Origin of the sequence: Shewanella sp. HL-SH4 (assembly GCF_051164845.1) — a bacterium.
Classification (GTDB): domain Bacteria; phylum Pseudomonadota; class Gammaproteobacteria; order Enterobacterales; family Shewanellaceae; genus Shewanella; species Shewanella glacialimarina.
On the sequence record NZ_CP195037.1, the window covers coordinates 2,842,302 to 3,072,987 of the forward strand.

General features: G+C 41.4%; 188 protein-coding genes, 1 other RNA gene, 4 pseudogenes and 2 riboswitches (2 of these 195 only partly in view). Of the genes and pseudogenes, 100 read left to right on the forward strand and 93 right to left on the reverse strand.

What is annotated here, in order from left to right; all coding sequences use genetic code 11:
- A protein-coding gene (locus tag ACRWQL_RS13440) for a DUF72 domain-containing protein (protein WP_434950475.1) crosses the window boundary here: on the reverse strand, positions 1-276 show its 5' end (the start). 606 nt of this gene lie to the left of the window's left edge; only the first 276 of its 882 coding nucleotides appear in the window; the start codon lies at positions 274-276; the stop codon falls past the left edge of the window.
- A gap of 396 nt (positions 277-672) precedes the next feature.
- Here ACRWQL_RS13440 and ACRWQL_RS13445 point away from each other — a divergent pair, with 396 nt between their 5' ends.
- Complete coding sequence (locus tag ACRWQL_RS13445; protein ID WP_434950476.1) at positions 673-3,744, forward strand: transglycosylase domain-containing protein; 3,072 nt, start codon at positions 673-675, stop codon at positions 3,742-3,744.
- 165 nt (positions 3,745-3,909) lie between these two features.
- Here the strand turns inward: ACRWQL_RS13445 and ACRWQL_RS13450 are convergent, their stop codons facing one another.
- Complete coding sequence (locus ACRWQL_RS13450; protein WP_434931183.1) at positions 3,910-4,830, reverse strand: manganese-dependent inorganic pyrophosphatase; 921 nt, start codon at positions 4,828-4,830, stop codon at positions 3,910-3,912.
- Between the two features lie 181 nt (positions 4,831-5,011).
- Between ACRWQL_RS13450 and gloA2 the strand changes: the two genes are divergently transcribed.
- The 6 genes from gloA2 (at position 5,012) to ACRWQL_RS13480 (ending at position 10,031) form a co-directional block, all read left to right on the forward strand.
- Positions 5,012-5,401 (forward strand): SMU1112c/YaeR family gloxylase I-like metalloprotein, encoded by a 390-nt coding sequence (gloA2, locus tag ACRWQL_RS13455; RefSeq protein WP_434929135.1) that lies wholly within the window; start codon positions 5,012-5,014, stop codon positions 5,399-5,401.
- 78 nt (positions 5,402-5,479) lie between these two features.
- Complete coding sequence (locus ACRWQL_RS13460; protein ID WP_434950478.1) at positions 5,480-6,409, forward strand: ion transporter; 930 nt, start codon at positions 5,480-5,482, stop codon at positions 6,407-6,409.
- Between the two features lie 224 nt (positions 6,410-6,633).
- Complete coding sequence (locus tag ACRWQL_RS13465; protein ID WP_434953385.1) at positions 6,634-7,365, forward strand: AzlC family ABC transporter permease; 732 nt, start codon at positions 6,634-6,636, stop codon at positions 7,363-7,365.
- A complete protein-coding gene (locus ACRWQL_RS13470; RefSeq protein WP_226413380.1) occupies positions 7,365-7,667 on the forward strand; it encodes an AzlD domain-containing protein in 303 nt (100 codons plus the stop codon). Before ACRWQL_RS13465 ends, ACRWQL_RS13470 begins: the two co-directional genes overlap by 1 nt.
- Positions 7,668-7,871: 204 nt before the next feature.
- On the forward strand, positions 7,872-8,597 hold the full coding sequence (gene folM, locus ACRWQL_RS13475; protein WP_434931186.1) for a dihydromonapterin reductase: 726 nt from the start codon (positions 7,872-7,874) through the stop codon (positions 8,595-8,597).
- 111 nt (positions 8,598-8,708) lie between these two features.
- Positions 8,709-10,031, forward strand: a complete 1,323-nt coding sequence (locus ACRWQL_RS13480; RefSeq protein WP_434950480.1) for an O-acetylhomoserine aminocarboxypropyltransferase/cysteine synthase family protein — start codon at positions 8,709-8,711, stop codon at positions 10,029-10,031.
- A 181-nt stretch (positions 10,032-10,212) separates the two neighbouring features.
- Here ACRWQL_RS13480 and ACRWQL_RS13485 read toward each other — a convergent pair whose 3' ends face one another.
- From ACRWQL_RS13485 to ACRWQL_RS13495, 3 genes are all read right to left on the reverse strand, one after another.
- Positions 10,213-11,019, reverse strand: a complete 807-nt coding sequence (locus ACRWQL_RS13485; protein ID WP_434927124.1) for a 5-formyltetrahydrofolate cyclo-ligase — start codon at positions 11,017-11,019, stop codon at positions 10,213-10,215.
- A gap of 8 nt (positions 11,020-11,027) precedes the next feature.
- A non-coding RNA gene (ssrS, locus tag ACRWQL_RS13490) (6S RNA) lies at positions 11,028-11,210 on the reverse strand.
- A 42-nt stretch (positions 11,211-11,252) separates the two neighbouring features.
- Positions 11,253-11,561: a cell division protein ZapA gene (locus ACRWQL_RS13495; RefSeq protein WP_226413388.1), complete on the reverse strand. Its 309-nt coding sequence runs from the start codon at positions 11,559-11,561 to the stop codon at positions 11,253-11,255.
- A 216-nt stretch (positions 11,562-11,777) separates the two neighbouring features.
- On the opposite strand from ACRWQL_RS13495, the gene ACRWQL_RS13500 reads away from it, so the two are divergent.
- From ACRWQL_RS13500 to gcvP, 6 genes are all read left to right on the forward strand, one after another.
- The gene (locus tag ACRWQL_RS13500) at positions 11,778-12,353 is read left to right on the forward strand and encodes a UPF0149 family protein (RefSeq protein WP_434939109.1); all 576 of its coding nucleotides are present in this window, start codon (positions 11,778-11,780) and stop codon (positions 12,351-12,353) included.
- Between the two features lie 95 nt (positions 12,354-12,448).
- Positions 12,449-13,732 carry a 2-octaprenyl-6-methoxyphenyl hydroxylase gene (gene ubiH, locus ACRWQL_RS13505; RefSeq protein ID WP_434950482.1) on the forward strand — a complete coding sequence of 428 codons (1,284 nt, stop codon included), beginning with the start codon at positions 12,449-12,451 and terminating at the stop codon, positions 13,730-13,732.
- A gap of 84 nt (positions 13,733-13,816) precedes the next feature.
- Positions 13,817-15,040, forward strand: a complete 1,224-nt coding sequence (locus ACRWQL_RS13510) for an FAD-dependent oxidoreductase (protein WP_434950484.1) — start codon at positions 13,817-13,819, stop codon at positions 15,038-15,040.
- A 231-nt stretch (positions 15,041-15,271) separates the two neighbouring features.
- Positions 15,272-16,366, forward strand: a complete 1,095-nt coding sequence (gene gcvT, locus ACRWQL_RS13515) for a glycine cleavage system aminomethyltransferase GcvT (RefSeq protein ID WP_434950486.1) — start codon at positions 15,272-15,274, stop codon at positions 16,364-16,366.
- Positions 16,367-16,434: 68 nt separating this feature from the next.
- Complete coding sequence (gcvH, locus tag ACRWQL_RS13520) at positions 16,435-16,824, forward strand: glycine cleavage system protein GcvH (RefSeq protein ID WP_434950488.1); 390 nt, start codon at positions 16,435-16,437, stop codon at positions 16,822-16,824.
- A gap of 200 nt (positions 16,825-17,024) precedes the next feature.
- A complete protein-coding gene (gcvP, locus tag ACRWQL_RS13525) occupies positions 17,025-19,913 on the forward strand; it encodes an aminomethyl-transferring glycine dehydrogenase (RefSeq protein WP_434950490.1) in 2,889 nt (962 codons plus the stop codon).
- A gap of 680 nt (positions 19,914-20,593) precedes the next feature.
- On the opposite strand, the gene ACRWQL_RS13530 is transcribed toward gcvP, so the two are convergent.
- Positions 20,594-21,742: a hypothetical protein gene (locus ACRWQL_RS13530; RefSeq protein WP_434950492.1), complete on the reverse strand. Its 1,149-nt coding sequence runs from the start codon at positions 21,740-21,742 to the stop codon at positions 20,594-20,596.
- Between the two features lie 293 nt (positions 21,743-22,035).
- Here ACRWQL_RS13530 and ACRWQL_RS13535 point away from each other — a divergent pair, with 293 nt between their 5' ends.
- Complete coding sequence (locus ACRWQL_RS13535; protein ID WP_434950494.1) at positions 22,036-23,505, forward strand: peptide MFS transporter; 1,470 nt, start codon at positions 22,036-22,038, stop codon at positions 23,503-23,505.
- 52 nt (positions 23,506-23,557) lie between these two features.
- Here ACRWQL_RS13535 and ACRWQL_RS13540 read toward each other — a convergent pair whose 3' ends face one another.
- Complete coding sequence (locus tag ACRWQL_RS13540) at positions 23,558-24,361, reverse strand: DUF5694 domain-containing protein (protein WP_434950495.1); 804 nt, start codon at positions 24,359-24,361, stop codon at positions 23,558-23,560.
- A gap of 202 nt (positions 24,362-24,563) precedes the next feature.
- On the opposite strand from ACRWQL_RS13540, the pseudogene ACRWQL_RS13545 reads away from it, so the two are divergent.
- A pseudogene (locus tag ACRWQL_RS13545) lies at positions 24,564-24,773 on the forward strand (IS4 family transposase); the annotation flags it as partial.
- 58 nt (positions 24,774-24,831) lie between these two features.
- On the opposite strand, the gene ACRWQL_RS13550 reads toward ACRWQL_RS13545, so the two are convergent.
- The 5 genes from ACRWQL_RS13550 to ACRWQL_RS13570 all read right to left on the reverse strand — a co-directional run bounded on the left by ACRWQL_RS13550 (position 24,832) and on the right by ACRWQL_RS13570 (position 29,468).
- Complete coding sequence (locus ACRWQL_RS13550) at positions 24,832-26,364, reverse strand: hypothetical protein (protein ID WP_434950497.1); 1,533 nt, start codon at positions 26,362-26,364, stop codon at positions 24,832-24,834.
- A 194-nt stretch (positions 26,365-26,558) separates the two neighbouring features.
- Entirely contained in the window at positions 26,559-26,774 is a 216-nt protein-coding gene (locus ACRWQL_RS13555; RefSeq protein WP_434950499.1) for an AAA family ATPase, read from the reverse strand.
- Positions 26,762-27,241, reverse strand: a complete 480-nt coding sequence (locus ACRWQL_RS13560) for a hypothetical protein (RefSeq protein WP_434950500.1) — start codon at positions 27,239-27,241, stop codon at positions 26,762-26,764. The genes ACRWQL_RS13555 and ACRWQL_RS13560 overlap by 13 nt, the downstream gene beginning before the upstream one ends.
- Positions 27,228-28,304 carry a trypsin-like peptidase domain-containing protein gene (locus ACRWQL_RS13565; protein ID WP_434950502.1) on the reverse strand — a complete coding sequence of 359 codons (1,077 nt, stop codon included), beginning with the start codon at positions 28,302-28,304 and terminating at the stop codon, positions 27,228-27,230. Before ACRWQL_RS13565 ends, ACRWQL_RS13560 begins: the two co-directional genes overlap by 14 nt.
- A gap of 6 nt (positions 28,305-28,310) precedes the next feature.
- The gene (locus tag ACRWQL_RS13570) at positions 28,311-29,468 is read right to left on the reverse strand and encodes an MBL fold metallo-hydrolase (protein WP_434950504.1); all 1,158 of its coding nucleotides are present in this window, start codon (positions 29,466-29,468) and stop codon (positions 28,311-28,313) included.
- Between the two features lie 499 nt (positions 29,469-29,967).
- Between ACRWQL_RS13570 and ACRWQL_RS13575 the strand changes: the two genes are divergently transcribed.
- Positions 29,968-30,903, forward strand: a complete 936-nt coding sequence (locus ACRWQL_RS13575; RefSeq protein WP_434950505.1) for an AraC family transcriptional regulator — start codon at positions 29,968-29,970, stop codon at positions 30,901-30,903.
- Between the two features lie 339 nt (positions 30,904-31,242).
- On the opposite strand, the gene ACRWQL_RS13580 is transcribed toward ACRWQL_RS13575, so the two are convergent.
- On the reverse strand, positions 31,243-32,823 hold the full coding sequence (locus ACRWQL_RS13580) for an isocitrate lyase (RefSeq protein WP_434950507.1): 1,581 nt from the start codon (positions 32,821-32,823) through the stop codon (positions 31,243-31,245).
- Between the two features lie 109 nt (positions 32,824-32,932).
- Here ACRWQL_RS13580 and ACRWQL_RS13585 point away from each other — a divergent pair, with 109 nt between their 5' ends.
- Together ACRWQL_RS13585 and ACRWQL_RS13590 are read left to right on the forward strand one after the other, a co-directional pair.
- Positions 32,933-33,883: a LysR family transcriptional regulator gene (locus tag ACRWQL_RS13585; protein ID WP_434950508.1), complete on the forward strand. Its 951-nt coding sequence runs from the start codon at positions 32,933-32,935 to the stop codon at positions 33,881-33,883.
- Positions 33,884-34,180: 297 nt separating this feature from the next.
- Positions 34,181-36,370, forward strand: a complete 2,190-nt coding sequence (locus ACRWQL_RS13590; protein WP_434950510.1) for a malate synthase G — start codon at positions 34,181-34,183, stop codon at positions 36,368-36,370.
- A gap of 184 nt (positions 36,371-36,554) precedes the next feature.
- Here the strand turns inward: ACRWQL_RS13590 and ACRWQL_RS13595 are convergent, their stop codons facing one another.
- The 3 genes from ACRWQL_RS13595 to ACRWQL_RS13605 form a co-directional block, all read right to left on the reverse strand.
- The gene (locus ACRWQL_RS13595) at positions 36,555-38,462 is read right to left on the reverse strand and encodes a methyl-accepting chemotaxis protein (protein WP_434950512.1); all 1,908 of its coding nucleotides are present in this window, start codon (positions 38,460-38,462) and stop codon (positions 36,555-36,557) included.
- Positions 38,463-38,891: 429 nt separating this feature from the next.
- Positions 38,892-41,165: a catalase/peroxidase HPI gene (katG, locus tag ACRWQL_RS13600; protein ID WP_434950514.1), complete on the reverse strand. Its 2,274-nt coding sequence runs from the start codon at positions 41,163-41,165 to the stop codon at positions 38,892-38,894.
- Between the two features lie 575 nt (positions 41,166-41,740).
- Positions 41,741-43,039, reverse strand: a complete 1,299-nt coding sequence (locus ACRWQL_RS13605) for a sensor domain-containing diguanylate cyclase (protein ID WP_434950516.1) — start codon at positions 43,037-43,039, stop codon at positions 41,741-41,743.
- Between the two features lie 385 nt (positions 43,040-43,424).
- Between ACRWQL_RS13605 and ACRWQL_RS13610 the strand changes: the two genes are divergently transcribed.
- Entirely contained in the window at positions 43,425-43,850 is a 426-nt protein-coding gene (locus ACRWQL_RS13610) for a CBS domain-containing protein (RefSeq protein ID WP_434939081.1), read from the forward strand.
- 131 nt (positions 43,851-43,981) lie between these two features.
- Here the strand turns inward: ACRWQL_RS13610 and ACRWQL_RS13615 are convergent, their stop codons facing one another.
- Both ACRWQL_RS13615 and ACRWQL_RS13620 read right to left on the reverse strand, forming a co-directional pair.
- Positions 43,982-45,193, reverse strand: a complete 1,212-nt coding sequence (locus ACRWQL_RS13615) for a porin (RefSeq protein WP_434950518.1) — start codon at positions 45,191-45,193, stop codon at positions 43,982-43,984.
- A 616-nt stretch (positions 45,194-45,809) separates the two neighbouring features.
- Positions 45,810-48,734, reverse strand: coding sequence for a TonB-dependent receptor domain-containing protein (locus ACRWQL_RS13620; protein ID WP_434950519.1), 2,925 nt, complete (start codon positions 48,732-48,734; stop codon positions 45,810-45,812).
- A gap of 404 nt (positions 48,735-49,138) precedes the next feature.
- Between ACRWQL_RS13620 and ACRWQL_RS13625 the strand changes: the two genes are divergently transcribed.
- Both ACRWQL_RS13625 and trxC read left to right on the forward strand, forming a co-directional pair.
- Positions 49,139-51,358 carry a winged helix-turn-helix domain-containing protein gene (locus ACRWQL_RS13625; protein WP_434950521.1) on the forward strand — a complete coding sequence of 740 codons (2,220 nt, stop codon included), beginning with the start codon at positions 49,139-49,141 and terminating at the stop codon, positions 51,356-51,358.
- Positions 51,359-51,560: 202 nt separating this feature from the next.
- The gene (gene trxC / locus ACRWQL_RS13630; protein ID WP_434950523.1) at positions 51,561-51,983 is read left to right on the forward strand and encodes a thioredoxin TrxC; all 423 of its coding nucleotides are present in this window, start codon (positions 51,561-51,563) and stop codon (positions 51,981-51,983) included.
- An 88-nt stretch (positions 51,984-52,071) separates the two neighbouring features.
- Here trxC and ACRWQL_RS13635 read toward each other — a convergent pair whose 3' ends face one another.
- Positions 52,072-52,530: a nuclear transport factor 2 family protein gene (locus ACRWQL_RS13635; protein WP_434950525.1), complete on the reverse strand. Its 459-nt coding sequence runs from the start codon at positions 52,528-52,530 to the stop codon at positions 52,072-52,074.
- A gap of 411 nt (positions 52,531-52,941) precedes the next feature.
- On the opposite strand from ACRWQL_RS13635, the gene ACRWQL_RS13640 reads away from it, so the two are divergent.
- Positions 52,942-54,543, forward strand: a complete 1,602-nt coding sequence (locus tag ACRWQL_RS13640; RefSeq protein ID WP_434950527.1) for a mannan-binding protein — start codon at positions 52,942-52,944, stop codon at positions 54,541-54,543.
- 99 nt (positions 54,544-54,642) lie between these two features.
- On the opposite strand, the gene ACRWQL_RS13645 is transcribed toward ACRWQL_RS13640, so the two are convergent.
- The 7 genes from ACRWQL_RS13645 to ACRWQL_RS13675 all read right to left on the reverse strand — a co-directional run bounded on the left by ACRWQL_RS13645 (position 54,643) and on the right by ACRWQL_RS13675 (position 63,028).
- Positions 54,643-55,644: a GGDEF domain-containing protein gene (locus ACRWQL_RS13645; RefSeq protein ID WP_434939071.1), complete on the reverse strand. Its 1,002-nt coding sequence runs from the start codon at positions 55,642-55,644 to the stop codon at positions 54,643-54,645.
- A gap of 184 nt (positions 55,645-55,828) precedes the next feature.
- Positions 55,829-57,022, reverse strand: coding sequence for a serine hydrolase domain-containing protein (locus ACRWQL_RS13650; RefSeq protein ID WP_434950529.1), 1,194 nt, complete (start codon positions 57,020-57,022; stop codon positions 55,829-55,831).
- A gap of 129 nt (positions 57,023-57,151) precedes the next feature.
- Positions 57,152-57,973, reverse strand: coding sequence for a hypothetical protein (locus ACRWQL_RS13655; RefSeq protein WP_434950531.1), 822 nt, complete (start codon positions 57,971-57,973; stop codon positions 57,152-57,154).
- A gap of 234 nt (positions 57,974-58,207) precedes the next feature.
- On the reverse strand, positions 58,208-58,696 hold the full coding sequence (locus ACRWQL_RS13660) for a GDYXXLXY domain-containing protein (RefSeq protein ID WP_434950532.1): 489 nt from the start codon (positions 58,694-58,696) through the stop codon (positions 58,208-58,210).
- Positions 58,683-59,825, reverse strand: a complete 1,143-nt coding sequence (locus tag ACRWQL_RS13665; RefSeq protein WP_434939063.1) for a DUF4401 domain-containing protein — start codon at positions 59,823-59,825, stop codon at positions 58,683-58,685. Before ACRWQL_RS13665 ends, ACRWQL_RS13660 begins: the two co-directional genes overlap by 14 nt.
- Positions 59,818-60,891 carry a DUF2157 domain-containing protein gene (locus tag ACRWQL_RS13670; protein WP_434950534.1) on the reverse strand — a complete coding sequence of 358 codons (1,074 nt, stop codon included), beginning with the start codon at positions 60,889-60,891 and terminating at the stop codon, positions 59,818-59,820. Before ACRWQL_RS13670 ends, ACRWQL_RS13665 begins: the two co-directional genes overlap by 8 nt.
- A gap of 310 nt (positions 60,892-61,201) precedes the next feature.
- Positions 61,202-63,028, reverse strand: a complete 1,827-nt coding sequence (locus ACRWQL_RS13675; RefSeq protein ID WP_434950536.1) for a S8 family serine peptidase — start codon at positions 63,026-63,028, stop codon at positions 61,202-61,204.
- A gap of 399 nt (positions 63,029-63,427) precedes the next feature.
- Here ACRWQL_RS13675 and ACRWQL_RS13680 point away from each other — a divergent pair, with 399 nt between their 5' ends.
- Both ACRWQL_RS13680 and ACRWQL_RS13685 read left to right on the forward strand, forming a co-directional pair.
- The gene (locus ACRWQL_RS13680; RefSeq protein ID WP_434950537.1) at positions 63,428-64,939 is read left to right on the forward strand and encodes a cytochrome-c peroxidase; all 1,512 of its coding nucleotides are present in this window, start codon (positions 63,428-63,430) and stop codon (positions 64,937-64,939) included.
- 337 nt (positions 64,940-65,276) lie between these two features.
- Positions 65,277-65,525 (forward strand): DUF3297 family protein, encoded by a 249-nt coding sequence (locus ACRWQL_RS13685; protein ID WP_434939056.1) that lies wholly within the window; start codon positions 65,277-65,279, stop codon positions 65,523-65,525.
- Positions 65,526-65,702: 177 nt separating this feature from the next.
- On the opposite strand, the gene ACRWQL_RS13690 is transcribed toward ACRWQL_RS13685, so the two are convergent.
- Positions 65,703-67,721, reverse strand: coding sequence for a TonB-dependent receptor domain-containing protein (locus ACRWQL_RS13690; RefSeq protein WP_434950539.1), 2,019 nt, complete (start codon positions 67,719-67,721; stop codon positions 65,703-65,705).
- 441 nt (positions 67,722-68,162) lie between these two features.
- A complete protein-coding gene (locus ACRWQL_RS13695; protein WP_434931965.1) occupies positions 68,163-69,032 on the reverse strand; it encodes a phospholipase A in 870 nt (289 codons plus the stop codon).
- 235 nt (positions 69,033-69,267) lie between these two features.
- On the opposite strand from ACRWQL_RS13695, the gene cobA reads away from it, so the two are divergent.
- From cobA to cysC, 5 genes are all read left to right on the forward strand, one after another.
- On the forward strand, positions 69,268-70,089 hold the full coding sequence (gene cobA, locus ACRWQL_RS13700) for a uroporphyrinogen-III C-methyltransferase (RefSeq protein ID WP_226413474.1): 822 nt from the start codon (positions 69,268-69,270) through the stop codon (positions 70,087-70,089).
- A 57-nt stretch (positions 70,090-70,146) separates the two neighbouring features.
- Entirely contained in the window at positions 70,147-71,055 is a 909-nt protein-coding gene (gene cysD, locus ACRWQL_RS13705) for a sulfate adenylyltransferase subunit CysD (RefSeq protein ID WP_434950541.1), read from the forward strand.
- A gap of 62 nt (positions 71,056-71,117) precedes the next feature.
- Positions 71,118-72,560 (forward strand): sulfate adenylyltransferase subunit CysN, encoded by a 1,443-nt coding sequence (gene cysN, locus ACRWQL_RS13710; RefSeq protein ID WP_226413479.1) that lies wholly within the window; start codon positions 71,118-71,120, stop codon positions 72,558-72,560.
- Positions 72,561-72,563: 3 nt separating this feature from the next.
- The gene (locus tag ACRWQL_RS13715; RefSeq protein WP_434950542.1) at positions 72,564-74,288 is read left to right on the forward strand and encodes an SLC13 family permease; all 1,725 of its coding nucleotides are present in this window, start codon (positions 72,564-72,566) and stop codon (positions 74,286-74,288) included.
- 73 nt (positions 74,289-74,361) lie between these two features.
- Entirely contained in the window at positions 74,362-74,985 is a 624-nt protein-coding gene (gene cysC / locus ACRWQL_RS13720; protein ID WP_226413483.1) for an adenylyl-sulfate kinase, read from the forward strand.
- A gap of 61 nt (positions 74,986-75,046) precedes the next feature.
- Here cysC and fliB read toward each other — a convergent pair whose 3' ends face one another.
- The 7 genes from fliB to yjjX form a co-directional block, all read right to left on the reverse strand.
- Positions 75,047-76,225, reverse strand: a complete 1,179-nt coding sequence (gene fliB, locus ACRWQL_RS13725) for a flagellin lysine-N-methylase (RefSeq protein ID WP_434950544.1) — start codon at positions 76,223-76,225, stop codon at positions 75,047-75,049.
- 60 nt (positions 76,226-76,285) lie between these two features.
- A complete protein-coding gene (locus tag ACRWQL_RS13730; protein WP_434950546.1) occupies positions 76,286-77,446 on the reverse strand; it encodes a membrane dipeptidase in 1,161 nt (386 codons plus the stop codon).
- A gap of 15 nt (positions 77,447-77,461) precedes the next feature.
- Complete coding sequence (locus ACRWQL_RS13735) at positions 77,462-77,917, reverse strand: SufE family protein (protein WP_434950548.1); 456 nt, start codon at positions 77,915-77,917, stop codon at positions 77,462-77,464.
- A gap of 8 nt (positions 77,918-77,925) precedes the next feature.
- A complete protein-coding gene (locus ACRWQL_RS13740) occupies positions 77,926-79,158 on the reverse strand; it encodes an aminotransferase class V-fold PLP-dependent enzyme (protein ID WP_434950550.1) in 1,233 nt (410 codons plus the stop codon).
- A gap of 132 nt (positions 79,159-79,290) precedes the next feature.
- Positions 79,291-80,331 carry an NADP(H)-dependent aldo-keto reductase gene (locus ACRWQL_RS13745; protein WP_434927081.1) on the reverse strand — a complete coding sequence of 347 codons (1,041 nt, stop codon included), beginning with the start codon at positions 80,329-80,331 and terminating at the stop codon, positions 79,291-79,293.
- Between the two features lie 249 nt (positions 80,332-80,580).
- Positions 80,581-81,069 (reverse strand): GNAT family N-acetyltransferase, encoded by a 489-nt coding sequence (locus tag ACRWQL_RS13750; RefSeq protein WP_434950552.1) that lies wholly within the window; start codon positions 81,067-81,069, stop codon positions 80,581-80,583.
- Positions 81,070-81,075: 6 nt separating this feature from the next.
- Complete coding sequence (yjjX, locus tag ACRWQL_RS13755; RefSeq protein WP_434950554.1) at positions 81,076-81,633, reverse strand: inosine/xanthosine triphosphatase; 558 nt, start codon at positions 81,631-81,633, stop codon at positions 81,076-81,078.
- Positions 81,634-81,931: 298 nt separating this feature from the next.
- Here yjjX and ACRWQL_RS13760 point away from each other — a divergent pair, with 298 nt between their 5' ends.
- On the forward strand, positions 81,932-82,756 hold the full coding sequence (locus tag ACRWQL_RS13760; protein ID WP_434950556.1) for a hypothetical protein: 825 nt from the start codon (positions 81,932-81,934) through the stop codon (positions 82,754-82,756).
- Positions 82,757-82,941: 185 nt separating this feature from the next.
- Complete coding sequence (locus ACRWQL_RS13765; protein ID WP_434950558.1) at positions 82,942-83,730, forward strand: ribonuclease H1 domain-containing protein; 789 nt, start codon at positions 82,942-82,944, stop codon at positions 83,728-83,730.
- Between the two features lie 64 nt (positions 83,731-83,794).
- Here ACRWQL_RS13765 and ACRWQL_RS13770 read toward each other — a convergent pair whose 3' ends face one another.
- Both ACRWQL_RS13770 and ACRWQL_RS13775 read right to left on the reverse strand, forming a co-directional pair.
- Complete coding sequence (locus ACRWQL_RS13770; protein WP_434950560.1) at positions 83,795-84,694, reverse strand: hypothetical protein; 900 nt, start codon at positions 84,692-84,694, stop codon at positions 83,795-83,797.
- A 147-nt stretch (positions 84,695-84,841) separates the two neighbouring features.
- Positions 84,842-85,291 (reverse strand): GNAT family N-acetyltransferase, encoded by a 450-nt coding sequence (locus ACRWQL_RS13775; RefSeq protein WP_226413503.1) that lies wholly within the window; start codon positions 85,289-85,291, stop codon positions 84,842-84,844.
- Positions 85,292-85,797: 506 nt separating this feature from the next.
- Here ACRWQL_RS13775 and mdh point away from each other — a divergent pair.
- Positions 85,798-86,733: a malate dehydrogenase gene (gene mdh, locus ACRWQL_RS13780; protein WP_434927075.1), complete on the forward strand. Its 936-nt coding sequence runs from the start codon at positions 85,798-85,800 to the stop codon at positions 86,731-86,733.
- A gap of 82 nt (positions 86,734-86,815) precedes the next feature.
- Here the strand turns inward: mdh and ACRWQL_RS13785 are convergent, their stop codons facing one another.
- Complete coding sequence (locus tag ACRWQL_RS13785) at positions 86,816-87,685, reverse strand: SDR family NAD(P)-dependent oxidoreductase (RefSeq protein ID WP_434950561.1); 870 nt, start codon at positions 87,683-87,685, stop codon at positions 86,816-86,818.
- Positions 87,686-87,778: 93 nt separating this feature from the next.
- The gene (locus ACRWQL_RS13790) at positions 87,779-88,183 is read right to left on the reverse strand and encodes a thiol-disulfide oxidoreductase DCC family protein (protein WP_434950563.1); all 405 of its coding nucleotides are present in this window, start codon (positions 88,181-88,183) and stop codon (positions 87,779-87,781) included.
- A 233-nt stretch (positions 88,184-88,416) separates the two neighbouring features.
- Here ACRWQL_RS13790 and ACRWQL_RS13795 point away from each other — a divergent pair, with 233 nt between their 5' ends.
- The 10 genes from ACRWQL_RS13795 (at position 88,417) to ACRWQL_RS13840 (ending at position 99,395) form a co-directional block, all read left to right on the forward strand.
- Positions 88,417-89,514, forward strand: coding sequence for an efflux RND transporter periplasmic adaptor subunit (locus tag ACRWQL_RS13795; RefSeq protein ID WP_434950564.1), 1,098 nt, complete (start codon positions 88,417-88,419; stop codon positions 89,512-89,514).
- A 1-nt stretch (position 89,515) separates the two neighbouring features.
- On the forward strand, positions 89,516-90,598 hold the full coding sequence (locus ACRWQL_RS13800) for an efflux RND transporter periplasmic adaptor subunit (protein WP_434950565.1): 1,083 nt from the start codon (positions 89,516-89,518) through the stop codon (positions 90,596-90,598).
- Between the two features lie 7 nt (positions 90,599-90,605).
- Entirely contained in the window at positions 90,606-93,677 is a 3,072-nt protein-coding gene (locus ACRWQL_RS13805) for an efflux RND transporter permease subunit (RefSeq protein ID WP_434950567.1), read from the forward strand.
- 121 nt (positions 93,678-93,798) lie between these two features.
- Positions 93,799-94,176: a dihydroneopterin triphosphate 2'-epimerase gene (gene folX, locus ACRWQL_RS13810; RefSeq protein WP_226413517.1), complete on the forward strand. Its 378-nt coding sequence runs from the start codon at positions 93,799-93,801 to the stop codon at positions 94,174-94,176.
- A 40-nt stretch (positions 94,177-94,216) separates the two neighbouring features.
- Positions 94,217-94,876 (forward strand): GTP cyclohydrolase I FolE, encoded by a 660-nt coding sequence (gene folE / locus ACRWQL_RS13815; RefSeq protein WP_434953386.1) that lies wholly within the window; start codon positions 94,217-94,219, stop codon positions 94,874-94,876.
- A gap of 116 nt (positions 94,877-94,992) precedes the next feature.
- The gene (gene mpl / locus ACRWQL_RS13820; RefSeq protein WP_434950569.1) at positions 94,993-96,381 is read left to right on the forward strand and encodes a UDP-N-acetylmuramate:L-alanyl-gamma-D-glutamyl-meso-diaminopimelate ligase; all 1,389 of its coding nucleotides are present in this window, start codon (positions 94,993-94,995) and stop codon (positions 96,379-96,381) included.
- Positions 96,382-96,427: 46 nt separating this feature from the next.
- Positions 96,428-97,087 (forward strand): flavin prenyltransferase UbiX, encoded by a 660-nt coding sequence (locus ACRWQL_RS13825; protein WP_434950571.1) that lies wholly within the window; start codon positions 96,428-96,430, stop codon positions 97,085-97,087.
- 7 nt (positions 97,088-97,094) lie between these two features.
- Positions 97,095-97,622 (forward strand): hypoxanthine phosphoribosyltransferase, encoded by a 528-nt coding sequence (hpt, locus tag ACRWQL_RS13830; RefSeq protein ID WP_434927069.1) that lies wholly within the window; start codon positions 97,095-97,097, stop codon positions 97,620-97,622.
- A 67-nt stretch (positions 97,623-97,689) separates the two neighbouring features.
- Positions 97,690-98,625 (forward strand): ABC transporter ATP-binding protein, encoded by a 936-nt coding sequence (locus ACRWQL_RS13835; protein ID WP_434950573.1) that lies wholly within the window; start codon positions 97,690-97,692, stop codon positions 98,623-98,625.
- Complete coding sequence (locus ACRWQL_RS13840; RefSeq protein WP_226413527.1) at positions 98,625-99,395, forward strand: ABC transporter permease; 771 nt, start codon at positions 98,625-98,627, stop codon at positions 99,393-99,395. The genes ACRWQL_RS13835 and ACRWQL_RS13840 overlap by 1 nt, the downstream gene beginning before the upstream one ends.
- Before the next feature lie 119 nt (positions 99,396-99,514).
- Here the strand turns inward: ACRWQL_RS13840 and ACRWQL_RS13845 are convergent, their stop codons facing one another.
- Positions 99,515-100,477 (reverse strand): integron integrase, encoded by a 963-nt coding sequence (locus ACRWQL_RS13845; protein WP_434950575.1) that lies wholly within the window; start codon positions 100,475-100,477, stop codon positions 99,515-99,517.
- A gap of 762 nt (positions 100,478-101,239) precedes the next feature.
- On the opposite strand from ACRWQL_RS13845, the gene ACRWQL_RS13850 reads away from it, so the two are divergent.
- From ACRWQL_RS13850 to ACRWQL_RS13870, 5 genes are all read left to right on the forward strand, one after another.
- Positions 101,240-101,638 (forward strand): hypothetical protein, encoded by a 399-nt coding sequence (locus tag ACRWQL_RS13850; RefSeq protein WP_434950576.1) that lies wholly within the window; start codon positions 101,240-101,242, stop codon positions 101,636-101,638.
- Positions 101,639-101,757: 119 nt separating this feature from the next.
- Positions 101,758-102,525, forward strand: a complete 768-nt coding sequence (locus tag ACRWQL_RS13855) for a hypothetical protein (protein ID WP_434950578.1) — start codon at positions 101,758-101,760, stop codon at positions 102,523-102,525.
- Between the two features lie 445 nt (positions 102,526-102,970).
- Entirely contained in the window at positions 102,971-103,504 is a 534-nt protein-coding gene (locus tag ACRWQL_RS13860) for a hypothetical protein (RefSeq protein ID WP_434950580.1), read from the forward strand.
- A 107-nt stretch (positions 103,505-103,611) separates the two neighbouring features.
- Positions 103,612-104,028 (forward strand): hypothetical protein, encoded by a 417-nt coding sequence (locus tag ACRWQL_RS13865; protein WP_434950582.1) that lies wholly within the window; start codon positions 103,612-103,614, stop codon positions 104,026-104,028.
- A gap of 224 nt (positions 104,029-104,252) precedes the next feature.
- Positions 104,253-105,212: a hypothetical protein gene (locus ACRWQL_RS13870; protein ID WP_434950584.1), complete on the forward strand. Its 960-nt coding sequence runs from the start codon at positions 104,253-104,255 to the stop codon at positions 105,210-105,212.
- 314 nt (positions 105,213-105,526) lie between these two features.
- Here ACRWQL_RS13870 and ACRWQL_RS13875 read toward each other — a convergent pair whose 3' ends face one another.
- The 3 genes from ACRWQL_RS13875 to ACRWQL_RS13885 all read right to left on the reverse strand — a co-directional run bounded on the left by ACRWQL_RS13875 (position 105,527) and on the right by ACRWQL_RS13885 (position 110,001).
- Complete coding sequence (locus ACRWQL_RS13875) at positions 105,527-106,498, reverse strand: sensor histidine kinase (RefSeq protein WP_434950586.1); 972 nt, start codon at positions 106,496-106,498, stop codon at positions 105,527-105,529.
- 328 nt (positions 106,499-106,826) lie between these two features.
- Complete coding sequence (locus ACRWQL_RS13880; protein ID WP_434950588.1) at positions 106,827-107,366, reverse strand: methanogen output domain 1-containing protein; 540 nt, start codon at positions 107,364-107,366, stop codon at positions 106,827-106,829.
- Between the two features lie 28 nt (positions 107,367-107,394).
- Positions 107,395-110,001, reverse strand: coding sequence for a two-component system response regulator (locus tag ACRWQL_RS13885; RefSeq protein ID WP_434950590.1), 2,607 nt, complete (start codon positions 109,999-110,001; stop codon positions 107,395-107,397).
- A gap of 391 nt (positions 110,002-110,392) precedes the next feature.
- On the opposite strand from ACRWQL_RS13885, the pseudogene ACRWQL_RS13890 reads away from it, so the two are divergent.
- A pseudogene (locus ACRWQL_RS13890) lies at positions 110,393-110,623 on the forward strand (DUF998 domain-containing protein); the annotation flags it as partial.
- A gap of 119 nt (positions 110,624-110,742) precedes the next feature.
- Here ACRWQL_RS13890 and ACRWQL_RS13895 read toward each other — a convergent pair.
- Positions 110,743-111,312, reverse strand: a complete 570-nt coding sequence (locus ACRWQL_RS13895) for a DUF7010 family protein (RefSeq protein WP_434950592.1) — start codon at positions 111,310-111,312, stop codon at positions 110,743-110,745.
- Positions 111,313-112,373: 1,061 nt separating this feature from the next.
- Between ACRWQL_RS13895 and ACRWQL_RS13900 the strand changes: the two genes are divergently transcribed.
- The 4 genes from ACRWQL_RS13900 (at position 112,374) to ybaK (ending at position 116,975) form a co-directional block, all read left to right on the forward strand.
- Complete coding sequence (locus ACRWQL_RS13900; protein WP_434950594.1) at positions 112,374-113,462, forward strand: hypothetical protein; 1,089 nt, start codon at positions 112,374-112,376, stop codon at positions 113,460-113,462.
- 347 nt (positions 113,463-113,809) lie between these two features.
- Complete coding sequence (locus ACRWQL_RS13905) at positions 113,810-114,679, forward strand: pirin family protein (RefSeq protein WP_434950595.1); 870 nt, start codon at positions 113,810-113,812, stop codon at positions 114,677-114,679.
- Between the two features lie 160 nt (positions 114,680-114,839).
- Complete coding sequence (gene dbpA / locus ACRWQL_RS13910; RefSeq protein ID WP_434927054.1) at positions 114,840-116,243, forward strand: ATP-dependent RNA helicase DbpA; 1,404 nt, start codon at positions 114,840-114,842, stop codon at positions 116,241-116,243.
- Positions 116,244-116,504: 261 nt separating this feature from the next.
- A complete protein-coding gene (gene ybaK / locus ACRWQL_RS13915) occupies positions 116,505-116,975 on the forward strand; it encodes a Cys-tRNA(Pro) deacylase (RefSeq protein ID WP_434950596.1) in 471 nt (156 codons plus the stop codon).
- 52 nt (positions 116,976-117,027) lie between these two features.
- Here ybaK and ACRWQL_RS13920 read toward each other — a convergent pair whose 3' ends face one another.
- Positions 117,028-117,882 carry a pseudouridine synthase family protein gene (locus tag ACRWQL_RS13920; protein ID WP_434950598.1) on the reverse strand — a complete coding sequence of 285 codons (855 nt, stop codon included), beginning with the start codon at positions 117,880-117,882 and terminating at the stop codon, positions 117,028-117,030.
- Between the two features lie 179 nt (positions 117,883-118,061).
- Here ACRWQL_RS13920 and lgt point away from each other — a divergent pair, with 179 nt between their 5' ends.
- Positions 118,062-118,856, forward strand: a complete 795-nt coding sequence (gene lgt, locus ACRWQL_RS13925; protein WP_434950600.1) for a prolipoprotein diacylglyceryl transferase — start codon at positions 118,062-118,064, stop codon at positions 118,854-118,856.
- A gap of 187 nt (positions 118,857-119,043) precedes the next feature.
- Here the strand turns inward: lgt and ACRWQL_RS13930 are convergent, their stop codons facing one another.
- Positions 119,044-119,793, reverse strand: a complete 750-nt coding sequence (locus ACRWQL_RS13930) for an oxidative stress defense protein (protein WP_434950602.1) — start codon at positions 119,791-119,793, stop codon at positions 119,044-119,046.
- A 126-nt stretch (positions 119,794-119,919) separates the two neighbouring features.
- Positions 119,920-120,984: an AraC family transcriptional regulator ligand-binding domain-containing protein gene (locus tag ACRWQL_RS13935; RefSeq protein ID WP_434950603.1), complete on the reverse strand. Its 1,065-nt coding sequence runs from the start codon at positions 120,982-120,984 to the stop codon at positions 119,920-119,922.
- A 154-nt stretch (positions 120,985-121,138) separates the two neighbouring features.
- Here ACRWQL_RS13935 and ACRWQL_RS13940 point away from each other — a divergent pair, with 154 nt between their 5' ends.
- Positions 121,139-122,320 carry an alkane 1-monooxygenase gene (locus ACRWQL_RS13940; protein ID WP_434950604.1) on the forward strand — a complete coding sequence of 394 codons (1,182 nt, stop codon included), beginning with the start codon at positions 121,139-121,141 and terminating at the stop codon, positions 122,318-122,320.
- A 128-nt stretch (positions 122,321-122,448) separates the two neighbouring features.
- Here ACRWQL_RS13940 and ACRWQL_RS13945 read toward each other — a convergent pair whose 3' ends face one another.
- From ACRWQL_RS13945 to ACRWQL_RS13965, 5 genes are all read right to left on the reverse strand, one after another.
- Positions 122,449-123,543 (reverse strand): diguanylate cyclase domain-containing protein, encoded by a 1,095-nt coding sequence (locus ACRWQL_RS13945; RefSeq protein ID WP_434950606.1) that lies wholly within the window; start codon positions 123,541-123,543, stop codon positions 122,449-122,451.
- A gap of 160 nt (positions 123,544-123,703) precedes the next feature.
- On the reverse strand, positions 123,704-124,426 hold the full coding sequence (locus ACRWQL_RS13950; RefSeq protein WP_434950608.1) for a DP-EP family protein: 723 nt from the start codon (positions 124,424-124,426) through the stop codon (positions 123,704-123,706).
- Positions 124,427-124,786: 360 nt separating this feature from the next.
- On the reverse strand, positions 124,787-125,176 hold the full coding sequence (locus tag ACRWQL_RS13955; protein ID WP_434950610.1) for a DP-EP family protein: 390 nt from the start codon (positions 125,174-125,176) through the stop codon (positions 124,787-124,789).
- The gene (locus ACRWQL_RS13960) at positions 125,160-128,471 is read right to left on the reverse strand and encodes an nSTAND1 domain-containing NTPase (RefSeq protein WP_434950611.1); all 3,312 of its coding nucleotides are present in this window, start codon (positions 128,469-128,471) and stop codon (positions 125,160-125,162) included. Before ACRWQL_RS13960 ends, ACRWQL_RS13955 begins: the two co-directional genes overlap by 17 nt.
- A gap of 4 nt (positions 128,472-128,475) precedes the next feature.
- Entirely contained in the window at positions 128,476-129,528 is a 1,053-nt protein-coding gene (locus ACRWQL_RS13965) for a 2-dehydropantoate 2-reductase (RefSeq protein WP_434950612.1), read from the reverse strand.
- A gap of 230 nt (positions 129,529-129,758) precedes the next feature.
- Here ACRWQL_RS13965 and ACRWQL_RS13970 point away from each other — a divergent pair, with 230 nt between their 5' ends.
- Entirely contained in the window at positions 129,759-131,075 is a 1,317-nt protein-coding gene (locus ACRWQL_RS13970; RefSeq protein ID WP_434950613.1) for an amidohydrolase family protein, read from the forward strand.
- 207 nt (positions 131,076-131,282) lie between these two features.
- On the opposite strand, the gene ACRWQL_RS13975 is transcribed toward ACRWQL_RS13970, so the two are convergent.
- Positions 131,283-131,732 carry a MarR family winged helix-turn-helix transcriptional regulator gene (locus tag ACRWQL_RS13975; protein ID WP_226413598.1) on the reverse strand — a complete coding sequence of 150 codons (450 nt, stop codon included), beginning with the start codon at positions 131,730-131,732 and terminating at the stop codon, positions 131,283-131,285.
- A 152-nt stretch (positions 131,733-131,884) separates the two neighbouring features.
- On the opposite strand from ACRWQL_RS13975, the gene ACRWQL_RS13980 reads away from it, so the two are divergent.
- The 3 genes from ACRWQL_RS13980 (at position 131,885) to ACRWQL_RS13990 (ending at position 134,435) form a co-directional block, all read left to right on the forward strand.
- Positions 131,885-132,919 (forward strand): NADP-dependent oxidoreductase, encoded by a 1,035-nt coding sequence (locus ACRWQL_RS13980; protein ID WP_434950615.1) that lies wholly within the window; start codon positions 131,885-131,887, stop codon positions 132,917-132,919.
- A 30-nt stretch (positions 132,920-132,949) separates the two neighbouring features.
- Positions 132,950-133,627 (forward strand): type 1 glutamine amidotransferase domain-containing protein, encoded by a 678-nt coding sequence (locus ACRWQL_RS13985; RefSeq protein ID WP_434950616.1) that lies wholly within the window; start codon positions 132,950-132,952, stop codon positions 133,625-133,627.
- Between the two features lie 193 nt (positions 133,628-133,820).
- Entirely contained in the window at positions 133,821-134,435 is a 615-nt protein-coding gene (locus tag ACRWQL_RS13990; protein ID WP_226413604.1) for a hypothetical protein, read from the forward strand.
- 7 nt (positions 134,436-134,442) lie between these two features.
- On the opposite strand, the gene ACRWQL_RS13995 is transcribed toward ACRWQL_RS13990, so the two are convergent.
- Together ACRWQL_RS13995 and ACRWQL_RS14000 are read right to left on the reverse strand one after the other, a co-directional pair.
- Positions 134,443-135,288, reverse strand: a complete 846-nt coding sequence (locus ACRWQL_RS13995; RefSeq protein ID WP_434927038.1) for a TIGR03899 family protein — start codon at positions 135,286-135,288, stop codon at positions 134,443-134,445.
- 11 nt (positions 135,289-135,299) lie between these two features.
- Positions 135,300-136,433 (reverse strand): MFS transporter, encoded by a 1,134-nt coding sequence (locus tag ACRWQL_RS14000; RefSeq protein ID WP_434953387.1) that lies wholly within the window; start codon positions 136,431-136,433, stop codon positions 135,300-135,302.
- Positions 136,434-136,731: 298 nt separating this feature from the next.
- Between ACRWQL_RS14000 and ACRWQL_RS14005 the strand changes: the two genes are divergently transcribed.
- The 6 genes from ACRWQL_RS14005 (at position 136,732) to ACRWQL_RS14030 (ending at position 143,040) form a co-directional block, all read left to right on the forward strand.
- On the forward strand, positions 136,732-138,147 hold the full coding sequence (locus tag ACRWQL_RS14005) for a hypothetical protein (protein ID WP_434950618.1): 1,416 nt from the start codon (positions 136,732-136,734) through the stop codon (positions 138,145-138,147).
- A gap of 65 nt (positions 138,148-138,212) precedes the next feature.
- Positions 138,213-139,367: an imelysin family protein gene (locus ACRWQL_RS14010; protein ID WP_434950619.1), complete on the forward strand. Its 1,155-nt coding sequence runs from the start codon at positions 138,213-138,215 to the stop codon at positions 139,365-139,367.
- A 72-nt stretch (positions 139,368-139,439) separates the two neighbouring features.
- Positions 139,440-141,077 (forward strand): di-heme oxidoredictase family protein, encoded by a 1,638-nt coding sequence (locus ACRWQL_RS14015; protein ID WP_434950621.1) that lies wholly within the window; start codon positions 139,440-139,442, stop codon positions 141,075-141,077.
- 145 nt (positions 141,078-141,222) lie between these two features.
- The gene (gene hemG / locus ACRWQL_RS14020; RefSeq protein ID WP_434927034.1) at positions 141,223-141,744 is read left to right on the forward strand and encodes a menaquinone-dependent protoporphyrinogen IX dehydrogenase; all 522 of its coding nucleotides are present in this window, start codon (positions 141,223-141,225) and stop codon (positions 141,742-141,744) included.
- A 4-nt stretch (positions 141,745-141,748) separates the two neighbouring features.
- Positions 141,749-142,264, forward strand: a complete 516-nt coding sequence (locus tag ACRWQL_RS14025; protein WP_434950623.1) for a cytochrome b/b6 domain-containing protein — start codon at positions 141,749-141,751, stop codon at positions 142,262-142,264.
- Between the two features lie 164 nt (positions 142,265-142,428).
- Positions 142,429-143,040, forward strand: a complete 612-nt coding sequence (locus ACRWQL_RS14030; protein WP_434927032.1) for a hypothetical protein — start codon at positions 142,429-142,431, stop codon at positions 143,038-143,040.
- A 131-nt stretch (positions 143,041-143,171) separates the two neighbouring features.
- Here the strand turns inward: ACRWQL_RS14030 and ACRWQL_RS14035 are convergent, their stop codons facing one another.
- The gene (locus tag ACRWQL_RS14035) at positions 143,172-143,852 is read right to left on the reverse strand and encodes a thiol:disulfide interchange protein DsbA/DsbL (RefSeq protein WP_434950624.1); all 681 of its coding nucleotides are present in this window, start codon (positions 143,850-143,852) and stop codon (positions 143,172-143,174) included.
- A gap of 146 nt (positions 143,853-143,998) precedes the next feature.
- Complete coding sequence (locus ACRWQL_RS14040; RefSeq protein ID WP_434950626.1) at positions 143,999-144,658, reverse strand: DNA-J related domain-containing protein; 660 nt, start codon at positions 144,656-144,658, stop codon at positions 143,999-144,001.
- Positions 144,659-144,838: 180 nt separating this feature from the next.
- Between ACRWQL_RS14040 and ACRWQL_RS14045 the strand changes: the two genes are divergently transcribed.
- The 6 genes from ACRWQL_RS14045 (at position 144,839) to ACRWQL_RS14070 (ending at position 151,999) form a co-directional block, all read left to right on the forward strand.
- The gene (locus ACRWQL_RS14045; protein WP_434927029.1) at positions 144,839-145,405 is read left to right on the forward strand and encodes a phosphoribosyltransferase; all 567 of its coding nucleotides are present in this window, start codon (positions 144,839-144,841) and stop codon (positions 145,403-145,405) included.
- A gap of 120 nt (positions 145,406-145,525) precedes the next feature.
- A complete protein-coding gene (locus ACRWQL_RS14050; RefSeq protein WP_434927028.1) occupies positions 145,526-147,439 on the forward strand; it encodes a peptidase U32 family protein in 1,914 nt (637 codons plus the stop codon).
- 86 nt (positions 147,440-147,525) lie between these two features.
- Positions 147,526-147,825 (forward strand): DUF3622 domain-containing protein, encoded by a 300-nt coding sequence (locus ACRWQL_RS14055; RefSeq protein WP_226413615.1) that lies wholly within the window; start codon positions 147,526-147,528, stop codon positions 147,823-147,825.
- Between the two features lie 160 nt (positions 147,826-147,985).
- On the forward strand, positions 147,986-148,651 hold the full coding sequence (locus ACRWQL_RS14060) for a hypothetical protein (RefSeq protein WP_434927027.1): 666 nt from the start codon (positions 147,986-147,988) through the stop codon (positions 148,649-148,651).
- A 133-nt stretch (positions 148,652-148,784) separates the two neighbouring features.
- Positions 148,785-148,979: riboswitch (cobalamin riboswitch) on the forward strand.
- Positions 148,980-149,100: 121 nt separating this feature from the next.
- On the forward strand, positions 149,101-151,095 hold the full coding sequence (locus ACRWQL_RS14065; protein WP_434950628.1) for a TonB-dependent receptor family protein: 1,995 nt from the start codon (positions 149,101-149,103) through the stop codon (positions 151,093-151,095).
- A 163-nt stretch (positions 151,096-151,258) separates the two neighbouring features.
- Positions 151,259-151,999: an HDOD domain-containing protein gene (locus ACRWQL_RS14070; RefSeq protein WP_434927025.1), complete on the forward strand. Its 741-nt coding sequence runs from the start codon at positions 151,259-151,261 to the stop codon at positions 151,997-151,999.
- Positions 152,000-152,033: 34 nt separating this feature from the next.
- Here ACRWQL_RS14070 and ACRWQL_RS14075 read toward each other — a convergent pair whose 3' ends face one another.
- On the reverse strand, positions 152,034-152,948 hold the full coding sequence (locus ACRWQL_RS14075) for a LysR family transcriptional regulator (RefSeq protein ID WP_434950630.1): 915 nt from the start codon (positions 152,946-152,948) through the stop codon (positions 152,034-152,036).
- Positions 152,949-153,284: 336 nt separating this feature from the next.
- Positions 153,285-154,469 (reverse strand): tRNA epoxyqueuosine(34) reductase QueG, encoded by a 1,185-nt coding sequence (queG, locus tag ACRWQL_RS14080; RefSeq protein WP_434953388.1) that lies wholly within the window; start codon positions 154,467-154,469, stop codon positions 153,285-153,287.
- A 165-nt stretch (positions 154,470-154,634) separates the two neighbouring features.
- Between queG and ACRWQL_RS14085 the strand changes: the two genes are divergently transcribed.
- Positions 154,635-155,414, forward strand: coding sequence for a substrate-binding periplasmic protein (locus tag ACRWQL_RS14085; RefSeq protein ID WP_434950631.1), 780 nt, complete (start codon positions 154,635-154,637; stop codon positions 155,412-155,414).
- A 146-nt stretch (positions 155,415-155,560) separates the two neighbouring features.
- Here ACRWQL_RS14085 and ACRWQL_RS14090 read toward each other — a convergent pair whose 3' ends face one another.
- Positions 155,561-157,444 carry a diguanylate cyclase gene (locus tag ACRWQL_RS14090; RefSeq protein ID WP_434950633.1) on the reverse strand — a complete coding sequence of 628 codons (1,884 nt, stop codon included), beginning with the start codon at positions 157,442-157,444 and terminating at the stop codon, positions 155,561-155,563.
- A gap of 213 nt (positions 157,445-157,657) precedes the next feature.
- Between ACRWQL_RS14090 and ACRWQL_RS14095 the strand changes: the two genes are divergently transcribed.
- Together ACRWQL_RS14095 and ACRWQL_RS14100 are read left to right on the forward strand one after the other, a co-directional pair.
- A complete protein-coding gene (locus ACRWQL_RS14095) occupies positions 157,658-158,200 on the forward strand; it encodes a phosphatase PAP2 family protein (protein WP_434950634.1) in 543 nt (180 codons plus the stop codon).
- 72 nt (positions 158,201-158,272) lie between these two features.
- Positions 158,273-158,701 (forward strand): DUF3069 domain-containing protein, encoded by a 429-nt coding sequence (locus tag ACRWQL_RS14100; RefSeq protein ID WP_226413624.1) that lies wholly within the window; start codon positions 158,273-158,275, stop codon positions 158,699-158,701.
- An 83-nt stretch (positions 158,702-158,784) separates the two neighbouring features.
- Here the strand turns inward: ACRWQL_RS14100 and ACRWQL_RS14105 are convergent, their stop codons facing one another.
- The 3 genes from ACRWQL_RS14105 to ACRWQL_RS14115 all read right to left on the reverse strand — a co-directional run bounded on the left by ACRWQL_RS14105 (position 158,785) and on the right by ACRWQL_RS14115 (position 162,592).
- Positions 158,785-160,473: an NAD-dependent malic enzyme gene (locus tag ACRWQL_RS14105; RefSeq protein ID WP_434950636.1), complete on the reverse strand. Its 1,689-nt coding sequence runs from the start codon at positions 160,471-160,473 to the stop codon at positions 158,785-158,787.
- 197 nt (positions 160,474-160,670) lie between these two features.
- Positions 160,671-161,135, reverse strand: coding sequence for a DUF1456 family protein (locus tag ACRWQL_RS14110; RefSeq protein WP_226413628.1), 465 nt, complete (start codon positions 161,133-161,135; stop codon positions 160,671-160,673).
- 194 nt (positions 161,136-161,329) lie between these two features.
- Entirely contained in the window at positions 161,330-162,592 is a 1,263-nt protein-coding gene (locus tag ACRWQL_RS14115) for an Nramp family divalent metal transporter (protein ID WP_434950638.1), read from the reverse strand.
- 340 nt (positions 162,593-162,932) lie between these two features.
- Here ACRWQL_RS14115 and ACRWQL_RS14120 point away from each other — a divergent pair.
- Positions 162,933-165,501 (forward strand): annotated as a pseudogene (locus ACRWQL_RS14120) (TonB-dependent receptor).
- A gap of 134 nt (positions 165,502-165,635) precedes the next feature.
- On the opposite strand, the gene ACRWQL_RS14125 reads toward ACRWQL_RS14120, so the two are convergent.
- The 4 genes from ACRWQL_RS14125 to ACRWQL_RS14140 all read right to left on the reverse strand — a co-directional run bounded on the left by ACRWQL_RS14125 (position 165,636) and on the right by ACRWQL_RS14140 (position 169,728).
- Positions 165,636-166,136, reverse strand: coding sequence for a DUF4447 family protein (locus ACRWQL_RS14125; protein WP_226413634.1), 501 nt, complete (start codon positions 166,134-166,136; stop codon positions 165,636-165,638).
- A 43-nt stretch (positions 166,137-166,179) separates the two neighbouring features.
- On the reverse strand, positions 166,180-166,581 hold the full coding sequence (locus tag ACRWQL_RS14130; RefSeq protein ID WP_226413636.1) for an SMI1/KNR4 family protein: 402 nt from the start codon (positions 166,579-166,581) through the stop codon (positions 166,180-166,182).
- Positions 166,582-166,710: 129 nt separating this feature from the next.
- On the reverse strand, positions 166,711-167,493 hold the full coding sequence (locus ACRWQL_RS14135) for a GTP pyrophosphokinase (RefSeq protein ID WP_434950640.1): 783 nt from the start codon (positions 167,491-167,493) through the stop codon (positions 166,711-166,713).
- 138 nt (positions 167,494-167,631) lie between these two features.
- Complete coding sequence (locus ACRWQL_RS14140) at positions 167,632-169,728, reverse strand: M13 family metallopeptidase (protein WP_434950642.1); 2,097 nt, start codon at positions 169,726-169,728, stop codon at positions 167,632-167,634.
- A gap of 283 nt (positions 169,729-170,011) precedes the next feature.
- Between ACRWQL_RS14140 and rsuA the strand changes: the two genes are divergently transcribed.
- The 3 genes from rsuA to ACRWQL_RS14155 all read left to right on the forward strand — a co-directional run bounded on the left by rsuA (position 170,012) and on the right by ACRWQL_RS14155 (position 173,349).
- Positions 170,012-170,704 (forward strand): 16S rRNA pseudouridine(516) synthase RsuA, encoded by a 693-nt coding sequence (gene rsuA, locus ACRWQL_RS14145; protein ID WP_434950644.1) that lies wholly within the window; start codon positions 170,012-170,014, stop codon positions 170,702-170,704.
- A gap of 260 nt (positions 170,705-170,964) precedes the next feature.
- Positions 170,965-171,198: a cytochrome c3 family protein gene (locus ACRWQL_RS14150; protein WP_226413640.1), complete on the forward strand. Its 234-nt coding sequence runs from the start codon at positions 170,965-170,967 to the stop codon at positions 171,196-171,198.
- Between the two features lie 288 nt (positions 171,199-171,486).
- Entirely contained in the window at positions 171,487-173,349 is a 1,863-nt protein-coding gene (locus tag ACRWQL_RS14155; protein ID WP_434950645.1) for a methyl-accepting chemotaxis protein, read from the forward strand.
- Between the two features lie 230 nt (positions 173,350-173,579).
- On the opposite strand, the gene rpiA is transcribed toward ACRWQL_RS14155, so the two are convergent.
- The 3 genes from rpiA to ACRWQL_RS14170 are packed head-to-tail and all read right to left on the reverse strand — an operon-like array spanning position 173,580 to position 176,367.
- Positions 173,580-174,242, reverse strand: coding sequence for a ribose-5-phosphate isomerase RpiA (gene rpiA / locus ACRWQL_RS14160; RefSeq protein WP_434927015.1), 663 nt, complete (start codon positions 174,240-174,242; stop codon positions 173,580-173,582).
- Between the two features lie 37 nt (positions 174,243-174,279).
- Positions 174,280-175,104, reverse strand: coding sequence for a mechanosensitive ion channel family protein (locus ACRWQL_RS14165; protein WP_434931279.1), 825 nt, complete (start codon positions 175,102-175,104; stop codon positions 174,280-174,282).
- A gap of 21 nt (positions 175,105-175,125) precedes the next feature.
- On the reverse strand, positions 175,126-176,367 hold the full coding sequence (locus tag ACRWQL_RS14170; RefSeq protein WP_434950647.1) for a hypothetical protein: 1,242 nt from the start codon (positions 176,365-176,367) through the stop codon (positions 175,126-175,128).
- 398 nt (positions 176,368-176,765) lie between these two features.
- Between ACRWQL_RS14170 and pbpG the strand changes: the two genes are divergently transcribed.
- From pbpG to ACRWQL_RS14185, 3 genes are all read left to right on the forward strand, one after another.
- The gene (gene pbpG / locus ACRWQL_RS14175; protein WP_434953389.1) at positions 176,766-177,665 is read left to right on the forward strand and encodes a D-alanyl-D-alanine endopeptidase; all 900 of its coding nucleotides are present in this window, start codon (positions 176,766-176,768) and stop codon (positions 177,663-177,665) included.
- 395 nt (positions 177,666-178,060) lie between these two features.
- Positions 178,061-178,696 carry a cupin domain-containing protein gene (locus tag ACRWQL_RS14180; protein ID WP_226415834.1) on the forward strand — a complete coding sequence of 212 codons (636 nt, stop codon included), beginning with the start codon at positions 178,061-178,063 and terminating at the stop codon, positions 178,694-178,696.
- Positions 178,697-178,800: 104 nt separating this feature from the next.
- A complete protein-coding gene (locus ACRWQL_RS14185; RefSeq protein ID WP_434950649.1) occupies positions 178,801-180,003 on the forward strand; it encodes a diguanylate cyclase domain-containing protein in 1,203 nt (400 codons plus the stop codon).
- 185 nt (positions 180,004-180,188) lie between these two features.
- On the opposite strand, the gene metH is transcribed toward ACRWQL_RS14185, so the two are convergent.
- The gene (gene metH / locus ACRWQL_RS14190) at positions 180,189-183,905 is read right to left on the reverse strand and encodes a methionine synthase (RefSeq protein ID WP_434950651.1); all 3,717 of its coding nucleotides are present in this window, start codon (positions 183,903-183,905) and stop codon (positions 180,189-180,191) included.
- A gap of 192 nt (positions 183,906-184,097) precedes the next feature.
- On the opposite strand from metH, the gene ACRWQL_RS14195 reads away from it, so the two are divergent.
- From ACRWQL_RS14195 to cobO, 8 genes are all read left to right on the forward strand, one after another.
- The gene (locus tag ACRWQL_RS14195; RefSeq protein ID WP_434950653.1) at positions 184,098-184,847 is read left to right on the forward strand and encodes a histidine phosphatase family protein; all 750 of its coding nucleotides are present in this window, start codon (positions 184,098-184,100) and stop codon (positions 184,845-184,847) included.
- Positions 184,840-184,971: riboswitch (cobalamin riboswitch) on the forward strand. (Overlaps the previous gene by 8 nt.)
- Positions 184,972-185,136: 165 nt before the next feature.
- Positions 185,137-186,000, forward strand: a complete 864-nt coding sequence (locus tag ACRWQL_RS14200) for an ABC transporter ATP-binding protein (RefSeq protein WP_434953390.1) — start codon at positions 185,137-185,139, stop codon at positions 185,998-186,000.
- Entirely contained in the window at positions 185,997-187,079 is a 1,083-nt protein-coding gene (locus tag ACRWQL_RS14205; RefSeq protein WP_434950655.1) for a FecCD family ABC transporter permease, read from the forward strand. Before ACRWQL_RS14200 ends, ACRWQL_RS14205 begins: the two co-directional genes overlap by 4 nt.
- 75 nt (positions 187,080-187,154) lie before the next feature.
- Complete coding sequence (cobT, locus tag ACRWQL_RS14210; RefSeq protein ID WP_434950657.1) at positions 187,155-188,201, forward strand: nicotinate-nucleotide--dimethylbenzimidazole phosphoribosyltransferase; 1,047 nt, start codon at positions 187,155-187,157, stop codon at positions 188,199-188,201.
- A 7-nt stretch (positions 188,202-188,208) separates the two neighbouring features.
- A complete protein-coding gene (locus ACRWQL_RS14215; RefSeq protein ID WP_434931286.1) occupies positions 188,209-188,991 on the forward strand; it encodes an adenosylcobinamide-GDP ribazoletransferase in 783 nt (260 codons plus the stop codon).
- Positions 188,991-189,563, forward strand: coding sequence for a bifunctional adenosylcobinamide kinase/adenosylcobinamide-phosphate guanylyltransferase (cobU, locus tag ACRWQL_RS14220; RefSeq protein WP_434950659.1), 573 nt, complete (start codon positions 188,991-188,993; stop codon positions 189,561-189,563). Before ACRWQL_RS14215 ends, cobU begins: the two co-directional genes overlap by 1 nt.
- 80 nt (positions 189,564-189,643) lie before the next feature.
- Entirely contained in the window at positions 189,644-191,128 is a 1,485-nt protein-coding gene (locus tag ACRWQL_RS14225; protein ID WP_434953391.1) for a cobyric acid synthase, read from the forward strand.
- The gene (gene cobO / locus ACRWQL_RS14230) at positions 191,125-191,817 is read left to right on the forward strand and encodes a cob(I)yrinic acid a,c-diamide adenosyltransferase (protein WP_434950660.1); all 693 of its coding nucleotides are present in this window, start codon (positions 191,125-191,127) and stop codon (positions 191,815-191,817) included. The genes ACRWQL_RS14225 and cobO overlap by 4 nt, the downstream gene beginning before the upstream one ends.
- A gap of 91 nt (positions 191,818-191,908) precedes the next feature.
- On the opposite strand, the gene ACRWQL_RS14235 is transcribed toward cobO, so the two are convergent.
- From ACRWQL_RS14235 to ACRWQL_RS14265, 7 genes are all read right to left on the reverse strand, one after another.
- Complete coding sequence (locus ACRWQL_RS14235; RefSeq protein WP_434950662.1) at positions 191,909-193,207, reverse strand: GYF domain-containing protein; 1,299 nt, start codon at positions 193,205-193,207, stop codon at positions 191,909-191,911.
- Between the two features lie 67 nt (positions 193,208-193,274).
- Positions 193,275-193,700 (reverse strand): GYF domain-containing protein, encoded by a 426-nt coding sequence (locus ACRWQL_RS14240; protein WP_434927002.1) that lies wholly within the window; start codon positions 193,698-193,700, stop codon positions 193,275-193,277.
- Between the two features lie 341 nt (positions 193,701-194,041).
- The gene (locus tag ACRWQL_RS14245) at positions 194,042-195,748 is read right to left on the reverse strand and encodes an RluA family pseudouridine synthase (RefSeq protein WP_434950664.1); all 1,707 of its coding nucleotides are present in this window, start codon (positions 195,746-195,748) and stop codon (positions 194,042-194,044) included.
- 212 nt (positions 195,749-195,960) lie between these two features.
- The gene (locus ACRWQL_RS14250) at positions 195,961-196,347 is read right to left on the reverse strand and encodes a VOC family protein (RefSeq protein ID WP_434931290.1); all 387 of its coding nucleotides are present in this window, start codon (positions 196,345-196,347) and stop codon (positions 195,961-195,963) included.
- Positions 196,348-196,414: 67 nt separating this feature from the next.
- Complete coding sequence (gene bla, locus ACRWQL_RS14255) at positions 196,415-197,206, reverse strand: subclass B1 metallo-beta-lactamase (protein WP_434950666.1); 792 nt, start codon at positions 197,204-197,206, stop codon at positions 196,415-196,417.
- Positions 197,207-197,278: 72 nt separating this feature from the next.
- The gene (locus ACRWQL_RS14260) at positions 197,279-198,625 is read right to left on the reverse strand and encodes an ABC1 kinase family protein (protein ID WP_434931292.1); all 1,347 of its coding nucleotides are present in this window, start codon (positions 198,623-198,625) and stop codon (positions 197,279-197,281) included.
- 65 nt (positions 198,626-198,690) lie between these two features.
- Positions 198,691-199,233: a hydrolase gene (locus ACRWQL_RS14265; protein WP_434926997.1), complete on the reverse strand. Its 543-nt coding sequence runs from the start codon at positions 199,231-199,233 to the stop codon at positions 198,691-198,693.
- Between the two features lie 156 nt (positions 199,234-199,389).
- On the opposite strand from ACRWQL_RS14265, the gene ACRWQL_RS14270 reads away from it, so the two are divergent.
- On the forward strand, positions 199,390-200,406 hold the full coding sequence (locus ACRWQL_RS14270; RefSeq protein ID WP_434950667.1) for a DUF2235 domain-containing protein: 1,017 nt from the start codon (positions 199,390-199,392) through the stop codon (positions 200,404-200,406).
- A 242-nt stretch (positions 200,407-200,648) separates the two neighbouring features.
- Entirely contained in the window at positions 200,649-201,422 is a 774-nt protein-coding gene (locus ACRWQL_RS14275; RefSeq protein ID WP_434953392.1) for a cobalamin-binding protein, read from the forward strand.
- 161 nt (positions 201,423-201,583) lie between these two features.
- Here ACRWQL_RS14275 and ACRWQL_RS14280 read toward each other — a convergent pair whose 3' ends face one another.
- Positions 201,584-203,071, reverse strand: coding sequence for a hypothetical protein (locus ACRWQL_RS14280; RefSeq protein ID WP_434950669.1), 1,488 nt, complete (start codon positions 203,069-203,071; stop codon positions 201,584-201,586).
- 378 nt (positions 203,072-203,449) lie between these two features.
- Between ACRWQL_RS14280 and ACRWQL_RS14285 the strand changes: the two genes are divergently transcribed.
- The 3 genes from ACRWQL_RS14285 to torR all read left to right on the forward strand — a co-directional run bounded on the left by ACRWQL_RS14285 (position 203,450) and on the right by torR (position 205,612).
- The gene (locus ACRWQL_RS14285) at positions 203,450-203,794 is read left to right on the forward strand and encodes a DNA polymerase III subunit psi (RefSeq protein WP_434950671.1); all 345 of its coding nucleotides are present in this window, start codon (positions 203,450-203,452) and stop codon (positions 203,792-203,794) included.
- A gap of 155 nt (positions 203,795-203,949) precedes the next feature.
- Positions 203,950-204,699, forward strand: a complete 750-nt coding sequence (locus ACRWQL_RS14290; RefSeq protein WP_434950673.1) for a TorF family putative porin — start codon at positions 203,950-203,952, stop codon at positions 204,697-204,699.
- A 187-nt stretch (positions 204,700-204,886) separates the two neighbouring features.
- Positions 204,887-205,612 (forward strand): two-component system response regulator TorR, encoded by a 726-nt coding sequence (torR, locus tag ACRWQL_RS14295; RefSeq protein WP_434950675.1) that lies wholly within the window; start codon positions 204,887-204,889, stop codon positions 205,610-205,612.
- On the opposite strand, the gene torT is transcribed toward torR, so the two are convergent.
- Entirely contained in the window at positions 205,596-206,672 is a 1,077-nt protein-coding gene (gene torT, locus ACRWQL_RS14300; protein ID WP_434950676.1) for a TMAO reductase system periplasmic protein TorT, read from the reverse strand. The two genes, torR and torT, sit on opposite strands and share 17 nt — an antisense overlap.
- Positions 206,673-206,774: 102 nt before the next feature.
- Here torT and torS point away from each other — a divergent pair, with 102 nt between their 5' ends.
- Positions 206,775-209,924, forward strand: coding sequence for a TMAO reductase system sensor histidine kinase/response regulator TorS (gene torS / locus ACRWQL_RS14305; RefSeq protein ID WP_434950678.1), 3,150 nt, complete (start codon positions 206,775-206,777; stop codon positions 209,922-209,924).
- Positions 209,925-209,996: 72 nt separating this feature from the next.
- Here the strand turns inward: torS and torD are convergent, their stop codons facing one another.
- From torD to ACRWQL_RS14325, 4 genes are all read right to left on the reverse strand, one after another.
- Entirely contained in the window at positions 209,997-210,635 is a 639-nt protein-coding gene (torD, locus tag ACRWQL_RS14310; protein ID WP_434950680.1) for a molecular chaperone TorD, read from the reverse strand.
- 102 nt (positions 210,636-210,737) lie between these two features.
- Entirely contained in the window at positions 210,738-213,230 is a 2,493-nt protein-coding gene (gene torA / locus ACRWQL_RS14315) for a trimethylamine-N-oxide reductase TorA (RefSeq protein WP_434950682.1), read from the reverse strand.
- Positions 213,231-213,242: 12 nt separating this feature from the next.
- Entirely contained in the window at positions 213,243-214,421 is a 1,179-nt protein-coding gene (gene torC / locus ACRWQL_RS14320; protein WP_226413699.1) for a pentaheme c-type cytochrome TorC, read from the reverse strand.
- A gap of 39 nt (positions 214,422-214,460) precedes the next feature.
- The gene (locus ACRWQL_RS14325) at positions 214,461-214,631 is read right to left on the reverse strand and encodes a periplasmic nitrate reductase, NapE protein (protein ID WP_226413701.1); all 171 of its coding nucleotides are present in this window, start codon (positions 214,629-214,631) and stop codon (positions 214,461-214,463) included.
- A 238-nt stretch (positions 214,632-214,869) separates the two neighbouring features.
- On the opposite strand from ACRWQL_RS14325, the gene rimI reads away from it, so the two are divergent.
- Positions 214,870-215,316 (forward strand): ribosomal protein S18-alanine N-acetyltransferase, encoded by a 447-nt coding sequence (gene rimI / locus ACRWQL_RS14330; RefSeq protein ID WP_434950683.1) that lies wholly within the window; start codon positions 214,870-214,872, stop codon positions 215,314-215,316.
- Positions 215,317-215,451: 135 nt separating this feature from the next.
- On the opposite strand, the gene ACRWQL_RS14335 is transcribed toward rimI, so the two are convergent.
- The gene (locus ACRWQL_RS14335; RefSeq protein WP_434926984.1) at positions 215,452-215,949 is read right to left on the reverse strand and encodes a helix-turn-helix transcriptional regulator; all 498 of its coding nucleotides are present in this window, start codon (positions 215,947-215,949) and stop codon (positions 215,452-215,454) included.
- 184 nt (positions 215,950-216,133) lie between these two features.
- Between ACRWQL_RS14335 and ACRWQL_RS14340 the strand changes: the two genes are divergently transcribed.
- The 5 genes from ACRWQL_RS14340 to ACRWQL_RS14360 all read left to right on the forward strand — a co-directional run bounded on the left by ACRWQL_RS14340 (position 216,134) and on the right by ACRWQL_RS14360 (position 222,417).
- Positions 216,134-217,354, forward strand: coding sequence for a metal transporter (locus ACRWQL_RS14340; protein WP_434950685.1), 1,221 nt, complete (start codon positions 216,134-216,136; stop codon positions 217,352-217,354).
- On the forward strand, positions 217,351-218,382 hold the full coding sequence (locus ACRWQL_RS14345; RefSeq protein ID WP_434950686.1) for a membrane fusion-like protein: 1,032 nt from the start codon (positions 217,351-217,353) through the stop codon (positions 218,380-218,382). Before ACRWQL_RS14340 ends, ACRWQL_RS14345 begins: the two co-directional genes overlap by 4 nt.
- A gap of 1 nt (position 218,383) precedes the next feature.
- The gene (locus ACRWQL_RS14350) at positions 218,384-221,437 is read left to right on the forward strand and encodes an efflux RND transporter permease subunit (RefSeq protein ID WP_434950688.1); all 3,054 of its coding nucleotides are present in this window, start codon (positions 218,384-218,386) and stop codon (positions 221,435-221,437) included.
- Positions 221,434-221,739 (forward strand): DUF3240 family protein, encoded by a 306-nt coding sequence (locus tag ACRWQL_RS14355; protein WP_434926980.1) that lies wholly within the window; start codon positions 221,434-221,436, stop codon positions 221,737-221,739. The genes ACRWQL_RS14350 and ACRWQL_RS14355 overlap by 4 nt, the downstream gene beginning before the upstream one ends.
- A gap of 204 nt (positions 221,740-221,943) precedes the next feature.
- The gene (locus ACRWQL_RS14360; protein WP_434950690.1) at positions 221,944-222,417 is read left to right on the forward strand and encodes a hypothetical protein; all 474 of its coding nucleotides are present in this window, start codon (positions 221,944-221,946) and stop codon (positions 222,415-222,417) included.
- Positions 222,418-222,591: 174 nt separating this feature from the next.
- Here the strand turns inward: ACRWQL_RS14360 and lipA are convergent, their stop codons facing one another.
- The 8 genes and pseudogenes from lipA to mrdA form a co-directional block, all read right to left on the reverse strand.
- Positions 222,592-223,557: a lipoyl synthase gene (gene lipA / locus ACRWQL_RS14365; protein ID WP_434926978.1), complete on the reverse strand. Its 966-nt coding sequence runs from the start codon at positions 223,555-223,557 to the stop codon at positions 222,592-222,594.
- Positions 223,557-224,207, reverse strand: coding sequence for a lipoyl(octanoyl) transferase LipB (gene lipB / locus ACRWQL_RS14370; RefSeq protein ID WP_434938891.1), 651 nt, complete (start codon positions 224,205-224,207; stop codon positions 223,557-223,559). Before lipB ends, lipA begins: the two co-directional genes overlap by 1 nt.
- Before the next feature lie 109 nt (positions 224,208-224,316).
- Positions 224,317-224,583: a DUF493 family protein YbeD gene (gene ybeD / locus ACRWQL_RS14375; RefSeq protein ID WP_226413709.1), complete on the reverse strand. Its 267-nt coding sequence runs from the start codon at positions 224,581-224,583 to the stop codon at positions 224,317-224,319.
- A gap of 134 nt (positions 224,584-224,717) precedes the next feature.
- A complete protein-coding gene (locus ACRWQL_RS14380; RefSeq protein WP_434926976.1) occupies positions 224,718-225,932 on the reverse strand; it encodes a serine hydrolase in 1,215 nt (404 codons plus the stop codon).
- 123 nt (positions 225,933-226,055) lie between these two features.
- Positions 226,056-226,880: a septal ring lytic transglycosylase RlpA family protein gene (locus tag ACRWQL_RS14385; protein WP_434938889.1), complete on the reverse strand. Its 825-nt coding sequence runs from the start codon at positions 226,878-226,880 to the stop codon at positions 226,056-226,058.
- Positions 226,870-227,865, reverse strand: coding sequence for a lytic murein transglycosylase B (mltB, locus tag ACRWQL_RS14390; protein WP_434950692.1), 996 nt, complete (start codon positions 227,863-227,865; stop codon positions 226,870-226,872). Before mltB ends, ACRWQL_RS14385 begins: the two co-directional genes overlap by 11 nt.
- A gap of 9 nt (positions 227,866-227,874) precedes the next feature.
- On the reverse strand, positions 227,875-228,996 hold the full coding sequence (gene rodA / locus ACRWQL_RS14395) for a rod shape-determining protein RodA (protein ID WP_434926974.1): 1,122 nt from the start codon (positions 228,994-228,996) through the stop codon (positions 227,875-227,877).
- Positions 228,989-230,686 (reverse strand): annotated as a pseudogene (mrdA, locus tag ACRWQL_RS14400) (penicillin-binding protein 2) (it continues 209 nt past the right edge of the window). Before mrdA ends, rodA begins: the two are co-directional and overlap by 8 nt.

The following is a 230,686-nucleotide window of genomic DNA, read 5'->3' on the forward strand; positions in this document are numbered from 1 at the left end:
TAACTCTGCTTGAGCATGTTGTAACTGTAAGTCATGGGTGATTGTTTTTGGCAGTTTAAAAGTAAACCTAAAATCCTCTGGTACAGCATCTCGCCAGTTCATTACTGTCGGGGATGTCGGTAATGCATAAAATGTGGTATTGCCTTCAACGGTATTAAATATTTGTGCATATCTTTCTAACCGTGCCGATACTGGCGAATCGCCATACACGCTTTGCTTCCACTGTGTTTGAGACCACATGGCTAAGCCCAATCTTAGTAAAGGTTCGGTATTCATTTGTAGCCACCTTCAATTCAAGATAATAAATTTATACCCAGCAGGCTTGGTGCCGCTAGCTGCATTAAATTTACGTTTTATCAGCGCAAGATTTAAAGTGCAAAATTGAGCATACCGTTCACAGTTGAGCTCAAGTATTTGAATTTATCAATTTTCACGGTAATTTATAAATCTCTTAATTGTAAGTTGAGCAGAGTGACTTATTAACCCGCCTTAGTAAAATGGGCATTTATGACCTTTTTTCACCACAAACCAATAAAAAGACACTTCTTATCATTTATCCATCTATCTCAACACTATCGCTATCTGATAAAATGCCTCGGCGATTTCATGTTATATTATCGAGCGGAACATTGCTGACATGTTGGCAGTGTTTTGGTACTCACCGGAGTGATTGTGTCAGATCCAAACCTAGATATGAAGTTTGATAATTATCGGCCTCAATCTTCTCAACAAAAGCAAAAAGCCAACTCTAGCCGCAGAGGTAAACTGTTGTTTATCTTGCTTTTCATCATTTTATTAGTGGCTGTTGGTGTTTTTGTTGCGTTTGAAGTTAAAACCTCCCATTACCAATCTAAATTAGTTCATCATTACGGCACACAGCTGACTTATCAAGTTGTTCCTTTTGCTACCGACAAAGTTATTTATCCAAAGTATGGCCCGTTTGATATCCGTCATGGCTATACTAAGTTACCCCAATATATTGATAAGCTAGTTAAAAATGGCTTCACTATTGAGCAGCAAGCTAGCTTTTCGCCAATGTTAATGGATTATACCGAATATGGTTTTTTTCCGCCGTACCATGAAAAAGCACAATCTGGTTTAATTATTCAAGATTGTCGTAATCAAGCTGTATTCGATGCTCTATACCCTAGTCGTGCGTATCAAGACACCGACATGATCCCCAGTGAAGTGGTTAATACATTACTTTTCATTGAAAACCGTGAGCTTTGGAACCCTGAGCCTAACCACAACCCTGTGATTGATTGGCCTCGATTTGTGGTTGCTGGTATTACCCAAATTGCCGAAAAAGCTGGCTTGAATATGTCAAATGCTGGTGGCAGTACTTTAGCGACCCAAATTGAAAAGTTTCGCCACTCTGAATTCGGTTTAACCTCTAGTATTGAAGATAAGTTACTGCAAATTGGTTCGGCGATGATCCGCGTTTATCAGCAAGGTGAAAATACCCTTGCGGCCAGGCAGCGTATTGTTCAAGATTACTTAAATACTGTGCCCCTGTCATCTGCGCCAGGCTTTGGTGAGGTTCACGGTATTGGCGATGGTTTGTGGGCCTGGTTTAAAACCGATTTTAATCGAGCCAACCGATTATTGCTGTCAGGACATGATCCCGCTACTGCTGCTGAGCGTGGGCAAGTGTTTCGACAAATTGTCGCCTTAATGATTGCACAGCGTCGTCCATCATATTACTTACTAAAAGGTCATGACGACTTAGAAGTGCTGGTAGACAGTCATTTGCGCTTGCTGGTTAGCTATGCATTGATTGACCCTAAGCTTATGAACTCGGCCATGCAACAACAGCTGCAGTTTGACCGACGCAGAGGCCATCCAGATAATCCTAACAACAAGGGCGTTAATGCGGTTCGTATTAGAACCGCGAGCATGTTGTCGAGCAGTTTATTTGACTTAGACCGCTTAGACTTAACGGTTAACAGTACCTTCCATGGTGATTTACAACAGCAAGTGGGTGACTACTTACGTAGCCTTGGTCAGCAAGAATACGCCCAAAAGGTGGGGTTGTTAGGTGAGCGATTACTGACCCCTGAACAGCTCCCTAATGTACTTTATAGTTTTACCCTATTTGAAAAGCATCAAGGTGCTAATCGAGTCCGGGTACAAACAGACAGTACCGATCAACCTTTTGATATTAACGAGGGCAGTAAACTCGAGTTAGGTTCTACTGCTAAATTAAGAGTATTGGCGACATATCTGGAAATTATTGCAGAATTACAGCATCGCTTTGAAGATAAAACCGTCACCGATTTATATCGAATAGATGTTGAACCCAAAGATAAAATCACCCGTTGGGTGGTCGATTATTTAATTGAAACCCGTGACCGTAATTTAACGCGTATGTTAAATGCGGCGCTTGAAAGACGCTATTCGGCATCGGCATATGAACGCTTTTTTACCGGCGGGGGTTTGCATGTTTTCAGTAACTTCCAAAAAAAGGAAGACAGCAGAAATCCAACTTTATATGAAGCCTTGCAAGATTCAGTTAACCTGCCGTTTGTGCGTTTGATGCAGGATATTGTTAACTATAGTAGTAGCTATAATAGTGAAGGTAGCATGGCGCAATTACTGCGCAATGATAAAGACCCTCGCCGTGAGGAATACTTAAAAGCGTTTGCGAAACGAGAAGGCAGCACCTTTGTACGACGCTTCTATCGCAAGTATCAGTCATTATCACCAGAACAAAGATTAGCGACATTTTTCAATGGTGTACAAGCCAGTGAACATCGACTTAGTGCGACGTACCGCTTCCTACAACCTTACAAAAGTGATCAGGATTTAAAGCTATTTTTAGCTGAAAAAATGCCTGATAAAGTCTTTAGTGATAAACAAATTAGCAGCCTATATAACAAGTATGGCTCAGATAAGTTTAATCTTGCCGATCAAGGCTATATTGCGCGGGTTCATCCACTAGAGCTGTGGGTGCTGAGTTATTTGAATGATTACCCTAGTGCCGGTATGACACAAGTGTTAGAAGACAGCCAAGCCACTTTGATTGAGGTCTATCGATGGTTATTCCGTACCCGCCATCAAAATGCTCGCGACAGTCGCATTAAAGTGATGTTGGAAGTTGAAGCTTTTTTAAGTATTCATCAACGCTGGCAGAGAATGGGATATCCATTTGATTTTATCGTGCCATCACTTGGCTCGGCCCTTGGCAGTTCTGGCGATCGTCCAGCAGCCTTAGCTGAACTAATGGGTATTATTCAAAATGACGGTGTGCGAGCACCCACAATACGGATAGAAGAATTACAATTTGCTTCAGATACGCCCTATGAGGTTAAATTAGCCAATAGTACCCAGCAACCTGTTCGAGTATTCAAGCCTGAGGTAGCAACCGCGTTGAAAAATGCGCTTGCCAATGTGGTAGAAAAGGGCACAGCAAGGCGATTAAACGGCAGCATTATCAATGTTGATGGTACTTTGGTTCGCCTAGGTGGCAAAACGGGCACAGGGGATAACCGCATCGCGACTGAAATTCGTAACGGACGTAAGGTGTCTTCAACTGCTATGAACCGAACTGCTACCTTTGTATTTTACCTGGGTGATAATTATTTCGGCACCTTAACCGCATTTGTGCCTGGGGCTAAAGCAGATGATTTTAGTTTTACCTCAGCACTGCCGTTACAAGTATTGAAGGGTATGCTGCCAATACTGACGCCGCAATTGTTTAATCAGCAACCTTTATGTTTAGCTGAGTCGGCTGACGTTGAGTAGGGGAATCATTGACAGACTCGATATAACTTAAGTTTGTATTATCCCTTTACCAGACTATAAAAAAAGTCAGCGATAATCGCTGACTTTTTTATAGGTTAACCATGTTATTACAACGGCATAGTTAACTGGCTAGTCTTAACAAAGCTTATGCCATACTAAACAAGGTTATGCAAAAGCATCTTGTAATGACGGCACAACTTGTTTCTTACGGCTTAATACGCCGTCTAACCACACTTTGCCATCGACTGTTGGTTTGCCATAAGCACGTTCAGTTAAGTCGGCACTGTCTGAAATCACTAACATTTCAGAGCCTTCTTTCATAATGTCTGTCAGCAATAGCAACACACTATGACGATTGCCTTCTTGCTTTAATAAGGCAATATCAGCCACTAGATCGGCTTTAATGGCGTCAAAAACCGCTAAATCAATCACTTCTAGCTGACCAATGCCCACTAGGTTACCGTTCATGTTGAAATCTTTAAAGTCACGCATCACTAAGTCGCGTGCCGGAGTGCCTTCAACCGCAGACTTAACCTTAAACATATCCATGCCTAGGTCTTTAAAGTCTTCAATACCAGCAATCACCGCTAATGCTTCAACACAGCGAATATCCGCTGTAGTACAGGTAGGTGATTTAAAGATTACCGTGTCACTTAAAATAGCGCACATCATAATGCCAGCGATATTAGCTGGAATTTCTACCTGGTAGAAATCAAACATCATTTTAATAATAGTGTTGCTGCAACCTACTGGGCGGATCCAACACTCTAGTGGTGTTGAAGTGGTTAAGTCGCCGAGTTTATGGTGATCAACAATACCGACAATCGTCGCCTGGGCAATATCGTCCGGTGCTTGAGTCACTTCAGAATGGTCAACAATATACACATCTTCGCCAGCATAGCTGGTTTTATACTCAGGAGCGTCAAAGCCAAATTTGTCTAAAATAAAAGCCGTTTCAGGTGATAATTCACCTAAACGTGCTGCAATAGCAGGCTCACCAATTTGATTTTTTAAATAAGCTAACGCGATCGCACCACAAATTGAATCTGAATCAGGGATCTTGTGACCCACTACATACATTGACATTATAAAGGCTCCTGTAAATTTGCTGCTGATTTTAGCAAGATTTAAATGCTTGACCAATCGTTATCCGAAAAAAAGCTATCATGCTGTGTTAAAAACCTGAAGCTAGCTGAGTCCCAATCTAGCCCTTGACCTAACTGTACTATAAAATCAGGGCTATTATATGTTGAAAGAGGATTTTACTATGTTACTTGGTATTCATCATGTGGCCATTATTTGTGGCGACTATGCACGCTCAAAGACCTTTTATCATCATATATTAGGCTTACGGATAATAGCTGAGAATTACCGCGCCGAACGTGACTCCTACAAGCTGGATTTAGCCTTACCCGATGGTAGCCAAATTGAACTCTTCTCTTTTAATAATGCACCGCTTAGACCCAGTTATCCCGAGGCTCAAGGGTTACGCCATTTAGCCTTTCGTGTCGATGATATTGATCAAGTGGTTGCACATTTAGTGTCGCATAACATTGATGTTGAACCTATTCGTGTCGATGAATACACTCAAAGACGATTTACCTTTTTTAATGACCCCGACGGTTTACCGTTAGAGCTTTATGCTGATCATTTTTAATGCAAAATTAAGCCAAACTCTGTAGTCTCCTGCAACATTTTATCTGTTGTACTTATATTCGCAGGAGCGCTCATTTTTATGTCTATTACCGCCATACAAAATAAACTAAAAATCATTGATCGAAGTAAGACCTTTCAGGGGTTTGTGATTTTTGTCATCGTGGTGTCGGCATTATCGATTGGCGCTCACACCTATCATTTACCCCAATGGTTAGAAAGTAGCTTATGGGTGTTAGACATCGGCATTACGGTGTTTTTTCTTTTCGAATTAATTATTCGCTACCTTGCCAGTGATGGCGTTAAAAGCTTTTTTTCTAAAGGATGGAATATTTTCGACACCATTATTGTGATTGGCAGCTTAATTCCACTCGGCGGTTCAACCGTTTTACTGGCTCGATTATTAAGAATATTTCGCGTATTGCGTTTAGTGTCTATGGTGCCTGAGCTGCGAATGCTGATTAATGCTTTATTTAAAGCCATTCCTCGCATGGGCTACATAGTGTTATTGATGTTTGTCATTTTTTATATTTATGGCGCAGTAGGCAGCATGTTCTTTGCTCACATCAATGAGTTTTTATGGGGCGATGTGTCTATTGCCATGTTGACCCTGTTTCGTATTTCCACGTTCGAGTCGTGGACATCAATTATGTATGAAACCATGGCAGTTTATCCGTTAAGTTGGATGTTTTATTTAAGCTTCATCTTTTTAACCACCTTCACCTTTTTAAATATGATGGTGGGCACGGTATTAGATGTAATGAGTGAAGAAAGTCGTCTGATGAGTGAAGCAAAGGCGAAGCAAGCACTGGACGCACAGCTTGATGAAAGTACTGCTAAAGTGACTGATGAATCGACGGAGCCTTCATCGACTACATCCCAAGTCGCGGCATACGCCAGCGTGGAAGATATGCAAAAGTTGCATGATAAAATTGATCAACTCACCGCCTTGGTCATTCAGCAGCAAGCATCTGTTCTAGCAAATAGCGCAGCTACTACAAAAGTGAAGTAAGTTCTGGTTAATGTACCAACCCTATACATTGGCAGCATCAAGCTGAATTGAACCTGTTGATATTAAAAACAAAGCCCTTAAAAATTTTCAAGGGCTTTTTTTATGGGTTCAGGTTAATCTAAATAGTTCATTTATAAGCACAAGGAATTCGAGTGTCGACGCCGAATGTATTATCTTCTAAAAGCGCATCATCTAGCCGGGCTAAATCGTATTGGTTAGGCGCTTTGGCGGTGATGCCATTAACCATAGCGGTTATTCCATGGGGCATATTAGCGGGATCATTTGCGCTTGAGGTCGGGTTAACCGGTTTACAAAGCCAAGCCATGTCAGCAATTATTTTTGCCGGTAGCGCCCAGCTAGTGGCGTTAGGGATGATAAAAGCCGGCGTTGGTTTAAGCGGTATTCTTATCACCACTTTGTTGATCACTTCACGTCACGTGTTATATGCAATGGCAATGCGTAATCGAATTAGTCCATTACCATTGAAGTGGCGATTGTCGTTAGGTTTTCTATTAACCGATGAATTATTTGCGATAGCCAATCATGGTCAACAACACAAGTTTGACCCTTGGTATGCCCTTGGTGGCGGCTTTACTTTTTATCTTGGGTGGAACATCGCGACTTTCATTGGCATTATCGCAGGACAAAATATTGATAATCTTGGTGAGCTTGGGCTAGATTTTGCCATTGCTGCCACCTTTATTGCCATTGTAGTGCCTACAGTGACTAAACCTTCGGTGTTAATTTGTGTGTTGGTGTCATTAGTATTAGCAGTAGTCTGTGCGGTATTAGGGTTACAATCTGGGCTATTAATTGCCTCATTGTCAGGCATGATAGCGGGTTACAGTTACGCTAAATTAACCGGCGAATTACAGCCAGAAAACCAGCATTCAGAGCTTAATCCTCTTCAACCCGACGGTGCTAGTAAGCAGGCTGCAAACAAGGATGTGCAATAATGATTTGGTTAACAATTATTTTAATGGCGATTATTGTGTTTGCCAGTCGGCATATTTTATTAGAGCCTAAAGTGCCAATACGCTTAAACCAAAAAACACTGACTTTTTTAAGTTATTCCGCCCCTGCAGTGTTAACGGCTATTTTTGCTCCTATCGTGTTTGCGCCTGAAAGTCAGCTCGATATTTCATTGTCTAATCCTTACCTTATCTGCGCCGTCGTTGCGACATTACTGGCATGGCTGACTAAAAATACCCTATTAACCACTATTGTGAGTATGGGACTATTTTTTATTATTTATTAAACCGAACAGTAACTTTGGACGTAATAACTGTCATATAGTTGTATTTAGAGTCAGTTACAATAATCAATGCAACTTTATTCAAGCGGATAAATTAAGCAGGCAAAGCTTAACTAAATAAACGTTAAATACTTAACGATATGAGACGTTAAATCTATTAGGCTTTTGATAATCCAAAACGCTGTGGTAGTTAATAAAGAGGATGTTATGAATAAAACGGTATTAATTACAGGCGTGGGTAAACGGATAGGTTATGCACTAGCAAAGCACTTTTTAGCCCGTGGAGATAATGTGATTGGCACTTATCGCAGCCACTATGACAGCATAGAGCAGTTACGCAAGTTAGGTGCAACCCTTATTCAATGCGATTTAACTGATGCTGCATCGATAGCGCACTTGATTGAGCAAGTTAACGCATCTACTCGTTTAGACTGCATCATTCATAATGCCTCCGATTGGTTACCCGATAACAGCGGCTTAAGCGCCAGTGCAACCATTAACCGTATGATGCAAGTGCATGTAAATGCCCCTTACGAAATCAACTTAGCGCTAGCTGACTTACTGATCTCAACAGCGCAGTTAAATCATCAGACTATTGGTGCCAGCAATATTATTCATATTACTGACTATGTCGCCGAAAAGGGCAGCAAAAAACACATTGCCTATGCTGCTAGTAAAGCCGCGCTGCACAACTTGACGTTATCGTTTGCCGCAAAATTAGCGCCACACGTTAAAGTAAATTCTATTGCACCGGCAATGATTTTATTTAACGAACACGACGATGAAGCTTACAAAATCAAAGCGCTAGCTAAAGCGGTTTTACCTAAAGAAGCCGGTAATAGCGAAATTATTGCGCTAGTGGAATACCTACAATCAAGCCATTACGTTACCGGCCGCAGTTATGCGGTTGATGGTGGTAGGCATTTGGTGTAGTCAACACAGTTTTAAATGAAGATAAAAAACATTTAGACTTCTAGATGGCTATTTGTTAGTGTGGATATTAATCAAGTATCCACACTAACAATCATTCCAAAGGAAGGCGCTATGTCAGCAGATACTCAGTTCACGGCAAATTTAAAGCTTGAATCGCTTGCTTTACACCATGGCTATAAGTCAGAAGCGACCACCAAGGCTGCTGCAGTGCCGATTTACCAAACCACGTCATACACCTTCGATGATACCCAGCACGGTGCCGATTTATTTGATTTAAAAGTGCCTGGCAATATCTATACTCGCATAATGAACCCGACAACGGATGTGCTTGAACAACGCATTGCGGCTATCGAAGGCGGCATTGCAGCCTTGGCCGTTGCATCAGGTATGGCAGCAATTACGTATGCGATTCAGGCGTTAACCCAGGTCGGCGATAACATTGTCAGTACTAGCCAGTTATACGGTGGCACCTATAATTTATTTGCCCACACATTACCCCGCCAAGGCGTTGAAGTGCGTATGGCAGCGTATGATGATTACGCGGGTCTTGATGCGCTAATTGATGATAAAACCAAAGCACTATTTTGTGAGTCAATAGGTAACCCAGCCGGTAATGTGGTCGACTTACAGCGTTTAGCCGACATTGCCCATAAACATGGTGTGCCGTTAATTGTTGATAATACCGTAGCAACACCAGTGTTATGTCGTGCATTCGACCACGGTGCTGACATTGTTATTCACTCACTGACCAAATACATAGGCGGTCACGGTACTACCATTGGCGGAGTGATTATTGATTCAGGTAAATTTGATTGGGTGGCGAATAAAGCCCGTTTTGGATTATTAAATGAGCCAGATCCGTCTTATCACGGAGTGGTTTATACCCAAGCCTTTGGCCCTGCTGCATTTATTGGCCGTTGTCGCGTAGTGCCGCTGCGCAATACGGGTGCTGCATTATCACCACAAAGCGCATTTTTGTTACTACAAGGTCTAGAAACATTGAGCTTACGCATGGAGCGCCATTGCAGTAACGCATTAACTTTAGCTCAGTATTTAGAAAATCATCCTAACGTCAGCTGGGTGAATTATGCCGCGCTACCTAATAGCCCACAATTTGAACGTTGCCAGAAAATTACTGGCGGTAAAGCCTCAGGTATTGTTAGCTTTGGTATTAAAGCGGCAGATGCACAGGCTGGTAAAGTCGCGGGCGGTAAGTTTATTGATGCACTGCAAATGGTGTTACGTCTAGTGAATATTGGTGATGCCAAGTCACTTGCGTGTCACCCAGCCAGTACTACTCACAGACAACTTGATGCCGCTGAGCTTGCTAAGGCGGGTGTATCAGAGGACCTAGTCAGAATCTCTGTGGGTATTGAACACATCGACGATATTATTGCCGATGTGAGTCAGGCACTGGATAAAGCTTCAAGCTAATGCGCTGTTAACTGCAGTGTAATTAAGCGCTAAAAGTAAACGTTAGCTTAAACAAAAATCCCCATTACATATCAATGTAATGGGGATTTTTGTTATCAAGCAACCTATAAAAGCTAAGCGGGCTAAATGACTAGGTCTGTTGATCTTCGCTGCAAAAACAATCTTGAAAGTTCAACAGACCCTAGACGCCTGCTTTGGCTAAACGTCGTGTTGGGGTTATCACTAATGGCAGAGGAATATCCCAGCACTCAATCGGTAAATGGCTCACCTGTTGGCAGTCGTGGGCAAATCCAACCGCCAGAGGTTTATTGTTCACGCTGTTTTTTAAGGTTCGGTCGTAATAGCCGCCACCCATTCCCATACGATTACAACTAGCATCAAACGCCACCAGTGGGGTGACAATCATGTCTAGCTTGGGCGTAGGAATTATGTCTTGTACATTAAGTTTAGGCTCTGAAATACCAAACTTATTCTTAATCAATACCGAGTCGCGATGGTAGTGGCAAAATAATAAATGACCTGGACTGAATGGATGTATTAAGGGTAAATAGGTTTTCACCCCAATATGCCATAACGCTTCAATCAGCTTTTCGGTTGCTAACTCACCATCATGACTAAAGTACAATGCTACGTGCTCGGCATTACGTTGCTGAATTTCAGCTAACATATGGCGGCTAGCAATTAAGGCTAATTGGTGTTGTTCCGCAACGGTAAAGCTTTTACGCTCATGACGAATGTGGCGACGAATAAAGTCACGGCTCATGCCCTGACTATCGAACAAGGCATAACGCTCTTGGTTGCTTAGTTCAAAACCAGAATCTTGATGGGCTAGATTATCAATATGTAAGTGTTGATTATTGGCATCTACAGCAGACAGGGCTTGATTAGCGCTGTCTAAGTTTTTATTTACTGATGAAAAGTAAGTAGTGTTAGCGGGCTCTGACTCTGCAGGTAATTCAGCAGTGTTCATGTAGCGAGTAATAGTCATAAATTAGGATGCTCCCCAAGATACCGTAGTAGGTGTAAGCCCTTGAACCGTAGGTTCAAGGCGGGTAAATGTTCATATCCTAAGGCTTCTCGATACGAGCCGAGCATGCACAATGTCAATGAAAGCATTCACCCTGGGTTTGTAAATATCGGCACAGGGACATTACCCACACACGCGTATCCCAGGGAGCAAAACAGGTTGATAATTGCTAAAGCAAGTATCTAAAACTTATTTTAGTCGTCCTTGCGGCTTCTTTCAATCAACGAATGTTCCAATGTTGATTGTAACAAAGAAATACGCTCGTCCATTTGCGCCATATAGTGTCTATTTTTTTGCTTTTCTTCGTACAGCTCGTTACCAATATTAAGCGCGGCCATAATGGCTAATTCTTCACGACTTAAATTATTGGTACGGGTTTTAAGGTTGGTCAGTTGTTTTTCGACCTCGCTAGCCACCGAGCGTAAGGTATCCTCGCGTCCTTTTGGACATGCGATAGAGTAGGTGCGCCCTAGAAGGGTTATTTCAACTGCGCTGGTACTCATAATGTCGCGGCAAGATCCTTTAATAAAAGCTTATTTTGTTAAAGCCGAACTATATAGGTGTGCCTATCAAAGCGCAAGGCAAGTGCACGCCTTTTTAACTATTTGCTGGATGTCTGAGCAAATCTGTCTTTTATCTCACATCATGGCTGCAAGTATTTGGCGCAAATAGCGAACTCTGCTAGCATTGGGAAAGTTATCGCCCATTAGGAAATCACCATGGCAACCCCACCTTCATTATGTATCGACAACCTTAAAAAAGCGCTCGACGACGCCGAAATTGGCCAGCATCCTGTTGAAGTACATGGCGCATTAGTCGGATTAATTTGTGGTGGTGTAGATCAAGAAAACCATGCATGGGTAGCGCCGTTAATTGATTTAATGAATGACGGCCAGCCGCTAGAAACCAGTTTACTGCAGTTAATAAATGAGCTTTACCAGGACACTGTCGCCCGTTTGGTAGATTTTGATTTTGGTTTTACCTTACTACTGCCAGAAGAAGAAGTGTCGTTATCACATCGTGTTGAAGCCCTGTCGTTATGGACCCAAAGCTTTTTAACCGGTATTGCCATTATTCAGCCTAAATTGAACCAGGCATCGGCCGACGTCAAAGAAGTGATAAAAGATTTAGCCGAAATTGCCCAAGTTGAATTTGATGTTGGCGAAGATGAAGAATCAGAAACCGCTTACGTAGAGTTACAAGAGTTTGTGCGTATGGCCGCGATTTTATGTTACGCCGAGTTTGGTCCTGAGCCATCAATGGATAACGCAGATGACACTCAAAAAGTGCATTAATATTTGATCGCCCGTTTCGGTTTTGATCGTATGTTTAGCTAGTGTGCTTTGACCAATAAACGGTGTGCTTTAACCAGTAAGCAATGAGTTGATATATGAGTTTAGCATCCACAGCAGTATTACAACCCTTTGATATCGTCATTGTTGGCGGCGCCATGGCGGGCGCCTCATTAGCCTTAGGCTTAGCTAAGCTAAATCAAGGCCGAACACAGACATTATCTATTGCCCTTATTGAAGCACATCAAGCCGACGACAGTCACCCAGGGTTTGATGCCCGCTCAATAGCTATTGCTCACGGCTCTATTTTTGAACTTGAACGTTTAGGTATCTGGCCCAAACTGAGCCATTTAGGTACCGCTATTGCCGACATTCATATCTCTGATCGTGGTCATTTTGGTATGACTGAACTCAATGCCAAACCATTAGGTTTACCGGCATTAGGTCAGGTGGTTGAACTAGCCCAAGTGGGTAAAGTGTTATTTGAACAACTGCAACAAGCCAATATCAGTTTGTTTTGTCCGGCTAAACTCAGCCAGTTAACCACAGACACCGACGGCCATTATTTAACTCTGGACGATGGCAGCAGGCTAAGTGCTAAATTGCTGGTGGCCGCAGACGGTGCCAACTCAGTGGTTCGTCAGCAACTTAATCAAGGTGCTGACAGTATCGACTTTAACCAAAGTGCCATAGTCGCCAATATTCAAACCGACCAACTGCATCAAAACTGTGCCTATGAACGCTTTACCGAAACAGGCCCGCTAGCTCTGCTGCCTATGGGCAATGTAAAGGGAATGCAAGCCAAAAATAGTGCTAGATTATCGCTTGTGTGGGCCGTATCGCCAGCGCAAGCACAGCAATTAGCACACACAGATGAAGCCGATTTTTTACAGCAATTGCAGCAAGCTTTTGGCAATAGAGTAGGGCGTTTTACTCAAGTGGGTAAACGAGTGACCTATCCATTAACATTAACCACTATGGCGCGACCGATATTTCATCGCTGCGTGTTTATTGGTAATGCGGCGCAAACACTGCACCCAATTGCAGGGCAAGGGTTTAACTTAGGCTTACGTGACGTGGTGGGTTTGATCAAAGTGATTGAGTCTGAGCTTAATCGTCAACCTACCATTGATAAAAATCTAGATGTCGTGACTAAAACGGATGCAGCAATTGATGTCGGTACAAGCGCTATTTTGCATCAATACTTAGCCTCTCGCCAAAGTGATCGCGACAGCACGCTACGTAACATTGAGTTTTTAGTACGTGGTTTTTCTAATCAACACTGGCCACTCGTGGCAGGGCGCTCAATAGGATTACGGTTACTGTCTTGGCTGCCGCCGTTAAAACGTCCCGTTGCCCAAATTGCGATGGGCTGGCGTTAGCGGCTTAGTGCTGATGATTATAGATTAAACGACTTAAATTTTGACTGACGCTTTATTTGACTGACGCTTTAAAAGGACACTGCTATGTACACCACCCAAACTTTTGATGTCGCCATAGTGGGCGGCGGTATGGTCGGCCTAGCGACCGCAATTGGTTTAGCTGAAGCCAATTTAACTGTGGTGGTTATTGATGCTGGCAGTACACAAGCGCCCAGTGGTGAACCTAAACTACGAGTCAGTGCGATTAATAAAGCCAGTCAACAATTGTTAACCAATTTAGGCGCATGGCAATACCTTGACCATAGCCGAGTCAGCCCTTATCAAAAAATGCAGGTGTGGGACAAAGACGGCATGGGCAAAATTGAATTCGACGCCCACTCAATCAGCGAAAATCATCTCGGCGCGATAATTGAAAACGATGCCATAAGCTTTGCCCTAGCCAAACGCGTCAGTGAACTCAGCAACATTACCTATATTGAACAACAAAAACTGCAACGCATTGCCTTTGGCGAACGTGAAGCCTGGTTAACCCTTGAAAACGGCGACAATATCTCAGCCGCACTGGTGATTGGTGCAGACGGCGCCAATTCCTGGGTGCGTCAGCAATGCCAAATACCGCTAACATTCTGGGACTACGGCCACCATGCTATTGTCGCCACCGTTCGCACCGAACTTAGTCACGATGCAACCGCTAGACAAGCTTTTTTACCCGACGGCCCATTAGCTATGTTGCCGTTATATGATGACAATTTATGCTCAATTGTGTGGTCTACAACACCGCAACATGCTGAGCAGTTACTTGCTGCTGATGATAACACCTTTGGCAAAGCCCTTACCGCCGCATTAGACAGTCGTTTAGGTGTGTGTGAAGTGGTAAGCGAGCGCCATGCGTTTCCGTTAAGAATGCGCTATGCCCGTCATTTTGCCCGCCATCGTTTAGTATTAGCCGGAGATGCCGCCCACACGATTCATCCATTGGCGGGACAAGGGGTTAACCTAGGCTTTTTAGATGCTGCCAGTATTATTCAAACTGTGGCTGAACTGCATGAACAAGGCAAAGATATTGGTGATTATCGCCATTTGCGTGCATTAGAACGCTGGCGCAAAGCGGATGCAATGGAGATGATAGCCACTATGGAAGGCTTTAAAAGACTCTTTGCTGGACGCAATCCGCTTAAAAAAGCCATCCGCGACATCGGATTATCGCTGGTGGATAATGTTGCTGGGCTAAAAACAGTGTTCATCAGACAAGCCATGGGTAACAAGATGACATTACCTAAACTGTGTCGTGAATCGATTTCTTCCTGATAATCCTTAAAATCGCTTATATATCAGGCCATCCAGCGCGATTGATGTTTTTAATCTAAACCAGCTGTAAATTTATTACAGCTTTCGCATTAGCCAAACTAATGCGAAGTAAGTCGGATTAGAAAATTTTCTGGTATACAATTTCACTCTGCCGAGTATAATTTTGTCCAAATTTTAGCAAATACCTAGGTCGTGTTTCTAACATGACACTACCCACAATAAGGGATAATAATGGCTAGCAAAACGGTACTCTTCAATAAGCATTTAGCATCAAAAGCCAAGATGGTCGATTTTTACGGCTGGGAAATGCCAATTAACTATGGTTCACAAATAGAAGAGCATCACGCTGTTCGTCAAGATGCGGGCATGTTCGACGTGTCACACATGACCGTTGTAGATGTAACAGGCACAGACGCTTGTGCATTTTTACGTAAACTATTAGCTAACGATGTTGCTAAACTTCAAGTCGCGGGCAAAGCCTTATACGGCGGTATGCTAGACGAAAACGCCGGTATCATTGATGATTTAATCACTTACTACCTGACCGATACCCATTACCGCGTGGTGGTTAACTCAGCCACACGTGTCAAAGATTTAGCCTGGATCAACAAGCAAGCCGCCGCATTTGATGTGACCATTACCGAGCGCCCAGAGCTAGCAATGATCGCTGTTCAAGGTCCTAACGCTAAAACGAAAGCCGCCAAAGTATTCAATGCTGAGCAAAATGCCGCAGTTGAAGGCATGAAGCCATTTTTTGGTGTGCAGTCTGGCAGCTTATTCATTGCTACCACAGGTTATACCGGTGAAACAGGTTACGAGATTATTGTGCCTGAAGACGAAGCTGAAGCCCTATGGCAAGCTTTGTTAGACGTTGAAGTGCGTCCATGTGGTTTAGGCGCACGTGACACTTTGCGTTTAGAAGCCGGCATGAACCTATACGGTTTAGACATGGACGAAAGCATTAATCCATTAGCCGCTAACATGGGCTGGACTATCGCGTGGGAACCAACTGACCGTGACTTTATTGGCCGCGCCGCATTAACGGCATTAAAAGCCGCTGGTACTGACAAATTAGTCGGACTGGTTATGGAAGAAAAAGGCGTTTTACGCCATGATATGGCAGTGTTTTTTACCGACGAAAACGGTGTAGAGCATCAAGGTGCGATCACCAGCGGGACTTTCTCGCCAACTTTAGGCTATTCTATTGCCATGGCACGTGTACCTAATGGTATTGGTGCTACAGCTGAAGTTGAAATGCGTAAAAAACGCGTTGCGGTAAAAGTAATAGCACCAAACTTTGTACGCAATGGTAAACAAGCATTCTAAGTGTATAGTTTTGTACCAAGAAAAAATTATTGATTAAGCACTAAAATATCAGATAAAGGATAACGACAATGAGCAACATTCCAGCAGATTTGAAATACGCCTCTTCACACGAGTGGATCCGTCTTGAAACCGATGGTAGCTACACAGTAGGTATTACTGAGCATGCTCAAGAGCTTTTAGGTGACATGGTATTCGTTGAATTACCAGAAGTGGGCGACACAGTTACTGCAGGTGAAGATTGTGCAGTAGCAGAATCTGTTAAAGCCGCATCAGATATCTATGCACCTATTTCAGGTGAAGTGATTGCTGTGAATGAATCATTAGAAGATTCACCAGAAAACGTTAACAGCGATGCATACGGCGAAGGTTGGTTTTTCCGCGTAATGCCATCTGATACGTCAGAAGTTGACGGTTTATTAGATGCTGACGGCTATCAAGAAGTTATCGACCAAGAGTAAATCTTGTCGACACTGAGAAGCTCCCTCGGGAGCTTCTTTGTTTTGTGTTACTTAATAGGCCTGGTAAATAATATCAGCAAAATGAGCCTTTTTTGATGATAACGGCGTATTAGACTGTTGTTACACATACCACTATTTTACACATACCCAGTTACTGTGCCCTACAGCCCACAACTGGCATTTTTGGAACAAGGTTAACCATGACCAAGCAAACTCTTACACAATTAGAACAGCACGAATTATTTCTAACTCGTCACATTGGTCCTAGCGCAGCTCAACAACAAGAAATGTTGAACTTTGTCGGCGCTGAGTCTTTAGAAGACTTAACCGCACAAACTGTGCCGGGAAAAATTCGTTTACCGCAAGACCTCACCATAGGTGATTCTTGTGGTGAAGCTGAAGGTATTAGCTACATCCGTGACATTGCCGATCAAAATAAAGTATTCAAAAGCTATATCGGTATGGGTTACTACGGCGTACAAGTGCCTAATGTTATTTTGCGTAACGTGTTTGAAAATCCAGGTTGGTACACAGCTTACACCCCTTACCAGCCAGAAATCGCCCAGGGTCGTTTAGAAGCTATTCTTAACTTCCAACAAGTGTCGATGGACTTAACCGGTCTTGATTTAGCCTCAGCATCATTATTAGATGAAGCCACCGCAGCGGCAGAGGCTATGGCATTAGCCAAGCGTGTGTCTAAAGCGAAAAAAGCTAACATATTCTTCGTTGCCGATGACGTATTCCCACAAACATTAGACGTAGTCAAAACCCGTGCTGAATGTTTTGGTTTTGAAGTGGTAGTTGGCCCAGCATCAGAGGCCGTTAATTACGAGCTATTTGGCGCGTTATTCCAATACACCAACCGTCATGGTCAAATTAGCGATTATTCTGAGTTATTTGCCACATTACGTGACAACAAAGTGATCGTTACCGTCGCGACTGACATCATGTCATTAGTGTTATTAAAGTCACCAGGTTCAATGGGTGCAGACGTCGTATTTGGTAGTGCACAACGTTTTGGCGTACCAATGGGATACGGCGGACCACACGCAGCCTTCTTCGTTGCCCGTGACGAGCACAAACGCTCAATGCCAGGTCGTATCATTGGTGTATCTAAAGACGCCCGTGGTAACCAGGCACTGCGCATGGCAATGCAAACGCGCGAGCAACATATTCGCCGTGAAAAAGCCAACTCAAACATTTGTACTGCGCAAATCTTACTAGCCAACATGGCATCGTTTTATGCAGTATTCCACGGCCCACAAGGCTTAAAAACCATTGCTTCACGCATTCACCGTTTTGCTGACATTCTAGCCGCAGGCTTACAAACTAAAGGTTTAAGCCTAGTCAATAACACCTGGTTTGACACCATCAGTGTTAAAGGCGCCGATGTTGCTGCCATTAATGCCCGTGCTATAGCAGCAGAAATCAACCTACGTATCGACGCCGATGGCGTGTTTGGTGTCAGCTTCGATGAAACCACCATACGTAAAGACATTGCTGCACTGTTTGATGTGATTTTAGGCGCAGGCCATGGCTTAGATGTTGCGGCATTAGATGCGCAAATCGTCGCAAATGGTAGCCAATCAATTCCTGATGCATTAGTGCGTCAAGACGCTATTTTGACCCACCCAACGTTTAATCGCTACCAAAGCGAAACCGATATGATGCGTTATATCAAGCGTTTGGAAAACAAAGATTTAGCCCTAAATCACTCAATGATCTCGTTAGGTTCATGCACCATGAAGCTAAACGCGGCAGTAGAAATGCTACCGGTAAGCTGGCCAGAATTTGCTAACATGCACCCATTCTGCCCACTAGATCAAGCAAAGGGTTACACTAAGTTAATCAACGAATTATCTGAGTATTTAGTTAAAATCACCGGCTACGATGAAGTGTGTATTCAACCAAACTCAGGTGCACAGGGCGAATACGCTGGTCTGTTAGCGATTAAGAAATACCACGAATCTCGCGGCGACGCGCATCGTAACATTTGCTTAATTCCACAATCTGCTCACGGTACTAACCCAGCATCGGCGCAATTGGCTGGTATGCAAGTGGTGGTGACTGCTTGTGACAAACAAGGCAACATCGACTTAGAAGATTTACGTGCTAAAGCATCTGAGTTAGCAGGCAGCTTATCGTGCATCATGATCACTTACCCATCTACCCACGGTGTGTATGAAGAAGCCATCCGCGAAGTCTGTGACATAGTGCACGAGTTTGGTGGTCAGGTTTACTTAGATGGCGCTAACATGAACGCCCAGGTTGGTTTAACATCTCCAGGCTTTATCGGTGCTGACGTATCCCATTTAAACCTACACAAAACCTTTGCTATCCCGCACGGCGGCGGTGGTCCAGGTATGGGCCCAATAGGTGTTAAAGCCCATCTTGCGCCATTTGTAGCGGGTCACGTAGTCGTTAAGCCAGGTCGTGTAAGCGACCATAACGGTGCAGTATCAGCAGCGCCATACGGCAGTGCTAGCATTTTACCTATCAGCTGGATGTACATTAAGCTGTTAGGCACTAAGGGTATTAAGCAATCAACCCAAACAGCATTATTGAACGCTAACTACATCATGAAAAAGCTACTACCACATTACCCAGTATTATTTACTGGTCGTAATGACCGCGTAGCGCACGAATGTATTATTGATTTACGCCCGCTAAAAGAAACCTCAGGCGTAACTGAAATGGACATCGCTAAGCGACTAAATGACTACGGCTTCCACGCGCCAACTATGAGCTTCCCAGTAGCGGGAACCTTAATGATTGAGCCAACGGAATCTGAATCTAAAGTTGAATTAGATCGTTTCATCGAAGCTATGATCTCTATTCGTGGCGAAATTGCCAAGGTAGAAGCAGGCGAGTGGCCAGCAGACAACAACCCATTACATAACGCACCGCACACACTAGCCGATATTATGGACAGCGAGTTTGACTCACGTCCGTACAGCCGCGAAGTGGCCGTGTTCCCAACAGCATCAGCTAAAGCTAACAAGTTCTGGCCAACGGTAAACCGTATTGATGATGTTTATGGGGATAGAAACTTGATGTGTTCTTGCGCACCAATGGAAGATTATCAGTAAATGATAATGGCTACTTGGCCTCGATAATACGGCTTCAGTTTAAGGTTTTTACTGCTCATTGACACCAGTCAACTCCGCGGTAAAAACCTCAAACTTCATTGTCTTCTCATCGCCAGCGACGCAATTATGGTCGTAGTAGGCCAAACGTCATTCCGGTAATGCTTCTGAGCCGGAACCTAAAGCATTAAAAAAGCGACCTTCGGGTCGCTTTTTTGTTTGTGTCACACCAGAAAAGTTCTAAACACACCTCATGGCGGTAATGTTTATTTACGTCATTCCGGTAATGCTTTTGAGCCGGAATCCAGCTTTATTCTTTTACATTGACACCAGTCAACTTGGCGGTAAAAACCAGCGGCTTTTTTTCATACCTTCGGCAGTAACGCTATTTCGGCTGCTTAGTCTCGCTATTACAGCGTTGAACCTCAGCTCCAGAAAGCTCATCACAAAGAGTTTGACACCAGTCAATTCCGCGCTAGAGCATTTGGTTCGCCTGCCGCGGAGCTATTTTTGTAAAGAGTAGCTTCGCCAGCGACGCAATTATGGTGGTAATAGGCTTCATTGAAGTTTAGAGCTTAAAAAAGCGACCTTTGGGTCGCTTTTTTGTGTACTCCATATTATGCACAATGGCTTGCTGACACAGTCAAATATAGTGGCTGCTGGAATGGCTTCATCGCATCAGATTATTGAGTCTCAGCAGCTAATTTTTGCTGCTCTTTTTTGATTAATCCTAAAACATCTGGATCTTTGACTAATTCCTGTTCATTTAAGCTCACACTGATGTTGTTACGAATGGCGTAACAGCCATTACGGCCGAAGTTTTTAAATAACGTGGGTACATTCAAGCCAAGCATTTTATGAATTTTATTCAGATCAGCATGGTAAAAACTGTCTTCAACCGTGTTCATCATGCCGCCGTCAATTTGATCACTTAGCTGTTTTCTGAGGGCAAACTGAATGAATAATAAATGCGGCACGCTGGTTAAACTGTGCATTACAGGCTCACTTTCTGTCGATGAGTGCTGTTGCACGCTCACCAACCAACGGCGTTGATTGTCGGGGTCGCGCCTGCCAGTAATGTGGATGTTAATTTGATTTTCAGGCAATTTTGCCAAACTGTTTTCTTTAACTTGCGCGAGCCATTGTTCTTGTAACCAACTGATGGCAACCAACAGCAACACCATCAATAACAATATTTTGGAGGTTAAACTAATAATTAACCGCGTTTCGCTTGGCGGTTGCCATTGTGCATCGGTAAACAGATGGGTTACCTCTAACATTTGCGCAAACAACGCATACAGAATAATAGTGCCAGCAATAAGTGCGGCTTGTTTGCTGATTCGTTGGTAAAAAGTCACGCAAATGACCCAACCTAAAATACTTAACGTTAGGACAGATAAAATAACATCCGGGATGTATTTCCAATACCGATTATCAATGTTGGAGGTGACAGAAGCGACCACCAGGCCGCCACAAATCACCATCCACACCCAACGTTCATGCAGTTGAAATAAACGTAATCGTCTAGGGCCATATTCAAAAAAGGCCGCTGTTAGCAATAAAAACACGCTATTTAACGTTGAGGTATACAGTCGCATCACGTTCACATCGTCAAACATTAACGCCAGCGCAGGCCAAATAGCCCAGGTTAGGCTCGCTAGGGCAACAAACAATAGTCCTTTTTCCCGCCGCGGAGCGTCGTGTGGTTCTATGTCAGGGGTGGGGTATTTATAGGTTATCCAAAAAATTAAACTCGCCATGCCACAAACACAGAGTTGAGAGATTAAATACCAATGCGGATAGGCAAAGGTTATTGCGGGTAAATTTGGCATAGGGTTCACTGAATTGAGTTACCTTGTTAATGACAATAAGCTTGTATTTTGTTTGATTACACCGTCTAGCGATAAAACACATTAACTTGAGCATAACGTCTATAAAGCGAAAAAACCACTGTAAATCAATCTGTAAAGCTTATTTAAAGTGACTTGTAAAACTTGCAAAACTATTTTTCCCACTCGTTAGCTTTAGCTCGATTGGTCATCACTGCACGCCCTCTTAACATAATTGTAACCAATCGATTTGTATTCGATTGGCATTCTATTCGCGCAGTTATCAGGAGAGCTTAATGTTTAAATCACACCCACGCGGGCTATCAACCTTATTTTTCATCGAAATGTGGGAACGATTTAGCTTCTACGGCATGCGAGGATTACTGCTGTTGTTTATGGTCGCCAGCGCTGAGCAAGGTGGCTTTGGCATGAGCACTGAAGATAGCGCTGCCATTTACGGTTTATATACCGCGTTGGTTTATCTATTAGCCTTGCCTGGCGGTTGGATTGCTGACCGACTAATCGGCCAGCAAAAAGCGGTATTTTACGGTGGCGTATTTATCGCCTTGGGTCATTTTTCGATGGCCATTGCAGGCCAAATTGGCTTTTTTACTGGGCTGGGTTTAATCATTATCGGCACTGGATTATTAAAACCCAATGTCAGCGCCATCGTTGGCCAGTTGTATCATAACGACACCTCAAAACGCGAGGCTGGCTTTTCAATTTTTTACATGGGCATAAACTTAGGGGCTTTTTTAGGTCCGCTAGTGTGTGGCATGTTGGGTGAAAATATCGATTGGCACCTAGGTTTTGGTGCTGCTGGCATTGGTATGGTTTGCGGGCTTATTCAATATAGATTAAAGATGGGTGAACTTGGCGAAGCCGGAACGTTTAAGCTTATCAATCAACAACAGCTAGACAAAGATAGAAGCCTGTTTGTTAAAATATCGCTCACCATCATAAGCTTGATTCTAGGTATTATCGTCGCCGCCAGCACTGGCATGATTAACCTCAGTTTAAGTGCCGTTGCCAGTGTCACGGGCGTGATTATTGTCGCGTTGGCGATTGGCTTTTTTGTTTATGCGTTAGTGTTTGGCAAATTAACAACCGCACAGAAAAAAAACATCGGCCTTATCTTTTTACTATTTATTGGCTACGCCATTTTTAATTCTGGGTTTGAGCAAGCGGGCTCTTCAATGAACCTGTTCGCCAAGCAATATACCGACCTCTCAATACTCAATTGGCAAATGCCAGCTAGCTGGCTGCAGTCGGTCAACGCCCTGTTTATTATTATCATGGCACCGATCATGGGTGGACTTTGGCTGTGGTTAGGCCATAGAAATCCGTCGGTATTAGTTAAGTTTAGTTTGGGTTTACTGTTACTCGGTTCAGGTTTTTTCGTACTTGCATGGGGTGCAAGCTTTAGCGATGCTAGCTCAACAGGAGTCAGCCCTATGTGGTTAGTGGTGACCTACTATCTGCATACTATTGGTGAACTGTGTTTAAGCCCTATTGGCTTGAGCGCGGTGTCGCAATTATCACCTAAACATTTAGTCAGCCAGATGATGGGGATTTGGTTTATGGGCGCATCGCTGGGTAACTTAATTGCAGGGCTAGCAGCAGGGCAAATTGGCACTTTACCGATGCAAGAATTGTTTACTATTGTGGCGAGCGTTTCAGTGATTACAGGAGTGATTTATTTGCTAATTTCGCCCTTGGAGAGGTATGTGAAAGTAAAGGTGAAAGCCAAAGAACTTGTGGGATAACTTGTGGGATAAGTGGGGTCATATACTCTGCCCCCCAGTAGCCCACTTATTCTTAGAAAAAATTGTCAACAGACACCGCTTTGCGCTGAGTGTCATTGGCCAGAAAATCTTTGATAACAGCAATATGGCCTTGCCCAGCAATCACCAAAACTCGCTTGCCCGGGCTGGCCGCTAGTTGAATGTTGGCATACATGCGAAAGTTTCTGTGCCACCAACTTGCCGAAGCATCTGCGCCAACAAAGTTATCCCCAGCACCCACTTCATTGCTGAGTAAGTAAATGGATTGATTCAGCCGATATTGTTGTTCTGAATTCATCGCACGCAACACGCCAGCCAGGCTCAATGTCTGATGCATTTCGTTACTTTGGGCAGTAACCTCCGCAATCAAGGTATCAAAAGCCGCTTGAATGGCCGGTGCCTTTGTTGGCATTTGTTCAAACAGCTGCTCGGCATTCCAATGTATTTCCTGCTCGTCGAAGCAGCGCACGGCGCTACCGCCTGCGGCTTTAGCTACCCTGAATCCGAGTTGATAACTCTCATTCACTGGCAGTGTAAACTCGCCTTTTAAATACTGTTGATACTGCTCATTTAGTTTGCCCTGAGAGCCTACAGCACACTCCAGCAAAACATCTGTCGGGGCAAAATCCTTCGCCATTTTTTGGCTAAAGGCTTGTAAATACAGCTGACTGTCGGCAGAGGTAACATCCAGCACTGATGTTTTTACCGTGTCTAAACCGGGGTTAGTAAAGTGGAAAGTGCCTAGCAACATAATTTGCGCCGGCTCTTCAGCATGAACAGTTTGAGCCCCAATAAACAGCGCGGTTGCCAGACAGACTAAAGCAGATAATTTTTTCATCGAAATAACCTTATGAGTTTTTTGAAATTAAACATCAATAAGCGAAAACTATGCCAAATAGTAAGTGATTGTTTCGTATGTTATTACAAGGATGTGGTGCGAGTTTCTGCTTTATAGTTCGAGAGGTATGAGTAGAATAGACCATTTTTTAGTGTGTCACGCTAAGATAAGTGGGGATCCCTCAGACTCTACCCCACTTATCCTGTTATACCTGTTAGGGTTGGCAGTTAAAGCGGCTGATAAGCATAGACAATACCAAGCTAATTCAATCAAGCACCGTAATGTTTTATCAAATCAATTTATAGGATTAAGCGCTTACAAAGATAAGTTTTTGAGGCTGCTGAAGTCTCACTGGCGAGCAGGAATTAAGACGCTACAATCGTTAATCAAGGATCCACAAGCATGCTATTAAATTCGTGGGGCTCCCTCAGACTCTGACCCACATAGACCCCACTTATTATTAAGGTAAATTAATTTCTCGGTTTAAGGATGAAGTTATCTTTTTCCTCTTCAAAAGTGTCTTTTACATAGCCTTGGTATGAAAGAGGGTATCTATCATTACCAGTTGTAAGGATTACTTGGTAATCAACATCTAATTTGTTGTATTCTTTAAGTTTTTCTTCTAGTAACTCTATGTTTTTAATTAATTTTTCTTTATCGATTCCCGAGTCTTCGGGAGTATCCATAATTAAAAATCTAGGGTATTTGATACTAGTGTTAGCCAAACTATATGAGAGCATTGTGAAGTAGTACATCATTCTAATCGTTACTGCACTACTCTTTTCGCGATATATACCACCATCGACAAGAGGCATGTAATCGCTATCCATACTCATCGTTTCACAAGATAATGAAGATTCATCGACCAATGACTTAAGGATTGTTCCAAACTCTTTTATTGTCGCTTTATTGGCAGTGTTAAAAATATATTCTTGATGGTTCAACTCCTTATTAGCTTCATCTCGAGCTTCCTTCTTGAGCTCTTTGTCGGTATCTAGCTTTTCAAACTCTTTATAGGTTAGATACTCACGTTGCTTCAAGTACAGATCATCATTTAACTGATTTAAGCGCAAGTTCAACTCTGTTAATGAAACTAAGTTTCCTTCATGTGTTGAGATACAAACTAATCGCGAAAGCTTAGTCTCAATAGTTTCAATTTCAGATGAAACTTGGTTTATGTTCATGGTATTTTCATGTACATCTTTGCTAACTGCTATTATGGCATCTTCTATCGTAGCTAGTTTCTTGTTCTTTTGATCGTATATGTGAAGATAATCACTAGAGCTATAAACAAATTTCGTTGTGTTTTCTTCATCTTTCTCATGCCCGCACAAGCACAGCTTTTGCCTTTCTTCGTCTATTTCTTTTGAACAAAAAGGACAAGTGGTGGTAGAGAATATACTCAGCTTATCATGTGTGAATATGATTTTATTTATTTGCTTAATTTCACACTCTAAGTCTTCTTTGAAATTATTAATTCGAGATATTTCGACTACGAGTCTATCTTTGTCTATTTTATATTCATTTAATTCAATACTTTTTTGGAAATATCTTTCCTTTAAATTATCAATAATTTCAAGGTTGTTTCCAAATTCTGTTTTAGAGCAAGCGGCCAATTCTCTTTCATTTTCAATGTTTTCAATAGTAAATATTAGTTCTTCTATCTCTTTATTTGCTTCTTCTAGATCGTACTCGAAATCAGGCGACACATTATTCAGTTTGCAAAACTCACTGAGCTCAGTGTTTAATTGCTCATATTCAAGTTTGGCCTTTCTATATGCACTATAACTCTGGTTGTACTTTTCAGACGTTTTACCTAACAATGTTTCAAATATTGCTTTTCTTATCACATCTGAGTCAGATATGAAATTGTCAGCATCAGGTGCCTTAAAAACTTTAATCGGCGACGTTTCTTGATCATAATACATGAGTCTATAAAGGTCTTTGAACCCAATGAGCCAATTATGACGGCCTAAAGTCAAGTCAAATACTTCTATACCCAATTTAGACAATAGCCAATCAGAAAAAATCTCTGTATCACCTTTTCGGTACAATTTCTTGCTGAAAATATCTTTCCCATCATTTATGAATATTTCATTTGTATTTATAAATCGTTTAAATTCATAACTGATGCCATTTATAGAAACGTCAAGAAAAACAAAGTTGTCTTTATCATTAACAATGAGAGAATACTCTCTTATCTTTTTCTTTTTTTTGATGTAATGTTAGAATCTTTATTTTTTTTAAAATGTTCAACATTACCACCGAGGCCATAATCGATAAAGAATGAAAAAGTTGACTTGCCAGATCCATTATCACCAACGATGATATTTATTCCATTTTTTAGTTTTGGAGACTCATAATAATATTCATTTCCAAAATAGGAAACTCGATTTATTTTCAAACTTCCCATACTTTTACTCCGTGTAGTGAAAACTGTTTATCTAAAAATGTGGATAATTTTGAAGTTCTAAGTCTGTTATCTATCTTTTTAATTGTTTCCAACTCCTCTAACTCATGTGCAAACATCGATTCATCGAAAAATAACTTACTTAAAGTTCTGTCTACGATCCAAATATCAGCTGTTTTTCTTTTCTCATTTAACTTAACGTTGACAATTCCTTTCTTTTCTAAAGATTGAATTATCACATCTAAAGTCTTTATTGATATTTGAGATTCATAATAAATTTTATTCCAGTCATTTTTGTTTTTCCAAAAAACTATATTCGAAATGAAAGCAATCTTTCTGTAGTCTACGAATAAAGATTTTTCACTGGTACATAAAAATTTTTCTAGTGTTAGTAGAACCATGTAACAAAGAAAATTAAAGTCATTGTTTTGAACAAACATCATTCGTTTTTTTGCACTAATTTTCTTCATATAGACCCTCTTCATCGAATGCTAAGTAACAATCATCTATCAAGGACAAAATTGCATTTTTAATGGATTCTCTATTTTTTATAGGGTAAGTATAATCCATAGTCAGTTCTTTTATTATTTTGGTAGCTTCATCAGAAAACTCATCGAGTATATCTTCAATTTGATCTACCGTAAGTTTAGGTTCAAGGCCATGTTCTATTTTGGTTAGAAGCAACTTCTGACAAGCCTCAAATATTCTATATTTTAGAGCATTCACTCTTTGCTTTGGAAATTGATCTAGCTCAATATTTGAATTAACTGCGCTACGACTATACAGCTGAATTCTTGCCTTTCTTATTTCTTGGCAAACACTTTTTAACTTGTCAGATAACGATCTAGGGTCATAATTATTTATCAATTCATACGATTCATTTGCAGAAGTATCGTATTCAGGTTTTGAGTCTAATATTTCTTTATCAATAATCTTGACGCCTAAATCTCTGATAAGAGATGAGTATTTCCTAGTAGATAAAGCCGTTATTTCTTTTGTTTTTTCGCCTTGTGCTATTTCTGTAGTAATCACTCCATATGCGTACCCGTTAACCATAAAAGGAGAACCAGACATCCCTTCATAGGAATCCCATTCTTTCTCAACTGACAGATCAATATCGTAATTATTTCTTACCTCAGTAAGCACATCGTAAGAAGACGTAATAGTATTACTACCTATTGGTAGAATATTTAAACCATCGCTTCCTTTTGCACTAATAAAACCTCGTGTATACCATTTAACACCTTCAGGGAATTTTTCAGAAATTGCTAATTTTACATAGTTTGAATCTACTATATTCTTTGATACATCTAATACCGCTATATCGATAGCTTTTAAGTCTTCAGTTATTAGTTTATTAACAATTCCTGTTACTTTCCCATGCTTTTCGTTAAATAAAGTAATCTCTTCTCCTTGTTCTGAGTCTTCGACTACATGAAAAGCAGTCATCATTAAGCTCTCACTAATTAAGAATGCAGTTCCTTTTCCGTTGCACTCTACTTGGAATATTACATCTTTATGATAGTCAGTCATTATTAGTCAAACTTCCACTTTATTTGAAAAGCTAACATCGAAGTTATATTTTTCATTGAGTTGATGGTTATTAAGTGCATCTGCAACATGATGGTTATAGTTGAAGTATAAAGTCTTATGATTTTCCTTTACCATAATTTTTGATATCACTTCGATGTTTGGATGGTTATGTTTAGCTGCATTAGTTGAGATAAAAAATTTATTACTATTGATTAGATTCACTAACTCAGTGCTAAAGTTATTGTTACTACCATGATGTGGGATTTTTATTGCTTCAAAATAGCATTCTTTATCTTGATAAATATTTTTTAGAGATTGTATTATTATATCTTCATGAGAATCACCTAAAAACAAAATATTCTTGCCTTCAAATTCTAGTATAAAAGCTATTGTAGAACCGTTTGTAGGGCTCGAATCTATTTCACTTTGTGTTGCATCAACCTTAGCTAAAATATCAATATCTAATTTTCCAAAAGATGAGATGTTTTTTCTATATTGATTGCTGTTAGAGTTGCTCATCATAAAAAATTCAAAAGCATCATCAAATATATTGTCATCAGTTATTGAAAACTTATACTTCTTTTTTCTAAGTTCTTTGAGCCAAAACGTTGCCAGTTTATTTAGTTTATCTTTACTAGGAGAAAGCAAGTGTATTTTAAAGTGGTTGAAATCATGGATTGTTTTTTGGTCTATACATATAGCGTTTGATTGACTACTTTCATTCCAATTGTATTTGTAGTCTAAAAGCAAGGCTGCGAGTGATGATCCTTGTTTTGCACTTATTTTTTCTCGACCTTTAGTTGTTACAGGTCTATTTTGAGCGATCATCTTGTCTAAAATTATTTTCTCAGCACTCGGTAAATTTGCCTTTTTATCGAATTGTAAGTGTCGAAAAGAGTTATGCCAAACTTCTCCAACTTCAATGATACTCTGCTCAGTCCCATTTTCTTTGATGAATTCTATCGCACCCTGAATGTGATCTTGATCGATATGAGTGATGATTAGTAAGTCTATCTTCTGACCTTTCGATTTCAACTTAACCAGATCTGGTTTCATTTCACTCTTGTACGTATCAGCCAGACCCATATCTATAATTATGTTCTTGTTACCTTTATCAGATTCAAGCGAGACTAAGAAAGCATCTCCTTCCTGAGCTGGATACATCTTTATCTTTATCATAAAAGTGCTTAATCAATTTTAAAAATTGACTCAATTTCCCAATTTTTTATTGGAAATGCAGCAACAAAGATCAAAGTGGGGAGGGCGTTAAGCGGTGAGCTGTGGCTTTGTGTAAACAATAGCGCGGTGGCTATGGTTTCATCCCTGATTTTGGTTTCATCACTTGTGTCGCTTTTACTGCATTAGAGCCTGCATTCCTTGTGTATTCAGACAGTAACCGATTTTGTTTACTGCTATCAATCAATATTTACTGTTTATGTGATAATAAGTACAAAAATGTCATTGTAGAATAATGACTTGTATTAATTTGTATCCTAATTGATGGTAGTAAATGAATGGCTGAATGTGTTGTGTTAATCGGTTGGTTTTATCTGCTGGGTAAGTTGGCGTGTGTTGTGGCAGAATAAAGCCCGTTAGTGCCTGTTATTTTACTGCCTGTCTTTTAAATGCCTGCTTACTTAATGCTCGGGAACTCGTGGAGCCTATGAATAAAGAATACCAGATACGAATAGATCGGGTGCTTCAGTATATTGAGGCTAATTTGACCGACAGCATTTCGCTAACGGAAGTGGCGAAAGTGAGCTATTTTTCCCCTTATCATTTCCATCGTATTTTTTCTGCCATTATGGGCGAGACTGTAAATGATTACATTGGTCGGCGTAAGCTTGAAAGAGCTGCCAATATGTTGATTTTTAATACGGAATTGTCAATCACTCAGGTGGCGTTAGACTGTGGTTTTTCATCCAGTGCTAATTTTTCTAAGGCGGTAAAACTTTATTTTGGGTTTAGTCCGTCTGAAATTAGAAACCCAGACAAAGTAAAAGATAGCAAGATTGGAAAAATATACCGCAAGTATGGAAAAGTGTTTTGCCCCGCAGATTTGTATCCTAGTCGCATTACCAATGAGGTGATGAATAACGCCAATGTGAAGGATATAAATATGAAAGTGGAAGTAAAAGACTTTGTTAGCCAACGGGTGTGTATGTTGAGTTCGGCGCGAGGTTATCAACCTGAGTCGATTTTTGCCACTTGGGACAAGCTTATAGAGTGGGCTGCTAACAATGGCATTAAACACGATGAGCAACAACGCTTTGCGTTTGCCTATGACAACCCAACAGTGACGCCAGTAGATAAGTGCCGTTACGATGCTGCGATAGTGATTGCTGATAGCTTAGACGTTAATTCACCGTTTACGACAACTGAAATTCCCGAAGGCAAGTATGCGGTGGTGTATTTTAAAGGCGCACCTGAAGAGGCTATTCAAGCTCAGCTGAGTTTGTATTCTGATTGGTTGCCAAATAGCGGCTTTGAGCCTGATAATTTTCCGATGTTAGAGCATTATCTGAATGACGCCAGAGTGGATGGTTATGTTGAGATGGAAATTAGAGTTAAAGTTAAGGTTATGTCGTTTAAGCAGTAGTGGCAAAGTGGCGCTAAGGCTAACGTTGTTAAACACAATAACATGAACATTGATGATTATTGCTGTTTGTATATTTGAAATACTGCTGCAAAGGGCAAAGGGCAAAGGGCAAAGGGCAAAGGGCAAAGATCAAAGGGGAAAGGTGTTACCGCTACGATTTTACCTATACGTGAAACATAAAAAGGCCTGCTTATTTTAAGCAGGCCTTTTGGGTTTAGCTTTCGCTGTCGGCGATGTCCACTTCAAAAACATCACTTAAGCTAGTCACTATTGTTGTAATGCACTATTACAAAATCAGTCTATAAAATCAGTCTACTACAGCAGTTTATAAAAGCGGTCTTAGAACTGGTTCATTGTGTTGTCTTTACCAGACGCTTTAAGTGCTTGGTCACCAGAGAAGTACTCTTTATGTGCATCACCCATATCTGAACCAGCCATGTTTTGATGTTTAACACAGGCGATACCTTGACGGATTTCCTTACGTTGAACATTGGCAACATAACCCAACATGCCTTGGTCACCGAAGTATTCTTTAGCCAAGTTGTCGGTAGACAGTGCTGCTGTATGGTAAGTCGGTAGTGTAATAAGGTGATGGAAAATACCTGCTTCACGTGCCGAGTCAGATTGGAAAGTACGAATTTTTTCATCAGCTTGGATAGCAAGCTCAGTGGTATCGTAATCAACACTCATTAATTGAGCGCGGTCGTAAGCTGATACGTCTTGTCCTGCTTTTTGCATCGCATCAAATACTTGCTGACGGAAGTTAAGCGTCCAGTTAAACGATGGCGAGTTGTTATACACAAGCTTAGCATTAGGAATAACTTTACGGATTTCGTTAACCATGCCACCGATTTGAGATACATGCGGCTTTTCAGTTTCAATCCACAATAAATCAGCGCCATTTTGCAATGAAGTAATACAGTCAAGTACACAACGTTCTTCACCCGTACCAGCACGGAACTTAAATAAGCCATTTGGTAGACGAGCCGGTTTCACCAGTTTGCCACCTTGCTTGAATACCACGTCACCATTTTCAAGTTTTGCAGCATCAACCGCTTCAACTTCAAGGAAGCTATTGTATAAATCGCCTAAGTCGCCAGCTTCTTTGGTTACAGCAATTTTTTGCGTTAAACCTGCACCTAATGAATCGGTACGCGCAACAATCACGCCGTCATCGATACCAAGTTCTAAAAATGCATAACGAACCGCGTTAATTTTTGCTAAAAACTCAACATGTGGCACGGTGACTTTACCATCTTGGTGGCCACACTGTTTTACATCTGACACTTGGTTTTCTAATTGAATACAACAAGCACCCGCTTCAATCATCTGTTTTGCCATCAAGTAAGTGGCTTCTTCGTTACCAAAGCCAGCATCAATGTCAGCAATAATAGGTACAACATGGGTTTCGAAGTTTTCAATTTTGTGTTGAATCGCAGCTTTATCTGACTCTTTAGCATTATCTAATTCGCGGAAAAGACCACCTAGTTCACGGGCATCAGCTTGACGTAGGAAGGTGTATAGCTCTTTAATCAAGGCAGCAACAGAGGTCTTTTCATGCATAGATTGGTCAGGTAATGGACCAAACTCACTGCGTAGTGCAGCGACCATCCAACCTGAAAGGTATAGGTAACGACGCTTAGTGGTTAAAAGGTGTTTTTTAATCGAGATCATTTTTTGTTGGGCGATAAAACCATGCCAGCAACCTAATGACTGGGTGTACTGCGATGAGTCCTTATCGTAGTTGTCCATGTCTTCACGCATGATCTTGGCAGTGTACTTTGCGATGTCTAACCCAGTCTTAAAGCGATTTTGTAGACGCATACGAGCGACTGACTCTGGGTTGATGGCATTCCATGCACTACCTTCCGAATTAATCAAGGTGGCAGCTTCATCGATATTATTTTTGTAGTGAGTCATGTGTTTATTCCTTAACAAATAGATTAGCGGCAATTGATTACGTTGATAATCATAGTTAGATTTGGTTAAATAAGCCTAATTTATACTTACTATTTTCGGTATTCACCATATGAATGTGTCTCGTATCGACTTGAACCTCCTTGTTTATTTAGATGTTTTACTACGTGAAAGAAACGTGACTAAAGCGGCAGACCAGCTTGGGATCAGCCAGCCTGCAATGAGTAACGGCCTAAAACGCTTACGAAACTTGTTTGATGATCCGTTACTTATTCGCACGAGTCAGGGTATGACGCCGACCGAACGTGCAAATGAATTACAACCCATCATCAGTGAGTTGATTATTGGGCTGGAAAAAGCCGTACAACCACGCGCCAAATTTGATCCACTGGAAAGTGATAAAGTCTTCCGTGTTATGGCAAGTGATTATGCTGAAGCGACGTTAATTCCGCCGCTAATAGCCAAGCTTCGTACTCAAGCACCCAACATCATTTTAGATATCATGACCCCAAGTGATGTTAGTTTCCCTGATGTAGAACAAGGAAGAGTCGATATGGTGATAAACCGTTTTGACAGTATTCCGCAATCATTTCATCAAAAAGTATTGTGGAGCGATGATTTTAGCTGTTTGATTAGTAAGAATAATCCTGTTTTAAAGAGGTTTTCTTTAGACAGTTATTTAAAGGCTAAGCATGTGTGGGTGAGTAAAACAGGGATGGGCGTTGGGGTAGGGATGAACCCTGATGATGTTCAGCGTTTAGGCTGGGTAGATGAAGCATTAACGCGAATTGGGGTTAAACGCCAGATCACCGTTTTTACTCGCCATTATCAAGCCGCTTGTTTGTTAGCTGAGCAACAGGATTTGATCGCAACCATACCAAGTAAGATGGCACGTCATCACAACAATAATGATCGGGTGAGTATTGTTCCGCCGCCTTTTATTATCCAACCCATTGCATTGACTATGGCTTGGAGCCCTTTGCTTCAGCATAATCCAGCCCATCAGTGGATGCGTCAACTAATCACTAAAACCGCAGAAGAGATAAATAGAGGCGATGTTTAATATTATTGATATTGTGATTTTTAGTTACGTATATGTTGTAAATTAACCAAAAAACCCCATTTTGCCATATCTTTGGTGAATAGTGGTGATAATGAGTATAAATTGGATAAATAAGATAACTTTGATATAGAGTAAAGAATTACTGCGTATGAACAGTAAGCTGTTAATAGTGGCATCAGTTTGGGCTAATGATTTATGGCCAATGATTTAAGGCTAATGATTTGGGACTATGATTTAGCGCGATGATTTAAGGCTAGGTTTACGGTCAACGCACAGAAATTAAGGTAGGGATATAAAATGACAGCACGTATTCAAGTAGGTGGATTACAAATAGCGCAAGCATTGTGGCAACTGGTCGACAGTGATATTTGCCCGGGTACTGGCATTGATTCAGCAACCTTCTGGGCTAAATTTGAGGATATTATTAACGAGTTTTCGCCCGTTAATGTGAAGCTGTTAGAAAAAAGACAACAACTACAACAGCAAATTGATCGATGGCATATTGAAAACCCCACCAAAGATTTTGACCCTGCAGCATATAAAGCTTTTTTATCTGAAATAGGTTACCTGGTGCCTGAGGGTGAGGCTTTTCAAGTTCGCACTGAAAATGTAGACCATGAAATAGCAGCGCAAGCTGGGCCACAGCTTGTAGTGCCAGTTAAAAATGCGCGCTTTGCGCTTAACGCAGCCAATGCACGTTGGGGTAGCCTGTATGATGCGCTATATGGTACTGACGCGATATCTGAAGAAGGTGGCGCGGAGCTTACTAAACAATACAACCCGGTACGCGGCAGCAAAGTTATCGCTTTTGCCAAACAGCACTTAGATACCGCTTCGCCCTTAGCACAAGGCAGCCATGCCGATGTGACCCGTTATTACCTCGACGCGGGTGTGTTACGGGTGCAATTAACTGACGGCTCGACTACAACCTTAGCCCAGCCAGAAAAGTGTGTTGGTTACCAAGGTAGTGCTGATGCACCAAGTGCTATTTTGTTAGTTAATAATGGTTTGCATATCGAAATTCAAATTGACTCAAGCAGTGTTATTGGTGGCAGCGATCGCGCTGGCGTTAAAGACTTGCTGGTTGAAGCCGCTGTTACCACCATTATGGACTGTGAGGACTCTGTCGCCGCCGTTGATGCTGAAGACAAGGTTGAAATTTATCGCAATTGGTTAGGTTTGATGCAAGGTAATTTATCTGCTTCGCTGACTAAGAATGGTAAAGAGATCGTTAGAGAGCTCAATGATGATCGCGTCTATACCGCTGCTAATGCCAACCAGAATGCTGATCTAAAAACAGTCACTTTACCCGGTAGAAGTTTGCTATTTGTGCGCAATGTGGGTCACTTGATGACCATTGATGCTGTGCTGGATAAAAATGGCAACCAAGTGCCTGAGGGAATACTTGATGGCATGATCACTGTGCTTGCTGCTATGCATGACCTTAAAGGCAACAATAATGGTCGTAGTAATAGCCGCAAAGGTTCGGTGAATATTGTAAAACCTAAAATGCATGGCCCTGAAGAAGTGCAATTTACCTGTGACCTGTTTACTAAGATAGAAGATGCGCTCAAGCTTCCGCGTAATACTATTAAGGTCGGCATTATGGATGAAGAGCGCAGAACGACACTTAATTTGAAAGAGTGTATTAGGGCTGCGAAAGATCGCGTGGTGTTTATTAATACCGGCTTTCTTGACCGTACGGGTGATGAGCTGCATACCTCAATGCTAGCGGGCGCGTTTGTGCCTAAATCTGTGATGAAGCAGCAAAAGTGGATCAGTGCTTACGAAGATTGGAATGTCGATATTGGGCTTGAATGTGGCTTACAAGGTCGCGCTCAAATCGGTAAAGGCATGTGGCCAATGCCAGATGAAATGGCTGCTATGCTTGAGCAAAAAATGGCTCATCCTAAAGCGGGTGCAAACACCGCATGGGTGCCGTCGCCAAATGGTGCCGTGCTGCATTCTACTCATTATCACCAAATTAATGTGGCAGAGGTTCAGCAAAAAATTAAGCAACGCCCACGTGCTAGCATTGACAGTTTGTTGACTATTCCTTTACTTGCTGAAGGGGTAACACTTACCAATGAGCAAATTGCTTTTGAACTAGAAAATAATGCCCAAGGTATTTTAGGCTATGTTGTGCGCTGGATTGATCAAGGAGTGGGTTGCTCAAAAGTGCCTGATATTAATAATGTCGGCTTGATGGAAGACAGAGCAACCTTGCGCATTTCATCGCAATATTTAACCAACTGGCTTGAGCATGGAATATGCAGTGAAGAGCAAGTGATGGCGGCGTTGAAAAAAATGGCCGCTGTGGTTGATACGCAAAATGCAGGGGACCCGCTGTACACTAATATGGCGCCTAACTTTGACGGCATCGCCTTTAAAGCGGCATGTGATCTGATTTTTAAAGGTAAATCTCAGCCTTCTGGTTACACAGAGCCTTTACTACATGCTTATCGCATTCTAGCTAAAGCCGGTTAATCTTTACGGTTAATACTGGCTCTGAGTGTATGTAGTCACGCAATAAATAAGCCCTGATCTTACAAAGATTAGGGCTTTTTTGTGGTCGAATGTTTTTTAAGCTTCAAATTGGCAATAGTTATCAGTAATACCGTTTATCCGTTATGCACCATCACCTATCACTAGATTCAATAGCCCTTACTGATTAGAGTTTAAAGCGTTTTACCAAACCATCTAAAGCATTTGCCATTGACTTTAGTGCCTCGCTAGAGCCTTCAATACTGGCTGAAGCTTGGGCGCTGCTGTCACTGCTGTCACTAATATTAACCACATGTTGATTAATCTCGTTGATCACCGCTGACTGCTCTTCAGTGGCGGCGGCAATCTGAATATTTAACTCTGAAATGTGTATCACATTAGCGGCGATTTCTTCAAGAGCTTGATGAGTTCTTTGCGACGCTTGAACGCCTAGTTTGGCCTGCTCGCGGCCCTGATGTACCGATGATACCGCTGCCTTAGCGCCATTTTGTAATTCAGAGATCATCTTATGAATTTCATCGGTAGAATCGCTGGTACGTTTAGCAAGATTGCGTACTTCATCGGCAACCACGGCAAAACCTCGACCTTGTTCACCTGCGCGAGCTGCTTCAATAGCGGCGTTTAACGCCAGTAAATTAGTTTGTTCTGAAATCGCTCTAATCACATCTAACACGCTTGAAATCGCATCACTTTTTTCGGCTAAGATCACAATATTAGTCGACACACTTTCCATGTTTGTGGCCATGTCATTAATAGTTGAATTTGACTCTTCTACTACAATTTGCGCGCGCTGTGCTTTTTGAGTCGCTTCGGTGGTTGATTGTGCTGCAACAGAAGCATTGTTAGCGATTTCAGCAATAGTGCTGCCCATTTCGTTAATGGCTACCGACACTTGATGGGCTCCATTACGCTGAACCTCAGTGAGTTTTGTCGAGTGCAGCGCATCTTTATAGACTTGCTGCGATGCGCTGTTAACATCAAAGGTAGTCGTAGCAAGCTCTTGAATGACATTGTGTAACTTATTGATAAAAGCATTGAAGCCTTGTGCTAAACGGCGCATTTCTTCGTTGCCATTTTCATTAAGTCGTTGCGTTAAATCCCCTTCGCCTTCACCCAGTTCTTTAAAGGTATTTGCCAGTTGATTTATCGGACGCACTAAGCTGTTACCCAAATAAATACTAATAAGTGTAAATAATGCGGCAATTATCATAAAGGTGATGATGATGTTATTACGCGATTCATCTAGTCCTGCATAAAGCTCTTCTAACGGCACTTGGGCAACTATGTACCAGTCTAAACTTGCTATGTAGCTTGATGCAATAAGCTCTTGACCAACCATAGCTGAGGCGAAGTCACTTTTATTTACCAGTTGATTGCTATTAATAGAAGGATATAAATCGGCAATGGTTTGTTTAGTCTTGTAATCGATATTCGGGTGCACCTTGATAACACCATTACCATCGACAAGATAAACAAAGCCAGATTGTTCTATTTGAAAGCCGTTGAGGTAATCCACCATTTCATCAAATGACTTAGATACTCCAGCAATGCCGAAGCCATTGGGTTGTTGGTAGTTTATGTAAATATCAGTGGACCCTTTGCTATCTTTATAGATGCTGGTTGATTCTGTTTTACCACTGTCTTTAAAGTTAAAAAACCACTTATCATGATCTGGCTTGAGCACCCTTAAGAAACCATTTGTATTCCAATGCCTTTGCTGGTCGTAATCAGTAAATGAGGCATTGCTAAAACCATTATCACTTGCTGTTTGCTTCAAGTATTGGATGAGGTGTTTCTCACCTTCAACACTTGCGCCTTTATCGAGCCACATTTTGATCATGCTATTTGAAGCAATTGATTGAGTCATTACTCTCATTTGGTTAATTTCACCATCAATAGCGTTACGAATACGCTGCAATAAGTTAGGCATGTCTGATTGCTCTAACCTTGTGGACAGTACGTTTTTAGCACTAGTTTGTCCGACATAAGCCACTATGCTGGTTGATGCTATTACCGCCAGTAGCATGGCAGTGATTAATTTATTTCGAATGGATAATGTCGACAGAAAACTCATGAATATTGACTCCTACACACTGCAAACTGAAAGCGTGTTTGTGGTTTAGGTTGACCCAAATTTTAATTGTTTATTATATCGGCTTCATTGTTGCGATTATTAGTGATTATCGTATTGTTTTTTTAAATAAACAGTTATTTTTATGTAGTAAATACCCGGGTGGTTAAAATGTAGGTAATTGATTTGCTTGTGTTAATTTAGTGTTGTCATTGTGATTTTTTTTGTTGCCGAAGAGTTTCTTAGGTGTTGGTTTGGCGGGTCTGGTTTACGTTATAAGCCGTAAGCCTCTTGGTTCTTATTGAATCAGTTGTGGAGAGAGTTTCTAGTGCTAATTTTAGTGGGTGCTATGCAGAGTGATTGTATGACGAGTGATTAATGAAAAAGTGCTGCAACACAAAGGTTGTCAGCACTTTTTCAACAATGTGAAGCTTAACGGTCTAGGTTCATCACCTTAGTCCAGGCTGTCACAAAGTCATTGACAAACTTTTGCTTTGAGGTGTCAAATGCATACACTTCAGCAATTGAGCGAAGCTCTGAGTTAGACCCAAAGATTAAGTCTACTGAAGTAGCAGTCCAAATTTGCTCGCCTGTTTTACGATCAAAACCTTGGTATATTCCCTCATCTGCCGATGGCTTCCACACTGTTGACATGTCGAGCAAATTGACGAAAAAGTCATTATTTAGCAAGCCAGGTGTTTTGGTCAATACGCCATGTTTTTCGCCTTGATAGTTGGCATCTAATGCACGTAATCCACCAACCAGTACGGTCATTTCTGGCACAGATAGCGCAAGTTGATCTGCTTTATCTACTAACATTTCCACCGGTGACTTGTAGCTTTGCTCACTGTCAAAGTAGTTTCTAAAGCCATCAGATGTTAGCTCAAGTAAATTAAATGAGTTTACATCTGTCATGGCTTGTGTTGCATCACCACGACCTGGATTAAATGGCACTGTGACGGTATAACCTGCATCTTTAGCGGCTTTTTCAATTGCAGCTGAGCCAGCCAGTACAATTAAATCTGCTAATGAAACACTGCGTTTACTGAAGAAGCTGTTGTTAAAATCTTGTTGAATCGCTGTCAGTGTTTTAATCACTTTAGCGGTTTCAGCTGGGTTATTAACGGCCCAATCTTTTTGCGGTGCAAGTGCAATACGGGCACCATTTGCACCACCACGCATATCTGAATCACGGTAGCTTGCAGCAGAACCCCAGGCAACACGGACTAATTCTGCTACGGTTAAATCAGAGGCTAAAATTTTGCCTTTTAGCGTTTTTATACCCGACTCATCAAGATTAGATAATGTTTGATCATCAATTGGGTCTTGCCAGATTAAGGTTTCTTGTGGGACTTCTTTACCATAGAAATTACGTGCAGGTCCCATGTCGCGGTGAGTCAGTTTGTACCAGGCTTTAGCAAAGGCTAAGCGGTATTCTTCTGGATCTGCTAAGAAACGCTCTGCAATTTTACGGTATTCAGGATCATACTTCAGCGCTAGGTCTGCGGTTGTCATAACTGGAGCGTTAAATTTACCGGCAACATGGGCATCTGGCACTGATTTATGCAATGACTCATCAGTTGGTATCCACTGAATAGCACCTGCTGGGCTGCGAGTTTGCTGCCATTCAAAGTTAAGTAAGTTACTTAAATATAATGACGTCCATTGTGTTGGGGCTTGAGTCCAAGCACCTTCTAAACCACTGGTGACAGTGTCTTCTGAATGTCCCTTACCACATTTGTTTTTCCAACCTAGGCCTTGCTCTTCAATGCCTGCTGCAGCGGGTTCTGGGTCTAAACAATCTTTTGGCTTGTGTGCACCATGCATTTTACCAAAGGTGTGTCCGCCAGCAATCAGTGCCAGTGTTTCTTCATCGTTCATTGCCATACGTTCAAAAGCAACACGAATATTCTTAGCTGAACCGAGTGGATCGGGGACGCCTTTTGGGCCTTCTGGGTTGACGTAAATTAACCCCATGTGAGTCGCACCCAGTGGGCGTTGTAATTTGCCGTCTCGATCCTCACGATCGCTGGCGAGCATTTCTACCTCTGGTCCCCAATAAACCATGTCTGGTTCCCAATCGTCACTACGTCCACCAGCAAAACCGTAGGTTTTAAAGCCCATGTTTTCAAGCGACACATTACCGGCAAGCACGATTAAGTCTGACCATGATAGTGCTTCACCGTACTTCATTTTAATTGGCCAAAGTAATCGACGTGCTTTGTCTAAATTACCGTTATCTGGCCAGCTGTTTAATGGCTCAAAACGTTGTTGTCCACCACCTGCACCACCACGACCATCAAGGGTTCGGTAAGTACCTGCACTGTGCCACGTCATACGGATGAAGAAGGGGCCATAATTGCCAAAGTCAGCAGGCCACCAATCTTGAGATGTTGTCAGTAGCGCGTTAATGTCTAGTTTCAATTTATCAAGATCTAAACTGTTGAACGCTTTAGCATAGTCAAAGTCAGCCCCATAAGGGTTTGAGCGACTGTCATGGTCACGCAGTGCTGATAAATTAAGTTGTTTAGGCCACCAAAATTGATTGGTTTTTGCCTGGTTGGCAATAGCACTGCCTGTGCCTATTGCGCCTTGAGGCTTGGTCATTTCTGCTTTGCCGCCATCACTGGCTATAGCTGAGCCAGATATCAGCGCCATACTGACCAGCACTGTAATGACTTTTTTATTGAATATTTGTGGTTTCATGTTTATTCCCTTGAGTTGAATCATGTTCACTTTGTGTAAAATAATGAATCCCAAAGCAGTAAGCCTAAGTATTCAAGCGGATACGTTGTGTGCTTGTTGACCAAAATTAGGTTACTGCAATATGACTGAGAAATTACAGTATAAGGAAGTTCTTAAATTGTTGGGGCGAATAAAAACGATTGTTCTAATCTGAAAAAAAGATGATATAGGTCAACATAAGTCATGGCATCACGTTGGTAGTGCTTTGTAAAACGTGGGGATAGGGTTTAATCAGTGGCAATAAAGTCGCTTTTTAAAAACTGACTCACATCTAATTTGTTATTTGAAATGCACTCACAAAGATCAGCAGGGCTAGGGCTTTAAAGATGTGTGTTTAAGAGTAGTGTTAACGACAGTGAGGTAGCTAGGTTAGACCCTGATGGAGGTTACTTGGCTATTTTTTCGTTTTGATAGCATTTTGCGTTTCCGGACAATAACCGGTTTTAGCTGTTTTGTGAAAGTTATAAATAATATTGTAAAACAATGACTTGTGCTAGTATGAATACTAGTGGCACTCATTGCTAATGAGTGCTCGCTTAGTATGCTACTTTATTTCTACCCGTTGCTTTAGCTTTGTAAAGTGCTTCATCAGCACTTGCAAGCAAGCTGTTGAGTGAGTTAGGTAAGCTGTCATTACTGGCGGCTATTCCTACACTAATGGTGATGTTGAATTGATGTTTATCTAAGCTAATCTCCATTGCTTCAACTTTTTTGCGTAGATTTTCGGCAATTACAAGTGCTTGTTTAAGATTAGTTTTCGGTAATATTATGATGAATTCTTCGCCGCCATAACGCCCGATAATGTTACTTTCATCAAGTATATTGGTACATAAAGCCGCAAATTTTTGCAAAACATGGTCGCCAGCAAGATGGCCCAAACTGTCATTGACGTTTTTAAATAAATCGAGATCTATGATTAATAATGAGAATGAATGATTTTCTTGTCGGCAACTGAGTAATGCCTGCTTACCCAAAAGAATGCACTGACGTCGATTTAATAAGCCTGTTAGCATATCGGTTGATGCTAACTCTAATAGTTCTTCTTCGTACATTTTTCGTTCTGTTAGGTCAAGTCCAATCCCTTGATAACCGAGTGGCTGGCCATCATCTGAAAGAATTAATCTGTCGGTCCATTGAAACCATTTTCTGTTTCCAACACTGTCAGTACCACTGTGTTCATGCGCCAAAATTGGGTTTTCAACTGTAATACTGGCTAGGTGATTTTTAGCTCTGTCGATATTTTCAGCATCCATAACATCATAGATACTCATACCTATAATATCATCCGCTTTTGCGCCAAAATAACTGCATACTGCCGCATTGGCTAGGGTGACTATACCTTCTGTGGTGTAGCGATATATCAAGGCAGGCATATCATCTACAACTGCACGGTAAAAGGCTTGTTCATTTTTTAGATCTTTTTCAATTTGCTGTTTTGATTTAGCAACAACAATAAATATCAGCATTTCAAGTAGGTTGCTGTGATGATCAAATACAGGTGAATAACGCAAAGATAATGTCATATCAATTTGGTTATTGATTAATTTTAACTGTGATGTTTGATCAGACTGGGTTTGATTAGCTTGCAACCAGGGGGTGCCTTGTGGCGAGGCTTGAAGCGGGCCTATGATATCAAGCCATTGTTTTCCACATAGGTGACTTTCGCCAAGTGGTTGTTTGATTGGTTTTACTGGTAAGAATAAGAGCAATAACGCTTCAATTACATCATCAATGGCGACGATAGCAAAATTTCTATCAAGTCTTATAACACCCGTTTGTGGTGTTTCAATTAATTTATTGATGTTAATTTGCTTGTTTTGTGGTGGTGTTGCCATGATTAACCTTACAAGAGTTGCAATGCAATGAAGCAAGCATAAACTTTTTGTGTTAGATGAAATTGCAACTACTTTACAAATAGCGTGTGCAAATGTGACCTGCCATGATGAACATAATCATGCCGCTTTATATGTCTGAAAGTGTATTGGTTCTATTTATTAAACACAACCGACTAATTCCTTCGTGTTACTCTATTCTTTGAACATCTAAGATGCTTTTAATCAGTTTATTGTTGTCTGATTGTGTAGATGGCTATGATGAGATTAATTTTTAGCAGCTTTTTTATTTAATCGGTTATTTTTAAATACTATGACAGCGCTTTCTCTCGCTATTGAGTATTATTTTGACTAATCTTTAAGCATAAATCGGTAAAGGAGTAATACCATGAAAGTATGCGATATCATGACCCCAAATCCTGTTTGTATTTCGAATGAGGCCAGCCTTAAAGATGCCCATGAGCTGATGCAAAGTCGTAATGTTCGCCATCTGCCAGTGATTTCTGAAACGAATGGCCAATTTATAGGGATGCTGACACACAAAAGGATGATTGCCAGTGTGTTAACCATGCTTAATAAATATGGCCAAGGCGCGTTAGATAGAAAAGAGCGTTATACCCCGATTGCAGATGTAATGGAAAATCATCCAGAAAAGTTAGGCCTAGATGAACCGCTAACAGTGGTGGTGCAATATTTTATTGATAACAAGTTAGGCTGCTTACCTGTGGTTGATAATCAAAACAAGGTGCTAGGTATTGTTACCTCGTCGGATTTTGTTAAATTGTGCCAGCGGCTATTGTTGACGCAAAAGTAAGTTAACTATTTTTTATTTGTTTGATTCTATTAAAGAAGCCCGAAGTTTTCACTTCGGGCTTCTTGTTTAGTACTGAACTGTTTGTTTAAAACTGAGCCGTTTTTTTAAAACTAAGCTTCAGGTTTAACCTATTACAAGGTATAACGAATACCTATGGCGATACCATCTTCTTCTGATAGCGACATTCTGGCTTCTTGTTCTTGATCGGCGCTAGTAAAGTCACTGAAATCTTTGCGACCTTCAACATATAACACTGTGTTGGTATCCCATACATAGTGTAAACCCATTACCACGAACTGGCGCTTAAACACGTCGTTTGGATCGGCGTTAAAGTTAGGTTGAATAACATAGTCACTACCAGCATTTAAAATATTATACGATATGAATGGACGTAAACCGTTTTCAAACTTGTACGATAACAATGATTCGACACCGTAGGCGTCTTTGATTAAACGACCTATGTTATCGGTGTCATGATTTTCTTGTTTGTTATAGTTAGCCGCAGCATAAAGGCCATCATTGTCAAAGTTGCCCCAGGTGACACCTGCACCGTAAATAAGGTCGATAGCGGTTGTCTGTTCGCCATTGCCAAATTGAACATCAAACTCACCACGGTTAATACCTGCGGTAAATGTTAGCATGTCAGTTGCACTATAGGTTACAGAGCCGCCATAGGTGTAGTTAAAGTCAACTTGCTGGGCTGCTTTGTCACCATTTTGAAATAGCGCTTCACAATCAGCCTGGCTAATTTCTTCGCTTGTATCACAAGTATAGAAGCTGCTGTTTTTAAGCTGCGTTTGAACGGCAAAGCTGAAATCACCAAAAGCATTGCGATATTGAACGGTTTTGTCACCACGGCCAACACCGTTTACAGCGCCATCATCTTTGTTATAGGTGTATACGCCAGCGGCATTACCGTCCCAAACGAAACCGTAGTTAGTGTTATAAACCACATCGTACCAGGCACCCCATTGCTTACCTATGGTTAGCGTGCCGTAGTCGTCATGCTCAAGCCCGACATAACCTAAACGATTATAAAAGAACTCATCTTGGACAGATTCAAAACGGTTATTATAAACAATATCGCTGTTACCAACAGGGTTAACACCCCACTCTAATTTAGTAAAAGCACTCCAGCCGTGGGTTAATTGACGATCAAAGCCAAAGTTAATACGTGAGGCGCCATTAACCACTTCAGTTTCACCCTGAGTATTAATTATTCGGGCGTCAACAAAGCCGCCAATTTCGACAGCATTTTTATCATCTTTATAAATTTCTATAGCTGAAACAGTCGGGACAATAAACAGTGCTGAAAGCGCGGTAGCTAAAAGTGTGGTTTTCATTGGGTGATTAACCTTGTAATTTGAGGCGGCAAGCTGCACCTCGTGATTTTATGTCTTTGTTAGTTGGATTTGAGATTAGCAAAGGATGCACAATCCCTCCAAGACAAAAAACATGATTGCAGGCGATAAACATCACAATTTCTAACCCATTAACCGATGATAAACAGAATTGAATGCTATAAAAACACCATTGAAACACTGTGGGAACAATAGTTACATTGAAATAACATTGTTTTTTGTAGTGTAGGGATTCAGAAATATATGAGGTTAGATAATGACCTTATTATTCTTTGAATCACTAGGGTAATTAACTTTATGCTAGCTTAGGATTATTCGTGATCAAAATAAGTTGACCGTGTTGCTCAGTTTATCAGTCAAATAGTTGCGCTTATTGGGGTGATGTTTGCGCCAAGATTGTGGCTTTCATTGTGGCTTTTTGGCTAACGGGATTAAGTGATAATATGAAGATTTCCCCATCAGTGTCCAAATTGAGCTTTTAAATATCAACAGCCCCTAGAAATACCTTATTATTTAGCTAATAAAAAAGACCCTAAAAAGGGTCTTTTTTTGCACATAATGACTTTAACAATACCTTTTTAAAGTCATGATGTTAAGTTTAGAAGCGTTGTTTGAATGAAGCATACAAGTAGCGACCAGGAATACGGTACGACGGATCGTAAGTATTAGCAAAGGCTGAGTATGCTAGTGGTGGCTCTTTATCGAATAGGTTACGAATACCTACTGATACAGTGCTCTCCCATGGCGTATTCCAACCCGCTTGAGTATCAAAATAAACTGTTGGAGATAGTTCATTTTCTGGTGCAGATACTTCTGTGGCAACCACTTCAGTAGTACCTGGTTTAAAGGCATAACTGGTTTCCATATTGTCAGGATTACTACATAAACCAATTAGTTCAGGTTGGTTTAAACCATTTGCAACAGTAATAACGTTTGAACAGGTTTCGGTTTGCTTAGATAAAAACTGAGCCGTTACCGAAGCGAAGTAGTCATCATTATTCCAACCTAATGTTAGGTTCGATTTAACTCTGAACTCACTGCCGCCGCCTGATGCGCCAGGTGTTAACTTACCAACATAATTACCGTCTGAAATATTACCATCAACGTTAACTTCACCTTCTTGTGGTTTACCTATATCACCAGCATAATCAACATAAGTTGAGTCCCAGTTAACTTGCCATTCACCAATAGAAGTAGTGAACTGGTAGGTAACATTTAAGTCATAACCTTCGGTTTCAAGACCACCAACAAAGTTTTGAGATAATGCTAATAAGTTTGAAATTTCGCCTGGGTTGCCATTTTGCGTGCCAACCATATCACGGCTAATTAAACCACAATATTGGGTGATACCTTGGATGTAACAACGGTCAGCAATAGATTGCGCCGTGTTAGTACCAATAGCGTTCTCAATTTGTACGTTATACCAATCTAACGTTAAGCCTAGGCCTTCAATTTGACTAGGGTTATACACAAAACCAAGAATTTTTGATGTTGATGTTTCTGGTTGTAGCTCTGGGTTACCACCTACTTTCGCACGGAATTGTGGATCTTTTTGCTTAAACGTAGGGCTTACGCCAGCGGCTAAACAGTTAGCACGCGTTTGCGCAGAGTTAGTATAAGCAACAGAGTCGATATCACATGGGTCGGTCGCCGATGGGCGAGACTCATTCTGACCACTGTATAGGTCTGTTAACGATGGCGCACGGAAACCGTCGCTAGTACTCGCGCGGAACATTAGGTCATCATTTGGTGAGTAGGTTAGTTTAAAGCTTGGGTTAGTTGTGTTACCAAAGTTTGAGTAATCTGATACACGTACCGCAGCATTAAACTCTACTTTTTTAACAAACGGTAGGTCTGCTAGAAGTGGAATAGCCGCTTCAGCGAATGCTTCTGATACCGAGAAACCACCTTCAGTTGGTTGTGAGGCATTGTCACCTAAAACTTGACCCGCAACCGTTAAAGGATCGGGCGAATCGTAACCCGCATGGCGTTGATATTCAACACCCGCAACCATAGCTAACATACCCGCAGGTAGCTCAACTATATCACCCCCAAGGCTGGCACCGTAGTTGTGTAATGATTGTGACGCTAAGTTGCGAGGTGATACAGAAATATATTTAAGCATTTCAGGTGTGACACCTTCTGGACCACCAAAAATATTTAATGGCACACATGCAGCATCACCATTACAGGTTGCTACACCGTTTGTAATGCTTGACGCACCTAATGCTTTGTTAACCTTGTTAGTATCAAAGAAACCATTTTTTAAGAATACAGAACTAGTTTCAGAGAATGCGGCAAATGCATCCCAGTAAAAAGAACGATCTGCTAGCTCAAAATCACCCTCAAGTCCACCACTTACGCGCCATGTATCTACATCTGCAGCAAATGAGCGAGGTGCAACGATAGGGCGGAATGTCGCACCAACAATATCTTGCTCAAATGGGTTATAAGTCGAATCTTTAGAAATCGCTAAACGGCTCATTGGCTGTGCAGCTAATTGCGCTTCAGAACTTCTTTTTGAGTACATTACATCTGCTTTAGCGGTTATATCATCACTTAACAGATGTGCTGCTTGTAAGTATAAGCTGGTTGTTTCAGAAGGCTGTTGCACATAGTTTACTGGCGCAAAGTTATAACCATCACTTAAACGGTCATATAGTCTAAAGTCACCTACGCTGGTACAGTCTTGGTTAGCAACACAACCCTGTTTGTTTGGGTCTAAGGTATATGAACCTTTAACACCATCAACAGTGGCGGTATATTGTCCATAAGGTGTTGTTGGACTTGCACGGCCACCAGAACCAGAAATATTAGCTGGAAGGTTATAAATAGGCACAGAAGAAATGTCGCGTTCGCCACCCAAAATTTCTTGCTGTTGAGTGTAAGCTACGTTCATTAAAATAGAGGTCTTTTCACCTTGACTACCCAAGGTAATAGAAGCCGTTTCTTGCTGGCCACCGCCTTGCTCGTAGCCGCCGATTGTGCCGGCAAATTCAGCGCCTTCAAAGTCATTACGAGTAATAACGTTAACCACACCACAGATTGCGTCCGTACCGTAGTTTGCTGCTGCGCCGTCTTTTAATATCTCAATACGCTCAACCGCAGCTAATGGAATTGTTGATACGTCAACGTTACCACCTAATTGCGGGATCCAACGACGGCCATTAATTAACACGAGTGTTCTTGCTGAACCACAGTTACGTAAGCTAACCGTTGCTGCGCCACCTGTGTTGCCGTTGTTGGTTTGTAAACCTAGTGATGCGCCGTTAGTCGACACTTCTTTTAGTAGGTTAGATAGACTACTTAAACCAGAACGGTCAATATCTTCACGACTGATATTTAACAATGGTTGTGCGGTTTCTAAATCGGTACGTTTGATACGAGAACCAGTCACAGCGATACGTTCTACTTTATTATTTGCGCCTTCTGTAACCTCTGCGGCATACACTATGCCCGAAGAAGAAACAGTTACACCAAGTAGTGCCATTTTAATTGCTAGCACCATTTGTGTTTTTTTCATGTGGTAATACTCCCTGATAACCATTTTTATTTTTGTTGTTTGTTGGGTCCAATGCACTTTCAATTGGCTTGTGCAGAGCATCTGTTAACGGAGTGTGACAAACAACAATCAAAAGGTGATTTTTTGGTGATTTTTGGTGATTAGATTGTGATATATGGTGATTTTTGTTATTGATTTGCTATTATCGCCGCCATTGTTAATTATCTAAAAAAAAAGCGAGCACGCGGCTCGCTTGAAAATATCCAGGTACAACAATAAAGATGGAACAGGTCAATTATTTTGTTTATCCATTGTTGACATGCGAGAGTAACAAATACGTAAACGAATATAATGAGTGAAAAGTGATTTATTACTGATTTCATATGATTTAACAAAGGATTGTTATTGCACTGGGTGGCGACGGAATGGATATGCTCTTAGCAAATAAAAATTATAAAATAAATAGCTTAACGTTAGATTTTTCAACACAAACTCTCGCTTTACATGCGGATAAATTTGTCCAACTTAAGCCTCAATCATTTCAGTTACTGTACTATTTTTGCCGTAGTCATCATAAAATTGTCAATAGAGAAGAATTGATAACTCATGTGTGGCAGAGCAGAATTGTCAGTGATAATGCCATTAATAGAGCGGTATCACAGTTACGTGCAGTTATTGCGCAGTTAGATCCAAACATTGAATACATACAAACATTACCTCGTACAGGTTATCGCCTGTGTGTGAAGGTTGTTGAAGCAGACAATCTAATCGCGTTCGAAAGTGCACCAGATAAAACATCAGAAAACACTGTGCTTTCTCCTTTGGTAGCGATATCAAATCTTAAAGCCATATCAAACCCAACAGCTATATCAAATTCAATATCCATACCAAATCCGACAGCTATATCAAACCCAACAGCTATATCAAATTCAACATCGGTTAGTATAGACAGTGAGCAAGCTGATAATCCATCCAACACAAAAAAACGTTTTATCACAAGCTTAATGTTACTGCTACTCGTTATAGGATCAATAACAGTATTATCTGCATCATCAATTTCAACATGGTTAAAGGGTAAAACTCAGCAATTAACTAGTGAGGCATATACTTACCTACCAGGTGCTGAATATGACACCAGTACATCGCGAGATTGGGTTGTTTATATCAATAGAGATGGGCCTGAATATACTGTCATTGCCAATAATAAGCATAACGAAAAACAAGCTGTTTTACATAAAAGTGCAGACACTATTCGTTTTCCTAAATTGTCGCCTAATCTAGAATACATGAGTGTTTTTTTGCGTAAAAATGAACGTTTAAACTTGAGAGGGTGCCAACTTAATGTGTTTGATTTTCATTCTTTAGCCCTGCTAAAACAGTATCCATGCGGCTTGGGCAATGTGGTTAATCAACGTTGGATCAATAGCTCCACAATACAAATTGTGACTGCGACAGAAGACCAAGGCATTAGTACCATGACTATTGATGTTAATTTACCTCAACAACCACCTAGTGTCAGTCGAGCATTTTCTGATGTGCACTTAAAATTTATTAGCATTCAATTTTCACCTAGCGGTGATGAAATAGCGCTGCTGAGTCGTAATTTAATCAACAACCAAACGCAGTTAAATGTGTTTTCTAATTCATCATTAATCGCTCAACGCAGTATCATACTTCCTGGTGTAAACATTAATGCCGTACTTTGGTTAGATAATGGTAACTTTATGTGGTTAGAATCTGGGCAGTTATTTACCACTGATTCAACAGGTATGGCTCGAACAGAAGTCGTAACCGACATAAAGGACATTACATTACTCAATGCTGTAGATGGCGATAATATTTATGTTAGTCATGGTCAAACTCGCACTAATTTGATCAAGGTTGCAAGTGATGGTAATGAGCAGCCGGTGGCAATATCATCGCGAGACGAATTTATGCCTGTTTTTTCTCATCATTCTGAACAGTTTATTTTTTTTAGTAATAGAACTGGAAGCAATGAAGTCTGGTTAAGTCGTAATGATAGTTCGATTAGCAAAATACCATTGCCAGGACACGAACTATTAATAAAGCCAATACAATGGTCACCTGATGATTCACATATTGTGATGACGACCAAGCGCGCTATTGTAATTTATTCATTTGATGATGCTAATTTAACCGAAATCGATATACTTAACTCACAACAAATCGGATGGGTAAATAATACCGAGTTAGCGGTTTTAAAAGGCCAAAATAATAATGAATTGACCTTTTATAATCTGAGTAATCATACTCAGAATGAAGTTGTCTTGCCCGCCTCTATTGCCCACTTTCAAATAGTGGATGAAAAATTATATTTCAGTCAGCATAACAGCAGCGACATCGGCGTATACAACTTAGCTACCCACAAAATTGACTATTTAGGCGTTGAGGCCAACAGCGGCCAAGGAATGTGGCAAATAGAAAATGAGTTTCTTTATTACATGCCTATCAGTCAGGATAAATTGCATATAGAGAAATTGAATCTGAAAATCGGGATTAAGCAGCCTGTATATTATTTTAACATTACAGATGCACCTATTTTCTCGATTTCATCGTCACTCAATATTTTAATACAGCGGCAGATACGCGATGAATCCGATGTCAGTAAAATCTGGATGCACTGAAAAATAGTACCGTCGATTTTAACTGAATTTTATATCTGAATGGTTTATTGATGAGTTGTATCTGCTTTCAAGAGATATTATAGAGGGCATATTTTTGATGAATATCACCTCAAGTGGTAATTTTTTAAACCATTTTTTATAATTTTTCGTACTTATACTGAATTGTTTATTATGCCAATAATGAAGTTAGAAAGGACTAAACATGATCATAGCTTGTCCCCATTGCGATACTTTAAATCGCGTGCCACAGGATCGCCTTGAACAACAACCTACTTGCGGTAAGTGTAAGCAAAGCCTATTTGTGGGCGAGCCGATAGCGCTTACTGCGGCTAACTTTAGCTACCATGCGAACAAATCAGAATTGCCATTAGTGGTCGATTTTTGGGCCAGTTGGTGCGGTCCTTGTAAAAGCTTTGCCCCAGTATTTACTCAAGCAGCTAAAACATGGGAGCCCACATTTCGCTTTGGTAAACTTAACACAGAAGAGCAGCAAGCATTATCGGCTCAATTCAATATCCGATCTATCCCAACCTTAATGGTATTTAAGCAAGGCAAAATAATTGCACAGCAATCAGGTGCCATGCCAGCATCATCATTCAACCAATGGCTAGAGTCAGTAAAATAGCCTTTTAGGTTTTTGATAGGCCAATATTGAGATAATCATAAACGCGACAATAAGATGTCGCGTTTTGTTATGGCGAATCTAGTTCAGGTTAGTCATTCTCGCTGTGGCCGTAACTTAATACTCGGGTAATTTGCCACTTATCGTTAACCTTGTGCCAAACCATCACAAACTTAGCTTTACCTTCACATTCATTCGTCTTACTTTGACAAAAAATATGCCCCCCTTCAGTGATGGCGCCAAAGTCCTTAATCGAATGTACGTTGAAAGTTCCCTCAACCAGTTTTCGGCTGTAATGACCACATGCATTATTTTTGGTGTTGGCTATCATGCTGTCACGATCCCAAGTTACCCCGCCATTATCGTGATAGAACTCAACATCAGATGCAAAAAAACTAGCATGTTTTTCCAGCTCATCCGGACTTTGACAACGATTAAATGATTCAAATACCTCTGTATCTAAGGCTTTCATTTTGTCCGTAAGTATTAGGTCATCAGCAACTGCTGTCATTGAGAAAAATACTAATAAAACTAGGGCGATCTTGGTCATTTTATTCTATTCCTAGAGTCGTGAGCAACAGGGTGCATGATAACTCCTTGATCAAACAAGTTGAGCTTTCATTAATATAGTACAGATGTAGACATAGTATAAATATCGTTATTTACCATCATCTTAAGCCACTATAGATTTACATCGATAAACCGTCTTATTTGTTAGATATGCCGCTGTTCGGTCAAGTCGCTTGCTGAAAGCCAGGTCTATTCATGGCATAAATGCTTCTCTACCAGGATGTTAGTTAATGATTTTAATACAGAATAATATTAGAAGGTTCACGTTAAGTAATCTTGACTATAGTCATAACGCTTGCAAGTCATTGTGAGCAATATGCAGGCTATGCATATGAAGAGGCTGGTTACTACCTAAGGGCAATCAGTGATAATTTATATAAAGGAATATAGTATGAATAGATTCTCTAAAAGGAATATAAGCTCATTAGTCAGTAGCTTAGTGTTGTGCGTATCGGGCACCAGTATTGCCCAAGCTAACCAAGCAGCATATGAAAAAACAGGGTCAGTGGCTATGGCGGATATAGCCAAGAGTAAACTAACTGCTCCTGCTGGATTTAATTGCAGTGCAGATGCCAGCTGGTTTACAACACCAAGCTTGCCTGCGGAAGTGAAACAAAGTAATGGTCCTGGGGACAGTTCTTTTTGCGACTTTTATCAGTTTTCCTGGCAAACCTTTAGTTACTTAATGGCGAAGTCACAAACGAATCCAGATGTGCTCAACTTTCAAGATACCAGTCAATTTAATGAACTTGAAGTGAATACTGATGGCACCCCAGCCAACTCCTGTGATGATAAGCATGACTCACATGTATTGTTTATTCGCTCAACAAAACCACAAGAAAACGGCACCACTTTTACGATCCCTGAGCGTATAGGCCAAGCTGGTGGAGGCGCGACTATTTACGATCAAAATGAAAATGTGGTCTATTATGATGTTCGTTTTAGTAAAAACATGTGTGATGTAAAGGCTATACAGCAAAAGCAGAATTTTCCTGGTGGAACCACTGAGCTTAAAACCGCCTGGAAAGTGCTTGGCGCTAATGATGACCCAAGTAAATTCATCACTATGGATGCCAACATTACGCCGGTTAAAGCAGACCAAAAGGACAGCAAAACCACTCAGCTGGGTATGGTGGGCTTTCATATCGCTGTCGCGACCCCTAATCACCCTGAGTTTATTTGGGCCACCTTTGAGCATAAACAAAACTCGCCAGACTGTACCTTGCCCGAGTCGACCACTGATTGGTCTTTTGCAAGTCAAGCCTGTACGGCTAGCTTAAAAGATAACAAGGCAAATTGTGATTTTAATAACCCAACTAAACAAACGGACATCACTGGCGCAGCAACAGAAATTTGTCGTATGTATCCTTATGGTTCGTCACTTGGGGATGCAAATTTTGATGAAAATACCGGTTCGATTAAAACCCTTAATGCTAATGTGCAGCCTTATTTAACGGGTGATTTTAAAGTATTGGCAAACTACTTTAATGTGGGGGCTTTGTGGGTCAGTGATATTACTGAGGGCTCTTATATTACCCCTGAAAATGGTCAGCCAGTGTCGCAGATTGGTAATCAAAGAGGGTCACTAAGACTCGCTAATACTGTGGCTGAAACTGAATATCAAGATGTAAATACCGCAGCTATAAATCTTAATCCAGATCAAAAAAATCTAGCATCTGCATCATCGCCTTCAGCAGGTTTTGTGTCTAATTGTTTTGGTTGTCATAATTATACCGGTACGGCAAGCACTTCAAGTAATACTACATCTAACAGTTTAAGTCATATTTTCGATGATATCGCAGTGGGCTCGAATCAGTGTCTGGATGTGCAAGCATCTAATACTATTAATAGTCAGGTACAGGCTAAGGCAGACTGCCCCAGTACCTGTACTAACTCTTCTTCGAAACTTAAGTGGAATGGTCAATGGACAAATCAAAGTGCCAGTACTGGTGCGCAATTACCGCAAACCGTTTGTGGTTGTTGTAATAAATAATGTTGATGACGATAAAACAGTTAGTTCTATCACTAACTGTTTTTATTTCATGTTCGTCGCTTTAGCGATTATAGACATAAAGATTTATTGTCGTGCCCATCACTCTTGATAAGCAACCCTATTTCTACCTAAGTGTTTAGCTTCATAGAGCTGTGCATCTGCTTGTGATAGCGCACTAGATAGCGTCATTTCTGCTTCAAATTTGGCTATGCCTATACTTAAGGTTATGGGCAATACCTGATCTTCAAATTTGAATTTATGTTGACTAATTTTTAGCCGAATAGATTCCGCTAACGCTAATGCTTCGGCTAATTCTTCAGCTTCAACTATGACACAAAACTCTTCGCCACCTATTCTAAAAGTACAGTGATGATTGGCGATAAGACGAATTTGGGAGGCACATTCTTTAAGGATAATATCCCCAGCTTCATGGCCATAGTTGTCATTTATTTCTTTAAAGTAATCAAGGTCTAATAACAAGATAAACATTGAAGTATTAGATTTTTCTGACATTTCTTGGAACTGTTTTGATAAACCCAAACGGTTATAGCTTTGGGTAAGAGGGTCAAGCAAGGCTAACTCTTGTAACTCTCTTTCTGAGTTCTCTCTGTTCGTTTCATATACATAAGATACGATCCACACAATAAGATAACTGCATACAAAGTTAATTAGCATAGATGGGAAAATCACTTCCGACTTTACGCTGATATCGAACACTGAAAACAGCAGCAAAATACTGGTAGGAATAGCGGCTGTTTTTTTACCCAGTATAAGAAAGTACAGCAAAGGGATAACCAGCGCCCAGCAAAACCGAAAGCTGTTTAAGTCTGCGATATAAACAGCAAAAATAATCAATGCTGTAAGGCTATAAACGTATAGATGCACTTGCCAAAGTTGATGGCGTTCATTTAAAGCACGATGCATTACTACAAGAGATAGCAAAGAGTACATTAGCTGAAAAGCCGCTAACACTGGATTGCTGGCTTCTCTAAATAAGTTAAATAGACCTAAAAATAAACCAATGACACTCAATACACAGCAGGTGCCTATTAACACTTTTTTTCTAAGCCGATAGGTTTTATCCAACTTTATTATATGCATAACGTATCCATGTCAAATTAGTCGTTTTTATATTATTGCATCATAGCTTTTATTTGAAAAACTGAGTGAATAAACTTAAAAAAACATGCCTAAAAACCAATTATTTTATTTGGTAATCAATTGATTTTAATTTACATTTATTAGTCTATGGGCCAGCTGTTGTGGCTAGCACTTATCGAACACGCTACTCCAGTGACGCGACAATTTCCCGGAAAAAGGCAATAGTTTCATGCTTAGAGATTAAGCTGTCTTGAAAGCCTAAATCTGCGCTATTTTTGACGATGACGACATTGTGTTGCTGATTGATGTAAATATATTGGCCGTAGACCCCGACACAAAAAAACTCACCCGCTTCAGCGCCGGGTGGCAACCAAATTTGGTAACCGTAACCGAGTTTATCTGCTTGTGGTTGTAGATAGTCAGCCTGTGCTGTTGTGGCGGCTTTTATCCAATCTTGTGAAATAATCTGTTGCCCCTTGTATACGCCATTATTGAGCAATAAACGGCCAAAGCGGGCATAGTCGCGGGTTGTTAAATTCAAGCCACCTAATGCGAAAGCAGAACCTTGGGAGTCTGTTAGCCAGTAGGCATCGCTTTGCATGCCTATTTTGTCCCACATAGTGGTTTGTAAAAGCTCGACTAATGATTTACCTGAAACTCGTCTTGTAATCATGCCAATAACATGGGTATCCATGCTGACATAACGAAACACTTTACCTGGAGGGGACTGATTAACCAGCTCACTAGTCATTTTATCTAACGAACCACCAATGGCCAGCACACGACCCATTTTATTAATGTCAGAATAGAAGTCTTGGTAATCTTCATTCCACTTAACCCCGGATGACATTTGTAAAACGTGTTTTACTTTCACATTGGCATAACCAGAACTTGCTAGTTCCGGTAGATAAAAATCGACGCTTTTTTCAATATCAATTTTGCCTGCATCAACCTGCATACCGAATAGTATCGATACAAATGATTTCGCCATTGACCAGGAGATGCGTTTGTCATCACTTTGGGTGCCTAAAAAATATTGTTCAAAGGTAATGTTGTCGTCTTTAAGCACCAGCAATGCCGTTGTTGCCCGGCGCGTGAGAAACTCGTTTGAGTGGGTTGTTTGGTTTCGATAGTTAAATGTCTCTGGTAAAGGCGTTAAGTTAACGCCAAAGGCAGAAGGCTCGCCATGTTGGTTAATTTTCTGGTTAAAAAAGATATCGTTCATGTGTGAAAAATTATCGACGATTAAGGCATCATCAAATAGGGTGATCACGCTGTACAAGCGATTAACGCTTTGCCAATTAAATCCAACAATAATGATGATAACAACAAGAATGCTTAAAACAGCACCTTTGATGAACTTTAACAAAGACGACATTGATGACCCCAAATGGATTAAATTTATTTACTGACAATAACTTACCGTCATGCGAAACATAAATCAAATGGTTAGCTGTGAGAGAAGCGTTAACCACTATTGTGTGCATAGCGGGCGCTATTATCAGGTTTATTTCTTGTGCTTTTTAAGCTCGTCCACCATATCAACAACCATTTGGCCAATCAGCTCAGGGTTTTGTTGTAGATTTTCTTCAAGCAATTCTTGCTCTTCTTGGTTATTGACGGTTTTGAATGAGAAATACACCGTAAAAATTAGCCAGAACAATAAGTTGCCCCCGAAACTAGGCCAGAAGCCGACAAGGAACCAACCTATTATGGTGAAAATGATCAAGCCGGAAACAGCGGTGAAAATAGTCAGTAATATTGTGTTACCTGACACTTCATCGGGATCGTAATTACCTGATACTCGTTCAAAAAATTCAGTGAGAACCTTTCCGTTTTCAGCGTCTAATAGAATACATTCAGCACATTGATCTTCACTGGGTAGAACAGAGAAATGCAGGTTAAAGTGTTCGCTAAAGAGGGCATTGGTAAAAGTAAAAAACTCAGCTTCAACCCAGTCAGATTTTTGTGACCACGCGCCTGTTAAGACTTTGCCATCAACCGTGCATGAAATGGTGGCTTGATTGTCAATGTAACTAGACCGTATGTCGGATACTTTATCGCTTAGCTTGGCGTTCTCAACAAACATCGCCAGCAGACCTGCATAATCATCATCGTTTTCAATGCATTCACAGTCAAACATCACAATACGATCAGCATGTGCTCTAATGTGCTCGGCCACTTCGTTTGGTTCAATGTCTTCATCGACATCTTCACTTACCCAATTGCTTTCTTTTAAAACAGGTAGGATTGTTTCCAATAGCTTTTCTGTTTTGCTGTCCATCATTCCTTCAACGACAGTACCAATAAAATGACTTATAAATATCATCATCATCCTTAATTAAAATACAGTTAAAACAAAGGTATAAAATAGTCTGTAGTTTACCTGCGGCCTTGCCTTAATCCAACCTCATGTTTGTCTGTTGGAGCGAACAATTTTTAATAAACTAAGTGTAGCGCTATTCGGATCTGGGACTGTTTCGGGTCAAGTTAAATTTGGCTGAAGAAATTCATTGTAAATTTAGTGGATTTAACATCAGCTATTGTACTTCTGGCGACGGTGTTAAATTCGCTTAAAGTCTTTATCTAACATGTTACTCAGCAGTAGTTTTCCCGCAGGGTTAACCCTAAACTCGCCATATTTGGCTTTAGCAAACTCTTCTGCTCGGCCCTCTTCAAAGAAAAAAGCATTACTGGCGAGTTTTACTCTGCCGCTTCTCACCCGATATTGAATTAACTGTTGATTTGGCTGTAAGGTTTGACCTTGGTAAAGGGCTTCAAATTGGGCAAGTTGATGTTGTGCTAGGGTAACGATAAACAAACCATCATGGTTTTCTAGGTCATTTGCTTGGTTAATTTGGTTGGTTATTTGGTAGTTGAGTGCCATATAGTCGCCCTGCATTAACGAGCGAGGGTCGACTGGCGCAAGTTCAAATACCACAATATCTCCGTTTGCAAGCTGCTGTTCTTGCTGATAAATGCTGAAGTTTACTAGTGCCAATATGGCTAAAGCACTGAGTGTCACCCCAATCGCGCTTTTACTTAAGGTCATGGCGTAGCTCCTTGTTTGCGATTGTTTTGCCAATCGATAAAGCCATCGTCAAGCGGATCAGCAATAACACCACACCACTGGCCATTAACCATAATGATTTGTCGAATAAGTTAATGTGCAGCGAGTAGTAATATAGGCCGATAAAGCTAACTAATGCGCAGATGGCAAGTGCAAGGAGTTTGAGTTCATTGTAGAAGTAACCTAATAACAGCATCAATAACGCTGTACTTATCCCCGCCATGGGAATGGATAATAAACTGATTAATATTGCGCTTAAGATGGCGATAAATTTAACTCGGCTAAGCTGTGCTGTGTTTGTTAGCTCAATAGGCTGGGTGCTTAACTGATTAAATACTTGGTGGATTAACCACAGTGCAGATAACAGTACCATAGCAACAGCAAGGTATTGACTAAAGCGGGCGTCAAATGCCATCAGTACTTCGGGAAGGTCGATCCATCGGCCCATATCTGACAAGGCAAAGTTAGCAAACAGTAAATTAAGGCTCAGGGCGTAACCTAATACGCGCAGACGTTGATAACACTGTGGCCATCGATAAAGCTGCGACCACACTAGCATTAAACTGACAATTAACAGCGGCAGAATAAGTTGGCTGAGTTGGTAAATTGCCAATATCGCTAGCACGCTGGGTACCATTGCTATGGCAGCGATAAATTGGTTGGCCTTGTGCGGAATAAGCCACCAATGTAAGGCAAAAACCAGAGCATACATTAACGCTATGATGCCATCATCAGTATGTTTTAGCGCGTCGTAAATTCCCCAAAGTAGCATAAGTTGGCCAGATATACTGAAGGCGAATACCATTTGCAGCACAAACTCTTGATTACTTTTACCCACGCGATAATAGGTTACACAGCCAAGTGTAATGAGTATACCCATCACCAGTATCGACAGTTCCTTGTCGCCGACAGAGGCAATACTCGCTAATACAAATGCCAATATAAACAAGGCTGCTATCCAACCGCCAATAATTTGGGCACCTATAATATACCAGGGACTTGATAACGGAGTATCAGGTGCTATGTCGTTGCCAACCAGTCCCTGATTAAATAGTGATTGCCATAATTGTGCTTGCGACCCTTGGGCTGGGCTATTTGTTGGCTTACTCATCGCTGGCATCCTTATGACTAAGTTGGGCTTTTGCGGTGAACTCTGTTTGTATTTGCTTTAGCCAATATAAGCAGCCGCTGGTGAGACCGACAATGATCATGGCAATCAATAAGAAGATCCCGATGGGATCATGACTTTCAAATAAGCCCCTTGATAGTAGTGACACTATGGTCGCGCAGAGGCTGGTAAATACTAAGGTGAGTGGGTAAAGCGCAGGCGAACGGTAACGATACCAGCCAAAAATAGCGGCCATTATCGTTAAATACAGTAACCAGTAGTAACCCAAGTTGACGGTGGATTTGAAATCAAAAATAACCCAAATCATCAGCCAAGTTAAGCTGACAATACTTGCTAATAAGCTGGTGGCCTCAACTGCTGGGCACTGAAAACGTAACTGAGCTTGCCATGTTAGCTTGCGAGCAAGGGTAAATAGTAGGTGAATAGATAAATTAACTAAGCCAAAAATGGCAATAATTTGAATATCTTCCAGTAATAGCCCAAACACATGTGAGAATGAATCAAAGTAAATGCCCAAGCTTACGTTCAACAACACCGCAACAAGTAGCCACAACAGATCAAACCCTGCGATAACAGCAAAGGGTAAAATGAACACAGCCCACAGGGCAAACAACTGCCAGGGATCAGCACCTGTTTGATAGGTTTGCCCGACTAATGCGAGTAGTGCGCCGACCATGATACTGGCACCTAATAACATGGCGTTGGGTAAGTTCCAGCCTGCGTTTAGCGCACTAAACTTAGGTGGTTTTGAGGTATTTGCCACACCATTAGCGAGATAAAACCCGCCAATAAAGACGACAAATAAGCTTTCAATAATCGCAAATTTAGTCAGGTTGGCTAACGCATCCCAATTAAATGCCATAAAAAATATTATTCCAGCCCCAAGCAATAAAATGCCAACAAACAGCACTAGATTAGCGATGAGTTGCAGCCAATTGTGTTCATTGGGATAAGGGTAGGCGACTAGCATGGCGGCGTTAAGATTGTTGGGGGCTATTTTACCCTCAGTAAACCATTGCCATATTTCTGAACGTTTTCTGATTATCATTCCTTTTCCTTGGAATTATGCCGCGGATGATTAACACTGTTTGACGATTTTTGGGTGACGCACTGTGGCCCATTCATGGTAGATATCACCTAAATATTGCTTGGCGAAACTCCTTGGTGATCTATGGTCATAATGAAAAACAATGGCCAATATAGCAATCATAATCATCTAAAAGTATGCCTATTTGATGGGACGTAGTGAGTTTTTGATTCAATGGATATATTTATGTCATAAAAAAAGCCAGTTTCCTGGCTTTTTATATTGTTAAATGGCGCTTACTTTATGCCGTTTGCGCCATTAATTATGATGCTTAGAAAGTGATTGATTTGTCAGCACTACAGGTAGCAGTAGCGGCTTCACAAACTTTGTAAGTGTAGTTAAGGGTTGATTTGGTGTTTAATGAATCGGTGTGAGCACCATCATTGGCGGTGGTGGTGACTTTAGTGCCGTTACGATAAACATCGACATTGTTACCTGACAATCCAGCAAAGCTTAAGTTGATAAACTTAGCACCTTTACTCTTCACGCCATTCAAGCTTAAAGTAATATCGCCGCCAGTAGGTGGAGGTGTTACGCCGCCTGCACAACCATTAGCCGTTAAATACGCATGCGCTGCAGCAGCTTTAACAATACCGTATCCAAAGTAATCATCTTTACCTGACGCGCCAGCATCTTGAGCGGTTGCTTTAAGTGCTTTTCTAATTTCAGTACCGGTACATTCATTGTGCTGTGACCAAACTAATGCGGCAATACCTGAAACCGCAGGTGTCGCCATTGAAGTTCCGCTCATAAAGCCAAAATCAGATGTACCAATATTAATATTAACACTTGATGCCGCAAGTAAAGTTGCTCGGTCTTCAAACGCTGCACCAACTGCAGGGATTGAAGTTGCGTTAGCATCGCCTAATGTACCGTAAAGCATGCCTGGGGCATTATTAATAAGCACTGCGCCAACACCACCAGATGCTTCACAGTTTGCTACTTTATCGTAGAAAGAAATAACGCCACGATCGATAATACATACATTACCATTTGCGCCGCTGTCTACTGCTTCTGCCGTACCCATATAATAAGTTGAGCCAGTGACATTGCCAGAATTTTCCATTGCAGAGGAAGCAACAAAAACGCCATCGACAGTCAAGCTTGATGCCGTAGCCATGCCTGCTGGATAAGTAGATAAAGTGTCTACGCCACCGGCGGTGACTTCAACACAAATGGTTTCATCTGTAGTTGCACGACGACCACTACCTGAGGTACAAGTTGGGAATTGAGAAAAATCAGCAATGTTATTATTGGCATCATTAGCACCAATCATCATTACTGATGGATAACCTGCTGGGTAAGAGCGTACATTGTTACCATCATTACCTGCTGCGGCAACGACTAAACCACCTGCGTCAGTAAACGCTTTAAATGCATTTGATTCAGTGGCGTTAGAACCGCCACCACCTAGGCTCATACTGATAATTTTAGCACCCGCTGCACTACATAAATTTGCCGCTTTTGCTAAATCTGATGAATAGCCCCAGCCTGCTTCATTGAATACTTTAATGATGTGTAAATCGACACCTGGTGCCATACCGACAACACCAAAACCATTATCTGCTGCTGCAATGGTTCCCGCTACGTGAGTACCATGTGGGCCACCGTTAACATCCCAGCTACCTGTGCCTGAATCATTATCACCGGAAATATTGTTCCACTCAAAATCAGTATTGCTACGGTCTAACCCTGAATCGATGATACACACTTTAATGCCTGCATTAGGGTTAAAGGTGACTTGGTTAGCTTGTGATTGATATACCGCATAAGGTGTTATTTGCTGGGCCATTGGGTTGCCGCTGTCATCAGCAAATACAGACATTAAATGACGTGGTTGATCTAATTCAACAAGTTTAACGTGGGGATTGTTTAATAGCCCTTTTACTTGTTCTAAGTCTTTACCACTAAATGTGGCAGCGATAAAGCCGTCGCCATCAACATGGATTTGCGCGCCTAATTGCTTTGCTAAGGCTTTAACAATGCCTTTTTTTTGTTGATCTACTTGAATGACATAACGATCATCTGCTGCCTGTGATGAGGCACAAACGCCTACAGTTAGAGCTAACATTGCACTTGAAAGTATAGATAATTTCATTGTTTTTCTCTTTTTAGTTATTGTTTTTACCACCACTACATCAGCCTGTCTTTGCAAGCTTTGATAGTACTTATTGTTTAAGGTCTTTCTATCTAACTCAGTAGAAAGTAGCATAAGGTATTGTTTTTAACAATTTTTTAACTTAATATTGCTTTAAAATACTTTTATGCAAATTTTAAAATATCCACATGAGTTTATGAAGTGTTGTTTTATAAGGTTAATTTTTAAAGAGTTACTTCTTTTCAGTACTTTATGTGTTTTTTGTGATTAATTGTGCGATTGTTTTTATAAATAAGTCATTAATTTTTTAAGAATTATTTTGTTACATCGTTTAACATTTGCTTAACAAGGTGGCGTGGTTATACTCAGATTTGTCCACTCATCCAACGGAAAACATATATGCCAACCCATTTCAAACTTAACGCTATAGCAATAGCGAGCTTAATTCTATTAGGCGGTTGTAATGATAATAATACAAAGGATGACTCATCGGCTGCACAGATCAGCAAAGTTACTCAAGATGTAAGAAGTTTAGTTAGCAAATTAGCATTAACGGGCGATCCGAGTAGTGGTCGTGATTTACCTCAAGTCGGCACCCCTTTAGTCACATTAGGTATGCAATTGTTTTTTAGTAAAGCGTTGAGCGGCGAAATGGATGTTGCCTGTGTCAGTTGCCATCATCCTGCTTTGGGGGGCGGAGATGCATTAGCTTTATCAATAGGTGTTGAGGCGATAGATCCTGAACTACTTGGGGCGGAGCGTGAACACCGTTCAGATGGGACACATTTTGATGGTGGCCCAACAGTGCCACGTAATGCACCCACCACGTTTAACATAGGTTTGTGGGATAAAACCATATTTCATGATGGTCGAATTGAAAGTATTGAAGGCACAGCCGGTACCAATGGCAGTGGCACGCAAACACTGACCCCAGACTCAGCAAACAGAGAAACGCCAGATCCTCAAGCGTTGAACTTGACCGCCGCTCAAGCGCGTTTCCCGGTGACTTCAAATGAAGAGATGAAAGGTCACCATAAAAGTGATTTAACTAATGAAGGTATAAGAGATTACTTAGTTGCTAGATTAAGAGGTGATAATGCAGATTTAACCACAAATCAATGGTTAGCTGCCTTTCAGTTAGGTTTTGAAGATGCTGCAGGAACTGCTGAGTCGCTAATTAACAAATCGAATGTGTTTCAGGCGATCGGTGAATATGAACGTTCGCAGGTGTTTGTTGACAACCCATGGCGTGACTTTGTAGCAGGTGATGATGATGCTATCGATATTACTGCTAAAAATGGCGCTAAATTGTTTTTTGCCACTCAAGCTGAAGGTGGTGCGAATTGTGCAAGTTGCCACAGTGGTGATTTTTTCACTGATGAGTTGTACTACAATATTGCTATGCCACAAATTGGCCGAGGCAAAGGCGATGGTGTGACTGGCACAAATGATTTTGGACGCTTTAAAGTGACTAAGCAGGCAACTGATAAATTTGCCTTCAGAACACCTTCATTATTGAATGTGAGCGTGACGCTACCTTATGGGCATAATGGTGCGTATTCATCTTTAGAAGCGGTCGTGCGTCATCATTTGAATCCAGAAACTGCGGTAACCAACTATTCGGTATCGGATAACGTGACTCAGGTAGGTGTACAAACCAATAACATGGCTGAAAACACCCAAGAGGCTATTGAAAAGCTAATCAGCGATAGAGTTGCAGGAGTAGATAATGTTATTGAAGATATTATGTTAAGTGATGAGCAAGTATCTCAATTGATGGCATTTTTAAATACCCTGACAGATAAGTGTATTGCTAATACAGCAACAGATGCCTGTTTAGATAAATGGGTACCTAATGATGCAATAGCCGATCCCGATGGTTTAAGGTTACAGGCTAAATTCAGCCAGTAATAATCACTGGCACAATAAAAAACAGGGGTCTATATGGCCCCTGTTTTTTATTGATATCGGTCTTATTCAGTGGATAAAAACTGCAATGTTTAACATTGAGTTAACGCCATCTTAGTTAAAGTGAATATCGATGTGTCGTGGGAGTTTTAAGATAAATCACCGCCGCTCGGGTTAAAAAGTCGGGGTGAACAAGCCATTTTCAAAACATTTACCTGTTTGATACGGTTATTATCTTCACCTAAATGGCTTTAGCAATCACATTTATCGCTGCCGCTATTGAGCATCAAGCGTGTATTGCCTACAATGACGCACGCTTTATTCACAACAGACAACGACTATGAACGATACAACTTCACAACCTGCTTTACCAGATCGCTTAAGCGTTAACCCACGTAGCCCACACCATGTGGCTGCTATTTTTGAACATGAAATTGGCATTACCTTAAACGGTAAAGAGCGTTTTGATGTTGAAGAGTATTGTATCAGTGAAGGTTGGGTAAAAGTCCCAGCTGGCAAAGCGTTAGATCGCCGTGGCCAACCATTGACAATGACGATGAAAGGTAAAGTTGAAGCATTTTATAAGTAATCTGAGTATTATTTTTGTCGCTAGTGAATGTGCTAGTGATGATTGCAGCTAATTATTGAATGTATAAAAAAGCGAACCCATGGGTTCGCTTTTTTTTAGTAAAATTCAGGCTGCTTTTGTGAGCTGTTTCCTGATTTAATCAAGTCCTAGCTCTATCAAGACCAGCTTCATCAAGCGTTAGAAGTTGGCTCTTATACCGGCATAAACGCTGCGACTTTTTTGGATGTAATCAAGATCAGTTGCTACTTGATCGCGTTCTTCATCTAATAAGTTAGTCATCCCCATTTTTACAGTAAACATAGGTGTTATTTGGTAGTGAGCACCTAAATCCACGCTGCCATAGCCTTCTGATTTCACTTTGGTGCGCAGATATTGTTCACCCGTGTAATGATAACCCACGAAGGTTGATAACCCTTCAAGAGCAAGCCATTTGACCTGCACGCTGTAACTGTCTTCTGGGGTTAAGGTAAACGGATCGCCACTTTGTTTGTCTTCGGCGTTAGTTTTACTGTAATTCGCGTTTAGGCTTAAATCTTGAGTCAGATCATACCAAGCATTGGCTTCCCAGCCGTTAATTTTTGCTTGGTTTACGTTGTGATAGGTAAGTACTGCGCCCGGTGTGCGGTTCCAGGACTCTGTGATGATTTTATTTTCAACATCATTATGGAAATAAGTTAGGGTGCCGCCAAATGTATCGGTTTGATATTGCGTCGATAATTCATAGTTAACTGAGGTTTCAGCTTCTAAGTCAGCATTACCTATGACATTACAGGCACCGCGACAAGCAGGGATGATGTAATCAGGTTGAGATTGTGACATGTTAGGCGCCTTAAACGCTTTGCCACCGCCACCTTTAATGACCCAATCCGATGTTAAGCTATAAACTAAATATGCTCGAGGGCTAAATTGTGTACCGTAAATGTCATGATGGTCGACGCGACCACCTAAGGTAATATTCAGCTCACCTAAGCTAAATTCATCCTGTAAATACAGCGCTGACTGCGTATCGTCTAATTGACCATCACCTGAAATATTGCGCGTGTTATCTAGCTGAGTCCAGCGATATTCACCGCCACCGGTTAGCATATGGTTTCCCACTAATACCGTGGCTTGGCCATCAATCGTATCGTTAGTTTGCGTAATATAGCCGATTTCGCTAATTAATGCGGAGTGATCAGTAACTTCAACCTTTTCATGATAATAACGTAAACGGGTGTCACCCCAATTCCAATGACCATTATGGCTCAAACCACTGCTAATACGTTCAGCCGTTTGATAGTTGGTGAGAATAGTACCCCAGTTATTCCAATCAGATTCACGGTCATCGTCGGCGTAACTCAGGTCTAATTGTAAATTTTGTTCATCGCTAATAAGCCACTGCAGATTTGTTAATACACTGATTTTCTTTCTATCCTCTAGTGCATCGACATTAGGTTTTAAGTCTGAGCGCCAGGCATCACGTTCGCTGCTGTCTATTATCAAGTTAGCTAAAAGTTTGTCTTTGATTAACGCGCCGCTGGTGTACAGATTGTAAGTAGTAGTGTCACCTCCGTCACCACTTGTGGGCGTATCGTACTGTACACCAACACTGGTTTGCCACTCTGGAGTCGGCTGACGCAAAATAACGTTAACGACCCCGCCTAATGCTTCTGAACCATATAAAGATGACATAGGGCCGCGGACTACTTCAATGCGCTCAATAGCCGACATTGGGATAGAAGATAAATCAAAATCGTTACCATAACTTGAAGTTAACGCTTCACGTGAGTTGATGCGTCTGCCATTAATTAAAATCAGGGTGTAGTCAGAATCCAGTCCACGCAAACTGATTTCATTGCGTCCATATGGCGTGCCTTCGCTAATATTGACGCCTTGTAAATAACGCACTGCATCGGCTAAATCATCTATGACTAATTCATCTAACTCTTCCCTTGTGACCACAGACACAGATGCAGGAGCCATTAACTCTGAATGCTGGGTTTGAGTTGCAGTAATCACCATACGTTCAATCTTATCTTTCGCCGGTGTTGTTTGGGCATCATTAGCAAGAACTAAGGTGGAAGGTATGAGCAAGCCGCATGTTATGGCACAGGCTAACAATGACCGTGCAAAGTGCTGATGGGAAAGTCGATTGGGGATCGATGCACAGTGTTGAATGGGTGGTAAAAATTTAACAGGAGATCTAAAAGTAGGCATAGGGTATTTCTCATAATAATAATTTACGCGAATGATAATTATTATTGTTTGAGGGTTCAAGGAGACATGTCACCTAAGCTTGTAAACTTTATGTAAAGATTTTTAGCGAGATGGTAAAAAAAAGTGAGCGCAGGGGAATAATAGAATCGGCACTTTCTTACGATCGGTAATATGAGTTCTATCTGGAACGTCAAACACTGCGTTAATTACGACGCAGCCAGCGTTATTGACTGTTTGGTAAACTCAATGGAGATGATTTTTACAGAGGAATAAAATGTAATAATGAAAGTGAATCGAGTGCTTGTCTGTAACTTGCGATAATACAGATACATAAATAAATAGGCCTCAGCAACAAGTCTGAGGCCTATTTATGTAATCAAAGTGCTTAAATGAGTGGCATTAACTGCTTATTGCTTGCTGTTAATTTTACACTACTCATTTTTACAAAATATCATTTAATGCTACACCAATACCGATGCGCTGGTTATGGTGGTTATAATCAATTAAGCTTTCGCCATAGCCATTAAAGTACTGGGTATAAACACGCAAGTTACCTATGATGGGATAACTCCAGGTTAATTCGACAGCGCCTTTATTATCACTTGCTAGATTATTTCGCAGCAACATAGTGAATCTGTGTTCATCTAAACCGTAAACCCCGGTGACTTCAACATGACCCATATAGTCATCGATATCTGGGTTGTCATCCCCTTTTGTATCGGTTGGGAAGGCTTTTTCATCCTCAGGAATACGCCACCAGGCTTTTATGCCTAAAGCAAAAGGGCCGCGGTCAAATACCATGGTGCCATAAAGACGATTCCAACTTCTAGACAAGGGATCAGCTTGTCCATTTGATTGGTGCACCGCGCCAAATCCCCAAAAAGAATTTGTTAAGCCTGCCACTTTCCAGTCATTGTTAAATAACATGAACATTTCCGGTTCGTGGTTAGTTTCACGAAAGGGTGATGACACCTCTTTGTTGTATAGCTGCCAATAAGATTGGTTGGTATAGGCAAAAAATAAATGGCCATTATCACCAAACATATTATACCAAAGGGGAAATTTGAAACTAATTTGAAACTTGGCTTCAAGATCATCAACTTGGATATCTTCGTCAGGATATTTTTCCTTAAAAGGTGTGTTGTTAGTCCGTGACTGGTATGTCACAGGTAAAATGTAGTTTGGCCTGTGGGGAGTCAGTACAAAAGGTTTTTCAGATGTGGCTAACTCATCTTTTACTCGCTCATCAAGCAGTGAGTCTTCAGCAAGTAAAGAAAAAGAGAAAAAACCTGCGACTAAGGGCAGTACCATCAAAAGTTTTGGAGGTCTCATTGTCACTAGTCCGTTAAGAGTGTTCCTATCATGTAATGGCATTGTAAGCGCAATTCTTGAGTGAAATCATGTGAAATTTTATTTTTTGATTGATATCGAGTAAAAAGTCTCGCCTCCTTATAGCTAAATGGAATAAAAACTAACTATTTACTATTATATCTGGAATATATAAACCGTTATATTTGATGCCATCAAAGAATACGGGGTAAGTGTAATGGAGTTAGTATCAATGCCTGGTCAGCAGGCTAAAGGCAAGGTGTGGCTGGTGGGCGCAGGCCCAGGCGACATAGAGCTATTAACCCTCAAAGCTTATCGCATTATTAAGCACGCAGATGTGGTTTTGTATGACGCACTTGTTAGCCAAGATATCCAAGATTTAATTCCCCATGGCGCAGAGAAAATCGCGGTGGGAAAACGTGCTGGTAAGCATAGTGCTAATCAGGATGAAATTAACCAGTTGCTCGTTACTAAAGCCTATACCCGTAAAAATGTTGTCCGCTTAAAAGGCGGCGACCCGTTTATTTTTGGACGTGGCGGTGAAGAGCTAGAAACCTTAGTGAAAGCTGGCGTTGAGTTTGAAGTGGTTCCGGGTATTACGGCTGCCAGTGGCACGTCGGCATATGCCGGTATTCCACTAACACATCGAGATCACGCCCAAGGTGTGACTTTTATTACCGGCCATTGCCAATTAGCGAGCCGTCCTATGGACTGGCAAGGCTATGCAAACCCAAACAATACGCTTGTAGTTTACATGGGCATATTGAATGCCAGCATTATTAGTGATGGGCTGATTAACGCAGGGCGCAGTGCCGATACGCCTGTGGCTATCGTCTCCAAAGCGACCACCTCAGCTCAACAGCGTTTTTTTGGCACCTTAGGTGAATTAGGCCAGCTAGCAGCTGACCCCGCGCTTGAAATGCCTGCGTTAATGATAATTGGCGAAGTGGTTCAGTTAGCGGACAGTTTAAATTGGTTTGTCCCTGCGACTGAACAGCAACAACATGAATATTCAAACATTACAGTTAAAAAACTGTAATTAAAATAGTTAAATTTTGCTGCAGCAGCAGTAACTCAAAGTTAATGGAGAAGAATTATGGCAAGTCGCACATTAAGCCATTTACAACAACTGGAAGCTGAAAGCATTCAGATCATTCGTGAAGTGGCCGCTGAATTTGACAACCCTGTCATGATGTATTCGATTGGTAAAGACTCATCTGTGATGCTGCATTTGGCGCGTAAAGCCTTTTACCCAGGCAAAATTCCTTTCCCACTGATGCATATTGATACGGGTTGGAAATTTAAAGAAATGATTGAGTTTCGTGATAGTCAGGCCAAAGCATTTGGTTTAGATCTGATCACTCATACCAATCAGGAAGGGGTAGAGCAAGGCGTTGGTCCTTATACTCATGGTAGTGCTAAGCACACTGACATAATGAAAACCCAAGCCCTGAAGCAAGCCCTGAATAAATATGGCTTTGATGCGGCATTTGGTGGCGCCCGTCGCGATGAAGAAAAGTCACGTGCAAAAGAGCGTGTCTATTCATTCCGTGATAAGCATCACCGCTGGGACCCAAAAAGTCAGCGCCCAGAGTTATGGCGCACCTATAACGGCGCAGTTAACAAGGGTGAAAGTATTCGTGTTTTCCCTTTATCAAACTGGACAGAGCTAGACATTTGGCAATATATCTATCAGGAAAACATTGAAATCGTCCCTTTGTATTTCGCTGCAGATCGCCCAGTAGTGAACAAAGGCGGCCAGCTAATCATGAAAGATGATGACCGCATGCCGTTAGATGCGGGTGAAGAAATCACCACAGAGCGAGTCCGCTTCAGAACATTAGGGTGTTATCCATTAACCGCTGCAATGCCTTCTGATGCCGATACGCTAGAAAAAATTATTGAAGAAATGCTACTTACTCGCTCAAGTGAACGCCAGGGTAGACTGATTGACTCAGACCAAAGCGCATCAATGGAACATAAGAAGCGTCAAGGTTACTTCTAAGTCCAGTATTGGAAATGGTTTTAGACATCAGATTGATAAACTCAAATTGAGTGAGAAAGAATATGAATCAAGCAGAAAACAACACAACACGCATGGCCGCTGAAATTTTAGAGCACGGCGTAAAACAGTATTTAGCCCTTCAGCAAAACAAAGGTCTTTTACGCTTTTTAACCTGTGGCAGTGTTGATGATGGAAAAAGTACCCTTATTGGCCGTTTGTTGCACGACAGCGCGCAAATTTATGAAGATCAATTAGCGACTTTAAAAAATGACAGCGCCAAAATGGGCACCACAGGTGAGGCTATCGATCTAGCATTACTGGTTGACGGTTTACAGGCTGAGCGTGAGCAAGGTATTACCATTGATGTGGCTTACCGTTATTTCTCTAGTGAAAAACGTAAGTTCATTATTTCTGATACACCAGGGCATGAGCAATATACCCGCAATATGGCCACAGGTGCTTCTACCTGTGACTTAGCGGTTATTTTAGTGGATGCGCGTTATGGCGTGCAAACTCAAACTAAACGTCACGCTTTTATCGCATCATTATTGGGTATTCGTCACTTTGTTGTCGCGGTCAATAAGATGGATTTAGTCGGTTTTGATCAAACGGTTTTCAATAATATTCAAGCTGACTTCGCTAAGTTTGTCAGTGATTTTGGTGATTTAGACATTCACTATGTGCCGTTATCAGCCTTAAATGGCGACAACGTTGTTAACCGTAGTACCCAATGTGATTGGTATCAAGGTGGCACATTGCTAGAGCTACTGGAAACCATTGACACCCAACGTGAGTTGAGTGAATTACCAGCACGTTTCCCTGTGCAATATGTACTGCGTCCTAACCTTGATTTCCGTGGTTTTTCAGGAACCTTATCATCGGGCATTTTAAAAGTGGGTGATGAAATTGTCGCACTGCCATCTAACAAGCGCAGCAAAATAGAACGTATTGTGACTTTTGACGGTGACTTGGTTGAAGCGGTTGCTGGACAAGCTGTCACTATCACCCTAGAAGATGAGATTGATATTTCTCGTGGAGATTTACTCGCTAAACCAGATAGCGCGCCAAGCCTAGCGAACCATATTGTCGCCGACCTTGTGTGGATGGATGAAAAGCCATTACAGATTGGCCAACTTTACGATGTAAAAGTGGCAGGTAAGAAGACCCAAGCGGTAGTCAGTGAAATTGAATATGTCGTTGACGTTAATACCCTAGAGCGCAGCGCGGCAACGTCATTAAGCTTAAACACTATTGCACGCGTGAAGTTAGATTTAACCGAAACCGTCGTATTAGATGCCTATAGTTTGGTGCGTGATACCGGCGGAATGATCTTAATTGATCGCTTATCAAATGCCACAGTTGCAGCAGTGATGGTGGTTGACGGTTATCAAGGTGAGAAACAAGTGAATACTGAATTCAGCGCGTTTGAACTTGAGTTTAATACCTTGGTACGCAAACATTTTCCACACTGGAATGCCCGCGACATCAGTTTGCTTGGAAAATAATCTATGAATGAAATGTGGTTGTTAGCGATCATATTGTTAGCAATGGTAGGCGGCCTGATAGCAGGAGCCGCCAAACCTGCCACAATGTTTTTTATGGCGCTATTAAGCGCCTACTTATTAGGCTTGGTGGAGCTTAACCAAGCACTAATGAGCTTTACAAATAATGGCTTAATTGTATTAGTGTTGTTGGTGTTAGCCGCTACAGCATTAGAGAAAACCTGGTTAATCGGTAAGTTAAGTCAGGTGATTGGTAAAGGTAGCTTATTTAGTACGCTAGCGAAAATGGGCTTATCTACCGCATTACTGTCTTCATTTACCAATAACACTGCCGTAGTGGCATCGTTAATTGGCGTTGTTAGACGTAATCAAGCCCATGCGCCATCTAAACTATTACTGCCATTAAACTATGCCGCCATTTTAGGCGGTACATTAACCTTAATTGGTACCTCAACCAACCTAATTGTTAACTCGTTTGTTGAAAATGCTGGGCTTGAGCCCCTAGGTTTTTTTGAGTTCAGCCAAGTCGGTATTTTGGTGGTAATTACTGGTTTAGCGGTATTGATGTTACTGGCAAATACCTTACCTGATCGCCGTGAAGAAAACCTTGATGAAGCATTGCCTTATCTACTCGAAGCGCATGTGGCTAAGCATTCTAAACTGGTAGGGCATAGCGTGGTCGATAACCGTCTACGTGCACTAAAAAAGCTTTACCTGGTTGAACTTGAACGCAGTGGTATTCGTATTTGTCCCGTGCCACCTAATATGGTTATTCAAGCGGGAGATATGCTGCGCTTTAGTGGTGCAGTTGAGTCCGTTGAGCTATTGCATCAATTTGATGGGCTGGAATGGTTTGGTAAGCAGCATGCTAAAGGTCAAAACCTTGTTGAGGCAGTATTAGGGCCGTCGTCTAAATTGGTCGGTACCACACTTAAAGATGCGCGTTTTCGTGAAATTTATGATTCGGCTGTGATGGCTATTCGCCGAGGTCACGCTCCACTTAAAGGTGGCTTAGGTGACATCGTTCTTCAACCAGGGGATGTGTTATTAATTACTCCTGGAGACAGATTCTCTAATAGTCCAAATTTAAGTACCGACTTTGCAGCCATTAGTGGTTTAGATTTGAATGTGCGCCTTGATGATAAACGCAGTAATTGGGTGATTTTAGGCTTTGTACTGACAATTTTAGCTAGCGTGACCGAGTTAGTGCCTTTGGCGAAAGGCTTGGTGATTCTACTTCTGAGCTACTTTGCCATTGGTGCCGTAAGTCTATCGGAATTAAAGCGTCGTTTTCCACTTGAATTAGTTATCATTGTTGGAAGTGCCTTGTGTTTGGCTACGCTAATGATTGATACCGGCTTAGCTAAAAATTTAGCCGATGGCGTTATCAGTGTCTTTGATGGTTATGGGGTGTTTGCGGCGTTTGTTGGGGTATTTTTTATTACTCTCATTGTGACTGAATTGATCACCAATAATGCTGCAGCAGCGCTGGCATTCCCAGTCGCCTATGCGGTAGCTACCAGTTACGGTGTCGACCCTCGTCCATTTATTATGGCGGTCGTTTTTGGTGCCAGTGCTAGCTTTATTTCGCCTTACGGTTATCAAACCAATTTGATGGTCTATAACGCGGGTAATTATAAGTTATCTGATTTTGTACGAGTAGGATTACCTTTGTCTGTGGTGTATTCACTGACCGTTATTTTTGCAGTGCCATATTTTTTCCCGTTCTAATGAATGAGTCATTTGTAGTATTGAATTTTAGTTTTTATATGCCGTTTGAACGTACGGCATAAAAGGAGTTGTTATGACTGATATCGTTTGGCATCAGCATGAAATAGATCAAGCCGCTCGTGGGCGTCAAAAGAATCAAAACCCAGTGTTATTATGGTTTACTGGCTTATCGGGTTCAGGAAAATCGACCCTAGCGGGGGCATTAGAACATGCACTATTTAACGCAGGTTTTCATACTTACTTGCTTGACGGTGATAATGTACGCCATGGTTTATGCAAAGACTTAGGCTTTAGCCTAGATGATCGCGATGAAAATTTACGCCGCGTGGGTGAAGTAGCTAAGTTAATGGTCGATGCCGGTTTGGTGGTGCTGTCGGCATTTATTTCACCTACCCGTGCCGAGCGTGAACGAGTAAGGAGTTTATTCCCTGAAGGCAAATTTATTGAGGTGCATGTTTCAACACCCTTAAGTGTGTGTGAATCGCGCGATCCTAAAGGTTTATATGCCAAAGCTCGCAAAGGTGAAATAGCCAACTTTACAGGTATATCATCACCTTATGAAAACCCTGAGTCAGCAGAACTCACCATAGACACCAGTAAAGGTGATCTGGCCACCCAAGTACAAGCCTTAGTTGATTACTTAAGCGCACTGCAAGTGGTAGATGGTGAAAAAATGATGGCAGGTTTAGGCATTTAATCGTAACAGATTGGATTTAATCACAGTCGGTGTGGTTTATTCACATCGACTGTGGTGCCGATTACTGTGTTTTAAGTAAGCTGATTGCTGCGGGTAAAGAGGTTAATCCGTATTCACTTAAGATGTTTTTAATCCGCTCAATAAACCTGGGTTTATGCTGGCGCACCACATGATAAACTTGAAAGCACTTGATAATATTTTCTTCTGTTAAGCCATTTTCTGCGTGATATACCGCGGTTAAATAACAACGGATCATAAAACAATCAATAATAAGCTGCTGTAAAACTTGTTCCGGGTCATGATCTTCATGCATAGGGAAATGATCGTGGAACATGGAATAGAGAATAAATTTGGTAAATAGTGCCGCGTGTTCTGTCAGCTTAGTTGTGACTTCGGTATTCCATATCTCATTAATCTTATCGATTGAATAATCATTTTGTTCATTACACAAAGCTGCAATCGCATTGTTAATCGACTCAAATCGAGCCCGTGTACTTCTTGAGTGGGTTTTACACAGCGCATCATGAATTGCCACAAAAGTGTGTTTTTGAGGCAAAGGAGTATAAGGGATATTGTTAAATTGCTCCGTAATCATGCCCATTTGAGCCATATTCAGCAGCTGATTGTAACGCACGCTTAATTGTTCAATATTAGCCTTATCTAGGCGAACTTCATTACTGGTTTTGAGTAGTAATCCAATCGCTAAAAATGATTCTTGCCAGCTTAGGCCTGAATTTAACAATAAATCTAAACTGTATTCGTAAGATTTTTCTAACCAGGGCGGGCTAGGCATTAGCGCTGCTTTACTGCCGTTTTCATTGGCTGAAAATTGAAAAGCATTGTCGTCGAATAGCACGATACGAGTTACTTCTGGGCAAGATAAAAATAAGCTTTGATATTTGTCTGGGCCAATTAGTTGCTCGTTTTTAGGGTAGGTTTTACAGGTATAACTTAAGGCTTTCTCACCGGCTTTTGCATGAATATTACATAGTTTTTGTGGGTCTAGAAAAGGACAAGCGCCATTATCATCTAATTTCACAACCGCCCATGAGCTGTCGCTTTCTTTGGTTTCGCGTAAAGCAAATTTAGCCAGATCTGCTAAATATTTATGCTTTATGGTTTTTTTATAGCTTTGTTTATCAAATATTATCTTCCAGTCATTGCAGCAACTGTCTGCACATTTAGGCCCTATACAACTAAATAAATCCACATAATTAGGTTTAATTGTCAGGTTTTCCATGTAAATCCTTTTGATAAGTTATCTCAAGATATAATGACTTATTTATGCTTAGATTGTGTATTAAATCAATACCTGCTTCAATACTCTTTGCCAGTTACCACCCATGATGCGATCGCGATCGGATGATTTAAAGCGCGCTTTTTTCAGCGCGTCATCAATAAGGCTCATACGATCGATATTGTTCAATTCGGGGATAACCACATGTTTCGGTTCTACATCAAAACCTAATACATTTTTAGCCCGTAGACTGTGCCACCAATCTAAGTACTCTTTTACCCCTTCAGCATTGTCATTATTGAGCTTTAATAAATTTTCCTGGCCCCGTAATGGATAGTCATTAGCAATCGCTACGCTGTCTACTCCGGCAATTCTGACCACATGATCAATTTGTTTAATGTAATCGCTAATGGTTGGAGTCGGTTTATTGGTTAACCAAAAGCTCATCATAAAAATACCAAATACGCCGCCGGTGTCGGCAATGGCGCGAATAACCTCATCGGGGGAGCAACGGGCATGATTAACTATATGTCTTACCGCGCCATGGCTTTGCACTATTGGGCTTTTACTGGCTTTGGCGGTATCTAGCGCGGTTTGTGCACTGGAATGGCTAACATCAATTAACATATGGCGATGGTTAATGGCCTCAATCAGTTCGTGGCCAGCTGGCGTTAAGGGTAAATTTAACCCTGTTTTACCATTGTTATCCAATGCACCGCCAGCAAAGCGGTTACCGTAATGGTGAGTGAGCTGTAAAACCCGTAAGCCCTGTTGTTTAAATTCTTCTAGTTGCTGCCAATTGGTGTCGCTGCTGTCATCTTCGACACAATCAGCGCCTTGAATTTGGAAAAATACAGCGGTACGTTCAGCGTCATATGCTCTAGCAATATCAAGGCCTGTTTGCCCCTGTAGATATACGTCAGGATTGGCATCGACCACAGCTTTCGCTGCTTTAATGCTTTTGATACACGCATTGTAACTGCGCTTGTAATTGGTGGTGCCGTCAGCCTGTTTGATGGCTTCAATATCTGATATGTCGGCGATAAAGGCGCTCAATTTGGAGGCTTTAACATCGTTAATATCGTCGGGCAAAAATGATAAACCATCAATGTACAAAGGTTGTGAGCGTGCTGCCCACGCTTGTTGGCTTATAAATGGACTACATAACGCTGCTGCGCCAAGGCCTTTAAGTAATTTACGGCGGGTGAGCAAGTCATGTGACATTAACGATGTATCCTTTTAATTTGTCTCGGTTGCGTAGTGTTTAATGGCGTGTGCTAGTGCATGCAAACCATTGGTACGCGATGGGCTTAACTGTCCGTTTAGCCCTAAATTTTCGAAGTAAGCACTGACATCAAATTGCGCTATTTGGCTGCTAGTTTGCCCTTGTGTAGCCACCAGCAATAATCCAATAAGTCCTTTGACTATACGCGCATCACTGTCGGCTAGGTAAAAATGTTGGTCATTAATGTGTTGGTGGTATAGCCATGCCTGGCTTTCACAGCCTTTAACTTGTGCACTTTCAAGACGAAACTCATCCGCTAAGCTTGGCAGTTTTTTACCTAATAGCATAATTTGGCGGTATTTTTCTTGCCAATTACTGGCCTGTTCTATCAACTTAGCGCCGGTTAACAGGTCGTCAGACAAAGGCAAAAACAAAGTTGAAGCTGGTTTAGCTATGGTGTTAAGACTCATATTTGACCTTACAATAGAATCGATTTTACTTCAGTCAGTGCGCTAATAAAGCGATCAACATCTTGCTGATTGCTGTACACCCCGATTGAGGCTCGACAGCAACCTTTAATCTGCAAGCTTTGCATTAACGGCATAGCACAATGATGGCCGCCACGGATAGCCACGCCTTGCTGATCTAATAAAATGCCGACATCCTGATGGTGCTCATCAGCCAAATTAAACGCCACTGCGCCAATATTGTCATTGTCAGTCGTTACACCATATACGCTAATATCGCCCAATTGGCTTAACTGTTGCTGAAGATATTGAATTAAATGCAGTTCGTGTTGACGAATTTGTATTTTAGGTAAGTTAGATAGAAAGCTGATTGCTGCGCCTAAGCCGATCACTTCCGCTATTGCTGGAGTCCCCGCCTCTAATCTATTCGGTAACTCGCCATAGCTTGTTCCATTAAAACTGACCGTTTTGATCATTTCGCCGCCGGTTAGCATAGGTGTTAGCATTTCTAGCGCATTAAGCTTGCCATATAAAATGCCAACCCCAGTTGGACCATACATTTTATGGCCTGAAAACACATAGTAATCACAACCTATTGATTCTACATCAATGTCTAAATGGGCCACAGCTTGTGCGCCATCAATTAAGGTTATTGCGCCGACTTTGTTAGCCTTGGCAACCATCTGGTTGACCGGATTTAGTGTGCCAAGTGCATTAGTGACATGGGATAAAGCGACTAACTTAGGCTGTTTAGCTAATAAGTTATCGTAAGCGATAAGATCGATTCGGCCATTGCTATCTAATGGAATAGGGATAACCTTTGCACCAGTGCGCTGCGCTAAAGCTTGCCAGGGGACAATGTTGGCATGATGCGCAGCGCCATCAACTAAAATCACATCACCTTGTTGAAACTGTTCGGTAATTCCGTGGGCGACCATGTTGATTGATTCTGTCGTGCCGTGGGTAAAGATGATTTGTTGACTGGTGGCCGCATGAATAAAGCGCTGCACTTGCATGCGCACATTTTCATATTTTTGGGTGGCCCTGGCCGCTAATTGATGCGCTGCACGGTGCACGTTGGCATTATTTTGCACATAGTACTCATTCATTGCATCAAGCACACATTGCGGTTTTTGACTGGTTGCCGCGGTATCTAAATAGCAAAGCGGATTATCGCCTAGCTGCATATCTAGGATCGGAAACTGGCTGCGTATGGCTTGATGATCAAATTGGCTGTCGGTCATTCACTTAACACTCATAAAAAAGGCATCAAGATCTTCAATGATATTGATGCCTATTGCAAGGTTAACCTGACTCTAAACCTAAACCTAAACCTAAATCTACACCTAAATTATGGCTTAACACTTAGTCATAGTTTAAGGGCAAGGAAAACGGTAAAGCGCGGTTAATTCATTTAATCGACTATGTAGTTCATCAGACAATATGACTTTATGGCTGTCGATATTCTCTTTGAGTTGATGCAAGTTAGTCGCACCTATGATGTTGGAGGCGACAAACTGGCGAGAATTAACAAAAGCCAAAGCCATTTGAGCCGGACTTAAGCCAAACTCTCGGGCTAGATCAACATAAGCCTGGGTTGCCTGTAAAGCCATTGGTGTACTGTTATAGCGCGCAAAACGTTTGTGTATCGTTAACCTGGCGCCTGCTGGCCACTGGTCATTTTCATACTTACCGGTTAACGCGCCAAAGGCTAACGGAGAGTAGGGCAATAAGGGCACGTTTTCACGTAAGCTTATTTCAGACATGCCAACTTCAAAGCTGCGGTTTAGCAAGTTATACGGGTTTTGAATGCTCACAATACGGGGTAAATCGTGCTTTTCGGCTAAGCGCAGATACTGCATAAAGCCCCAAGGGGTTTCATTAGAAATGCCGATATAACGCACTTTTCCTTGTTTTACCACTTCGGCTAGGGCTTCAAGGGTTTCTAAAATGGGGGTGTAACGCTCATCTTCATCATGGGTATAAATCATTTCACCGAAGAAGTTGGTATTTCGGTCTGGCCAGTGGACTTGGTATAAATCTATGGTATCGATTTGTAAACGTGACAAGGAGTCATCAACCGCTTGGTGAATGTTACGCCAATCTAGTGCCATTTTAGGCCGAATATAATCACCTTTTAGCCCAGGTGCAGCGACTTTTGTGGCAATTACTAATTCATCACGATTACCTTGGGCCTTTAAATAGCGGCCCAGTATTCGTTCGGTTTCACCTTGTGTTTCTGCCGTTGGCGGTACGGGATACATTTCCGCAGTATCAATAAAATTGATCCCTTGGCCGATGGCATAATCTAATTGTTCGAATGCTTCAGACTGATTATTCTGCTCACCCCATGTCATGGTACCTAAACAGATATTACTTACTTCTAGGCTTGAATGCCCAAGACGTCGATATTCCATATCATCCTCCTGATGGAAACCCTATACTTTAAGCTATCAAGCTTTGGGCAGATTGCAAAGGTTATTGAATCATCAGTAAATGTATTGCTTAAAAAACCAGCGCAATCTTTAATGTTTTCATTATTTGGGATTATTTAGGGGAATGAAAAGGTTAAAAATAGACATTAACACAATGAACAATAAAGGCTAATCAAGAGTCGCTAGCCATTTTTAAGCCAGCGACTGCTTTATTAACCGTGGTATACCAAGTTAAAGATTTCTCAGCATAGCGATTTCACAGGCATCGTGGCCGGTTTCACCAAGGTGCTGACAAGTCTCAAATCCGAGCTTTTGGTATAACGCTAAGGCTTCAACTAATACCGCAGTGGTTTCTAAATAGATCTTGTTAAAGCCTTGTTCTTTAGCAAATTCAAACGCTAAATGAGATATTTTTTTGGCTAATCCTTTACCGCGTACTTGCGGTAAAAAGTACATTTTTTGCAGTTCACAAATATCACTGTATCCCGCTAATGGGGCAATGCCAGCGCCACCAATGATGTGGCCATCTAACTCGATAACCCAATACTGGCTGCGTGCAGTACTGTAAACCTGGCTTAGGGTGTCTAAGGTTTTGTCAGCAACACTGAAGCCTTTATCGGGTGTTAGCCCATATTCAGCAGACACTTGACGAATAACATCTGCAATAGCGGCATTATCATCTACGGTTAATGGACGGATAATCGGAACGGTAATAGACATAATAAGTTACTCGGCAAAAAAATCAGGGTTAATAATAGGGGCCATGGCTAAAATAATCGCCTGGGTATAAATACTGCCTCGTGTGGCCAGCCCTTGGGTCAATAAGCCAATCGCACCGCCTTTTTGTTTCACATTGTGGGTATTAAACAGTCTGTCCATTACATTGCCTAACTCTTCACCCGCTTCTAAGGCGTTAAACACTTTTTGCGGCAAGGGTAATAAAGCGCTACGACCAATGCTGAGTTTATCCTGATGAATTATCGCCATATAAGCAAACGTAGCTGCGCCATGGTCAAATTTATCCACACCGCCTTCCATTGCAATATAAAAATCCGCAGGCTGATTTGCCTCAATCGCATGTTGCTGACAATATCTAGCACGATTAATGGCACCTAATTTGGTTTCGGCGTCTGTCATTGGCTGCTCAGCCACTAATGAGGGCGCATGCATGCCTTGGCAATTAATATCAGCCTTGAGGAAATACTGGCTTATCGCATCTTTAGCGGCAGCAATTTTAACCGGATTATTTGAACCGACTAGGATAGCAATCTGTTGTTGAGTCATATGATGCTTTTTTCTTATTGTATTTTTACTGACATAACCGCCATGATAGCAGAAGTTTATATTTGATCAGAAGTTAGTGAAAAGACATATTTTTTAGTGCTTTTAACGTATCGATGTTGATACTTAAATATAGTTAATTATATAAAACAAAGTCTTATGATTTTGGTGTAAGAATTGCTTATCTATGAATAATAATGACAAAAGCTAATAAGTGATGCGTTTTAGCACTTAATAACGTGATCATAATGATGGTTTCAATTAACAAGAAGCCAATGAATAAAAAACAAGGAAGAATAAAATGGCCACAATGAAAACCAAAGTCGTCTTAGTGGGCGCAGCAGCGGCTTTGTTAGTAATGTATACCGACGTGTTTAATGTCTCTTACAGCATTGCCAGCGACTTTGATCAAAAACAGCAAGTGTTAATCCTGGACAGCACTGACATTCAAAAGCTCGTTGCAGAAACTGGTGCGGGTAAGTTAGTGATCAAAGGCGATGAGAATGCTAAAGATATTAAGTTAACCGCAGAAATTTTTGCCGATGATGATGCCGACGTAACCTTAGAGTTAGTTAAAGATGGCGACCAAGCAAGGCTAGTGGCTAAAGTTGAGCAAAGTTCAAACTGGATTAATGTCGACTCGCCTTATATCGATGTCACCTTAACGTTACCCCAGCATATGGTGATGGATATTACAGATGGTTCTGGTTCAATCGACATTCAAGGTATGAACGCTGATATTGCCTTAAAAGATGGCTCAGGAAGTATCGTTATTGATGGTGGCAAAGACATTGTTATTGAAGACGGTTCAGGTTCACTTGATGCGAAAAATGTATTGGGTAACTTAACCATTAAAGACGGCTCTGGTTCAATCAATGTTAATAATGTCGCGGGTAACCTGACCATTAAAGACGGTTCAGGTGGCATAGATGTGACAGATATTAAAGGCAATCTTGATGTTAATGATGGATCTGGTGGCATGGTGATTAAGCATGTTGCAGGATTAGTGAGCATTAATGATGGTTCAGGTGGTATCGATGTTGAATATGCTAAAGGGTTAACTATTCACACAGCAGGTTCTGGTGATGTGAAGTATCAACATATTGATGGGCCAGTAAGCTTATAGTTTTAGTGATAAGTTCGCTATCTGGTTAAGCCAGTAGCGAACATTAAACGACACATGTGCAAGCTAAGCTAATTAAAGCTCTGCTAATCAAAGCTCAGTTAGCAAAGCTAAGCCATAAGCGATAGACGACATAAGCTTGACATGGCATGATCGATATATCATTTTTTTAAATATCAAGGCCACTCATGGCAAAGAAATTTTACGTCGTTTGGCAAGGTCATACCCCTGGCATTTATACCACCTGGGACGAAGCAAAGCGTCAGGTGGACAAGTTTCCGGGGGCTAAGTACAAATCTTTCCCTAGCGAATCAGAAGCAAAAACGGCTTTTGCCCAGTCAGCCAATAAAGCAATCTTTTCGGCTAAAAACAACTCGACTAAAAACAGCTCGGCTAAATCGTCTACAACAAAAACTCAATCTGGCTCAACAGCCGAGCATCAACCCACAGCATTAAGTGAGTTTGACGTTGTGCTGTATACCGACGGCGGCTGTGACCCTAATCCAGGTAAAGCGGGCTCAGGTGTTGCTGTATATCGTAAAGGTGAACTTGCTGCTTTGTGGTATGGCTTATTTAACCCTAATGGCACTAACAATACTGCTGAATTAAATGCGCTACATGAAGCGATCAAAATGGCTGCTAGCGCGCTGGCTGACAACTTGACCGTGCGTATTTACAGTGACTCACAATATTCTATTAACTGTATTAGTAATTGGGCCTACGGCTGGAAAGCCAAAGGCTGGACCCGCAAAGGCGGCGAGATTGCCAATTTAGATCTGATCAAACAAGCCCATGCGCTTTATGATCAACTAAAAGATCGATTAGAGTTAGTTCATGTGGCTGCCCATGTTGGTATAGAAGGCAATGAACTGGCCGACAGAATGTCTATTTATGCCGTAGATCAGCAACAAAAGGATTTTGTTCAGTATCAGGAGCCAATCAACCTAACGACCATAATGGCGATGCGAGCCGGGTAATTTTAGGTACAGCTTTGAGTATCTTTACTGTGGGTTCATTAACCCGCAGTAAAGATACTCAATATTAAATTTGATCTGTGCAGACTTCACTTGTTGCGCATATAGATACAATGCTGACATTACCGCTAGGTACTATCTTTTTGGTTGTGTTGCTCACCGTCAAGTCATGAAGTGATAGCTTTTCCAATAAGACTCCCCAAGATTCGAGCGACATATTCGTAAAGGTATAATTGTCGCCAAATGGGTTGGTTTTTGTTAAGTCCAAACTATTATTACCCTCTTTAATTGTTGTAAATTTAAAATGGTATTGCCCATCGAAATCGACGAAATCCAGAGCCGCATAAGCTAAAGTGCCATCAGCATAGGTAAAGACTAATGATGGTGGCTTGACCGCTATTGAGGTGGTTATTTTGTTTGAAATGCCTGTAGACCATCTAGTGAGTTTTTCTTTGTAAAGCGCGGAGCTTGGTAGGCTATTATTGAAGTAATAAACTGAAAGTCCTTGGGGATAGCTATTGTCGATTAACTCAAAAGCCGAGGTCACCATGCTGCTAGGGATTTCGATAGCACTTTGGGTGAAAAACTTTGTAGTCTCATTATACGCTAAGGCGTAGTTGGTAAAGTCAGTTAAATCTTTTTTATCAATGCTTTGACTGGTCGTTTTGTAATGATAAACATTCTGGCAAACCGGTGATATATCTGTTGGTATATCTGACTTGTTATTTTGTTCACATTCAAAAGATTTTGTTTTAGTGACTAGATATTTCTCATACAAAATATCATTTAAGTTAATGACATGCATGACAATAGTCGCATTTAATCTTGCGTTTTGTTTAGCAAAATTAACCAGTTGAGATTGAGTTGTGCAAGTATTGCACTCAAGATATATTTCTTGTGAAGCAAGAGTTGAAGCTGAGAACGTCATTACCCCTAGAAGTGGCAATAGTTTTTTCATGTTTAACAAAGAGATCTTCCTTAATAATACAATAGTAAACATGCTTGTTTACTTGACCTTCATGGTCTTTTTTTATGTGTTTTAACGTTCATTAAACAGCTTACTGGCCGAGGTTTTGTAAGCTGTTTTGTTGTGATTGTACAATGGCTACTTAAGTTATTTGGCTTTTTCTTCGTACATCAAATAGTGGCTTTGCTCCATACCTAAAGCCTCATAGGTTTTTTGCGCCGGTTTGTTTTCTTGTTCGACATACAAGCGGAAACTTGCAGCATCGCCTTTTTCAGCGGCCATATCTTTTATCGCTTGGTACAGTTTTGCATAAATCCCCTGACGACGGTTTTCTGGTCGAATATACACGCTTTGGATCCAGTAATACTGGCAAGCGCGCCAGTCGCTCCATTCAAATGTCACCATTAATGAGCCGACAATAACGTCATCAATTTCAGCCACTAAATAAAAACCACGTTCAGGATTGGCGAGTAATCCGTTTACGCCACGGGTAAGTGTTGCATTGTCTAATTGCAGGTTTTCAGTTTCCATTGCCATCGCCTGGTTAAAATTAACCAGTGCGGTAAGGTCTGCTAATTGGCCTTTTCTTATTTTCATTTTTTCTCTCAATTTGGCGGTTGATTGCGGTCAATTTAATTTAGGGTCCATTAGCATCCTACTATAAATGACCTATTCACTTATAGTCATGGCGTTAATAACCCGTGGTGTTACCAATACAATATGTGTTTACAACATATATTGTATTTTGCAAGTTAGCTCAGCCGTTAATCGGTATTTGTAACAACCTGTGATGGGTAAAGCGATCAAACTCGAATAATCTAATTCATATCAAGGCTTATTCGCCATTAATGTAAAACAAATAAGCCATCGAATTGACAGTTGAAAAGTGGCATTTAAACTTGCACTGCTCAGTCATATCTTATTGCACCATGATATAACCCTCACATTCAAACACGCAGTGCTGATTTACCTTGAATTGAGTAAACACTTATTTACGACACTCCACTAATGGATAATTGAAATTAGCCCGCCAATCCAGTAATGTGACGCCACGAAAGATAGTAGACCTATGTCACAAATTGTATAAATAGATGGAGATGATTATGAAAGTTGCCGTACTTGGTGCTGCTGGTGGTATTGGCCAGGCCTTAGCTTTATTGTTAAAAACTCAACTGCCTGCTGGCTCAAAGTTGTCTCTATATGACATCGCTCCTGTTACTCCTGGTGTTGCGGTTGACTTAAGTCACATCCCAACAGATGTAGAAGTAAAAGGTTTTGCTGGTCAAGATCCAACGGATGCATTAGTTGATGCTGACGTCGTATTAATGTCTGCTGGTGTTGCGCGTAAGCCTGGTATGGATCGCTCAGATCTATTCAACATCAACGCAGGTATCGTGCGTAACCTAATGGAAAAAGTGGCAGTAACTTGTCCTAAAGCATTAGTTGGTATTATTACTAACCCAGTAAACACGACTGTAGCGATTGCTGCTGAAGTATTAAAAAATGCCGGTGTTTACGACAAAAACCGTTTATTCGGCATCACTACACTTGACGTTATCCGTAGCGAAACTTTTATTGCTGAACTTAAAGGCTTAAACGTTGCTGATGTTAAAGTTAACGTGATCGGCGGCCACAGCGGCGTGACTATTCTTCCACTACTTTCTCAAATTGAAGGCGTGACTTTCACTGATGAAGAAGTTGCAGCAATGACTACTCGCATTCAAAACGCAGGTACTGAAGTTGTTGAAGCTAAAGCCGGTGGCGGTAGCGCAACATTATCAATGGGCCAAGCAGCATGTCGCTTTGGTTTATCATTAGTTCGTGGTCTTCAAGGTGAAGCGAACGTAGTTGAATGTGCCTATGTTGATGGTGGCAGCGAACACGCTGAGTTCTTCGCTCAACCTATCCTTTTAGGTAAAAACGGCGTAGAAAAAGTGCTTCCTTACGGTGACGTAAGCGCATTTGAAGCTAATGCACGTGATTCAATGTTAGATACATTAAAAGCTGATATTAAACTAGGTGTTGAATTCGTTAAGTAATTTAACTCGCTAATAAAAAACGCGAAGCTATGCTTCGCGTTTTTTTATGGCTGTAATTTATATCTCTATAACCAACCCAGCATTACCATTGAATGTCATTGCCTGCCCAATCAATAAAACTAGCTTGGCCGTCTAGGGTAATATTTGACTGTATGTTGTAAAGCTGCTGCGCCACAAACTCAGGGGTAAATAATTTACCTTCGGCCACATTGTGCTGAAAAGGTTTTGATAATGGTGTGTCTGTGGTGCCAGGATGAAAAGCTATCAGCTTGACGTGCTTGAGCCGCCTAGCAAACTCGACCGCAGTGGTTTTTATCAACATGTTTAATGCCGCTTTACTGGTGCGATAGCTATACCAACCGCCAAGGCGATTGTCGCTAATACTACCGACTCTGGCGCTTAAAATACTTATCACGACTCGACTTCGCTGCTTTGATAACAGCTTTACCAAACCTTGCAGCCAAAGCATAGGCGTGATGGTATTCATTTGCATCAAGGCGAGTAAATTGACTTCATTGATATCTTCTATCTTTTTTTCAGGTTGTATCGCCCCCTGATGCAGTACCCCATTACAGATTAATATTCTGCTAACACTGCCGTTGCTTGCGGTAATTTGAGGAATGATCTGTTGATTCATCAGTTTCTCAATATCCTGCTGTAAATTACTGCATTGGTGATGTTGCCATGATGACGTTTTATTTTGAGAGATTAGATGATGTATATCGGCACTGTGTAGATAGTCATCTCGGCTAATGGTGATCAAATTAATCGGCTGCGGGTGATTATCGGCTTGGTTTTGTTTAAGGCATTGAGTAGCAAAGGCATGGCCAATAGCCGAATTTGCACCAATAATAATCACAAATTCAGCAGTGCTATTAGCAACAGTGCTATCAGTAGCAGTATTCTCAGCAACAGTATTAGAGGAGTTGTTTGGGTTAGCGTTATTCTGCACTGATCATATCCACCGTTAAATTGAAGGTTTTCTAAGGCCTTTGAGGTTAATTATCAGCACTGATTGCTGTAAATCTGATGACTTCAAATCTGATTACTTCAAATTGTTCTTAGGTAAGCCACATTGACCATTATTACACCGCTGCTTACCGGTAAGCAGGTACGAGATTTTGTAGCGATTTTTAGCAAAAAATAGATAAGCTTTGTCCGCGACCGGTTTAATAAAAGGTTTTCTAAGCCACTGAACCCAAAAGTGCTTACCGGTAATTCCCCATGCCTTTGCCGTAACATCTAGCCCTAACAGCAGTTGTCCTTCTTTAGTTAAGCCGTGCAGTATAATGTTAGCTTTTTCGATATCAATTTGTGGAAAACGCTCATGTAAATCAACACTGTATAAGTCCTCTAAATGAATCTCGTCGTGCTTATCATGTCGTTTAAGTTGACGCATTTCATTGGCACACAGTGGACATGTGCTGTCGTAAAATATGGTCAATTCCATAGTGTTTTCCTTATGTCATTACAATCAATCGAACCTTGGTATCAAGGTTAATCATTGCCATTATCTTGTAGAATGGCTGTCTAGAAACGATGTTAACGTTACAGTAGCGCGTAGATGAAGAATTATACGATTAAATAAGCTAATTAGATCCTCATTGTTTTTAAATTGACTTAATGTCCCACTTAGTTAAATGTTAACATTAATTAATATTATGTTTTGAAGGATCAAGCACAATGAATGTTCGTCAGATGTTCTGTTCGTTCTCCTCCACCTCGATCATGCTGATTAGCTTGATGGTTGCTCCGCCTAGCATTGCTAGTGATAGTAATGAGATTACAGTTGATGCTAATGCTCAACCCTTTGCCCGCCCCGTTAAAGTCATACAGCTTGATATTGGCAAAGGCTTTCGTGAGCGGTTATTACCCGGTGAGGTCCGCGCGGCAGATAAAGCCTCTTTGTCGTTTAGGGTGGCAGGACAAATAGCTGATATTTATGTGCGCCCGGGCGATCATGTTAAAGCGGGTGACTTACTGGCCAAGCTAGACAGTGATTTATACCAACAACAGTACGAAGTGGCTAAAGCGCAATATGAACTGGCCAAAGTACTATTTGAACGTTCCAGCAGTTTAGTGGAACAAGGTGTGGTGTCCCGTAACGATTTTGACCAATCTAAAAGTGATTTCACCATTGCCAGAGCCGCACTGGATAAAGCCGAAACTGATCTGGCTTATACTCAACTAAAAGCGCCCTATGATGGCATGATTTCAAAGCGTGATCGCAAACAGTTTGAGTTTGTGCAAGCACAAGAATCGATTATGGGCATTCGCACTGAATCATTTATCGACATTAGTTTTCAATTGCCCGAGCAGTTTATTGGCGCAATTCAAGCTAATCGAGTCAATGAAGGGCCTGTAGAAAATATCGATGTTAAATTTGACAGCCGTGATGCCTGGTATAAAGCCAGACTGAAAGAGCTCAGTACCGTAGCGGATACTAGTACTGGCAGTTATACCATTATTCTCACCTTGAAAATGCCAACCGAATTAAATGTATTACCCGGAATGGCTGCATCAGTCAGGGTTAAGCTGCCTTACCGAGGTGCTAGCAGTAATCCTGTTATTGCCGCGGGCGCGAGAGTTGAAGAAAATGGTCAAACCTATGTTTTTCGTTGGTTACCTGAACAACTAAAAGTCGAAAAAGTAGCGGTGACATTAAATGATAATCAACTTGAATCAGGATTAGAGGACGGTGACTGGTTAGTGGTCGCGGGCGCTAGTGAGTTAACCGACGGTGAAAGTACGGTTCGCTGGGTCAAGGAAAGAGGGCTGTAATATGAAGATTAACAACACCACTAATATTGTCATCAGCGCTTTGGTCTCATTGGTCTTTATGGCCGGTTGTAGCAAACCGCTAGAGATGGCACATAAACCTACCCTAGTAGATGTGTACACTTTACCCAGTATTGAAAATCAGGTGATGCGAGAATTTAACGGCGTGTCACGGGCGCAAGACCTGACTAAATTATCATTTCGAGTTGAAGGGCGCATAGCAAGATTACCGGTTTCCAAAGGCCAGACGATTAAGCAAGGTGATTTACTTGCCGTGCTTGAAAAGCGTGACTATGAAATTGTGCTCAATGATCGCCAGGCTCGTATGGAGGTGACCTTTAAACAAGCCCAGCGTGGTAAGCAGTTAGTCAATAAAAAACTGATGGCACAATCAGAATATGACCAAATGAACGCGCAATATTTAGTCGCAAAAGCACAGGCAAAACAGGCTGAACTTAGCCTGCAATATACTGAATTACGCGCGCCTTTTGATGGCATGGTCAGCGATGTTTTTTTACAGTCATTTGAAAACATTCAACCGGGTATATCGGTATTAAGTGTACAAAAAACCGAGCAAATTGAAGTCGATGTGCAAATCCCCGATATGTTGATAGCCGTCTCTCGACGGGCAACAGATGAAAGTGCCTTCGAAGTCAGTTTTGAAGCATTTGAAGGGGTGGTATTTCAAGGTCGATTACTTGAAATTAATACTGAAAAAGATCCTACTACATCAACCTATATTGCCACTATTGCAGTAGATTTAGACGATCAATATAAAGTGTTGGAAGGAATGCCAGCCAAAGTTAAAGTCAATTTAAGTAATATGACTTATACCTACAGCCGCCAATTTTTATTACCCATAAAAGCGGTTGTAATGAAAGATGGCGACCAACTCGCTCATCAGGAAAGTGGTGTGTGGGTTTATCAGGCCAACACTAAAACCGTGCAGTATCAGCCAGTCAAACTGGGGGTTATTGTGGGTGACAACATTGAAGTGGTCAGTGGACTTAAAGATGGTCAAACTATTATTACCACAGGGGCTTCTCGTATGATTGAAGGCCAACAAGTTCAATTAATTCAAGGGTAATAACTAGATGAATATTGCAGGATATTTCGTAAAAAATACCGTGATCAGTTGGATGTTTATACTTATTTTACTTATCGGTGGATTAATGGCCTTCACTGGATTAGGCCAGCTAGAAGATCCGCCATTTACCATTAAAGATGCCGTGGTAGTCACCTTATATCCAGGTGCGACCTCAACTGAAGTCGAAGAAGAAGTCACTTATTTGGTCGAAAAAGCCATTCAAGAACTGCCTTATATTGATAAAATTCGCTCTCTCAGTACCTCTGGTATGTCACAAATCACCGTCACCATGAGAAACAATTATGGCCCAGATGAATTGCCCCAAATTTGGGATGAGCTGCGTCGTAAAGTGAATGATATGGCATCAAGTTTACCGCCTGGGGCGCATGCTCCTATGGTTAACGATGACTTTGGTGATGTATACGGCATCATGCTGATGGTCAGCGGTGCTGATTACAGTTATCGAGATTTATTAGACTATGTTGATTATGTTAAGCGTGAATTAGAGCTCATACCCGGCGTGGGTAAGGTGTCGCTTGCGGGCAAACAGCAAGAGCAAGTTTTTGTTGAAATGTCGCTGAACAAAGCGGCCAGTTCTAATATTGACCCACAACTTATTTCAAATCTACTTAACTCACAAAATATGGTGTCTGATGCCGGTAACATTCGTGTTTCGGGTGATAACCTTAAAATCAGAACCAGTGGCGGCTTTAGTTCCGTAGAAGAGCTAGAAGAGCTGATTATTCCCGGTACTCAAGGTAATAAACTGATTTACCTTAAAGATGTGGCGACCGTCAGCCGTGGCTTTCAAAATATTCCCACAAACCTATTAAGCTTTAACCAAAATAGTGCCATCAACATTGGTATTTCATTTTCATCTGGGGTCAATGTTGTAGAAGTGGGTAAGCTAGTCGATGCTAAATTAGCCTCAATTGAAAGCGCCAGACCCGCAGGCATGCACATTGAAACCATGTATAACCAGCCTAACGAGGTGGATGTTTCGGTTAGCAGCTTTGTGTGGAACCTGATTGCCGCAGTCGTCATTGTTATTGGTGTGCTACTGGTCTTTATGGGGGTTAAAAGCGGTATTTTAATTGGTCTGATTCTCTTTTTAACCTGTCTTGGCACCTTTATGCTGATGCTGCAGGCGGAAATTGAATTGCAGCGTATTTCACTTGGCGCATTGATCATTGCCTTAGGCATGCTGGTGGACAACGCCATTGTGGTGGTCGAAGGTATTTTAATTGGTCGCCAACGAGGCCAAACTACACTCGAAGCTGGTCAAGCCATTGTTAAGCAAACCATGTGGCCATTATTAGGCGCTACCGTTATCGCGATTATCGCGTTTGCGCCAATTGGCTTATCCCCTGATGCTACCGGTGAATTTGCTGGATCATTATTCTGGGTACTGCTGTTTTCACTGTTTTTATCCTGGATTACCGCCATTACGATCACACCATTTTTTGCACAGATATTTTTTGGCAAAGAGGGTGAAAAAGTGCCTGAAGGTGAGTTAGCCGATCCCTATGGCGGCGCATTTTTTGTGTTTTACAAAAAAATACTCAATATTTGTATGCGCTTTCGCTGGTTCAGCACCTTTGCGGTACTGGTGATGTTCGTGATTTCTATTGCAGGCTTTGCCTATGTTAAGCAATCCTTCTTCCCGCCTTCAACAACGCCGATATTTTTAGTCGACGTGTGGATGCCTGAAGGCGCAGATATTCGCGAAACCGAAGTAGTTATTAAACAAATGGAAGCCAAAGTCGCCGTTATTGAAAATGTTGAGTATGTGGCTTCAACCATAGGTAAAGGTTTTCCGCGTTTCTTATTAACCTATTCGCCGGAAAAAAACTTTGCCTCATACGGTCAAATAGCGGTTCGTGCCAGTAGTTTTGATACTTTACAACCGGTAATGGTTGAGTTTAGACGTCAAGCAGAGCAATTTTTCCCACAAACCCAGCTTAAGTTCAAACGCTTAGAAATCGGCCCTTCGACAGATGCCAAAATTGAAGCCAGATTAAGCGGCCCAGACCCAGATGTACTGCGTCAACTTGCGGCACAGGTTATGACCATTTTTAACGACACCCCAGGTACGGTCAACGTGCGCCATGACTGGCGTGACCGGGTTAAATACATTGAACCGCGCTTTAATGAAACCCAGGCCCGCCGTTTAGGTATTGTTAAAAGTGAAGTGGATAGATCGATTAAGTTCGCCTTTACTGGGGTAGATATAGGGGTTTACCGTGAAGGCACCACCTTATTACCGATTATTGGTCGTTTACCTAATGATGAACGTGTCGATATTGAGTCAATGGAAAGTATCCGTATTTGGAGTCCGGTGATTAATGGTTTTGTGCCACTTCAGCAGGTTGTAGATGGCTTTGACGTTAAATTTGAAGACCCGATTATTCAACGTCGCGACCGTAAACGAACTTTAACCGTGTTTGCCGATGCTGATTTTGAATACGATATTTTGCCAGCGGCACTGTTTAATCAAGTTAGGCCTAAAATTGAAGCGCTGGATTTACCAGTAGGCTATGAATTGCAATGGGGCGGCGAGTTTGAATCATCCAGTGATGCGCAAGCGTCACTGTTTTCAACCTTGCCTATTGGATTCTTGTTGATGTTTTTAATCACGGTTTTCCTATTTAATTCAGTGCGTAAGCCACTGGTTATTTGGTGTTGCGTCCCCTTAGCGATTATAGGTATCACTTCAGGGTTATTGATTTTAGATAAACCCTTTAGCTTTATGGCGCTACTGGGTATGTTGAGTTTATCGGGTATGTTACTGAAAAACGGCATTGTGTTGCTTGATCAAATCAACACCGAAATTAATGACGGCAAAGAGATATTTCAAGCAGTATTTGAGTCGACGGTTAGCCGTGTGCGTCCTGTGTGTATGGCAGCGGTAACAACTATTCTTGGGGTATTGCCGTTAATCACAGATGCGTTTTTTGAATCATTAGCTGCGGTAGTCATGTTTGGGTTAGGTGTTGCCACCATCTTAACGTTAATTATTGTACCTGTGTTTTACATCATATTCTTTAATGTGAAATACCGTGATTACAAGACCTTCTAGTCAATATTGTTAACCGCTAAAGCCCTGCTTATCGAGTAGGGCTTTTTTATTGCCGCTATGTGAACCGTTCAACAAAACATGCCGTATAAAGTTGCATCTGTATTTAATGTGAGCCATAACGATGTCTTCAAAAATAGGCGCTTATAGCCAAGCTGTTATTAATGTCACCAACCTTCGTTTACGCACTTTTATCGGCTTTAACCAGGATGAAAGAGAGAAGCAGCAAGATGTGGTAATCAATATTGAAATACATTACCCAGCAGACAAGTCATTTCAAACCGACAATGTGGCAGATGCGCTCAACTACAAAATTATCACTAAAAAAGTGATTCAGCATGTAGAGGAAGGACGATTCTTACTCCTTGAAAAGCTGGTTGCCGATGTCGTTGACATATGTAGCGAACATCCATCAGTGACTTTAGCTAAAGTGACCATCGACAAGCCCCATGCATTACGCTTTGCCGATTCTGTGTCGCTATCTTTAGAACACCGCCGTTAACCTTATTTAAGAGGCCAATTTTATGTCAGCAAATAGCATTATGTCAGTAAACAACGGCAATATTTCAGACGCCGCAAAAAAAGTGCAGTCAGCATTAGTTGCGCACGGATTAGAAACGCCATTATTACCTACAGAGCTCACCGCACAACAAAAGTATGAGCGCATTAAAGGTTTAATGACCGAAGTTGTGGCGACGCTGGGGTTAGACTTAACCGACGACAGTTTAGCTGAAACACCGCACCGTATTGCCAAAATGTACGTTAATGAGATTTTCTCTGGATTAGACTACGCCAACTTCCCAAAAATCAGCCAAATTGAAAATAAAATGGGCGTGGAAGAGATGGTTAAAGTCAGCGATATCAGTGTGGTGAGCACCTGTGAGCATCACTTTATTACCATAGATGGTATCGCTACAGTGGCTTATATCCCTAAGGGCAATATTATTGGTTTATCAAAAATAAATCGCATTGTGCGATTTTTTGCCCAGCGCCCTCAAGTGCAAGAGCGCTTAACACAGCAGGTATTAGTGGCACTGCAAACATTACTGGAAACCGAAGATGTTGCGGTAACTATCAAAGCAACCCATTATTGTGTTAAGTCTCGCGGTATAATGGACACCACATCAAGCACGCAAACCACCGCCTTAGGTGGCAGCTTTAAGGCTAACGCCTCTACTCGCGCTGAGTTTTTAGCCGCTTAATCAAGTCTAGCCAGTCTGTATCGTTCATTATGAAGTTAAATTAAGGCATTGTTAACTGACAATGCCTTTGCTACTGGGTAGAATAAGCGCAAATGGTTCTTTAATAGAGTTTTTGCATGCACGTACATATTCTTGGCATTTGTGGCACCTTTATGGGTGGTTTAGCGTTATTAGCACGTGCAATGGGCCATAAGGTCACTGGCAGCGATGCTAATGTTTATCCACCGATGAGCACGCAACTTGAACAGCAGGGCATAGAGCTGATTCAAGGTTTTGACCCAAGCCAATTGGGCGAAGAAGGCATTAGTCAGCCCGATATTGTGGTGATTGGTAATGCCATGAGCCGAGGCAATCCGTGCGTTGAAGCGGTATTAAACCGCGGGATAAAATATACCTCTGGACCACAATTCTTGTCTGAACATATTTTGCCTAATCGTTGGGTATTGGCTGTGTCTGGCACCCACGGAAAAACGTCAACTGCCAGCATGTTGGCGTGGGTATTAGAGTATTGCGGCTACCAACCGGGCTTTTTAATTGGTGGCGTACCGCAAAATTTTGGTGTGTCAGCACGATTAGGCGACTCGGCTTTTTTTGTGGTTGAAGCAGACGAATACGACAGTGCTTTTTTCGATAAACGCTCTAAGTTTGTCCATTACAAACCCCGGACATTGGTGATCAATAATTTAGAATTTGATCATGCTGACATTTTCGCTGACTTAGCCGCTATTCAACGCCAATTTAATCATGTTATTCGCACCGTACCGGGTGAAGGTAAAGTGATTTGGCCTAAGGATGTGATTGCGGTTCAACAGGTTATGGACATGGGCTGCTGGAGCGAGCAAGAAACCTTTAGTGCAACTGACAGCGATGGTTGGCAAGGTCGGTGTATTGCCGCCGACGGCCACGAGTTTGAAGTGATGTTTAAAGGTGAGTCCCAGGGCGTTTTAAATTGGGGCTTAATCGGTCTGCACAATATTGAAAATGCGATAATGGCCATTGCCGCAGCGCGACACGTGGGCGTTACTCCCAAGCATGCTATTGACGCTTTAGCGCAATTTAGCCCACCAAAGCGTCGAATGGAATTATTAGCAGCACCCAATAATATTGCGGTTTATGATGATTTTGCCCATCACCCAACAGCGATTGAAACCACCCTAAAAGGACTTCGCGCCAAAGTGGGCACAGGTGATAACGCCAGTGGCAAAATTATTGTGGTGCTTGAGCCTCGATCTAACACCATGAAAAGTGGCGTGCATAAAGATACTCTCGCCAATTCGATGGCGCTGGCCGATGAAGCATGGCTGTATCAAGCCAGTAATGTCGGTTGGGACATTGCCGATAATATGCGTTCAGCTGCTATTCCAGTAACCGTCAGCGATGATATTAGTCAAATTGTGGCACAAGTTAGTCAAGCGGCTAATCCAGGTGACACAGTAGTGATAATGAGCAACGGTGGTTTTAATGGTATTCACCAACAAATCATTAATGCGCTGCTGAAGAAATAGTCAGTTATTTAATTAATCATGCTGCTCGCTTCATAAAGGATTAAAGATGGCTTACGCCAAAAAAGATAAATCAATTAGCCTTGCGTGGACCGGGGCCTCGGGTGCACCTTATGGCATCAAATTACTGCAATGTTTATTGGTTGCCGATTATCAGGTTTTTTTAATGATATCGAGCGCCGCCAGAGTGGTACTTGCCACCGAACACGGCTTGCAATTAAGTGCTAATCCCGACAAAGCCCGCGAGCAATTACTCAGCTATTTTGCTCAGCTGCAAGCGCCTTTAGCCGGTGAGTTAATTGTACTTGGCAAAGAAGAATGGTTTTCGCCGCCAGCATCCGGCAGTGCTGCACCTAAGCAAATGGTGATTTGCCCTTGTTCAACAGGCACATTAGCCGCAGTTGCTAGTGGCATGAGTAATAATTTATTAGAACGTGCAGCCGACGTGGTGATTAAAGAGCGCGGCCAGTTAATACTGGTGCCAAGAGAAACGCCCTTTAGTGCCATACACTTAGAGCATATGCTAAGCCTCACTCGCAATGGTGCCACCATAATGCCAGCCGCCCCGGGTTTTTATCATAATCCCAAATCGGTGGAAGATCTGGTAGACTTCATGGTTTCCCGAATTCTAGATCATTTGGGTATTGCACACGAACTGACAAATCGCTGGGGTTATGGCGTCGACGCCCCCCAAGATATTGATAATTGAGAACTGTATGAAACACACCATAGAACCTATGATTTCAACCGAAGAAATCAATAAAACTTTAGATCAACTTGCCGAGCGTATTAACGCCCACTATGCCAACAGCGAACGTTTACTCATGGTTGGCTTATTGAAAGGCTCAGTGGTTTTTATGGCAGACCTATGTCGCCGTATTAAAGGTCATGTTGAAATCGACTTTATGTCGGTATCAAGTTATGGCAACTCAACCACCAGTTCTCGCGATGTCAAAATATTAAAAGATGTTCAATCAGATATTGCTGGCCGTGACGTATTGATTGTTGAAGACTTAATTGACTCGGGTAACACCTTAAACAAGGTGCGTGAAATTTTATTGCTGCGTAATCCAAAAAGTCTGGCCTTATGCACCTTATTAGATAAGCCAGAACGCCGTGAAGTGGATGTGCCCGTTGATTTTATTGGCATGACAATTCCCGACGAGTTTATTGTGGGCTACGGCATTGATTATGCCGAGCAATATCGAAATCTGCCTTACATCGCTAAAGTCGTGCCTTTATAACGACAGCAGTATTACAAATTACTCCCACAATTGTGGGAGTTTTTTTCGATAAAATAAGGAATTTAGCATGACAGAACACACCGATGCCCTGGTGATAGAAAACCTACAAAAAACCTATAAAGGGGGAGTTGAAGCCGTTAAGTCACTCAGTTTAACGGTTAAACAAGGTGACTTTTTTGCATTGCTAGGCCCTAACGGAGCAGGTAAGTCGACCACTATTGGCATTATTAGCTCGTTAGTGCAAAAAACCGCAGGCAGCGTCAAAGTGTTTGGCTTTGACATTGACCAACAACTTGAACGCGCCAAATTGTGTATTGGCTTAGTGCCTCAGGAATTTAACTTTAATCAGTTTGAAACCGTACTGCAAATCGTAGTTAACCAGGCGGGTTACTACGGCGTGACACGCAACATTGCGTTGGTTCGTGCTGAAAAATACCTGTCACAGCTGGATTTATGGCATAAGCGTAATGCGCAGGCCCGTGAACTGTCCGGTGGCATGAAACGTCGCCTAATGATTGCTCGCGCATTAATGCATGAACCTAAACTGCTTATTTTAGATGAGCCCACAGCCGGAGTAGATATTGAACTGCGCCGTTCAATGTGGGATTTTTTAAAGCAGATTAATGTCCAGGGCGTAACCATTATTCTTACCACCCATTATCTTGAAGAAGCTGAAATGCTGTGCCGTAATATTGGCATTATCGACACTGGGCGTTTAGTAGAATGCACTAGCATGAAGTCGTTGCTTAGTAAGTTAAATGTTGAAACCTTTATCTTAGATTTGACTCAAAATCTCAGCGCCGCACCTGAGCTGGAAAACATGTCATGTCGCTTGATAGACCCACACACACTAGAAGTTGATGTGGCTAAAAGCCAAAGTATGAATAGCCTATTTACCCAGCTAACCACTGCCAACATAGAAGTGCTATCGATGCGCAATAAAGCTAACCGCCTAGAAGAGCTATTTGTCGAGCTCGTTGAAAAAGCCAAGGGGGCGAAATAATGAACGCACTGTATTTAGTCGCCTTTAGAAGTATTTTAAAGAAAGAAATTAATCGCTTCACCCGTATCTGGGTGCAAACCTTAGTGCCGCCAGCTATCACTATGACCTTATACTTTCTCATTTTTGGTAACTTAGTCGGCAGCCGTATTGGTGAAATGGGCGGCGTAAGCTACATGGAATTTATCGCCCCAGGGTTAATTATGATGTCAGTTATTACTAACTCATATTCTAATGTGGCCTCATCATTTTATAGTGCTAAGTTTCAAGGCAATATAGAAGAAATCATGGTGGCGCCCGTGCCGCATTATGTGATGATAGCCGGCTATGTCGGCGGCGGCGTTGCCCGTGGCTTATGTGTCGGCCTTATTGTGACTGTAGTGGCTATGCTGTTTGTTAATATCAGCTTACACCACGTTGGCTTGGTAATATTAACGGTGTTTTTAACCTCAGTGCTATTTTCACTCGGCGGGTTAATTAATGCGGTATTTGCCAAAAGTTTTGACGATATCAGCATCATTCCCACGTTTGTATTAACCCCATTAACTTACCTTGGCGGAGTATTTTACTCGTTATCATTATTGCCAGAGTTTTGGCAAGGTGTGTCAGGGTTAAACCCTGTGGTGTATATGATCAACGTATTCCGCTATGGCTTTTTAGGCTTTGCCGATATCAGCGTGCCGTTATCGGTGGCTATCATGGTCGGTTTTTGTGTCGCCTTATGGACCTTGGCTTACTACCTTATATCGCGCGGTATTGGTTTGCGTAGCTAGAAGCTAATAGCTTATAAGCATAAACGTAATTTTAAAGGGCTCACAAGAGTCCTTTTTTGTGGGCGTAATTTACATGGTTCACTTTGTTGGCGATCACAAAGGCTGGTCATCTAATGCCGTTAACTATAATCCATTGGGCTTTGCACCCCAGTTTGGTGCAAACCTGCTACATGGGTATATATTTGGGTCGTTTTGACATCATTATGGCCCAATAACTCCTGTATTGTTCTGATGTCGTGCCCACGTTTAAGTAAGTTGGTCGCAAAAGAATGCCGGAAAGTATGAGCGGTAATCCGTTTAGTGATGTTGGTTTCATGTACTGCTTTACGTAATGCTTTTCTAAAGGTTGTAGGGTCAATATGGTGCCTGCATATATAGCCATTAATAGGATGTGAGACACAGTGAATGGAGGGAAAAAGATATTGCCAATGCAATTGCTTGGCACTTGCACCAAATTTTTTAAGTAAGCTTGAGGGTAAAGAAGCCATTCCTAGTCCCTGAGATAAGTCATGATCATGAGTCTCACGCACATTCAGCATCTGCTCATGTATAGGGTCAATGGTCATTTTGGGTAAAATACACACTCTATCTTTTTTGCCTTTACCTCTAAAAATAAACAGGGTGCGATTTTCAAAATCGATATCTTTAACTCTGACGCTTAAGGCTTCACTTAACCTTAAACCCGCACCATATAATAAACTGCCTATTAGCTGATATTTTCCTTGTAAATGGTTGATGACTTGTTTGGCTTCTGCATCATTTAATATCTGAGGAATGCGTGTTGGTGCTTTAGCATAAGGAAACTGCAAATTGTCTGTATTGATGGCTAACACATGTTTAAAGGCAAAAACCAGCGCGCAAAGCGCCTGCTGTTGCGTACTGCTAGACACTCGCCGTTCGTTTGCTAGAAAACATAAAAACTGTTCAATATGCGTAGGTAAAATATGCTTTGCAGCAGTAAACTTAAAATATCTTATAAAATAACGGTTCCAATAAAGGTATGACTTTTCAGTTTGGTAGCTGTAATGCCTTACCCTAATTTGTTGTCTAATAGCTTCTAAATATCCAGTTCCTGCCATCATTTCCCCCTTTATGTTACCTGCACTGTATTTATATACAGTTATAATGGGTTTTGACGGAATAACAATAATAAGTGAACAAAAAGCAGTCTAAAGGACTATGTCGAGAAAAATAGGGCTGCTCTAATATATTGATCTTGCTTGGTTTATTTTTTTACATTTGGCGCAGACACTTTTAACGCGCAATTTTAGTTTTATATTTGAGTGTAAGAGTCATTAAATTGCTTTACTTCAAAGACATAGGAAATGTAGGATGATATTAATCAATAACTTAAACGGGCGGCTTTATCGGTCGAGCCGTTCAATAAGCTGTTAAATGGCTTGCGTAGAGGTTTTTAAAGTTTGGCTTTTCTAGGTCTGAATTGTGCAAAGTCATTTGCGAGGTTAGTTTTCTGGTTTCGTTTAAATGTGTTTAAATCTGTTATTTTGAATTAATAACCTGCGTTGTAATTCGTTACTCGCACATTTAATTTTCAGCAAGTGCAGGCAGTGGGTTTGGTTATCAAATCCTCGTCGCAAAATAGCATTAGAAACGAGGTTTAGCTTCGTTCGTCAACTGGCTTCGTTTAAAATGAAGTTTAAATTAATAAGTGGCACGTTTACCTGTATTGCATTTTCCATATTGGTTGTGCACTAGGTCTGCCATTTAACAAGTTGCTTAAACGGAATAAAAACAGTTGGCCATCGCTTCGCGATTATAGCCAACCATTTTTATCCGCTTAGCAAGGCGTTAGGCATTTCTCTGAACTGGAGTATGGAGTACAAATGGATATTGACGAAATTATCATGCTTCCTAAAGTTATAACCTCAGCGGAAGACTTGGTTAATGAGTTTAAGGAACTCTTAGGCTCATATGAAGCCAAGCAAGATAAAGGTGTTGTCTACTTCTTTAGGTCTCAAGAACCTATACCGCGTGTAAAAGGCCAATCGGATATATTATATATTGGTAAAACTGATCAAACCTTAAATCGACGTTACTTTAAATATGCGGCAAAGTTAGCTTCCAATCGAAGTGGAAACTTTTATAAATACATTATTAATAACTTTGGTGGTATTTCTCTTGGCTATATAAAAACAGATAACCCTAAAGTTACAGAGGCTCACTACTTTAAAGAATACTACGATAATTTTTTAGAGTATCCACCTAAATCTAAAGTAGGCTAAATGAGTATCAAGGCATACGAGCAGGACAAATAACAGTTGGCTATTTTCTCCTTCGTCGCTTATTTTAGCCAACCATTATTTACCTCTTAATGGGGCGCTAGGCTTACAGGATGTATTGCATGAATATGATTTCAATTTTATTCTTAGTTTTTCTTATGGTTCTTAGTCAATCATCAATGGCTAACGTAGACGAAACTGGTGGTTATAGAATTCTAATAACAAGTTCACTAGATGAAAATGGAATGCCAATCGATGAAATCGATTCTATTCAATTAGATCACAAATTATTTTACATTTTTTCGGAATGGAACTTACCCGCAGGTGACTATAGATATAGCTGCATTATATACGATGGTGATAGGCGAGTAGTTAATTCTCAATACAACACTTTTAAGTCAGATGGAAGTAACTTTAATTTTTGGTGCTCACACGACTTAGATAAAAGTACTGATAAACCAGGAGACTGGTACGCAGAAATGGGAATTGAAGATTTTGGTTCAGCAAATATATATTTCACGGTTACCGAAGATAATATCAGAAAATCATTGATAGGAAAGTGGGATTGGAGCAACCAAGAAGATAGTTGCAATACAGACCATGTTATCAATATCTCTTTCAATGACACAGGTACTAAAATGTATCACTCCTCTCAATCTGGAATGAGATTAACAACTAGCGATGAATCGTACGAAGAAATTGTTTATTCTATTTTATCTGAAGGTGACAAGTATTTGCGTACAATAGTGATCAATGAAACCCAAAAAACAGATAATGGAGAAATGTTTCTTTGGGATTTAGTCTTGAAAGATGATAATTCATTTTGTTGGAAACAATCTGAATGGCCAGAAGGGCACTGTACAGAAAAATTAATAAAGTGTGCCAAGTAAGCCTAAGCCTAACAAGGGCTTCAAACGGAAAAATACAGGTTGTTGTTCTCACACCGTTCAACACTTTAACCAGCTGTATTTTTCCGCTTCAGCAAGCGATGAATTAAGCCGCTGGCCGGAGCCAAATGCTGACTCAATCGAGTGTATTTACCTCATTGAATCAGTTAGACTTAAAAAAGATGTGATGGAATACCATAATGACAAGGGAATTTCAATGAAACACGTACAAACCCGGCCGTAGTAACAGTTCAAAACTGCTCTGCAGCCCATAACCAGCATCAAAAAAGCAAATTCCTAGAGCATAAAGTGTACCCATTAACCTGGACTCGGCATCGGCTAAGTCCAACAAGCGGTTTGTGCCATGCAAACAGCGCAATGCACAAATACTAAAACGTTAGCATATAGGAAAACTCGAGTGTATTTTAAATTTAGAAAGGAAGTTTTAGTGAAGAAAATTCAGTTTGTGGTCTTAATAATGTCAGTGTTTATTTTGAGTGCTTGTTCAAATCTTAAAATAAATGAAAAATTTCCAACAGGTACTTGGAGCAAAATTTTAATAATACCAATTATAGGGGAAAGTGAATATGTAGATTCATTTGAGTCTAAATTTGTATATGAGCTCGGTTCTGATAGCAACTTTAAAATTGTTGATCCTGAATTAGTTAAAAATATGTACAAGGAAATGTTTCCAAATAATGACTCTAGTTATATAACATTATCCGAAGCTTTAAAATTAGCTGAAAAAAATAATGCCTCAGCTATTATCTATGGAAATGTTAAATATAGTCAAAGCGAGTTCGCCGTAAATTTGTATTCAACTATCAAAGTGGTTGATGTAAAAACTAAACAAACCGTAGCAATTTCTAGGCAAGAAGATGATTCAATGTTTTTCTTAAACGAAAGAAATTTATTTTCTGCCATTGCAGAAGAGGCGGCAGCAGATATAAAAGAAGCGCTTAATAATTTTTCCGGTATATAACTAAGCTAATAAGCCCTTTTAAACGGAAAAAATAGAGTTGGCTGTTTTCACTTAGTTCAATATTTTAGCCAACTACATTTTCGGCTTAAGCGGGCGCTAGGCTTTTTATGCGTGTATCAACAATGAATCTAAGGTTTCAGCCATTTATCGCATTTGTCATGCTGACATTGTTCGTCACTGGATGCAAAGATCACAAATCAAGCTCAGCACCGGTTGCCTCAGTGAGTTCTCCCAATGCGAGTTCTGCTCATGCTGCGGATAAGTGGCTTGGCAAGTGGGCCGGACCGGAGGGCACATTTCTTCTGCTCGCTGGTGGACGCGGAAAATACGAGGTTACAATTCAAAACCTAGACGGTCCGCAAACCTTCAAAGGCCTTGCTGTGGGAGATCAAATCAGGTTTGAACGCAATGGCGTGAAAGAGCATCTGCGAGCAACAAGCGGTGTTGAAACAGGAATGAAGTGGCTTAGCGAGAAAGCAAACTGCCTGTCAGTTCGTGTCGGCGAAGGTTACTGCCGCGACTAGCGAAGGCTTCAATGCTATTAAGTATGAGCACACTCAATATTCAACGATAAATAACATGTCCATATATGGCATTATTCTCTAACTTATACGCTTCTAACTGGCAGCAACTACGATCAGCAACAGTGTGTCTCCTCACTATCGTATATAGTGTTATATTGACGTTACTACAATAATTTACGTATTGTAAAATATATACTTAAAGATGTAATGACAGGGAGTTTTACATGACGATAGGTAAGTTTTCACTAAGGGGCTTGGGTCACAAGGTTATTCGCAATTGTAATAGTGTTTACCTAAGCTGTTTTGCAGCCTTTTTTTTCCTGATGATTATAGTGCTGTTCTTGCTCCGTTTTACCTATGCTGCCAATGCAAGTGAAGGGTTAGTTGCAGACACGTCAGTTGTATCTGATGCTGCTGTTTTGCAAGTACACATACCAATGGGCAAGGAGTTCGCTGAAAGTCATGTGTCATATTTTCCAAAGTTGTTGGCATTGGCGTTAGACAAAACAAGCATTACAGATGGGCCTTACAAGATATCCTATCTAAATGAGCAATATACCACTCATCGGCTTATTGCTGAACTATCGAAAGATAAGCATTTACTCAGTGTCATGTGGACAGCGAACAGCGCTGAACGTCAACAGCAGTTACGTCCAGTTAAAATATCAATTCTGAAAGGACTTAATAGCTATCGTATCTTTCTTATTAGAAAAGATGACCAGGTAAAATTTAATCTTGTTAATAGCTTACAGGATTTGCGAGGCTTTATTGCTGGGCAAGGTGCGCAGTGGCCTGATGCGAATGTATTGGCGACTAATGACATGCCACTTGTCACTGTGACCCAATCCGATTCTTTGTTCCCGATGCTAGCCAGTAAACGCTTTGATTATTTTCCGCGAGGATTGTATGAAATATGGGCGGAGCAACCTGCCCATGCAAATAAAGGTTTGGTTATAGAGGAGTCATTGATCCTTAACTATCCATCGCCGATTTATTTTTTTGTAAATAAAAACGACAAAGCCTTAGCTGATCGTATTGAGCGCGGCTTAACTATTGCCATCAGTGATGGTAGTTTTGATGAACTTTTCTTTAGTGTTGAAGGGTTTAGAAAAGGATGGGCTGAACTGCATAACAATAATCGTAAGCTTTTGAAATTAAAAACTGATTTTCAAGATCAAGATTAGTGAGTGTATTCCAACTACTAATATGGTCTAAGATGCCTTTGAAACAATCATTTCTTAATCAGACAAAACTATTTCCCACTTGATCGATATTAAGCTTTTCTGCGACTTCAAAATTATGGGTGGCATTATTGAAGTCGAAAGTCTATTGAAGTCCGCAATTGAAGTTCCCTAGTAAATTATCGACGTTTTCAGTGTGTATTTTGGTCTTTGGCATATTTCATAGCCTAATCTTACAGCGGATAATACCACGCGATTCATAATGTTATTAGCTTAAAAACTCTTATGCTGATCAACCATTAACAAACAATATTTTATTACAGCGACTCTGGAATCGTAAAAAAGAAATACGCACCGTTACTCTGTTTATTCTCAATACTGATATTTCCGCCTAGTTTTCCTGTGACAAGGTTATAAACAATATTCATTCCTAAGCCACTTCCGCCCTGGTTGCGTTTGGTGGTGAAAAATGGATCGAAAACCTTTGGTCTGTCATGCAGTGGAATACCAATTCCATTGTCTTTATAGTGAAATTGAATTAAACCTTTATTTTGGAATATTTCGATTTCAATTTTTCCATTGTCAATATCAACTAATCCGTGGGTCATTGAGTTACTGATGAGGTTAGTGATAATTTGCCCAATGGCACCAGGATAGGTTTCGATTGTCAGTGCTTTATCACACATAATATTCCATGTGTGTGATGTATTTTCAAAATAGGGCTGCAGACTTAAAAGAAGTTCAGTGAGATATTTTTTTACATTTATAAAGCGTTTTTCATCATTTGATTGATCTACCGCTAACTGTTTAAAGCGTCCTATTTGATTGGCTGCACGGTTAAGGTTGGACTCGATAATTGCAGAAGATTTAGAGGCCGTCTCTAAAAATTTCTCTAAATCATTACGAGTCAATTTATCTTGATGATAAAGCGTTTGGTAGCAGCTAACTTGTTGAGTCAAATGAGATGAGGCCGTTAAACAAACTCCGACAGGATTATTGATTTCGTGTGCTACGCCGGCAACCATTCCTCCCAAGGATGCTAAACGCTCAGAGCGAATAATTTGATCTTGAGCGCTCTTTAATTCGGCTAAAAAACGATTTAGTTCTTGGTTTTTATGTTGTAGTTCCGCTGTTCTTTCATTTATAGATTGCTCTAGGTTTTTATTGAGTAAAAGAATTTGTTGTTCAGTATAACGACGTTCTTTTATTTCATGTTTTAGTTGCTCAATTTTTAGATTAAGGGTTGCAAAAATCGCCGTGGATTGTTCTTTATTGTTACATTGCAACATGATCAAGGGCTGATGATTATTAGCACTGGATCTTATCGCACTCCCATTACATCGGTATGTCGAACTAGACTCATTTTGTTCATGAAATATCAAGCTTGAGGGGAGAGGGTTTGAGTGCGAGACCACATTTTTAACAGCCGCTCTATTTTATCAGGGCTTTCATTTAAGAGTTCACTGATGTGAACCATAGAGCTTGTTTGTTTTAGTAACGGAAATATATATTTAGCGCGGCTGTTAAAGGACACGATAATGCCTTTATTAGTGAGTAATAAATGAGGCGATTGAAGTGCATTAGTGATTCTATCGAAGTTCTCTGGTAGCATTTTGATTAACTTCCCTCGTAGTACTCTCTACCTTCGGCTTCCTCTGCCTCGTCAGTTGCTTGGAAATACACAGTGACATGGCAACATTTATCGCCTCGAGCAATTGTTTTATCTAGAGTGACTTTGGCATAGCCGTTATTTTCGGCCGCTATGGTGCCAAAAACGTTAGATGTCATCATACATAATGAAGGGCGGCCATGAACTTTATCACCAAATGGACAAGTGTTATTACCAAGAATAACCTTATTTTCATCCACGCTAATAATATGAAAATTGCCTTTTATACGAGTTTTGAGGTCTTGTAATACCCCACAAATTTGGTCTCTACTTAGTTTGGATACCTGTAATTCTTTTTTATAGCTATCATTGATTTCAGTACCAATCTCTTGCCCGACGATACTGATAAATCCCGATGCTTCATCAAGGCCGATAAGGTCCTCTAATTGCCCTGAGATCCCTCGAATAACCGAGCGAAAAAAAGTATCACGTTCAAGCGGGATACTGAGATGATCTAATTGGATATTGTTTACCTTTATCTCATTCATGATTATTTTCCATCGTCCTTGAAAGTGATTACCTGTTGCAATGTCTTAAATAGTTTTTCCAATTTTTGTATTGGTCTACTTTAATTTCAAATGCTTGATCGGCTGGAAGAGGAGGGCTACAGAGATACCCTTGAATTGAATCACAGCCTAATTCATCCAGAAAACTCAATTGCTCAGTCGTTTCGACACCTTCGGCAATCACATTCAGCCCAATTGAGTGAGCTAAAGTTATAATTGCAGAGGCGATGGCTCTATCATCTTTATTGGTTGTCACATCTGTAATGAATGATCTATCAATTTTCAACAGATCAAAGGGCATTCTTCTTAGATAATTCATCGAAGAATATCCTGTTCCAAAATCATCTATCGATAGTGAGACGCCCAAATTATGCAGCTCATGTAATTTTTCGGCGGTTTCAGCAATGTTATCGATTAATATGCCTTCGGTGACTTCAAGCTCAAGATATTTCGCCTCTAATCCTGTTTTGATAAGTATTTCATGGACCATTTCAACAAAGTTTTTCTCTTTGAATTGATGAATTGAAATATTAACAGCGACTTTTTTTGCCACTTGCCCTGCAGTTTGATTGGCTTTTTCCTGCTGACAAGCGGTCTGCAACACCCAATGCCCAACCGGTATAATCATGCCAGTTTCTTCTAATAGAGGAATAAAACTGTCGGGAGAAATTAAGCCATGTTCAGGATGTTGCCAGCGAAGCAATGCTTCATATGCCTCAATTTTGCAGGAGGTTAAACTTAGCTGAGGTTGATAATATAATTTGAATTCGTCACGCTCTAATGCACGGCGTAATCCAGATTCAAGCGTTAGGCGGTTTAATGTAACTTGTTCAATTTCAGAGGTATAAAACCGAAATGAATTCCTACTACTTCCTTTAGCAAGATACATAGCAGCATCTGCATTTTTAAGGAGTAATTGTGCAGTAATTCCGTGATCAGGGTAAAGACTGATACCAATGCTGGCTGTAATAAATAATTCAAAACCTCCATATAAGTAGACTTCAGAAAGTGAGCTCAGTATCTTTTGCGCTATCGCAGCAATATCGTCTACCGCTGCGATGTCATTCAGCATAATGGCAAACTCATCGCCACCAAAACGGGCAACAGTATCATCATCACGCATACAGTCTGATAACCTTTGCGCCATTTCATTGAGCAATAAATCACCAACGTGGTGACCAAGTGAGTCATTAATGATTTTGAATCTATCTAAGTCTAAAAATAATACCGCCAGGATACGGTTTCTCCAATGTGCTGTTTTAATTGCTTGCTCGAGACGATCGAGGAACAAAACACGATTTGGTAAACCTGTTAGTGAGTCATGATGGGCGAGGTGATAGAGATTCTCTTGTGCCTCAATACGGTCCGTAATGTCTTTACCGCTAGATATATAGCTAGTAATTTCACCTAGGCTATTGAGCTGTGGGGTTATTGTTTTCTCTTCATAGTAAAGGCGTCCGCTTTTATGCCTATTAATAATAATCTCATTAAAAATTGAGCCCCTTTGAATTGTTTTCCAAAGTCGATGATAAAACCGATAACTTTGTTTATCTGATTTTAATATTCTAGGAGTACGGTTTATGAGTTCTTCTTTTGCGTATCCAGTCATCTGACACATAGCCGGATTTACATATTCAATAATACCTTCCTTGTTTGTTATCATAATGCCATCGGCTATTTGCTCAATAGCCGTTGCCAGTTTACGCATTTCAAGTTCAGCATTACGCCGCTCTGTAATATCTTGTAAGGTGCCAACTATGTTAATTACCTGGCCATCTGGACTAATTGACACATCACCTTGATGCCTTATAAAAAGTACGGTTCCATTATCAAGCACTAAGTGATGCTCTATATCATAGGGTTTTTGTTCTCGGATTGTTTGCTTGAGAATATCCAAAACATAATTTTGATCTTCAATTGCTAATTTAGCGATAAAATCTTCTTGTAAAATAAATCTCTTGCCTTCGGGAAGTTGGAGTATGCGATATATTTGTTCCGAGCAAGAAACGCTATCATTTGTAATTGACCATTCAAAATGGCCTATTTTAGCAATTCTTTGGGCCTCAGCGAGTCGATCTTCGCTGCACTGAAGCGCTGCAAGACTTTGGTTTTTGATCACCATTTGTTGTTGTAGTTGATCGTTTACTTCAATTAAGTCCTGAGTTCTTGCTTTTACCAATGATTCTAAATTGTCGTTGTTTGTCGATAGTTGGTTAATGGTGCAAATATCATCATAGGATCTCAGTGAAGTGATCATCGCTGTTTCTAGGTATTGCGAAGTAAGTTTGCTTTTTTCTAGGTAATCATTGATATCATATAAGCGTACAATTTTATGCTCAGGGGCTTGACCTGGCTGACCTGTACGTAAAATAATCCTAACCGTTCTATTTTGCAGCTCTTCACGAATATACCTTACGGTCTCAAGCCCTGCGGTATCACTTTCCATCACCACATCTAGCAATAAAACGGCAGCATCGGGATGCAATGCCATCATTTCACGTGCTTCTTTACCCGAATAACCATGTATAAAGTGAATCTTACGTTCTTTAAACGTAAAATCATTAAGCACTAGCTGTGAAACGTCATGAATGTCCTGATCATCATCAATAATTACCACTTTCCATGTTGATTTTTTAGCGGGTATTTTTGAGTCATGGCTGTCAGTTCGTTTTGTTCTTGGAGTGTTAGCGAATAATAATTCTTCACCACGCTCAATACTGGGACTGCCTTGTATGTTCATAGACTTCCTTTACTCTATAAATATTCATGGTTAGTTTTAGAATCTTTAATATTTATAGCTTAGTAAATTATTTTTGTACATTATGATGGCAATAAAATAAAAATCATCGTGGCCTCGATTGTTGATTAAGTATTAAACAGACAGCTAGGCTTTGTTTGCTCTTTCAAAACGATAATTGAGATGACATCACCCCAAAAATAACGGTTAGCTTATTAGATGCTAGAGCTGATTTTCACTGTTTTTTGGGAGTGGGCGTGAAGGCTTTTTTGTGCTGGAAAATATTGCTATCTATTCAGGGTTAATCGCTACAGTTTGGATTGTCATTGGGATTTATATCGCGAGCAAATTCTATGCAGGTTACAGTCACTCTAAACAATTTTGCAGTGAGTTAGGCGCAACAGGAAGCCCCACTGAAAAATTATCTGCGTTAATTAATAATTACCCTTTAGGCTTTTCATTCTGCTTTTTTGGCAGCTATTTAACCCAACTTTCAATCGTGTTGAGCTAGTTGAACCTGTTGCATTACAAGCTAGCACTGGTTACAGATTACTAGCTTGCTCAACCTAAGCGCTTCATTATCTAAGCTTACCATCAAGGCATGTCTGTCGTTATTATTGTCTAATGGCTTGTATGAAGCGTTTGTTGTCTGCGCCAGCTAAGCTCCATTACGGGGATGGTAAAACCATAACAGCATACAACAATAAAAGGCTGAATTTGAAAGCTTAGCTCAGGCCAAAGTAAAAAGGCGGTTACACAGGCTGCTGTGCGTACAACAGCATGTACTATAGCCACTTTTTGTGCGGCTAAAACACCATGGACTAGCCACATCAGTCCTGTTTGTACTGCTAGGGCAAAAGGTAATGCGAGATAGTTCTCCATAAAAAATGGGATGCTAATAGCAAAGGTAAGTAAGCTCATGCCCATCGCGGCTAAAAATACACTTTCAAACCAGTTACGTTGATGCTTTTTCTTAAATTGTATGTTCTCACCGGTTAAACGAGATACGCCCATTGCTAGGTAAACAATTGATCCCGTGCCGATAAATACTGCCATTATCATTTCTGATGCGGGTAATACAAAGCTTAATGCCAATAATAAACTCCAAACAATCATGCCAGATAAGGGCATTGCTAACGCGCGTAGTTGACGGTATTCAATTAACTGTTGGTCTAATGATTTGTATTGCATGATGTAGCCTCCTTGTTGGTATAGACACATTATCTGGGTAACGGCATGTTTGCGTTAGTGTGAAGTGTCAACAATAGAGGATGACAAATGTCATGTCCTATAGGGTTGTTTTAATAGATTTTAAAACTGATGGTTATAGTCCAATCGATTTAAATGAACCTAATAAATTGGCTGTTTAAGGCATTTTTTATTACTTTTATTCAATTAAATGGTCGATAAACTAGGGGGCTATTCACTGGCAGAATTATCTTCAGTTTTGCTGTATTCGAAGTGGTTATACAAATTTGGGCTGAACAATCAATTCATACCAACAAAGAATCAATCGTAGAGGTTTATTTACTCCTTAATTATCTATTCCTATCAGTGATGGTCGCTTTGATACACTTTTTTAGTGCTGAAGGTTTAGGGAAGGAGCTGGAGTAACATAATAATCGTAAGCTTCTAAAATTAAAGGCTAAATGACAACATCAATATTAGGATTAATAACATGACTATTGATGCTTTTTACAACGGAAACGAAGATGAACTCTACCAAGCTATAGTTTAGCGTTTGAATCCCGCATCGTCCTACTCAAGCAAACTATAAATTAACAATCAATGACTTAATTAAGGCTACTTACTTAACTCAATAAGACTTCGATAGGGTATATTACGGATATTGAATCAGTTATAATTAATATATTCAATGGAACTGATACATAATTGAACCTATGTATAATGGACTAGAACAATGAAAAAGGAATTTCAGTGAAAAACTTATCTGCTATGCAATATCAATTCATCCCAAGCTACTCAGTCACTCAGAGTCAGCATCAAACTGTAAATGACTCGTTATATAAGCATAAAGCTTGCTAATAATTTGGACTCGTCATCGGCTAGAAAGACCTAGAGCTGATTTCATATTGTGATATTTGCTCATATTTTAATGGCCTAATCAAGGTGTTTAACTATGAAGCATATTACGGTTTAGTTTCAAATTATTCCCAAGGCATCATAGAATATTTTGTCTATTTACCACAGGGTAGTGACAATAACCAATTCAATAATATAAGGAAATTTAAATGAATCTTGCTCGTAAAATTACTGCAATCGCTGTAGCGGGTGCACTTTCTGCTTGTGCAGCGACACAAGTTGACAATACACCAAAGCACCCGACAGCAGTGGTTACTGCAGAATTTACTATTAATGGTTTATATCTGCCGGATCATAAAGGTACGCAAACCGTGTATACACGTGAAAATATGCGTGCGATCGATCAAAAAGCGGAATTTGATAGTTTTTATATGGGTTGGGCTGACTACGATGAGACTTTTATTTTCAGGATTTCTGAAAACCTACTATGGCATGTTGACCATGATAAGAAAACCTATCGTGAATGTCCTCTCAGTGGTTGTAAAAATGTGTTTGAAGAATTTATGGCTAAAACCCAAAGCGCTTCAGATGAGGAAGAAGAATATGAAACTTATGACGAAAAAGGCTGTAGTGTCACGTTAGATAAAAATGACTTCACAGTCGTTGCGACTAATAACACACGTAAAATAGGTGGCTTAGCCTCGCAGGAATATACCGCGACTTGGACAACCGAATTTAAAGATGAAAACGGTAAAATAGACCTTAATTTACTGCAATTTGTATTTTGGACCACCACCCCAACGGCAGACATGAAAGGCGTTTGGAAAATTCATGAAAAAGCCACTGACAACTATCTTAATCAGGTAGGCGACAAAAATGGTTTAGTCCGTTTATTGGGTAAAGATGGCTATAAAGCCATTAGTGCTTTTAGTGGTGACGTAGAGAAAAATGATAAACAAAATTTTAATAGCATTACTGAAAAGCTAGCCACTATTCAAGGTTACCCATTATCGATAAAAATGGAATGGTTTCAAAAAAGTGAAGCTTGCCCTACTGTGAAGAAAAAGCGATCTGACGCTGGGCTCGATTTATCTCAAGGCCTTGAAAGTGCAGCGACAAATTTTTTTGGTAATCTGATTAAAGATGAAGCAGATAACGTTGTTGACAGTGTTGTTTCAGAGTGGAAAAAAGATGCAAGGGTACGTTATATATATGAAGTCACTTCAGTGTCTGAAAAACAAATAAATGATAGTCGATTTAATGTGCCCAATGGCTATACACTTGAAGATAGGCAATAAAAATACTTAGATAAGGCCTCTTCATAAACGACTAAAGCAAGTGTGCTTAACGTTAATAAAACCCGATTAACATTGCGTGTTAATCGGGTTTTATTGATTTAGGGCCGAGTGATATCGGATAAAATCTAAGAGTTCATTTTACGTATGTCCACTCACATTACTGTCAACAACGACTTTAACAGTTTGGCCCCTTAGTCTTATCAGTGTCTTTTGTTATTATGATAACCATTCTAATAACTCGAATGCTTTAAGGCATTTTTTGCTATTTTTATTCAACTTAATAGTCGATAAGCTAGACGTAATTCACTGGCAAAACTGTTTTGCTAGTCTGGTATTTCGAGGTGATTATGCAAATTATCTATAAAACTCAAGCCCGCCCAGCAATGGATGGTGACGGGGTGAACATTAAACGTGTCGCTGATTTTGGTAAACAAAGCTATGACCCCTATTTAATGTTGGACGAATTGAAGTCGGATGATAAGCAAGATTTTATTGGCGGTTTTCCACCGCACCCTCATCGTGGCATTGAAACCTTTACCTATATTATGAAAGGCGGTTTTGAGCACCGTGATCATATGGGCAATGTGAAAGCTATTCGTGCTGGTGATGTACAGTGGATGAGCACAGGTAGTGGCGTTATTCATTCTGAAATGCCGTTAGCAGATGCCAATGAAGGGCTACACGGTTTTCAAATTTGGCTCAATATGCCAGCTAAAGACAAAATGCGTCCGGCTATATATCGCGATACAACGGTTAATCCTAACCCAAGCTTGCTCAACAATAAGGGCGCCAAGCTGATTGCGTTAGCCGGCACTTGGCAGTTTGCTGATACACCAGACAGTATCACTAATACCCATATTGAAGGGCTTGCAGGCAGTGGGGCGATCGCTGATTTGATTATTGAGCCAAACAGCTCTGCTAATATTGCGTTAAACCAGCATGGCGCAGTCAATGTTTATATTTATCAAGGCCAGCTTAATGTGCTGGTTGACGGCGAAAATGTGGTGTTTGGCGAAGGCACTATGCTTAAACTTAATCCGCACATATTGGCACAGTTCAACGCAGGTGACTCAGGGCTAGGGGGTTTAATTCTGGCGGGTAACCCAATTAATGAGCAGATTGTGCATATGGGGCCGTTTGTAATGAATACGCAAGCTGAAATTAATCAAGCGGTTGAAGATTACCAGCAAGGGCGTTTTGGCCATTTAGCACATTAATCTTCTAGCGGGTTGCTGATTTATTAAACGGCTAAAATAATAGAGCTTAAACAATGATGCAGTAATTTTTAGGGTTTATTGCTATAATTAGCCCGTTCCGGCCAAAGCCATTTGCTTTGGCCTTATTATTTTTAGTTTGCTTTCAGCACAGGATATTCCTTTGAGTCAATCACCTTCGCAAGTTGCCAGTCAGGCATTTTCATCATTAAACTTAAAACCCGAGTTATTAGATAACCTTAGCACTATGGGCTATGAGTCTATGACACAAATCCAAGCAGAAAGTTTACCGCCTATTTTAGCGGGTGATGATGTGATTGGCCAAGGTAAAACCGGCTCAGGCAAAACTGCCGCCTTTGGTTTAGGCTTGTTAAACAAGTTAGATGTGAAGCGTTTTCGTATTCAAACTATGGTGCTTTGTCCTACGCGTGAGCTAGCAGACCAAGTCGCCAAAGAAATTCGTACTTTAGCCCGTGGCATTCATAACGTGAAAGTACTCACCTTATGTGGCGGCGTACCAATGGGGCCACAAATTGGTTCACTTGAACATGGCGCGCACATTATTGTCGGTACCCCAGGACGTATTATTGATCACCTAGATCGTAACCGTCTTGATTTAAGTGATGTCAACATGTTGGTGTTAGACGAAGCCGATCGTATGTTAGAAATGGGCTTTCAAGAGCACATTGATGCGATTATCGACCAAACTCCGCATGAGCGCCAAACTCTGCTGTTTAGTGCGACTTTTCCAGAGCAAATTCAATCTATTGCTGAGCGCATCATGTATAAGCCGGTGATGGTGAAAGTGGAATCAACCCACGATAACTTAACCATTGATCAGCGCTTTTACCGTATTGAAGACAACCAAGGCCGCTTAGAAGCGCTGCGTTTGTTATTACTTGATAAGCAACCAGAAAGCGCTGTGGTATTTTGTAATACTAAGCGTGAAACCCAAGATGTGGCTGATGCACTGCTTGAGTTTGGTTTCAGTGTTTTAGCATTACACGGCGATTTAGAACAACGCGATCGCGATCAAATGTTACTGCAATTTGCTAACAAAAGTGCCCGTATTTTAGTGGCAACTGACGTAGCAGCCCGTGGTTTAGACATTGATGCGTTAGATGCGGTATTTAACTACCATTTAGCTTACGACAGCGAAGTGCATATTCACCGCATTGGCCGTACAGGTCGTGCGGGTAGCCAAGGTGCAGCATATAGCTTCTTTGGTGAAAATGACGGCTATAAAATGGCGATGATTGAAGAAGCATTGAATAAAGATATTGTGCCTTCAACACTGCCACCATTAAGTGCGTTAACTAAAGCACCGCTTGCACCTCTTATGCAAACCATACAAATTGAGGGCGGCAAGAAACAAAAAATTCGTCCTGGTGATATTGTAGGTGCATTGACTGGCGAAAACGGCATTGATTTCAACGATATTGGTAAAATTAAAGTGACTGATATTCGTGCTTACGTTGCGGTATCTCGCACCGTGGCACAGGAAGCTATGTCTAAAATTACTAAGGGCAAGCTGAAAGGTAAAACCTACCGCGCTTGGTTTATGTAAAACAGACTTATCAACTAGCATTATTGGATAGTCGCTTATCGTGACTTAACCCTATAGCTAGTCGTTAGTTTCACCCTAAAAGGAGCATAATGCTCCTTTTTTTGTTTTCGTTTTTTAATAGCATCATCACGGTAAGCGGCAGTCTTATCTGATTATTATTTTGAGCTAGCGCCATGTTTGAGGTAAATTCACCGCAAGTAAAATGATCAATAACGTCAATAGACGGATACTGAACAGTCGATTTCAAAAGGTATGATTGCTATGACTCCTGCCATTGATTTAGTTAAAAAACACCGCTTACCTTTTACTGTGCATGAGTATCTGCATGACTCGAATGCGGTCTCTTATGGTTTAGAAGCGGCTGAAAAACTGCAAGTAAAAGCTGAACTGGTGTTTAAAACCTTAGTGGTCGAAACCGACAGCCATAAATTAGCGGTAGCGATATTGCCGGTCAGCCAACAGCTGAACTTTAAGAAAATGGCCAAAACGCTGAAGGTTAAAAAAGTACACATGGCAGACAGTGCTTTGGTGGAACGCACTACAGGTTATGTATTAGGTGGGGTGAGTCCTTTGGGGCAAAAAAAGCGTTTGGCCACTGTGATTGATCAAAGCGCAGAATTATTACCACAACTGTATTTTAGTGCCGGTAAAAGAGGGCTTGAATTACAGATGTCGCCAACGGATTTACAAGCGTTACTGTCCGCCAGCATTGCTGATATTACCAATGACTAAACTGTTTGTTCACCGTGATGATTCAAACGCCGCCGTTATTCAAACACGGCAGTTATTCAAATTGAGGCCTTAACGCTTCTGGCAGTGAAAACTGCACAGGTTTAGCTGTGACAGGGCAAACAAAAGCAAACTCACAACAGCATAATTTTAAATCTGGAGCATCGGCTGCAGCATTGCCATGTAATCTGTCGCCCACCACAGGGTGACCAATACTGGCCATGTGAATGCGAATTTGATGCTTACGACCCGATTCAATTTTAACCTGCACTTTAGATTGATCTAATTCAGGGTTGTACTGCAATAAACTGGCGTGCGATAGCGCGGGTTTGCCATCTACTTGGGTATTAATAGTTACCGTATTATCGGTAAAACATCCTTGCACTATCACCTGGTAAAATTTATCTAACTGACGAGTCTCAAACAGTTTAGCAACTGCTGCGGTGGCTTTTTTGGTGTGGCCGATAATAATCAACCCAGATGCTGCGCGGTCAAGGCGGTGGATAATATACGCGCTACGTGGCGGCTCGGTATTTAATTCAATAAAGCGGTTTATGGTAGTGTGATCGCTCCACTTAGAAGCCTGGCAACGTAACCCATAGGGTTTATACCACAGGCTGTATTCACCCTGGTCAAACATCAACTGCGCAGTAGCAGGCACTTCAGCGAGGATGTGGCTGTTGTAATATAAATGCAGTTTATCGCCCACTTTAAGGGCTTTTTTCGCCCGTCTAAGTCGAATAACCTGTTTGCCATGGGTGTGCCAAACAGCGCCTTTTTGCATGGCCTGTTTAATGACTTGCTTTGATAGACCAGAATGTTGCGACAATAACGTGCTTGCATCGACCTCACAGGAAGTAATGTCGAGATGGCATTCAATCAGATTATCTATTTGTGGTGTATCTGGCATAGTTTGCATCGGCTTTTACAGTTTGATAAACACTATTTTACGCGATTTGTTGCTGAAGAGGTGATCAATTTGGCGATAGGTGAATAATATTTCAGGCCACTTTAACCGTAAGTTTCTTTATTGGTAAGATAAAACAGCGTAGCATTAGCGGCATAAGTAAGCCTTTTTTGGAGCAACAATTGGACCATTTTGTTTGGAATTTAGACCCTGTTTTGGTGTCGTTTATGGGGTTGACTGTACATTGGTACGGCGCATTATTTGCTACCGCGATAGCGGCGGGTTTCCAGGTAATGAAAAAAATCTATCAGGCAGAAGGCTTGGACCTTGAGTCATTAGATAACTTTCTGGTTTACTGCGTTATCGGTATTATTGTCGGCGCAAGGCTAGCCCATTGTGTGTTTTATGATCCGAGCTACTATTTTGCTCATCCACTTAAAATACTCGCTATTTGGGAAGGCGGCCTAGCCAGTCATGGCGGCGGCTTAGGCGCCATTTTAGCGCTGTATTACTATAAACGAAAAATAGGCCTGCCATTTTTGTTTTTGTTAGACAGACTGGCGATTGCCACGGCAATTTTTGGCTTTTTTGTGCGTATGGCAAATTTTGCCAATTCAGAAATTCTAGGTGAGCCAACCACAAAACCCTGGGGTATTATCTTTGAACGTATCGATTTGCTACCGCGTCATCCGGCGCAATTGTATGAAGCCGTGGCGTATTTGTTGATCTTTATTTTGCTGGTGGGTTTATACCGCAAAACAAAATTAAAGCTGCAACATGGTGGCCTATTCGGGGTGTTTTTAGTGTTAGTGTTCAGCGCCCGTTTTGCGATTGAATCGGTTAAGGTTAGCCAAACCGCTTACAGCGAAACCCTGATGACAGCAGGCCAGTGGTTAAGTGTGCCGTTTTTAATTGTCGGTGTTGTATTACTTGGCCGCGCTATGATGGCAAAAAGTGAACCCGTGACAAAGAAGTGATTAGCTAGCGCTATCAATACTTTTAAGGCGATTTAATAAGCGAACAAAAAAAGTGGTCAAGGCGATATGCGCCTGACCACTTTTTTATGCTAATAACAATTATGTCGATAACAATTATGTCGATAACAATCTAGTTTCGCGTGCCTGTGAGCCGCTATGACTATTTTAAAATCACTTTAATTTAAAATCATTTCAATTTAAATATCACTTCAACGCGATCACTCACGGTGACTTGCCCTTGCTGATAACCCTGATTAGCGTCACTCGATTCTGCCGCCATACGGTACATTATCGGTTGCACTGGCTGTTGGTCAAAATAGCGAATTTGCCACACGCCATCGACCTTTTTATCAAACCCTTTGGCTAACGATGCGGCTTTTTGTTTGGCATCCGTAATCGCACTTTGACGTGCCCGTTCGACATATTCCGCCTGCTTACTTGAGCTAAGCTTAATGTTGTTAACCCGATTGATACCTTGATCTAAAGCGGTGTCGAGTAAGTCATTTAACTGGCTTAAATCTCGTACGGTAATCGTCATGCTTCTGCTGGCCTGGTAAGCCACCAGTTTAGCGGGTTCATTATTTTGATAATGATATTGCGGGCGGATATTTAAATTGGCGCTGTCGATATCATTTTTGGCAATGCCGGCTTTATCTAATCGGCTTAAAAACTGGCTAATGGCTTTATCTGACTCGGTTTTAGCTTCTTTTGCTGTGGGTGCATCAACCACTACTTCAATATCAATAGTGGCCATATCGGCCTCAATGCTAATTTCGCTGCTGCCGATGGTTTCTAAGTGGGGAAATGGTAAGTCTGCCGCAACAGCCGGTAAAGCACTGAACGCAAGTACTGATGACATGATTGATGCCAGTGCTGATGTGCGTACTGTAGGAAAGGTTAAGGCTGAAAATGAGTTAGAAAAAGTAAGCAGGTTCATGTATTGCTCCAAATAAAGGCGATGTGCCTCAAGTGTAATTTGTTTTATTCGTTGATGTTGATAACGCTATAAACGAGAGTAAATCTAAAAAGGGTTAACAATATTATTTATTTTTTATTGCTGGCATCACACGCGCCGTAATGGCGGTTTTTTTCTAAAATCCTGTGGCGTGATCTGGTACCAACGCTTAAAGGCTCGTCTAAAGTTTGCTACGTCAACATAGCCTAATTCAAAGGCTATTTGCTTAATACTCATGTTTGATTCACGTAAATAGTGCTGTGCTAAATGTTGTTGAACATTGGTGAGTAATTGCTGGTAACTGGTGTGATGTTTTAGCAGCTGACGGTGCAAGGTGCGTGGGCTTACATGTAATAGCTGGGCGATATCCTGTTGAGATATTTTGCCTTGATGCTTCAAAATAAGTTGTTGAACCTGGCTGATAAAACCTATGGGTTGTTGTGCATCAAGTTGCTGTTGGCAAAATTGTTTGGCTTGAAATGCCGCCGCTGGGTCGCTGCTAGGCAACCTTTGGTGTGCGGTAGTTTGCGATAGCACAATACTATTTTGCGGTTGTGAAAATAGCAGTTCACAGGGCATAAAGAGTGAATATTGCTCGTAATAATCAGGTTTGGTTACTTTTAAATGAACCGTTTTAATCACGGACTTGTCAGTAAGAAGGTGTAAAAACAGGGTTAGAAACGTCACCGTAATGGCATCAATAAAGGCTTGATGGCCTTGAGGAAGAGGCTGAGACAAATCAAAGTTGATGTGTAGTTTTTGATGATGCGCGCTGATATCAATTTCAATTAACGGATTACGGGTATGAATAAACTGCTTTAACAGTAATAGCGCATCATTTAACGAGGCGCTATTGAGCATCGCTAACCCTAGCATGCCATGGGCAATAACAGATATTTTTTTACCGACATACAGGCCAATATCTGGCCGCTGTGACAGTGTTATCGCGCTGTCTATTAACTCACTATATTGGCTAAGGGTTAACTGGCTATTGGCTTGCTGTAAGTCAGCTAGTGTCAGTTTATTTTGTTGTAACCATTGCTGCGCCGGTAATTGCCAATCACACAATTGCTGATACAACTGATGCAGATAAAATACCGGTATTAAAGGCTCGCTAACCGCAGACATATGCTTAATGAATTTGTCATGCTTTATAGGGGGAGTTGCAGTCAAGGTTACATCCTAGTCAGACACCAATGCCCTAGTTGTAGCGGATTTAATCAAAGTTGTCTATAAATGACCCCTAGATGTCTTTTTTACCCGCTATTCTTTTTACTCACACTTGATAAATTAATTATTAATAAAAGACATTAGCTAGGAGCTAACGGTGCACTATTTAAAATTTATGTCGTTCCATTTAATGGGCCTATTTACCCTGGCTGCGCTGACGTTAGGTCAATTTTACATCGTGCTGGGTTATGCCATCTGGTTGTTATTCTATATTGGTGGCGACATTGTGTTAGGTGATGATGATTCAACGCCAAGTTATGCTCATCAAAGCATTATGACCTGGCAGCTTTGGCTGGCATTGCCCTTGTTAATGGCCATTCTATTTGTGTTTAGTTGGCATTTTGCTACTACAGATGTATGGGGTTATGGCCAATGGATAACCGAATTAACCGGCTATGATGCCCTGGCGGCCAAAGCCAATACCAGCTGGTATCAACAACTGGTATTAGTGGCTTTTACTGGGCTGGTTATCGGGGTGATAGGCACAGTGACGGGGCATGAACTGGTGCATCGTACCTGGCATAAAGTGTCTTACACTATTGGGCGATGGTTATTAGCGTTTAGTTTTGACGCTAACTTTGCCATTGAACACGTATACGGCCATCATCGTTTTGTGTGTACCGCGCAAGACCCAGCCTCTGCCCCAAGAGGCCGCAATGTTTATCAGCACATTATTGTGTCCAGCTGGTATGGCAATATCAGTGCCTGGAATATTGAAAAGCGTCGCTTATCCGTTAAAAGTTTACCGATATTTTCACGGCATAATCGCGTGTTAAGAGGCATTGCCATGAGTCTGGTTATTCTTCTGGCGGTGTTTGCTTTGGGGTCTTGGCAGGCATTGGCATTTTTTATTCCCACAGCACTGTGGGCTAAGGCGACGTTAGAAATAGTCAATTATATGGAGCACTATGGTTTGGTTCGCGCCAATGGCACTAAGGTGGCGCCACGGCATTCATGGAACACCAATAAGCGGGTCAGTTCCTGGTCATTGTTTAATTTAACTCGCCATTCGCATCATCATGCGCAAGCTCAAGTACCGTATCACTGCTTAGCACCCTATGAAGGCGCACCTATGATGATCAGTGGTTACTTAGCTACCTTAGGGTTAACCCTTATTCCGCCGTTATGGCATCGACTTATGCTGCCTAGGTTAGCCCATTGGGATACTCATTTTGCCAATGATGATGAAAAAGTATTAGCCAAACAAGCCAATGACGCCAGCGGCATAGCGGCTTACCAACAAATGCATCAAGTTGAAACGGGTTCAATATCAACCTAGGTCAGTATTAACCTAGGCTGATATGTAATGCTATGTAGAGGCTTAAGCTGATATTACAAATAGAGGCTTAAGCTGATATTACAAATAGAGGCTTAAGTTGATATTACAAATAGAGGCTTAAGCTGATATTACAAACTTAGGCTAATACGATTACGGCCTTCTGCTTTTGCACGGTAAAGCGCGGTGTCTGCGGCGCAAATAAGTGCGGTGGCGGTGCGGAACTGGCCTTGTTGTTCACAGGCAATGCCCTGACTGACACTGACTTTGACTTCGCTGGTTAAGCCCATATCGGAGAATTTAATTTGGTTAATTTGACGCTGAATTTTTTCAGCCACTCGTTGCGCCTGCGCCTGGCTGAAGTTAGGCAGCAAGACGGTAAACTCTTCGCCGCCAAAACGGGCAGCTAAACAGTCGCGGTTAGGCATGGCTAAGTTAATCACCTGAGCCACTTTTTGTAAGCACTTATCGCCATTAATGTGGCCATAGTTGTCGTTAAAAATTTTAAAGAAGTCGATATCAATCAAGATCAAACTTAACGGATGTTGATGTTGTCTGCTATCGTCCCAGGCATTTTGCAATGCTTCATCAAAAGCATGACGATTAGCTAAACTGGTGAGTTTGTCGGTATTGGCTAAACGGGTTAACTCTTCAAATTTTTCTTTGTGGCTAGTGAGATTGTGCATTACCCCGACAATTAACGGTTTGGCATTTTCACCTACGGGCAGGCACGACAATGAAATGTCGGCATTGACTAAACTTGAGTCAGAGCGTTGCAGTACAATTTCTTTGGGGCCGTGATTAAATGGGGTGAAGGTTTCACGCCAATGGGCAAACAACTCTTGGTATTCTTCTTGGTAGGCCGAGTTAACAAAGTTAATCCATTTTTGACCAATCAATAACTCTTTTGGCGAGCCGAAAAGTTTGGCTGCATGCTGGTTAATCATTTCAATGACGCCTTCATCATTGACCACAAAAATGGCTTCTGAAATGGCATTCATCAAAAAACCTAGGCTAGATAATTGGGTGGCCTGATCTAACGTGTGCTCAAAAATTTTCGGTGTTGATACTGTTTTTGGGGGACTGGTTAACGCCGTTTTAGTGGGAGTAACAGGCGCATTTTTTTGATCTGGCGTGGGGAAGTTTTTACCTGATAACGCCTTAGCAAGTTCAGTGGCACGGGTTAATGTGTCATGGAATTCTTGGTATTTGTCAGAGGTAATCATGGTCAGTCCCTTTTAAAATATAATGTGTGTCAAACAAACGTATTTCGATGACACACACTATATTGAAAAAAGTAAAAAACAGCCTTCCGTTAACCTTCTGGTTATATCTTGTTGTTTTTAAATGGCATTAAGTTTTTTGACAAGGTCTAAATACAGGTAATTAATTCTGCCCAGGGCGATTTATTACTTCTGGATCAGGACTTAATAGTACTAGGTTGCTGTCATTTGACGTCAACATGAATTGGTACTTACTGACGCCCAAGTTCTCAATGTTATTTTTTAGTGAAATGCTTTGCCCATCTTGACTGACCGAAACTGATTTAATGTGCGCATCAAAGGGATTGGTAAAACCAGCGCCAATTAAACGTAGTCCTTTAGGGGTTTTCTTTTTGTGTTTCAGTTGATAAGTAATGGTGGTATTTTCTGTTAGCTCAACATTCCCATCACAATCTGTACCTTGTTGTGTATAAGCAAAGTTTGCTTGCTTTTGTTTGTTGACGGTGACGATAAGGTCAATAGGAAAAGCCCCGTTACAAAATGGCAGTGTATTGGCTTGTAGTAGAAGCTTATCAATATCATTATTCTCAACAGCACCAGAATATTGAGTTATGGTGTGTTGTTGACCAAACAATACCAGAATATTGTAAATTTCGGAGGCAGATAGGTTATCTCTTAGTATCTGCTGGTCAAATGTAATCGAAGAAGCTTGCAGTGACGTAGCGTGAGTGAAACGTACGCTGTTGACAAAGTCAGTGAGTTCATCGTCCAGAACATCTAAAGCAGAAGGGTGACTTAGTACAGCTTGTAAATCAGTATCGTTATGAATTGCAGCAAGCGCTAAGTCAATATCCTGTTGACTGCCTGCAAAGCACAATGGTGACACTAGCAATAAAGTTGAAAGTGTAAATGATGTAGTAATTTTTACGGATAATTCCTTTTAAGTTATGCTGTTAGGGTATAAAGCGGATGGAGTGTACATGTATTTAAATGGTATTTAAATAATATGTTTTGAAATTATTGGTTTTGCGATTGAGCCGTTGGAAGGTATTTGACACACGATAAAGGCAGTGATGTGAATAATACGCACAGTAGACACTGTGCGTATTATGGAGGCTAACTTGGGTCAGTCCCTTTTAAAATATAATGTGTGTCAAACAAACGTATTTCGATGACACACACTTTATTGAAAAAGTAAGCAGCTAGCTTCGTTTACCTTGTGGTTTTATTTAGTGACAGTGGGATTCTAATTTTCACCTGGACGGTTAACTATTTGCGGATCAGGACTTAATAGCAGGTGAGAGCTAAAGCTTGGAGTCGAATTTGACAGTATAAGTCTAAACTCGGTATTGCCAATCACTTGGTCGGTATCGCTTAACTGCAATGTGTTGCCATTATTTACTACTTGCACTTGATCAATTACGCCATCAAATGGGGTTGAAAATGCAGCGCCAACAAAGGCTAGTCCGCGGGCTGTTTTATCAATTAAGTTGTACAATATTAAGCCGTTTTCGGTCACGATAACATCGCCACTTCTTGGATTATTGTTTTCATCGGTATAGCTGAAAATAGGCTGATTGTTCTCTAAAACCACAGTTACATTAATAATTGTTTCTTTGCTATTTAGTGCTGGCATTGGAGCTTCCTTGTTGTGGGTAAATAAAGTGATAGTCAGTTATTGCTGAACTTTGCAATTGTTGCAAAATTTGAGGGTGTAAAGCTAGCTCATCAACACAGTCTAGCGACCTTGCATAGGGTATTGAATACTCTGGGTCATTGGTGGTTGTTATTAGCTGGCTTAGTAAATTGAGTGTTTGGCGGCATAATAATTTGGCCTGTTCTGGTTGATTCTGCAGTTTTAAAATGGTGGCTTGGGACACCTGGTTTTCGGCTAACTTAGCTTTGTACAGTGATTTTTTATCAAATTGAATAATCAGCTGCTGGAAGGAATTAGTTGCTTTTTTAGCATAGGTTAAGCTTTTTTCTACATCACCTGTGTGCATTAAATACTGCGCTGCGGCTAATTCATATAATGCCCATAACTCTTGCTTTTTAGTTGAGCTACTAAGCACTTGATCGTCAATTAATCTTTTTGCTAAAACTTTGATGTTATAAGGTGCGTTATTATCGATGTTGGTTCGAGAGTTTTCTAGCATTTCAATATAAATAATAGACTGTTGAATAATCCATTTATCATTTTCTGGGTCTTGTTTTATGGCGATGTTAATTGCTTTTAATGCCTGACGCATTTTATCGTGGGCTTGATTTATTTTACCTTGGTACATCAATAATCGCGCTAGAAATAAATAGCTGTTGGATAATCTATCAAGCAGATAAGGCTGCTTTTCATTGTTGGATGACGTCAGTAGTTGTTGTATTTCTGTGTGAATATTAATTGCTGTGTGTATGTCGCCTTGGGAGGTTGCAGAGTTTGCCAACCATGATTGAGTGTCGGCAACATCAGCAATTAGCTGGCTATTAGATTTATCCAGCTCTAATAATGAGAGTTTTAACTCAAGTGAATGCTCAAATGCCTGCCTTGCAGCATTAAAGTTTTGCTGCGCCATATAGACTGAGCCGATGGAATTATGGGCATAGGATAGCTCCATCACTGCATCAAAGTCTGTTGGGGCATATTGGTACATAGTTTGGCTGTATTGCAGATATAACTCAAGCCACGGCAATGTGGCTTGCCAGTCGCTTTGATCATATTCCAGTTGGCCTAACCAAAAGGCATTGGCGCCTAAGGTTTTAAGTAAAGATAAGTTGTTGGTTTGTAAATCGACTAATGGCAGCATTTTGTCTCTTGCGGCAAGCAAGGCGCTTTTGGCTTCTTCGATATTGCCGCGCGAGTAGGCGACTTCGCCCATGGCCTCTAATGTTTGACCATGCTGGAAGCGGGCGTCAAAACTGAGATCTTGCGCATCATCGACATTATTAAAGTTACTGAAATATTCTAATGCTTTATTACTGATCCCATCGAGTAAATCCATACGACCAATACTGCGCATTTTGTCGGCGAACTCACCCACCATAAAGCCCAGTAAGTTTTCTGCGGCTAGGCGTTTATCCTGCGCGCGTTGCTCAGCTTCCGAGCTTTTTACACTCATAAAAACAGCCAGTAGGGTCAGCATGCACAGTACGGCAATGGTGGACATTTTCGCCAGGCGTTTTACGCCAACGCTTTTCTTTGAGGCATGAATAAAGGCGTGTTGTTCAGTATCTAAATTAAACAGCGGGTTGTCGGCCAGTGCTAGTGCTTCTTGCAGCGGTTTACCTTCGGCCAGTAAGTAGGCTTTGTGCTGTTGCTCATCTTGCCAACGTTGGCTAAGTACGGTTAAACGTGCGTTAACCCGTAAGCTGTCACGATGTGCCTCAATCCATTGTAAAACCCGTGGCCAGCGTCGTAATAGTGCCTCGTGGGCAACGCTGAAACAGCCCTGGCCATTTTGCAGGTGTGACACAAATAAGCGGTTATCAATCAGGATTTGTACTAGGGCGGTTTCGTTGTTGTTGCTCAGTTGGCTTAAGCGCGCGGCGCGGCTGGTGATGTTGGTTTCATCGGCGGATAAGGTGACTAATAACGATAATACTTTGCTTAAACTGTGTTGATGCTTTGCGGCTAATGCGGCAAAAATACCTTCGGCTTTTTGACCAATAGCGCCTTCTATTCCGCCCAGTTTTTGATATACAGACACTAATAAGGTGTCGTGTTCATCGCGCTGTAAATACAGCTCTTGTAAGGTGTATTGCAGCATAGGCAGTGCGTCAGGGTTATTAGCTGCTTCGGCGCACAGTAGTTCATCTAATGGCGTGTGGGTTTGCGGGTCTGTGTCCCATTTAAGTCCCGCCGCTTTAGCGGGCAGGCGGATCATTTGCAGTAACTCGGTGCGGTTTGGTGCGGTTAAGTCGAAGTGTGAGCCGTTACCTTTACCGGCCATTAAGCTTGGGCGACTGACCACTTGCGGGTAAAAGTCATTTCTACACGCACTGAACACCATAAAGTAGCCGCTGGTGGCGAGCAATTCAATCATATCTAATGCGGTTTGAATGTGTGGCTCGGTAAAAATAGGTGAAGAAAGTAGCACTTCTACACGGTCAATAAATATCGATAGTTTGGGCGTAATTGCGGTGTCAGTTTGCTCGATATTGGCTAAGGCCTGTTTGGCTTGTTCAATGACCTTGGGCATATCTTGCTGCAACATGACGGCGAGGTTTTCAGCGGTCATGCCATCAAATACCGGTATATCGTTTATGTCTAAATCCAGCAGTGCAAGGGCGATGTCGGTAAATAAACGGTCTTGGCTAATATCGGCTAAATCTAAACTGGTGTGAGACACAATGCCAATGCCATCAAACCCCTGTGGGCGCATGAATTGCGGCACCACACCGGCATTTAATAATGATGATTTACCGCTGCCACTAGGGCCGAGTAATAAACAAAATGCCCGACCAAATTGTACTTGGTTGCTCATGCGTTTTAGCAAGGTACTGATTTGCTCGCTGCGGCCGTAAAAAACCTCGGCGTCTTTGGCGTCAAATGCGCGCAATCCGGGGAAGGGTGAGCCACCTTGCCAGGTGTTAGCTTGAATATGTTCGGCTTGCTCCACTAATGGATAGTGAACCTCGGCTAAGGTGCGGTAACCGCGTTTACGAATGGTTTCAATAAATGTGGGGTTAGATGCGCTGTCACCAAGGGTTTTGCGCAATTGGTTAATAATTTTATGTAGCGGATTATCACCCACCACAGTATGGCCCCAACATTGCTCGACTATAGTATCTGGGCTGAGCACTTCACCTGGGTGTTGGCACAGCAGTTGTAGCACGTCCATTGCTTTGGGCTCAATTTGCTTGATGTCAGCGCCCTGTTGCAAGCTGTTACTTTCTGGATTGACCTGCCAGACCCCGAAGAAGAAATGTTGTTTATTCATATTATTATGTTTTCTTTTTAGGTGTAGTTAACAGCGAAATAACATCGTTAATGTTGATCTTTTCGCCTTGTTCCAGCTGTTTTATGGCTTGATATATTATCGTATTCACTGGTGTCGCTATATGACATTGCGCCCCCAGTTTGACTACCGCGCCATTTAGATAGTCAATTTCTGTTAAACGTTTGGCTTGAATGTCTTCCCACATTGACGAACGGGCATGTGGGTCAATGGCTAACATAGACTTTGCTGCAATATTAAACAAGCCGTTGGGCAAACGCAGTATTAATGGCAGCCACCTTGGGGCGACTTTAGTAAATTGCATTAACGGGCGCTGTGTTTTATGACATATATCAAGCCATTCTTGCATAGCTTGAGCCAGTAATAGCCTTAAAGGCCGCTGTTTCAATTGAGCCTGTATCGGCAGATCGCAAATAACATTAAGGGCATTGTTAAGGTTAAGCAACAGTTTGCCGTTTATTACAGCGGCCATATTGTCATGCAATTGGCAGCTTAGGCCATGCTTGGTCATGTCCTGGCTAATCTGCTGTGTGTGCTTGCATGAAGGCCAGATAAATTGACCTTCAGTGCCTTTGTGAAAACGGCCATTAGATAACTGCAACACGTTAAACGGGGTGATGCCCTGATAAATTTGACGTTGGGACAACTGCAGATGGGCGTTATCAAAACTGCCAAGACCATTTTGCATAAAGATAATGCTGCTGTTGGCATGGGTAATGTTGAGTAAATCTGGGTAGTTGCTGTCAAGCTGATGGCATTTTAAGGTGACAAACACTAAATCGAAACGTGGGGGCTGGTCAGTTAATGGGTCTAATAAGGTTAAGTCGGTGATGATATTGCTAGGCATGACGCAATGGTTTGAGCCATGATAGTCGCTGATAGTTATGCCGCCATTATCGAGGATGACTTGTTTAATCCGTTCTCGACAGATTACCGTGACATTTTGCTTGGCGATTATTAGCTCAGCTGCCAAGTAACACCCAGTAGAGCCTGCACCATAAACCGCGATATTCATTGCCGTGTTTGTTGGCTTGATCATTTTATGTTACCCAATAAAGTGCATTTACAATGAAACTACATCCGCAGTAAGTGGCTCGCGCTGTCGATTCTACAGGATTGTTAGCGTTAAATTATGCCATTCTCTTTTTATTCAATGGCAATAACATCAACCTAAAATGTAACAAAAAGCATAATAACTTGTAACTTTTTGCCTTTTTTGTCAGCTTAGGTAGCTATTATTATCACATATGACCAAACGAGCGATTTATAATGAAAAAAACAGTATTCGCAGTATCAAGATTAACCACTTTAATCGGCGGCGCATTATTAGCGCTAGCATCTCAAGCCGCTGAAATTCAAATTATTCATGCAGGACAATTACTGGCTGTACCCGGTGAAAAGCCACTAGAGCAGCAATCTATTATTGTGCGCGATGGCATTATTACAGAGGTAAAAGCCGGTTTTGTTAAAGAGGTTGCTGTAACGGCTGATGACACGTTAGCGATTATAGATTTAAGCCAGGCATTTGTTATGCCGGGCTTAATGGACATGCACGTGCATTTACAGGGTGAATTAGGCCCTAAAAATGACAGCCAAAAACTGCGTATGTCTGATGCTGATGTGGCAATGCACAGTGCATATTTTGCTAAAAAAACCTTATTGGCAGGCTTTACCACAGTACGTGATTTAGGCGCTAAAGCTGAGCAAATTTATGCCCTGCGCGATGGCATTAATAAAGGCTGGGTTGATGGCCCAAGAATTATTGCCTCTGGCGGCGTGTCGGTAACGGGTGGCCATGGTGATGTTGATGGCATGAGCCCTGACTTACTGGATTTATACACAGAAAAAACTATTTGTGATGGCCCTTATGATTGCCGCCGTGCCACACGCCGGGCGATTAAATTTGGCGCAGATGTGATTAAAATTACCTCTACAGGCGGGGTGTTGTCTGACACCAATACTGGTACGGGTCAGCAAATGGAAGATGATGAGCTAAAAGAAGTGATTGATGCTGCCCATGCTTTAGGGCGTAAAGTGGCCAGCCATGCCCATTCTGCTGCGGGCATTAACGCCGCATTACGCGCAGGCGTTGATAGCATTGAACATGGCAGTTATGCTGATAAAGACAGTATTAAATTATTCAAAAAGTCGGGTGCGTTTTTAGTGCCAACCCTACTGGCTGGTGACACTGTGGTGCAAATGGCCAAAAGCACAGATGTGTTTTCTCCTGCGATTAAAGAAAAAGCCATTCGTGTTGGCGGCGATATGATGGACAACTTTAAGGCCTCTTATAAAGCAGGGGTTAAGATAGCTTACGGCACTGACAGTGGTGTGTCGCACCACGGTGACAATGCTAAAGAAGCGGTATTAATGCACGCAGCAGGCATGAGTAATATGGATATTTTGAAAAGTGCGACGGTTAATGCGGCAGAGTTGATTGATATGTCAGCTACATTGGGTACGCTTGAAAAAGGCAAATATGCCGATATTATTGCGACCTCACAAAGTCCGCTTGATAACATTGAAACTTTATTAAATATTCCCTTCGTAATGAAGTCAGGTATTGTTTATAAACAAGATTTATAAGCAAACCTGTTTGTCTTGGTTTATTGCAATCAGCTGATTTTATGAGGTAAAGCCAGCTGGTTGCTTATCGTTTAACACTTATTTAATTCCAATGTTAATATTTTTTAATTGCGCGCAATTGATTATCGCGATAACAATGTGTTTTAATAGCTTCACGCAATGATAATGCTGCTCGCTGTTAATGTTAGGGCTGCTTTTATGTCAGGGCTAAGGCAGATTAATTTGCTTTGGCAGCTTATTACGAAAAGCATCTAAGCGTTGTTTAAGGTCGGCCATTTCGGCCTCATCAATACCACTTTGTAACTTAACGTGTTGCGTGATTTGCATGGCTTTTGACTTTAGCGCGATACCTTTTTCAGTGAGAGTTAATGACAGTTGTCTGTCGTCCTCAGGGTGTCTAACGCGTTGGATATAATCTAAAGCTTCAAGCCGTTTGACTACCGGTGTGATAGCGCCCGATTTTTGGGCCAGTTTTTGGGCAACATCTTTAAGGCTTAAGCCTTCATTTTGCCAAATAATCAACATCACCAGGTATTGGGTGTAGGTTAGCCCTAGCGAGTTTAATAAAGGTTTATAAAGCTGAGTAATCGCAAGTGATGTTGAATAAACAGCGAAACAAAGTTGATTATCAAGATGTAACTGGTGATCTTCTTTCATAACTCACTCTGTCTGGACTGTGATTAAAATGGCTCACAGTCACGTAAATAAGTAAAACGTGTGACGATGTTACCACTGTTGTTTTAGCTATTGTAGCCTTCATTGAGTCAACCTTTGTCAACGTTTTGGATTGCAATTAAAAAGGATTAATCATGTCATCAAACAATCGTCGTATCGTTTTAGCCTCTCGTCCACAGGGCGAACCGACTGCCGAAAACTTCCGTTTAGAAACCGTCAGCAAGCCAACGCCACAATCTGGTGAAGTGTTATTGCGTGCGGTTTATTTATCACTTGACCCTTACATGCGTGGGCGCATGAATGATGCTAAATCCTATGCTGATCCGGTTGGTATTGATGAAGTGATGGTTGGCGCGACTGTGTCACAGGTTGAAGCAAGTCAGCACCCTGATTACAAGGTAGGCGATTGGGTATTGGCCTTTGGTGGTTGGCAGGATTACTGCGTATCAAACGGTGAAGGCCTAATGAACTTAGGCGCTAACCCAAGTATGCCATCTTATGCGTTAGGCATTATGGGCATGCCAGGATTTACCGCATATATGGGGCTGCTTGAAATTGGCGCACCTAAAGCGGGTAACACTTTAGTGGTTGCTGCGGCAACTGGCCCAGTGGGTGCTACCGTTGGTCAAATAGGTAAGCTTAAAGGCTGTAAAGTGGTTGGTATAGCGGGTGGTGCTGAAAAATGTCGCCATGCGGTTGAAGTACTTGGTTTTGATGCCTGTATTGACCATAAAGCAGCCGACTTCGCAGAGCAGTTAGCAAAACATTGTGACCAAGGCATTGATGTGTATTTTGAAAATGTTGGCGGCAAAGTATTTGATGCTGTTCTACCTTTACTAAACACAGGTGCACGGGTACCAGTGTGTGGGATGATTTCGCAATATAACGCCACCTCATTACCAGCAGGACCGGATCGTTTGTCACTACTGATGGGCACCTTGTTAGTGAAACGCATTAAAATGCAAGGCTTTATCATTTTTGATGATTATGGCCATCGTTACCCTGAATTTGCTAAGGATATGAGCCAGTGGCTAGCTAATGGTGAGATTAAGTACCGTGAGCATTTAGTCGACGGTATAGAGAACACGACTAAAGCGTTTATCGGCCTGTTAAAAGGCGAAAATTTTGGCAAGTTAGTGATTAAACTGAATGAACCACTGTCTATTTAATGAGATTTTTAACTTATTAGGAATACATAAATGAAAGTGTTAATGGTATTAACATCGCACGAAAAATTAGGCGATACAGGACATAAAACTGGTTTTTGGTTAGAAGAATTAGCCGCGCCATACTATGTGTTTAAAGACAAAAACGTGGAAGTGGTACTGGCGTCTCCGTTAGGTGGCCAACCGCCTTTAGACCCTAAAAGCGATGAAGTGGATTTTCAAACTGAATCAACCAAACGTTTTAAATTAGACACAGACGCTCAGCAGCAACTGGCTACCACTTTAGTGTTGTCGACGGTGAATATTGCCGATTACGATGCAGTATTTTACCCAGGTGGCCATGGCCCGTTATGGGATTTAGCCGAAGACCGTACGTCAATTGCGTTAATTGAAAACGCAGTAAAACTAGACAAGGTATTAGGGTTAGTTTGTCATGCACCTGGTGCGCTAAAACACGCTAAAAATGCTGATGGCACTTCTATTGTTAAAGGCAAAAAAGTCACAGGCTTTACCAATGGCGAAGAAGATGCGGTGCAATTAACCGACATAGTGCCATTTTTAGTTGAAGACATGTTAATTGCCAATGGTGCTAATTATGACAAGGCAGATGACTGGCATCCGTTTGCGCAGATTGATGGTAAATTAGTGACAGGTCAAAACCCAGCGTCATCTGAGCTAGTAGCACATAAAATGTTGGCACTTTTAAGCTAGCCGTGATTATTTATCCATGTATACAAAAGCAAACTTAGGTTTGCTTTTTTTATGATCAAAAATCAGTTTTAGTAAATCTATAGTTGTACAAAACATTAATTTTTCTCAATATAACGGTTAAAGTTTATTCAGATGTAGAAAAAGTGATATATTGCGCGGTCTATTAAATTTGAGCCAAAAGGATATTGAAAGCGTGTCGAAATCGTTAAGTGATGAAGAGTTAGCCTGTTTTAGTGATATTTTCACATCAAAGATGACTTTGGGTAATCCTTTACAGTCTAGAACTGATGCGGACATTTTGGCTGATAACTCTTTAAGTGTTTCGACAGAGATTCCTCAGGTATTAGCCCATATTCTCGGTGAAGCTAAACTAACCTTGCTGGCTGAAATTAGTCACTATCGTTTGTGGTTTCCGCTAGTATTAAAACGCGATGAACTAGGGCAGTTTATTCCTGTATTAGGCGTACCTGAAGTGGTCGATATGCAAGGTGTTGAACGCAGTTGGCGCGTAACCGATTTAAAAGATGTCACCGTTGTTGGTAATACTGAGCAAGAGGTTGAGGTGTTGTCGCTATCCAGCTCTGGCTTAACGATTAAAATGCGCGGTGACTTACACGCTGAAATGCCTACATCTGGCAAACTTATGCTGACCAATGGTTTGCAAGTGGATGTAGATTTTGAGCCCGTACGTGCTGAAAATGGTATTATGGCGGCTAAAATTAATGCCCACGGTGAAGCAAGAGAAGCATTAAGGCAGTTTTTATTCAGCGCCCACAAAACCAAGTATTCTCACCTTTATAATATTTAACTCATATCTAGCTAATATTAAAATCCTGCTGCAATACGCCTCTTAACATTTGGTTGAAACCTTTATCTTGTTTTGCTGCAATCAGCTGGCAAATTTCATCGCCAATGGTGGTTAATCGATAATAGGTAAATAGTAGGTGTTGGCTTTTGGGTTGAAGAGTAAAATTATCATGCACAAATTGCATGGGTAATTTTACTTTAGGGTCAAGCAGGCCTGTTTCAAACTCACTATTATGGATCACCCCCGCATCTATTAAGGTTAAAATATTTGAGTAAGGCAACCCATATTGAGACAAGGGAATATTTACCTGATTATTTTTACGAAAATATTGCTTCACCCCGCCATTTATCCGATAACCACTGAGTAATTTATAACGGTTATCTGTGCCAATTTTAGCCGACATGCCTAAGGCTTTTTCAAGAATAAGCGCTTCACGAAAGGTGAATTGCTTCAGCACTAACAGCGAACGAAGGCTAAAGTTACCTGGAGACACTATTTCACTGGCAAGAATACGCGCCCATAAATCCTGCATTTTGCGATTATGAATTTGCTCGGCCATTTGAAAAAACTGATGACTCCAATCAGCATCTAAATCTACACCCGTTACATCTGAAGGGGTGTAATTTAATGCTAATGCAAAAATATTTTCCAGATTGGCTTGATATGCACTTAGCTGTTTACGCTGGCGATGCTGCGCCCGCTCGGCAATAGACGCGCTTGATGGACGGTAATCTTCTTCACTGGCTAGCCCTAACATGCGCCCGAGTAATAAAGCTTTTTTGCGCGCAGACATATTGGCGGTATCTGCCGCTTGTATATCGACTTCAATGATATTGTTGTCTGGTTCAGCCATTATTTACTCATTTATTCGCGTGGTTTAGGCCAGTAAGTTTCAAACCCTGGTTTGGGTGATTTGGGGACATTGAATGCCAGTAATAAAGAGCATACCGCGAATCCTGTGCCGATGAAAAAAACATATTTAGGCGAACTTAACCACAGCATACCCAATAGTACGGGAATGATCACCGCGGCAATGTGGTTAATGGTGAAGCTAACCGACATGGTTGAGGCAATATCTTGTTTATCAGCAATTTTTTGAAAGTAGGTTTTCATTGCGATTGCCATGGCAAACAATAAATGATCGATCACATATAACCCCGCTGCTACATTGGCATTTTCAACATAGGCATAGCTGATAAAAATAATAATTAAGCCTACATATTCAAAGATAAGCGCATAACGCTCACCAATGCGACCAATCAGTTTTCCAATAGCGGGGGCAAAAAATAAATTCACTACATAGTTAATTAAAAATAGAGCGGTGATTTCTGATACCGAATAACCAAACTTTTCGACCATCATAAAGCCGGCAAAAACCATAAATATTTGCCGACGTGCGCCGGAGAAAAAGGTTAGCAAGTAATATAACCAGTATCGTTTGCGCACTAATAAATGTTTGTGCTGTGTCTCGCTAATGTTAAAGCGGGGGAAGTACAGGCTCATCATCAGCACCATTATCAGTCCTAATGCGCCAATGATTGAATACATCCAAATGTAGTCAAGTTTTAGCCATGTCATGACTAGCCAAATACTGCCATATCCGATTAACGCGGCGGCTGAACGCCATGCGAGTGCTTTACCCATAAACCCTGGTGCTTCTGCTTTATCTACCCATTGCAATGTTAATGATTGATTGATGGTTTCAAAATAATGAAAGCCTATCGACATTAAAATTGTGGTCAGATATAGCCCGAGTACGTCGGGAAAAAATCCGGTTATACCCACACCAATACATAACAATGCCAGCGATATAAGGGCAAAGGCTTGTTCGCGAATAAGCAGTAAAACAAATACCGCAGTAAACGCCAAAAAGCCCGGCACCTCTCGTAAGCTTTGCAGCATACCAATTTCAGCACCGGTGAACGCCGCCCTTTCAATCACAAAGTTGTTGAGTAAGGCTTGCCACACCGCAAATACCATCGACATAACAAAGGTCATCCATAGCAACAAATGCTGTGGATTGGTTTGATAACCCTCAGTGGCTGAGGTATTTGCAGTTGTGCTAGCAGATACATTAGCCGTTGTCAGTGATGATGAATCCATGAAGTTCCAAAGGGTGGTTTTAAAGGCGTGTGACCATAGTGGCAAAAAAACATTTTTATGGGAAGTGTAATTTATTTGTAAATGCTGTTGCGAAGAAAGATCTTAATTTTAATGCAAATGATTATCAATTGAGTTATTGTGTGGCGAATTATTAAAATAAGCTTAATTATTTAAGTGTACGTGGAGAGTTGATATGAATAGCAAAATCTCACTATTGGCGATGACTTTAGCGAGCGTTATGGGCTTAGGTGTTGTAGCGAATGCAAATGCTGCTAATGAAACCGATGCACTTGCCAAGGCTATTGCCAAGCAAGAAGCTGAAATTGCAGCATTAAAGCAGCAGTTAAATCTATTAACCGAGCAACAAAAGTCACAGTCTGCACAGCAACAGGTTGAGCGCGATGCCTTAACGTCAAAGGTTGAAACCGTTGCCAGTGAGGTCTCTACAGCGCAAGATCGTTATAGCCGCTTCAGTTTTAAATCTTACGGCACCGCGAACTACACCAGCGATGAATATTTCGATAACGTTCAAGATACCAGCCCTGAGCGACGTAATCGTTTTGACTTAGAGCGCATAGTGACTGAGTTTGGTTATCAGTTCACCGATGAGTGGAGCATGGAAGTTGAGATTGAATATGAGCATGGTGGCACAGGCACATCGCTTGAGTATGATGGTTTTGATGAATTTGGCGAGTTTGAATCTGAAGTTGAAGCGGGCGGCGAAGTCATTGTTGAAAAAGCAGAAATTCGTTATCGTCCAAGTAAAGCGTTCGGGGTTAAGTTCGGTAATATTCACCTTCCAATCGGCCTAACCAGCACACTGCACAAGCCTAATCAATATCTCACCGTGTTGCGCCACAAAAGTGAAGCGGCCATGTTACCGGCTGTGTGGAATGAAAACGGTATCGGCGTTTATGGTGAAATTAGTGATTTTCATTACCAGGCTCAGGTCGTCAGTGGATTAAATTCAGAATACTTCCGTACCTATGACTGGGCTGCTTCTGGGCATCAAAAACGTTTTGAGCATGTTAACGGCGATGATTTAGCTTTTGCCGGACGTTTAGATTACGGCAACTTTAAAACCGGTAGCGCTGTGGGCGTGGCTTATTACTATGGCAATACTTCAGGTAATCGCCATAAAAGTAATAAGTTAGATGTAGATGGTGCAATGAGTATTGTCTCGGTAGCAGGGGCATTTGTCGAAGGTCCATGGATTCTTCGTGGCCAGTATCTTTATGGCACTCTGGAAAACACTGATGCGATTACTCAGGCCAACAAAACCACCCCAGGTTTACGTCCAGGTAACTTTGCCCAGCTAGGTTCTGAGTCACAATCTTTCTTTGTTGAAGCGGGTGTCAAGCTGGACAGCTGGATCAATATACCAATAACTGCGTTTGCTAACATCGATTACTCAAATCCGCTGATGGCGGTTGAAACGGGTACTGCTACTAAGCGTTTTGAAAACACCTGGAGCAGCATAGGTATCAATTATTTCCCTATTCCTGAAATTGTGATTAAGGCAGAAGGCGGCATACATCAAGTTGCCGTGGCCAGTATTCCTGATACTAATTTCTTCGCATTAGGTGTTGGGTACCAATTTTATTTATAAGTCATTGTCTTAATAGACGTTTAATAGTTTTTTTTTAACGTTAATTTGTTTTACATGGAGTTTTTATGAAATTTAAATATTCAGCTATCGCATTTTCATTAATCATGGGGTTATCTGCTTGTGGTGGTTCTGGCTCAGATGATACTGCGCCAATCGTGCCAGATGATAGTTTCTCATTTGTTGCGACTGAAATGATCACCAACTTAACCAATGAGGTTATTGTTGACGGTTATGCTGACTTAGCCAGTAAAGGTGAAGCGTTATTTAATGCTACCCAAAGTTTAATTAACTCAACCTCTCAAGCGGATTTAATCGCAGCACAAGCGGCCTGGAAAGCGGCTCGTCAGCCTTGGGAGCAAGGTGAATCGCATATTTTTGGCCCGGTTGACTCGTTAAGTATTGACCCGCATTTAGACAGCTGGCCATTAAATACTACTGACCTGCAAACACAGTTAAACAGAGCGGTCGGGTTTGATGCTCAAACCATTAAAGGTTGGAACGATGATGTGCAAGGTTTCCATACTATGGAATACCTATTATTTGGTGATGGCGTTAACGACAACACTAAAGACATTGCCGAGTTAACCACCCGTGAACGTGAGTATCTAGTGGCCTTAGCTGAAGTGTTTCGTGATTACACTAAGCAACTTGATGATGCATGGCAAGTTAGCCATAACCCACAAGATACCAACGCACTGCCATATGCTGAGTTATTAAAGCAACCTGGCACCAGTACTAATACCATTTACTCTTCACAACTGGCGGTTGTTGAAGAATTGATCAATGGCATGATTGGTATTGTCGATGAAGTGGGTAACGGTAAAATTGCTGATCCATTTGGTGACTCAATTACCACTGCTGACACCTCAAAAGTAGAATCGCAATATTCTTGGAATTCATTAACTGACTTTTCAAATAACATCATTGGCGTACGTAATGTTTACCAGGGTGAATATACCGGTAGTGCAGACAAGCAAGGTTTAATTGATTTTGTTGCTGCTGCAGACACTGTTTTGGCGACTCGCATTGGCAGTGAAATTGATGATGCTATTTTAAAAATTCAAGCGATTAAGGGCAGTAATGATATGCCGTTTCGTCAGGCTATTTTAGATGTTGAGGGCCGTAAGCGTGTGCAAGTGGCTGTTGATGCATTAAGTAAGCTGCAAGCCTCGCTAGAATCAGACATGTTACCTTTATTGTCAGATTGGAAAACCAGCTAACGTTTAGTTGAAGTATACCTGGCCTCAATTGAGGCTAGGTATTTTGATAAACTGTAAAAATGTGTGAACAAAATGATGAAAATAACAACTAAGCTTTATGCGTTAATGTCAGTGATGATGACAACAACAATTTTAGTCGGCTGTGGTGGCAGTGGTGATGAAATTACCACTGAAATAGTACCAGAGCCGCCAGTAGTCACTTACCCTAGTTATACCGATATTAGTGCCTCAGGTGGTGATACCACTACCTTTGATACCAGTAATTCAGGCCATGGTTTTTCTACCCCAGCAACTAATTTAACCGCCAGTGAGTTGGCATTGCATTTGGAGGGTGACGTTAATTTTGAAACCTCTTTTACCACAGCGCCTAATAGTGAGCATCCTGAATTAGATGGACTAGGTCCGGTATTTAATAATGCCGATTGTAACTCTTGCCATCAGCGGGATGGGCGTAACTCAACCCCATTTTTAGCCGCCAATGAAACCCGGGTTAAGCTAGGATCTGCCGCGGGAATATTTTTACGCATCAGTAAAGCACCTGATGAAGTGTGCACTGAAGGAACTGCGCAAAACAATTATTGTGCGCCAATAGCCGTGCCTGATTTTGGTGGTCAGCTATTTCACCGCGGCGTGCTTAAAGCTCGCCCAGATTGGCAGCAAAATGCTTTTGTTGGTCAAGCCGATGTATATTTGTCTTATCAGCGCAGCGAAATAACCTATGCAGATGGCAGAACCCTTATCCTTAAAAAACCTTTATTTGATGTTGAAAACCCCTACGATGCACCAGGTGAAACCAAACAAAGCGCTAATGTTACCTCTAACCTATTGCAAGACGACGTACTAATGGGCTGGCGAAACGGTATGCCAGTATTTGGTTTGGGTTTATTAGAGGCGATACCTGAAGCGGATATTTTAGCCAATGTTGATGTCAATGATGCTAATGGCGATGGTGTGTCAGGCCGAGCTAACTGGGTATTTGATGCCGTAAAAGCCCGCGATGGTGTCGCGCATCCAGTGTCATTAGGGCGTTTTGGCTGGAAAGCCAATACCCCTAGCGTACGAGTGCAATCACTAGGTGCATTACGGGGTGACATTGGTATTACTAACCCACTGTTTCCAGACGAAAGTATTGCAGGTACTAGCTTGCATGATGCCTATTTAACCCGTACAGGTTTTGTTGATACCGGCAGTGATGAAAATGGTGAGCCAGAAGCCGATGCTGCGTTTAGTGACTCAGTGACCTTTTATGCTGAAACCCTAGCGGTTCCGGCCAGACGTAACGTCAGTAACAGTAATGTACGTGAAGGGGCGCGTTTGTTTGAGCAAGTTAATTGTACAGGTTGTCACACACCATCATTTACCACAAAAACCGCCGGTGATATTGGCGGTGAACCAATGAGCGATAGCTTAAAGGGCCAAACAATTTATCCGTTCAGTGACATGCTATTGCATGATATGGGTGAAGGGCTTGCTGATGGCCGCCCTGACTTTTTGGCTAACGGTAATGAATGGCGCACACGTCCTTTATGGGGCATAGGCTTAACTCAAACGGTGAATCCACAAGCCGGATTTTTACATGATGGCCGTGCGGCAACATTGGAGGAAGCTATTTTATGGCATGGCGGCGAAGCTGAAAAAAGCCAACAAGCTTTTATGGCGTTAACCCAGAATGAGCGAGACCAGGTGGTAGCGTTTTTAATGTCACTATAACGACCGATGCAAACCCTATAAAAGAAGCAAGGCTGGTGCTTGCTTCTTTTGATCTATTTTGATGTTAAAGCCGTGATCTGTTTCAAGGTCGCTGCTAGCTATATAACGTAATATAAGCGAGTTAATTACTTGTTTAGGCGGCAATATGGCTCAGATCCTTCTTGTTTACTCCAGCGTACACGGACAAACCCGTAGAATATGCGAGTACATCCAACAACAAATACCCCAAGCTGATCATCATGTGACCTTAGCGGCTTTAGATGATGTGAGTGACTTATCTGGCTTTGATAGAATTTATATTGGTGCAAGTATCCGTCATGGTAAACATCGACCCGCTTTATATGAATTTATTCAGCAGCATCAGGTAGAGTTAGAAACTAAACCCAGCGGCTTTTTTTCAGTCAGTTTAGTGGCGCGCAAACCGAATAAAAACACCCCAGAAACCAATGCCTATATGCAGGCTTTTTTACAACAAACCGTATGGAAACCCGCTTTATTACAGACCTTTGCGGGGAATTTAGATTACCAGGGCTATGGCCCAATGGATCGCAATATCATTCGATTTATTATGTGGATGACCAAAGGTCCAACCGATCCCAATACCAAGGTTGAATACACTGACTGGCAAAGGGTGGATGACTTTATCGCTAAAATGATTGAGGCGTAACGCTATGGTACTAAAGCTGATATGGCAAAAAATTGCAGTTAAGCTACATGCATTGGTACTCGTCATGTCGGTCTTATTAGTGTGCACTAGCCCTTGGGTATTAATAGGGCGGCAATTAAGCGCAAATGCCGGTTTTTGGAGTCACTTTCATGTATACGGCGGCCTAATTACAGCATGTTTAGCGTTATTGTTTGCCATAAAAGTGTGCCTTAAAGGTCAATGGCGACAGTTCTTCCCCTGGTTACTGTTGGATTTTAATCAAGTTAACACGGATCTTGTTGGTATATTAACAGGCAAGATACCGGTTGCAGGAGGTAAGGGATTGTTCAGTGTTATTGAAGGAATAGGTGTTATTTTACTTTTGCTGGTGGCGGTCAGCGGTGTGGTTTGGTATTTAGTTGACCCGAGCGATGCCTTAGTATGGCGCAGCTATCATCAAGTGCTTGGCCAATGTTTTATCGGTTTTATGATTATTCACCTGCTATTAGCGTTACTGCATATTAAGGACTTTTTTGACTAAGCCATGTGTTTAGAGGCTAACAAGTTCTTTACCCTTAGTTATTATCATTATCTAAATTATTTAGCGTATTAACACTATTTAACATTTCAGCCACTTGCTATTTCCTTCGCTCAACTGTTTAATTGCGGCAATTTATCTCTACTTCATTTTATTGAGAATTATATATGAAATCGACTCTATGTTGCTTACTGGTTTTAGGCGTTATGGGTATGAGTGGTTGTGCGGCAACTCAGAATAATTTTGCCTCTAAAGTTAAATCAGAAGGTGCGCAAAACCTTGATTTATCTCAACAATGGGAGCAGGGTGATAAGGATGTTAGAAACGGTAAAGAGCAATTACAAGATGGCCGTAAACTGGTGCAAGAAGGTAGTGCTGAGATCCGTGAAGGTGAGAAGCTAATCGCCGAGGCAAGAATTGAAGGCCAGAAACAGAAACAAGCTTTTTTGAGTTTTACTAGCACATTAAATGGTGCACCGACGGGCAAACGAGCGATTGTTTTATTAAATAAGCTGGAAGAAATTGCCGATCTTTGGGAAGACGCTGATGACAAGTTTGCAGATGGTAAAGAATTGGTTGAGGACGGCAATACTAAGTTAGCTGAAGGTGAAAGTGCCATAGAACAAGGCCAAAACCTAATCAATAGTGGTAGTAGCCGTATGAAACAGGCTGAAGGTAAATATCAGCAACGCAATGGTTCAGGATTAGTTGAACAAAGACGTGAAGACAAGGCATTAGTTGAACAAATGCATATCGAAGAAAGGTCGAATAACTTCTAATTGTGATTTAAAATTGCGTCGGTTTTCAATCGACTTATTTTTAACAATAAATGTTTAACAATAAAAAAACCGATATTAGCAGTGCTATATCGGTTTTTTAGTTTATAAAATAAATTAGCAGAGCAGTTTAGTTATTTTTGTAGTGCTAAGTAGTTCATCACATTGATTAAGTCATCAAGGGTGCGCATTTCATTCATATTAATGGCGTATTTATCATTGACGATAAAGGTAGGTACACTTTGTACCCGATATATCACCTGCTGTTGGCGCCATAGGCTCAATTTTTTGTCGGTATCTGTACTGTCGGCCAACTCATCATATTTAGCGGCATCAATACCAAATTTAGCAAAGACCTTTTTAAGGTCATCGCGGCTATTAACCTGTGACTCATGTTTGTCACCATGGGCACTGTGATCATGACCGCCATCGTTTTCATCGCCTTGAATGGCACCGAACATTGCTACTTTTAACGCTTCTTGATTGTCCTGAGTGTGGATGACCGCTAGCGAGCGCATAACCTCAGTGCCTAAATCGCTGTTCATAAAATCGACATGCTTAGTATCAAATTTAACTTGCTTGTCTAAGCCTGCTTTAATTTCTGGTAAATACTTGGTTTCCATATTGAAACAGTTGTGACAATAAAAAGAGAAAAACTCAGTCACTTTAGGTTCGCTTGGCACCATGCTATTTGAAACTTGTGTGTAGTGCTTACCTTCTACAAAGGGGGCGGCAAAACTATTAATAGGGGCAATGATTAAAGAAAAAATGAGTGCGCTAATTACGCTGGCGGCTAATGCAAAATGTTTAAACATGAATACCTCAAAATTATGTTATTAATGGAATTTTATCCGCTAATGATGACATATTTTGACAAGCTAGACCGAAAGATTTATGTGATCCAGTGGTGATTTGTGACAAATATTGCACTTTTAGTGCTTCCGATAAGCCTACTAATGCCTCAGGCAACTAAGCTTTTGTCGCGTAATGTTTGCCATGCTTCACAGACTTCTTTAAAACGTTCGGCATTGCCTTGGTCACGATCAGGGTGCCATTTTAAGGCTAACTTTTTCCATTGCCTTCTGATGTCTTTGTTTGATGCGCTATCATCTAATTCAAATACTTTTAAAGCATGACCTTTATTCATTAATTTGATGTTTACGCCAATATATTCTTGATAGCTGTTCCAGAACGACTCCAACATTTCACGGACGACATTAATGCTGGTATCGTAATTTTTCCAGTCTAAATAGTAATCCCGCAGTGCAGCGTCCTGACGGTGTAATAGGTCTGCGTTGCCTGGCACAATTCTAAACAACTGAATTTCCATAGCCTTCACTTGTAACCATTGCTTGGGCAGCAAAATATCCTGTAGCTCATACAAGGCATTCATCAATAAAAAGTTACGTTTAAACAGGTCCTTTTCTGGTAATGGGTCTAAATCATGCATTAGGCCTTTATGTTGCAATTCACTGGCTAAATGATGCACCTTCCAACTGTGATTCGAAGACTGCAATACACTTAACAGTGGCCAAATAAGTGGATTATCACCTTTTTCAGAAGTCATCGATGACGATGGTGCTTCTAAGCTAGGCTCTGCGGAACGTTTTTCAAATAACATAATGAGCGTCTTCATGCTGAAAATGGCGATAAAAAATACTATGCCATAGTGATGATGCAAGGAAAAGCAGATTTTTATCTGCTTTGCGGCGTGTTCATTGTCTAATAAACGTTAACAATGCAGGCAAAGTGGCTGGTTTTGGTATAAAATTCTCCGCAATAAAAATGGGGGTAAACACCAATGACCGATAAACACTTTATAAGCGCGCAACAATTACTTGAAGATTCATTTCGTTTAGCAGCACAGGTTTACCAATCTGGCTTTAGACCCCAATTTATTGTGGGCATATGGCGAGGCGGTGCACCCATCGGTATTGCGGTGCAAGAATATTTTGATTTCAAGGAAGTGGAAACAGATCACATAGCCGTTCGCACCTCATCTTATTATGGTATTGGCACCGACAAGCAAGATAAGAATATTAAAGTGCATGGTTTGCATTACATTATTGAAAATGCCAACGCTACAGATGGCTTATTAATTGTTGATGATGTATTTGATTCTGGTCGCAGCATCCATGCCTTAATCGGTAAGTTGCAGAAATTTATGCGATTAAATATTCCAACGGATATTCGTATTGCTTGTCCTTATTACAAGCCAAACAACACTAAAGTACCGTTAAAACCAGACTACTTTATCCATGAGTCTGACGAGTGGTTAGTGTTTCCGCATGAAGTGAAAGGCTTGACTCCAGACGAAATTGCCAACGGCAAAGCTGATTTGAAAAACATCCAAGATTTATTTATCTAATCTGGGCATTTTTACAACAAATTTGCTAGAATAAGAAAATATATGAGTGCGCCAACAATTTTGTTGGCGCACTTTTTTATCTAACCGATTTTGCTTAATTACAAGAATTGATATAACCCTATGGCCTCTGTTGAACTTTTTACACCTACACCCGCCAAAAAGCGTCAGCTTGAACTGTTAGCACCTGCTAAAAATGCCGATTATGGTATTGAGGCAATTCGCCATGGTGCAGATGCGGTTTATATTGGTGGTCCTGCTTTTGGTGCCCGTCATAATGCGGGTAATAGTGTTGAAGATATAGCCCGTTTAGCTGAGTTTGCTCATCGCTATCATGCCCAAGTGTTTGTCGCCTTAAATACTATTTTAATGGACGATGAATTGCCTAAAGCTGAGCAAATGATTTGGGACTTATACGAAGCTGGTGTTGATGCGTTAATTATTCAAGATATGGGCGTGTTGCAATTAAACTTACCGCCAATAGCGTTACATGCTAGTACGCAAATGGATAACCGTACCCCTGAAAAATCCGTTTTTTTAGAGCAGGTTGGGTTTTCTCAAGTGGTACTCGCACGTGAGTTAAATATCCCGCAAATTCGTGATATTGCTAACAGCACTAAAATGAAGTTAGAGTTTTTTATTCATGGCGCCTTATGTGTTAGTTACAGTGGTTTATGTAACTTAAGCCATGCTTATTCTAATCGCAGTGCTAACCGCGGCGAATGTTCACAAATGTGTCGCTTACCGTGTAACTTGACCACTCGAGAAGGTGAGGTGTTAGCGGAGAATCAGCATTTATTGTCTTTAAAAGATAATAACCAAACCGATAACCTTGAAGCGTTAATTGAAGCTGGAGTGTCATCTTTTAAAATTGAAGGCCGTTTAAAAGATATTACTTATCTTAAAAACGTCACCGCCCATTATCGTCAACAATTAGATGCCATTATTGCTAAGCGCAGTGATGTTGAATCTATTTCTCACGGGCGTTGCGAGTTTAATTTTACCCCTGATCCAGATAAAAGCTTTAACCGCGGTAAAACCGACTATTTTGTTACCCAAAGAACCGAAGCGATTGAACACTTTAGTTCGCCGAAATTTATTGGTGAAAAAGTGGGCCGTATTACTCAGGTTGGTAAAGATTTTATCAAACTCGATACGACTGAAAGCGGCAAAGATATTGTGTTCAATAACGGTGATGGTTTGTGCTTTTTTGTTGAGCATTATGAAACTCAGCGTTTGTCGGATGATAAACTTGCTGGCACTCGAGTTAACCGCGCTGACGGTAATACCTTATATTTAACTGAGGTGCCAAAAGATTTAAAAGTTGGCGTGATGATGTTCAGAAACTTCGATCATAAATTTGAATCGACGTTAAATAAAGAATCCGCTACCCGTAAAATCAGTGTTGATATGCAATTGCATGATACTGAAGATGGCGTTGCGCTGACGATGACCGATATTCACGGCATTAGCGCTACGGCCCGTTTGCAATGTGAAAAGCAAGCGGCAAACGATCAAGCTAAATCAGCTGCTAACCTTAAAAAGCAGTTAGGTAAGTTAGGCAGTACCGATTTTACTGTTAATAAGCTGAACTTATTAACCGAACAAGCCTGGTTTTTACCGGCCTCTACCGTAAACGAGCTTCGCCGTGATGCGGTTGATGCCCTAATGCTTGCGCGAGTGGCTGCATATAAACGACCGGAACGCTGGACACACGATAAAGAGGCGCGTTTCCCGCAGAAATCGTTAAGCTTTTTATCTAACGTTGCCAACGAACAAGCGCGTAATTTTTACGAGCAACATGGTGTTATTCAAATGGAAGACACCTATGAAAAAAATAAAGTGCTACATGACGCACCTTTAATGGTGACCAAGCATTGTTTACGTTACAGCTTTAATTTATGCCCTAAAGAAGTAGAAGGCATAAAAGCTGACCCAATGTTTTTAGATGTAGGTAAAGATAAATTGAAATTAGTGTTTGATTGCCAAAAATGCGAAATGATGATTGTTGGCTCAAATCAGATGGTAAAAAGTTAAACTGCACTTAATAAGCACTTATTAGTACAGTAATAAATTAGGCTAAATGCCTGTTAAAGCGTTAATTCACTAGGAAAAATAGATAAATGAGTAAAAAGTATGAGTCTCGCGTGTTTCAAGCTGACAATGGCTGGAAAACAGAAATCACTCGTCGTATGACCTCGACTAAAACGATAGTATCGAAAAGTCATGATGGTTTTGCAACAGAAGCTGAAGCTACAGCATGGGGCGAAGAAGCATTGAAGGGCTTTTTAAGCAAACAAGCTGATCGTAATAAGCGTAAAACGGCTAAACACCTAAAAGCAAAAACCTTGGCAGATGCCATTGCTGCAGAATCAAGTGAAACTGAAGCAGATACTCAAGATTATGATGAAGAGTTAGGTTAGTCATCAAAGTATTTGTTTATACAACGAGTTGTTAAAGATAAGTTTCAAAAAGTAGCTGTTGTGATATATAGTTAGTGCACAATTGCATAGTTATTTTGACTGATATCTAAAATAGCCTCATCAAAGGATGTTGGTGAATGTTTACAAAAGGATGTATGAAATGAAACAGTTTACTGCAATAAAGCTTTGGCTGGGGCTAGCTTGTTTAGTCCCTTGTGCTGTGCTTTTTGCAAAACCGTTCTCTTCAATAAACACGCTGTTTGGCGATGACAACCAAAGCCTTGGTAAAGTTGAAATGCCAAAGGATGTGCAGCAATTAACTGACTTTGCCTCAAAGTTTGGTTTTTTGCCTCCGCTGAATTGGAAATTGGCATTCAGTGAAATGCAAGGCGAGATGTTTATGGCTGAATTTATTCCAGCCAATGAATCGTTAAATGATTGGAGCGGCCTTGTGTGTATGCAAGGCTTTAAAGGCTTAGCTAATGACATTGAACCGCAAAAATTTCTTGATGGAATGGCCGATACCTATAAAGAGCATTGCGAAGGCAAGGTAGTTTATACCGTTTTAGGCACGTCAGAAGTGGAAGGTTTAGATGCGGTGCATGGTATTTTGGGGTGCACAGTCATGCCCAATATTCATCATGCCTCCATTTTTGTTGAAAAAGATTTTTCCACTATTCCCAAAGGTGAAATTGGCTATTTTACTGTGGTTAGCGGCTCCCAAGATCTTTATCTTATCCATAAATCGATACGTGTAGCTGTGTTCAGAGAAAACCAACCCCCGCTTGATGCCAACAACTACCGCGAGTTTATGGCTAACCCTTAAGTCTGTCATATCTTTGATTGCTACGACTGTGAATGCTGAATATTTTTAATGTTCAATTCCTGCCGTAGCGCTTCCTGCCTGTATCTAATTTAGCTGTTAATCCGTATAATCGGCGCGATTTTATGGTCATGATGACTAGTCAATCTTTTGTGGTGCCATAACGTTTAAATGAGCTTATGGATAATCGGGAAATCAGTGAAAAGCTGATACTGCCCCCGCAACGGTGAAAGGTTAAGATAATGTGTAACGATGGCATTATTTGTTTGTTGAATAAATAGTTCATACAAAATACCTCAGTCCGGAGACCGGCCCTAAAGATGATTTTAAGATTTCGGTGGGCAGATCTTAAAATGTAATAAGCTATTTTTGATTCGATTTATTAATTCGATGTTGAAAGCGTTTTATTGCGACGTAATTGCCCCATTTTCCCTTTCAGGAGTTAAAGGTAAATGGGTACTAATCCAACAAAACTAGCCTTATCATTAAGCGCTATTCTGGGACTTTCGAGTCTTTCTTTGTGTCTATCTGCAAATGAAATTCAATCTATCGCTCAAGCTGACTCTCAAACTAATGATATCGTGCAGCAAGAAGAGAGCATGGTGATTATTGGCCGCCGTGCAGAAACACCACTTAACATTGCAGCCAACGTTAATGTCATTGATGCCGCTGAAATTCAAATGAGCGGCGCCACCAATTTGGGTGATTTATTGCGTGGTCATAGTGGTATTCAGGTTTCCAATAACAATACTGGCCCAGTTTTTTCTCTGCGTGGATTTACCGCCTCACAAGCGGCAAATAATACCCTTATTTTGGTTGATGGGCGTCGTCTTAATAATATCGATATTGCCGCACCTAACGTCAGCGCCATTTCGCTTAATCAAATTGAGCGCGTAGAAATATTATCTGGCAGTTCCGGGGTGTTATACGGTGATCAAGCTGTAGGCGGTGTGATTAACATTATCACTAAAGCGCCTACTAGCAATGGTGGCAGCTTAGCTCTGTCTGCGGGCAGTTTTGATACTTTAGAAGCAAAGGGTGATGTTGCTGGTTCAATTAATGATGCTTGGCAATATTACTTAGCGGGTCAGTATAACGAGTCGGACAATTATCGTGATGATAATGCCAATGAAACCAGCTCAATATTAGGCCGTTTACAATATAAAACCCTTGAAGAAGATTTTTATATTGAAGCAAACTACTTTGATAATGATCGTCAAACCCCAGGTTCGTTAACCAAAGAGCAACTTGAACAAAATCCACGCCAATCTAACCCTTGGAATAAAGGCGATTATATTCATGGCATGACGACAGCACTGCGCACGGGGTATCACAATCAAGTGACTGATACCTGGACGTTAGGTGCCGATGTCAGCTATACCGACAGTAATAATACCAGCCTGCAATGGGGCAGTTCAGGCCGTAATGATCGTACTTTATTGTCTATATCACCCAAAGCGGTTGCTAAGTATCAAGTCGAAAGTGGCGAACTAAATATCATTACCGGTATTGATTACAATTTAGGTGAGTCAATATTTAGCTTTGGTAGAAGTAATCAACAAACCCAAAGCAGCGCTTATATTCAGGCCTCTGTGCCACTGACAACTTCATTATCCTATGTGGTTGGCGGTCGTTATGCAGAAGCTGAGGATGACCTAGTTGATGGAAATATTTATCCTAATGGCATTGATTTAGACCAGGATGCACATGCATTTGAACTGGGCTTAAATTATCGCCCTAATACTGAACATCGTTTGTATGTGCGTGCTGATGATAACTTCCGTTTTGCTAAAGTGGACGAACAGGCTTATACCTCACCAGGTACAGTGGGCTTAAAGCCGCAAATAGGGCGATCATTTGAAGCGGGTTGGGACTATGCATATGATATTCATAATCTTCAAATTAATCTGTTTCAACTTGATTTAGAAGATGAGATTGTTTGGGATCCAAGTGCTGACAAACCAGTCGGTGGTGCTTTCAATGGCGCTAACATTAATGCTGATGCATCGCGTCGATATGGTGTTAGTACTGATTATGATATTCAGCTTAGCCCTGCATTAATGCTTGGTGTTGCATATGACTATATTGATGCCGAGTTTACTGAAGGAGAGAATGCAGGTAAGGCTTTATCCTGGGTCGCCAAACACAATGGCCGCGGTTATGTGAGTTATGATTTTGCTAATCATTGGCAAGTATTTGCTGAAGGTGTTTACACTGGCGAGCGCTTTATTGAAGGTGACAATGCTAACGTTGACCCTAAATTAGATAGCTATGTTCTGACCAATATTGCAGTTAATTACACTTACCAGCAATGGTCTGCAAGCCTACGGGCTGACAATCTACTTGATGAAGAGTATGTCAGCGCAGGTTACTATTCGGCATGGGGAAGTGGCTTTTATCCAGGCGATGGGCGTAACTTACGTTTAACCGCAGGATATCGTTTTTAAATCTTGCTGATTTAAATCACACTGGCTTAAATGCTATTGGTTTAAATCACAAAGTAACTATACTTTATCAAGCCAACAAGTTTCTTGTTGGCTTTTTTTATGCTATGGTTTTGCTAACAGCCTAAATACAAATTTCGATTTAATAATAAGGTGACAATGGGGTATGACGGATCTTGAGCAAAGAGTGTTAACTCAAGTTAGGGCAATTATTGGTAATGAAGATCAAGTCATTGGCCGTCGCGGCATTCTTATTCCGCTAAAAAAAGCGCTAATTAATGAAGCTGATATCAGAGTTGTGATTGATATTGTGTCAGATGATCCCGCATTAGCAGGGCACTTACTTATGCGCAGTAATACCGCGCAAACGGCAGGGCTTATATCAACTAAGAATCGCAGCATTAAAGATGCGCTAATTCGTCTTGGTCAGGTTAACATTTATCGTTATGCATTTTCGTTCTATCTAAAAGAACGTTTAGATGGTCTTGCCGAGCCTTATAAAAAGTTAATCCATGGCTATTGGAAATTGAACGAGTTAATTGCGGTTGATTCTATTTCGCTTTTACGTCAAGAAACCGAAAAGGGTAGCGGCCTAAAAATTGACGCCGATGAAATGCAAACCTTGGCACTGTTTAGTGTGTTTGGCCAGGTTATCGCCTTAACCGCTTTTGCTTACTTGAACAGCGAGCAAGAAACCCCCGTATCACTGCGGGTTATTAAGTCGTTACTTGACAACCATCAGCAAACACTTTCAATTGAAGCCTTTGAATCTTTAGGTCTAGATGATGATTTGCGTATTGAGTTTATGATTGCGCATAACTTACAACAAACTAAAAACCCTGACTCAGCAGGGCTTCTTTTGCGTAGAGTCTTGTCGAAAAGAGGTTTGTTGATAAATCCCCTATAGCGCCAGACCTGAGTAGTGCTAAACCTTTGAAGTGTTAGGCCTGAGTTAGACTCGATCTTTGCAGCGCCAACCCTTCCTGTGCCACTAATTCTAACCATTTCTGGATTAAGTTAGCATTCGTGGCGTCACGCCTATAAGCACCAAACAATGGTCGCTTTAAGCCTTCAGCGCCTAATGGTAATGAGGTTAAGCTTAAGCCCTGGCTTTCTTTAATTGACCATGTAGGCAGCGCGGCAACCCCATCATTACAGGCTACTCTTTGTAATAACATTGAGGTTAAATCACATTGTTTTTGTTCGCCAATTTCTATCCCGGCTGGCTCTAAAAAGTGCTTATAAATATCTAAACGGGTCAGCGGCACAGGGTATGTCAATAATGTCTGTTTGGCTAAATGTACAGGGCTAATAAAAGCTTGTTTAGCCAATGCATTATTATTGGCAACCACTAATTTAACCTCAAAATCAAACAAGTGCTGATACGCCAAAGTATGTCCAGGTACAGGATCAGAAGTGAGTACTATGTCTAATCCACCCGTTTCAAGCGCATTAAGGGAGTCGAAAAGATGACGGCTTGAAATATCAATCTGTGCATCGGGTGCGTGTTGCTTAAATGCTTCAATAACAGGCATTAACCATCTAAAGCAACTGTGGCATTCAATGCCTAATTTGAGTTGTTGATTTTCACCTTCTAATCCACGCTTCAAATCAGATTCTGTCGCAATGACCTTTGGCAAAATTTCTTCAGCAAGGTTAAGTAAACGGGCACCTTCGTGGGTGAAGGTGAGCGGTTTACTTTTACGAACAAAAATAGATGAATTAATGCGGGTTTCTAATTCTTTAATTTGGTGAGAAAGAGCCGATTGGGTTACAAAACGTTTCTTAGCTGCACCCGCTAAACTGCCACTTTCCTTTAACGCCATTAAGGTGCGAAGGTGTCTAAGTTCTATCATTGCTCACTCCACATGAAACTTACTCAACTTACCGATGAAATCAATTCGATTACTTGGTAGCAGGTTAGCACAATAAACTTCTAGACGTCCAGACGCCTGTGTAATTTATTTACACAAAGGCAACAATAATCTGTTCGCCCATAAGAAAAGTAGTATGAAAATTACGAGTTTAGCTTTCATGCGCTTTGTTGGGTAACGAGCACTTAAGTTGGCTTTATAGGAGAGCTGGTAAGATTGGGAAGAGCAAGTTTGGAGTTAGCTGAGTTTGGAATTAGCCGAGTAGTGCATGATTATTTCATTACTGCTAGTAAAACTATACTCACACACTCGCTGAAACTAGGCATCTCTTGGCAGCCCTTTTTGAACACTGCGAATAACCCGTTGGGTTTTGCGGCTTAGCGGTTCTATTATGGCGAGCGCTTGTTCCGCTAGCTTTGCTTGCTGCTGATTAATGGCCCATTCAATATGTTCAATGACTAATGCATCTACTTCATCTGTTTGAGCTTTTTGAGTCAGTGCTGCAATAATATCATCGCTTGCGGGAGCGTTACCTAGGGCGACGGCTATGTTGCGTAGCCAGCGTTTGTGGCCGATGCGGCGGATAGCACTGCCTTCGGTGTTTGACAAAAATGCACTTTCTGACCATGCAAACAAACTCAGTAAGTCAGGTTGTATTAGTTTTGCCCGGGTATGAAAGTCGGTTTCCTGGGTGAGTGGGGCTTTGGCATTAACCGGGCATACTAGCTGGCAGTCGTCGCAACCATAAATTCGATTGCCAATTAAGGGTCTAAACTCTTCCGGAATAGCAGTTTGTAATTCTATGGTGAGATAGGATATACAGCGCCTGGCGTCAACAACATAAGGGGCGACAATCGCATCTGTTGGGCAAGACTTGATACAGGCCACACAGGTATTACAGCCGTCTTTAATAGGGACGTCAGTTGGAAGGGGCAAGTTAATTAATAATTCGCCGAGAAAAAACCAGCTGCCTGCGTCTGGATGTAAAATTAGCGAGTGTTTGCCTGTCCAGCCTAAGCCTGCTTTTTCAGCTAGAGGTCTTTCTAAAATCGGCGCAGAGTCGACAAAAGGGCGAAAATCGGTGTTATTAAACGCAAGACTTTGACAGTGTGATGCTATTTTTTCGCCAAGCTGTTTTAGCCGTTGTCGCATGAGTTTATGGTAGTCACGGCCACCGGCATAACGTGAGATATAAGCTAAATTAGGGTCAGTTAAGTTACTGGCAAACCCGGCATCAGGTGGCAGGTAATCCATGCGTGCACTAATCACTCTAATACAACCAGGGTGAAGTTCTGCTGGCCTTGCACGCATCATGCCGTGGTTAGCCATATAACCCATATCACCGTGGTAACCTTTATCTAACCATGCTTGCAAATCAGCTTCGTGTGCTGATAGGTCAACATCTGCGATACCAATATGTGCAAAACCTAAATTTTTACCCCATTGCTTAATTTCTCGGGCAAGCTCTGCAAGTTGGTTTACACTTAGTACAGTATTGGGCATGTCAGTATTGAGTAGCGCAGTCGATTCGGCCATGGTAAATCATTAGGTGTGAGTAATCTTGCCGTTGATTATACGCTATCTGTAATGGACTATAGATTTTTTCATTGGGAAAATTCGGTCTTATTATTATGTGTAAGATATTGTATAAAAGAGTGGGGGTTGGCATTGAAGCAACTTTTTTATGTGTTATTAGCGGCTTTAGTTTGCATTAAGTGTGAACAATCAATTGCCGCTGAGCCCTTGATGATCGTCGCAGAAGATTGGGCACCGATGAGTTATCGTGTTAATGATCAACCTACGGGTTACGTTATTGAGTTAATTCAAGTGCTGCAGTTACAATTATCTAGAACAGATCCGATAGTCTTTTTACCTTGGGCACGGGCTAATTTGCTAGGTCAATCTCAAAAAAATGTTTTATTAATTGCCATGGCCAAGAATCATCAACGAGAAAGTCGATTTTCATTTATTGGGCCAATTGCTGAAGGAAGTATGGGGATTTTTGTACTTAAGGATGACCCTATCAAGTTAGATAATTTGAGTGACCTAACTAATCAAGGGGACATAGGGGTATACCGCGAAGGTGATTGTCAGCAGACACTTAAAGACTCGCATATAAGTCAATTAGCTGTGGCAAATTTTCCTGCTCAAAGCGTCAAACAACTAGTGCTGTCTAGGGTTCGTTTTTTGTGTCAGGCTGATTTTGGTGTGCCGTATACACTTAATCAAATTGGCAAGCGTAAGTCTGATGTAAGAATGGCATATAAAATTAAAGATTTAGCGATATATTTAGCCTTTTCTGACGGCACATCACCAGCGCTTATCCAACAATGGCATCAGGCATTAGGTCAATTTATGCAAACGCCAGAATATACAGCTTTGTATCAAAAGTGGTTTGAAACTGACTTGCACCCTAATGAGCCAAAGTTATTTACCGTGAATAATTAACCAAACCCTTAATACAGTTTTTGAAGCTGCTTGCACTTTGTAAGCACTTTCTGTGCGGCATAACTAAAAGTAGTAAAATTTCCCGTTGGATTAAATCATTATCCAACTCAGTCTACTTATCTTAAATATAATAAAATCAATAGGTTTTAAGCACTTCTAACGCAATTTCTACCATCAGCTTTGGCACTATACAGTGCATGATCAGCTTTCAGTAACAATGGAGACAGTTCGGCTTCATTGGTTAAACTCGTCACTCCCGCACTAACCGTTTGATGTAATTCTGGTGATATTTGGCTCCACTCATAATTAGCAATACAGTCTATTAAACGTTGGGCAATTTCCAGTGCGATAGTGTGTGAGATGTTAGGCAATAAGACTAAAAACTCTTCACCGCCGACACGACCAACAACATCGTTTTCTCGCATCATGCCCATGGTTAAGGCTGCTAGCTTGACTAATACTTTGTCGCCAACTTCATGACCTAAGGTATCGTTCACTTGCTTAAAATGGTCTGCATCAAACGAAATTACAGAAAAAGGTTTGCCACTTTGTTTTGCTTGCTTGATAAAAAGCTCACCTTGATGATAGGTATCTCGGCGGTTAGATAGTCCGGTTAACTCATCGGTTAACGCAAGGGTTTGATAAGTTCGCTTACGTTTAACCTGCTTGTAAGCAAATACTGAAACGATAATTAAGATGATGGCCACTAAGATAATGATCACAATTTGCATTGACTCGTTACGCTGCATTATTTGCAGTTGCAATTCTTTGTCGCTAGCCGCTTTAAGTAATAACTCATTTTCATTCTGTACTTTGTCGGTATTAAACCTGGTTTGCATTTCAGCGTTTTTATCGGACATGATTTGTTTGTCTAAGATTAAGTGCATATCAACAAAATCACTTAATGCCTTGTGCGCATTTGCTATGTCACCTTTGGCAAGATAAATATCATTTAATAAGCGCAGATTTTGAGTTTCACCACGTTTATTTGCACCGCGGTTAAAATCAATGGAGGCTTTTTTGCTGTATTCAATCGCTTTATCTAACTCATTTTTTACTAAGTAAGCTTGAGCAAAATACAAGCACATAAAACTATGTGGGCCCTCATATTCTAACGGAACATCAGGTTCTGCTTCCTTAAGTAAAATGAGCGCTTTATCTATTTGACCTTGTAAAATAAGGTTGCCAGCAATATTAACTTTTGTGCCTGCAATGGCGACCTTATCTTTTTTTGATTGCCAGTACTTTAACGATCGATAAAAGCGTTCAGTGGACTCATTAATTTTCCCCAGTGCTTCTAATGAAAATGCGATTTGCACATTAATGGTGTCAGCCTCCATAAGCAGGCCAGACTCTATATACATTTTTTCTAATTTTATTTGATATTTAAGTGCGGTTTCTGAATCACCAAAACGGCGATAACTGGTGGCTATTTCATTTAAGGTTTCATTCGCCCAGTATGTTAGATTCAGCTTTTCATAAAGGTGTTGTGCGGTAATCAAATCTTCTAAGGCTGCGTTGTAGTTACCTTGGTATGACATCATTGAGCCGCGAATACTGCGTCCATCAGCGATTAGTCTTGGGCTTTCTAGCTCATATGCGCTGCTAACGGCGGATGATATATCAGCAAATGCGCCTTCGGTTTGTCCTGCATAATTTTTGTAATAACCCAAGCATAGCAGTAAGTCAGTGTGCATTTCAGAAGGGTATGGGTCTGAATAGATCAGTAATTGCTGTTGAGCATACTCAATAGCTTTGGCTAGTTGCTCATTGGTTTCTGATGGTTGGCTCCAGCAATTTTGGCGGATAAACAGTTTTTGGCGTACATCATCGTCAGCAGCGATAATTTGTTTATATTCTTTTAGCAGTGCATCGGCTTCTTTTTGATCTTTATAATCTACTTGCTCAAACTTTTGATAGATTTCATCTGCCCGAGCATTATCATAATACTCAGCCCATGCTGGAGATAATAAAAGTAGTGTTGTTAGCAAAATTGAAATGCTAAGAATGTTCTCGCGATATTTGTTCAAGATAACAGGCCACTTATTTTTGTTTTATGTAACAATAAAAATTGATGTTTATTGTTCCTGCAATGTTTGAATTATAGCCGGTTATAGATATAAATAACAAATATATAACAGACATGCTACTTGTTATTTAAAACGGTAACAGTATTTGCATTATGAGGGCTTGCAGCGTATAACGTCGCGGTTATCGTTGTTGTCATTTATAAGTGAGTAAAGATGAAGATAAGTACCATTAGACCTGTAATGCTGTCGATATTGCTATTGGTTGTGTCTTTACCTAGCCAAGCTGAAGGTGATCTTGAAACCTCTGGTGATGTATTACATCTTGCTTTACCTGCAGTAGCATTCGCTTCTACATTAATGATAGAAGATGATTATCAAGGCGCTTGGCAATTAGCTAAGTCAGGTATTTCAAGCCGCTTAGTGGTTGAAGCACTCAAGTTAGGCGTTGATAAGCAAAGACCTGACGGCAGTGGTGATGACTCATTTCCCTCTGGGCATTCAGCGGACACCTTTGCTGCTGCAACATTTATAAATCAACGTTATGGTTGGGAATATGGCGTACCGTCCTATGTGGTTGCGTCATACGTTGCTTATACTCGCGTTGCCAGCGACAAGCATCATGTTGAAGATGTGCTTGCGGGGGCGGCCATTGGCATTGTAGCGGGTTGGTATTTTACTGATCCTTATGAAAATATTAGCGTGGTGCCACTGGCTTATAATGGCACTTACGGTGTGTTTATTAGTGGACGTTTTTAATCTAAATTCAAACGCTAACTCAAATTATAACTCTAATTTAAATTCTAATATTGATGAATATAAGGTGTAATCATGGTTGAACAAACCTATAGAGATACCGCGAAAAAGGTATCTTATAATGTAGCCAATAAAGTGCTACCAATGGATCAACTACCTGACAGCTTAATTGAAGCCTATGACGGCCTGTTTGAAGAGTTGTTTGCTGACAAAGCACAAGCGTTTAACAATGCCTGGGACAAATTGCCTGCCAGTGCTCAAAAGCTTATTTCGCAGGCTGAGTTTCATGGTTTTTATATTGCTAATGCTTGGATGCAGCTGAGTCGTGTTGCGCAAGAGATTGCCGACAGCAATGACACAGAAGAAGAGATGAACAATAACGAATACGATGGTATTTTTGGCCGTTTAGCTGAGCAGTCGTTAAAAGAATGTTTACGCAAGCTGAAAAAAGCCCGAACCGATAGAGTGATGCTTAATAGCTTCAAAAAGGTTATGGCAGATTAAGCATTTTTTATCAGTTATTTGATTAAAATAAAAATCCCAGTAATTCATTACTGGGATTTTTTACATCATTATTCAAGCACAGATTAAAATGCAGTACGACGATAACGACGATATTCTGGTTGCCAAAAGTTATTATCAATGGCTTGTTGCAGTAACTCATCAGTACAAGGTAGGGCTAAACCTTGGTCAATTGCGACTTTAGCCACTGCAAAAGCGATGTACTTACTCACTTTATGAATATCTTCAAGCTTAGGCAATAGTGAACCTTCACCCACTGTACCCAATGGCGAACATTCAGACAGTGCGCGGCTAGAGGCCATTAGCATTTCATCTGATACGCGGGTTGCACCACAAGATAGTACTCCAAGACCAATACCCGGAAAGATAAAGCTGTTATTACACTGGGCTATTTCAAAGGTTTCACCATTGACCACAACTGGCTCAAATGGGCTACCTGTTGCCACAAGCGCCTGGCCCGATGTCCAGTTTAAAATATCTTTTGGGGTCGCTTCGACTCGACTTGTTGGGTTAGATAATGGAAATACTATTGGACGTGGGCAATGGCTGTGCATGGCTTTAATCACATCTTCAGTAAATAGTCCTGGTGCACCCGATACGCCAATTAACACTGTCGGTTTAGCGTTATTAACTACATTGAGCAACGAGACATTGTCGCTGTAGTTGTGCCATTGATCAACCAGAGCTGTTTTTTGTGCCAAGTTACTTTGAAAAGGTAATAGATTAGGCATGTTGTCGAGTAATAAGCCCCAACGATCGACCATAAAGACTTGCGATCGAGCCTGCGCGTCACTGATACCTTCTGAGACCATTTGGGCAATAATAGCTTCAGCGATACCACAACCAGCACTGCCTGCACCTAAAAACACAATGCGTTGTTGGCTTAGTGTGGTGTTAGCGGCTTTACTGGCCGCCAACAATGAACCGACAGTAACCGCAGCCGTGCCTTGAATATCATCATTAAAACAACAGTACTTGTCTTTATAGCGCTCAAGTAAAGGCATGGCATTTTTTTGGGCAAAGTCTTCAAACTGAATTAATGCATCTGGCCAGCGACGGTTAACCGCTTGCATAAAGGCTTCTACGAATTCTTTATAGTCATCACCGCCAACACGCTGATGGCGCCAACCCATGTACATAGGGTCATCAAGTAGTTGCGGGTTATCAGTACCTACATCTAATGTAACCGCCAGACAGTAAGCCGGGCTAATACCACCACAGCTGGTGTAAAGTGATAGCTTACCAATAGGAATACCCATGCCACCAATGCCCTGGTCGCCCAAACCTAAAATACGTTCGCCATCGGTGACAACAATGACTTTGACTTTATGACGAGTCGAATTATTCAAAATATCGTCGATGCGATCTTTGTTCTCGTAAGAGATAAATAACCCACGGTTACGGCGATAGTTTTTTGAAAAACGCTCGCAGGCTAATCCTACCGTTGGGGTGTAAATAATCGGCATCATTTCACTGATGTTGTTGCGCACCAATGAATAAAATAGCGTTTCGTTAGTGTCTTGAATATTACGCAGGTATATATGTTTATCTAAGTCGTTAGTGAAGTTAGTAAACTGCTGATATGCGCGTGCGACCTGTTCATCAATGGTTTCAATTACCCAAGGCAACAAGCCTTCAAGGTTAAATGAAATACGTTCATCTTCAGTAAAGGCAGTGCCTTTATTTAGCAGCGGAGATTCAAGAATGGCTGGACCTGCAAAAGGAAGATAGAGTGGGCGTTTAGTATCGTCCATGGGTAACCTTTTTTGTGTGTTGTTTGATAGGTTTGTTAAAGGATAGATTAACATGACTAATATGTATTGTGGTCTGTTAAGTGATGAATTTCACACTTTTTTTATGAAGCAGTTGTTTGAATTACTCGCCAGTAACAAAAATGCACAGCCGCGAGCTGTGCATTGATAGGGTATAACAGGCTTTATTGAGCCTAATCTTATTTACCGCGGTGTTTAATTGACAAACCTTTAACGAAGTTACGCAACACTTGATCGCCACAGGGTTTATAGTTTTTGTGTTCAGGGTTGCGAAACAATGCACCTAATTCAGATTTAGACATCGCAAAATCAGCTAAGGCTAGTACGGCAATGATTTCGTCTTCGCGCATTTCTAATGCGACCCGTAGTTTCTTAAAAATAAGGTTGTTGGTTAGCTGCTTTAAGGGCGTAGGTACTTCAGCGTCAGGCTTTAAACCACGATTTTTGATGATCAAACCATCTAAAAACTGGCACATTAATTTATCGTTACAAGCTTGATAACCTTCTTCTTCCTCTTTTTTCAGTAGCGCGATTATCTCATCTGAAGTGATTTCGGCATTGGCTTGGCTGAAAATATTGATCATTTTTGCATTTGAGTAATCAAAAACAAAACGAATACGGCGAAGAATATCATTGTTAATCATAAGGTTCTCTGGCGCGGCTGCGCATAAATAGTTTAGGTCACGTGACTGAGGTATATTATAGCGATTAATCTTTAATTCGTCAGATTATTCGTGTGCTATAAGTTGCTCTGTTACCGTTTGGCGGATTTTATTTTTAACCGGCTTAATAGCTAAGGTAACTTTTTGTGTTATCGCTACTCATTTCTGTGAAGCGATCATTTGGTGACATACCAATAAATAAACACTATCGCAAAGCCTACTAAATACAGTAGCCCAAACCAAGATAAGCCGACCATTGCCTTACCATAACGGTGTTTCGACGCTAAGGTTTTACTGGTCATTAAGCGAAAATTGAGCCATGCAAATATCACTGTGGTCATAAAAGCTAAAATCATCACAAACTCTAATAAAGGCAGCAGCGCACCTTTAAAGAATAAAATTAACCCTAAGCCTAAAGCGCTCATTAGCAACATAATCATATTAAGTCTTTTAGGCGAGTCTTGCGCTTTAGTGAGTAGCTGCCAACCCATATTGAGGGTACGGCTATAACCATCAATCACGGTCACAGTGGTACTAAAAATACATAAAAATGCCACAATGCCAATAAGGTAGCGGGAGTTCTCGCCCATGACTTGACTGTATAAAGTGATTAATTGATTGGCAAACTGAGCCCCAGAGTCAGAAAACTGCTCGCCCGAGCCATGCATGACTAATGCACCTAATGCCAAAAAGACCAGCGCGAGGATTGCGGTGGTGATGTAGCCTAAATTGAAATCGAAAATGGCTTGTTTGGGGGTTACCGTTTGGCTCTTCTGCTTTTCTAATAACCACAGCGAGTTCCATGCACTGACTTCAATAGGGGCAGGCATCCAGCCCATCATAGCCACTAAAAACCCTACATTAGCCCATTGCCATGCATCCGCGGTAGTAGTCATTATCGGCTTACCCCATTGATTGGAGAAAGCCAATGACACGGCAATTAATGTGCTGATAGTCAGTACAAACATGATGATTTTTGTGATGTTATCCAGCCACTTATAATGGCCGACAATTAACAATACCAATGAAGTGATTAATACTATTAAGGCTAATACATCAATAGAGAGTGGAATAAATTGAGTCAGCATTGCTGCGGTTAACATACATACCCCCGCAGTGCTTGCGACGGCGGCAATAGTATTGAGCCCAGTAAACAGCCACAAATAACCGCGTCCCTGGCGTAAATAACCCTCAAGCAAGCTTTCACCCGTTGCAGCGGTATAACGCGCTCCAGCAGCAAAAAAGGGATATTTAACCAGGTTTACCGCCAATACTAACCAGGCTAACTGCCAACCATATTCAGCCCCCGCACGGGTTGATGCTACAAGATGTGATGCGCCAATAGCTGCAGCAGCCATTAAAATACCAGGACCTGTTGCTTTAAACAAAATCTTGATTTTAGAGAGTGTGGAAATCGGAACAGATTGTTGATTTAGCATAAAAACCATTTAAGTATATTGTTCAACAGTTAACGTATTAACGGCAAAATATAACCATTATCTTTGATTAGACAAGGGCTAGGTCGGTAATTCTAGTTACTTATCTTATTTATGTATCATCCTGTCATATTTATTTTTGAATTTAAATTCATTTATTTTAGCTTTTTATTCTTGATTAAGTGTTTGGTTACATTTACATTACTGCATTGTATTGACTTTGTTAAATTTTAAATTAACTTGGACATGTAAATAATAATCCAAGCAAGTTGTAGGTAATTATATTGTTACCGCAATTTGCAGTAGTCATGGATATAAAATAAAAAATATTTTAAGGAAGATCATGAAAAGACCTAACGTTTTGCGCAGCGCGTGCGCTATTGCTGTATCACTGTCATTGGCCCCAATCGCCTTTGTTGCTCAAGCCGCCGATGCATCAGCTGAAGCTAAAGTTGAACGTATCGAAGTTACCGGTTCTCGTATCAAACGGACAGATATTGAAGGACCTTCGCCAGTTCAATCACTTAACAAAGAAGATATTGCTAACATGGGTTTTGACAACCTACAGCAATTATTAGAGCGTATGCCTGCCAATGGTTCTGGCGCATTCTCAACTCGCGGCAACAGCCAGGATTCTACCGCAAACGGCGGTGCGTCAATCAGTTTACGTGGCTTAGGCCCTGATGCGACACTAGTATTAATTAATGGCCGCCGTGTTGGTGCAAGTGCATTTGCCGAAGGAATTTCAAACTCGTTTGTTGATATTAATAACATTCCTGTATCTGCCATTGAGCGTATCGATATTTTAAAAGATGGCGCGTCAGCAATTTATGGCTCTGATGCTATTGCCGGTGTAGTCAATATTGTTTTAAGAAAAGACATTGAAGGGATTGAGCTTAACCTAGGTTATGGCGATGATAGCGGCACGGGATATGACGAAACCACAGCGAGTTTAGTGTGGGGCGTTAAAGCCGATAAAGGCAGTGCATCTATTATTTTAGATTACTTTACCAACGGCACATTATCTGCAGAAGACATGGGCCAATTTGGTACCGCAAATCAATCACCCTATGGCGGCGAAGATTATCGTTCATCACGTGGCTACCCTGGCTATTTTTACGTTAACGGTGTTAAAACCATCGATCCAGATTGTCCTCCTGAAAATGCAACATCAAGTGGCAGTTGTTTATTCGATTACGGCCCGTATAACCTAACTATTCCTACCGCTGAGCGTGTTGGTGCTATTGGGCAATTTGATTACATGTTGGGCGAAGACTTAACCGCATTTTTAGAGTTATCTGTACAACATAATACTTCTGAAGCGGGCGGTGCACCAACACCATTAGATGAAGATGCTGGCTTAACCGTTCCGGGTTCACACCCAAATAATCCTTTTGGACAAGATATTGAAATTGGTCGTTACCGTACCGTTGATGCCGGTGCGCGTCGTTGGGATATCGAATCCGATACTATGCGTATTGTGGCAGGTCTTCGTGGCGTTGTGAACGAGTGGGATTGGGAAGTATCAACTCAACGTGGTCGCAGTGAATCCACTCAAACAGGTGATCGCTCACAGGGCTGGGTAAGAACGGATTATTTACAAGCTGAAATTGATGCCGGTAACTACAATCCATTCGGCGCAGCGGTTAATTCACAAGATGTTATTGATCGTATTACCACTAGCCTTGTAAGACAAGGTAAGTCGAGTATTACTGCTTATGATGCCAGTATTTCAGGCCATGCATTTACCATAGCAGACCGCGATATCATGATGGCAGCTGGGGCAGAGTATCGTGAAGAAAGTGTTAGCGATATTCCCGATGAGCAATTCCAACGTGGTTTGATTTTTGGTACTGAAGCTATATCAGCATTTGGTTCACGCGATCAATATGCGGCTTATGTAGAGTTATCGGTTCCAGTGACTGATAGCTTTGAGTTGCAGTTAGCGGGTCGTTATGACAATTACAGTGATTTCGGTTCAACCACTAACCCTAAAATTGCTTTCCAGTGGGGCATTAATGATGAGTTAACCGCTCGTGGTTCTTGGTCTACCGGTTTCCGCGCACCATCACTTGCACAAATTGGTCTTGGTCCATCTGAAAAGAGTGACTTTTTAGTCGATAGCTACCGCTGTGCCGCCGATAATGTGGATTGTGAGTTACTTGACTACAACTTTATTTTTGCTGGTAACCCTAACCTTAAAGCGGAAGAGTCTGAGACTTGGAACGTCGGTATGATATGGGCGCCAAGCCAACAGTTTGATGTGGGTTTTGATATATTTAATATTCTACAAGACAACAAAATTGATTCACTGCAAAACCAAGATCTTTATGATGCAAATTGTAACGTTCAAAATAGTACTGTTTGTTTACGAAATGCGCCGCAACCTGGCCAAACATTAGGTCCTCTTGATGTGATCAAATCAGGGTTCGTTAACATTGGTTCGCAAGAAGTACAGGGTGTAGATTTATCTTCTCACTATGGTATTGAGTTAAACAATTTTGGTGATGTGAAGTTTGGTTTAGAGTACAGCTACTTAATCAGCTTCGAAAAAGTAGGTGCAGAGGGGGGTTACTGATTACACAGGAAAATACGAATATCCAGAACATCGCTGGTTAGCAACAACTAACTGGAACATGGACGACTTTGCCGCTAACGTAAACTTAAGCTATATCGGTGAGTTTGAAGACTACAATGAAACCCGCACTGTTGAGTCGCAGTTATTAGTGGATATGTCTGGCTCATACCGTTTCAATGATACGGTTAAGTTATCTGTAGGTGTGAATAATGTGTTTGATGAATCGCCATCATTTGCGATTGGCGATGGTGATGCTGACCTTTATGGTTATGCAATGGGTGTCCATAACCCGCTTGGTCGTTATCTCTACACTAAAGTGACCATGAAGTTTTAAGCATTAAATCTTCAGATAATAAAAGCCACATCCCTCTTTTGGGTGTGGCTTTTTCATTAATATATTATGATTTTATCGGCATTAAAAAAGGAAGCATTAAGCTTCCTTGTTGTTTGTTATGTTATAGCCAATGACTATAGCTGAGTCGCAGCCCATTTAGCTCTACTTTCACGGCTTTCACTCATGCCGCTATCTGCGCGATAGGTTTTGTATGCTTCTGCATCCAGCGCTATAAGGCTCACATCAACTTCAAGTACCAGCTTACATTCTTTTTTAATTCGCCATGCCGCAGTATTATACAACTCTGTTACCGGTAATGAGCTTAAAAATTCAGGGTTATATTGGGTATAAAGTGCTTGGGTTGGATATACCACAAACGCTAAACGGCGTTTAGGCTCTTTTTTAAATAACTCTTCAATGCCATCGGTGGTATTGAGCACTTGCATTTCAATGATGTCATCAATTTCTAATAGCTTCTTTTGAGCAGGTATTGGCGCCTCAGCTTCACCGGCTTCCCATGCGATAACCGCTTCAGAAGTCGTTTTAGTGATGAGTGCGACCTGCTCAACTGTTAAACCAAATGATTGGCGTAAACACTGCATTTCAATGGCGTTTAAGCCAGAAGGGTTTGACATAATATTTCCTAAATAAGCTGATGTTTGAATGTGAAAATGGGTGTTATAGTCCAAGCCAAATATCTTCAATCCAGTCCCACAATGATTCCCATCGTGCATCACTAAAGCGACCGTTTTTCCAAAATTGCACTTGACCGTTTTCTTCAATGCAGTAAAAGCTGTCACCTATTTGGCAAATGGGGATTTGCTCTCTTGGTAATCCAATAGACCATGCGTAACTGGCTACTTCTGGCAAATACGTGTGCGAGTAGGGATCTGTGGCAGTAACTGGCTCATAAGTGCCATAAATAACGTCACTGGCATACAGTAAATACTCTTTTAAATCCCCTGGAAGCCCAATTAAGATTTGTTCTTCAACTTCGACTAGTTGCTCAAAAGTAGGTAATTCAAAAGGAACTGGAACGGTTTCACTGAGTTCTTGTAAATGGTCAATAATGTCTTGCATTGGATGTTCCTTTAGTCGCGATAGCGGTCAATGCGATATTGGGCGGGATTATAGCAGAGATAATGGCTGATTCAGATAAAAAAAATGCGCTCATATGAGCGCAAAAGGGTGGGTGGAATTAATGGCTGGTTAGGCTGCTTGTGGATAATCGGTAGTGATAGCTTGACGTTTATACACCAGCCAAGCTTTATGGTATTGCTTATGGGATTGTTGACGAATTCGGGTTATTTGCTGTATTTCAAATTCATTCAATGGGCGATGTTCTATGCTGGCAATGGCTTCTATTTGCTGAATTTGTTCGTAGTGTTTATGATCCTGACCACTTTTTATATTGGCAATGGTTTGTAGGTGTAACTGCACTTCAACAATCATTTGGCTTTGTGGCAGTTTTACGAGAACATTTAAATCGCGATAACCTGATGCCTTTGGGTTGGCAAAGCGGTTTTTAATTTGTACCACTTCGCTGTTTTCAGCTAACATTTTATAGCTTGCCATTAAGTCATCAACATTATTAGCCACTATGCTTCCTCGGGATAAATCGGTAATTAAACGGGCATCGCCTTCAAACTTATGAGTGACTTTTTGTAACGCCCGCTGATAGCTTTTGGCCGCAGGTAACAACATGGTTGTTTTATTCTGTTGACTGATAACCGACAAAAGCTGGCCTAACTCAGTTTGAGCCAGATCTGCTTGTGTCATTAAATCAATCAAGTCTGCTGATTGTTGCATAGGCTGGTATGCTTGAAAGTCAGGGATTGAATATAAAATATCAAGCGCATTGTGAGTACCGAGATTTAATCCGTAAGGGACTTTGTCATCTTGTTGATCTACAGGCGCAAGTGACTGGGCGGTAACTTGGCGGGTGCTCAGTAGCACTAAAAAAATAAAAAGAGTACGAAAAAGTTTATTCAATGTAAATTCTCCAAGCGATTAGCTTGGGGACACTGTAACTTACTGAAGCTGAATCAATCCTGAATGACAGCAAGCGTTTACATTAAAGATGGTTAACAAAAAGGGCGCCAGAAGGCGCCCTTGGGTATCAAGCTATTATTACCAAATTTTCACGCGGCTTTCTGGTGCAAGGTACATCTTGTCACCTTCTTTCACGTCATAAGTGGTATAAAACTCAGGCATGTTAGACAATGCGCCTAGTGCACGGAAATGGCCTGGAGAATGTGGATCAGTTGCTACGCGATTTCGCATGGCTTCTTCTTTCATTTTCACACGCCAGATTTGGCTAAAGCCCATAAAGAAACGTTGATCGCCAGTTAGACCATCAATTACTGGTGCTTCTTGACCATTTAGTGACATTTTGTAAGCTTTATAAGCAATGGTCACACCTGATAAATCACCAATGTTCTCGCCTAAGGTTAATTCACCATTCACGTTCAAATCGTCAAATACTTTATAACCGCTATATTGGGTAATAAGGGCATTACCTTTAGCTTCAAATGCTTTTAGATCAGCTTCAGTCCACCAGTCACGCATGTTACCTTCACCATCAAACTTAGCACCTTGGTCATCAAACCCATGGCCCATTTCGTGACCGATAACCGCGCCAATACCACCGTAGTTAACCGCATCATCAGCTTCTAAGTTGAAGAATGGTGGTTGTAAAATTGCAGCAGGGAACACAATTTCGTTCATGGTTGGGTTGTAGTAAGCATTAACGGTTTGTGGCGTCATGTGCCACTCGTCTTTATCTATTGGTTGGCCTAGCTTGGCTAAATTTTTGTTATGTTCAAAAATTGCAGCGCGTTTAGCATTACCTAATAAATCATCCGCTTTAATCGTCAGTTTAGTATAGTCATCCCATTTATTTGGATAACCAATCTTAGGGTTAAATTTAGCTAGCTTGTCTTTTGCCGCGACTTTAGTATCAGCGCTCATCCAATCTAGCGAATCGATGCTCGAGCCATAAGCGCCACGAAGGTTTTCAACAAGCTGTTCCATCCGTGTTTTCGCTTCTGGAGCAAAATGACGTTTAACATACACTTTACCGACGACTTCACCTAGGGTATCGCTTACTGTAGTGACACCACGCTTCCAACGCGGTTCTTGCTCTGCCTGACCATTTAAGGTTTTAGAGAAAAAAGCAAAATTTTCGTTGTCTACCGCTTCTGATAAGTTACTTGCATTGTGAGTTAGGGTCATCCACGTGAGGTAATTTTTCCATGCATCAAGGTCATTGTTCTTAATGACTTCATTTAACCCTTGGATATAGCTAGGTTGGTTGATAATAATATCAGTTTGCTTATCACCCCCTAATGCTGCCAAGTAACCTTGCCAGTTAATGTCCGGTGCTAACTCATCTAAGTCAGCTACTTGATACAAGTTGTAAGTTTTGGTGCTATCGCGAGTTTCAACGACATCCCAATGCTTTTCAGCAATTTTGGTTTCTAGCGCAAGAACAGCTTGTGCGTTTGCTTTAGCATTTGGTAAACCAGCTAGGTCGTACATTTTTTCGATATGTTCAACATAGGCTTTACGAATATTAACAAAGCGCTCTTCCTGGTTAAAATAGTAATCCTTTTCTGGCAGGCTTAAGCCATATTGCCAAATATGAGTCGCATAACGGCTAGAGTTTTTGGCATCTATTTCAACGTAGAATGCCAATGGCGTTCCGCCACCATTAGCTTGATTTTCACCAAAAAATGCAGTTAATTCATTCTTGTCTTTTAGTGCTGCAATTTTATCTAAATCAGCTTGAATTGGTGCGATACCTAACTTGTTTAAGGTTGCAACATCCATAAATGAGCGATATAAGTCCGCCACTTTTTGCTCGTCGGTACCATCTGCTAAATTAGGCGTGGCACTTAAATCTTCAATAATGACTTTAACGTCGTCACGGGCATTTTCACGTAAGTCGTAAAAAGCACCAATGTTAGTGCGATCGCCTGGGATCTCAGCTGTGTTCATCCAGCCGCCATTAACATATAAGTAAAAGTCATCCTGTGGACGAATATTTTTGTCCATATTGTCAAAGCTAACACCTGAAGTCAGTGCTTTTTCAACAGCTGCTGCGGTTGCTGTTTTAGTGACTTCAGTTTTTGCTGCCGAATCAGCTGTTGCTTGAGTATTATCACTACAAGCTGACAGGCCAGCGATAAGCGAGGCACAAAGTCCTCCAATAACCAATTTTTTCATGTTGTTTCCCTTGCGTTAAATATGCCCTTCAATGGAGGCTGGTAATTTTGTTTTTATCTTGTCAGGTTTTGAGTGCCAAAGTATTTCTTTGAATTGACTGCTGACTTATTGTTGTGACAGCTATGTTAAGGGGTTGTCGGCTAATAATACAAGCGTTCTCTGGGGGTTTTAGTGTGGTTTTTTGTGACTAGGTGTAACGAAAAGTACGATTTACTCGGCTGTTATTTCTATTTTTAACTTAAGACCGCATAATATGAACAAATTAAAGTAGTGAGTATTGATTGTGCGTTTAGACAAATTTATTTGTGAGAGTACCGAACTGACCCGTACTATGGCGAAAAAAGCACTTCACCGAAGTGATGTTACCTGTGATGGTGTCATTATAAAAGATTCGGGATTTCAAGTGACAGAAAAAACAGTGGTTTGTTTAGATGGCCAAGTGATTTCTGTGGTAGGTGAACGATATATCATGTTGCACAAGCCAGTAGACACTATTTGTTCGACTATTGATGAAGTTTATCCTTCGGTGTTGAGCCTAATGGATATCGAAAAAATCGATACCTTGCACATTGCCGGAAGGCTAGATGCTGACACCACAGGTTTAGTATTGATCACTAGTGATGGGCAATGGTCTCATAAAATAACCTCACCTAAAAAAGATTGCGGCAAGCGTTATTTAGTCGAATTAGCTGATCCCATTACTGAAGATTTAGTGGCTGTTTTTGCCAATGGTATTGCACTGCGTAATGAGGATGGGTTAACTAAACCTGCTATTTTAGAGCTTATTACCCCACTACAGGTGCGCTTGACAATTAGCGAAGGCAAATATCATCAAGTTAAACGCATGTTTGCCGCAGTTGGTAATAAAGTGGTTAATTTACACCGTGAGTGTGTTGGTCAAATTGAACTAGACCCAGAGTTAGTGCCCGGAGATTGGCGCTACTTAACACAAGAAGAAGTGGACTCCATCCATTAATTTATGATTTAGATATCCAAGTGGTAAATAGCTTGGTGGTAATTTTTTTGGTTGAAAATCGTGCAGAAGCCTATAGCTTTGCTAAAGTTGATTCAGATTGTAAAAATAACGCTTAAAATTTGATGTTGTTAGCATTTTTGATAATCTTTTTTGAAATAGAAACTAAAATAGTGGTTAATACACTGATTAAACGCGTGCAGTAAATGTTGAGCTTTGGAACGCATAATACTGATCTGCGCCTAAATGACTTAGGAGTATATATGAAATATTCAATTTTATTTGCTGCACTATTTTTTGCTGGTTCAGCTGCTGCAGTTGACTGTGTTGAGTGTCATGAAAGCATCGACGTTGCTATGCATACTGAAAATGAAGCAACCTTAGCTGTTTGTGCTGATTGTCATGCTATTGGTGATGCGCATGAAATCGACATGGAAATGCACAGCCCTGAACTGACAATGAAAGAATGTACTGATTGCCACCAAATGGAAAAATAAACCTCGTATTTGTGCAAGCATTAGGCTTTTAGCATAATAGTGATTAATTAAGGTCTTCTTCGGAAGGCCTTTTTTTATGATTTTTTGGCTGTAAATGTCGATAAAAACATTTAGGTTTAATGTCATATGCCGATAATAATTTAATGGTAATTTTTTTGTAAAAAATACTTAGCTTAATTTTTAGCTTAATTTTTAGCTTAATTTTTGGCTTACTTTTTAGTTTATTTATTAGCTTACTTACATAAAAACGACTATATATTAACTATTAAAATGAAAAAAGGATGCGCTATGTTAATCCGATCTAAGCTTCTGTTGAGTGCAGCCGTATCGATCTCGGCACTTGTTGCTATGTTTGCATTACAACAATATTCCATCAACGTACAACAGCAGCTGGCATTGGCAACAACCAGTGTAATGGAAATTGAAAAAGAAATTTATCAACTGAGAAAAGAAGAAAAAGATTTTTTAAACAGATTGGATGTCGTATATCTTGAAAAACATCAACAGAATTTCGCAGACCTAAATGTATTGTTTGAGCGTGTTGAAGAAGTGCTAAATGATCGTAATATCCCCCTTACTGCTTTAAATGGCTTAAAAGACAGTGTCCAGACTTATAAATCGACATTTAACGATGTTGTGGTGCTGCAAAAAGAAATAGGCTTAACCCCTAAAACAGGTCTGTATGGCCAGCTAAGAGAAGCTGTCCATAATGTGGAATCTATCCTAAGCAGCAATAATGAAAATGGATTACTTGTTATCATGTTGCAGCTTCGCCGTAATGAAAAAGATTTCATGTTGCGCCGCGACCCTAAATATATAGACTCGTTTAAATCTTATATTAGTCAGTTTAAGCAAGCGGTAAATAGTTCGTATTTAGCCTCTGGAACCAAAGATGAGTTACAGGCGAGTATTGACCAATATCAGGCTGACTTTCAGGCCTTAGTGAGTAAAGAGCAAGAATTTGGCTTGACTGAAGTTGACGGTAAAATGAAGGTGTTACGCGATGCTATTTATAAAACCGATGACGATAGTAAAGCGTTAAAAGAACAAACTTTAGCTGAAATTAATCAAGCAGAAGAAAATGGCATATATTTAGGCGGCAGTATTTTCTTATTGATTACCCTGGCTTTGTCGATATCCACTTATTATATTATTCGCAGCATTATTACCCCCGTTGAAAATATTACCCGCGTAATTGCCAGTATTGAGCAATCTAAAGATTTAACCCTGCGTTGTGATGACTCAGGGGATGATGAGTTATCACGAATTGCCACTCATTTTAATAGTATGGTGGGAGCATTTCAAAGTTTGATTGAGCAAGTCAATGAAGCTGTTGATGCAATGAATACTTCCTGCCAGGAGCTATCTAATAATGCCTCTTTAGCATCAGAAGGTGTGTTAAGGCAGCTGAATGAAACTGACATGGTTGCAACCGCCATTACTGAAATGGGCGCCACAATTGATGAAATTGCTAATAACACTGAATTAGCCGCATTAAAAGCCAGTCAAACCCACGATAACGCAAAGAGTGGTCAAATTGGTGTAGAAGAAACGATAGCAAAAATTCAACTACTTGCCAGTCAGCTTAATGATTCAGCTAAAGTGGTTCGCGAGCTCGAGCAGGACAGTAAGACTATTGGCAGTGTATTAGATGTTATCCGAGGGATTGCAGAGCAAACTAACTTACTGGCACTTAATGCAGCAATTGAAGCTGCTAGAGCAGGGGAACAAGGTCGCGGTTTTGCGGTTGTTGCAGATGAGGTTAGAAGTTTAGCGATGCGAACCCAAGAGTCTACCGAGGAGATTGCCGGTATTATTACTACCTTGCAAACACGGACTCGCTCTATTGTACAGTTAATGGAAACTAGCCAGCGCCAAGGTGCAGAAAGTGCTGACCAAGCTGCAAGTGCGGGTTCATTGCTACGCTTAATTAACGAAGATGTGACTAATATTATGGACATGAGCACTCAAATCGCTGCCGCAATTGAGGAGCAAAGCATGGTGGCTGCTGAGGTTAATAAAAACGTGGTGGTTATTCGTGACATAGCTGATGAGTCTTCGCATGCTTCAGAAGAGAATGCAGCAGCATCAGAGGATTTGCGTATTCGCGCAGCTGGTCTGCATAAATCAGTGAGTATGTTTAAAGTCTAAAAATACTTTGATGTGTTGGACATGGTTATTAGTATCTGTAGCTCAGTAATGAATTAGCTATTTCTATACTTTTTCTCAGGGGTAGCGGCTATTACATCTTGTATGCGCAGGTGCTAGATAAATAAAAAACCTAACTTAGTGAGTTAGGTTTTTTATTAGAAGAGAATGCTGCTCTAGCCTGTTAAGCTGCTAAAAAATAGCTATTTCAAAGCTAGCAGTATAAAAAGCTGTTACTTTGAGGTGACAGTGTTAACGCCTTCAGGTGTGCCAACTAGCAATACATCAGCGCCACGGTTAGCAAATAAACCATTGGTTACAACGCCGACTATGGCATTAATTTTAGTTTCCATTACTTTAGGATCTAAAATTTTCATATTGTGAACATCTATTATCACATTACCATTATCGGTCACTACACCTTGACGATATTCAGGATCACCGCCCAATTTAACTAATTCACGTGCCACATATGAGCGCGCCATCGGGATAACTTCTACCGGTAGCGGGAAGTCGCCTAATATCGATACTTGTTTAGTGTTATCAACAATACAGATGAATTTTTTGGCTACTGCGGCAACAATTTTTTCACGGGTTAAAGCTGCACCACCGCCTTTAATCATATCCATGCGGTCGTTAATCTCATCGGCGCCATCGACATAAACGGCTATGTCTGCAACATTGTTTAGATCAAATACCTCAATGCCTAATTGTTTCATTTTTGCTGTTGATGCTTCGGAGCTTGAAACCGCGCCTTTAATATCATCTTTCATTGTTGCTAGTGCATCAATAAAGTGATTAACCGTTGAGCCTGTACCTACACCTACAATGGTATCTCTTTCGACATATTTTAATGCAGCCCAGCCAGCCGCTTTTTTCATTTCATCTTGAGTCATTAGGCAATTCCATTAGTTGTTTTTAACATTATCTCGATTATAACGTAACCTGCGGCGAAATTATTTGCTTGTCGTCATAAAAATGCGCATCTTTAAAAGCATCTAACACTCTTACATTGATATCGCTGATGAACTTTCTCTCTAAGCGTACATCCATTACATAAGCTTTTATGGTAATGGTTTGCATATGCTGCCCATAGGATAAATCTGTCCCTAATATGATCCTAATGGGCTTATTTAAAAAGGTGTAAGGTGAGCATTGTGTAGCTTCTTTGGCGAGGGCTATGGCTTGTTTATGATCGGCGTGCAAAGGTAAATTAAAACTGATTACAACCATTTCATCTAGGGCGCCGCTATTGGCATTTGATACGGCATTTTTTAATACCTCAGCATTAGGCACCATGATGGTGTTGTCATCAAAGGTTCGCAGCCAGGTTACGCTCCATTCAAGTTTTATTACTTCACCATAATGGCCTGCGAGCGAGACCATATCACCCACTCGATAGGGGGGATTTAACATAATAATGAAGCCTGCAATCATATTTTTTGCCGGTTCTTGAGTCGCTAAACCGATAACTATACTGATTGAACCAATCATAGCTAACACTACATTTTGGTGAGGTGCGATAATTCCTGCAGTAGTATAAATTATTACGCAGCCCCAAATAAATAAGCGGATAAACGGGTAAAGTCGTCCCCAGAATAATCGATATTTTGGCAGCTTTATGGTGAGTTTATCTAAACTGATTTTTATTACATTCAATAGCGCCCAGGCAAAAAAGCATATCAATAAAATTAAGGCTATTTTCTCTAATGAGATGATGCTAATTAGCGACTGTAATGCGTCTGTTGTTGATTCCATACCTATTCTCTTTGGTAATGATTAGAAGCTAAAAAGTTTGTTGTGATTAAGCAGGTGCGTGGCGACTATTTTACTCAGTACTGGCGGTATTTGATAAAAGTGTCGCGCAAAATCACTTTCACAGTATTGTGTTATCAATAGACCTTGCCTGCTGAGAAACTCCAATTTTAACGAGCTTTCTTCGATAGACATGTTGAAAATAATGCTTAAATGTTCAACGGTTAATCCGCCATGAACATAAATTTCTGCGAGTGCAAAGAGAGATTCTTCATCTAAACTTTTTAGTGCGTGGGTGTCGATAGTGAAAATATCTTTTGAGTTGAGATCGCTAAGTTTAGATACCTTATGCTCATCAATAGATTGCTTTAAAATGAATAAAGCGAGTCTAGGCTGGCCTTGGCAGATTTTCATTAAGGTTTTGGTGTGGGACTCTAGGGCGTTTAACTCTATGGTGAGAGCTGAATCGCCTTCATTCTCTTGTGTGTTATTGCTTTCATGCGGTAAATTTATACCCATATCAGGTAAGTAAAGCGTAAGAAATGTGGTTAGTTCAGTCTGAGTAAAATACTTAAGCTGAACTACGGTCTTAATAAAATGAGTAATTTGATATTGCGAAGAGAGTCTTTGCCATACATAGGTTTCACACCCCATAATCCAGCAATGCCTTTGCCTGGTTTCCATTAATATAGTCGCTAATGTTACCAAAGCTTGATAACTGCCCATTCGGCGCTGCATTAATCGATGAATGTCATCCAGGAAAATAATATGTTGAGGCTGTGCATTGATTAATCTAATGGCATCTGTAATTGATTGGGGCTCATTTTGGATATCAAAACAATCATATAAAGTGGCGATAGCTTCTTTTGAAGACAGCGGCGCTTTACAGAAGCTAAGCCATAATAGTGGCTCAGACTCCGGTTGCCCGCGAATAATATTCTGAATAAAAGTACTGACACCTGCTCCAAAAGGGGCAATGATCGCGCTCAATTCACCTTGATTATCACGCCATAACTCAATGGCGTTGTTGATTTGATCTATAGCTTGTTCTCGCCCGATAACATGGTAAATATCCGTATTTACTGAATAAGAGATCTGTTGTTTGAGCGGGCTTCTAAGCCCATGGTGTCGATAGGTTTGCGCAATGGCTTTTAAGGATAACGTATTTGTCGGCTCTGACTCTTGCTCTGTAGCGGCACTATTAGGGTTGATATAGGTTAGAAATTGTTGCCACTTACCAAGAAGTGCATCGATAGTCATTGCCATAATGTTATCCATTTGATCAAGCCATTAGTAAGCAGCATCTGATCCAACCTCTAAAAAGTAAATCGAATTAACAGGTATAACGTTTTTCATTACGTCAGAATAAGTACTATAACAGTAAATTAACGCTGGCATAGAGTGCTAGTTGTGATTGTTATTATTACCAATTTACTGTGATTATAGGTTATTACTGCTGGCAAGTATGATTAATAAATGAGTATAGCTATCTTAATGACTAATCGATAACGGTTTAGCAGATAAAACGATGTAATGACCCCGTAGGCTATTTGTTCATGGAAAGTGAAGTTAAAGCGCTACTTTCGTATGAATTGACTCGCTGATTGATCATTGTTTAGCGTATACTTAATTTTTATTTTTTTATTGAAAAATTAACCTTGATGATGCCATTCAAATCTGCTTTTTCGACACTGTTATTATTAGCTAGCTTAACCCATCAGGCTTATGCAGCAACAGCCGTTGCGTCTTCTCAGCAACAAGAGCTAGCCGCAGGTAGTGCTATGCTGGTGGACCTTAACACTAATGAAGTTTTATATTCGAGTAATATTAATCATCAAGTTCCCATCGCATCTGTGACTAAGTTGATGACTGCAATGGTGGTATTAGATGCTAAATTACCTTTAGATGAAATGATTACCGTAGATATTCATCAAGCTCCAATTATGCGTAATGTTTACTCCAGAGTTCGAGTTGGCAGTGAAGTTAGCCGTGAAACCATGATGCTGATGACGTTAATGTCTTCAGAGAATCGTGCAGCAACAGCGCTTGCCCATCATTATCCTGGTGGCTACTTTGCTTTTATTGATGCAATGAATGCCAAAGCGAAAGCATTGGGTATGGAGCAAACTCGTTATGCAGAGCCAACAGGTTTATCTGCTGATAACGTCTCCAGTGCAAAGGATTTGGTTATTTTGCTACAGGAAAGTCAAAAATATCCTTTATTGGGCAAGTTAAGTTCAACTGAGAAAAAACACATTATTTTCAATAAGCCAAGATACAATCTTGACTTCCAGAATACTAACAAGTTGGTATTTAAAGACGGTTGGAATATCGCGCTAACTAAGACTGGCTATACCAGCAAAGCCGGTCATTGCTTGATTATGTTGACCGAAATGAATAAGCGAAAAGTCGCATTTGTGGTGCTTGATACCTTTGGCAAATATACCCATATAGCAGATGCTAGCCGTCTTAAAAAATGGTTAGAAACGGGTAAAGTAACCCCAATTCCTGCATCGGCTAAGGCATATAAACAACAAAAGCAATTGGCCAAATCTAATAGCTAAACATCAGTAGCTAAAGTCCAAAAGTGGGTGGTTGAGCATTTTGTAATGGGCACATTTAGTTGACCTGTTAAGCATTGCAGCTACGACAGTTTATTAACTAGGTTTTGTCGTGAGCCTTAACTTGTGGTGACCTTATAATATTGCATTATTGGGTGAAAGCATTTTAAGGCTCTCATTATTTATCGGTCTGGTAAATTAAATTAATACTTATATTTCATTAAAATACACCTAAAAGTACCTAGGTGTCACAATTGTACCTGCTTGTTTTCCTGTTTAATCAATCTATGATAACCACATAGTGTGAATGAGGAACCGTAATGCAAAGTAGTAATTCTAACGATGTTGATATCCCAGAGATTAATCCTTTAAAGTCGATAAAAAGTGACTCAATTAACATGGACTTTAACCAACGTGTGGTTATTGATACTAATCAATTGGGCTGGGATAAAAGCCCCGCGAAGGGCGTGTGGCGTAAGCGTCTTGCTAGAGAAGAAGCTGAGCAAGGCCATGCAACCAGTATCGTTAAATATGATGCGGGTGCCCGTTTTTCATCACATCCACACCCATTAGGCGAAGAAATTCTGGTTTTATCTGGCGTGTTTTCTGATGAGACTGGCGATTATCCAGCGGGCACATACATTCGCAATCCCGAAGGTTTTAGTCACGCCCCTTTTAGTTTACAGGGCTGTGAATTACTGGTTAAGTTGCACCAGTTTCAACCATCAGATTTAAAGCAAGTTCGTATCGACACTCAACACGCGCCTTGGTTACCGGGCCAAGGTCAGTTGCAAGTAATGCCGTTACATCAGCATCTAACTGAATCCAGTGCGTTAGTTTTTTGGCCTGCAGGATGTCAATTTCAACCACATCGTCATTTTGGTGGTGAAGAAATATATGTTATCAGTGGCGAGTTTATTGATGAACACGGCCATTATCCTGCTGGGACCTGGCTACGCAGTCCGCACTTAAGTCAGCATAATCCCTATGTTGAACAGGATACGGTTATTTGGGTCAAAACAGGGCATTTATAACGGATATAACGCGTCATTTGTGATAAATGTTAGTTTGTTGCTTTTAAAGTATTATTTTTAACGATATATTAACTTAACATGCATATTTAGGATGTAATTTAGCAATGGATGCTTTTACTCTTCACGTATCAACCGCAATAGTCAGTGCGATGATGGCTATCAGTTTACTGGCATTTTATGTTGTTGGTCATCGCCAGCGCAGCTTAATAGATTGGAGCATAGCTGGTGGATTATTTTTTGTCAGTAGTTGCATTGGCTTACTTTCTTACTCTTTCCCTATTCCCTATTGGCTTGGCCCTAGCTTAGCTAATGCATGTTATATATTAGCTCATCTTGGTTTACTTGCCGGTATCAGACGGCAGCTTCAGCTTACCCCTCAGTGGCCATCAATGATATTGATCGCTGTAATTGTGTTTTTAATGCATTACGTTCCAGGCTTTTTAGAGTCACTGACATCTAGGTTGCTTTATATATACCCTTTGTTAATGCTTATTAATATCTGTACTGTTTTGACCATTATATTGGCGGCTAAATCTAGAAAGCTTCACGCTATTTATTACCCTTTTCTGTTTGCTGAATTGATATTTTTTGGACAACAATTTGTTCGATTTATATTTGTAGCTTTTGATAAACAATTAACCTTAAGTGCTGCGGGGAATCGCGTTTTACAATCGTCAGGCACTTTGGCTGTGTTCACTTTTTTAATCTTGATAACATTATCGTGTTGTTTAATTGTATATCGTCAACAACAACTCAAATTGCAAGATGTGACTCAGGTTGATCCATTAACAGGACTGTTAAATCGCCAAGCTTTACCCCATCGAGCCAAACAAGTTTTTGAGTTAGGTCTTTATCAAAATGCCCCTATGGCCATTATGATTGTTGAGATTGATTCACTACCTCATATAAGTGAACAATATGGCTACGGTGGTAGTGATATTGTTGTTAAGCATGTCGCCAGTGTTTTAGAGTTTACGGCTCATATTAATAGCGGCATTTTCAGACAGCATGATAATAAGTTTGTCTTGTTGTTTGAAGAGACTTCAACGGATCAATTACAACGGTTAACCGTTAGATTAAAAGAGAAAGTGGCTAATTTAGTCATTAAACCATTGCACGATGACCTGAGAGTTAATATCAACATTGGTTTTGCGATGCAGTCAGACAATGACCATAGTTGGCAAATATTAATGCAACAAGCAGAACGTGTCTTGAAGCAACCCATTCAGCAAGTTAATACTTCTCAGGCCGCTAGTTTACAAGAGTTGAATGTCGATAGATTTGGTTTTATTGCGCAACAGAATTAACTTAGCTTAATGCTCTCTGCTAGTCTATCCAAGTATTGTTATAACTTAGAGAGTTCGTTTGATAAACATTACCGTTTCAATTATTCGATGATTGATCAATAGTGACTCATAGCAGGCCTGAGTATCGGCCTGCTATGAGTCACTTGGGGGAGTAAAGAGGACTTTCTAAGGATATAAAGTAATGATTACTCTGTATCGTAGTCAAGCACAGGTGATAACCAACGCTCGGCTTCGGCTAAGCTCATGCCTTTACGTTTTGCGTAATCTTCTACTTGGTCTTTACCTATGTTAGTAACTCCAAAATAGCGGGATTTTGGATGGGCAAAATACCAACCTGATACTGCCGCTGTAGGGAACATTGCATAGCTTTCGGTAATATTTAAGTCGATAGTTTCATCTGGTTTAAGTAAATCCCATAATAGGCCTTTTTCAGTATGATCAGGGCACGCCGGATAGCCTGGTGCTGGACGTATACCTTTGTATTTTTCACGAATAAGTGATTCGTTATCAAGCACTTCATCAGCCGCGTAACCCCAAAACTCTTTGCGTACTCGCTCATGCATGCGTTCAGCAAACGCTTCTGCTAAACGGTCAGCAAGGCATTTAAGCATAATGGCATTGTAGTCATCGTGATTGGCTTCAAAGCGTGCCACATGCTCATCAATGCCATGGCCTGTAGTTACAGCAAAACCGCCCATGTAGTCAGCGACACCAGAATCTTTTGGCGCAACAAAGTCCGATAAACAGAAGTTGTCGTTGCCAACTCGATCTAATTGCATACGTAAATGATGGGTAGTCATTTCTACTGTGGTTCTGCTTTCATCGGTATACAGTTCAATATCGTCATGGTTGACTGTATTAGCAGGGAATAAACCTATTACCGCTTTAGCCGTTAGCCACTTTTCACTGATGATGGTTTCAAGCATGGCTTTACCATCAACAAATAATTTACGTGCTTCTTCACCGACGACTTTATCCTCTAAAATATCTGGATAGCGGCCGTGAAGTTCCCAGCTTCTAAAGAATGGTGTCCAATCGATACGCTCGACTAAATCTTCCAGTGGATAATCATCAAAAACTTGGCGGCCTAACACATTTGGCGTGAATGGAGTGTAGTTTTCCCAATCATGTTTACAGCGATTTTCGCGGGCAACCTCAATTGGCACAATGGTTTTACGTTTAGTTTGCGATAAACGTTTTTCACGCATGACATCATATTCAGCATATTCTGCATCAATAGTCGCCTGGCGTGTTTCATTGTTAATCAGCTTAGACACCATAGGCACTGCGCGCGAGGCATCGGCAATATAAATGGCGCCATGCGGATAATGCGGCGCAATTTTTACAGCCGTGTGAATTTTAGAACAAGTCGCTCCGCCGATGATGGCTGGAATGGTCAGGCCTTCACGGTGGAAGGTTTTGACGTTATGTACCATTTCATCAAGGCTTGGGGTAATTAAGCCTGACATGCCAATAATATCAATATTATGCTCTTTCACCGCTTCAAGAATTTTATCAACCGATACCATCACGCCCAAGTCAACCACTTCATAACCGTTACAAGCCAAGACAACGCCAACAATATTTTTACCAATATCATGCACATCACCTTTAACCGTAACCATTAAGATACGACCGTTTGATTGGCCTTCAACTTTTTCTAGTTCAATATACGGGTTTAAAAAAGCAACCGCTTTTTTCATCACTCGAGCGGATTTAACCACTTGTGGCAAGAACATTTTACCAGCACCAAATAAGTCGCCGACCACATTCATGCCGTCCATCAGCGGCCCTTCAATAACATCAAGTGGACGTGCTGCTTGAAGCCTTGCTGCTTCAGTGTCTTCATCAATAAATTCGGTGATACCTTTGACTAGGGCGTGCGATAAGCGTTTTTCTACCGGCCAGCTACGCCATGCTAAATCTTCTTTTTTAGCCACTTGAGTGCCGTCGCCACGGTACTTTTCAGCCACATCTAATAATTGTTCTGTGTTGGTTGAATCTGCAACCGGGCAGGGCAGGTTCTGAACCACGTTTTCGACTTTTTGCTTTAAATCTGCATCAATATCATCATATATAGCCAGCTGCCCAGCGTTAACAATGCCCATGTCCATACCCGCTTGAATCGCATGGTATAAGAACACCGCATGAATGGCTTCACGTACTGGGTTGTTGCCACGGAATGAAAATGACACGTTTGATACGCCACCTGAAATCATCGCATAGGGTAATGTGGCTTTAATGTCTTTAATCGATTCAATAAAATCGACCGCATAGTTGTCGTGTTCATCAATACCAGTGGCAATAGCAAAAATGTTCGGGTCAAAAATAATGTCTTCAGGGGCAAAGCCGACCACATCAACTAATAAGCGATAGGCACGGGTACAAATTTGGGTTTTACGCTCTCGGGTATCGGCTTGGCCGTCTTCATCAAAGGCCATCACTATGGCTGCAGCGCCGTAGCGTTTGACTAGAGTGGCTTGTTTGATAAAGGCTTCTTCGCCTTCCTTCATCGAAATAGAGTTAACAATAGACTTGCCCTGAACACACTTAAGGCCGGCTTCAATCACTTCCCATTTTGATGAGTCGATCATAATAGGCACGCGGGATATATCGGGTTCAGAGGCGATTAAGTTTAAGAATTTCTTCATCGATTCAGCACCGTCTAGCATGCCTTCATCCATGTTGACGTCGATTATTTGCGCACCATTTTCAACCTGTTCGCGCACCACATCTAAGGCTTCTTCAAACTTTTCTTCTTTAATTAAGCGTAAGAATTTAGCTGAGCCGGTCACGTTGGCTCGTTCGCCGACGTTAACAAAGAGTGAGTTACCATCAATGGTTAATGGCTCTAATCCTGATAAACGACAAGCTACCGGAATGTCGGGTATCTGGCGTGGCTCATGATTGATCACTGATTCACGTATGGTATTGATATGAGCGGGTGTGCTGCCACAACATCCGCCTACAATATTCAGCATGCCTTCACGGGCCCAATCACTAATGACTTCAGCCATCTCCTCAGGAGTTTCATCGTAACCGCCAAACTCGTTTGGCAAACCTGCGTTAGGGTGAGCAGACACAAAACATTCAGCAATACGGGATAACTCTTCAACATAAGGGCGCAGTTCTTTTGGACCTAATGCACAGTTAAGACCGATAGATAACGGCTTGATATGACGCAGTGAATTGTAAAAACCTTCAGTGGTTTGGCCGGTCAATGTGCGACCAGATGCATCGGTAATTGTGCCTGAAATCATTACTGGCAAGCGATCGCCAAGTTGATCAAATACTTTCTCAATGGCAAATAAGGCGGCTTTGGCATTTAAGGTATCAAAGATGGTTTCAACCATAATGATGTCGGCGCCGCCTTCAATTAAGGCGGTAGTTGATTCAACATAGGCATCAACTAACTCATCAAAGCTAACGTTACGAAAGCTAGGGTCGTTTACATCTGGGCTGATTGAACAGGTGCGATTGGTTGGACCAAGCACACCCGCTACATAGCGGGCATAACCCGTTTGGGCGGCCACTTCATCGGCTGCTTCGCGTGCAACCCGGGCACCTTCTAAATTAATTTCAGCCGATAGCGACTGCATATCGTAGTCAGCCATAGCAATGGTGGTAGCGTTAAAGGTGTTGGTTTCAATAATGTCAGCACCGGCTAGCAGATACTTAGTATGAATATCTTTAATGATTTGACGTTGGCTAAGGACCAACATGTCATTGTTGCCTTTGACGTCGCAATGCCAGTCTTTAAATCTGTCACCACGGTAATCTTCTTCTTCCAACTTGTAGTCTTGGATCATGGTACCCATAGCACCATCGAGAATGACAATTCGCTCTTTTAGCGTGTTTGTCAGTTGTTCAAGCACTTGACTGTAGGAAGTTGACTTGGTCATAACGGATTACCTTTTTAATGCAGTGGCACGTTAACTTAATCGTGACATATTTATCTAACTAGCTATTTTGTTGAGAGTTAATGGGTAAATAATGAATAGCTGGCTCTCAACAAACAGAATTTTGTTTGGACATTTATACGTATAGACGTCCATAATACGCGAGTTGTTATCTTCAGGGCAAGGCAGAAAACCATGAAACATCTTCAATTGGTATTCCTGCGCCATGGTCACTGCCTTGGCGGTGAGATCCTGCGCGGTAAAACAGATGTAGCCTTGTCTGAGCAAGGTCAAATACAAATGCAACAAGCTTTTAATAGCTTAGCGCTATGCCCTGCTATTGTGTATTCATCCCCGTTGAGGCGTTGCGCTGTGTTTAGTGACCTTATCGCAAAACAACACCAGTTGCCCATAACCCTATTAGACAGTTTACAAGAAATTGATTTTGGCCAATGGGATGGTCAAACCTGGCAGGCATTATATAAGCTACACCAAGCGCAATTAGATGCATACTGGGCAAACCCTTGGCTGCATGACAACACGCCACCAGGAGGTGAGCACTTAGTTGATTTTAGTGCTCGAGTGAAGCAGGTATTAGTGAAAATTATTAGTCAGATGCTGAATTCGATTGACGGTGATGTTCAGGATGAGTCTTTTGCCACTGCAAAATTGACCAATGAAACTTTTGCAAGTGAATTACCCAATCAAGCACTTGTTGTGACCCATGGCGGGGTAATGCGTTGCATTATGGCACAACTTTTAGGTGCTGAAGGGCAGGCTGGTGTGTTTACGCAATTACAATTACCCTATGCCGCGTTGATGACAGTTGATGTATTTATTGATGCAGATGACTTACAAATGGCCACACAAGGCAGCTTATGTTTTGAAAAGCTCAGTTTTAGATTGAACTGGCCATCATTAACCACCAAAATAGAGCCGTTTTAATATAGTGTTGAGTATTGGGAATCGGGTAAGCCCGAACTGTCCCCGCAACTGTGATTGTTTGTCCTGCATATTATATGTCTGTGGCCAGCAAAAGTCAGATACCAGCTTGTCACTATTCATTTTTACGCCTGAGCGGGATACTCAGCGGAGCGTGTATGTTTGATCTTGTTCGTGCTTCCCCTATTAGCCATCTAGTTAACTTCGGCTTGTTTATGCTTGGCTTACTTAATCGTAAATCAAGCCATTGTCGAGGGCGTTATTTGTGAACTCCCAAAGTGTTGAAGCGCTAATGGCCGCTAATTCATCAGCATCGATACCTGCTTTAGTGGTTAATCAGCTGAGTTGGCGACATGATGATACTCAAATTTTAGCTGATATTAGTTTTAGCCTTACAGCCAATAAAATGCTTGGAATTATTGGCCCAAATGGTGCGGGTAAATCGAGTTTACTGCGCTGTTTATATCGCTACATTACCCCAAGTCGCGGAACAATATCCTTATTTGGTCAAGATATTAGTCAATTTCATGGAAAAGCTTTTGCCACTCAAGTTGCCGTAGTCCAACAAGATACTCCGCAGTTTTTTGATATGAATACCAGTCAATTAATTGCAATGGGTTTAACACCGCATAAAGGTATGTTTGATGGCTATACCGCCGAAGATAATCAGCTTATTAATGATGCCATCAATAAAGTGGGGTTAACTGATAAAGCGTTTTTGCAATATGGCCAATTATCGGGTGGTGAAAAACAACGAGCTTTGATTGCTCGAGCGATAGTGCAGCGCCCCCAATTACTGATTTTAGATGAACCAACTAATCATTTAGATATTCGTTATCAAATTCAAATTTTAGAATTAGTGAAAAGTTTAGGTATTACGGTCATTGCGTCTATTCATGATTTAAACCTGGCAAGTGCAATGTGTGACCACCTTTTATTACTCAATAAGGGCCTGCTGGTGGCGCAGGGATGTCCAACTGAGGTACTAACAGAAGCGCAAATTGGCGACGTATTTGAAGTGTGCTGCGAAGTTAAAAAACATCCGCAACATGCTAAACCGCTGATCAATTATTTTTATGGTTATGTGCCTCAAGATCACGCCAAAGCATTTGCCGTTAACGCATTAGTTTCCAATGGTAGCGAGGTTCAATTATGACCCCAGTTAAAGATCACCGTCGCTACCAATTTTTTCTGTTTATATTGGCTATATTGGCAGCAATGAGCCCGATTGCTGCGGCCAGCTTTGGTGCCGCCAGTATCAACTTTACCGATGTGTTATCGGCGATAATTCAACGACTGCCTTGGCAAGATGACTTGGTCTTTCATCCAGCAAGCATTACTGAACGGATTGTATTTGAACTGCGTTTTCCGCGTATTATGCTGGCTTTTGTTGCTGGAGCTGGCTTGGCCTTAGCGGGCAGCGTATTGCAAACAGTTACCCGCAATCCATTAGCCGACCCGTATTTGTTTGGCATTAGTTCTGGTGCATCATTTGGCGCTGTGGTGGTTTTTAGCCTGCTATCAAGCGGCTTATTTGCGCAGGCTGATTTACTTGCGCTTTCTTCTGGGCAACTCGCTTGGTGGAGTTGGCAAAATTTACTCCTGCCTATAGGCGCATTTGCGGGCGCAAGTTTGTCAGTACTGCTGGTGTTGAGTTTGTCTGGTTTAGGACGCAGTAGCCAAATTGAGCGGATGTTGTTATCAGGTGTGGCTACATCATTTTTATTTGGTTCCTTAACGAGTCTAGTGCTGTATTTTTCAAGCCCGCAAGCCACTGCCTCAGTGTTGTTTTGGACATTAGGCAGCTTTGCTAAAGCTAGTTGGGCTGGCGTGGTATTACCCAGTGTTATTGTGGCCAGCAGTTTAGTCATTATTTTAGTATTTAAACGTCAAATTGTTGCGCTGCAAGCCGGTGATGAAACCGCGCATACCCTAGGGGTTAATGTCGCCAAACTGCGTTTAAATATGTTGTTATTGTGCTCGTTGATCACCGCCATTTTAGTCGCAAGTTGTGGTGGCATTGGATTTGTTGGTTTGATGATCCCCCATTGTGTACGATTATTATTTCCAGGACGCCAGCCTATGGTAGTAACGGCCATGGTAGGTGGGCTGTTTATGGTTTGGATTGATGTTGTCGCTCGTTGTATTTTAGGCAATCAAGAGTTACCAGTAGGTATTATTACCGCAGCCATTGGCAGTGTATTTTTCTTATTTATTCTACGGCACAGGCGCTAATAGCTGAGTTAATAATAGCTTGAGTGTTAATGACGTTTTTTGATTTGTCAGTGATTCCCCTGACGAGGAGTGGTTATGTTTACCGTTGTGCCGGTTACTCATCAGTTTGATGCTATGATCCAACATAAGATTGATCAAAAAACTAAACCTCAGGGATCCCTAGGCTTACTGGAAGTATTAGTTAAGCAAATCGCTCAAATACAGTTTTCATGTGATCCTACAGCCACAAAATTACATATTAACCAGCCTGGTTTATTGGTGTTTGCCGGCGACCACGGTATTGCTAAGTACGGCGTGTCTATTGCCCCAAGTGAAGTCACCAGCCAAATGGTGGCTAATTTTGTTCATGGTGGCGCCGCAGTTAACGTTTTTTGTCGGCAAATGGGCTTTAATCTAGAAGTTGTAGATGCTGGTGTACTCGCTCCTTTGGGGTTAGATGGGATAACTGAACATCGATTAGGTAATGGTACCGAGGCGATTCATCTTGCACCAGCCATGATTATTGAGCAAGTCACACAAGGTTTTGAGGCTGCTAGTGAAGTGGTTGAACGACACGTATTGTCCGGTTGTAATGTCATCGCCCTTGGTGAAATGGGCATAGGTAATACCTCATCCGCAGCGGCAATGATGGCGGTGTTACTTGATATAGATGTTGAGCAATGCGTCGGGCGCGGTACAGGTATTGATGACAAGACCTATGCATTGAAAAAATCACTTATCAGTCAGGCATTAATATTACATCGTTCAAGTTTAACTTCTCCCCTGCATATTTTAGCGTGTTTGGGCGGATTTGAAATTGTGCAAATGACTGGGGCTATCTTGGCGGCGGCTGAGCGAAAAATATTAGTGCTAATTGATGGGTTTATCTCTACCGCTGCGGCATTAGTCGCTGTAAGATTACACCCTGCGGCTCGAGACTATTTAGTGTTTGCTCATCAATCAGAAGAACAAGGGCATAAATTAATGCTAGCGCATTTAAATGCTAAGCCTATTTTGTCCCTAGGATTACGTTTAGGGGAAGGAACGGGGGCGGCGTTGGCACTACCCATAGTACAAGCAGCAATCAATTTTTATAATGACATGGCCAGTTTCGAAGATGCTGGTGTTGATAATGTAGTTTAAGGAAAGTATGGCTAATCTATACCGTGGTTTAAGACAATTAAATCTATTTTTTGTGGCATTAAGTTTTTTTACTCGTCTTCCTATCCCATCATGGGTGGTAATTGATGCTGAAAAGCTCAACAAATCTAGCCGATTTTTTGGTGTAGTAGGCTTAGTGATTGGCTTAATCAGTGCCTTGGTATTTTGGCTAGTGCAACTTATTTTACCGGCCAGTATAGCGGTATTAGTGGCCATGGTCGTCGGTGTTATTGCCACCGGTGGCTTCCATGAAGATGGCTTAGCGGACACTGCAGATGGTTTTGGTGGTGGTTGGAGTGTTGAAGAAAAACTACTGATAATGAAAGATTCCCGTTTGGGAAGTTATGGTGCGTTAGCTATTGGTTTAGCGTTGTTATTGAAATGGCAGTTATTAGTGGAGCTAGCATTATATAGCCCAATGGCGGCAATTAGTGGTTTTATTGTGGCGCACACATTGAGCAGAGTGGTTGCCGCTAGCTTAATATTTAGTGAAAAATATGTCCGAGATGACAGTGGCAAATCTAAACCTTTAGCGCAGCATCAGTCGTTGAACGATTTGTTCATTCTGTTAGCCAGCGGTATTTTTGTATTGTTGTGGCTCAATGGTTTTGCTGCTTTTGCTTTGTTTATTATTCTTTGGGGTGTACGTTTTCTATTAGGCAGTTTATTTAGAAGCCAAATAGGCGGATACACGGGTGATACCTTAGGTGCCGCGCAACAAGTTAGCGAAATTGTGTGCTACTTGGTTATTTTGGCGGTTGGTTTAAGTTAGTGATCCATTTAGTACTCGGTGGAGCCAGAAGCGGTAAAAGTCGCTTTGCAGAGCAGCAAGTTGCCAATATTGTTAAGCCGCTACCGCAACATATGGACATCATTTACATTGCGACTGCTACAGCTGGTGATGACGAGATGAACGTAAGAATATCGCGTCATCAGCAGGATCGAATTACCAGTAAGCTGTTGTGGCAAACCATTGAAACACCATTGGCATTGGCTGATTGTTTAAACCAAATTGATAAAGCTAACCAGGTTATTTTAGTTGACTGCTTAACCTTATATTTAAGCAATCATCTATTATCTTTGGCACCAGAGCAATTACAAAACGGTATCCTATCTAGCTGGCAAATGGAAAAAAAGCAGTTACTGTCGACTTTGCCACAACTGCAATCTCATATTGTATTAGTCAGTAATGAAGTTGGGTCGGGTATTGTGCCAATGGGGGAACTGAGCCGTGAGTTTGTTGATCAAGCTGGTTGGTTAAACCAATCCGTTGCTTTATTGGCTGATCAAGTCAGTTTAGTCGTTGCCGGATTACCTCTTTCATTAAAAGCACCTAAATCCTAATGGCTATAGATAGCGCTCATCTCAAGACCAGTCATACCCCATCTACTCGCGACTTCAAAAATATATTAACAGGGGCTTTGATGGTGCAGGGCACCACATCCGATGCGGGTAAAAGTACTCTAGTTGCTGGTTTGTGCCGTGTTTTTGCCCGTAAGCATATTGCTGTCGCGCCGTTTAAACCACAGAATATGGCGTTAAACAGTGCGGTAACCGAAGACGGTGGTGAAATTGGCCGAGCACAAGCGTTGCAAGCCATTGCCTGTTATCTAAAGCCGCATACTGATTTTAACCCTGTATTACTTAAACCTAGTTCTGATACCGGTGCTCAAGTCATTATTCATGGTAAAGCGCTAACCACACTTGAAGCTAAAGCATTTTTTGGACCTGAAAGCCAAGGTTATAAAACCCTAGCATTAACGGCAGTGATGCAATCTTATCGGCGCTTGCAGCAACAGTACTCACTGGTCGTTATTGAAGGCGCTGGCAGTCCCGCTGAAATTAATTTACGCCAGGGTGATATCGCTAATATGGGCTTTGCCGAAGTCGCGGATTGCCCGGTGATAATCATTGCTGATATCGATAAAGGCGGTGTGTTTGCTCACCTTGTGGGTACATTGGCACTATTGAGCGAATCTGAACAAGCTAGAGTAAAAGGCTTTGTGATTAATCGATTTCGCGGTGATATAGGTTTGCTTCAACCCGGCATTGACTGGTTAGAACGCTATACTAAAAAACCTGTTTTTGGTGTATTACCTTATTTGCACGACTTACATCTTGATGCCGAAGACGGTTTAGTTGAATCTTCAAACCTAAGCCCCTCACTTACCACGAACAAGCTAATCGTATTGGTGCTAGTTTTTCCGCGGATTAGTAATCATACCGACTTTGATCCATTACGCCTGCATCCTCAGGTTGAGTTTCGCTATATCAGCATGGCAGATCAACATAAGGTGTTTCCTTATGCTGATTTAATCATTTTACCTGGCAGTAAGAATGTCCGTGCCGACTTACTTTTTATGCGCCAGCAAGGCTGGGATAAGGCTATTTTTAAGCATTTACGTTACGGTGGAAAAGTGATTGGTATTTGCGGTGGTTATCAAATGCTAGGCCATCTGATTGATGATCCCCACGGTGTAGAAGATATTGTAGGCAGCATCAAAGGTTTAGCTTTGTTGGATATTAATACTGAATTAACCACACATAAAACCCTTACTCAAGTAAGTGGTTACTTACAATTAGAGCAGCAACAGGTTAGCTTTACAGGCTATGAAATTCATTGTGGTGTATCGAGCTTTACCCATAGCGATATTTCGCATCCGATTCAAATTGGCACAGATACGGCTCAGTTTGATGGTCAAGTTAGTCAAGATAACTTGATTATGGGTACTTATATTCATGGCTTATTTGATAGTCCAGCAGCTTGTCAGCTGCTTTTACAATGGGCCGGTCTTGCGCAAGCTGAAGCAATCGATATTAATCACATTCGCGAACAGCAATTAAATCGTCTTGCTGACGTATTAGAAACACATCTTGATTTAGACAAATTAACCGGAGTGATCTCATGACCGAGAAGACAACAGACAACAATGCAAACATCGACAGTACTGATGTTGACAGTACCAATCTTGACAATACAAGTCTTGAAAGTACTAAGCTTGATAATCAAAAGGCGGATCGCCATAAAGCACGTCAACAAAAAGTAAAGCTAGGTGTAGACGCTAAAATTGCCGCAGCACAGCAAGAAAAGGGCATTTTATTAGTGCTTACCGGTAATGGTAAAGGTAAATCAACTTCTGGCTTTGGCTCTGTTGCACGCGCGGTTGGCCACGGTCACAAAGCCGCGGTAGTGCAATTTATTAAAGGCACTTGGGCATGTGGTGAACGTAATTTGTTAGAAGGTGCAGGGGTTGAGTTCCATGTTATGGGAACCGGCTTTACCTGGGAAACACAAGATAAAGAAAAAGATACTAAAGCGGCTGTAGAAGCCTGGGAATACGCAGAGAAACTGCTGCAAGATAAGTCGGTGAATTTATTATTATTGGACGAGTTAACCTACATGGTTAGCTATCATTATATCGAGTTAGAGCGAGTTCTCACAGCCTTGAGAAACAGACCTGCAATGCAACATGTGATTATTACTGGGCGTTCTTGTCACCGGGAGATTATCGAGCTTGCTGATACGGTGAGTGAAGTCCAGCCGATTAAGCATGCGTTTAATGCAGGGATCAAAGCTCAGTTAGGATTTGACTATTAATTAATAAAAATGTCGCTGAAAGCATACATAGGGTTCAGCTAAAAAAATGGCCAACTTACGTTAAGTTGGCCATTTGTATTGGTACTTAGTGTTAACGACGTCTTCTACTACGGCGGCGCATACGGCTTTCTTTATCTGCTGCAGTAGGTTCTCCGTCAGTTCCATTTCGTTCTTCATTATCAAGAAAATCGTCATCATGGTCATCATGATCATCATCTAGATCATCATTGCTGTGGGCTAGAGATACTGGTGATTCCACTTTGACTTCTTGCTTTGGTTCAACTTTTTTATCGCCCCTGAACACTGATTTTAAAATACTGGTCACGCCTTGCAATTTTGCAGAGGGCTCAGCTTTTGAACTAGACTTTTGATCAGGTATTGCAGGGCTTGCTTCAAAAACCTTTTCAAGCTTTTGTTCTATATTGTTTTTTAGTTCTTCAGAAAATTGAATGTTATCAATTTTCTCTTGCGACTTTTTTGGCGTAATATCATCAATAGATTCCCCCGGCTTCAAGCGTACAGCAACATTGTCCATGCTGGCCGATGGTCGGATAGGCTGAGGGTCTAACGATGCTGTTCTGGGTCTAATTTCAGCAACGTTATCTAGGGTGATTGTTTTACTAATAATAGGATCTAAAGGCACTGTTTTTGTTGCTACGGGATCTAATGATAGTCCTGAGCTAGCCACAGGGTCTAATGATGCAGACTTGGTTGCTATAGGGTCAAGTGATAACGTTTTAGTAGCGACAGGATCAATAGATGCCGATTTAGTGGCAACTGGATCGATTGATGTTGATTTCGCTGCTACTGATTCAAATGATACGCTCGAGGCAATAATTGATGTGGCAGAAGCATCTGACATAACTTGAGACGGCGTAGGCACTGAGGCTTGATCTTTTTCTCTTATTTGTAGACGTTTATCAAATTCTGTAGTGACTTCAGCTATTTCAGATTTAGCAATACTGACAGCGTTAACAAGTTCTTCAAAATGGGCTTGATAATCTTCATATCGACTTTCAATGCTGCTGATATTGTTCTTAACTTCATCGCTTAACTTACTTGTTAGACGCTTGTATATATTTATTTCTTGTTCTAACTCATATAGATAAGTTTTAGAATATTTAATAGACTCGTCTATTTCAACGAGGTTTTCAGTCAACTCATGTCGCTTAGAGGTAAACTCGTTAATAAGCTCTTTTGGAATTTGAGCTGGCGATTCTGGCTGCGACACTAAACCAGAGAATTCACTAATATGGCTAACCGGCAGCCATTGTGAAAATGCTGGATGCCAGCCATAACAGTTAGGCTGGTCTTGTAAAAACGCAATAGCCTCAACTTCGGTTAATGGCCCTGTTACGTCGCCATCATGTGAAAAAAACCATTTTTTCATAATCATAATTCTTATTTAGTCGTTATCAACAGTGATTAGGAGTTATCGCAAATATGATTTGGAATCATTACTTAGTTGCGACGCCAGCAAGAGTTCTTTGTAAAGCCTCATACTGTTCATTAACACTTCGGATTGTTGTTTTAACTTCTTGATTTAAATTCTGGGTTATCGTTTTCGTCTTATTAGTATCACGATCAAAATCAGCGAGTGAATTGCTAAGAGACTTTATCGTTGTTTCAATTCGACTTAGTGCGGTATTAAGCTCTTGTTCTTTTGCTATAAAACGCTCAATCAACTTTTTTGGGATAGCTTGAGGCGGAGGTGGTGGTGTGATTACTATATCAAACTCATCGACATGACTGACTGGTATCCATTGGGCATAAGATGGATGCCAGGCGTAGGTGTCTGGGTTTTTTTCGATAAACTTGTTTGAGTCCGACAAGCCTAGAGGCCCGCTAACTTCACCATTATGTGAGAAATACCATTCTTTCATAGTTCCACTTTTATCCTTAACAGTGCTTGAGCTTATAGTTATTTTTATAATTAATCAGGGGTGTAGTCTACAACTATAGTCACGTTTTTGCGGCAACGTCACTTGGTTTGTCATGTTTTAGGAGCTAAAAGTGTCAACAACAAGCAGAAGTCATAATTAGCACCTATATATTTTGTTACAATAACCTATATTTTTTAACATGACTACTGTTTATCAAGGATCGATCTTGTTAAATGTGTAATGTCTATTTGACGCAAACCTAACACTGCAGCAGTGTTAAGCTTTTTTTAGTGCTGATATTATAGTCTCATTGTTTTTACCTAGCGGGTCTTTGATGTCGATCATTCAAAGTCAGCAAAAGTATTAAATTCGATCCACGCATCGGTGGTTGGGTGGTTAAAGCCGATAAATGCTGCGTGCAGATGCAACCTGTTTTGCTGAATACCATATAAGTCATCTCCCACAATAGGCAATCCTAAGCCTTGGTGGTGGGCGCAGTGCATTCTAAGTTGATGAGTACGTCCTGTTTTTGGATATAAGTGTAAAAGGGTGCAGGCACCTTTGTGCTTATATACCTCCCAATAGGTTTCGGCTTGCTTACCGTGTTCATAACAAACTAATTGCTTGGGGCGGTCATTTAAATCGACTCTAAGCGGCAAGTTTATTGTGCCATTTTGCCCCTTAGGTTTACCGTCAACTAATGCAATATAGCGTTTGATTACTGTGCGGTTAATAAACTGTTGTTGTAATGCTTTGTTAGCGTCTTTGGTTAGTGCTATTACCATTAGTCCTGAAGTCGACATATCAAGACGATGTACTATAAGTGGACCAGTGGCTTGGGGAAATAATTGTTTCATTCTGGTTTGTACTGAGTCGGTGACATTTTTTCCTGCCACAGAGAGCATCTCAGCGGGTTTATTGATAATCGCTAAGTCTTTATCTTGATAGACTATTTCAATGTGCTTATTGACTGCGGTATTCACAAGTAATGGATCAGGGTCGACGGTCATACCTTTAAGCATATGTGCCAATATAGGACGGCATTTACTGTGGCAGGCTGGGTAGAAGTTTTTATGCTGCTTTATTTCTGATTTAGGTGATGAGCCCCACCAAAACTCAGCCATAGCGATAGGGGTTAACTGGTGCTGAAAGGCATACTGTAATAATTTAGGTGCAGCACATTCACCAGCACCAGCTGGAGACAGATGATTCGGGGCATCGTGAAATATTGTGTTTAAATCTTTGCTTTCTGCTAACACATTTAAAAACTGGTACTGATTAAACAGCTTCTTTTGCAGTTGATTAGAAAGCTGTTTGCGCTGTTTTTTTAATTGGTTTATTTGTTGTTGTCGTGTGTCAACCTGTTGCTGGGTATAGTCAACCTTGATTGCCCAATGTTGTTTTAACTCAGTAAGCTTAAATTTTTGTTGCACACTCTGGCGACTAAGCTCAATTGACAATGATGTGAATGCTTCAGTGGTCATGTTATGTTGCGCTAAGGCTAAATCAGCTTGCTCACGCTGATCTTTTCTATGCTTACGGCTTTCAATAATGACAGATCGTAGCTGTGCGAGCTCATTTTCTGAATGCAGCTGTTGATCTGCTAAAAGGTCAACTAACCTGGTTAATTGGGGATCTGTTTCATGCTGAATAATGAGTTGATTGATATCATTGATTTGTTTGTTTTCAACACTAAAAAAGCTGTCTTTAGTTAACATGTCAAACACTGGCGGTACAAAGGGAGGCAAAATATTTTGATCTGCTAACTTGCCTGAAAATGCCGCTAAAAATCCCAGTTTGTCCTGCTGATTTTTTACAACCAGTACCCCAAACATTTTACCTATGACCATTCCACGATCGTTTTCAGGATCTAAGCCAAAGTTATGTCGCCAAGGGTTTGTGTCTAACAAGTCTTGTTGTAACTGTTCTGCCGCTTGTATGCATAGGGTGTGAGGTTGATAATAAAACGGAAAAGTAAACGACTCCGGTAAGCTTTGTTCAGCAATACTGCCATTGAAAAGAATAAAACAGGGATCGTTAACAGCCATTACACACTCTTACTATACCAAAGGGCGGCTATTTTACCTTGTAGTGGATTGTGATGCATCCATAAGCGTTATTACTTTAAGTGGTGTTTTCAAGCATAAAGGTTCAATAGGTCTTAGCGTAATTCAGAGGATGTTGTATTACTAATTTATTTTATGAAAAAATGGGCGCAGTATAAATACTTCGCCCATTAAGTTGTGATTGCATGTGCAGATTATTTCTTAGCAACTCTGTGCAGTGCACACAGTTTATTACCATCAGGATCGCGTAAATAGGCTAGATACAATTCAAAGCCAGGACCTTGGCGTAGACCTGGCGCTCCTTCACAAGCGGTACCACCACTTTTAACACCCATAGCTTCCCATGCATCAGCAGCGGCAGGGGTTTCAGCCGCAAAACCAATAGTCGTGCCGTTACCATGACAAGCTGGCTCGCCGTTAATCGGCTTAGTTAATGCAAAAATGCCTGTAGGGGTGAAGTAAAAGCAGCGGCCTTTATCATCTATGACACCTGGTGCGTGGCCTAAAGTCGCTAAAATTGCGTCGTAAAACTTTTTCGACTTTTCAATATCATTAACGCCGATCATGATGTGACTAAACATGGTGACTCTCCTTGTGTGAACTCATTGAGTTCGATTAATAGACGGGTTTTTGCTCAATTCAGTAAGGTTATTGTGTACGATTATACTGTTCGATTAGTTCAATGGTATGGCTGAGCAATGTCGTATCGCCACTTGCACCATGGCCCGGAATAACGAGATTAATGTTAGGGAACTGTTGGTTTACTTTATTAATCGTTGTCGGCCATACCTGCATATCGGCTTCGCCAATATAGCCCATGGTTTTTGAGTCGAGTGATTTTATCAAACAACCGCCGAATAGCATTTGCTGTTTTGGCAACCACACCACGAGGTTATCTTTTGTATGCCCAGCACCTAAGTCATACACCTCAATAAGATCAGACTTTACAGTGTAACGATGACCTTCAAAGGCTGTATGCGCTTGGGGTTTATTGGTCACAGCTAAAATATCTTGGGTACGGTCAGAGACAATAGTCTGAACGCCATGGTTATTTAAATAGCCTATACCACCGGCGCGATCTTGATGTGAATGGGTCGAAATGCTGGCAACAGGGGTGAAACCTTGCTGTATTATCCATTCAAGTAACAATGCCGTATCGCTGTCTGTCCATGGTGTATCTATAATGTAAGCTTGTTTATCTTGCACCACGACAAGCCCATTGGCTTCGACTACACCAAAGTCAGTAACATTTAAATATGAATGATGCAGATAAACGCCATCGGCAATTTCTGCAATTGCAAACTCACCTAGTTGGCTGGTGCTGTTTGAGCTATTTCGGATAACCGTTTCTGTATTAATCGAATGTGCCTGGCTTGATGCGGTAACGAGTAGACTGATTAAGCACGCACAGAACAAGCCGATTTTAAAGCCGTTATCCATAGTTTTTCCAAGATAATATTTGATGTTGGTTGAGCATTAACAGCATGCTCTTAAAAAGTAGATAACGGCATGTTACACCGATTTTTCGATATCATTAGTTTGATGAACAGAAAATAATGCCTGCACGTTAACCTTAGCTTTAATCTTCGCCGCCAACAAATAAATGCCTGCCAATTTACGATGAATAAAAATAGCATCCATTGGTGGCGTGTGCCATTCATCTTGTTGTGTGCTCATTGATCTAGCTGCATCGGTGACTCTTTTAGCTAATCGGCTTTGGGCAAAATCATATTCGCCATTGTGCCTTAAGGGTTCGCATGCCTGATGAAAAATATCGACAATCAATGCTTGCTGCTCAGCAGAAATATTGTCTTGGAAGAAACCAATTTGTGATGCAGCCTTAGTGATTAATGCCATATCACTGGTCATTGCGCCCTGCATCAGTAATTTATAACCCTGCGATAAGGCGTTTGATATGGTTCGCGTAGCACCAAAGTCAAGCAGTACAATGCAACCTGTATCTGCTTGGTACTGAAAGTTACCAAAATTAGGATCGGTTTGAACAAGCTTAAAAGTAAATAACTCATCAAGAAACAACTGTAATAACCTGGTGGCTACACTATCACGGGTGTGTTGATCTAATGACGCTATAGATTCGATTGACTGGCCTTCAACAAACTCCATACATAAAATACTGTTGTTACTCAGTGCAGGGTAAACTTTTGGCACAATAAAGTGGGCTTGGTGTTTAACCCATTGCTTATATTGAATCAGTAATGCCGCTTCGTGAAGATAATCAGCCTCATGGTGTAGTTGCTGTTTAGCTTGGGAAAGGAGCTCGTCAAGTTTGACGTTATTCGGCACTAATCCTGACATTTTTAATAGTGAGGCGACATTATCAATGTCGCTATCAATACTGTCTTTAATACCCGGATATTGAATTTTTACCGCCAGCTTCTCCCCTGTGGCTAAGTAAGCAAGATGCACTTGACCGATTGATGCTGCTGCAAATGGGCGTAACTCAAATTGACCTAAAGCATCTAACCAATTGTCTCCCCAGTGAGACTTCAATACGCCGATAAGTTGTTTATGGGGCATGTAGTTAGCGTTAGAACGCAACTTGGCCAGTACTTCAGTTAACTCTGGTGGTAACAGCTCGCCTGCATCCATCGAAAGCATTTGGCCGACTTTCATCGCTGCGCCACGTAATTGCGCCAGTTTGTCTGCAATATGGCCAATATTCGTTGGGGTCATAACCAGCTGTTTCAGCTGCGGTGATTGACCCTGGCTGTATTGTTTTACCCCTTCTTTAATTATGTTGCCAGCTAAGCGAGTGGCTAACCCGCCAAATGCCGAAAAACGTGCAACTCGGCTACTGGGTACTTTAGCGGCTTTTTGAGTATCAGATGGCTTGTTCATATAGGCTAAAATCGACTACCAGTAATGAAAGATGATCAAATAATACGCCAATAAAGCGGTTAAGATCATTTAATCAATTTTAATAAGGCTTTAAACCTATCGCCTTCTGCCTGATGTTGTAATTCAAAAAGTAATGACTCTACATTTGTCAGCTGCGCACCAAGATTAAGCATCATTTGAATACCCAGTACTTTGTTATCCGTTGAGCGCGACGACATGGCATCGGCGACAACATGAACATCAAAGTTATGTTGAAGCAGGTCTTTGCATGTTTGATAAACACAAACATGGGTTTCGATACCGCACAAAATAACTTGCCTACGGCCTTTTTGGGCAAGTAAAGTTTGTACTTGTTTTGACTGCCAGCCACTGAAATGTTGTTTTGCAATAGGTTGGCATAAGGGGGATAACAATTCAGCTAATTCTGGCGAGGTTGTGCCGAGTTTATCTGGCAATTGTTCTAACCAAATAATTGGCATATCGAAAAGGGCTGCCCCTTTAATTAACGTTGTTAAATGATGGTGCAGTTGAGCGGAGTGTTGCATCACTTGGGCAAGTTTTCCTTGTACATCAACGACCATGAGTACGCAATCTGCTGGATTTATCATAATTTAGTCCAATTAAGTGTAAGTGATAAGAATAAGATAACGATAAGATAGGTACCTAAGCACGATATTTTATTATGGTAGTAGATTGTTTTTTAGACAAGCTTCCAATAGGGCCTTAGTCTAAAGCTGTGTCAAACGTTAAAAGGATGTTAGCTAATGAGTAAAAGGATTGTAGTGTGCGCAGATGGAACTTGGAATCGGCCAGAACTGGATGTTGAACAAGATCATGCCACCAATGTGCTTAAATTTGCCCGTGCCATTGACCCGATAGCCAGTGACGGTAAATCACAACAGGTATTTTATGATTGGGGCCTTGGCTCTTACCATGACGTGTTAATTAGCGGGGCAACGGGTCGAGGGCTACATAAAAACATTGTTGATGGTTATCGCTATATTGTGCAAAATTACTCCCCAGGGGATGAAATCTGGTTATTTGGTTTTAGCCGCGGTGCATACACGGTTCGCTGTTTATCGGGATTAATCAATAATTGCGGCATCATCAAGCGGCCCGATGCTAAGTATATTCAAAAAGCGTTTGATCACTATAAAACCCAAGATGATAAATATGCACCTGACGGTATTAAGTCTGTCGAATTTAGGGAGAAATATTCTCATTCAACACGTGACGTCGCTTTTGTGGGTGTTTGGGATACAGTCGGTGCTATGGGGATCCCTTTTTCATTTTTAGGGCTATTTGAAGATAAAGATGAATTTTTTGATACCAAAATTGGTGCCAATGTTAAAGTAGCCCGACATGCATTGGCAATTGATGAACATCGACAAGATTTTACCCCCACGATTTGGTCATCAAAAGACAGTGTTGATATTGAACAGGTTTGGTTTGCAGGGGCGCACAGCAATGTTGGCGGCAGTTATCCTGCAGATGATGATGGTACTCGGCTATCTGATATTCCGTTACAATGGATGATGCAGCAAGCTCAGTTAAATGGGCTGAGTATTGAACATCATTTACTCGATGGTATCGTGCTTAATCCGCTGGCTAAGCTAGTTAATTCCAGACGCAAATTTTATCGACTAAAGACAAAAGCGCTGCGAACGATTAACGATTTAGGCGCAGCACAAGTTCACTCGTCAGTTAAAGCGCGCTGGCAACAAGATGACAGTTATCGCCCTGAAAACCTGCTTGAATATGCAAAGCTGCATGGTTGGTAATAAACCTGATATGACTATAATTCTTAGCTATTAACCATTTTAATCACAATTACTAATCAGTATCGCTTAAGTTAAATTTATTAAAAATGAGCACTACACTCGAAAAGGACACTCGTTTGCCATATTTCATACTCACTCGCTTTTTATTATTCCCTATTGTTTCTGCCGCATTAGTGACAGTGTCATTTACCGTCTTTGCGCAAACTGTTCAGGATGGCACTCCAGCTAATAGCCACGCAAATATTCACCCTACTGGCGCAAAACGTATTGTTGCTTTATCTCCTCACGGCGTTGAAATGCTTTATGCCATAGGAGTAGGCGACAGAATTGTCGCGACCACAGATCATGCGGACTACCCTGAGTCAGCAAAGTTTATTCCCCGTATTGGTGGCTATTATGGCATTCAAATAGAGCGAATTATTGAGCTTAACCCTGATTTGGTTGTCGTTTGGGCAAGTGGTAATAAGCTGGAGGATATTAATCAAATTAAGCAACTGGGTTTTACTGTGTTTAATAGTGACCCTAAATCATTAGATGATGTGGCGACAGAGATTGAACAGTTAGGGCAACTTACTGGTCAAGCGCAACAAGCACAGAAGGTGGCAGATGATTACCGTCAGCACTTAGCTGAGATTCGTCAACAAAACACACTTAAATCCAAGGTTAAAGTGTTTTATCAGTTGTGGTCGACACCACTAATGACTGTGTCTAAAGGCAGCTGGATTGAGCATATTATTGGTGCATGCAATGGGGCTAATGTATTTTATGAGGCCGCGAGCGAATATCCGCAAATTAGTATTGAAAATGTATTATTAACCAACGCCGAAGTGATATTACAAAGTCAGGACGAAGGAAATGCCATGGGGGTTAATTGGTCACAATGGCCCGAACTGCCAGCGGTTAAACACAAACACATTTATCAGTTAGATGCCGATGTATTGCATAGGGCGTCACCGCGAGTTCTTCAAGGGATTAAGCTGGTGTGTGATGCCTTAGATAAGGCACGTAACCTTTAACTGCACAATCTTCGTTTGCCAACAACTGATTTAGGTTTATCACAATCAAACAAGGGCTGCATTTGCAGCCCTTAATTTTTTGTATTCAAGCTAGTGTTAATAACTAGTAATAACATCCAGTATTAATCACTAGCATTTACATCCATCTTCAAATCTAGCGCTTATAAATATTCTACTTCTAATGAAATCAGCATAGCATCGTCATCTTCAGTGGTGAACTCCGCTCTAATCTCATAATCATTATTGGTTACTGTCATTTTTTCTAACCAGAATGTCGCGCTGCTTGCATACTTATCCATCATGGCTTGTTTAGTTTCAGGTATGTTCATTTGCTTTAGAAAACGCATAAAGTCTTCATCAGATTCAACAGGGTAATTGATACTTTCCGATAGCTTGATTTGCTTGATCGTATTGTCGACGTGTTTTACTTGTATGTGTTTAGACAATACCTCCCAGCTACCATCATCAGAGTAATTGATAACGTTAGGAACGTAGTGGGTGACTAAATCTTGTATTTTTAACGGTTTAGGTTTAGATACTGGTACGAGTAAGTTATTTAACAAGTTGTTGTCGATATCAGAATACTGGATCTGATTTTCATCTCTATCATAATCACGTGAGTAAAAAGTAAAGCCACTTAACAATAAATCTGGTTCTTTACCGTTATATGAGGAAAACTCTGAGAAATCTAACTTCAATAGATTTTTTTGGTTTGAAACAGTGTATTCAGCTTTTGACTTCTGTTTGAGGTAATTTAATTTTGCGCGTACGTTAGGTACATTATCACGGAACCCAGCTTTATCATCGATAAGCCAATTATTGTCAAAGTCTTCATCATATAAAATAAAATTCTTACCGGTGTAATTCAGTAGTGAATGCTCTTTATAAGTAATTTTTTGTACTTTGTCATTTTCGATAATAAGCCATAAGTCACGGCCATATAACCAAGCCGTGGTGTCTGCACTCAGGGTAAACACTGCGCTTGCTGGGCCAAGAATATTCAGAACGTATTCAGTCGAGTTATTAATGTTAATGCCATAAGCACCTGATAAGGTGATATTTGTTGACAGCTTGCCCGCTTCATTTGCTTTAGCAGCCAGTTTTGCCAGTTCTAATTGTGTCATCAGTGCTGGTTTAAAGTTTTTTGATGATGTCCCAGCTCTGGCGGTATTGACTGTTCGCGTTGGTGCTTGCACTGCTTGTTCCGGTTGGACACGAGCAATCGCTAGCTCAGGTTCAGGCTTAGGTATTGTAATTGATGTGGCCGGTTTTTTTTGAGACGGAGTAACAGAGCGCTCAAAAGTAATGGGTCTACGGCTCAGTTGGTTATAGGCGGTGCTCATTGATGACAAACTTTCATCATCATCACAAAAATCGATTAAATCAGCGGTGATAATTAGCTTATCGGTTTGGATAAGATTAGTGATAATAATGGCATCGACGCGTTTTTCTTTTGCTTTTTCTCTGATTAATTGAAAACTACTGGCTATTAGCTTGTTATTTGCGCTATCAGTAAGTTTTTTTTCAATATAAATACCATCAACAATAATAGGCGCACATGAAGGTAAAAAATTAAGAATAGGGGGAAGTGATTTGGCTGAAACGGGTAGACTTAAAATAAGCAGCATTAACACTAACAGTTTGTTCATTGTCGGGCACATCCTTTTGGTTTTGCTTGAATTTATGCTAATTACTTTTTAATCATGTTCTGTTTAATTGGCATTGCTAGCGCTTACTCATCCGTACTTTAGTACTGTTTTATGACTAATAATTGAGTAGCGGCTCTAATTTAACAAGTATTTAACAACCATGTCAAAGGTGGACTGCGGATTTTGTTGCAAAAAAGATAAAAATATCACTGAACCGCTATTCTTAACAAATCTAAACAAGGTTTCAAATATCACTAGGAGTTGGCTTGCCCTACTGGCTTACAACCGCTTTATTTGCAGTGCATTTTTAGCATTGGCTTTCCCTCATCTAGGCTAACCTGATATTCTTATTTTATTATTGATTAATAGACTGTGAATATGGACAAATCGGCTTTTCTTGATGCAATGAACATCACCCGTTGGCGTAGTGCTGACAAACCGGGCAAACCTTACTTGGTATTACATGACGTCGATGCAGATTTATCTGAACAACAGTTTATTGAAAATGTGCTGGCCCAATTAGATATAACTCCAGAGCAATGCGATTTTGATTGCGAAGTGATCAAAGGTCCGCAGGTTGTTTGGGATATGCGTAAAGTAAAAAGACGTCCACGGATAGCATGGTTAGTCAGTGCACCACTGGAAGATGTGCTTCAAAGTGGGACTGAAAAGCGTCAGCTATGGCAGCAAATTTGTTCTGTGGTAGATAAACAACAAAGCTAATTTTATAGGGCTTATCTTTTACATCGGATTAAATGCCATTATTCATAATTTTTCATATTCATTTCTTATCAATTCATATCAAGCACAATAGCCATTCATAAGTTTTCCCTATAGTCACCCTATCAATAATAAGTGGTAAACATAGGGTGATAATTATGAACAAAATACATCAACTGACTCAATCGGTTTTGCTTGGCAGCTTGCTATTATCAGCGGTGCCATTTGCATTTGCTACAGATGATGCCGACGTGTTTGGCGGTAAAATTAGCGGCAACATGACTTTTGCATCTGATTATGTTTTTCGCGGTGAATCTGAAACCATGGACGGCGACGTTCCCGTGGTACAAGGCACGTTAGGTTGGGCTAACGATGATGGTTGGTACACTGGCGTTTTTGCTTCAAATATTAAGTTTGCTGATCCTAATTTAGAAATCGTGACCGCGCCATACATTGGTAAAGCTGGCGAGTTTGGTGATAGTGGCATTACCTATGACGTGATGGTCTTTTCTTACCTTTATCCGGGTGCGTCTTATTCAAACTACACTGAATTATGGATTAAAGTGGGCAAACAGTTTGGCCGTGCAAACGTACAACTAGAAGTGACCCCAACGGTTGATGACTGGTTTGGTGTAGAAGGCTGGCAAGGGGTGAACTACGCAGTACACCCAAGTTATCAATTCGACAGCGGCTGGAAAGTGTCTGGCAGCGTGGGTTATCAGGATTTAGATGGCGAGGGAGCAGAAGGTTGGGGGCACTGGAATCTTGGTGTCAGTAAAGCCTATGCAGGGATTAATTTCGATGTGCGTTACCATGGCAGCACAGTTGACTCTGAGCATAAAGTGTATGGTACCCAAACCGAAATTTTTGATGATCGCCTTGTTGTCGGTATTAACAAAAGTTTTTAGCCTGCAATAGCAGCTTCGCAGTAATTATTAGTATTGGATCTGAAACGTCACTCTCCCTTAGTGATATTCAGGTCCTTTTTTTAGACTTTTTTTGCTACCCGCTACTCATTCCTTGGAGATCTTTATAGGCAAATGTGAAAAATTATGAATAATATCGGTCATTGGCTTAAATACTTTGGATTTAACGATGGCGCATACATTTGTATCACACACGGTGCTGGTGGTTGATGATGAGGCGGTAATACGTGCTCGCTTAAAAGGATATTTTGAGCGTGAAGGTTATCGTTTACTCGAAGCTGGCGATGGCGAGCAGATGTGGCAACAGTTTGCCAATAATCATATCGATTTAGTCATGTTAGATGTCAACTTGCCCGGTGTTGATGGTTTAAGTTTAGCCCGTGATTTACGCAGCCGTTCTGATGTCGGCATTATTTTGGTTACTGGGCGCGATGAAACTATCGACAAAATTGTTGGCCTTGAAATGGGCGCCGATGATTATGTGACTAAACCCTTTGAACTTAGAGAGCTGTTGGTTAGGGTTAAAAATTTGCTTTGGCGGATTTCGTTAGTTAAAAAAGCCCAGCAGGAAGTGGTCGAGCAATTTGAAAAGTGTGACGATTTAATTGTGTTCGACCGGTACGTTTTAGAATTAAATAGTCGTAAGTTATCCCGCGGTGATGAAGTGATTAAACTCACCAAAGCAGAATTTGAATTACTGACGGCTTTTGCTTTACACCCACAGCAGGTTTTATCTCGCGAACGTTTGATGCAGCAAACAAGTCATCGAAATGAAGATGTCAATGACAGAACCATAGACGTGATAATTCGTCGTTTACGCAACAAGCTTCAGGCTGATTTATTTGTTACCGTCCACGGTGAAGGTTACTTATTTGCCACTAAGGTTGAAGACTAGGCGAAGCTACGCGATAGACGGGATAAAAGTCAGCAGGGGCTAAGCTATTTTCAAGTGCATTAATGGACACTTTACCTTGTGATAGCTTTAGTATTTGCGGGCCTATGTCACCAAAGGGCGCGGCACCTTCAAGCTCTTTTACTATTACATCAATGGCTAACTTACCTTGTAACACCACCTGATCATCTGTGCTAAAAGCCACTTTATGTCGATACAGTCCCCGCAACGTGGCGGGAGATAAATAGCTACCGACTAACTTTACCTGCCCAGTTAGCTGCTTATGTTGTAAAGAGCCAATCGCCGCCTCAATGGCCACCGCACTTCCTAAAATATAATCGGGAATATGATCATTGAGTAAGTGATGCAATTGGTCACGGTAAAGGTTGCGATTATTATCAGTATGGCGAATAGATGACACTTCTATCGAGCTGTTTGCTATGGCATCAAGAATACCAAGTTCAACCCAACTGCTACCGCCAACGCCTTCAGGGCCAGTTAATAGCGCTAGTTTTACTGGTTTATCTGCTGGGGTCTTTTGTTGCGATTGGCTAATATAATTGCCGGCAATCCAACCCATTTGATACCAATTCACGCCAACACGGGTATTGATGATAGGGCTATTGAGTTGATTGACCAGCGCAATAATCGGTTTATTGATAGATCCTTTATAATGCTTAAGCAAATCAGGGCTGACAGTACCAAGCAAAATCGCATCAAATGGCTCTGTTAAACAGTGTTCCAGTTGCTTTAGTTGTTGGTCTTTGCGGTAATAACTGCCTGCTTCAAATAACTCTAGGTTAACCCCTAATTGGCTGGCATGGGACACCAAACCATAATCGATTCCTATCCAATAAGCATCTTTAAGGTGGGGAACTAGTGCACAAATGCGCCAGTTTTTTTGGGTAGACGTTAAGGCGTTATAATGGATTTTTTCAGTGGTTTGAATTTTTTGGTTAAACGGCATTCGTTGCTCTAATGACCAATGGTTGTCGTTTTTCGCTTCAACCAGTGATGAAATTGTCCCTAAACAAAAAATGAGTATATAAATGAGTTGTCGCATCTTATTGTCTCTATTAGGGTGTCTAAGCCGTTAAGTAAATAAGCCGTTAAGTAAAACACTGTGGTTTTTGTCGAGTAGATTGTAACAGTTTAAGGAATGAATGTGAGTGCTTTATCATTATCAGGTAAGAGCTTAGTTGGTCGCCTCATGCTGGCATTTAGTCTATTGGGACTGCTATTACTATTATTAGTCAGTCTGGGCAGTTTATCTTTATATTGGGTAAAATTAGCCGATCAGTATCTATACGAAGAAGCCTTACCTGCCTCGGAAGCCGCCAGACAACTTATGCAGTCGTCCAATGCATTACTCGACAATGCTCAAGGGCTTGAACGAGTGGAAGAAGAAGCCCAACGAGCATTTTTAGGACGTAAATTATCTTTAGAAAGCACCAATTTATTTGCTGCAATTGAACGGCTTAATGCGTTAAAAGTGCAAGATAGTCATAACAGTAAAGATAATAATTTAGCCTTACTTGCGAGTGAGATTATTGATGACTTATCTGTTTTAGGGCGTCAGGTTGGCGCACGTTTAGCATTAACCGCACTATTAGATGATAAAGGCAGCGACCTTGCCGAAGCAGCCAGTCGTAGCGGTGTGTTGCTTGAAGCCGAGCAGGCGGTCGTCGACTCGGCTATTTTGGCCAAATTAAGCCTAGCTTACCCGCAAGTGGCTGGTGAAGCGCAAAGCGCTCACTTGCTCGACACCATCATAGAACAAGATTTAGATATCAGAGAGCGCTTAAACAGGGCGTTAGCGCTTATTCATCATATCGCATTAGTGGGCCAATTATTGCAGTCTCCCGAGCAACAACTTGGATTAAATAAAATATTAGACAGCATGACTCGGGTGCTTTATCAATCGGGTATTCGCCCTAAAACAAGCGGCCAAAATGTGGCGGGAGAACACCCCAATCACGCCTCAGGCTTTGATGTTTCAAATAGCGCTGTGGGTAAGCAAATTGATTTAATGCCGCTTGAATTATTAAAAGGGCTTATTCGCGATCCGGTGAGGGCGACAGAGCTTGAGCAAGAATTAGTTTTGCTAAGAGAAGTGAATATTGGTTTACGTTTACAGCAGCAATATGCGCAAGTGTTAGCTAAGCAAAATGCTCAGTTGATGCAGTTAACTGACAAATTAAGCCTGTTGAATAAGTCGGTCGATGGGGCGATGAAAGCCCAGCAAATCCAAGCAGACAATGCCCGCCGCGATTTTTTACAGCAACTGTTTTGGGCAAAGTCCGGCCTGTGGGCAACGGGCGTGTTAATGTTCATTATCATGATGCTGGTGGTATATCGGGTGATTTATAAAGGCATTGCCCTGCGCTTAAATGAAGCGACCGCGGCGTTATCACAATTAAGCCTAGGTAATACCGAGGTTGTGCTTGATCCCCATGGCGATGATGAGCTAACCGCTATGGCTTCAGCTATCGAAGCATTCAAGCAAAAAACTACCCAAAATCAAGCGTTGCAAGCCGAGTTACAAACTACCGCATCTGAACTGATTGTGCATAAAGCCTCATTAGAAAATACCGTTCAGGCGCGTACCATTGAATTAGCCGAAACCAACCGTCAGTTAGATGCTGAAGCAAAAGGGCACTCGGCCGCAAGGGAGATGGCTGAGCAGGCCAGCAATGCTAAATCATTATTCTTAGCTACCATGAGCCATGAAATTCGCACGCCATTAAATGGGCTTTTAGGCACGTTAACCTTATTGAGTCATTCACCTTTACCGCCTGCCCAAAAGCAAATGCTGGCTTTGTCTCAATATAGCGGCACATTACTGCAAACCGTGTTGAACGATATTTTAGATTTTTCGCGTTTAGAACAAGGCAAGTTAACTAACGAGCCGCGACCCGTTGCGTTAAATGATCTGTTAGATGAAGTGATGGCGGTGATGATGTCGGGTGCGGGGCTAGCCGGATTATCTTTATCGTTAAACCGTCAAAACTTGCCGCAATGGATACATGTCGATGGGCCTAAACTGCGTCAGGTGTTGTTTAATTTGTTAGCTAATGCCATTAAGTTTACCGCCAAGGGCGGGGTTGAATTACACGTAGGTGTGGTTCAACAGCAGCTGACTTTCGCCGTTATTGACAGCGGTGTTGGCATTAGTGAAACCGCAATGGAGCAATTGTTTATCGCCTACAGTACTCAACCTAATCAAGGGCGCACCCGTGGTACAGGATTGGGGCTGTCAATTTGTAAAGAGTTGGTCGCGCTGATGAACTATTTCGACAATAACAGCCAAAACAACCTCGACAATGCCAGCCAGTGTATTCGGGTGGATAGCCAAGTGGGTAAGGGCTCGACATTCAGCTTTAGCTTACCACTCATTATTTGTAATCAAGCCGATGAATTAAGCCGTATTGAGCTGCCCAAAGTGGCACCTAAAAAACTGCTGGTGATTGAAGATAATAAAGTTAATGCCATGGTTGCCCAGGGCTTTTTAGCTCACCTTGGTCATCAGTCTATATTGGTTGAAAGCTGCGCGCAGGCAAGAGCAGTTTATCGGCAGGATAATGCCGCACAGTTTGACGCGATTATGCTGGATATTCAGTTAAGTGATGGCTCGGGCATTGAGTTGTTAGCTGAGTTAACCCAGATTGCACAATCGGCGGATGTCAGCGTTAATATCGCCGCGTTTACCGCTCAAGTGCAAGATGACGATATGCAAATCTATAAAGCAGCAGGGTTTGATTCGGTACTCGAAAAGCCACTGAATATGCAGGCTTTAGCTGCATGGATTGGCGTTGCTTGTGAAGCATTTCAAACCGACACTCACAGTGTGGGGGCGGCATTTCAAACCGACACTGCAACGCTTGAACAAGATGAATTGAATCCTAATACCATAGATGAAGATAGCCTAGTTGAAGATAAGCCAATTGCTGCCAGCACACTTAAGATGGAGGCGAATTCTTCTCCAACAAACAAGTCAGCGGCGCATTTGCTCAATGAGCAGCAAATTACTGAGGACTTACAATACTTAGGCGCTGATGCGTTAACTGAAATGCTAAGCTTGTTTAAAACAAGCAGCAGCGCTCAGATGGCGGCATTAGCTCAGTTGCCAGCCAACAGCGGCGAATTATTACATGGACTCAAAGGCAGTAGCGCCAGCATGGGATTAGCCGCGTTAAGTCAGCGGTGTCAGCAATTGGAATCATGTACGTTAACTGATGAAGGGTATCAAGCACTGCAACGATTATGGCAGGACTCGATTGATGCTGTGTCGCTAAAACTGACGGGTATGACTTAAGCTAGCAGATTGCATGAATAAAAAAACACCGAGCAAGCTCGGTGTTTTGGTCCTTGGGGAGGAAGGGTGAAACTAATTTGCTCGAAGAGCATCACAATCACTGGCAACCCAGGCCTGGGTAAGTCTGGCAAGGGCGGCATAGAAATTACCGCTATCAACCGTCATTACCTTATCGGTAAACTGAGGTAACCAAGCATTCAAATATTGGCCGATAAAGGCCTGTTGTGTTTTATCGTCACTGCAACAGGCTTGGTGGGCTACGTAGGCTAAAATTACCGCGATATGATCCGCAGGTTCAGGAAACTCACTTTGCACAGCCAATTGACTTTGTTGTAAAAAAGTCTTCATTTGCAGATGCTGCTCACCAAATAATAATACTTCATCCCCAGCGTCATTATCGCCAAGATACAAGCTGGCATAGGGACTTGCGCTATGTTTAGTGCCGACTAAAAACAATCCGCAATAATCCGCCGCAAGTTCCAATAACGCCCTGTCAGTATTGAGTGTATTCAACACTGAATTTAAGCTAGCGATATCTTGTGCCAACAAGGGATCGCTGGCCAGTTGAGCAAAGAAGGCTTGAGCCTGACTGGATGTCAGTTCATGCAATAGTTGATGATCAAGCTCTTTAGCAAAAAGCGATGAGAGCAGTCTGTATACCTTAGCGCGGCCCTGGTTCATTGGGGTGGCGTACACTTGAGTTTCATTCATCTATGTTGTCTCCTTTAAGCCTATTCAGTTCATTACTAATACTGTTTAAGGTTTTACACGCCAAGGATAAACTTGGCGTGTAAAACCTTAAGTTGAGCTGATTTAGATTTTTGCTTCAATTGGGCCACTAAACGAGCTGACCTCTGGCACTTTGCCCTGATACTTTTCAAAGTTAACTAAACAAGTATAGGCTGCACAAGCTTGGGCTAGCTTGGAGGTGCCAATATCTTGAGTCAAGGTATTTGGATCACCATAGCTGCATAATGCACCAATTTCATTGCCCCCTTGTTTGCTGCCATTTTTGCCTACAGGACCGTACCAGGCACCTTCGTGGATACGAATAACACCGCGTGGGAAATTGTCAGACACCACAGCGCCTGCAAGCAATTGACCACGGTCGTTAAATACCCGCACTATATCACCGTCTTTAATACCACGTTGTTTGGCATCAGTTGGGTTTAGGTAAACTGGCTCACGCCCTTTTACTGTGTAGGTTGCACGATATTGCTCAGACTCACACATTTGCGAATGTAAGCGTTTATCTGGGTGACAAGATTGCATCCACACAGGGTACTTATCTGAACCGGGTCCACCATGACTGCGTTCTGACTTTTCCATCCAGGTTGGGTGGCCTGGGCAATCATCATAGTTAAACTGCGCAATCTTACGGCTGAATATCTCAATCAAACCCGATGGTGTGCCAAGTGGCGCCATTTCTGGATCGTTTCTGAAATCAGCGTGACGAGTCCAAGGTTGACCTTCACCAAAGTGAACATAACCGTCTTTCCAGAAGGTATCGAAATCTGGCATGTCAAACTTGCCCGCGTTATCGGCTTTGCACTCGTTATAGAGCTTTTTAAGCCAATCAAACTCAGACATACCGCGGGTATACTCTTGCTCTTTACCCATAATTTTGGCAAATCGAGTAAAGATTTCAAAGTCAGATAAGCTTTCAAATAATGGCTCAACCATCTTTTGCATTGCTAATACACCACGGTTAGCGTAACTGCCGTAGACATCAATATCATTGCGCTCAAACGTGGTACAGGCTGGTAACACGATATCAGAGAAACGGCATGTCGCCGTCCAGTTCATATCAATGGTGACTACACACTCAAGCTTTTTGAATGCCCGCTTCATTTTGTTTCTGTCCTGATGATGGTTCCAGGGGTTATTACCCGAAAACACCATCATTTTGACATCTGGGTAAGTCACTTTTTCGCCATTAGCATCAATGGTTTTACCTGGCTCTAATATGGCATCAATCCAGCGCGCAACAGGTATAGTGCTACTCGCGCCTTTGAAATCATTATTATCAAACAGCGGCTTTTGGCCTTCATCTAAATTACGTGGGAATGCTCCAGGCGCTGCGGCTCCTGATGAGGGGACGCCAATACTTGAGTAATGGTGACCGTAGCTGATACCGCCGCCAGGTAAACCAATTTGGCCAATCATAGTGGCTAACACAGCGGCCATCCAATACGGTTGTTCACCGTGTTGTTGACGCTGAATACACCAGCCCATCATTATTTGGGTACGGCCTTTAGTCATTACCTTGGCTAAATCACGAATGATTTCAGGAGTCACGCCAGTAATCTTACTGGCCCATTCTGGTGTTTTGGCAATGCCGTCAGACTCGCCTAATAAGTAAGGTAAGAAGTGTTCAAACCCCAAGCTGTAACCTTCGATAAACTTTTTATCATGCAGGTTTTGGCTAACCATTTCATGGGCAATACCCAGCATCAATGCCACGTCAGTTTGTGGATTGACATACAGTTGCTCGCAGCCCAAATACTGCTGCGTTTTAGTGACCACAGGGTCAATGCTGATCACGCGGATTTTGCCTTGCTTAACCTTCTCTTTCAGTTTCGCAAGGTAGCCATATGACTCGTGGGTTTCAGCGTTCCAACCCACTTGCAGATTTTTATAGGGATCGTTAGACCATAAGACAATGGTGTTTGACTGTTCAAGGATTAACGGCCATGACGTGCCCTGGGCGTATACCTCAGTTGAGCCTAAAATATACGGTAAAATGGTTTGCCCTGCGCCGGTAGAGTAATCACCAATTTTTTTAACAAAATTACCGTGCATGCCAACAGCGCGTTGCATATGGCTAGTGCTTGAGTGCAGTTGCCCCGTTGCGCGCCAACCCGTTTGACCCGCATGCAAGCCTGATGGGCCATACTTGGTTTGCACTTGGTCTAATGAGTCTTTGAACAAGTTCAGTGCCTTGTCCCAAGTGACGCGAACAAAACGAAAATCACCGCGCTGTGAAGTATCACTTTTATGACCTTTTAATAAAAAGTCTAAACGTACCATAGGGTAACGAACGCGTGATGGGTTATACACTAACCCTTTTACGCCGTTAATCATGTCGGTTGGATACTTGTCTAAGTCAAAAGGGATCACCTGATCAATGACACCATTTTTACGCTTCATCTTGAATGCGCCAAAATGTGAGCCGGTTGTTAACCATTCATCATTAGCCATGGTTCCCGCAGCTGCCAAAGCCTTAAATGGCGCTAGCACTGATGCACTGCTTAGGCTAACAAATGAGGTTGCTGCTAAGCCTTTAAGAAAGTCTCTTCTGTTCATAATGATGTCCTATTAGTGCGCTGACTTGTCGAAAGTAGATGAATGTTCCTGTAGGTACTTTTGCACAAGTGCTTGGGTATCTTGGTCCATGTTGACGAACGCTATCATGCCTTGAAACATTCCAGGCCAGCTGTTGGCATCGAAGTGCGCTTCAGCAGGTTGGGTATGACACACACTACAACTGTTGGTATATGTGTCTCTTGCATAGTCCCAAAGTGGTTGTAGGTCTTTCACTAGGTAATCTGAGTCGGTCCAAATTTTGGCTTCAACACGTTGCCAAATAAGTCCTGTCATCGGATCTTCTTTTTGCTCGAACACTTCCATTACACCGTCTTCAAGGGCGGCATCTTTTGACAATTGAGCCGATAAAATGTTTAGGCCAAAATCGTAGTAAATCACTCGGCCCGCGCCGACTTTTTTACGCCAGCCATCAATGCCAATTTTAACGCGATTACCTTTGGTTTCTAATACTGTCACTTTAGTGGCAATGTTTAGGGTACCGGCTTCAACGTCAGTTTTTTCGTTGAAGTAAAGTGGTTTAGTTAATGCGGTAAAGTAACTGCTGTTCGCTTCAAGGCTTGATTCACCAGCACCGACTTGGGCAATTAATTCAGGTGCACGTGAGGTGCCCATATCAGGTAGCTTGTGGGCAATTCCTTTGTGACAGTCGATACAGCTTTGGTCGGTTTCCGCAGCACGTTTCATTTGTTTCTGCGCCAGTTTTGACATGTCTTCCCACTTCATTGAGTCGTAGTTATGACAGTTTTTACAGGCCAATGAATCATCACGATCAAAACGTTTCCACTCACGGCTTGCCATTTCAAGGCGTTTCGCTTCAAACTTTTCTTCGGTATTCACGGTTTGCATTAACCAGCCCCACATATCATGTGATGCTTCAATTTTACGGCCAATTTTACGGCTCCAGTTATGTGGCACGTGACAATCAGGACACGTAGCACGCACACCAGAGTGATTAGACCAATGCACGGTTTGCTGTAACTCTTGGTAGGGTTTGCTTTCCATACTGTGACAACTAATACAAAACTCTTCAGTGTTAGTCAGTTCTAAAGCAGTATTAAAACCACCCCAAAAAATAATGCCCATTAAAAAGGCTGAAAGGCTAATAGTGCCTAAAGTGAGGTATTTAGCTGGCTGGTTGAGTGTGCGCCAGGTATTGATAAACCATTTCATAACGACATCCTTAATAAGATTGACCCAGAGTGAGAAGGACTAGTGAGCGACCACACCACCAAAGGCTTGGATCATCCAAATAACAAAGCCATAGGCGCTAATGCTGGTGGCTGTGGCAATGGGAAAAAACAAAAAAATGATAAATCCCAGTGCTTTAAGTTCATTGAATTTCACTTTTTTAGGTGTTTCAGATAATTCTTTTGTGGTCATGATTTGCTCTCTTAATGATGACATCTACCGATGAAGCCCATATTAGATAAGAGTTGTTAACGACAGTCAGACCATGGATGAATGGATATAGAAAACTTATGAAAGAATATGAATAAATCACTAAGGGGCAATTGTTAATCTGGTAACAATTACTTTAACTAACTGATATGATTTAGGTATACCTGCTCGCTACCTTAGGCAGTATCACTTTGTAATTGCCCATTTTGTGGAAATATTTATGACTTATTCCTTGGCCGTGTTAACTGAAGATCATCTTACTGAAATGTCAGTTATAGAACAGGCATGTCATCATTCGCCGATGTCGCAAGCCATCTTAGCCAGCTGTTTCGGGCATTTGTATCGCGTTGAAGGCGTGATGGCAGAGGGGCAATTATTGGGGTTTAGTATTGTTCAGCAGGTGATTGATGAAGTGACCTTGATGGATATCTGCATTGCCCCCTCAGCACAAGGTTTAGGCTTAGGTAAGCGCTTATTAACCTCATTAGTCTCACAGGCAAAGACATGCGATGCAGTGGTGATTATGTTAGAGGTTCGTCAGTCTAACTTGAGTGCGATTGGGCTATATGAAAAAGCAGGCTTTGTTGAAACCAGTCGTCGTAAGGGGTATTACCCAACGGACGATGGCCATGAAGATGCGATTTTGATGGATTTGGTGTTGAGTTAATTATCCTCGCTATCGATAGTTAGATTCTCGATTACTCCCGATATTTAATCTCTTCGATTGAGCTATATTTGTAATAGCTCTGTTAGATTTTTGATTTTGCTGAAAATATCAATTCGTTTTAACTGTTAATATTGTTTACTCTTGAATAAAGTCTTCCATAAACCAGGCACATAGTGTGTGGCGACCATCAACCTGAGCTTTGCTATAAATGGTTGAGGCTTGCTGACGTACTGTTTTCTCTTTTGTTAGTCGTACTTCTGCTATTTCTTTAAAGCTCAGTCCTTTCAACAATAACAGTGCGACCTGCTGTTCGCTTTTAGTAAAGCCCCATAGTTCAAATTGTGCCGCAATGGTTTGGCTGTATTCCTGTCTTGCAGCGCGCATTTGACTGGACATGTTGTTGATCTGTTTATCCGCTTTAGCAAGTTTACTTCTCAGGGCTTTTACCTGACGAGAGTTACGGATTAAATCAAAGCCTAAATAAATACTGCCAATTATGGTTAAAAGCACCAGCACGGCTTCTTGGGCGATATGCCACACAGGAATGTCGAGTTGAATGTCTGCAAAAATATCAAACAGTTTGAATAGCGTGATCAACAGTAACAGTACAATTATGAATACATCTTTTTTCATGGTAGATCCTGAATCAAACGGCTTGTATTGGGCTAGATATAAGTGTTTTTAATAAATCTAATAAAATCATGGCTTTATTTTATGGTACATATGTCCCATAAGCGTTTTTATGATACATCTTACCCATGTGGTTTAGGCCCTAAATGATAAAGTGAGTATTCATTTAGGGGAACAGAAATCACTTATGTCGGCAGTTAAGTTTAGTATCAAAATATGTTTGTTTATCGCTTTAGGTAGCACTTGCTTTGGCAGTATTGCTGCCAATAATGCGTTACCTCAATTAGTTGAAATCAGTCAATCAAGACTAGCTAAATCACCGCTAAGTCAGAGATCTGCAATTGAACTGAACAGTTCATCTTGGTTAACAGGGTTACCCAGTGTGAGCTTAAGTTACCTTGGTGATTTGGATAATAGTAACATTTATGAGCAAGAATTATCCCTAAACCTGCCAATAAAAACCTTCAGTTTGCACCAAAGTGATAAACAGCTTGTGCAACTGAGTCAGGCGCTTCAGGCACAACAAACCCGCTTACAAAAGTTGTATTTATCTGGGCTGTTAAGGCAAAGTATGTGGGACCAACGACTTGCCGCTGTAAAGTTAAATCAACTTGAGCGTAAATCAAGACTGTTATCTAAACTATATACTCAGCAAAAAAAATTAGCCGACGCAGGGGAATTACCCTTGGTGAATATATTGCTGCTCGAAAAAGAGCTGGTGGATATTGAGCTTGAACAGATAGGGTTTAAGCAGCAACAAACCGAAGCACTGACTTTGTTTACCTCGCTAACTGGCCTGAATCAATTACCCGATGACATAGTCGAAAAAGCCATTGATATAGGTGAGTTTAGCGCGCCAGAACATGTTCAAACTGCGTTGATGCAACATCCTTCCTGGCTGCTTCATTCTCTGCAATTGCAACAAAAACAACTGATGTTACAAAGCCAGCAAAGCGGAGAGCAAGATCCGTGGACGTTATCGTTAACCGCTAAAGAAACCGCAGTTGATCAGTTTAATGACAAACATTTAGGCATAGGAATTAATGTGCCCTTGAGCTTTAGTTCGGCTTTGTCTCAAAGCGATGTTTCTATGTGGCAAAAAGATTTTCAAGAACAAAGTGTCAACGGTGAACGCATCTACCTTGAGCTTACCAGCCAAATTCAACGGCTTGCTATTCAGCAGCAAAACTTGCGGGCTCAACAAACCTTGTTAACAAGGGGGGTGTCCTTGAGCCGTTCCATTACTGAAAATTTAGCCCAAGTGAAAAATCAAAACCAAATTGGCTATGAAATTTGGCTGCGTCGTTACATAGATGCTCTCGATACTGAAGCGCGCTTAGCCTTGAATCAAGTCACGTTACAACAATTACATTCTCAGCAACTGCAAGCCTTAGGAATTTCATTATGATGCTCAAGTTTGGTGCTCATTTTTTAACTGTTTTAGTGTGTTTATCATCGGCAGCCACTCGAGCAGAATCTATTTCACTGGCTGACCTGGGCAATTTAACCCTGAGTTATATTCAGCCGCAAAAGTTGGCAAGTTATGAAGGGAGCTCCTTACCCGCTCAAGTTGAGCGATTGCCTGGCAATGATTATTGGGTCACTGCGCCGGAAAATATTCAGCAAGTGACATTCTTAGTCACACAGGGCCAAAACGTCACTAAGGGGCAGGCCATAGTGAGATTAACTGGGCCGGAGGTGTTTCATTTTTTAGCCCAAATTGATGCCGCTGAAAGTTTATATTCACTGGCAAAAAAACGCTATGAACGAAATCAGCCTTTATTAAAAAGTGGCAGTATCAGTACCGATCAATGGCGTGAGATCAGCCTGGATTATTTCAGTACCCATTTAACGTTTGAGCATATGCAGCACTTTATGGAGATAGTGCAAGGCATTGATGCAGAGACAGAATCCTTGGTGGTGACGTCTCCTATGGCTGGTGTGGTGAAATTGAATCATATCGACAGCCAATATATAGAGGGCACACAGTTGTTTTCATTGATCCCCGTAGACAGTGTTCGGGTGAAAATCGATGTACCAATGAGCCAGTCAACATCATTATCGGCAATTAATATTAATCAGTGTCATATCGCCATTGATGAGGTGTCATCGATTGCACAGGGGATCTTTTTAACCGCATGGTCAATGCCTATTACCTCTGATTGTGGTCTGTTACTTGGACAGCAAATTACGGTGATCCCTGAATATCAAAAAGCTGTGTATTTGCTGCCTAAAAATAGTGTATTTACCTGGCATCAAGACACGCAAATTTTTACCCAAACTGTCACTAACTTAACCGCGATGAGCATCGATGTTTTAGGCTCTACGCCGGATCAATATATTGTCGCCAGTGATCATGATTTAAGCCAAATGCAGGTGTTATCGCAATCTGTTGCGGCAGCTAAAGGTATATTGCTTGGTTTGGGAGGCGAATAACATGTTGGCTGCGGTTATTCGTTTTTCGCTTACACAACGCTTATTTGTGTTGATCGTTGCGCTGATGTTAATGCTTGCGGGCGGGCGTGCCTGGTTTTCTATCCCATTAGATGCCTTTCCTGATATTTCACCTACTCAAGTTAAAATTATTTTAAAAGCTCCGGGGATGACGCCCGAAGAAATCGAAGCACAGATCACCGTGCCGATTGAAACCGAGCTGTTGGGCATTCCTAATCAGGCGATTCTTCGTTCGACCACTAAATATGCCATCAGTGACATTACCTTAGATTTTACCGAAGGAACCGATATTTACTGGGCAAGGCAACAGGTCAGTGAGCGTCTTGCTGCCGTGTGGGACAGTTTTCCTGAGGGTGTGTCTGGCGGTGTTGCGCCCATGAGCACACCGCTGAGTGAAATATTCATGTTTTCGTTAGAAAACCCTAATCTGTCTTTGATGGAGCGTCGGCAATTACTTGAGTGGGAAGTGCGACCGTTACTGCGCACTGTTGCTGGGGTTGCCGATGTGAATATTTTAGGTGGATACGCTAAAAGCTTTAATATTAGTCCGAACCCCGCAGCAATGGCTGCGGCTGGGGTCAGCTTTGCTGCGCTGCAACAGGCCATTATGGAAAATAACCATAACGAGGGCGCGGGCAAGCTAACCATAGGTACCGACACCATTATTGTGCGCGCAGAAGGGCGTATTGATGACATCGATGAATTGGAGCAATTAGTCATCAAAGCCGATAACGGCAAAGTGTATCGCCTGACGGATTTGGCTGATATTGATGTTGGTCATTTAGCGCGTTATGGCGCCGTCACCAAAGATGGTGAAGAAACCGCCGAAGCATTAATCATTGCTCTAAAGGATGCTAATACCGCGCAGGTGGTGAGCAATATTAAGCAAAAGCTTGATCAAATAAGCATGACATTGCCACAAGGCAGTGTGATCAACACTTTTTATGATCGCGCTAATTTGATTAATACCGCGATTGATACCATTTCAACGGCGCTGTTTGAGGCAGTGTTGTTAGTGATTGTATTACTCGCCCTGTTTTTAGGTAATGTGCGCGCGGCTTTAGTGGTGTCATTGTCTTTGCCCTTAGCCGCCTTAATGACCTTTTTAATGATGGATTTGTTCAATCTATCGGCTAATTTAATGAGCTTGGGTGGGCTTGTTATCGCCATAGGTATGCTGGTGGACTCATCGGTTGTAGTGGTTGAAAACATGGTGAACCTTATCGCCACCAAACAACGTTTACCGCGCTTGCACCTTATTTTTAGAGCGACAAAAGATGTCGCAGTGCCTGTTGTTTCCGGTACTGTGATTGTAATGATTGTATTCTCGCCTTTGCTAACCTTAACTGGGCTAGAGGGTAAGTTATTCACCCCCGTTGCGGTCACCATAGTGTTTGCCATGTTATCGGCACTTGTGTTGTCGTTAACCGTTATTCCGGTTGTTGCATCTTACTTAGTGAATGAAAAATCGGCGCAAGAACCTAAAGTCATCGAAAAATTGAAAGCCGCTTATTTAACCAGTCTTAAAGGCACTTTTATTTATAAAAAGCCTTTTATGATTGTGGCATTTTCCTTACTGATTGTCAGTTTAGGCTTATTTAGTTTGGTGGGTAAAACCTTTATGCCGACCTTAGATGAAGGCGATATTATTTTACAGTTGGAAAAATCGCCCTCTATTTCACTTGAGGCTTCTATTGAGATTGATAAACAAATTCAACAAACCCTATTAGCTCAGCTTCCTGAAATTAAGCAGATGGTGGCAAGAACTGGCGCAGATGAAATTGGATTAGACCCTATGGGATTGAATGAAACCGATGTCTTTTTAGAGTTAGCCCCTCGCGATGAATGGCGATTTGATACTAAAGATGAGCTTATAGAAGCTATCCGCACCGAGTTATTACATTACCCCGGGGTAAACTTTAACTTTACTCAGCCAATCCAAATGCGCGTGTCTGAAATGTTGACCGGCAGTATTGGTGACGTTGCAATTAAAGTATTTGGCACCGACATCGATACCCTTGGCCAGCTTACCGGGCAAATTGAACAACTTGTCAGTGCCACCCAAGGCAGCATCGATATCAAAATGTCGATGATAGAAGGTAGCCCATTTATTAACTTAACTCTAAATAATGAAATGGCCCGCGGCTTTGGCATGAGCACTATCGAGTTTGCCCGTTATCTTAAAAGTCAGCTTGAAGGTGTGATGGTGACGGAAGTGCTGCAAGGTAAAAAACGCACTCCAGTATTGATTGCCAGTAATCAGCTCGGGCTAAGCAGCATCAGCGAGCTACAGCAGCAATTGCTGGTAATGCCAGACCATTCGTTAAAGCGTTTAATTGATGTGGCAACGCTCAGTTATAAAGAAGGGCCAATTTTAATTGAGCGTGAACAAGGTGACCGTTTCTCTGTGATAACCACCAACGTGCAAGGCCGAGACATCGTTGGGTTTGTGGAAGAGCTTAACGCCAAAATAGCCACAGAGATTAAGTTTCCAAGCGGTTACAGCGTCAGTTTTGGCGGGGAATTTGAAAACCAACAACGGGCAACCAATAACTTATTACTGGTGATCCCAATTGCCATTGCGCTTATCACCCTGATTTTATTCACCACATTTGGATCGCTCACTAAAGCCAGTTTAATTTTGGCCAACGTCCCCTTTGCCATGATGGGCGGTATAGTCAGTTTGTATTTATCGGGTGAGTATTTATCTGTACCTGCATCAGTGGGTTTTATCGCCTTGCTCGGTGTTGCAGTGCTCAACGGCGTGGTAATGGTGAGTTATTACGAACAAACCAAGCACCTATTTAGCGACTTAATCACTAGGGTAGAACAGGGCGCCGCAAGACGATTAAGGCCTATCTTAATGACAGCCACAACAGCCATGTTTGGTTTGATGCCCTTGGTGTTTGCCACCGGCCCAGGCGCTGAAATTCAAAAGCCATTGGCTATAGTGGTTATCGGAGGTTTGCTGACATCGACTATTACCACCCTTTATTTATTACCAATCCTGTATTACTGGCTGGAGAAACGTCAATGAACGCAGAGCAAGTATTAGTGCTAATCGCTCAAAATGATATTAAAGACGACATAGTTGACACTTTGATTTCACTCGATTTCTTGTCAGGTTTTAGCCTAGGCAATATTTGCGGTTTTAGCCGCGAGCATAGCCACTTTAATATCAAAGAGCAGGTAGAAGGATATCGCGAGTTTTGTAAATTTGAAATCATGCACCCTATTGAGGCTCAAGCCGCATTACTGAATGCGCTATCTGTTGTGTGTAAACACAATCCTTGTCGCTACTGGATCACCCCAATCACGCAAACAGGAACGTTATGCTAACGAGCTAATGCTGGGTACTTATGTGTGTGCTTAATCTAAGGTATGTGCATAACGCCAAAGTATCAATAAAGCCATAGTGAGTATGGTGTTGGTTGTATTGGGCAATATGATTGGTGTGTAACAAGCGCCAATCATATTAACGTTAATCATTCTTAATACACACACCTGAAATTGACGGATTAATAAATGATAAGGTGTTTAGCTATGAATTTTTATCGCTTTTTAAATTTGGTATTTGTGCTGTTATTGGTTAGCGCACCAATATACTGCGCATATGCTAATAAGAGTGATAATCCGCAGATTAATGGGCAGTTTGAATGGGCCTGTACCACCCCAAATGTACTGAAAGCCACTTTTGAACATCAGGTGACTCTGATATCCATCACCTTAAAACGCGATAACAATATTGTACTCAGTTTAGACTCACAAACCCTAGCAAAGCAGATACTCGATGCTGGCCAATTTGGTGAACCGGATTCAATACACCGGAGCGTTTTTTATATCAAAATTCCAGAGCTTAGCAATGCAGAATATCAGCTGAGTTGGACGGTACAGGACGTAAACGATGCCATTTCAAATGGTCATGACCTATTAAGCGTATCAGCAGATAACACTTTTCCTCGTCCCTCGACTAAGAAGCATAGATACAATATTTTGCATAAAAAACTCAATCATTAGGGGCTGTCACCTTAAAAAAGTGACAGAAATTAAGTCGAATATTGAACTATCAAAACATGATATTGCCTATGGCTTCGGTGATACGGCAGAAGACCTACCAATTTAAGTAAATCATTCCCCATAAAAAAACGGCGCTATAAGCGCCGTTTCTGTTCAAACTCTAAAGCCAAAAAGTTACTTTACTTCTTTACCCTGAGCTTGCAAATCTGCATGGTAGCTTGAGCGAACAAGCGGGCCACATGCTGCATGGGTAAAACCAAGTTTATCTGCTAATGCTTTAAGCTCGTCAAACTCTGCTGGTGGCACATAACGTTCAACCGGTAAGTGGAACTTACTTGGTTGTAAATATTGACCTAATGTCAGCATTTCAACCTTGTGAGCACGTAGGTCATGCAGTACTTCTGCAATTTCTTCGTTAGTTTCACCTAAGCCCATCATTAAGCCAGACTTAGTGGGTACATCAGGATGACGTTCTTTAAACTTTCTCAATAAGTCTAGTGACCACTGATAGTTAGCACCAGGACGCGCTTTACGATAATGCTTAGGCGCGGTTTCTAAATTGTGATTGAACACATCAGGTGGCTCAGTGGCTAAGATTTCTAATGCCGCATCGATACGACCACGGAAGTCAGGCACTAAAATTTCAATCTTAATAGCAGGGTTTAACAGGCGAATTTCACGAATACAATCAGCAAAATGTTGTGCGCCGCCATCACGTAAGTCATCACGGTCAACCGAGGTGATAACCACATATTTAAGCTTCATATCCGCAATAGTTTGCGCCAGCTTTTTAGGCTCTTCGGCATCCGCGGCTAATGGGCGACCATGGGCAACATCACAAAATGGGCAGCGACGAGTACAAATAGCGCCAAGGATCATAAAGGTAGCGGTACCGTGATTAAAACATTCAGCTAGGTTAGGGCAAGAGGCTTCTTCACACACAGAATGTAAGCCATTTTTGCGCAGGGCAGCTTTAATCTCTAAAATACGTGTGTTAGATGAAGGCAGCTTTACCCGTAACCAATCAGGCTTGCGTAGCATGGTTTCGCGCTCTGAGGGTACAATTTTTATCGGAATGCGTGCAACTTTATCGGCGTCACGTAATTTAACTCCCGGTTGTAATCTTTCAGGCCTATTCATTATTCTGCTAATCCTTGATGATGCACAAGTTGTTGGTAGCCCATAACTTGGCTAAATGTTTGAATGAGTTTATCGCCAGCTTCAAGTACGGTTTGTGGACCGCCGAGTGCTTTGCATTGCACCATTTCAAGACCGGCATAACCACAGGGGTTAATACGTTGGAATGGACCAAGGTCCATGTCTACGTTTAACGCTAAGCCGTGGAATGAACAGCCTTTTCGAATGCGTAAGCCTAACGAGGCTAGTTTGCGTTCTTGTACATATACGCCCGGGGCATCGGCTTTGGCATAGGCTTCTACATTATATAGCGCTAACATATTAACTATGCTTTGCTCTATGTTGTTAACCAGCTGCCTGACGCCCATTTTATTACGTTTTATGTCGATAAGTGGATAAACCACTAGTTGCCCTGGGCCGTGATAGGTGACTTGACCACCACGGTCTACTTGGATCACCGGGATATCGCCAGGATTTAAAATATGCTCACTTTTACCCGCTTGACCTTGGGTAAAAACAGGTTGATGTTCTACAACCCAAAGTTCATCTTGGCTATCACTGTCACGGGTGTCAGTGTATTCCTGCATAGCATGCCATACAGATTGATAGTCTTGCATACCAAGATGGCGAATGTGCAATGTTGATGCTGGCAAGGGCAACGTCTCCCCAAAGGTTGGACCGGTCACGTGTATGTTCAACGTGTTTAAAATAATTCCTGAGTATTATACTCAAGTTTTACACGTTTACAGAACTCTTTAACGATTAGAGTACGCGTTTTACGCCCTCAATAGCGGCAAGATCAATATACGCTTTTTCAATATGCTCTTTGCTGGTGACGGTAATGCGGATCGTAATCGAATAATAACTGCCTTTGCTTGATGTTTTAACGGTTGGCACATAGTCGCCTGGGGCAAGTTGTTGGGCTACTGCGACAACGCGATCGGCTAGGGTGTCATCAGCATCGCCAATAACTTTAAATGGACATGCATTAGGAAACGTCATTACTTCATCAAAAGTTGTGTTTAGCATCGGATTACTCATTGGTGATTGTTACACTAAATATGGTGGCGATTATACCTGATTCAAGGCTTAGATAACTTGAAATAATAAAGCCGCTGTAAAAGCGGCTTCAATTAATTGATTTTCAGGATAATTATTATTGCTTATTCAAACCAGCTAGCAAACATTTGTTTGAAGTAGTCCATCAATTTGCTGAACCAGCTACCTTCTTCAACAGTATTTAATGTCACTAAAGGATATTGAGCAATGTCTTTCCCATCTAATTGGAAGAACACGCGGCCAACCGTTTCGCCTTTAGCAAGTGGGGCACTTAATGGCTTAGTTAGCTCAAAGTTAGCTTGAAGATCTTTGGCTTTGCCACGGCTGATGGTAATAGGCGTATCTGTTATGACACCTAGGTCAACATTATCAACATCGCCATACCAAATTTTTTGGCTTACAAAAGTGTCACCCGCTTTGTAAGGCGTGATGGTTTCAAAAAAGCGGAAACCGTAGTTAAGTAACTTTTTACTTTCAGCTTTACGGGCTGACTCACTACTAGTACCCAGTACTACGGTAATTAAACGCATGCCATCGTCACTGGTGGCAGATGAGACTAAGTTATAACCTGCACCCGAAGTATGACCTGTTTTAATGCCGTCTACTTTTAAGCTGTTATCCCACAGTAGTCCATTACGGTTGTATTGTTTAATACCATTGAAGGTAAAAGATTTTTCTGAATAGACACGGTATTCTTCAGGCACATCACGAATAAGTGCCGCACCTAAAATGGCCATATCGTATGCGGTTGTTTTATGAGCATCTGAATCTAAACCGTGTGAGTTTTCAAAGTAGCTGTCATTCATACCTAGCTGCTTTGCCCATGAGTTCATTAAATCAACGAATGCACCTTCTGTGCCTGCAATGTGTTCAGCCATAGCAACACACGCATCGTTTCCTGATTGAATAATAATACCGCGATTTAAGTCGGAAACTTTGACTGTTTTTCCCACTTCAATGAACATTTTTGATGAATCAGGAAAGTTTTTTGACCAGGCATTTTGGGTGATAAGCACATCATCATCTAGTGAAATATTCCCCACTTTAACTTCATGCCCAATAACGTAACTGGTCAGCATTTTAGTTAAACTAGCAGGGTTTAAGCTGTCATAAGCATTTTGCTCTGCGATGACGCGGCCTGAATAATAATCCATTAACACATAGGCTTTTGCCGCAACACTTGGTGCATCAGGGGTAACCATTGGGGCGCGATTAGGCGTTGGACGTGCATCTGGCTGCGGTGTGTTAGCAGAAGAGGTAAACGACACAAAAGAAAGTAGCAGTGCAGTCGCAATTGGTGCTTTGGCAATATTTATCATGAAATTAGCTGGTCTCTATTAATTCGAAGAAAAGACAATAAAAAAGATTATAACATTAGTCGTGCCACTATTAGTCAACCAAATTGCATTAAGGTTCCTTAATCGAGTAAATTACTAGATAAATTAAGGAACAATAAAGCTTTGTGGGTAACCTTGGCTATGCAAGTTATCTAATAATTTATTGGTTAAGTAAATTTTACCAATTGGACCTAACTGGACTCTGTGTATGCCATCTCTTGATACTATTCGAGATGAAACGCCGTATTTATTTTCGAGCTCTTTTGCTAGGGCATTCACACGTAGTTTGTCTTTGGATGCTGCGACTTGAATGTAATGAATTTCGTTGCTGGTCGCCTCAGATATGCCTCGCTGGTCATTTGATTCAATATGAATGACTTCGATTTTTACTTTGGCTGTGCCTTTTGCCAACATATCTAGGTGATAAGCACCGGCATAGGACAAGTCAATTACGCGGCCATTATGGAAAGGTCCGCGATCATTTACCCTCACAATAATTTGTTTATTATTTTCAAGGTTAGTGACTTTAACGTAACTTGGCAGCGGTAAGTTTTTATGTGCTGCTGACATGGTATACATGTCATATGTTTCACCATTTGAGGTTAAGTGGCCATGAAACTTAGCCCCATACCATGATGCGTGACCGGTTTCGGAAAAGCCTTTACCTGTAGGCAGTACTTTATAGCTTTTGCCTAAAACAGTGTAATTACGATTGCCTTGGCGGGTGTATGCTTCGTATTTGGGCACCGCATTTTTAACTTTGCTGACATCTGGCGCATTATCAGGATAGCGGTCATCCGCCATTTGGTAACGACCCGATTGGCTACTTGCCCCTACACTGCCTTTTTTGTTATCTGGTTTTGATGAACATGCCGCCATAAGCAATATAATCATCATGACAATGGTACTTAGATAGAGTTTATTTTGCATTGTATTGGGCTTTTAATTGTTCGCTAAATTGGTAAACAGCCATTGCATAAAGCGGGCTGCGATTATAACGGGTGATAACATAAAAGTTCTTAAGTCCCAACCAGTATTCGTCTGCTTCGGGTTGTTCTAATTTTACTAATAGCGCTTGCTGAGAAACATCAATGTCTTGTGCAGATGCCAAGCTTAATGTCGGAGCCAAAATATCTGAGGCTCGATAATGTAATCTCTCTTTAGTCCATACTTTGGCTTTTGGGGCTTTATTATCGGTATGATTTAGCGGTAAGGCCACCGGTGCGCCTCGTTGCCAACCATGCTGATGAAAATAATTTGCTACGCTGCCAATCGCATCGGCTTTACTCGTGAGTAAGTCTCTGCGGCCATCACCACTGAAGTCGACTGAGTAATGGCGATAACTAGATGGAATAAATTGACCAAACCCCATCGCGCCGGCATACGAGCCTTTCAAGCTGGCATTATCGAGTTTTTCTTCCTTAATGAGTGACATCAAGTTACCGTATTCACTTCTAAAAAAAGTGGCCCTTGGGGCATAGTAAAAGCCTAAAGTGTACAGGGCATCTTGCACGCGATAGTTACCCATGTAACCACCGTAAAATGTTTCAATACCTATGATGGCGACAATGATTTGCGGGTCAACATTAAATTTATCGGCAGCTTTGGCTATGGTATCGGCATTTTCATGCCAAAACTCTAGCCCTTTGGCCAAGCGTTTTTCGGTGAGAAAAATAGGATAATACTGGTGCCAAGGTTTTGCTTCCCAGGGTTTGGTTATGGCATCAATCACTTCTTGGGTATAAGTCGATTCATTTAAAAATGCTTCAATTTCTTGTTGACTAAAGCCTTGTTTAATTTGCTCTGCCATAAACTGCTTTTTTAAGGCGTCGACATCTGTCGCCGCCGAGGCGATACCAATATGTGTCGATACGACTAAGGTGATCGCGCTAAATAAACGGGTAGATAATTTCATTACACCTTCCTATCGATCAATAAATCGTCTATGAGTTTGAATACTCATTAAAATGCCAAAGCCTGTCATCAGCGTCATCATAGATGTACCGCCATAGCTGACTAGCGGTAAAGGCACGCCTACGACAGGCAGAATGCCTGAAACCATGCCTATGTTAACAAAGATATATACAAAGAATGTGAGTGTAATACTGCCGGCTAATAAGCGTGCAAAACTGGTTTGCGCCCGTGAGGCTATGACTAGACCACGGCCAATAATGAACAGATAAATACTCAATAGCAATAAACTGCCCATTAAACCAAATTCTTCACCAATAACGCCGAAGATAAAGTCGGTGTGTCTTTCGGGTAAAAACTCCAACTGTGACTGAGAGCCATTTAGCCAACCCTTGCCCCAAAATCCGCCTGAGCCAATGGCTATTTTAGATTGAATAATATGATAACCCGCACCTAAGGGATCTTTCTCCGGGTCGAATAATGTCAGCACACGAGTACGCTGATAGTCGTGCATTAAAAAGAACCATAAAATCGGCAAAAAAATCAGTCCGGCAATGATAATAGCACCCACTATTAACCAACTCATGCCCGATAAAAACAATACAAACACCCCTGAAGCAGCGACTAAAATTGAGGTGCCTAAGTCTGGTTGCTTGGCGATCAGTAGCGTTGGAATTAATAGGATGATTGCCCCACCTGCAAGGTGGCGTTTTTTAGGCGGTAAGGGAAATTTACTGATATACCATGCCATGGTAATGGGGAAGGCAAGTTTAATAAGCTCTGAAGGTTGAAATTCCATAAAGCCAAGATTTAACCAGCGCTGCGCTCCTTTATTAATGGTGCCAAAAAAATCTACCCCTAATAATAAAATAATACCCGCGACATAAATAGGTAGCGCCCAGCGTTTTAATGCTTCGGGATTTATTTGTGCCATGGCAAGCATGATGAATAAAGATAACCCCATTCGCACTAACTGACGTTCCATCATCGCCATGCTTTCGCCACTGGCTGAATAAATAACGAATAATCCAAAAGCCATTAATATCAACAGACCTGACAATAGCGGCAAGTCAATATGCAGCTTTTGCCAAATATTTTTTTTGTGATGATGACCGTGACTATGATGGCTATTCATTGGGTTGCTCATTTGCAGGCGTTGTAGCGGTATCTGTTAGTGTGTCGCTAGGTACAGTCCATTCATCCCTGAGGATATATTCGTCCAGTAAGGCGCGCGCTAAGGGGCCGGCATTAGCTCCCCCCAACCCGCATTTTCAAGCACAACGGCTAAGGCGATGCGTGGATTCTCATAGGGGGCGTAGGCAACAATGAGTGCATTGTCGCGTAAATGCTCAGCAATAGTATCAGCATTATACTTTTCATCCTGACCGACCGAGAATACCTGCGCCGTGCCTGTTTTCATTGCAGCTGTGTACGTCGCATCGGTAAATCTTGATTTATCAGCAGTTTGACGCATAGCTTCGTTAATAATGTCCCAATTTCTAGGGTTTTTAAGCTCAATCGGTGGCTGTTCATCTATTGGCGCATCAATTTTGACCTTGTCATCTTTAAAGGTTTTCAATAAATGCGGGGTAAAACGACGACCTTTATTGGCCAAAATTGCTGTAGAACTCGCGAGTTGTAATGGCGTACTGGTCCAGTATCCTTGACCAATACCGACAGAAATCGTGTCGCCAATATACCAGGCTTGGTTGTAACGTAAGCGTTTCCAGTCACGTGATGGCATAATGCCTGCGACTTCTTCATATATATCGATATTGGTTCTTTCACCAAAACCAAATTGCGACATAAAACTGGCCATTTTATCGATACCGACTTTATAAACTAGGTCGTAGAAAAAGATATCGCATGAATCAACAATGGCATGATAAACATCAACCCATCCATGGCCCCATTTTTTCCAATCGCGCCATTTGCGTTCAACGCCAGGAATTTGCCAAAAGCCAGGATCCCAAACCCGTGTTTTCTCACTTATTGCGCGTTCTTCTAAACCAAGGAGTGCAACTAATGGCTTAATAGTGGATGCAGGAGAATATTGTCCCTGGGTGGCACGGTTTATTAATGGCCGAGATTTATCATTCAGTAACTCACTATATCCTTGACTACTAATACCATGGACAAATAAATTTGCGTCATAACTTGGGCTAGACACCATAGCTAAAATACCACCATCTTGAGGATCGATGGCAACCACTGACCCCCGTCTACCCGCTAGCAACTCCATTGCTTTTTGTTGGAGCTTTAAATCAAGCGTGAGATATATATCCTGCCCAGGTGTCGGCGGAGTGACTCTCAAGGTGCGAATAACTCGGCCACGGTTATTCACTTCCTCTTCTAAATGTCCTGGCAGTCCATGGAGTAAAGTCTCATAGAACTTTTCGATACCTTGTTTGCCAATATCGTTAGTCGCCGCATAATTCTTCCAGCTATTACTTTTTTCTAACAGTGCTTTATCACTGGTGTTAATCCTACCAACATAACCCAGAACATGTGTCATGAGGCTATTGTAGGGGTAGTTACGTTTTAACCCTGCTTCAACATAAATACCGGGAAACATGTGTTGATCAACTGAAAAAGCAGCTACTTGCTCTTCGGTCAATTTTCCCTTAATGGTGAGCGGTTTAAAGCGCCGATGAAACTTAAGGGTGTCTTTAATTTGTTCACGTTCTTCTTGAGATATCTCAACCACAGCATTGAGTTGATCAAAAGTGGCATCAAGATCGTCAATTCGCTCAGGGATCATTTCAAGAGAGTGATAAGGTTGGTTTTCTGCGAGTAGCTGACCGTGTCGGTCAAAAATAAGTCCG

Bases quoted from the DNA above. Each gene is read 5' to 3' on its own strand.
- ACRWQL_RS13450 (WP_434931183.1), bottom strand. From the start codon at position 4,830: ATGTCAATGTATGTAGTGGGTCACAAGATCCCTGATTCAGATTCAATT.
- gloA2 (WP_434929135.1), top strand. From the start codon at position 5,012: ATGTTACTTGGTATTCATCATGTGGCCATTATTTGTGGCGACTATGCA.
- ACRWQL_RS13460 (WP_434950478.1), top strand. From the start codon at position 5,480: ATGTCTATTACCGCCATACAAAATAAACTAAAAATCATTGATCGAAGT.
- ACRWQL_RS13470 (WP_226413380.1), top strand. From the start codon at position 7,365: ATGATTTGGTTAACAATTATTTTAATGGCGATTATTGTGTTTGCCAGT.
- folM (WP_434931186.1), top strand. From the start codon at position 7,872: ATGAATAAAACGGTATTAATTACAGGCGTGGGTAAACGGATAGGTTAT.
- ACRWQL_RS13480 (WP_434950480.1), top strand. From the start codon at position 8,709: ATGTCAGCAGATACTCAGTTCACGGCAAATTTAAAGCTTGAATCGCTT.
- ACRWQL_RS13485 (WP_434927124.1), bottom strand. From the start codon at position 11,019: ATGACTATTACTCGCTACATGAACACTGCTGAATTACCTGCAGAGTCA.
- ACRWQL_RS13495 (WP_226413388.1), bottom strand. From the start codon at position 11,561: ATGAGTACCAGCGCAGTTGAAATAACCCTTCTAGGGCGCACCTACTCT.
- ACRWQL_RS13500 (WP_434939109.1), top strand. From the start codon at position 11,778: ATGGCAACCCCACCTTCATTATGTATCGACAACCTTAAAAAAGCGCTC.
- ubiH (WP_434950482.1), top strand. From the start codon at position 12,449: ATGAGTTTAGCATCCACAGCAGTATTACAACCCTTTGATATCGTCATT.
- ACRWQL_RS13510 (WP_434950484.1), top strand. From the start codon at position 13,817: ATGTACACCACCCAAACTTTTGATGTCGCCATAGTGGGCGGCGGTATG.
- gcvT (WP_434950486.1), top strand. From the start codon at position 15,272: ATGGCTAGCAAAACGGTACTCTTCAATAAGCATTTAGCATCAAAAGCC.
- gcvH (WP_434950488.1), top strand. From the start codon at position 16,435: ATGAGCAACATTCCAGCAGATTTGAAATACGCCTCTTCACACGAGTGG.
- gcvP (WP_434950490.1), top strand. From the start codon at position 17,025: ATGACCAAGCAAACTCTTACACAATTAGAACAGCACGAATTATTTCTA.
- ACRWQL_RS13530 (WP_434950492.1), bottom strand. From the start codon at position 21,742: ATGCCAAATTTACCCGCAATAACCTTTGCCTATCCGCATTGGTATTTA.
- ACRWQL_RS13535 (WP_434950494.1), top strand. From the start codon at position 22,036: ATGTTTAAATCACACCCACGCGGGCTATCAACCTTATTTTTCATCGAA.
- ACRWQL_RS13540 (WP_434950495.1), bottom strand. From the start codon at position 24,361: ATGAAAAAATTATCTGCTTTAGTCTGTCTGGCAACCGCGCTGTTTATT.
- ACRWQL_RS13555 (WP_434950499.1), bottom strand. From the start codon at position 26,774: ATGGGAAGTTTGAAAATAAATCGAGTTTCCTATTTTGGAAATGAATAT.
- ACRWQL_RS13560 (WP_434950500.1), bottom strand. From the start codon at position 27,241: ATGAAGAAAATTAGTGCAAAAAAACGAATGATGTTTGTTCAAAACAAT.
- ACRWQL_RS13565 (WP_434950502.1), bottom strand. From the start codon at position 28,304: ATGACTGACTATCATAAAGATGTAATATTCCAAGTAGAGTGCAACGGA.
- ACRWQL_RS13570 (WP_434950504.1), bottom strand. From the start codon at position 29,468: ATGTATCCAGCTCAGGAAGGAGATGCTTTCTTAGTCTCGCTTGAATCT.
- ACRWQL_RS13575 (WP_434950505.1), top strand. From the start codon at position 29,968: ATGAATAAAGAATACCAGATACGAATAGATCGGGTGCTTCAGTATATT.
- ACRWQL_RS13580 (WP_434950507.1), bottom strand. From the start codon at position 32,823: ATGACTCACTACAAAAATAATATCGATGAAGCTGCCACCTTGATTAAT.
- ACRWQL_RS13585 (WP_434950508.1), top strand. From the start codon at position 32,933: ATGAATGTGTCTCGTATCGACTTGAACCTCCTTGTTTATTTAGATGTT.
- ACRWQL_RS13590 (WP_434950510.1), top strand. From the start codon at position 34,181: ATGACAGCACGTATTCAAGTAGGTGGATTACAAATAGCGCAAGCATTG.
- ACRWQL_RS13595 (WP_434950512.1), bottom strand. From the start codon at position 38,462: ATGAGTTTTCTGTCGACATTATCCATTCGAAATAAATTAATCACTGCC.
- katG (WP_434950514.1), bottom strand. From the start codon at position 41,165: ATGAAACCACAAATATTCAATAAAAAAGTCATTACAGTGCTGGTCAGT.
- ACRWQL_RS13605 (WP_434950516.1), bottom strand. From the start codon at position 43,039: ATGGCAACACCACCACAAAACAAGCAAATTAACATCAATAAATTAATT.
- ACRWQL_RS13610 (WP_434939081.1), top strand. From the start codon at position 43,425: ATGAAAGTATGCGATATCATGACCCCAAATCCTGTTTGTATTTCGAAT.
- ACRWQL_RS13615 (WP_434950518.1), bottom strand. From the start codon at position 45,193: ATGAAAACCACACTTTTAGCTACCGCGCTTTCAGCACTGTTTATTGTC.
- ACRWQL_RS13620 (WP_434950519.1), bottom strand. From the start codon at position 48,734: ATGAAAAAAACACAAATGGTGCTAGCAATTAAAATGGCACTACTTGGT.
- ACRWQL_RS13625 (WP_434950521.1), top strand. From the start codon at position 49,139: ATGGATATGCTCTTAGCAAATAAAAATTATAAAATAAATAGCTTAACG.
- trxC (WP_434950523.1), top strand. From the start codon at position 51,561: ATGATCATAGCTTGTCCCCATTGCGATACTTTAAATCGCGTGCCACAG.
- ACRWQL_RS13635 (WP_434950525.1), bottom strand. From the start codon at position 52,530: ATGACCAAGATCGCCCTAGTTTTATTAGTATTTTTCTCAATGACAGCA.
- ACRWQL_RS13640 (WP_434950527.1), top strand. From the start codon at position 52,942: ATGAATAGATTCTCTAAAAGGAATATAAGCTCATTAGTCAGTAGCTTA.
- ACRWQL_RS13645 (WP_434939071.1), bottom strand. From the start codon at position 55,644: ATGCATATAATAAAGTTGGATAAAACCTATCGGCTTAGAAAAAAAGTG.
- ACRWQL_RS13650 (WP_434950529.1), bottom strand. From the start codon at position 57,022: ATGTCGTCTTTGTTAAAGTTCATCAAAGGTGCTGTTTTAAGCATTCTT.
- ACRWQL_RS13655 (WP_434950531.1), bottom strand. From the start codon at position 57,973: ATGATATTTATAAGTCATTTTATTGGTACTGTCGTTGAAGGAATGATG.
- ACRWQL_RS13660 (WP_434950532.1), bottom strand. From the start codon at position 58,696: ATGACCTTAAGTAAAAGCGCGATTGGGGTGACACTCAGTGCTTTAGCC.
- ACRWQL_RS13665 (WP_434939063.1), bottom strand. From the start codon at position 59,825: ATGAGTAAGCCAACAAATAGCCCAGCCCAAGGGTCGCAAGCACAATTA.
- ACRWQL_RS13670 (WP_434950534.1), bottom strand. From the start codon at position 60,891: ATGATAATCAGAAAACGTTCAGAAATATGGCAATGGTTTACTGAGGGT.
- ACRWQL_RS13675 (WP_434950536.1), bottom strand. From the start codon at position 63,028: ATGAAATTATCTATACTTTCAAGTGCAATGTTAGCTCTAACTGTAGGC.
- ACRWQL_RS13680 (WP_434950537.1), top strand. From the start codon at position 63,428: ATGCCAACCCATTTCAAACTTAACGCTATAGCAATAGCGAGCTTAATT.
- ACRWQL_RS13685 (WP_434939056.1), top strand. From the start codon at position 65,277: ATGAACGATACAACTTCACAACCTGCTTTACCAGATCGCTTAAGCGTT.
- ACRWQL_RS13690 (WP_434950539.1), bottom strand. From the start codon at position 67,721: ATGCCTACTTTTAGATCTCCTGTTAAATTTTTACCACCCATTCAACAC.
- ACRWQL_RS13695 (WP_434931965.1), bottom strand. From the start codon at position 69,032: ATGGTACTGCCCTTAGTCGCAGGTTTTTTCTCTTTTTCTTTACTTGCT.
- cobA (WP_226413474.1), top strand. From the start codon at position 69,268: ATGGAGTTAGTATCAATGCCTGGTCAGCAGGCTAAAGGCAAGGTGTGG.
- cysD (WP_434950541.1), top strand. From the start codon at position 70,147: ATGGCAAGTCGCACATTAAGCCATTTACAACAACTGGAAGCTGAAAGC.
- cysN (WP_226413479.1), top strand. From the start codon at position 71,118: ATGAATCAAGCAGAAAACAACACAACACGCATGGCCGCTGAAATTTTA.
- ACRWQL_RS13715 (WP_434950542.1), top strand. From the start codon at position 72,564: ATGAATGAAATGTGGTTGTTAGCGATCATATTGTTAGCAATGGTAGGC.
- cysC (WP_226413483.1), top strand. From the start codon at position 74,362: ATGACTGATATCGTTTGGCATCAGCATGAAATAGATCAAGCCGCTCGT.
- fliB (WP_434950544.1), bottom strand. From the start codon at position 76,225: ATGGAAAACCTGACAATTAAACCTAATTATGTGGATTTATTTAGTTGT.
- ACRWQL_RS13730 (WP_434950546.1), bottom strand. From the start codon at position 77,446: ATGTCACATGACTTGCTCACCCGCCGTAAATTACTTAAAGGCCTTGGC.
- ACRWQL_RS13735 (WP_434950548.1), bottom strand. From the start codon at position 77,917: ATGAGTCTTAACACCATAGCTAAACCAGCTTCAACTTTGTTTTTGCCT.
- ACRWQL_RS13740 (WP_434950550.1), bottom strand. From the start codon at position 79,158: ATGACCGACAGCCAATTTGATCATCAAGCCATACGCAGCCAGTTTCCG.
- ACRWQL_RS13745 (WP_434927081.1), bottom strand. From the start codon at position 80,331: ATGGAATATCGACGTCTTGGGCATTCAAGCCTAGAAGTAAGTAATATC.
- ACRWQL_RS13750 (WP_434950552.1), bottom strand. From the start codon at position 81,069: ATGTCTATTACCGTTCCGATTATCCGTCCATTAACCGTAGATGATAAT.
- yjjX (WP_434950554.1), bottom strand. From the start codon at position 81,633: ATGACTCAACAACAGATTGCTATCCTAGTCGGTTCAAATAATCCGGTT.
- ACRWQL_RS13760 (WP_434950556.1), top strand. From the start codon at position 81,932: ATGGCCACAATGAAAACCAAAGTCGTCTTAGTGGGCGCAGCAGCGGCT.
- ACRWQL_RS13765 (WP_434950558.1), top strand. From the start codon at position 82,942: ATGGCAAAGAAATTTTACGTCGTTTGGCAAGGTCATACCCCTGGCATT.
- ACRWQL_RS13775 (WP_226413503.1), bottom strand. From the start codon at position 85,291: ATGAAAATAAGAAAAGGCCAATTAGCAGACCTTACCGCACTGGTTAAT.
- mdh (WP_434927075.1), top strand. From the start codon at position 85,798: ATGAAAGTTGCCGTACTTGGTGCTGCTGGTGGTATTGGCCAGGCCTTA.
- ACRWQL_RS13790 (WP_434950563.1), bottom strand. From the start codon at position 88,183: ATGGAATTGACCATATTTTACGACAGCACATGTCCACTGTGTGCCAAT.
- ACRWQL_RS13795 (WP_434950564.1), top strand. From the start codon at position 88,417: ATGAATGTTCGTCAGATGTTCTGTTCGTTCTCCTCCACCTCGATCATG.
- ACRWQL_RS13800 (WP_434950565.1), top strand. From the start codon at position 89,516: ATGAAGATTAACAACACCACTAATATTGTCATCAGCGCTTTGGTCTCA.
- ACRWQL_RS13805 (WP_434950567.1), top strand. From the start codon at position 90,606: ATGAATATTGCAGGATATTTCGTAAAAAATACCGTGATCAGTTGGATG.
- folX (WP_226413517.1), top strand. From the start codon at position 93,799: ATGTCTTCAAAAATAGGCGCTTATAGCCAAGCTGTTATTAATGTCACC.
- folE (WP_434953386.1), top strand. From the start codon at position 94,217: ATGTCAGTAAACAACGGCAATATTTCAGACGCCGCAAAAAAAGTGCAG.
- mpl (WP_434950569.1), top strand. From the start codon at position 94,993: ATGCACGTACATATTCTTGGCATTTGTGGCACCTTTATGGGTGGTTTA.
- ACRWQL_RS13825 (WP_434950571.1), top strand. From the start codon at position 96,428: ATGGCTTACGCCAAAAAAGATAAATCAATTAGCCTTGCGTGGACCGGG.
- hpt (WP_434927069.1), top strand. From the start codon at position 97,095: ATGAAACACACCATAGAACCTATGATTTCAACCGAAGAAATCAATAAA.
- ACRWQL_RS13835 (WP_434950573.1), top strand. From the start codon at position 97,690: ATGACAGAACACACCGATGCCCTGGTGATAGAAAACCTACAAAAAACC.
- ACRWQL_RS13840 (WP_226413527.1), top strand. From the start codon at position 98,625: ATGAACGCACTGTATTTAGTCGCCTTTAGAAGTATTTTAAAGAAAGAA.
- ACRWQL_RS13845 (WP_434950575.1), bottom strand. From the start codon at position 100,477: ATGATGGCAGGAACTGGATATTTAGAAGCTATTAGACAACAAATTAGG.
- ACRWQL_RS13850 (WP_434950576.1), top strand. From the start codon at position 101,240: ATGGATATTGACGAAATTATCATGCTTCCTAAAGTTATAACCTCAGCG.
- ACRWQL_RS13855 (WP_434950578.1), top strand. From the start codon at position 101,758: ATGAATATGATTTCAATTTTATTCTTAGTTTTTCTTATGGTTCTTAGT.
- ACRWQL_RS13865 (WP_434950582.1), top strand. From the start codon at position 103,612: ATGCGTGTATCAACAATGAATCTAAGGTTTCAGCCATTTATCGCATTT.
- ACRWQL_RS13870 (WP_434950584.1), top strand. From the start codon at position 104,253: ATGACGATAGGTAAGTTTTCACTAAGGGGCTTGGGTCACAAGGTTATT.
- ACRWQL_RS13875 (WP_434950586.1), bottom strand. From the start codon at position 106,498: ATGTTGCAATGTAACAATAAAGAACAATCCACGGCGATTTTTGCAACC.
- ACRWQL_RS13880 (WP_434950588.1), bottom strand. From the start codon at position 107,366: ATGAATGAGATAAAGGTAAACAATATCCAATTAGATCATCTCAGTATC.
- ACRWQL_RS13895 (WP_434950592.1), bottom strand. From the start codon at position 111,312: ATGCAATACAAATCATTAGACCAACAGTTAATTGAATACCGTCAACTA.
- ACRWQL_RS13900 (WP_434950594.1), top strand. From the start codon at position 112,374: ATGAATCTTGCTCGTAAAATTACTGCAATCGCTGTAGCGGGTGCACTT.
- ACRWQL_RS13905 (WP_434950595.1), top strand. From the start codon at position 113,810: ATGCAAATTATCTATAAAACTCAAGCCCGCCCAGCAATGGATGGTGAC.
- ybaK (WP_434950596.1), top strand. From the start codon at position 116,505: ATGACTCCTGCCATTGATTTAGTTAAAAAACACCGCTTACCTTTTACT.
- ACRWQL_RS13920 (WP_434950598.1), bottom strand. From the start codon at position 117,882: ATGCCAGATACACCACAAATAGATAATCTGATTGAATGCCATCTCGAC.
- ACRWQL_RS13930 (WP_434950602.1), bottom strand. From the start codon at position 119,793: ATGAACCTGCTTACTTTTTCTAACTCATTTTCAGCCTTAACCTTTCCT.
- ACRWQL_RS13945 (WP_434950606.1), bottom strand. From the start codon at position 123,543: ATGATTACCTCTGACAAATACCAAGAATTCCATGACACATTAACCCGT.
- ACRWQL_RS13955 (WP_434950610.1), bottom strand. From the start codon at position 125,176: ATGCCAGCACTAAATAGCAAAGAAACAATTATTAATGTAACTGTGGTT.
- ACRWQL_RS13960 (WP_434950611.1), bottom strand. From the start codon at position 128,471: ATGAATAAACAACATTTCTTCTTCGGGGTCTGGCAGGTCAATCCAGAA.
- ACRWQL_RS13965 (WP_434950612.1), bottom strand. From the start codon at position 129,528: ATGATCAAGCCAACAAACACGGCAATGAATATCGCGGTTTATGGTGCA.
- ACRWQL_RS13970 (WP_434950613.1), top strand. From the start codon at position 129,759: ATGAAAAAAACAGTATTCGCAGTATCAAGATTAACCACTTTAATCGGC.
- ACRWQL_RS13975 (WP_226413598.1), bottom strand. From the start codon at position 131,732: ATGAAAGAAGATCACCAGTTACATCTTGATAATCAACTTTGTTTCGCT.
- ACRWQL_RS13980 (WP_434950615.1), top strand. From the start codon at position 131,885: ATGTCATCAAACAATCGTCGTATCGTTTTAGCCTCTCGTCCACAGGGC.
- ACRWQL_RS13985 (WP_434950616.1), top strand. From the start codon at position 132,950: ATGAAAGTGTTAATGGTATTAACATCGCACGAAAAATTAGGCGATACA.
- ACRWQL_RS13995 (WP_434927038.1), bottom strand. From the start codon at position 135,288: ATGGCTGAACCAGACAACAATATCATTGAAGTCGATATACAAGCGGCA.
- ACRWQL_RS14000 (WP_434953387.1), bottom strand. From the start codon at position 136,433: ATGACCTTTGTTATGTCGATGGTATTTGCGGTGTGGCAAGCCTTACTC.
- ACRWQL_RS14005 (WP_434950618.1), top strand. From the start codon at position 136,732: ATGAATAGCAAAATCTCACTATTGGCGATGACTTTAGCGAGCGTTATG.
- ACRWQL_RS14010 (WP_434950619.1), top strand. From the start codon at position 138,213: ATGAAATTTAAATATTCAGCTATCGCATTTTCATTAATCATGGGGTTA.
- ACRWQL_RS14015 (WP_434950621.1), top strand. From the start codon at position 139,440: ATGATGAAAATAACAACTAAGCTTTATGCGTTAATGTCAGTGATGATG.
- hemG (WP_434927034.1), top strand. From the start codon at position 141,223: ATGGCTCAGATCCTTCTTGTTTACTCCAGCGTACACGGACAAACCCGT.
- ACRWQL_RS14025 (WP_434950623.1), top strand. From the start codon at position 141,749: ATGGTACTAAAGCTGATATGGCAAAAAATTGCAGTTAAGCTACATGCA.
- ACRWQL_RS14030 (WP_434927032.1), top strand. From the start codon at position 142,429: ATGAAATCGACTCTATGTTGCTTACTGGTTTTAGGCGTTATGGGTATG.
- ACRWQL_RS14035 (WP_434950624.1), bottom strand. From the start codon at position 143,852: ATGTTTAAACATTTTGCATTAGCCGCCAGCGTAATTAGCGCACTCATT.
- ACRWQL_RS14040 (WP_434950626.1), bottom strand. From the start codon at position 144,658: ATGTTATTTGAAAAACGTTCCGCAGAGCCTAGCTTAGAAGCACCATCG.
- ACRWQL_RS14045 (WP_434927029.1), top strand. From the start codon at position 144,839: ATGACCGATAAACACTTTATAAGCGCGCAACAATTACTTGAAGATTCA.
- ACRWQL_RS14050 (WP_434927028.1), top strand. From the start codon at position 145,526: ATGGCCTCTGTTGAACTTTTTACACCTACACCCGCCAAAAAGCGTCAG.
- ACRWQL_RS14055 (WP_226413615.1), top strand. From the start codon at position 147,526: ATGAGTAAAAAGTATGAGTCTCGCGTGTTTCAAGCTGACAATGGCTGG.
- ACRWQL_RS14060 (WP_434927027.1), top strand. From the start codon at position 147,986: ATGAAACAGTTTACTGCAATAAAGCTTTGGCTGGGGCTAGCTTGTTTA.
- ACRWQL_RS14065 (WP_434950628.1), top strand. From the start codon at position 149,101: ATGGGTACTAATCCAACAAAACTAGCCTTATCATTAAGCGCTATTCTG.
- ACRWQL_RS14070 (WP_434927025.1), top strand. From the start codon at position 151,259: ATGACGGATCTTGAGCAAAGAGTGTTAACTCAAGTTAGGGCAATTATT.
- ACRWQL_RS14075 (WP_434950630.1), bottom strand. From the start codon at position 152,948: ATGATAGAACTTAGACACCTTCGCACCTTAATGGCGTTAAAGGAAAGT.
- queG (WP_434953388.1), bottom strand. From the start codon at position 154,469: ATGCCCAATACTGTACTAAGTGTAAACCAACTTGCAGAGCTTGCCCGA.
- ACRWQL_RS14095 (WP_434950634.1), top strand. From the start codon at position 157,658: ATGAAGATAAGTACCATTAGACCTGTAATGCTGTCGATATTGCTATTG.
- ACRWQL_RS14100 (WP_226413624.1), top strand. From the start codon at position 158,273: ATGGTTGAACAAACCTATAGAGATACCGCGAAAAAGGTATCTTATAAT.
- ACRWQL_RS14105 (WP_434950636.1), bottom strand. From the start codon at position 160,473: ATGGACGATACTAAACGCCCACTCTATCTTCCTTTTGCAGGTCCAGCC.
- ACRWQL_RS14110 (WP_226413628.1), bottom strand. From the start codon at position 161,135: ATGATTAACAATGATATTCTTCGCCGTATTCGTTTTGTTTTTGATTAC.
- ACRWQL_RS14115 (WP_434950638.1), bottom strand. From the start codon at position 162,592: ATGCTAAATCAACAATCTGTTCCGATTTCCACACTCTCTAAAATCAAG.
- ACRWQL_RS14125 (WP_226413634.1), bottom strand. From the start codon at position 166,136: ATGTCAAACCCTTCTGGCTTAAACGCCATTGAAATGCAGTGTTTACGC.
- ACRWQL_RS14130 (WP_226413636.1), bottom strand. From the start codon at position 166,581: ATGCAAGACATTATTGACCATTTACAAGAACTCAGTGAAACCGTTCCA.
- ACRWQL_RS14140 (WP_434950642.1), bottom strand. From the start codon at position 169,728: ATGAAAAAATTGGTTATTGGAGGACTTTGTGCCTCGCTTATCGCTGGC.
- ACRWQL_RS14150 (WP_226413640.1), top strand. From the start codon at position 170,965: ATGAAATATTCAATTTTATTTGCTGCACTATTTTTTGCTGGTTCAGCT.
- ACRWQL_RS14155 (WP_434950645.1), top strand. From the start codon at position 171,487: ATGTTAATCCGATCTAAGCTTCTGTTGAGTGCAGCCGTATCGATCTCG.
- rpiA (WP_434927015.1), bottom strand. From the start codon at position 174,242: ATGACTCAAGATGAAATGAAAAAAGCGGCTGGCTGGGCTGCATTAAAA.
- ACRWQL_RS14165 (WP_434931279.1), bottom strand. From the start codon at position 175,104: ATGGAATCAACAACAGACGCATTACAGTCGCTAATTAGCATCATCTCA.
- ACRWQL_RS14170 (WP_434950647.1), bottom strand. From the start codon at position 176,367: ATGGCAATGACTATCGATGCACTTCTTGGTAAGTGGCAACAATTTCTA.
- pbpG (WP_434953389.1), top strand. From the start codon at position 176,766: ATGCCATTCAAATCTGCTTTTTCGACACTGTTATTATTAGCTAGCTTA.
- ACRWQL_RS14180 (WP_226415834.1), top strand. From the start codon at position 178,061: ATGGACTTTAACCAACGTGTGGTTATTGATACTAATCAATTGGGCTGG.
- ACRWQL_RS14185 (WP_434950649.1), top strand. From the start codon at position 178,801: ATGGATGCTTTTACTCTTCACGTATCAACCGCAATAGTCAGTGCGATG.
- metH (WP_434950651.1), bottom strand. From the start codon at position 183,905: ATGACCAAGTCAACTTCCTACAGTCAAGTGCTTGAACAACTGACAAAC.
- ACRWQL_RS14195 (WP_434950653.1), top strand. From the start codon at position 184,098: ATGAAACATCTTCAATTGGTATTCCTGCGCCATGGTCACTGCCTTGGC.
- ACRWQL_RS14200 (WP_434953390.1), top strand. From the start codon at position 185,137: ATGGCCGCTAATTCATCAGCATCGATACCTGCTTTAGTGGTTAATCAG.
- ACRWQL_RS14205 (WP_434950655.1), top strand. From the start codon at position 185,997: ATGACCCCAGTTAAAGATCACCGTCGCTACCAATTTTTTCTGTTTATA.
- cobT (WP_434950657.1), top strand. From the start codon at position 187,155: ATGTTTACCGTTGTGCCGGTTACTCATCAGTTTGATGCTATGATCCAA.
- ACRWQL_RS14215 (WP_434931286.1), top strand. From the start codon at position 188,209: ATGGCTAATCTATACCGTGGTTTAAGACAATTAAATCTATTTTTTGTG.
- ACRWQL_RS14225 (WP_434953391.1), top strand. From the start codon at position 189,644: ATGGTGCAGGGCACCACATCCGATGCGGGTAAAAGTACTCTAGTTGCT.
- cobO (WP_434950660.1), top strand. From the start codon at position 191,125: ATGACCGAGAAGACAACAGACAACAATGCAAACATCGACAGTACTGAT.
- ACRWQL_RS14235 (WP_434950662.1), bottom strand. From the start codon at position 193,207: ATGAAAAAATGGTTTTTTTCACATGATGGCGACGTAACAGGGCCATTA.
- ACRWQL_RS14240 (WP_434927002.1), bottom strand. From the start codon at position 193,700: ATGAAAGAATGGTATTTCTCACATAATGGTGAAGTTAGCGGGCCTCTA.
- ACRWQL_RS14245 (WP_434950664.1), bottom strand. From the start codon at position 195,748: ATGGCTGTTAACGATCCCTGTTTTATTCTTTTCAATGGCAGTATTGCT.
- ACRWQL_RS14250 (WP_434931290.1), bottom strand. From the start codon at position 196,347: ATGTTTAGTCACATCATGATCGGCGTTAATGATATTGAAAAGTCGAAA.
- bla (WP_434950666.1), bottom strand. From the start codon at position 197,206: ATGGATAACGGCTTTAAAATCGGCTTGTTCTGTGCGTGCTTAATCAGT.
- ACRWQL_RS14260 (WP_434931292.1), bottom strand. From the start codon at position 198,625: ATGAACAAGCCATCTGATACTCAAAAAGCCGCTAAAGTACCCAGTAGC.
- ACRWQL_RS14265 (WP_434926997.1), bottom strand. From the start codon at position 199,233: ATGATAAATCCAGCAGATTGCGTACTCATGGTCGTTGATGTACAAGGA.
- ACRWQL_RS14270 (WP_434950667.1), top strand. From the start codon at position 199,390: ATGAGTAAAAGGATTGTAGTGTGCGCAGATGGAACTTGGAATCGGCCA.
- ACRWQL_RS14280 (WP_434950669.1), bottom strand. From the start codon at position 203,071: ATGAACAAACTGTTAGTGTTAATGCTGCTTATTTTAAGTCTACCCGTT.
- ACRWQL_RS14285 (WP_434950671.1), top strand. From the start codon at position 203,450: ATGGACAAATCGGCTTTTCTTGATGCAATGAACATCACCCGTTGGCGT.
- ACRWQL_RS14290 (WP_434950673.1), top strand. From the start codon at position 203,950: ATGAACAAAATACATCAACTGACTCAATCGGTTTTGCTTGGCAGCTTG.
- torR (WP_434950675.1), top strand. From the start codon at position 204,887: ATGGCGCATACATTTGTATCACACACGGTGCTGGTGGTTGATGATGAG.
- torT (WP_434950676.1), bottom strand. From the start codon at position 206,672: ATGCGACAACTCATTTATATACTCATTTTTTGTTTAGGGACAATTTCA.
- torD (WP_434950680.1), bottom strand. From the start codon at position 210,635: ATGAATGAAACTCAAGTGTACGCCACCCCAATGAACCAGGGCCGCGCT.
- torA (WP_434950682.1), bottom strand. From the start codon at position 213,230: ATGAACAGAAGAGACTTTCTTAAAGGCTTAGCAGCAACCTCATTTGTT.
- torC (WP_226413699.1), bottom strand. From the start codon at position 214,421: ATGAAATGGTTTATCAATACCTGGCGCACACTCAACCAGCCAGCTAAA.
- ACRWQL_RS14325 (WP_226413701.1), bottom strand. From the start codon at position 214,631: ATGACCACAAAAGAATTATCTGAAACACCTAAAAAAGTGAAATTCAAT.
- rimI (WP_434950683.1), top strand. From the start codon at position 214,870: ATGACTTATTCCTTGGCCGTGTTAACTGAAGATCATCTTACTGAAATG.
- ACRWQL_RS14335 (WP_434926984.1), bottom strand. From the start codon at position 215,949: ATGAAAAAAGATGTATTCATAATTGTACTGTTACTGTTGATCACGCTA.
- ACRWQL_RS14340 (WP_434950685.1), top strand. From the start codon at position 216,134: ATGTCGGCAGTTAAGTTTAGTATCAAAATATGTTTGTTTATCGCTTTA.
- ACRWQL_RS14345 (WP_434950686.1), top strand. From the start codon at position 217,351: ATGATGCTCAAGTTTGGTGCTCATTTTTTAACTGTTTTAGTGTGTTTA.
- ACRWQL_RS14350 (WP_434950688.1), top strand. From the start codon at position 218,384: ATGTTGGCTGCGGTTATTCGTTTTTCGCTTACACAACGCTTATTTGTG.
- ACRWQL_RS14355 (WP_434926980.1), top strand. From the start codon at position 221,434: ATGAACGCAGAGCAAGTATTAGTGCTAATCGCTCAAAATGATATTAAA.
- ACRWQL_RS14360 (WP_434950690.1), top strand. From the start codon at position 221,944: ATGAATTTTTATCGCTTTTTAAATTTGGTATTTGTGCTGTTATTGGTT.
- lipA (WP_434926978.1), bottom strand. From the start codon at position 223,557: ATGAATAGGCCTGAAAGATTACAACCGGGAGTTAAATTACGTGACGCC.
- ybeD (WP_226413709.1), bottom strand. From the start codon at position 224,583: ATGCTAAACACAACTTTTGATGAAGTAATGACGTTTCCTAATGCATGT.
- ACRWQL_RS14380 (WP_434926976.1), bottom strand. From the start codon at position 225,932: ATGATAAATATTGCCAAAGCACCAATTGCGACTGCACTGCTACTTTCT.
- ACRWQL_RS14385 (WP_434938889.1), bottom strand. From the start codon at position 226,880: ATGCAAAATAAACTCTATCTAAGTACCATTGTCATGATGATTATATTG.
- mltB (WP_434950692.1), bottom strand. From the start codon at position 227,865: ATGAAATTATCTACCCGTTTATTTAGCGCGATCACCTTAGTCGTATCG.
- rodA (WP_434926974.1), bottom strand. From the start codon at position 228,996: ATGAATAGCCATCATAGTCACGGTCATCATCACAAAAAAAATATTTGG.